Source organism: Paenibacillus donghaensis (assembly GCF_002192415.1).
Lineage (GTDB): Bacteria > Bacillota > Bacilli > Paenibacillales > Paenibacillaceae > Paenibacillus_AQ > Paenibacillus_AQ donghaensis.
The window spans coordinates 8,127,258-8,357,943 of record NZ_CP021780.1 but is presented as its reverse complement, the minus strand read 5'-3'; the positions used below and the strand labels follow the sequence as shown (position 1 = coordinate 8,357,943).

Sequence of the window (230,686 nt, the reverse complement as noted above, 5' to 3'; positions counted from 1 at the left end):
TAGCCGGTCACTTCAATGGTATGTGTTCCTGCGGCTACGCCCGAAGCAAAGGTTGCCGTTCCACTCTCATCCGTGGTGACGGATTGGCCCGCAACCGTGACTTTTACCGCTGCGGCAGGCACCTGTGTGGTCGTAGGTACATAGTTTGCATCATATGTTGTAACATCTTTAAGCACGGCTATACTGAATGCCTGGCCGCTCTGCGGCTGCTCCGGTGTTGCCTTGATCGAATGGATCAGCGAGGTGCCGCTGTAATCACCATAATAGAACTTGACCGTCTCTCCGGCCTGCAGCGCATAACTTGCAGCACCCACATTCGGTGAAATGCGTTGTCCATCTCTGTAGGTCAGGTACATCCAGCCAGAACCGGGACCAAATTGAAACGCCTCTATCCCGTTAATGGCTGTAACATAATCCCCGTATTGCTGATCCACCGTAATCTTCAGCGGAATATTCTTTGCCGCTGCCAGCTGCTTCAGCGCATCCAGCGCAGTAACGCCTTCCGCTTTGCCTTCAGCTATCGTTCCTTGCGGCCCTTCAATACTCAGCGTAACCTGAACTGGCTGAGGCTGCGGAGTTGGAGCTGGGAAATCATAGAACTTCTCACCCTTGAGGAACAGATCATAAGCTGCCAGTGCTTGCAGCGCCTGTTCCGTAGCCATTCCATTCGAGCCGCCTTCAAGCGTATGGCTGAAGCTGCCGTCCGGCAGGCTGAACGCAAGCAGGTGATCCAGCAGCGTCTGGCCATTCTTGGTGAACTCAGTGCCCGCCGGATCGATTCCGGCTGAGGTCAGGCCGATGATAACCTGGGAGGTAGCTTCACTGGAGCTGTCATACCCTCCGTCTTGTTGCTGTCTTTGCTTCAGCCATTGTACCGCGCGGTCTCCCGCAGACTTCGCTTCAGCATCGTCTCCGTGTGCCGCCAGTACGTTCAGAACCATAGCGGTAATATCGACACTGCTCGCAATTTCTGGAACAAGCCCGAAGCCGCCGTCTGGTTTCTGCTGTGACACAATTTCCTTCAGCAGATCCGCCTTGCTGCGCAGCGCCGTATCCGGAACTTCATATGCTCCCGATTCTATAGCCAGCAGGCTGTAGACCGGGCCGTTAATGCCTGTGTTCAGCAGCGTTTCTTGACTGTGCAGCGGTCCGATCAGATCGTAACCGGCGTAATCGGTCGCATCCAGACCGCCTGCGGTTACCGCAAGTGAAATTCTTGCGTAGTCCGTTGCTTTCTTATAGAAGCCGTTGGCATCCTTAACCTTCTCCTCCAGCCCCGCAAGGTAGCCGGCCGGCAGCTGATGGCCTGTTCTTCCCAGGCTGACCGCCGTCCAGTCTGAGATGCTGTCTTGCTTCTGCACATACGTAATGGCAGCCTGCAGGGCTGCCGCAGCGCGGGTCTGCACCGGAGCATCTGCGGCCGATATGCCTGCTTGGGTAAGCGTGCCTGTTGCACCTCCACCCTCCTGAACAGCAGGTGTGGCAGATTCAGCAAATACCTGTGAAGAAGGAACAAGCGACGTTCCCAGAATCGAGATGACCAGCAATAAGGCCAGTCCAAGGGCAAAAGCCTTGGAGGAAATGATTTTCTTCATAATTAACCTCTTTCTGTGTATAGATTGGATAGCTTGCAGCACGGACAACAGGAGAGCAACATAAAAACCGCCCTGTAAGGGCGGTCCGGGAAGAATCCAAATTCAGAAGTGCGCGCACGAAGGCACACAGGGCACACTGTACTTGTTCCGATTCTTACCCCACGAAGAATAGAAACATAATGGAGCAGGCAGGTCTCCTGGCTGATGCTTCATCGCTTCCCCCGCCTTCCCGCCCCTCACAGGGACAGTGGCTTATCGTGGAGACGCTCAGCACGTACAGTGGCGGGACCGCGCCGGTTTTGGACCGGACTTCCCTTTTAAGCAGGACCTACGCAAGCATAGAACCCGCACCTTCTCCAAAATTAAACTATTTTTTTATTAATCACAATCATATCTATTATTCTACTACATGTCCATAGATAAACTGAGATTTCTGCTCTCTGAGCCATCGGCCTATTCACGTGATACAACGTATGACTGCCTGCTTGTCCAGATCTATTTCACTTCCGAGAGGAAGCGTTCGATAAACTGCTCCGCCTTCTCCATCCGGGCCGCATCATAACGTACCCCTGCAATCAGCTCACCGTGATTCAGCGGCAGATCGGCGCTCAAGGCGCTTGTGGTCAGATCCATGCCATATATATGCGGCGCGGTGTCCTCTTCGGTCTGCTGCTGCTTGGCGAGGCCCTCCTTGATCAGGTCCTTCCATTTGCCAGCCGCCTGCTCATCCAGCTTGCCCAGCACCGTCTGTTTGCCCAGCCATTCAAAAGACCAGTCATCCAGCACATAGATATCCGGCTTCTCCATGCTCAGCTCGGCTACCGCCTTCTGCAGATAGGCCGAATCCATCATCCCGCCGCCTTCGCCACTGGGCAGGTACGTCACTTTGGTCTCCACACGCTTCCACTCCGGAAAAGCGGCCAGAATCGCCTTATTTAGCGCTTCCGCTGATCCGCTCTCATCCTGCAGCTGGTAGTTGCCGAGGAACATGATCGACAGATCGAGCGGCGGCAGGCTGGCCAGACGTTTCTGCTCGGTTCTGTGGTTCGTGAACAGGGCAGCGCCTCCAATAACAATCGCCAGCGCAATCAGACTAAGCAGCACATGCACCTTGTACAAGCGGAAGAACCGTTCCGTCTTCTCCACCGTTCCGCCCAGCTTGCCCCATTTAGCCAGCCGCTTTTGGGTCGCTTCCTCAATTTCCTGCTCCCGTCGTGCGTTCAGGATATAGCGGATGGCCTTGAAATCCTCTTCATATTCGCTCTCCTGCTGCTTGCCCGCATCACCGGCCTTGGCATTGGAACGCGACTTGCGGATCAGTAGATCAAACTGCTTGTCCAATTCTTCTTTGGTAACATCCTCTGAAACGCCTAGCCGCTGGTACGCTGCCTTCAATTCATCCATACGTAGAATCTCTCCCTTTCCTTAAGCAAAAAACCTCGGTTGACTAGTATCTGCACATTGCTGAATCCTGCTTTTATGCTTGAAGGATGCCGCTGCAAGAAGAAATGGCTTCGCCGTCCTCTGCAAGAGGCGGCATCCTTTTCTGCGAGAAATAGAAGGATAATTTATGGCGTGTAACCTATAAATTCTTATATTTGCGCATAGGCTGCACTGCAGCCCTTATTCTACGGTCGGCTTAGGGCTTGGGGTAGCTTCAGCTTCAAGCTCCTCGTCCCCAGCCGGATCGCCGGACGGAGATGGCAATGGCTGAGGATACGACTTCACGCTCAGCGTCATCCCACCGGCCTTGATCATGCTTCCGGCCGGGATCACTACTTCCTGCGCCAGCGTTACCTCTACGCGCAGCGCAGTTTCCGGCTGCACTTCAGCCCCGCTGCCCGCTGCGGGCGTCGCAGACGGCTCTGCTGTGCTGCTGTCCGCTGTCTCCGCGGTTTGCCCGGCATTGTCTGCTGTGCCACCGGCAGCTTCCGTAGCTGCCGGATCGCTGTTATCCCCCGCCCCTTCCGTAGGGCTGGCCGATTCCTCTACTCCGCCTGCAGGGTCTGCCGTAGGAGATTCGTCATCGGCTCCTGCCGCAGGCTCGTTCCCGCCCGCCTGCGGCGTGGCTGCCGTGCAGCTTCTCATTGTCGCTTCCACATCATAACTCTGCGCCACTTCATCTCCTGCCGCGTTCATCAGATGCACCTGCTGCGGATTGAACAGGTCACAGGCCGCGGGATCGGTGAAGGTGAAGATCAGCTCGTTGCCGCCTTCACCTGCTCCCCCGCTGTCCAGCACATAAGCCGCCACCGGCGAGATATCTCCAGGTGCACCTGCTGTAGTTACAGGAGACGGGCTTGGTGTTGCCTCCGGCAAGGCAGTCTCCTGCCCATCCGGCCGCAGCAGGCTGATCATCACGATCGCCGCGATCAGCACAAGGCCAAGCAGCGAGCCGGTGATCAGGAGTTGAAATCGGCTGCGGCTGATCCACCGCGCCAGCGGCGAAGCCAGCTGGGAGCGGGCTTCGTTGTATACATTTTGCAGCGCGGGCCGGGCCGTATCTGCGTAGGTTTTGCGGAAATCACGGTTCTTGAAGGCCTCGCGGTCATGATTCTGGAAGTACCTCAGAATGGCTCGACGGTAGCCCGTATGGAGCTTCTTGTTCGATACGGTAAACAGCGGATTGCCCTGCGACCAGGCCAGGAAACGGTATACCGTCTCCTTGTTCTCCCCGGCCTTGACTCGCACCAGCTCCAGCAGCTTCTCATAATCCAGCGGCCCGCCTTCACGGTCATTGCTATAATAGAATGCCAGCGGCAGCCGTTCGAACGGCTCCGCCCCTCTGGCCTCCTGCAGCCAGCGGCGGCCCAGCAGTTGCACCTCGTCCAGCTCCTTCGGCGACAGCTTGGCAAAAATCGTTGCGTCGGGATTCTCCTCACCGAACCAGCGGTAGGCGGCCCGCAGCGCATTCGCTTTCTGCTTGCTCATCAGATCAAGCGGCGGATGCCAATCTGCCGCGCCCCGGTAACGCAGGAAAGCGATCTCCAGCAACTGCTCCTGCGTAAGCATGGACATCGACAGCCGGTTCAGCAAGAACCGGTCCGCCGCCGTTGCCAGCTCCTCCAGCAGCGACAAGGCCTCCGGATGGACTCCGGCCCCCCTGCGCTGTTCTTTCTCCGCTTGCTCTATCGTATCATGGATAGCCGCTACTGCGGACACCGGTTCCTGCTCCTGCAGCAGCTTCTCCCCCAGATAGTCCCTCACCGCATCACGAACGAACGCCTGCTGCAGCGCTTCCGGCAGGAAACGGCCCCAGTGAAGCACGAACCTCAGAATATCGGCCGATCTCGCCGCAGACGCCAGTCTGGATTCCATATACGGCTCCATCAGCTGCTTGCGGAAGACCGGCTGGGCCAGTACCCGCTTGAAGAACGCAGCGCTCAGCTCATCTTCGCTCTCGATAATATCATAGGCGCTACTAAGCACATCCTCACGTCCCGCCACTGCGCTGTTCAGCAGCCCGTTGATGAAATAATCCACAACCTTCACCTTGTAGCTGTGGCCCCTGAGCACGAAATAGTCCTTGAAGCTCTCCAGAATCACCGGCTCGGGAATACCCTTATGGCGGATCAGATCGAATTCACGGTCAAACCGTTCCAGGAACATATCGTTCAGCCGCATTCGGGATTCAATCGCCCCCTCGGGCTTCAGATAGGACAGCAGCCCGCTCAGCACCAGGCTTTTATTCTCCTCATACAGCCGTTCCTCACCCTGCTCAATCTCATAGAATAAGGCCAGCTCATTGTACAGCGCCAGCGACAGCCTGCGCTCCGGGTGTTCGCTGCGCAGCATCTGGTCCGCGAACCTTGCGAAGTCTTCTCTTCCGGCAGCACTGCGCGTCAGCAGCTTCCAGGCCAGGTCGGCGTAAGGTACATTTGTATCGCCGAAGTCGGCATTCCCGATGCGGCCCGAGACCAGATCGAACGTGAAATCCTTCTCAATGCTGCGGTCGCCGGGGCGCAGGGAGCCTTTCTCCACAAAGGTCAGGTGGATATATTTGCGGCTCTGCGGCTCCTGGGCGTAGGTGATTACGCCGAGCCTGCGGCGGTATTCATAAGGCAGCACGCTGTAGAGGATCTCCGTCAGCTCTGCGGCACGGATGGGCAACTCACGGACAGGCACGTCGAGCGCGATGTAGATTTTTTTCTTGCCGGCTACAGCGGTCATCACCGCCTGCAGCAGCGATTTGAACAAGCCTTCGCTAAATCCGAGCGCTTGCAGCACCTTAAGCGGTTCCGGCCGTTTGCCGGCCGCAGCAGGAATAGCCGCCAGCTCCGGCAATGTCCCTCCAGGCTCCCCCTCATAGCTGTGCGCGAAATCCGCAAACAGATAGTCGCCATAGCTCTGCACAATCTCCTCGGCACGGGCTGCGGGCACCACATAGTTATGGGCAAAAAAAGCGCTGCGCTGACCCGTAAAATCCGCCGCCTGATAACGGCTGGTTCCAATTACCGTCTCGCCGTTGTCTGCATGGAACAGGTGCAGCGCAGCCGGATACTGTGATTCCTCCTTCTCGCCGCGTGCCGTCAGCTCGGACGGAGCAGCGTAGACGCAGAAGGGATGAAGTATTTTTTTGACAAAATTATGTTCAAGGGCCTCGGATTTCGCCACGGTGTCGAAGCCTTCCGTAGAACGGTAAACCCCGCGCCGTTCGCGGGTGTACATCTGTTGGGTAATCATCGACCCTGATAGCCTGTTCACCGGCCGTCGCTCCCCTCAATGTATTTCAGCTTGTGCATCAGCCAGATGAACGGCTCGTCCACCCGGATCGGGCTGACCACCCCTTCAATCTTCTGGTTCACCGGATTGCTCCCGAGTGCAGACACGGCGAAATAGCCGGTATTGGCAAAATACACATCCATCGTGTCCTTAAACGGACGGTCCACCTTGCCGATGAAACGGCGGATTTCGCCGTCAATATTCGCCACCTCATCCAGATTCAGCGTCTGGCGGTGCACATAGTTGTTGAACACATTGCTGTTGGATTTGATATAGTCGCCATCCTCATCCTTGAGCGAATGCAGCATATCGCTTTTGGCGAGTACAATGGCTGTGGGAATCTCGGTTTTGCTCTTCTCCTGGTAGGCGATGAAGTCGCCGAACATCGTCAGCACCACATCGCGCGGCTCATCATATTGCGAGACCCATTCCCCTGGACGGTCACCGATGTTAATTCGGATCTTCTCGCGAATGGAGCGGATCTGCAGCGGATCAACCATAAACAGGATGCCCGCCGAATTCTTGATATGCTGTCCATGCAGTCCAAGGTAATCCTGATCGACCATACCTTCACCGGCTACATCGAAAAAGACCAGCAGCAGCGGCGGTTTCGACTCATCCTTGAACACAAACTGAAAAATAAACGGTTCCTGCATCCGTTCCTTCTGCGTGGAGGCCAGCAGGTCGCCCCGCTCAAACAGCGGCTCCTCGTACAGATTGCGGAATTTGCGGCTGATCTCGGCATTCAGCGGCATACAGGCAGCGTCAAAATGGCCTGCCGTCGTATTCTGCAGCGTATGGATCAACGAGGTCATGTACACCGACTTCCCCACCTGGGAAGCGCCGATAATGGAGATGATGTTGCTCGGCACCTTGCCGGAGGTAACCGGCAGCTCATTATGGCAATGCGGACACAGCCGTCTGCGCGTCAGCACCCCGTAGCGGTCGGTAAGGCCAGTCAGTATATTGTCGGTGTAGTGATGATAGTCCTCGGGAATATCGGCCGGGTCAATGATCGCTTCCACGTCGTCGACGGTATCCAGACCGAAGCGCTCGCGGTATTTGTTCAGCGCATCATCCTCGCCGAGCGCGTAGTTCTCGTCATCCTCACGGCTGTGCATGGCCCGGAACACCACCTGTGCCGGCTCAAACTTGGAGAAACAATAAGGACATACGATATCGTAGAACGGCGGCCGTTCCTCTGGCTGCGCTTTCTTCTTGAATCTGCTGAAAAAGGACATTTCTTTTCCTCCTAAAAGTTTTGTAAGCATCATCTTCAGCGACTCTGCTTCGTCAAAACTTGCTTCGTAAGCATAATCTTAGTTTTGTAAGCATCAGCCGCGTGACTCTGCTTCGTCAAAACTTGCTTCGTAAGCATAATCCTAGTTTTGTTAGCATCATCTTCTGCGATTGTGCTTCGTCAAAACTTGCTTCGTAAGCATCATCTTAGTTTTGTAAGCATCATCTTCTGCGATTGTGCTTCGTCAAAACTTGCTTCGTAAGCATACTTTAATCATCTTATATAACTGCATTTTGTACAGCTATATGTGTGCTTATCACCCGTTCCGACCGGATAGCTGCATTCTGTACAGTTATTCGGAGCGAAATCGCCGGAAAAGGCTGATATACCGGAATATAAATGTACAAAATACAATTAAACCCTCTTCTCCACAGAAAAGAGGCATTATAACTGTAGCTTTTGCAATTAAAGCAACTTCCCTGAAGCAGCTGCCTGCAAGTAATGAGCATAAGCGTTGTATACCGAAATTTCCGCCACTCCCACACCTTCAGTCATAAGTTACGCTAGTGGTTACTGCTTAGGTCCCAGTTAGGATCAGTGTGTTGCCCTGGAGCTTTCAGAGAAATTAGATGCTAAAGTGGTTACTACTTAGAGCCCCCTTGTGTTACTCGTCCGAGCCAGTCATACCACACCGCCCGACAAGGAGGCTGAGCATAACCAAAGGAAGGCTGTCGCCGGTAACCAGCGATTACCTTTCAGACTGTTAACGGACTCAGGAGCCCCTATTTAAGCCAAAACCCACTAGTTAAGGCCTGTTTTTCCGATATAGAGGCTATGCGGTCCGTTACATTCCAAACCAGCGCAGAAATGAGGAAACAGGAGCTATACGGTCCGTTAGGACGTAGGTTACCTGAAGTTCGGGTGGGGGAGGGTTTGGATTACGGTAGTGCGATCCCCTAACCTTCGCAAGTAAACCTTCTATATCCTCGCAGGGTCCTGAGTAGTAACCTAAAGTGCAACTAAATTCAGAAAAAACTCCTATCAGCGGGCGAATAAGTGCGATTATGCAACTAATTTCGAGTAAATCAATCATTTTTCGCTCAGAAGGCCAAATTAGATGCCATATTGCATTTATTTGCTCCAAAAAGGAATAAATCTGAAAATCAGATGCATTCTCGCAACTAATTCGGTGACCAAACTTATCCAATCAAAAGTTCATCTATTTACTCCAAAAGCTCCAAACCAATTCTAGCATCCGCCCCTACCTACCCGTCACTCCGGCACCAGATCATAATAAAGCCCGTATTTGCGGCCATCGGTGAAAAAAATCCGCACATAGTCATCCTTGCCGATCTCGATCGGCGGAAGCACATTGCGTCCGGCGGCGAAATCCTGCACGAACGGGAACTGGATGCCATCCTCTTTGCCCGCAGGCTGGCCGCCCTTTTTCTTGACATAACACAGTACATCGCGCGTGACCGGCACTTCTGCCGTGATCGTCATATGTACTGCTTTTTGCTTGCTGAGCCATCCCCGCTTCTGCACGATGGCATAATAGATCCGGGCCTTGCCCGCGCTGACCGAAGTCGTGTTCTCTCCGCCCGGCTGGCGGGCCAGCACCGTCTCACCCGCTTCACTGAAGCGGGCAAATACCGTGTAGGTGACCAGCCCGATATCATCGAGCCGGTCGCGGTATCCGTTGTTCGCCTTATATTCCTCACGGGTGTACAGCTTCATTCCGGCAGGCGGTTCGCTGCCGGAGTCCGCACTTCCTGACGCCGCTTTATGAATATTTACCGCCTGCAAGCCGTCCGGCCAGTGCCAGCGCAGTGTGCAGATGCGGTCCTCCACCCGGGCAGATACCTCCGTAATGGCCGGTGCAGCCGTATTCGGCTCGGCGTACCTCATGGCTGTTAACTCCTCTCGTTAACGGTTAGAATCCTTTGCTGCTGCGGTTTCTGCGACCAGGCACTTGGGTTTGGGCTGCTGCTGCGGCTGAATCTCTTCTGCCTCTGCGGGACAAGCGTCCCTCACCTACCGGAATGATTCCGGTAAACAGAGCGATTACAGCGGCCAGCACCAGAATAGCCGACAATCGGATCAGAGCATCCTGGAAGCTGTCTCCGCTGAGGCCATATTCCAGAATCAGTCCGGCGATCAGGCCCGCCACGCCGCCGCCGACGCCGAAGCTCCGGGCAAGGTGGCGATTGTCAAAAATAATCCCCAGCCCCACGCCAAGCAGTGCTCCGATCAGCAGCAGCGCAAGAATGTGGACGGCGGCATAATAAGGACTGTCCACCGTTTCATCCGTCCGCTCCGTCAGCAAGGTCCGGTCTCCCAGCGCATCGTAGATCTGCTGAAAAACATCGCCCAGCCGGTCTGCGTCGGTCACATCATAATATTGCCCGCCAGTTTCTCTGGCGATATCCTGCAGCAGGTTCGATCCCGGCTGGCCCCCAAGGCCCAGTCCAATCGTATTCACCACGATGCCCCGTTCCACATAGGGCTGCAGCTCGCGCTGGGTATCGAACACGCTCACTCCATCGGAGAGCATGATCACCATCGCACCCTGGGTGGAGGCGGAGCCATTGCCATCAATAACCTTCAGCGCCTCCGCTGCGGCAGCACTGATGTTGGTGCCGCCGGTGTTCGTCTCCAGCTGGTCAATCGCTGCCAGCACCTCGGCCCGGTTCCCCGAACCGGAGAGCTTCGTCAGCGGCTGCACCAGTGTGGTGTCATCACTGAAGGTCAGCACTGCCACCTGATTGTCCTCATCCATCTGTGCGACCAGATCCTTGGCAGCCACATAACGCCGGTTGTCCGGGTCATTCTCCATCATGCTGCCGGAGTCGTCGATCGCCATCACCACCGCCTTGACCGGCTTGACGCCGCCAAAGTTAAGCTCATAGACAAACTCCATCAGCGCCCCTGCCGCCAGCGCCATCACAAGAGTCAGCGGCAGCAGCTTCCAGGACAAGCCCAGATATCGCTGCTTCCAGGAGGCCCCGTTCAACCGGGGCGATACGATCTCGGCCAGCAGACAGCCCAGCCCAATCCCCAGCGCTACCAGGGCAAAATACAGACCAACAATCAGAATGGAAGGCAGCTCCCCAAGCCAGCGGCCCAGCAGCCATTCTCCCAGCAGAAAAGCGGCCACACCTCCGATCAGGCTGAAGAGGAGCAGGAGCAGATTGATTTTTCGCTGCATCATTATACTTCCTTTCCTGGTACTTTCTTCATTCGTTAGTTCAACACTAGAGCTTTCAGAGAAATTAGATGCGAAAGTACATCTATTTCCAGCTGCAACATCACTTCCCGGGCAAATAAGTGCGAACCCGCAACTATTTTCGAGAAAAACGGTTGTTTTAGGCTCAGAATCCGAATTTAGATGCGTTTTCGCACTTATTTGCAATAAAACGGGAAAAACCAGCGAATTAGATGCGTATTTGCAACTAATTCGGTGAAACGGACTTGTGTGGTGATCAGACGCTTAAAACTTGATGCTCATATCCTACGAGGTCCTAAGTAGTTCATGTTATATGCGTTCACTTCAGCGCAGGCAGCTGCTCTTCCGGCAGCCCATGCAGCAGATAGCCGTTGCTGGCATAGGTCTCGTAATATACCTTACCATTGCGGTAATAGAGCAGATCCTCCAGATGGAAACCGCCCATCAGGTTCAGCTTCTCAACCCCGCTCCGGCGCTGCTCATGCACGAAGCCCAGCCGGTAGATGCGGGTCGTCTCATCCGCGCCGAAGGCATAGCGCAGAAACTCGGAGCCGCTGTCGCCGAAGAAATATTTCTCCTCATGGCGGTGCTCCTGGGTGTATTCGAACAATCGCACATTCACCACTGCGCCTTCCTCCAGGCTGCGGTAGAGCCGCTTGAACAGCTCTTCCCGCGACAGCACCTGGCGGTTCTCGTAGGCCGCTGCCACATTCGCCCGCCGCAGCAGCTCTTCCTCGAACGAGAAGGTGAACGGCTCGGCTGCCAGCAGCTCCTTGCGGCATACTTCGATCAGCCGCTCAACCACCGCAGTCCCGCCTTGCTCCAGCAGTTGGGCCATGCTGCCCATATAACGCTCGCTGAAGAAGATCCCGGGGCCGCGCCGCGTCTCGATATCCTTCATGACCTGCTCCGTAACGGTCCGGTAATATTCCATAATATTCTCGCCGGTAGTTTCGCTGGCGCGCCCGATGCTCTCCAGCGCCAGAACACGCAGCTCCTCCTCCAGCGCTTCCATCTGCTTCACCCGCCGGATACTCTCGGCGTGCAGCTGCTCCAACGCAGCCTCCAGACGGCGGCATAAGGCCAGCTCGCTCTCATAGCGGAGCAGCTCATATCTCTTGCCGTATACAGCCGAGAATAGATAATGAATGAAATTGCGCACCGTGCGTTTGTCCAGCAGCGGTACCCGCTGGAACGGCTGGCGTTCCACGCTCTCCGCATACAGCTGCTCCAGCTCCTCCTCGGCGGCGGAGCGGACCGCCCTCAGCCCCGCCATATGCTGGCGCAGCTGATGGAGCACACTTCCGGCTTCATCACGGTCAGCGGTCCATCCGGCCAGCTGATAGAAGGTTACCGCCGGAACCGCCGTCTCCTGCGCCGCCAATACGGCGCGCCACTCGCGGAGCGGGTCGGCGTCTGCGGTCCGCCTCGCGGCTTCCGCAGCGAAGTTGCTCTCGAAATACGCCTCCCCGCCCCCGCCGAATAACAGCTGCTCCGCCTCCTGCAAGGAGAGCTGCTTCAGCTCCCCATAGGACGGGCGGCCATGGCTCATCAGCCCGGTCATTTCGCTTAAGCCCGCTTCATCCGGGAGCAGCGCCGCCGCCCGCTCGCGCAGGGCGGCTTCATCGAGGCCCAGCAGCATCTGCCGCTCCCGCAGGCTCAGCTGGCTGCCTTCACGCATCTGCGCGGCCAGCTGGCGGAAGGCATGGTAGAGCACCGCCAGCGCAATCTGCAGATTGGGCCTTCTCACGCCGGAGAATCCGGCAGTGGCATACCCCTGCCTGCCGGTGCTGCCGCGGATACCGCTTTTGAAGGTCATGTTGTTGTAGCCGCCATGACCGGCATCGGCATCCGCAGCAGAAGTGACGCGATTCTTCAGCAGGCTGATATGGGAGATGATCTCATAATTGTCATTCATGCCCCCAGGAGACATCATGCCGCGTTCGTTCTTGTCCGACAGCACGTAGACCAGGTCGAACAACGGAGACGGCCCATGCTTCACCGGAATGGACAAATCCTCTTCCGTCACCAGCAGCGGCGCGGCGAAGGTAAAGTCATTCAGCTGCATGGCTTCCAGTTCACGCAGAAAAGCCAGCCCTACCGAGCTGGAATAGCCAAAATTCTCTCCCTGCTCCCGCTCGTTGATCAGCGTGTATAAATCGCTCTGCACCGATTTGAACGACTGGCTGAGAATGGCCCGGGCCAGCAGCGTAATTTCGGGCAGCAGCACATTAAGCGGGTCATCGACCCGCGTAATGACTGAGAGGTGAATCACATCGAAGGAGGAGTACAGCCGGCCATAGTCCGCAATGCTGTTGCTGAGCCGGCGCAGCACCCGGTTCATCTCTGCCAGATAGCGGCTGTCCTCATGAAACTGGCGGTAGACGGCCTGGCGCACGGACCGGTTGTCATGCCCTGCCGCTAGCGGCAGCGGCATCGTCATTACCCGCTCTTCGCGCCCCTCCTTCTTCCCGCCGCCGGCAGCACCGGCTTCCTCCGCTGCCGCATGGACGGCCATAATGCCGCCCGCATTGTCCCATTTGCGTTCACAGCTGTTCAGCACCGGAGCGATGGCCGGGGCCACCTTGTCGCCCACAAACAGAAACAACGCAGGGTAATGGATGCTGCTGCGTCCATCCCCTTTGCTGCGCTGCGCTTCTTCCTGTGCCGCATATTGTTCTGCATAGGATAATACTTGTGCTTTATCCATCCGGCTACTTCAGCTTTCTGCGGATGCTGGCAAGCTTGCCGGTCAGGCTTCTGTAGAAGCCGTACATCTCATCGCCGTTCTCATGCTCAACCTTCTCATATTCCAGACTGTCCCGCGCTTCCAGGAACGACACATACAGGCCTTCCAGCTTATATAGCAGCGGCGTTACATCCTCGGCAGCTGTCATCTCTCCGGCGCGGCGCGCTGCTTTGCGCAGCAGCACACTGCGGCTCTTGTCATCCAGAGCGCGGAAATGGCGGTACACGGCATATTCGACGTAGCTGCGTTCCTTCATCAGATTGGCGAACGGCTCCCAGGCATCCTCCTCTTCGTCACGGTCATAGACATAGAGTGCACCTTTTTTGACAATGCTGTCTGTATATAATGCCTCAATGAACTGGTCAAGCCATTTCTCCTCATCCAGATACTGGTGCAGCAGCTTATCCAGTTCGGCAGCCTTGGCCGTCAGCGCGGCGTATTTAGCCAGCTCCTCACGGACACGCGTAATCAGCTGCGGCGAGCGGATCAGGTTCTCCTGCGCCATATCCAGACTGATGCTGCCGAAGATATCCTTCACACTTTCGCGCTCCAGACCTTTCTCACTCAGGCTTCTCAGCTCATCGGCCGCCTTCTTCACCTCGCCCAGATTCGGACGCGTGGAGTCCAGCTGGAGGTCGAACGCGCTGAGCATTTTGTCCAGATCGAACGGCTTCGTGAACACCACGGAATAGCGGCTGCTGGTATTCTCATCCAGCCCCTTCTCGATAATAACGCCAGCATTCAGCGCCAAGGTGAAATCAGCACGCACCCGCGCATTGTATTCACGCACACGCGGATTCACATACGTATCGCCCCAGGATTTCTCTGGAATCGGCGAAGGCAGATAGGTCCAGTTGTTCTTGTCGGTCATCACCAGATGGCGGCCAATGCCTTCCTTGTCCAGGATCGTCCGCTCGTAGTTCTCCTCGAATACGCGCAGCGGCGTATAGACGAACAGAGGCACCCCGTTGCGGGTATTCAGCCAGAAAATCCGGTTCTTCACCTGGCTCTCTTTAATCGTAAATTGCGATTTGCCCAGCGCATTATTCTGATAATTACGGATACCCTTCAGGATGCCCGGCGCCTTGACCGGTACAGAGACGAACCCCCAGGAAGGGAAATGAAGGCTGCCCGAACTGTTGCTAAGGTGAAAAATCGGCACCGCATCCTCATCCAGACGGCCTGCGATAATCCGCTCTACAAATTTATCCAGCGGCTCGTCGCGGCCGTATTTCATCACCAGGAAATCCTCCATCGAACGGGTAATGAGATCGCCGAACTTGTCGCTCAGGAATTCGGATATCGAACGCACAATATCAATCTCCTGCTCTTTGACCCAGCGCCCGGAGTTCTTCAGCATTTCGCGGGTGAAGTCACGGATCAGGTCGTCGCCGTCCTTCTGGTCCATAATCTTCGAGATCGTCGCCGAAATATCGGGCACATTGACGATGTTCCAATAATAGGTTTTGTTGCCCTTGTGGTCCGCCTGCTCCTCACCGTTAATCAGCAGATCACCATTTTTGGCAAAAATCGAACTAAGCGCGCTCAAAATCTCCGTAAACACGCCGTAAATCCGGTTATTCTCCTCGTTCAGCAGCTCATACAGGTCCTCATAGAACTGAATCATCTGCTCGGTACGTTCCACATCGGCATGCAGCCAGTATTCGTTAATCTTGGCATCAATGTAGGCGTTCTTCTTCTTCTCCTTGGAGACAAAAGCGCTGCGGGCATCGCCCAGCTTCTCATCCGCACTGTCCTGTGCCGTCTCAATGTCGCGCGGCAGGCGCAGCAGGCTCTCACGTAATGCTTCAATGTAGGATTGAATCAGCTTCAGAATGCAGAAGCCCTTCTCGGTGTACAGCAGCCGCGACACATAGAATGGTCCCTGCTCCGGATGCAGGAAGATCCGCTCCAGCTCCTCGCCGAAGTTGCGAACAATCTCGCCCGGCAGCTGCTTTTTGGCTTTGATATATTCCTCACGGGCACGGGCCAGAAAGTTCTGCTCCAGCTCGGTATCCATGCTGACCACCTGGTTCTTGATCACATTGGCATGGTTCAGCCGTTCGCTGTTCTGGAAGCCCGGCAGGGGCTCAGGCACACGCGATTCGAAGGTTTTGATCATGCTGTCCAGGTCGATGCCCAGCTTGCGGGCCAGCTTCTCCACATCCTCCTGGCCGGGAGCCTGCTGGAACATTTTGTCCATTTTGTCGAATAGGCGGAAGGCCAGATAAGTGGTCATTTCTTCAATAGGAAGCACTGCCGATGAAGCGCCGATAATGTTGTATTCATAATTGGCAGGATACGCCTTGTTCATCTGGGCAATGTTGGTGCGGATGTTGCTGATATAGTCATGGATGGCGAATTCCTCGCCCGATTGCTTCTCTTCACTGGCCATGAAGTTGGTGATATTCTCTGCCGTCACGTTCATGCAGTAGTCATAGGCATTCTCCAGCAGCTTGCCTTCCGTGTTGGTCGCGGAGATCAGGTGGCAGAGGTTAAACGGCGGCAGCGGCGAGTTGACGGTCAGGATATTGCCGTACTGCTGGCGGAACCGCTCGCCCCGGCTGTCCACATTCATCCAGTAATCCAGTTCCTTCAGCGCAGCATAACCGTTCTTGCGGATATATTCGCGGGTGTGCTCGCTGAGGCTTTTGTTAGCCAGATTGACGTCCGGTGTGAACAGATAGCCCAGCGTATTCACACGGTCGATACCCGCAGAGCCATAGTCACGTTCAATGATGCCGCGTACGATATAGGCGATATCCAGAAAAGCGCCGCTGCCCGTCCCCCCGGACAGACCGGTCAGCAGGAACACCATCAGCTTCTTACTGGTGCCGACAGACAACGTCTTGATCTTCTTGTCGATGGCTCCAACCACCTGGTTGATCTTCGTGAACAGCAGCAGACGTCCGGCCTGCCGTACACCTGCGGCACCGTTCATGCCATCGGTAATGCTCAGCTCCGGCGACAGCCAGTCTGTAATGTAAGGCTCCAGAATGCTGCGGTTCTGCAGCAGTCCGCCGATTTCAGCGTTGGCCAGCAGCACGAATTCATTCTGCGGATCCAGGCCGATGCCTTTGTATTTCTTGGCGCGGTCCTGCTCGTTGGTCTCGAAGGCGAGGAATTCCACGTTGTCGGGCTTATCCCGTTTCTTCTTGGACAACGGATCTTCCGGCAGCTTGAAGCGGCGGTTGATCTGGTATTTCAGGCGCAGCAGCGCATCGATGCCCGTGCCCCCGAGTCCGATGATCAGAATGGGGTTGTCGATCGTGTCTACGCGGATTTTGTCGCTGACGATGCCGCCGCCCAGGGAGACGTCCAGCTGTTGTATATGCTCTCGTACGATTGGTTTCATGTTTGTTTCCTCCTAAAAGTTTTGTGAGCCTTAGCTTGATTTAAGGAATCAAGCTTCGAACAAAACTCACTTCGTAAGCATAATCCTAGTTTTGTGAGCCATCCTCACTTCGTAAGCATAATCCTGGTTTTGTGAGCCATTCTCACTTCGTAAGCCTAAGCATGATTCTACTATTATACTAAATATTCCAATAGAATGGTTTTGTCTACCATTTGCAGTGCAACGGATACACGGTCGCCGCTCTTCAGCTCCAGCCCGCGCGAAACATCCGCCGCACGTCCGGACTTCTCAACGGTAATGCCTTCTCCGGCCCGCAGGTGCAGGCGGTCGTTTGAGGCCGGGGTAAAGACCAGCTTCTCGCTCTCCTTCAGCTCCGGTGCCAGCTGCAGCAATTGGTGCAGGGTGAACTTGCCCTTGAAGCCGGTCAGCTTCTTATACTGCGGGTAGGTTTTCTCGCCGGTATTGCCGTCTACTACCTCGACTACAATCTGCCCGGCAAATCCCTGGCCCGCTTTTTTGAGCCACAGGCCCAGCGCCACACCTGCCGCCGCCAGCAGTACAATCCCGCCGATGATGTAATAGAGCAGACCCGAGGATTTCTCTTCCTCTGCTCCGCTGTTCCCGGTTGTTGTACCGCCTGCGGTTGTCCCGCCGGTGCTTCCGCTCTTCGCGCTGATCTGGACCGGTTCACTTTCACGGTAGAAGCTGCTCTCCTCCGCACGGACCTTCAGCTCATAATCATGGCTGTCCTTAATCTCAAAATCAGCCTTGAACACTCCGCCGGTATTATCCATCTCAATCTCCTGAACCGTCCCGGTATCGACGTCAGTAGCGAGCAGTACCGCCTTCATATCTTCGTACAGATTGCTGAGAGTTACCTGAGCACCGCCGCTGAACAGGTGGGAGCTGACCTCCACCTTATCGCCTTTTTTGTAGGTTGCCGATGGCAGCGCGTCAATTTTCAGTTCCATATCATAGTTGAACACAAGATTAATATCTATTTTATCCTTCGCCACACCCTTGATCTGCAGCTTCCAATCTCCCTGTGAAGGCTTCAGCAGCTTAAGCAGACTGTAGGAGGAGGATTTCGAGAGCAGCACATCATTCGACGGAATCGCCACTTCCTTCCCGGACGGGTCAGTGAGCTTCGCGGTCACGGGCTGCGAGGACATAATCGAGATGTTCGCTTCCAGCACACTTGCATTCGGCACGTTCACTGTAACCTCCTGATAGCTGCCGTTCGCTGTGATCGACTGCACAGGTACTACCTTCAGCTTCAGATGGCTGGCAAAAATCTCACTAAGAATCTGCGGCAGATCATCGGCAGAATCCGTAGAAAAAGCCTTGCCCCCCGTTTGGCTCGACAGGTCGGCCAGACTCTGCTTGTTCAGTTTGCCATCGGCATTAAGACCAATGGTGTAGATGGGATAACCGTTCTGCTTGGCCGTTTCCACCGCTGTCTTCAGCTCCGCATCCGATTCGCTCTGCTTACGGCCGCTGGCATCGTTGAAGTCATTGTTGCCGTCGGCAAGCATGACAATGATCGGCTCATGCGCCGGATCACTGCCGCTCTGCAGCACCTTCACCGCTTCATCCATCCCGACGGCAATGTCGGTATAGGGTCCGCGGTCCAGTCCATCGATGAAATTCTTCAGATCTTCTTTATCCTGCGCAGAGTTAATCTGCAGCAGCGCCTTCTCCCGCTGGATCTTGTCGGTATAGGCTACAATACCAACCTTGTCTCCCTTGGTGGAGAGCATGTCTATGAACATCTTCATCGCCTCATTGGCGATCTTGTTCTTGTCGCTGTTCTTCATCGAGTTGCTGACATCAATCAGCAGCACCGCATCAATATGCGAAGATGCGGAAGCCGCCGGTGCCGCGCTTGACGCATACGCCCGCAGTGAAGGGGCAGCGGCAAGGCACAGAAAGAGCAGCAGGGCCGGAACAATACGCCATATAGCAGTTCTGGTAGTTAGCTTGCTTGGATATTTACGAAACATAGAAATGACTCCTCTTGTGTTATATTAGGCTCATATGGCAGGATCGGCTGTACAGCTAAATTCTGTAAATAGTATGCCATTATGATATAATTAAACCTTGTAAACTTCAACTTTAGGACTACCGGACTGGCAGGAAGTGCCAACTATTTTACGTTCAACAGACTCCGCAGATGCCAAATTTCCAAAAAGAAAGGATCGTTCCATGATTTCATACGTCATTCTCGGGCTTACGTTCCTATATGTCACGATTCAAATTATTGTTTATGCCTTGCGGCAGCGCAAGCCGCTCAGCCATGACGACATTCAAGAGAGGCTGCTGTCTGCTCTGAACGGGGGCGATCAGCGGCCATGAGCAAGAAGAAACCAGTCACCTTCCACCCCTTCAAGACTCCCCGTTATGCTTTTGACAAGCTGCGGATCTGCCGCCACTGCGGCCAATATACCATACTTGGCGAGGAGCGTTGCACCGCCTGCGCCAAGAACACACTGGTTCCGGTAGAGCAGCACGCCGTCTCCATCGCGGGTCGCAAGCAGCATACCCGCCTCCTGCTGGTTCTGCTGCTCACACTGGCCTCCGTCTATTTCGGCAGCACCCTGAACCAGATGCTGCTGTGCGGTGCCGGAGGGCTTGTGCTTGGCGCCTTGCTCTACTATACGCAGCGCAAGGTGCGCAAGAACGAGAACCTGCGCTCGCTGAACGAGCTGCTGGGCCGGGGCATCGACCACCTGCGGGACGGCCTGGAGGCCAACCGCAAGGAGGCCGTCTCCGTCCTGCGCGAGAACGATGTACTCGCCTACGAGAAGCTGCGTGAGGTGGGCATCCTCCTGCAGGGAGACCGGATTGCCAGGCAGCGCGTGGCCCTGCTGCACGGCTTCCAGCTTCGCCGGGACATGCAGCTGGAAGTGGAGGAGCTGCTGCTCAAGGATTTCGAGCCGCTGCTGGCCGAATACATCGGCGAGATCGCCAGAGTCCGGCCCGAGCTGATCAAGGAACGCACCCTCCAGTATGTGAAGACCTATGAGGTGCAGATTCTGCAGATGGACCAAGGATTGGACATTCTTGCCGGAGTAGCCGCCGCTGCCGTCCGCATGAAACGGTATGTGCTGCTCTATTCCGGCCTGATCGGAAGATATGTGCAGGATCTGCCCAAGGACCGCTTCCTGCGACTGTCCAGAATGGTCGCAGAACATCCGGAGGAGCAGTGGAACGGCCTGGAGGTCAAGCTCGCGGAAATGCGCGAGACCAAATACCACTGGGACCCCGATGTGCAATCGGATAATTAATGAGACTATGTGATGAGGCTACCCTATATGACGATCAAATCCTGGTTAACCCTGCGCAATTTTATGATTATTCTGTGTATTTTGATGATTGTCATGCTGGGAGAGCGTTCCCTGCGGATCGCCGGCAAAATCAAAGCCGTCGATGAAGCCGACCGCCTCTACGCGGCCGGTGACCTGATATCCGCCGAGGAACAATACCGGCTGGCTGCAGCCAACACGTCCATCCTATATATGGAAGAAAAAATATCCGCCCGGCTGGATGAGCTGTCTCCGCTCTCGGCCATCCGCAGAGACCTGGATACTTTGGTGAACCAAGCGAAGATACAGGCACAGTCCGGGGACTTCGACGGCATGATGCTGAGCTATGAGTCTCTGATCAGCCTGAAGGCGAAAGTTCTCAAGCCGGGGGATTCCAACCACGTCTATGAGCTGGAGCTGCTGGCCGCTTCGGGCATCTCCGATCAGTTGACTGCTTATCTCGGCCAGTTCCGTGAGCAGTTCCTCGCTGAGCTGGCGCAGACACCGGCAGATGCCACTGCTGAGGAGAGTGCCGCTGAGGCCAAATGGAAGCTGCTGCGGATTCCCGGCGATCTCTATGGAGGCGAAGCCGTCAAGCAAAAGCAGCTGGCCGCCAGCTTCAAGGCGCACGATACCGCCAAGCTGAAGCTGCTGGCCGCAGCGGGAAGTGTCGCGCCGCTGTTGGAGCAGGCCAAGGCGCTGACATCAGCTTACAGCAGCCATAGCTATGACGCACCTTGGGTAATGGACCAGACTGAAGGCAGCTACCAGCTGCTGCTGGATAAAGACCTGAAGCGTGATACCTTGACAGCTTTCATAGAGCATGCCGCCGCTTACCGCAGCTTCATCCTCTCGACAGGTCTCCATTCTGCCAAGGTATCGCCGTTTATCGAGAAGCAGAGAGTGAAGCTGATGGCTCGCGGAGAGCGGCTTGTCCGCACCGGTGACTATGTCAGAGCCATTCAGCTGTATGCGGAGCTGGACCTGCTGCAGGACACCAGCGCCGAGTCGGAGGCGGCTAATCTGGCCTGGAACGTAGCCGAACCGGTGCGCCTGCTCCCTGGAGGCGAGGAACCAGGCCGGTACGGCTACTCGATTTCCGCTGCGGGAAGCAGCGGCACGCGGGTAATGGCAGCCGGCGTGGATAGCAGCGGGGTGCTGTATTATGCCGCGCAAGGCGACAACGGCAGCGTGCTTACGCTGCCGGGCGAGCCGGTGCCCGCCTACGAAGGGCTGCGCGGCCTGGTCTGGGACGGCCGGCTGGGAGCCGCCTCGGGCGTGCCGGTGGTTGTGGCCGAGTCCGGCAGCGGCAGCGGCCGTACGGTGTTCTCGGCCTATGAGATGCGGCCGGAGGGGATGACGCGGCTGTTCTCTTTTGCCGGAGATGCCTATGAGCTGCTGGATGATGAATCCATCCAGGTGACGAATGCCGACCCCGGCTTTGTTGAAGGTTTGGATGGCGCTGCTGCTGGCAGCGGGCAGACCGCGCTCTACCGCAAGGTCAGCGGAGTCTACCAGTTCGCCGAAATATTGCAGCAGTATACATCAATCAACGCTGTAGAACTGGAGTCCCGGCCTTTCCAGAATATCTCGCTAAACTGTGAGATTGCTGAAGACAGCAACGGCAGAACCATCGGTTACTGCGACGGACGTTATCTCTCCTTGCAGGGACAAACAGAAGGCGCCACAGGCAATAGTGTAATCAGCGGCCAGTATCAGTACGGCAGCGACTACATTATCACTGAAGCCGGGGAGCAATATGTACCAATATTTGTAGTAGACAGTATAGAGAGCCTTGGCTCAGGGACTGTAAATGAAACTGAACTTGATGCTGAAGCGGATGCTGGCGTTGACAATGCGGCCGGAGCGGAGATCGACACCGATGCGGGTGGACAATAAACGCCAACGCAACACAAAGACGGCTGCTCGCCCTTTCGGGGCTTGTGGCCGTCTTTTTTGTATACTGTCTGCCAGGGTTGATGAGGGTGAGCGGCGAGTGTGGTCGTCGGCGATGGCGGTGAGCGGTAGCTTGCAGGCGCATAAGTAGGAGCATTTATGGGATATATCCCTTATTTCGTTCCACATTGGCTCACGAACGCAGAATTTATGGGATTTATCCCTTATCTTCCTCCACATTGGCTCGCGAACGCAGAATTTATGGGATTTATCCCTTATTTTCCTTCACATTGGCTCACGAACGCAACATTCACGGGATATATCCCTTATTTTCCTCCACATTGGCTCGCGAACGCAGAATTTATGGGATTTATCCCTTATTTTCCTCCACATTGGCTCGCGAGGGTTTCTCTTCAAGTAAATAGATATAAATCAGCACTTAATTCTGCCCTTTTGTTGGAATATAAAGAAATAAGTGTCAAAAGTGCAACTAAATCCATACTCGGAGGGGTTTACACTCAAATGGGCTGGATTAGTTGCAGTTTTGGTTACTACTTAGGACCCGGTTTTTTCCCAAAAGATAAGAATTTATATGCTTCGCGCAATGAATGCCCCTTATCTTTCTCGCTGATACGCCCCGTCCTATAAAAGGACGGCGTAGCCGTTTCCACTTGTATAGATTTGAGCGTTCTAAGTCCAAACACGTAGGTGGCTATGGGGAAAATCTACCGTTAACTCCCAGCTAGTGTTTGGTTTTCATGTCATATAGGGAAAGTTACCACTAAATTGGCTTTCGAGGGCATTATGAAGCGGATAGCACGTAATTAGCGGTAGAAACTCCCTATAACCCCATCGAATCCCCATTCTGAGACCAACTAGCGGTAGATTTTCCCTATCATTCTTCGTTGGGCCTAAGTAGTAACCCGTTTTGCAATTAATTAGTTGAAAGCTCTGCAATAGGCGGAATTTAGTTGCACTTTTGCACTTAACAGATAGGCTGGACGCTCGCGATGTTCAGAAATCTATGGCTATTGAGGACCCCACTTCATGCTGAAGTCTTAAAGTGCTCAGTGCTGAAGATCCTGCACCAACAAGTTAGAACGAATGCGATATTTATAGAATTTACCTCTTATTGATCTCCACTCTTCGTACCCGCTCTATACTCTCACCCCATCTGCCCGCTCTGCATACAAGCGGACCGCGTAATTCTCGATTAGCTCCCGCATCGCCAGCTTCTCTCTCCATGAGGCCGGCAGGCCGTCGAGACCATAATAGGCTCCTGCGATCTGGCCGTACACCGCGCCGGTGGTATCAGCATCGTCTCCCAGATTCACGGCAAGCAGCGCTCCCTCCTCAAAGCTGGAGGAATTGTGGAACGCCCACAGCGCCGCCTCCAGCGACTTCACCACATAACCGGAGCCTTGAATCTCCGGCGGCTGCTTCAGCTTGTAGGAGCCATGCTTAATGCTCAGGATGCCGGGCGCAAGCCCATCCTCCTGAAGCCACTCGCTGAAAGCCTGCGGCTCCAGCATCTCGAGCTTGCTCCAGCCGTGCAGCGCGGCCAGCAGATAGGCCCCCATCAGCCGGCAGGCATCCAGGCACTCCCTGGCGGCATGCGTCGTTCTGGAGCTGCTTACCGCATAGTCCAGCGCCGCTGCCGGGTCTGCAGCATAGAACATCACTGCCGGGGCCAGCCGCATGATCGAGCCGTTCCCGGCGGCGCGGGGGTCCTGCGAACCGCTGAAGGCTTCGCCGCTGGACTCATAATGCTGCAGCGCCGCTTGCGTAGAGTTGCCGATATCGAAGCAGGTGCCCGTGCTGCTGAGATAACCCGCACGGAACCATTTCACATAACGGTCCATCTGGTCAGCCGGATCGAACCCCTGCCTGGTAAGCAAACTATCTGCCAGGCAGAGGGCCATGGACGTATCGTCAGTCCACTGTCCAGGCTGCAGCCCGAACACACCTCCGCCCACTATATCTTCAACCGGCACAAAAGTGCCGGGGGCCTGGAACTCGACTGTCGTGCCAAGGGCATCGCCAAGTGCCAAGCCGCTTAAGCAGCCCTGGTAACGGTTGATGTCAAGTGTCATGTTCTGCCTCCTGCTTTGATTTGTCGATAGGTTAGTGCTGCTTAAGCTCTGCTTCACCCGGATAGACCAGCCCCCATTGCCCCCGCACCCGGTCAAGCAGCTTCAGGATGGCAACCGACTCGTCCAAGGTGATAACCGGACTTTCGGTCAGTCCCGCTTCCAGACACCGGCCGACTTCTTCCGCTTCGTACGCATAGCCAATCGACTCTCGTTGTTCCTCGAAGGTCTCTGTCACCCCGTCTGCGGAATGCAGCACAGCCTTGGTCGGATTCACCAATGTACCCGGCACCATAATATGACCTTCCGTGCCAAAAATATAAGCCTCATTCAGCAGATTTAACCGCACTCCCCCGTTGATTGAAGCCGTTACACCTCCGCCGTAGCTTAACAACAGCGAGAAATGCTCGTCCACTCCGGTCTCACCGATATGCACAGTGCTGTGAATCTGCTCCGGATGAGGACCCAGCACCATAGAGGCGAATGATATAGGGTAGATGCCGACGTCAAGCAGCGCTCCCCCGCCCAGCTTCGGATTCAGAAGCCGGCCTTCGGGATTCCAATCGGCGCGGAAGCCGAGATCAGCCTTGACCAGACGCACCTCGCCGATCCGCCCGGCGGCAATCCACTCACGCACTTTGGCAATTGCGGGGATAAAGCGGCTCCACATCGCCTCCATCAGGAACAGTTTATTGTGCTTGGCATATGCGGCGATCTCCTCCAGCTCTGCGCTGTTGACGGTGAACGGCTTCTCACATAGAACGGCCTTGCCGGCGCGCAGCGCGAGCAGCGCATTGTCCTTGTGCAGCGGGTGCGGGGTCCCGATATAGACGGCATCGACCTCCGGGTCGTTCACCAGCTCCTCATAAGTGGCATAAGCAACCGGAACTCCGTGGTCAGTGGCGAACTTCTCCGCACTTTCCAGACTGCGCGATCCCACTGCATAAGCAACACCATTCGCCGCATGGGCCAGGTCTGTTACGAACTGATGCGAAATCCAGCCGGTGCCGAGAACCCCCCATTTTACCTTGTAAGCGTTATCCGTTGTCATGAACAGTCTCCTCTCCCTTTGTGGGCTTTGTCCTTTAGATTCTACCAAACGTTCCCTCACCAGAACAACCCGGGCGCGTTCCCGCCGTAATAAATAACCACCTTGATTCATTAAAAAATAAAACACCAGCACAGCTGGCGATCCCGGATAGGTGATGTTTATTCAAGATCCGTGACCGCCTGTTCCTGCAGTGCTGACAAGTTACTCTATACTCCTAGATAGATGCGAATGTTGTTACTACTTAGGCCAGCGAGTATTTAGAATGTTGCCGTGGTGCGTTCGGAGCAAATAGATGCGAAAGTGCACTTAATTTCAGCCAGATCGTTAACCAGCGGGTGATTAGATGCGAATCTGCAACTAATTTTGAGTAAATTGGGCCTAGGACGCTCAAAACTAGAAATTAAGTGCCTTTTTACATCTATTTCCTCCAATACGCAAAAAATCCGCCAAATAGATGCACTATCGCAACTAAATCACAATGGTTCGAACTTAGCTAATCCCTCTACGAAGATTAAAGAAAACATGATTGGGAGCGTGCCGTTAAGCTTGGAAAAGCAAGACTACTCTTACATGGAATGTTGCTATAACATAGAGTTACGCACCTTTTTTTGTGGGTATGGTTGCTCGACACTTCCATGGCGCTAACCGAGCGAGGTGTTTTTTTGGTAAACATGTACAATCACACGAGGTGAAGAGATGCAGTGTTTTATAGGAATTGTTCCGCCGCAGGATTACAAAGAATCGATCATCCACTTTCAAAATCAGTGGTCAAGCAATCAGCTTCCGCAGGTATGGTTCGCTTTGTTAGATAGTGGCGTTCTGAATGCTATTAAGCATCATGATATTTACGAACCCATCATCAAATTATTTGAAAGAGGCGGGGGACAAATCAGTATTCATCATCATGAATTGGTCGGAGGCTTCGGTGCGTTTCCTCGGACTATTTCTGCCGGAAGAGGAGACATGGGACAATTCGACATTAGCGATCAAGCCCTTCAACAAATAAGAGCCCCGATTGAATTGCATCATCAGGACCCTCTGAGCTCTACTTTATAACTTTGCTATTAATTACCTATCCTCTGGATCTAAGCAGCAACCTAAATTTAAAGTAAAATAGTTCTGCAGTGCAGCTGCATTCAGACGGTACCGCAATACGTTTATAATGCAGCTTTTTCTTCGCTTTGTTTAACAGCTCACACATCCCGATTCGCCGGAGACAACGGACGACGCCCGGCTTCTGCGGCATTGCCGTTACGGCGCAGCGCATGCACCAGCCAGCCCCATGAGAGGGCTACCCCGGCCGCACAGACCACAAATACAGCCATGGTACCGCCGCCCGTGCCCGCCATTCCACCTGCCAGCATCATCCCGCCTGCGGCTGTGCCGAACATCATGCCGATGTTGCGGGACAAGGCCAGCAGACTGCTGACTCTGCCTAGGCTGGCCTGCGGGGCCAGCCCCATCACGATACTGGTATTGGGTGAGGTAATCATGCCCATCGAGCAACCCAGCAGCACGATGGGCACAACCATGGCCTCCTGGCCAAGCGCCTGGCCGAAGAAGCCAAGGCAGAGCAGCGTCGCGCTCATCAGCAGCAGTCCTGCGGACAATATGCCCAGCGGCCCTTTCCGGTCGGCAATCCCGCCGCTGAGCGGTGCGGTCAAGACCAGCGCCAGCGGGTAGCCGATCATGACCAGGCCCACCCAGGCAGGCGGCGCGCCGGCCAGACGCAAGAACACAGGCAGGGCCAGCTGAGCGGTAAACGCAGCCATGTAAGTAACAACCGTAACCACGATCCCGGCCTGAATACGTTGGTCTGCGAATAGATCTGCATCAGTCACACTACGCCTTCTATCGCCCAGTTGCCCTGCACTACTCTCGTTCCCTTCTCCATCACCTGCTAAACGTTCCCTATCAGCCACGCCACGTTCACCAATACTCAGTCTCTTTCCAGCAGTATCCAGCCCCCAGCTACCACTATCCCGCCCCCGCTCACGATAATCAGGCTGCGGCCCGCCAGCCGCCTTCTCCCGGACCTGCCTGCCAGCCTTCCGGCGGAACGTCCAGATCCAGGCGGCAATCACTGCCGGGACCAGCAGCAGCAGGAGAACGGGCAGGCTCCGGAAGGAGGTTCGGCCCCCCAGATCGACGGCCACCATCAGCGAAGACAGTCCGGCCGCGAATACAAGTGTCCGTCCGAGCTCAAGTCTGCCTCCGGCTGTCTCCCGGTCTGCGGGAATGATCCGCTGAGCCAGCGCGCCGGCAGCGGCGGCGATAACGGCCAGCAGCCAGAAGTTGCTCTGCCAGGAGAACCACTGAATCAGGAAGCCGCCCACCCCCGGCCCGGCCATCGAACCGGCAGCCACGAAGGTGCTCATCAACCCAAGCGCACGCCCCCGCTGCTCTTGCGGGAACAGCGAGACGATCAGCGCCATGTTGGTCGCTTGATACATAGAGGCCCCGATGCCTTGAAGGACGCGGAAGCCCAGCAGCATCAGTGCATTCGGAGCCAGCGCGCAGCCGAGCGCCCCGGCGGCAAAAGCGAACAAACCCAGGTTATGGATTCTCCGCCTGCCCAGCATATCACCCAATCGGCCCATCACAGGCAGCAGCACGGAGATAACCAGCAGGTAGATGCTGACCACCCACTGCACAGAAGCCACAGGCATGGCCAGATCCGCGGAGATATCCACCAGCGCAATATTGAACATCCCTGCCGACAGATTGGATAGGAATGCACCCAGGCAGATGACCAGCTTCACGGCGGTACGGTTGATTCGTGGTTCAGGAGCCAAACCGTCCAGGCTCATAATATCTCTTGAAGAGCCGCCTGTTTGCGCATCCTCCATTGCTGCTGAATCGCCTCGGCAGAGGCTACCGCTCCGAAGTAGCCCTGCATATTCTCCAGTGTCATCTCATGCGCAGCCCGTGAGTAGGATGCGCAGGCATCCTCAACCATCACAATATGGTAATCGAGCATAAAGCCGTCCCGGGCAGTAGATTCCACACATACGTTAGTGCTTACACCAGTCATAATCAGCGTCTCGGTACGCAGCGAGCGAAGCACGGAATCCAGCCGAGTGTTAATAAAAGCACTATACCGGTGCTTGTGGACCACAATATCCTCCGGCAGCGGCGATACCTCATAGAACTCGGCACCCCAGCTTCCCTTGCGGCACACCCCCAGCGAGCGGCTGCCTGAACGCGAGGACCACACCTCAGAATCTGTAGCCTGTTCATGATAAGTCTGTATAAAAATCACCGGTACCCCATGCACTCTCGCCGCCTCAATCAGCCCATGCAGCTGTGGCATCATCTCTCCGACCGCTGAGACATCATTCCCGCCTGAGGCCAAGGCCCCGTCCGGATGGCAGTAATCGTTCTGCACATCCACTACAATCAAGGCTGCCCGTCCGGGCATCCATAGCTCTGTGTTCCATTCCATCCTCATTTCTCCTCCTTGTCAGGCGCAAGCCTTATTTCGCAGTCTTGTTCACAAACTGCATATCCACCAAATCATCGTACGTGTATTCGGCTTTATAGATCCCCGTCTTGATCATGACGTCCATGTCCTTATCAAGCGCCTCTTCCGATATCTGGCCGTCAGGGCTCCACAGCAGATCCTCATAAGCCCGGTCCAGCGAAGCCTCAGCCGCTTGATCAGACAACGTCGGGAATTCTGCCTTCAGCACTTCCATCGCCAGCGTACGGTCCTCTTTGATCGCCTTCAGCGCCTTGACCAGCGCATTGACCACTTTCTGCACCGTCTCCGGATCTTTGTCAATCGTCGATTGTTTCACGCCAAGCACCGAATAGGCATAATCGCCAAGGTCATGGAATTTATAAAATGGCTCGTCCCACACACCTTTGCCCATCCCGTCGCTGATCTGCGGCTCCGCACCGTTCGCCACCTCGGCCGCGCCTTGCTGAACCATTGCTACCACAGTCGAACCATCCGCTGGCTCCAGCAGCCGGACATCCTTCTGCGGATCAAGTCCCAGTTCCAGCAGCAGGTATTGAGTCAGCAGGTTCGGGGTTCCGCCGTGGCGGCCTGCATTGATTTTTTTGCCTGCCAGGAAGGCCTTCAGCTCATCCTTGGTGCTGCCCGCAGGAGCGGTCCCCTTGGCAGCCATCAGATAGACGTTGGCCCGGTTAACCACATTGCCCACAGCAATAATGGGGTCCGAGTTATTAATATTGGCGAGCGCGTTCGATTCGGGACCACCGATTACGCCCCAAGCATCCCCGCTGACCACGGAAGCCACATGCGCGCCGCCCGCTGCCTGCAGCATCTCGACTTCAAGACCCTCTTCCTTGAAATAACCCTCCCTCTGAGCCGTATACAGTGGCAGATATCCGGCATAATGCAGCGGCTCGGCGATCACAAGCTTCTTCAGCTTGCCGCTGCCCGCAGCCTCAGCTTCCGTCCCGCTCTTGCCGCCGCAAGCCGAGAGCAGCACTAGCAGGGCCAGAACAAGCAGCAGGTTAAGCGAACAATACTTAGGTCTCATCATCAATGGAATCTCCCCTTTAATTGTAGTCACTTACAGATGGTTGCCGCTCTTACGCCTTCTTCATCCCATACCCCTTGGACAGCCATTTCTCCAGCAGCACCACGCCCATATACATCACCATCGACAACACCGAGAGCACAACCACGCCAACCCACACCAGATTGATGTCCAGGATCGTCCCGGCATAAATGACCATCCGTCCGATGCCATGGCTGGAAGCGATGAACTCCCCCACGATCGCCCCTGCCAGCGAAAGGGCAATATTGATCCGCAGGCTGCTGATCATCCACGGCATTGCCCACGGAATGACTACTTTGGTAAAGACCTGGCGGCGTTTCGCCCCCAGCGAATACATCAGCTTCTCCATGTCCTTGTCCACACTCTGCACTCCACTCTGGGCGGATAGGGCCGCGACCACCACCGTCATGGCAAAAGCCAGCGCCACCTTGGAGAAGAATCCGATACCCAGCAGAATGACCAACACCGGAGCCAGTGCCAGCTTCGGCATCGCGTTCAGCAAGATCAGGAACGGCTCGCTGATTCCAGCGAATTTGCGCGACCACCAGAAGGACAGTCCCAGCAGCGAACCCAGCAGGGTTCCGCCGACAAACCCGAGAATGGTCGAGCCGGAGGTATAGGCGATATCCACCAGCAGCGTGCCTTCCACCATCTGTGTCCAGGTAGTCTGCAGAATCCGCAGCGGACTGCTCCAATAATAAGAGTCCATCCAGCCGATGCGGGTAAACAGCTCCCAGCACAGCACGATCAGCAGCCCTATACCAAGCCTGCCCCAGCCAATCAGCCTGCGCACACGGCGCTCGGCTGCTTCTTCGTCCAGAATAACCGGCTCAACTCTCCTTCTCTCGGCCTTGGCCTGCACCGTTCCGGCTGCTCCGTGAGCTTGAATCACATACCCTTTGCCCTGTACTGTTTCCACTTGATGATCTCCTCCTTGATTTCATTGTCGTCCTCTTCGGTTTCGTTAACCGGCAGGAAGTTCTCTCAGGAAATATGCGCAGCCTCTTCCGCAGGGCTGCCACTGGACAGCAGATCGAGCAGATGATGCTTCAGCTCCATAAAGGAGGCGGATACGGTGTCTTCCTTATGCCTTGGCCGGGCCATGTTCACCGAGATTCTGGAGATGATCCTCCCCGGACGCCCGGAGAAGACGTAAATGTCATCCGACAGATAAATTGCCTCATCGATATCATGGGTGACAAACAGCACCGTCTTGCGGAAGTCCGACCAGATCTCCAGCAGCCAATTCTGCATCGTCAGGCGCGTCTGGGCATCCAGCGCCCCAAATGGCTCGTCTAGCAGGATAATATCGCGGTCATACAGCAGGGTGCGCAGCAGTGCGGCGCGCTGCCGCATACCGCCGGACAGCTCGGCCGGATAATGGCCGCCGAAGCCCTTCAGCCCGTAGTTGTCCATCAGCGGCTGCGCCCGTGCCACCGCCTCCTTGCGCGGCACACCGCGGATCTCCATCCCGAGAATGATGTTGTCGAGAATCGTCCGCCACGGGAGCAGCATGTCCTTTTGCAGCATATAGCCCACATGTCCGGTCTTCCCGGCAATATCCTCGCCATCGGCCAGAATCCGTCCGGTGGACGGCGGGATCAGTCCGGCAATAATATTGAACAGCGTGGATTTGCCGCAGCCGCTGGGGCCAATAATGCTGACGAATCTGCCTTCTTCGATCAACAGGTCGGTTTCCTCCATCGCCTTTACTTCCTGGCCCGCCTTGCGGAACCATTTGCTGACCCCGTTAATTTCAATTTTGGTCGTCATCGCAATTCACCCTTTCATCGAAATTTAGAATTCCAGAAGCTACTGCTTCTATTTCACATAAAAAAAGTCGCCAGCTTTAGACACCAGCCCAAGGCTAATGTCTGAAAACTGACGACAGGCCGGCTCTCCTCTTCAGAGTTCCAACGTTACGTTCAGGTACTGCTCCAGGTCCTTCTCCAAAATTATGATCGTACCGGAATATTCGGTCTCCACATCATAATCTTTCAGCACGGCCCTGATATTCACTTGAAATTCATCTTCGAATGCGCGTTTGATCTCCTGCTTGAATACCTCATGCAGCACCAGATTGATCTGGCGGCTTGCGGAGGCATCATGCTCATCCAGCACCTTGAGTACAGGGACACGGCTATTGATGGACAATATAATAATCTTGTTCCCGGCAAAATCAACCTTCTGTTGCTTCACACCGGCATTAAACAGCTTCTTGTTAATCTCATTATAAATCCGCAAAATGTCTTGTTTCCATTGTCCTACGGAAGCGATCAGGCTGATCACCCCTTTACACCGTTTAACAGCCAGCAGATTCCTGCAGGTTACCTGCCACTTATCAATTATTATAGGCAAATCGAGAGAGTTGTCAATCATAAATGTAAGATTACATTACATATTTTCAGATAATGTCGTATTTTGCGTGATATAACATGACATATGTTAATCCAAACAACAGAAACTCTTCCAGGCGCCCGCAGGCATGCTGAAAGAGTTTCTGTAAGAAACGGTTTATTTGCTTAACACAAGCTCCAGCCGCACTTCAAGCTCATTTTCGGTTTCCACTACGACATTATGCGGATTGGTCAAGCCGAAATCAGAGAAGGCTACCTTCGTTGTTCCCGACAGCATCAGCTGTCCGCCGCTGTAAGCCGCCTGGGTCTGGAAGGTTACATCCTTCTCGATCCCTTTGACAGTCAGCGTACCCTGCATCTCTACCGGCACTGCGGTTCCTTCGGTCCATTCCGCCGGAAGCTCGGAGAAGGATTTCACTACGAAGGAGGACTGAGGATGCGCCGCAGCATCGAGGAAATCAGCCGCCTTCACATGCTCGTCCCGTTTCGCATTCCCGGAATCCAGCACGCTCATGTCCACGGTTCCTTCACCGGCCATCGCCGTGGCATCGTCAAGGTTCACGGCCCACTTGCCTTCTACGGCATCATCCACGAAATTAACGGTCTCCTGTGAAGTGGTTACGGACCAATATACTTTTGAAGCGTCTGCTATCGTCCAGTCGCCGTTTAATTGCTCTGCTGTAATGGCCTCTCCTGCCGCTGCAGTGCCTGCGTTATTGCCGGCCGCGGCTGATCCCGCAGCGGTTCCTTGCTCCTGTGCAGGAATCACGGACTCAATGTCAACATTATTGCCCATAGATTTGTTCAGGAAGGTATATCCTGAAATCACTCCTACAATAATTACTCCAGCCACAATCATGACTATCGTCTTCTTCTTCATCGTGTTTCCTCCATCCTAATTTCTGTATATTATGTCTGGCTCGTTCCTCATTCTAGCAAAGCAATATGTCGGGAAGAAGTCGAAGCAAGACAGGCCCGGTTATGTTAAAATTGTCGTACTTTCCAGCATCCACACAGGATCTTGCTGAACCTACTTACTATATAGGAGGCACCCATGACGAAATCCATTCTGATCGTTGAAGATGAAGAGGCGATTTCCAGAGTTCTCAGTGCTTATCTGAGAAAAGCAGGCTTCCAGGTGACACGCGTGGCCGACGGCAAGGCGGCCCTGGAAGCCTTCGACCTGGCTCCCCCCTCTCTCATTCTGCTTGATATTATGCTGCCGAATATGGACGGCTTCGAGCTGCTGGCGCTCATCCGCGAGAAGAGCAGCTGCCCGGTCATTATGCTGACGGCCAGGGACGGCATCGGTGACCGGCTGGCTGGTCTGGACGGCGGCGCCGATGACTATATGGCCAAGCCATTTATTCCCGAGGAAGTGGTTGCCCGGGTCAATGCCGTGCTGCGCCGACCTTCCCAATGGTCGGACGGCAGCCGTAAACGCCATTTCGGCAGCCTGCTGATCGATTATACAGCGCGTTCGGTATTCCTGAACGGGGCCGAGGTTAATCTAAGTCCACGTGATATGTCGGTGCTGCTGTTCCTCGCCGAACGCCCGAACCAGATCTGCACCCGCGACCAGCTGATTGAGCGGGTCTGGGAGATGGACTATGACGGCAGCGACCGGGCTGTGGATCTGTCCATCAAACGGCTGCGCCAGGCGCTGACCCACTGGCCGGTCAGCGAAGGCGAAATCCGCACACTGCGGGGAACGGGGTATCAGCTATGGACCCGTTGAAACAGAGCGGACGCCCGCACCGCACCTCCATCCTCTTCTACTGGACGGTCCGTTATTTGCTGATCATCAGCATCGGGCTGCTGCTGGTAGGTCTGGTTACCTTCTGGTGGATCAGACAGGAAGCGATGGACAATCGGATGCAGACGACAGCACTGCTGGCACAGGAGATTGCCGACCGGAGCATCAGCAGCAGCGAAGGTCTGGAAGCCATCCGGATTGAACCCAATCTGGAGAAGCTGATCGAGGACCGCAAGCGCTTCTTCAAATTGACCGCCCAGATGTGCGTTATTATTCTGGACAGCGACGGACAGCTGCTGCTCTCCGTCCCTCCGCTTTCTGATCAAGAGGTGAGAATGAAGCTGAACGACCAGCTGGACGATTCCCGCAGCCCGGAGTATAAAGGCGCCACCGCCCTCATCGAAGGGGACAGCGGACCGCTTGGACAGGTAATTGTGCTGCAATCCAAACGGGCGCTGCAGCATATTCCGCTTGAAGAAATGCTTTTCTTCTCCATTCTGCTGCTGTTCCTGATCGCCCTCAGCTGGCTGACGATCTATCTGCTCTCCCGCAAGCTGGCGAAGCCGGTACAGCGGGTCGCCGCTGCCGCCGCCCAGATCAGCAGCGGACAATACGATATCACACTGGATAAAAGCGCCAAGGAACGGGAGATCCACGAGCTGATTGTGTCGTTCGAGGAGATGGCCGCCAAGCTGAAGTTATTCGAGCAATCCAGGGCTGTCATGCTAGCCGGAGTCTCCCATGAGCTGAAGACGCCGGTCACTTCCATTAAAGGGCTGGTGCACGCCGTCCGTGAAGGCGTAGTAGAGGGTGAGGAAGCCGATGAATTTCTGGACATCGCCTTGCTTGAAGCGGGCAGGCTGCAGCGGATGGTCGCCGATCTGCTGGATTACAATGCCCTCGCTGCCGGAATTGTCAACGTCCGGCATGACAAGCTGGCTGCGGTTCCACTGATCTCGGAAATCGTCTACCAGTGGAAGCTGACCCAGAGCGATGCCGTCCGGGAGCCGCTGCTGCTGCTGCCGCAGAAGCCTGTATTTCTGCGTGGCGATCCGCTGCGCATTCAGCAGATTATTGTCAATCTGCTGAATAACAGCGTACAGGCACAAGCAGCAGGCTGCAGTGTAGAGCTGAAGCTTGAACTGGTTGCAAGCTCAGAGCATCCTGAATTTGCCGTTATCCGGGTATCGGATAACGGTCCCGGCATCTCGCCCGAGCAGGCGGAGCTGGTCTTCGAGGCCTTCTTCCGCGGCAGCAAGCAGACGAGCACGCTGCGCGGCCTGGGCCTTGGTCTAACTTTCAGCCGTCTGCTGGCAGAGGCGATGGGCGGCAGCCTGCTGCTGGACAGCAGGGTGAAGCAGGGCTGCACCTTTGTGCTGTCCCTGCCGCTTGACAGGGCGAGGTAGTCCAAAGCGGAAAACACATGGTATAATCACTTGCATGTATCCCAAGTGGAAATGCCTTCGCCGTCCTTTTATAAGGACGGCGAAGTTTCAGCGAGAAATAGAAGGATAATTTATAGTGTGAAACATATTAGTTCTTATAAATGTGAACCGGAGGCTCTATATGCTAAATTTTGAACAAAAACTAGCTATTCTTGATTCGTACCCTCAGCTCGAACGCAACAATGTATCCCTGGGACGGGTCAATTATCATTATGAAGACAGCAGACATGACAAGAAGACAGTCGCCTTCCACCTGCACCCGAACGGCAATGGCTATATCTACGCGGGTCTGCTAAGAGGATATGAGACGGATGACAAAGGATACGTCAATATCCGCGAGTTCTCCGAGCCTGAGCTCCGCAGCCTGCTGGAGGCTTCCATGACCTCTTTATCCCACTATGTTCCGGAAGCTCTGCCTGCCAGCAAGCGCAAGAAGAAAGCCCAACAGGAAGCAGACGCGCTCTGGGAGAACGAAGACGGTCAGATTCTGACCTTGAAGCTTGAAGAAGACCTGTGGTATATCTATGCCGGGCTCCATCTGGAGATGGCCTTCGAGACTGTCGCCGAAGCCGAGGAATATTTAATTGAAGAAGGGTTCAAACCGCAGGCATGATCCTATATACTGGACAGAACGAGGATGTTCCATATCCTGTATAAGGAGGATGATGATTTGAGCAATCTGGATGGTGGCCCCCCTCTGAACGGACCGGGGAATCCGAAGCCTGAACCGCCGCAGCGTCCCAATGTCAACGAACAATGGAATTCATTAATGCAGGATGAACGGGTGCAGAAGGCCAGACAGACGAGCAAGCAGTATTCCGGGTATTTCCTGAATGCGCTTAAGGCTCCTTACGCGACTATGAAATCAGTCAGCCCTGCCCATAGCCTAAACGGCTGGATTACCATGGTGCTGATTGCCGTGCTGTCTTCCTTCTATTTCCTGACCTGGTTCCTTAAGTGGGATATCTCTCCTGCGTTTGGCCCCGGCTTTCTGAAGCCGCTGCTGCTGACTGCGCTTAGCCTTGCCGTGGCTTTTGGTCTCACCTACGCGGTTCTAAGGATGGAGAAGGTCAATCCCGATCTCCGTCTGCTTGCCGCCCAGTTCGGCACCCTGCTTGTGCCTGCGGTAGCTGTACTGGCTCTAGCTGTTCTGTTTCTGATGTTCAGCCTGTATTCCTTCTCTACGTATTTGTTGATGCTTGCCTTTTTGTTCATCTTTGTGGCGATCAATTCAGTGATCTTCCAGTACCCTATTCGCGCTCTGAGCGGAAGAATCGACACTACTTATCTGATTGTTACTGGGAATGCAGCTACCGGTTATTTACTATTCAAGCTGGTGGCCTCTGTCATCAGCGGAGCAGTGGGCGGAATATTCTCGGGTTTTTAGACGAGCACCGGGCAGTGGGTGAGATCAACGTTGGAGTAAACTAAATGCATATTCGGTTACACCTAGGACACCCGAACTTCAGAAAACCCACGTTCTAGGTTACTACTTAGGCCACGGTTATGATGAGAACATCGAAGACTCCGCTCCATGACAGTTTCCTAAATCCGAACCGTGATTTAGTTGCAAAAGTGCATCTAATTTTCGAATTTTCTCCGTTTTAGAGGAAATAAGTGCAAATATGCATCTAATTCGGCCTCGTGAGCGAAATAACCCTGATTTACTCGAAATTAGTTGTACAATCGCACTTATTCGTCCGTTGGCAGGCGATCCGGCTAGATTTAGTTGCAGTTTCGCATCTATTTACTTCGAACGTCCAGAGCAGCCTTCTACATCCTCGCTTGGACCTAAGTAGTAACCTTTTTTATGAACAATATAAAAGCACCTAAAAAAGCAGGCTCCCTTATCATTAAGGAAGCCTGCTTTTTAGTTAAGTCTACGGTAACGGTGATGCTCCTGATCCACAGTCCGATTAATTGGTTGCAGGTGCGGACGGAATCTCCATTTCCTTTGCCTTCAGTGCTTCTTCCGGCACTTTGATTTCTTTAATCTCATTATGCTTGGAGATGGTGCTTTCCATCTTCATATCCAGATTTACACTCTGGCCTTCAGTCTTCATATCCATCACCATGTTGACATCGGTTCGGGTTGGCAGATAAGTTTCCTTATTCACCGCATAGGTCAATGTCATGCTGTCGATGTTCATCTGGTCCATCATCGCGGACATGCTTGGATCGCTCTGGCCCATGTAATTCTTGGCCAATTCCTTCACCTGATCCCCGGAAACATCAGCAGTCAGCACATAATTGTCGCCATCCTCTGTCACCTTGGTATCTTTGGAGATGGCTTTGAACTGTTCCATCTGTTTCTCCGGGCTGGCAGATTGCTCCATCGTAGTGATCAGAGAATCCGTCATGCTCTCAGGCAGCTTAGCCCACTGTCCATTAGTTAGTGAGTATACACCGCCTTTGGTAATATACTGTTCAATCTTCTGCTCACCTTCTTGGCCAGGCATAGTCATTACGACTTCCTGATGCATTTGCATAGGCTCCTTGGTGAACTGGGAAGTGGTTTTCATGTCTACTTTTTGTTCGTTTTTGGTTTCACCCTGAGTCATTGCGATGTTCTGCACCATGCTCATTTCCAGCTCGAAGCTGTTCAGTTTCTGGCTGGCTTCCGTGGTTTTCTGAATCAATTCGTCTACTGTCGGAGTGCCTGTGGCTGCCTCTGGTGCAGCTTCTTCTGTAGTTGCCGGCGTGCTGGCAGGCGCTGCCGCCGTTACAGCCGGATCGGCTGTTGCATTCGCGTTGCCGTTAGCCGCGTTGTCGTTTCCGCAAGCCGTAATGCTTACTGTTAACATTGCCCCTAAAAGTGCTATAGTCCATTTTTTCAAGATGTGATCCTCCTATAAAGTAAGTTAATGTGCAGCACTTCCATTTGGATCGATATTCCAAAGGTTGCCTGTCACCTATTAACCCATTTACCCTGCAATGTAACATTTTCCTGAAACTTTCTTTTTTTTCATGTAGACAAACAGTGTGAAAATGAGGACTATTAACAGACCGCAAACTGTGGTTATATAGGAGAAGAAAGCTATATTCCTGAAGGAAAGAAGCGTGAATTCGGATGAGTTTTGAAATCATAGAGGCCACCATAACGGAGATTCAAGCCGCACTGGAAACCGGAGAAATCACTTCACGCCAATTGGTTCTGATGTACCTGGAGCGCATAGCCGATCATGACAAAACAGGCCTCACGATTAACTCCGTGCTGGAGATTAACCCGGACGCGCTATTCATCGCGGAGTCGCTGGACGTGGAGCGGTCGCTGCAGGGACCGCGAGGGCCGATGCACGGCATTCCGATGCTGCTGAAGGACAATATCAATACAGGGGATAAAATGCATACGAGTGCGGGTTCGCTGGCGCTGGCGGATTCTTTTGCCGGGGAGGATGCGTATCTGGTCTCCCGGCTGCGCGAGGCCGGAGCCATTATTATGGGCAAAGCCAATATGACGGAATTCGCCAACTTTATGACGAACGGTATGCCTTCGGGTTACAGCTCGCGGGGCGGACAGGTGCTGAACCCCTACAATATCTCCACGCCGACCGGTGGCTCCAGCGCCGGCTCTGCCGTAGCCGTGGCCTGCAATTTCTGCACAGTATCCGTCGGCACGGAAACCTCCGGCTCAATTCTCAATCCCGGCAATCTCGGCTCCATCATCGGCATCAAGCCAACGGTAGGCATGATTAGCCGTTCCGGCATTCTGCCGCTCTCGAACACACAGGACACCGCAGGTCCGATGGCCCGTACGGTCCGCGATGCTGTCCTGCTGCTGAATGCGCTGCTGGGACGCGACCCTGCGGATGCTGCCATGGGCACAAGCATGGGCCGGCTGCATGAGGATTATACTGTGTTTCTGGATAAGGATGGGCTTCGCGGCGCAAGGATTGGTATCCCACGCGATTATTATTTCGAGGAGCTGACGGAAGAACAGCTAGCCTTGTTCAATGCTTCCGTGGATCAGATGCGGCAGCTGGGGGCGGTTATCATCGACCCGGCCGATATCCGCACTGCCCGCGAGATCAGCTATTCCTCCGTCGTGCTGAATGAATTCAAAACATCGCTGAACGCCTACCTCGCCCGCCTCGGTCCCGGTGCGCCGATGCGGACGCTGCGTGACATTATTGACTTCAACCATTCAAGGCCGATGGAGGCGCTGAAATACGGCCAGGTCACGCTGATGGATGCCGAATATGCCACCTCAGGCACGCTGACCGAACCGCAGTATCTGCGTAACCGTGCCACAGATCTCAGGCTCTGCAAGGAGCAAGGCATTGATGCCGTTATGGAGGAGCATCAGCTCGATGCGCTGCTGTTCCCGGCCGATTTCGGGGCGCGGATTACTTCCAGAGCCGGCTATCCTTCGATTGTAGTACCTTCCGGTTATACCTCGGCTGGTGCCCCATTTGGCGTCACCTTCTCGGCACGGGCCTATGAGGAGCCTACGCTGATTAAGCTGGCTTACGCCTATGAGCAGCACTCCAAGGTACGCAAGGCTCCTTCGCTGCAGAGCTTCATCTGATCAGGATAGCCTTACTGTCCGGCAGCAGAGCCATTTACTCGGCTATGCCCATATGCTTGTTGCCGGCATGGGATAGTCCCCAGGTCCGCACTTCATAACTGCGGATGCCGGAGGTAACATAAGGGTCTCTCTCCGCAATAGCTACAGCTTCTTCACGGGAGTCCGCGCGGATGATAACCATGCCGCCCGGGCTGTCCGCGAACGGCCCGCACAACATCAGCTGTCCTTTGCCCTCCAACTCCTGCAGATGTTTCACATGCGCCCGGATAATTTCCATGTCCCTGCGGTCCTGTTCAGTCGGATTTAACGTGATCACATAACAAATGTCTTCTTCCATGTTAATCTCCCTTCGGTCTGTCAGACCTTCCTGTTATAGCTACTCATAATCCCGTCTGCTCTCTTCATCGGCGATGTTCTGCACCTCGTCCGCATGCAGCAGGAACAGCTCGTAATCTCCTTCAGCATGCAGCTTCAGCGCCCGTCCCTTGGTGAATTTCGCGCTGCCCTCGGCGGCATCCTCGTCGTAGAACAGCAAGATACCATCGCTTTTGCGGAACAGCAGATCATCCCTTGCCCGGAACTGCCAGGCTCCATCATACGGCGCATCGCTGACCGCCCCATAATAATCCGCTCCGGCTATAATCCGCCGGTATTCGTTCTGCTTCTCTTCCTTCCACTTCTCTTCCTGTCCGGTGTGAGCTGTAATAATGCCCAGCTTAAGGCCGGGATATTGCCGCTTCAGCTCAATGGCCACTTCACAGGCCCAGAGATCCACGCCGTATTGACCGGGGGTAATGATCCATTCCAATCCTTCCTCAATCAGGGGAATCAGCCGGTTTTCGAGCGCTTTTTTGATGTATGGAATTCCCTGATGTTTGCTGTCATAGATCCCCAGCTCATGCGCGCGATAGCCGGTCACCAGTAAAGTCTTCATGTCTTGTCCCTTTCCCGGGGTACGTGTTGGCCCGCAAGTTGCTTTATATGTTTTACCCTTTACCTATTGATGGCTTCACGAGCGAACTCTGCCGCCGCTGTTCCCCTTCATTCGATAAAGAATAAATTCTACAACAATAACCCACCTCCTTCATTATACTGAAGGCGATGGGCAATTGTAAGTGATATCAGCAAGCAAGCCCAGGTGTAGCCGGACTGCTTATGCCTGGTCCGACAGGATCAGAACACCGCGTGCAGGAACAGTGACGGCTCCGCTCAGCTTCTTGCCGGACAGCAACTCCGTGCGTGCTGTACCGCCAATCTCGGCGCTAAGCTCACCGTCTGTATGATTGAGCAGGAACAGATAGGACACGCCTGCTTTGACGCGCTGAACGGATTCAATACCCTCCGGTGCAGACACCAGCGGCTTAATGTTCTGTTCGGCGCACAGATTGGCCATCAGCCCCTGCATGAAGGCAGGATCAGGACTGGTTGCCACGTAATAGGCTCTGCCTTCGCCGAAGCTGTTGACGGTAAGCGCCGGCATGCCTTTGTAGAAGTCCGAGCCGTACTCTGCCAGCACTTCAGCGCCTTCAGCGTGGATCAGATCGCAGAGGATGCCGCAGCCATAAGAGGTGCTGAGTGCGCCCCACTCCTTGTTCATCACCACTTCATTGCTCATGTCCGGCAGCAGGGCATCAATCTCCTCTGACCAGATGCCAAGCAGCTTGCGCAGTTCTCCAGGGTAACCTCCGACGGTTACGAGATCATTCTCATTGACAATCCCGCTGAAATACGTCGTAACAAATGTACCACCCGCCTTCACAAAAGCCTCCACCTTGGCCGCGAATCCCGGTTTAACCATATACATCACCGGAGCAATCACAATCTTGTATTTGGACAGATCCTCTTCCACACCGATCATGTCGGCTTCAATGTTCTGCTGGTAGAGCGCATCATAATATTTGTGCACTTCTTTCACATAATCTAGTGCGACGGACGGGCCGCTGGAGAGATCCAGCGCCCAGCGGTTCTCCCAGTCGAACATGATGCCGACTTCTGCCTGGCCGCGTGCATCCAGCAGCTGATCCCCCAGCTGCTCCAGCTCCCGGCCCAACTCCGCACATTCGCGGAATACACGTGTATGCTCATGTCCGACATGTTCGATCACGGCACCATGGTATTTCTCGCAGGCGCCGATCGAGCGGCGCAGCTGGAAGAACAGCACGGTGTCCGCACCGCGCGCAATGGCCTGATAACTCCAGAGGCGCATAACACCCGGACGCTTAAGGGAGTTGTATGGCTGCCAGTTCTGCTGGCTGGGTGTCTGCTCCATCAGCATAAACGGCTGGCCGCTCTTCAAGCCGCGCATCAGATCGTGAGACATTGCCGTGAAGCTGACCGGGGTATCCAGAGAAGGATAGTTGTCCCAAGAGATTACATCCATATGCTTAGCCCACTCGAAATAGTCCAGCTCGGGATAGAAGCCCATCAGGTTGGTTGTAACCGGCACATCCTGGCTGTGCTCTTTAATGGCCGCATACTCCAGCTTGTAGCATTCCAGCAGGCTGTGCGACATGAAACGGCGGTAATCCAGCGAAATGCCCTGGAAGTTGGTACGGTTGCCATTCCATTCCTCGCTCAGCTCGTTCGGTACTACAATTTCTTCCCAATCATAGAAGGTGTGCCCCCAGAAACGTGTGTTCCAGGCTTTGTTAAGCACATCCAGCGAGCCGTAACGTTCCTTCAGCCAGATACGAAATGCCGCTTCCGACTGCTCGGAATAATCGTATCCGCCGTATTCATTGGAGATATGCCAGGCCACAAGCGCCGGGTGATCCTTGTAGCGCTCGGCAAGCTTGCTTGCCAGCAAAGCGGAATATTTGCGGTATACCGGGCTGTTCGGATTGGAGTTATGGCGTCCGCCGAATTTGCGCTTTCTGCCTTGCACATCGACACGGGTCACCTCGGGATAACGGTGGGCCATCCAAGCCGGATGGGCTCCTGTTCCGGTAGCCAAGCATACATAGGTTCCATTCTTATATAAACGGTCCATCATGGCATCCAGGCCGGAGAAATCATAGGTATCCTCTGAAGGTTGAATCAAAGCCCACGAGAAGACGTTGATCGTAGCCACATCAATCCCAGCCAGCTTGAACATCCGCTCATCCTCTGCCCAATCCGGGGCTTCCCATTGCTCAGGGTTATAGTCTCCGCCGTACCAAATCTTCGGCAATTTATCGTTGATCACCATTCGCACATCCTTTATAGTATAATTATATAGACATTGTATACGATTGATCTTTGCTTTAAAATATAAAATAACAGCGGAATCATATAACAATATGGAAGTAACAGGAGTTGAGATCATGCCGGAAATTGCCCACCGCAGAATTGTATTCGCCCAGGATGGCGGACAGCAGTTGCCCATCACACTCGACAGTATGGGCTATAACCCCAATCAGGAGAAGTTCTCCCGTCCGGAGGGCTATCATACCTACCACTGGATTCAGACCGCTAAAGGGGAGGGCACCATCCATTTTGATAACAAAACCATCTCCCTCTCAGCCGGCAGCGGCGTTCTGCTGCTCCCACATGTCCCCCACAGCTACGAATCCGCATCCGCCAGAGCTTGGCATAGCTATTATTTGACGTTCGGCGGCAATTCAGCCCACCAGATTCTGGAGGATCTTGGCTTGAGGTCCAGCGCCTTCTACCGTTGGGAGGAGGAAGCCCCGCTCTCGCTGATGCTGAAGCAGATGCTGGACCGCCATGATGCGGCAGAGGACATGTTCAGCCTGGGTGCATCCACAGATGCTTATCGTTTCCTGCTTACGCTGGGGAAGTACGGCCAGCTGCATAACAACACCGCCATCTCACGCAATGTAGACAAGCTGCAGCCCTTGTTGAAATGGATGGATATCCACTATGGCGATCCCGATATCGGGCTATACGATCTGGCCGAACAGCTGGAGGTATCCGGGCGTTATCTCAACAGTCTGTTTCTTCAGACCTTCGGCCTGTCGCCGTACGCTTATTTTGTCCGCCTGCGCATCCGCAAGAGCAAAGAGCTGCTTGTCAGCCAACCCCAGCTTACCGTGAAGGCCATCTCGCGGCTGGTCGGCTTCCGCGATGCCAGCCATTACGTCGCCACCTTCCGCAAGCAGTCCGGCACGACGCCGGAGCAGTTCCGGCGGCTGAATTGACCCTCTGAGGCCCCCTAATTGGAGTGGAGTCCTCCATATGCAGGCATTGGCTTAACATCAAGCGCACCACAGCCTACCCATTAAGTGCAAACCTGCAACTAATTCAGGCCGATTTCAGAATTTCAACTAATTTAAGTGCAGAAACGCATCTAACCCAGCCGATTTGGCCGAATCCCCCTCCTATGTATGAATTTAGTTGCACTTTAGGCACTTATTTCCTCATAAACCCACATTTGAGCGAATTTAAGTGCTGATTTGCATCTATTTACTCTGATGCCCCTGATTTGGACGAATCCCGCTCCCCGCGTAAAGTTTGAATCCTTGATTTAGTTGCAAAGTGTTGCTGCATCAACCCTCACAACTATTCCCAACCCTACTTCTAAACTTTTTTCAAAAATAACCAACATAAAACCCCGACCCCAAGCAGTCCGGCTAGCTTTGCTTTTGTTTCTGCTTCATCCTGGCGGCCCGGGCCAGTTGGCCGGTTCCGGTCTGCTTGTTCTGCGGCTCGGGAATGCGGCCGCTGTCGGCCATACGCCGCAGATGCCTGCGGAAAGCATACATCACCCAAAGATGAACTTTGGCCTGGGTGTATTTGTACACAAACCAGGGCAGCGAGGGCAAATAATCGTGGATGGCAATGACACACTCCTGCGTGCCCGGAATCTGCAGGAATTCCAGCCGTCCGGCATGATCGTCAAGCGTCTTGGCAAAAGCTCCGCCAGTGATGCCATATACCGCACTCTCATCTGTGCTGCGTTCCGCAAAGTAGGTCAGCTCCAATATCGGCTTGCCGCTGAAGCGCAGATAGACCCGATAGATTGAACTGCCGTCATATTCGGTACAGACGATTCCTTTCAAGCCGCGACCCAACCACTCGATATAATAGCTGCCTGCCCAGCGCGCATCCTTCCCCTCCGGGAGCACTACGCGCTGAATGGAGCGCACATCGGACAGCCGCTTCTCTTTTGGCCCAATTGAAGCTGCCTTGCCTGCCGAGGATTCCTGCTTCTGCTTTCGCTTCTTCTCCTGCTTCTGCTCTTCCTGCTCCGCTTCCGCCTTCAGCGCGGCTTCTGCCGCCTGCTCAAAGGACACCTTGCCGTCGCTGATCCCCTTTACCTTCCGTTCCTCATGGGCTACCATCGGATGGGCCAGACTCTCAACGAGCGGATAGACCATTTCCTTCGGCATTTGGGTAATCAAGGTAACCCACAGCCGGGAGAGCGCAATGGTCAGCAGCGGGATGTCGAAGAAGGAGCGGTTCCTGCCCATGACCTGTGCAGTCTTTATCATCATCTGCTTATAGCTCATGCTCTCGGGTCCGCCAACATCGATAGTCTTGTTATACAGCTCCCGGTTACCTATACTGTTGCAGAGTGATGTCAGCACATCGGATAAGGCCACCGGATGAGTCGGCGTGCGTGTCCACTCCGGCAGCAGCATGACAGGCAGCCGGCGCACCAGCTTGGCCAGGATGGGAAAAGAGGATCCCTGAGGACCCACGATCAAGCCTGCACGCAGGGTGGTGACGGGCACACCATAGGAGCCAAGCACCTGCTCTACCTCAAGCCGGCTGCGCAAATGGCGTGACAGCTGCTCTCGCGGTACATTCTCAGGTACAATACCGCTCATGTAGACGATTTGGCGGATGCCGTTTTTGCGGGCGGCACGGGCAAAGTTATCAGCCAGAATTACATCCATATCTGCAAAATCGGCCTGGGTCAATTTGGCTGTCGGCAGCATGGAATGAACCAGATAGATCGCATAATCAGCCCCTGCAAGACCCTTCTCGGCATCGGTCATCGAGAACAGCTCACAGGAGCGCCATTCCACATGCTCCTCATCCTCCTTGCTGTCACGGCGACGGGACAAGGCGATCACATCATATTGATCTGTCAGCTGCCGGAGCAGGTTATGGCCGATATAGCCGCTGGCACCGGTCAGGGCAACCCGCTTGCGCCTTGCGGTCTCATTATTATCATGTAAGGTTTCCAAGTCGGTTCACGCCTTCCAGCCAGATCAGGCCGTTTCTCTTAGATTCGTTACTTGTGTGTTCTTGTTTAAATTTGCTTGATAAGGTTAATTACTCAACTTTCGCAGAGTCAAAGTCGAGTTGACCCCAAGCTGGGATTAAGTTGGAGTCGGTTTAAGTAAGGATCTTGCCAACATAGAAAAACACCGCTTCGTTTGGTAAAGTGAGATTGTCGAGATCCACTAAACCACAGAAGAGGTGTCCCTTCCATGATAAATCAAAAGTCGTCCCTAGCCACCTGAAATGAGACCTGCTTTTCAAGAACTCGGTATGCTGAAACACCTGAGGAAAGCAGGGTTCAAAAAGACTTTTGGCTATACCTGTATGCCTACTTCCCGCTTTGTCTTCTTAATTAAATGGTTCGCAAAGCTTCCTTGCTGCTCGGCGACCGTTATGCCAAAAAACTTCACTGGGGCAACACGGTGGCCGATATGGACACCGATGTGCTAGCGGCATTGGTTGGGCAAACAGGGATTACGTATTTGTTCGACCGGGGGTATATTCACTACACTCAATATCTACAATGGCTCCAGGCAGGCATTCTGTTCGTCGCTCGCCTCAAGCAAAATAGCAAAGTGAAGGTGCTTAAAACGCGGAAGGTGAAGGCAGCGGGACTGGTGCTGGATGCGGAGGTGGAGCTGACGTGTCCGAAGACGGGGAAAACCGGTGTATTTCGGCTCGTGGAGTACAAGTATACGGACAAGAAAAAGAAGGTTCACCTGGTTCGTGTTCTCACCAACGCTGGGATATCACGGCTCTCGAAGTCGCACAGCTGTACCGTTACCGCTGGAAAGTAGAACTCTTTTTTAAATGTATGAAATCCAACTTACACCTGAAAAAAATCTATAGCAGCCGGAACCCGGAAGCCGTATGGAACCTGATCTACCTCTACCTGATTGCGTATGTGCTCTGCGAAGAGCTCCGTCTGTGTTATGCACCGAAGCAGCGAATCGGCCGGGTGCTAGCCGTCTTCCGCTTGTATATAAAAGGAACGTTGGCGGATTTCCTGAAGCATCTAAACCGACCGAAAGAGCGAACGAGCAAAGGACGAAGGAACAAGGGAGGCAGACCAGCGACTCACCCGAAAGTGTTGAAGCCTAAGCCTATCCAATTTTAGGTAAGTTACAAGTGATGAACAACTGAAGCTAGACCAATCCAAAAAAATGAGGTGTGTGTAGGCTTAAGTGGAGGTGGCTTTTTTTTGCTTTTTTTGAGTAGACCCCAGACGCGTTCGCCTGGGGCCAGGGAAAGTGTACAAAATACGCCCCTCCCAAAACGTAACTTACAGTAAATAAGCCTACCACGCCTCCTCGTGTGATGTTCTTTGCAAAATTACTGGGGGTTTAATCTAAATTCACTCCATCTTGTCCTTATCTTTTTGAATATTAATTAAAATATCAAGCCTATCAATGATATGTTCATCATTCTCTAAATGTTTCTTCAACTTCCCATCGATACTCAGTACGCCAATGAGAACTACGCACGCAATGATAATAACTATACCCATGTAATCCCCCCATATTCACTTGCGAGTCTGTTGTACTAGTTTAACATCATTGTAAAATTCATCAAATCATTTTACAAGTTTTAAAAGCATTGGGTAACATGAAGTTAGTCTATCCTGCCCGTTCGTATTATGGGATTAACCAGTTCCAACAGCGGTTGTATGAAAAAGGTTTCCTTGGTCTGCCAATATGGGATAAAGAATTTTTATAAAGAACGGCGGCATCTCATTGAATGTTTCTTCAAGTATCGCCATCACCCTATGCAAGGTGGGGAAATGGAACCTTGCAATTCTTGCACAGAAATATATGGTTGCCAGTATCTAAACGCAGGTTTGAGCAAGTAATAATACGACTCCTTTACTAACGCTCTACTGTCCGTCTAGCTGAATGAGTCCAAGACATTCTAACACTTTATTATTTCAGTCTACAACCTTATTATCTCAGTCCCCCGTCAAAAATTGACACCCGACTTATCCACAGAAATTCCGCCTATCAAAAATTGACATAGGGAAAGTTGAGTTAATTACATCAACATGTTTACAAGGAGGAGATACTAATGAACTTCGTGAGAACTATAACCAAAGCAGCCCTTGCTGCCATAATAACCGGAGCAGCCGTTGCCGGAACCTTGGGCTTCAATGATCTGTTAGCACCTGCGCACCAGGCATCAGCGGCCAGCAGCAGACAACCGGCTCCAACGGCTAGCGATACGGAGCATGCTGTAGAAACACTGAACAGCTTCTATAAACCTGCACTCAAAGGCCAATTCCCAGGACGGGCAGCGAAATTCACCATCGGCCAAACAGCAAGAGCTGACATTCTCCGCTCCTTTGGCAGTCCCGATGTGCCGCGCAGCAGTGCCACTGGCTTCGATGCGTACGGCGCAAATATGGGGAATCCCGGATATGCTTTTGCTTATAAATCGAACACGCTGAGTGAAATGCGATATTTCGGCACCCATGTAGAGCGCCAGACGAATATCGGCGGCATCACCATGAAGATTCTGAAGCAGCAATGGTACGCGCCAAGCTCCACAACTACAATCACAACCGGCAAGGTCAAGCAGACCAAACTTACCTATATCCGTGGCGACTATAAACTGGAGTTCATCTTCAACAACAGCACCGATCTGGATCATATTAACTTAACCCGCAAGGGTTAAGGGCATGCACTGGGAGTTACGGGAAGTGTTCGGATAGTAATCGAAGGCAGCCACATCCAGATCCAAATCTTACACGAAAAAGCTGCTCTCTGCTTCATCTATTGGGATGAAGCGAGAAGAGCAGCTCTGCTGTTTGCAACCGATATAGAACGTGAACCTATAGCTTTTGTTTATAACCTTTTATTTCTTCAGCTTGTCCCAAGCGGCTTGCATACCTTGTTCCCAGCCAGCTTCATCTACTTTGTCAGCAATCAGCTGTTGGATTACGCTAGCGAATTCTTGGGTTACACCATCAGGGAATTTAGAGGATTGCAGACCGTATACCTTGCCATCCTTCACATATTGCCATACATCGGAGCCAAGCTTTCCGATATCTTCAGGCGTAGCTTCGATAGTGGACAGTGCAGGGATGAACTTCCACTTTTTGGTGATGTATTCTTTACCCATGTCGGAGGTTACAAGCCAGTTCAGGAAGGTCTTGGCTTCTTCCTTAGAGCCTGATTCTTTGTTCACAACCAGGTTGGCAGGAATCCCAACAGTCAATTTGTTATTTTTCTCGGCGTTATCATTGATCGGCATAGGGAACATGCCAATGTTCATATCAGGTTTGATATTGTCAACCAGCGTTTGCGCCCAGTTGCCTTCTTGCATCATCGCTGTTTCACCATTGGCGAACATGGCCAGGTGTGTGTTGGCATCCGTTGTCAGCGGGTTCTTCTGTCCGTATTTCACGGTCAATTTCAGCAGGTTGCTCCATTCCTTGAATACGGGGTTGCCTACGATAGTAGAAGTGCCGGCATTCAGCCCGCTGATGAATTCATCCACATTGTCTTGCTGGGCAAAAGCTACGCTGATACCCTGGTTGCCCAGCAGCCACCATTCCTGGTAGGCGTTTCCGAAAGGAATAACGTCGATAGCCTGCAGTTTTTTAGCAGCTTCTTCAAGCTCAGTGATCGTTTTTGGAGTTTCGGTGATACCGGCTTTTTCGAACAAATCTTTATTGTATACATATCCGATACCTTCAAGGTTCATCGGCATGCCGTAGGTTTTGCCGTCTTTGGTCATTGGCTCTGCAGCCATTGGAATCAGATCCTTAACCCAAGGCTGATCGGACAGGTCTTCCAATTTATCGGCCCACAGACCCATTTCGGCATATCCGCCGTTAGAGAAAATGTCAGGTGCATCGCCGGAAGCGAATTTAGTTTTGAGGGCTGCTCCATAGTCTGCGCCACCGCCGACGGTTTGGATATCCAGCTTGATGTTAGGGTTTTCTTTTTCGAATTCAACCTTCAGCTCATTGAGTCCTTCAACAATTTCAGTCTTGAACTGGAAAATCTTAACCGTTTTCACTTCACCGGCAGGTTTGCCAGCGCTTCCATTTGAGCCAGTATTTGTTGCAGTATTATTGGAATTTCCGCCACATGCCGCAAGCACAACTGTCATCAGCATTACAGATGACATTACCAGTGCAGAACGTTTCTTCATCATTCTAATTTCCCCCTTGAATAATTTAACTGCTGTTATATTTGGAACGTAAGGCTCGGTGTTAACCTTTCACCGAGCCAGCCGCTATTCCCTCAACAATGTAACGCTGCATGAACAGATAGAAAATTACGATTGGAGCCACTCCGAGCGTAAGCGCCGGAAGCGCCATATCCCATTGCTTCGTATATTGTCCGAAGAACGAGAAGGTTGCCAGCGGGATCGTACGCAGCTCGGGCGCCTGAAGAATCAACGACGGAAGCAGGTAGTCATTCCATATCCCAAGCGCATTAAGGACGATGATCGTCATAAGCATCGGTTTCAGCAAGGGAAGCACGATCCGGAAGAATGCCGAGATCGGATTACAGCCATCTACGGTTGCCGCCTCTTCAATCTCAAGAGGCACTGATTTGATGAAACCATGGAACAGGAAGATCGCCATGGGAACGCTGATCCCCAGGTTCGTAATAATCAGACCTGCGAAGGAATTGTTCACTCCAACAATATTTACGACCTTCAGGATTGGAATCATGATCGTCTGGAACGGAACCACCATGGCTGCCACGAACAGAAGCAGCAGAACTTGGTTGAATCGTGTGTTGGCACGAACCATACGGTAGGCTGCCATCGCACTGAACAGCGAGATCAGAATAACACTGATTACTGTAACAATGAACGAATTCCGGAAGGCTTCACTGAAACGGGCCAGCTTCCATGCATTGGAATAGTTCGACCACATGAATTCCTGCGGCCAGCTTGCCGCATTGCTCAGGATTTCACCGAAGGATTTCACCGAGTTCGCCAGCAAGAAATAGAATGGCGAGAGGAACAGAAGCGCCAGAAGAATCATAATCACTTCAATGACGATATTCCATCTGCCTTTGGATTTTGCATTCATTAAGCTTCTACCTCCTTGCTCTTCGTAACACGGACCTGAATGACCGTAATCAGCGCAACAATTACGAAGAACAACAGCGCTTTTGCAGTACCCAGTCCATAACGATTGTTCAGGAAGGCTTCATTGTAAATGTTCATAGCAACGGATTCCGTCGATTTGAACGGTCCGCCTTTGGTCAGCGACAGATTCAGGTCGAACATCTTGAAGGACCAGGAAATGGCCAGGAACAGCCCGATAGTTACCGCAGGCATGATAAGCGGAATTATAATGTTGCGAAGCACCTGCATCCGGGATGCGCCATCAATCTCAGCGGCTTCAAGCACCTCTTTGGACACATTGCTTAACGAAGCGATGTAGATAACCATCAGATAACCGGAGGACTGCCACACAAACACCATGACGATCGCCCAGAAGCCCGTTGTCGCATCACCCAGCCAAGGAAGGTTGAAAAAGGACCAGCCTGTGATATCGCCCATCGTGGCGAAACCCTTGATGAAGATGAACTGCCATATAAACCCAAGCAACAAGCCTCCAATGACATTCGGCATAAAGAATATCGTACGGAGCATATTGCGTGTTTTTAAAGGTTTGGTTAACAGATAGGCCAGGAAGAAGCCTACTACATTGGTCAGAACGACCCCTAGTACAGTGAATCTCACTGTAAACCAGAAGGATGACCAGAAGTCCGGATCATTGGTAAAAATCGATGTAAAGTTACTGATGCCTACCCAGCTTACATTACCCGATACTCCGTTCCAATCAGTGAAGGAATAATACATTCCCATCAGAAATGGAATAATCGTGATTAGGGTAAAAAACAATAGTGCTGGACCAACGAAAAAAAGCTGTTGACCAAATTGGGACAACTTATTGCCGCGCATTTACCCAGCCCCCTTTCTTTTACTCACTTACTTGTTTATGATCTAAACATATTATCTATTTTTAGAAGGTTCGCTTACACCTACGCAAGTGATCTTTCAGGTGTAAAATATTGATCGGATGTGACAAGACCCCATGAAATGGAACAGTATACGCACGAAACTGATCGTTTTTTTGCTCCTGCCAACAATAATCTGTATTATGGCTACTATGTTCATCAGCTATTCTTACACGACGAAGTCGCTAAGAACCCGGGCTGTCGATGAGAATAAGAATCTACTGTATCAGGGCTACAAGAATATTAACAGTCTGATTCAAGAGGTGAACAGGCTGTCCCTGATCGTGTATTCAGACTCGGAATTCTACAGGCTTCTGGAAGCCGGCTACGACGACATGTCGGCCAATATCCGGATTTATTCCTCGCTGAATTATATTTCTACCTCTATGCCCGATATATCCCAGGTCTATTTGTACGGAGTCAAAGACAGCAAGGCAACCCTGGTCACCGGGAGCACCACTCCGAAACGCTGGCAGGGCGTTCCCCCTTATAGCGATTCTCTGATTACCGCTGACTATCCCGTTTCAGTCCAAGGTACGCATATGAGCAGCACTTACGGGCTGAATTCACCGATCCCGCAGCTGGTTTCGGAGCCGGTGTTCACGCTGCACAGAAGGATCGAGCAAATTCCTTCTCCCGATGCGCTCGGCTATTTGTCGATTGATGTCAAGCTGACCGCCCTTACCGATATTGTAGATCAGTTATATGAACAGGATCAGGAGAACATCTATCTGGTGGACGGCAGCGGCACACTGGTCTACAGCCATGACAACGACGCTGTGGGCAAACCGCTGAACGCTTCCTGGTATGATAAGCAGATTGCAGCCAATGAACGCTCGCAGGGATATTTTGAAGAAGACGGCTCGGTATTTATTTATCAGAAAATAGAGAGTCCCGGTCTAAGCTGGACGCTCGTCAAACAAATCCCGGTCTCCTACCTGTTCCGTGAAGCCAAGGAGGCGGCCCAGATCAATGTTCTACTGCTGGTGCTGCTGCTAATCATGATCATCACCTTGACCATTCTGATTTCTTTCCGGATAACGGCTCCGATCAAGCAGTTGACCCGATACATGAACCAGGTGCAGACGGGTAATCTTGAGATTGATATCCAGCCTACGGGCAAAGACGAAATCGGCGTTGTCATAGAACGCTTCCGCAGCATGATGGATACAATCAACAACCTGATTCTGCGGGAGTACCGGCTTGAGCTGTCCAACAAAACCAATGAGCTAAGGGCGCTGCAATCGCAGATCAATCCTCATTTCCTGAACAACACCCTGCAGATTATCGGCACACTTGCCCTGGAACTGAAGGCGCCGCAGGTTTATGCCCTGCTCTCGGCACTTGCCAAGATGATGCGCTACAGCATGTATAATGATGAGAAGATCGTAACTATACAGAACGAGCTGGACCATGTCAAAGCCTATATAGAGCTGCAAAAGGAACGTTTTGAAAATAAATTCAGTTTCCGCTACGATATGGATGAATCGCTGCTGAACGCGATGATGCCCAAGATGATCCTGCAGCCGATCGTGGAAAATTACTTCAAGCATGGGTTTAATCTCGCCCGCACCGACGGTTTAATTGAGATCACGGCAGCTAAGCTGGATTCAGGACGGATGGAAATCAATATTCAGAACAACGGCCAAGCCATTCCGGCGGCCAAGCTGGAAGCACTGCGGCAGGAGCTTGAGCAGCCTTCACGCCTGGGCATCGACCCTCTGAAGAAACCCGAGCAGGACCAGGACCACTACAGCAAACGCGATGCTCCGGGCGCCGGCATTGGCCTCGGTAATGTGCTGGCACGGCTGCGGCTGGTATGCGGCGATGATGCGGTGCTGACCGTGGATAATCTTAAGGCTGGCGGAGTGATCGTCAGATTGGAAATTGATATATTAGTGGAGAGTGAACGGATATGAAGGCGCTTATTGTGGATGATGAAGCAAGAGTCAGAAAAGCGGTCAGACTGCTGGTTGACTGGGAGGCCCATCAAATTGACGAGATTCTGGAAGCGGGGAACGGCAATGAAGCCATCCAACTGATCCGCAAGGACAAGCCGGCCCTGGTGATTATGGATATGATGATGGAATCGGGCAATGGGATCGAGCTTATGACCTGGGTGAATGAGTTCGCGGGCAGCACCAAATTTATTGTGGTCAGCGGACATAATGATTTTGACTTTGTACGCCAGACTGTCCGCCACGGCGGGATCGACTACATTCTGAAACCGATTGAAGCAGATATGATCAATCATGCGGTGTCCAAGGCGGTCGCCGCCTGGCGCTCCGAAGAAGAGGAACGCAGCCACCGCCAGCGCCAGAGCATCCGGTTGAACGAGATCAAGCCAATCTACGGAGAGAAGCTGCTATCGGCGCTGATTGACGATCCGATCAACGCTGAGGCATCGCTGCGCAGACTCACCGGCGACGGTATCATCGCGAAGGACGCCGAGACCTCGCGGCTGATTCTGGTGCAGACGGACAGCGGCAACAATCCGCTCTTGCAAAGATTTGGCGGCGACAACGAGTTGCTCTACTACGCCATTGTCAACATCTGCAATGAATTTCTGCACCAGCCTAACAAAGGCATAGCCTTCCGCTATTGGGGCGGGCCTCCAGAGATCGCGATCATTCTCTGGAATCCGGAGGAGTCCATAGTGGAGCTGATCAGCCGGATCAATCAGGGAATATACCGGACCCTGCAGTTCCGCATGCATTTCGGGATCAGCACGGCAGGCGCCTTCCCGGGACAACTGCCGGCACAACGCACAGAAGCCGCCGAAACACTGCTTCGGCGGAATCTATTGAGACATGAGGATTACTGCCATTTCCCTGCTGCGGGAGAGGACAACAAGGCTGCTGGCAGCCGGGAGTCCAACCCCTCCGTTTCTGGAACACCGCTCAATTTCGCCGATGTCCAGGAGGATTGGAGAATGGCTGTGATCAGTGGCAACCCTGAAGGTTTGTCGGACGCCGCGCAGCATTGGACCCATGAACTCAGCCGCCGGGGCGTCGTTACGCCGCAAATGCTGAATTCCTGGAAAGCTGATGCCCTGCTGTTCCGTTCCCGGCTGGTCCGGGAAGCTCTAGGCAGCGAGGCCGACAGCGCCCTGGCTGAGCTTGAGCTGGATGACAAACAGCATCCCGCACCGTTGCCGAGCGGCTATTCCTTCTCCTTATTCGCCTGGCGCGACTGGTCCCTTGCTCTGATGCGGAGCCTGTCACGGGTGATCTTGGTCAGACAGATCAAAGAACGGAACCCCATTACGGACATTGTGAAATATATCGAGCAGAATTATCCGTCCGACCTCTCCCTGCAGGAAGTTGCCGGCAAATTCTATGTTAGCCGCGAGTATGTCTCACGCAGGTTCAAGCAGGAGTACGGTATTAACTTCTCCGATTATATCAGTAGCGTCCGTATCGAGAAAGCCAAGCTGCTGCTGCAGAATCCCCACCTGAAGCTGTCGCAAATCTCGGAAATGGTTGGCTTCCACGATGTGAAATATTTCAGCAAGGTCTTCAAAAAGCAGGTCGGGCAAACGCCGAAGGATTATCGGGCAGAGCTCAATTAGGGGATTTCGATCCCTCCCAAACCCTCCCTTCCAAGGGAGGGCCCCAAAGGGTTGCACCCTCTGGACACCTGCAAGTTTGGCGAATGAGTCTGGCGGTACTGTGATTAGGAGGCTGGGGTGGTAGGAGCGCTTATCCCTGCGGGACCGCTTGAACGCCGCATGGGTGAGCCCGCTATCCCTGACGGGATGCGCGCCCGACTGGTAAGGGCAAAGACCTCTTAAGGGCAAAGGCGGGTAAGTCTAGGGCAGGCTGTTCCTGCGGAATGCGCAAGACCTTAAGGGCAAAGGCGGGTAAGTCTAGGGCGGGCTGTTCCTGCGGAATGCGCAAGACCCTTAAGGGCAAAGGCGGGTAAGTCTAGGGCCGGCTGTTCCTGCGGAATGCGCAAGACCTTAAGGGCAAAGGCGGGTAAGTCTAGGGCCGGCTGTTCCTTCGGAATGCGCAAGACCTTAAGGGCAAAGGCGGGTAAGTCTAGGGCCGGCTGTTCCTTCGGAATGCGCAAGATCTTTAAGGCAAAAGGCGGGTAGGTCTAGGGCGGGCTGTTCCTGCGGAATGCGCAAGACCCTTAAGGGCAAAAGCAGCTGTTCCTTTGGAATACGCAAGAGCCTTAAGGGCAAAAGCGGGCTGTTCCTGCGGAATGCGCAAGAGCTTAATCCTTAGGTTACTGCTTAGCTCCCAGCGAGCACTTAACAGGTACTCTTGGCTCGTTCGAAGCAATAGGTGCAAATCTGGTTACTACTTAGGACCCTGCGAGGATAGAGAAGGTTTACTTGCGAAGGTTAGGCGATCGCACTACCGTAATCCAAACCCTCCCCCTCCCGAACTTCAGGTAACCTACGTCCCAACGGACCGTATAGCTCCTATTTCCTCATTTCTGCGCTGGTTTGGAATGTAACGGACCGCATAGCCTCTATATCGGAAAAACAGGCCTTAACTAGTGGGTTTTGGCTTGAATAGGGGCTCCTGAGTCCGTTAGAGCTGCAAAACAGCCTTTGTACAGCACATAGGGGCTCCTCAGTCCGTTAATAGTCTGAAAGTTAATCGCTGGTTACGGGTGACAGCCTTCCTTTGGTTATGCTCAGCCTCCTTGTCGCGCGGTGTGGTATGACTGGCTCGGACGAGTAACACATGGAACACATGGAACACATGGAACACATGGAACACATGGAACACAAGGGGGCTCTAAGTAGTAACCAAATCTGCATCTAAATTCAATCGAATCTACTCATAGAGAGAGAATAAGTGCGAATGTGTAACTAATTTCCTGTAAGTCAGGCTTATTATGCCCAAACGCGGAAATTAAGTGCCTTTTCGGTTACTATTTAGGTCCAGCGGCAAATTAGAGGGATTTCTTACCGCTAGTTGGTCTCAGAATGGGGATTCAAGGTAGTTATAGGGAATTCCTACCACTAATTACCTCCTATCCGATCTAAAATGCCATGAATGGACGAATTAGCGGTGACTTTTCCCCATATGCAAAAGCAACTGAACCTTAGCCGTGGGATTAACAGTAGTTCCCCATAGCCACCCTACACGTTACTCCTTAGAAAGCTAAAACCACTATCAGAAGATAAGGGGCCTTACGTAGTAACCTATACCTCATCAAACAAGCCTCTCATCCGCTACAGGAAGAGAGGTTTGTTCTCACATTTCGTTACTGCTTAGGATTCAGCCAGGATTTAGAGTGTTGCCCTGGAATCTTCGGAGTAATTAGATGCGAAACTGCAACTAATTTCAGCCGAAACACCCATTATCAGGATAATAAGTGCATATCTGCAACTAAATTCGAGTAAAGCAAGCTTATTACGCTCAAAATCCTAAATTAGGTGCGTTTTCGCACTTATTTCCTCCAAACACAGGTAGCGTCAAGAAGTTTGTGTAATTATTTTTAAGGGTTGTAGGATATCCATTGGGACAATGGATATGATTGGTTTTCAAAGGGTCAGGGGGGATCCCCCCTGCGAAAATTTCCTTTCATATCCAGTTGCGTCTGCCGTCGGTTTTGTTCTTAGCTGTCTTGGGCTGGGGGATACTTTTCCGCAAACTTTTTACTCAAAGCGGCTTTCGTCTGGGGGTCCCCAAACCCCCGCAGGACACGTCGGCTCCATCTCTCGTTGTACCCCATCGCTTCCAAATAGACAATCTTTTCGGCGGCATCCATATGGGTCAAACTGTTCATGGGACGCAGCCGTTTGCGGATTTCTTTGTTGGTTCGCTCGATCGGGTTGGACGTGTAAATGGCGTACCAGATCTGGGGTGGGTAGTCGTAAAAGCGTAGCAACACATCCAGCTGTCCCCCCAGGACTCTAGTTCCTTGGGATAGATTTTGCCCCATTTCTTCAGCACCACATCAAAGTTGGCCAGGGCCACATCCTTATCCGGTGCGGTGTAAATGGTCTTCAAATCGCCGACCATCTCGGTCTTGTGGGTATCCCGAATTTTGGGCAGCGTGTTGCGCATCTTGTGGGTCACACAGCGCTGGACATCGGCTTTGGGGTAGGTTTCCTTGAAGGCTTCCTCCAGCCCGGCCAGCCCGTCAAAGACGCCCAGCAGCACCTCATGCACGCCTCTGCGGTGCAGGTCTTGCAGCACTTCCCGCCAGCCATACGCGCTCTCCTTGCCGCCAATAGCGAAGCTGAGAATTTCCCGGTGCCCGTCTTCGTCGATCCCCATCGCGATGTAGATGACTTCACTGGCCACGGTTTGACGCTTCAGTTTGACGTACATGCCATCCAGATAGATGACCGAGTAACGCTTAGAGAGCGGACGATTTTGCCAGGCGGCAACATCTTCCAGCACCGTGCCGGTGATGTTGCTCACGGTGGTTGGCGAGTACGAGGTCCCGAACATTTTTTCGATAAACGAGGCGATATCCCGGGTGCTCATGCCCCCTTTATACATGTGGATCACGGTGTCTTCCAGCCACGCCTCCCGGCGCTGGTAGGGCTCAAAGAGCTCCGTTTGGAATTGACCCTGCCGATCCCGTGGGACGTTCAGGTCGGGGATCAGGCCGTGGCGTGTTTCCCAGGTGCGGGTGTAATATCCGTTGCGAGTATTGGAGTCTTCCGGATGTTCGACACCGAGGTAATTTTTGATTTCTTCGCGGAGCATGAGTTCAATCTTTTCTTTCAGAAAACTTTGGATGCTATTTTCGAGTAGATCATGGAACGGGTTTTGTTGTATACTTGTCATTGAGTAGGGCTCCTTTTCTTGGTGACTTTCGCAATCCCAAGGATACCCTACTTTTTTGTCGTTTACTAGACTCCCCGGTCCTTACACAAACTATTTTACGCCATCCCAACACAGAAAAAAACGGCTAAATAGATGCAGTTTCGCAACTAATTCTTTGGACTGGACCTATGAGACTATATAAGCTGAACTTTAGAATGAAACGGTGGAGTTGTCAGAATGACTGGTGCATAGGGCTACCCGGACCACTCGAATATAACATTCTTAAGTTCACGTTCTATCTCATGGAACTGAATCTGAAGTGTTCTTATCCTACGGAGTCCTACATAGTAACATTCTTATACTTTAAAATACCAGTCCAGGAAAGACTCAGCCACCGCCTTGCCCGCGGTGCCGTTCGGATGCGGGTCATCACTGTTACTCATATATTCAGGGCGGATTCTGTGATCAACGGGAGAAGGCATAGACAGCACAGCGGCCATGTCAAACACACGGCTGACTCCCGCTGGCGGGCTTGCAAGGATCTGGGTGTTGACGCTGCGCCAGGCTGCTTCCCGCTCCCCTTCGAAATTGAACGGCGGCACGGTGCTCAGGAGGACTGCTGTTTCAGGATTCGCCTCCTTGATCTTGGAGATGATAAACGCCAGATCCTGAAGCAGCTCTTCAGCCGAACGCTTACCGATATCCAGATCATTGACCCCGAGCACAATCAAGACCTCATTGCCTCGCAGAGCTTTGTGCAGCCAAGCGCCTTCAGTGGCTACATCATACGCCCGGCCCCAGCCGGAGCCGATATTCCACAGACCATAATCCGGCCCCAGCCCTTCGGCAATTCCCGCGGCCCAATAATCATATTTGTCCTTCTCTGTGCGCACGCCCTGGGTAATCGAATCCCCCAAGAACACCAGCTCCTTGGTTACCTCTTTCTTGTATCCTATATAACTGGGCAGCACCAGCAGTTTATCCGATACGCTGAAGCCATCCGCCGTATCCTGGCTTGCAAGCTGGCCGGGAGCATCATAAGCCGAAACCAGCATTCCCTCCACATTGAACGGTATGCTCTTGCCGGATGCCCGTGTCTTCAGGGTCCAGGTGAAGGCCAGAACATGCCCTTCGGGCAGCTTCAGCACGGCCTCGTCGCTCCAAAAAACTTCACCCGCAGCCACCTGCTTGCACGCCCTGCCCGCGAAGGTAACCGGAACCTGTGTACCCGCAGCAAGGCTGCCGTCCGGTTCCAAGCCTCCGTCGGCTACATAGGCTGCTTCGATACTCCATTCCCCGCCCGGCTCGCTTCCTGCGGATTCCTGTCCCAGATCCCATGTCGAGTCTACCGTATTGCTGTGCCAGAACTTCAGCTTCAGCTCCCCGTTCTCCCGCAATCGGATATAAGTCCGGTAAGTATGGGTGAATGATTCCGTGGTGTTCATGATATAATTGGCGGCCGTGGACAGCACCGTGGCTGAAGTGTAGCCCCGTTCACTGCGCACTCCTGCCTTTCTCTCTTGTTCGCTGTACATCCCTCTCAGTCTCCTTCTTCCGGATTCAAACCCATGGCTGTTTGCATAAAAACCTCTCCGATTAATGCAGGCATCAGCCCGCCTCTATCAGAGAGGTTTATTGCATTCTATTTACATCCTGCTGCTTATTGCAGCATGCTACTTCAGTTCCACGCTGAACGATACCGATTTGCTGCCTGCAGCTACCGTTACGGTAGTCTCGTCTGCCTGCTCTGCACCACTAACGGATGCAATAGCGCCTAGGTCCTTCACAGCGAAGGTGAAGGCCTTGCCGCTGCCTTCAGCAGTAACCGTAATCTTGCTACCGCTGCGTTCAGCCTTCACGGTCAGCTCAGGAGCACCTGTCAAATCGCGGACAGTAGCTGTAGCTGCTGCGCCGTCTTCCAGAGAATACAGGCCGAATTTCACACCTTCAGCGAAATCGTAATCCGGCTTAGTATCCACGCTGCCGATTGCGAGCAGTGAATTAGGACGAACATAAACCGGCAGGCTGAAGAAATCATGTGTTTCCTTGCGCCATGCTCCACCCTGCACAGTCTTCCCGCTCAGCAGGTGAGTCCAGCGTCCAGCCGGCAGGTAATATTTTACTTCGCCATTCTCCTGGAAGATTGGAGCTACCAGCAGAGAATCGCCAAGCATATATTGACGGTCCAATACTTCGCACGTCGGATCTTCCGGGAATTCCATTACCATCGCACGCATCGATGCCCAGCCCTGCTCATGCGCCTGTCCGGCCACATCATAGAGGTACGGCATCAGACTGCATTTGAGCTTGGTGAAGAACCGGGTAACATCTACCGCTTCGTCATCATATGCCCAAGGCACACGGTACGAGGTGCTGCCATGCAGACGGCTATGGCTGGAGAGAAGTCCGAAGGCCAGCCAGCGTTTGAAGACATGTGCCGGAGCCGTATTCTCGAAGCCGCCGATATCATGGCTCCAGAAGCCGAAGCCGGAGAGTCCTAACGACAGTCCGCCGCGAAGGCTCTCTGCCATTGACTCATAATCCGCGTAGCAATCGCCGCCCCAGTGAACCGGGAACTGCTGCCCGCCGGCGGTTGCCGAACGTGCGAAGAGAGCTGCTTCATTCTTGCCAAGCTTCTCTTCCAATACTTCGAAGACAACCTTGTTGTACATCTGAGTGTAATAGTTGTGCATTTTATTCGGATCGGAGCCGTCGAAATAGACGACATCGGTTGGAATCCGTTCACCGAAGTCAGTCTTGAAGCTGTCTACGCCCATATCCACTAGACCGCGCAGGTAACCGGCATACCATTCACAAGCAGCAGGGTTCGTGAAATCGACAATTCCCATGCCCGCCTGCCAGAGATCCGTCTGGTATACGTCGCCGTTTGCTTTTTTGATCAGATAGCCGTTTTTCTTGCCTTCTTCAAACAACGGCGAACGCTGGCCGATATAGGAGTTGATCCACACGCAGATCTTAAGGCCTTTTTCCTTCAGGCGTTTCAGCATGCCCACCGGGTCCGGGAATACACGCGAGTCCCACTGGAAATCCGTCCATTGGTATTCACGCATCCAGAAACAGTCGAAGTGGAAGACATGCAGCGGCAGATCACGCTCAGCCATGCCTTCTACGAAGGAATTTACAGTAGCTTCATCATAGTCGGTGGTGAACGAAGTCGTCAGCCACAGGCCGAAGGTCCATGCCGGTGGAAGCGCAGGCTTGCCGGTAAGGGAAGTATATTTACTGATGACCTCTTTGATCGTAGGTCCTTCAATCACGAAATATTCCAGGCTCTCCCCAGCTACACTGAACTGGGCTTTCTTCACCTTCTCCGAACCGATTTCGTAGGAAACCAGCTCAGGATGGTTGACGAATACACCGTAGCCTTTGCTTGTTACGTAGAACGGAATGTTCTTGTACGCCTGCTCGGAGCTGGTGCCGCCATCCTTGTTCCAGAGATCAACTACCTGTCCATTTTTCACAAAAGCGGTAAAGCGCTCGCCCAGACCATAAACGAATTCGCCTACACCGATATCCAGCTCTTCACGCATGAACGTGTTGCCGTTCTGGTCAGTGATATAAGCCATCGATTTGAAACCACTGCCGGTAATGCGCTCGTCACCCCGGTAGAAATCCACGGACCAGTGAGTGCCTTTGTTGATAACTACACGAAGCCCGCCGCTGATCAGTACGGTTTGTGCTTCGGTTTCTTCGATTTGTACGTGATCGCCAGTTCCCTTAGTCAATTCGAAGACCGGACCGCGTTCGATTACACCCTCATTATGAATGATCTTAACGCCTACTACACCCGGAAGCGGGGAATGGAATTTCACAGTCAAAAGTGTCGAGTTCAGCGTTGCTGAACGTCCTGTAATCGGAGTAGTCTGGGTAATCGCAGTTAAACCCTCAGAGGTTTGCTCTACTGCATAATTCTGCACTGCGCCATTGATCGTGATCCCGTCGCGAACCAGCCAAAGACCGTCTGTAAATTTCATATCTGCACTTGCCACCCTTCAATTTGTTGTTTATAGTTGCATTATAACGATAAAAAAGCGATAAAACTACTATAATATAGCTTATTTATAACACTATTCTGATATATGATAGGAGACTTTCCGATGGACCACAGCTCCCAGCGTTTGCTCAAGGAAGACCGCGTGCATGGTGATGTTATGTTTCCACTGGCTGCCTACTGGATCGAGCTGCCTGCCGGAACGCCGGTGCTGGATACCCATTGGCATGAGGAGGCTGAGTTCTTCCTGCTGCTGGAGGGGGAGATCCTGTTCCAGGTGGATACGGACTATTTCCCGCTGCGGGTGGGAGAAGCCGTGTTCATTGAATCAGGAGATATCCATGCTGCCTATGTGGCAAGTGAAGGGCCTTGCCGCTTCTGCGCATTGGTCTTCCATCCGGATCTGCTCGCCAGCGCCCAATATGATGTGATCCAGCAGCAGACGATTCTGCCGCTCCAGGAGAAACGCCAGACCTTCCCAAGACATATTACCCCGGCCATTCCCTGGCAGGGGGAGCTGTTGAAAGGGCTGAACGCCCTGATGGAAGCCTATGATCATAAAATGCCCGGATTCGAAGCATTTATGAAAGGCACGCTGTTAATCATGCTGTCGATCATCGCGCCCGAGGGCCGGTTCGAGAACCGCAGCCTGTCAGATGATGCCGATACCACCAAGATCAACCGACTGAAGAAGGTAATCCTCTATATCCAGGAGAACTACCGCGAGCCGATCCGCACCCATGAGCTGTCCGAGCTAATTCCGATGAGCGAAGGCCAGTTCTTCCGCTTCTTCAAAGCCATGACCCGCAAGACGCCTGTTGACTATATCAATTCCTACCGCATCCGCCAGGCCGCCGAATTGTTGCGCCAGAGTGAACGCAAAATATCCGACATCGCACTCGAGGTCGGATTCGACAATGTCAGTTACTTCATTAAAGTGTTCCGCAAGACGATGAAATGCTCCCCCTCCCAATTCCGCAAGGGAGAGGGGCAGTCCTCCGCACAGGGCCAGTTATATCCGTAAGAATATTTATTGAGCTCTCAGAGAAAATAGATGCGAGACTGCATCTAATCTCAGTTAAGACTCCGGTTATCGGGCAAATAAGTGCGAATCTGCAACTATTTCGCAGTAATTTTGCAAAGAACATCACACGAGGAGGCGTGGTAGGCTTATTTACTGTAAGTTACGTTTTGGGAGGGGCGTATTTTGTACACTTTCCCTGGCCCCAGGCGAACGCGTCTGGGGTCTACTCAAAAAAAGCAAAAAAAAGCCACCTCCACTTAAGCCTACACACACCTCATTTTTTTGGATTGGTCTAGCTTCAGTTGTTCATCACTTGTAACTTACCTAAAATTGGATAGGCTTAGGCTTCAACACTTTCGGCCGAGTCGCTGGTCTGCCTCCCTTGTTCCTTCGCCCTTTGCTCGTTCGCTCTTTCGGTCGGTTTAGATGCTTCAGGAAATCCGCCAACGTTCCTTTTATATACAAGCGGAACACGGCTAGCACCCGGCCGATTCGCTGCTTCGGTGCATAACACAGACGGAGCTCTTCGCAGAGCACATACGCAATCAGGTAGAGGTAGATCAGGTTCCATACGGCTTCCGGGTTCCGGCTGCTATAGATTTTTTTCAGGTGTAAGTTGGATTTCATACATTTAAAAAAGAGTTCTACTTTCCAGCGGTAGCGGTACAGCTGTGCGACTTCGAGAGCCGTGATATCCCAGCGATTGGTGAGAACACGAACCAGGTGAGCCTTCTTTTTCTTGTCCGTATACTTGTACTCCACGAGCCGAAATACACCGGTTTTCCCCGTCTTCGGACACGTCAGCTCCACATCCGCATCCAGCACCAGTCCCGCTGCCTTCACCTTCCGCGTTTTAAGCACCTTCACTTTGCTATTTTGCTTGAGGCGAGCGACGAACAGAATACCTGCCTGGAGCCATTGTAGATATTGAGTGTAGTGAATATACCCCCGGTCGAACAAATACGTAATCCCTGTTTGCCAAACCAATGCCGCTAGCACATCAGTGTCCATATCGGCCACCGTCGCGGTAGAAAGCACCGGAGCCATGGGAATCGCCGAGTGCTCGCCCGTCAGGTGCAAGCAGGTATGCATCTTGACGGCGTTTTTTCCAGTTTGCTGGTAGGCCCATTGGCCGCGAACCCGCCCCAGCGTCAGGCTGGTGGAATCGACTGCTGCGAGGGGGCCCAACTTTTTCAGTTTTTTAGGCAGGGACGGTCCTTCCTGTTCCAACAGATGCTCCAGGCGAGAGAGGTATAGCTCACGGAGCACCTCCGGGGGCAGTTCGCCGAGCTTGCGGTTCAAGGACGACTGGTGAATGGATTGAATTCCGGTGCATTCTTGCATCCACGTAGAACTCTCTACATGATCTGCAATCTCTTGAGTCCCTTTTCGTCCTCTAAATATGGCCTCTAAAAAGAGAAACACCGTGTTGCCCCAGTGAAGTTTTTTGGCATAACGGTCGCCGAGCAGCAAGGAAGCATTGCGATCTAACCATTGGGTGACTTGACATAACAACACCTTTTCAGCTACTTTATTAACCAAGAGATCTCCTTTCGTGGGTGTGTGTATACTTCTACGATAATGGAGTCTCTTTTTTTTGTAAATATTCCCTGACTGCTTTGATGTCAGGTTCTTTGCAAAATTACTGACTATTTCGGGGAAAATTGACTCTGTAGCGCTCACAACTCGAAATTAGATGCGTTTTCGCACTTATTTGCTCCAAAACAGAAAAAATCGGTGAATTAGATGCGTTTTCGCACTTAAATCGGTGTTGGACTATTGTGGCGACTGCAATCCAATTAGGTAATCGGAATCAGCAAAAAGCTCAGCCTTCCTTCCGTATTACAATGAAGCAGGTGCTGTCCGGCAGCGCAACCCTTTGCCCCTGCTCATCCATGATCACTACCCTGCCCTGCAGTGCCTCGGTATACCCTTCCTGCAAATAGTGGCGGAACACTTCAATCTTGGCCCGCTCACCCAAGGTGCGGTGAATGAAAGCCTCATATTGCGATGGAGTGAAATAGCCGAACTGCTCCTGCACCTCATGAATATAAGCTTCCTCTCCCCAGGTGTAGGTGTAGAGAAATTCCATCGCATCATTCACAGGCATCAGCACCTCATGCTCATTAACCTGCTCAACCTGAAGGGTCCGTCCGGCAAAATCCTTCGCATAACGCTCCAGTGAAGCCATTCCTCCCGGTTCAAGAAACCGTACCCGCCGCCGCTGGCTCTCCGGCTCGGTCATAATGCCGTCGCGGATAATGATCGCGCCCCCGGCCGCCAGCACCTCATAGCTGCTGCGCAGCGCTGCACCTACAGTGTCATGGTTGAATTTGGCGCCGTTCAGTGGCACATAGGAATACAGCTCATGCAGAATGGAGGAGAAGATTACTGTATCCACCGTGCCTGGCTCCACGAAGTCCTTCAGGTTCAGCGCATCGCCCTGCAGCACCTCCCAGAGGCGGCCCTCCCGCTGCTTCTTCTGGCGCAGTGCTTCAACCACATTACTGGAAATATCAATGCCGACCGGAATCACTCCCGGCATACGCTCCTCGATCAGATCCAACAGCACACCTCCGCCCGGGCCGATATCCAGCACTTTACGGCCGGTGACATACTCCAGAATGACGGCTTTGTAATCTGCAGTATCATTCATTTGACTTAAATACGTGTCTTCATTGTGGAAACGGTCGAAGGCATCCCGGCGCAGATCGAACAGATCGAACAACAGCAGTACGGCCCGCTCATAGAGCGCTGATTTCTCAGCTTCCATACAGAATTCGATCAACTTCTCTGCCGCAGGAGAGAATTCGAAATGAACAAACAGCGTGTCCGGCAGGTGGTCCTCCCGGCCCAGCCGGTGAATCAGATGCGGATTGCCCGGTGGAGTGAAGCCGTTCAGAATATCCGGCCAGGCCAGCCCGGAGAGGTATTTCTCGATAATCCGCTTCTTGTACACATTGATTTTCTTAACGCCCTTGTAGTCATAATAAATACTGTTCATTACCGTTTCATAACTGATATGGTTCAGGCCGGATAACTTGCTGCCGCAGGCTGTGAGCGCCATCACCTTCAGAAACTGCTCCAGCGAGAAGGTCTGCAACGCCGATTCCACATACCAGAAGGTCATGGGCTGCATAGGCTCCAGCACCTCGGGATTGAAGCCTTCCTGCACAAGAAGACTCCATTCCGTATCATAATCCTCACCCTGGACAATCGCACCCGCACGCATTCTCCGCAGCCGCTCCTTCATTGGCAGTACAGCATGAAGATCACCCGAAGCGATTACAGCAATCAGCTCCATGACCTGTACCCGCACCTCCTGCCACAGCTCCGGCGAAACGGCGGATATAATGCAGTGATTCAATGCGAACAGCAGCCGCTCCAGCTCATCGGCAGTCAGCAGCCCGTCCTCCACCATCGCAGATAGCGGGCGGTTCACAAGCGGAGGCACCTCACCCCGGATCTGCTGTCCGATCAGGCCGTGGGTTTCGATCAGCCGATGTACAATTACTTTTTGGTCCGCTTCCGCACCGCCCGGTTCCGTCGCGCCGGCAAACTGCAGGCCATGCTCCCCGATTCCACTTACATGGCGCCAATAGAGCTGGGCCGAACCGATATTGTGGACAAAAATATTAACGCCCTCCGCCTGCCACTGCCGCCGCTGGCGCAACGTGCCCCCTTTGGCCGTTTCCGACCAGACGAGCGTCTCTTCCACCAGCTCTTTAATCCAGTAAGAGAGTGGCAGACTGTCCAGCAGACGCAGACTGCGCTCCACATAATCCAGCACCGGATTGAGGTATTCCAGTTCATGCAGCGATTCTACCCGTTCCAGATTAACAATCGTTTCTTCCGCCTGAGCGATAGCGTCCAGCCAGGGATAGCTTCCGCCGGAGAGCTGCCCGCTCTCCCGGTAGGCTTCAATGGCATGCAGGGATTTCAGCATGTAGAACCTCCTTATGTAATAGATCAAGAATACTAAAATGTCATCTGACAATAGTAACTCTCACTATATCATAGGCCTGCTGCCAGCCGTTTGAATCAGGTTTTATTTCCTTCTTGCCTTTCTCCAGTAGATAAGCGCTCCTGCCAAGACTAGCAATGCCGATACCGGCAGTAGGAAACTACTGTTATTGTTATCCTCCTCTGATTGGGGAACATCCCCGGAGGGCTGTGCTGAAACTGCTGCAGCTGCTGAATTTCCAGAGTCTGCCGGTGTGTCGGCTGCTTGTTCTGCTGCTTTCTCCTTCGCATCGTCTGCGGATACCCCTACGATTTTCCCGCTTTCTTTTGTAATCGTATAGGGGATCACTTCGCCGCTCCAGAAATGCAACTTCAGCTGCACTTCCCCATCCTTCACATCTCTCCAGAATTCGTCCGTGAACTTAATCTCTCCAGTGGTATAGTCCGGATAGAAGGTACGGTTGTACTCCTTGAAGGGAGTCCAATCATTGGGACCGGCATTGCCCCCTTGGGTATAGACCGCTTCCATAGTAGCCAGGCTGTCCCCATTGAACTGGGCCGGGATAGTGAAGATCCCTTCAGGCCCTTGCGACCTTGTCAGGCTTGGTGTGTCATAATAAATAACATTTATAGTCCAGTCAACCCCCGCACTGAAAGTGGAAGTTACTGTTGCATTGATGCCGTTCTGCTTCGTAACAAGCCTCTGCAGCAACGCAGATTTAACGATTAAGTTATCCCCGTCAAGCTCGTAATCCGTTCCTTTTACTAATGCCTGTTCCTCGTAGATCAGGGCAGTGAAGGTGTTCCCGTTCAAATTCAAGGGGATCGTCACGTCCTTGATTTCCGAATCCTTTTTAATATAGATAGAATCGGTCTCTGCGTTGGAGGAACGGCGCTTAAGCCCCTGCTTCATAACCTGATGAAGGTCCTCATCCACCCACTTGAGGGTGCGTCTGTCGAAATGCTGGCCGTTATCCCACAGCATCAGCGGCATCTTTTTTTCCTGGGCATAATAGGTGAGGTATTCAAAAAACTTCAAGATTTCACCGTGATGAACGGTGTCCAGCGATTTATCGAACCCGAGCAGCCCGAATTCCCCCACAATGACCGGTATGCCTTGAGCCGTGAAGGTATCATAAGCCCGGTCGAAGGCTTGAATCAGATCCTCCCTGGCCTTGTCATCGAACGTTGTTGAACCTCCCAGGTTCACACTGAACGGATAATATCCATAATAGTGGAACGTTGCAATAAGGTTGTCGTCCTTCAATTTCGTTATTGTGCTGGCTAACTCATCCAGCCTGGCCTCCGTCGGGGAGGCCGTAAGGGTAGAGAGTACGAGTGGACGCTTATTGTTATGCCCTCCGGAATGACGAACGATGGTATGGAAAGAAACGTTCAGCTCATCCAGCATTTCAAAATATTCAGGGGCGTCCTTGCTCCAATCTTCGGAGAAGCGTGGTTCATTCAGACTCTCAAACATCAAGGTGTCCGGATAATCCTTGAAATGCTCCGCAATCTGCGTCCAGGCCGCATTAAATCTGGCAACCACCTCATCATGCTCCGTCTCCATGTTCAAGATCCAGTTTGTATCGTGATGAAGGTTAATGATGACGTGAAGATCCGCGTCCAGAGACCAATCAACAATGTCTTGAATTCTAGTCATAAATTCGTTCTGGATCACATAATCAGGAGCGTCGCCCATCCGGTGCTTCCATGTAATGGGGATACGGATGCTTCGGTAGCCTTCAGCAGCAATTTGGTTAATGAAAGCCCGGGTTGTACTCGGATTTCCCCATGAGGTTTCTTCCCCGGCAGCCTCAAAGGTATTTCCTAAATTCCAGCCTGGCCCGATAGCTTCAACGTAGGCTTGCATGGCACTCCTCTTTTCTATGGTTTCTGCATGCACAGGAAGATCCGTCACCATAACAGCAAGCAGCAACATACAAGTAATGACGAACAAGCGTTTAAGCAACATGATTCAACTCCCTTCCCTTAAATAAAAATGCCGGAGGGCCAATTTAAGCGGGTCTCCAGCATTTCATGTCTAAAATGTATCCGCCCTGCGCAAAACGCACTGGTCTTAGATATCGTATTCTATCAGATTTGGAAGCTCATCCTTGGTCACCGTAAGAGGATGATCATAATATTTGATCAGCTGTTCCCTCTCCGTGTATGCACTGCTGTATTCTCTTCGGCCATCTTCTGTCACATAGACAAACGTGCCGTACCATGTGCAGTTCCAGGCCCACAGGGCTTGATCCTTCAGCATCAAATCCGGGTCTGGCAATACGCCGTTCTCCGATAAGGCTATCACTTTGTTCTGCTTCGTATAAGTCCTTGCTTTCTGAAAATGCTCCTGCTGTGAGCTGTAATCCCTGACTGAAGGATACAGATCCTCTCCGATAATATCGACGTATTCGTCACCCGGGTACCAATCGGCATGCTGGCCATTCCATACCCAGATCAGATTGTTCAGCTTATGCATATTCGTCATCCGGTCGTACATCAGTTTCCACAGCCGGATACAAGGATCTGCGCCATGCGCTCCCCACCAGAACCAGCCACCCGATGCCTCATGCAATGGCCTCCATAGTACGGGCACCCCGGCATCCTGCAGCCGTTTCAACTGCAGCGCTATAACATCCATATCCCGAAGGAGCAATTGAAACTCCTCCGATTCCGGATGGTCCATCGCCTGCGTAATGTCAAAGGTAGTTGCCTTGGTATAGAATCCGGTATCCCAGTTCTTGTCTGGAGGAAGATCGATGAGATCCTTGGGAGCATTCCAATGCCAGCAAAAGGTGACGATCCCCCCGCTCTTCCACCAATCGATGGCCGTGTCGGTATCCCTGCACTCTGCCCCCCGTTCCGTTCGGGAGGGCGAGTAGTTCATGAAGTCAAAGCCATATACAGCCGGGTACTTACCGGTTACCCCGTATAGGATATCAAGCTCGGGGGTCGATTCGACTCCAATCTGCTGGCCAGTTAATATGCGGGACCCATAGATGTCACATAGATATTTCATCAGTCTGCGGGCATTCGCATCTGCTCGCGGATTCACGAGTTTAGGGTCCACTGTATATCTGGAATCGCTTTGATTGTACATTTTAAAGGTTCCTCCATCCTTCTTCATCAATCGGTTAGCCAATAATACCGCTCCGCTCGACGCTCTCTACGAAGTAACGCTGCACCACCATATACAGCAGAATAAGCGGGATAATGGCCAGCAATATGCCGGTATCGATAATCATGGCTACATGGTTTGGATCTGCCTTAATATTCGAACCGCCCGCCCCTGTCCCCAGCAGGCCCGGAAGCAATGCATTCGCCTGAGCCGCTAACGAACTGACCTTCGTAGGCATAAGCGCCACCTCACTCATGAAGAGGGAGGTGAAGAAGGTATCGTTATACTGCCAGACGAAGCAGAACAGAATGACGGTAATCATTGGGGAGACTGCATTCGGCAGCATAATCCGCAAGAAGGTTTTAACGCCTCCCGCACCGTCAATCAGAGCGGCTTCTTCTATTTCCTTCGGCATTCCTTTGAAGAATTGGCGGAAAATATAGATGAACAAGCCCGCTTTTAACCCGATAGCTGTCGCCGATGTAATAACGGAAGGCCAATACGTATTGAGCAGATTGATCCCGTCTTTGCCTGTGAACAGCTGCACAAGTCCCAGAATATCAAAGCTTCTGAAATGCAGATACATCGGCACCATCAGCGTGCTGGTGGGTACAAGCAAGGTCAGAACGACGAGCGCGAACAGGATGTTGCTTCCCGGAAAGGAGAATCGGGCAAAGCCGTAACCCGCCAAGGCGCAGGAAGCAGTGGTTAGCAGCGTGGTTACTACGACGAAGAGCAGCGTATTCCCCAGCAGCGGGAAGTAGTCCAGGATCTGCATCGCCATCTTAATGTTATCAAGCGTAAAGTGCACCGGTATCAAATAAATTGTCGGATTATAAATGTCCGTTTTGTCTTTGAAGGCGATCGAGAATTTCATAATCAGCGGGTAAACAATAATGAATGAAATCCCGATGACAAGCGCATAGCGAAACAGTGAATACAGAATATCTACTGCCTTACCTCTCGCCTTCTGGACTCTATAGTGATTCGCCTCTTTACGAACAGGTAGTGGAGATTGCATAGCCGTACCTCCTTTGCTATTTATCAGTTGTAATGCACTCTTTTGGATAGCCCATAACCCACAATGATCAGGATAAGGCTGATAATCAGCGTATAAATCCAGGACATCGCCGCACTGAGACCGAAATTCTGTGTGGTGAACGCGGTTGTAAATATCATCCGGGTCACCGTACTGCCCGAGAAAGAGTCAATAATGGTATAAATAACGTTGGTCAGGATGAGCGGGCTCACTAACGGAAATGTAATTTTCCAGAAGGATTCATAGGCGGTTGCCCCTTCAATCTTGGCTACCTCATACATGGCCCCGGGAACAGACTGCAGCGCAGCCAGAAAGATCAGAATCTGTACACCCGAACTCGTAATAATCTCATAGATCCGCAGGATGGCGTCCACAATATAATCCACGAACGACAGCGGCAAACCGATATCACTCAGAATCATAACCATCGACATGACATTATACTGTGAGCCCGACTGACCCAATTCGTTCACAGCCGTAGCATCGCCAACCAGATTGATCAGTCCGGATGCTTCTGCCGCCGATATCGCGTTGGAGGCCAGAATAACCGGCAGAAAGAATATCGCACGGGCCAGAATTCTCCCCCGGAATTTCTGATTCAGCAGCGTTGCCGAGAAGAGGCTGAAGAACAGGATCATCGGAACGTTAAGCACCATATCCCTGACGGATTCGGTTAATACGCGGTTAAAGGACGCATCTATGAACAACGCATTGTTGAAGTTAGACCAGCCCACCCAGTTCAGTGAGAATCCGGATGGATCTACGGTTAATTTGCTGAAGCTGAATTTAATGGACTGAATGAGCGGAGTCGCGAACAGGAACACGAATCCTAGCAGCCATGGCGTAATAAAGGCTATACCCAGAAAAGAGCGCTTGTGATTTAAGCTGAGCTTATTCCCCCTCATGACTGCCCACCTTCTATCCCATATTGTCCGGCTCCGATTGTGAATCCTTGGACGGAGACATCCTCATCAGTGTAATTGACATAGATTGTTATACCGTTGCTGTACTCTACCTCCACAACACCCTCCTGATGGCGTATATGGTTCACGATTTGCGCATTCTGTACGGGGGAGAGCACGTTATTGACTTCCTTGTACATCGAAACCGCCTGATCGTACCAATCCTTGTAATAGGTTGCATACATGCTGTCAAAATGAGTGAACTTCAGCTTGGAGGAGGGTTCATACGACCAAGAGAAATGCGGTGCCGCACCAAGCTCAACCGAGCGAAGCAGCTGCTGCCTGATATCCTGTTCATCACTCAGATTAACCGCAGCCCCTGCGTAGTTGATGAAGCCATGAATGACCATTTCATAGAAAGGGATTTCTTCATCTGTCAGTACGAATCCACTGGAGGATGTGGGTACATTGATCAGATTGTCGGAGTAGGGCCATGCGTAGGCATTTCCCCCTGCGATCATGGTTTGGCCGATGTTCTGATTAAGTTTACCCAACTGTTCTTCCACGATTTGTTTGGCCGTTTCCCGCTGAATGACCCGGCTAACCCGGAAGTCCGAGCTGAGCACACTGCCGAGATCCCGCAGGGATACTCCTTTCATTTCATAGGATTTATACTTGTTCATAAACGTGTCAACATAATAAGGCAGCTTGGCAGGAGACAATAAATAGTAGCTTCCGAGCGTCATATCCATCCTGTTAAATGCCCGATTGTAAGGATAAAGCTCTGCCTCTTCCCTTGTCACGAATCTTGCTGCGTCGGAGGAGGGTGTAAAGCCGCCATCATCATGATAAATCTGCTGGAAAGCCACATCCGGGAATAACGTCCCGCCTGACTGTTCCAGCTTCTTCGTTAATTCAAGGAGCTCCGATTTGCTTCCCACAACACTTTCAGTCTTCAGCTTATTTGGTGTAGCGTGGTTTACGCCTTTTTCAGACCAGCCCGTATACCGCATAAGCAACCGGTCAATGCCATCCTGCTTCAATTGATCCGCAATTTGCGCAGCCTGCCCGAAGGAGGTCATTGCAATCTCGGACCGGTAAGGGACGCCAAGAAATGACTTCTGTTTATCGACAGCCCCCAGCATACCCAGATAAAAAGGAATGTTCTGCTCCTCCTCTAAAGGCTGCAGCGATTCCTCCGTCACCAGCTTATTCCGGTACAGCTCTGCCATTCCTGAATAGCTGGCCTTGTCCTTGCTCAGGAAGCTATAGCGAACCTGAATATCACCTTTGTATATTTCTTCATTCAGCAGCTGTATCTCCTGGATTGTAGAGCCTGTGTACAGCTCAAGCTCATCCTCCCCCCGCAAGGTGTAGCTGCTGTGAATGAAATTGTATGAGTTCTTCTTGCCGCTGATATCGGCGGCTATGCTGGCTATGGCATCTCCTTTCTCGATCACGGCGAACCACGCAGCATCACCGGCCTTTAATCCATACACCGGCATTCTTGCATTCTCACTGACCTGCCCGCGTCTGTAGCTGTTATCGTTAGGGTCCGGGCCATACACACGCTGTACATACTGCTCTTCCTTCACTTTTCCATTATTCAAATAAATCAGGCTGCCAGAGCCGTCAGGAACGAGCATGTAGCCATCTGTCTGCTGATCTGCAGCCCCAAACATATTGAGCACCTCAAGGCTGCGTATCTGATACTCTCCGCTTTCCTTGACCTGGTTCACGGGGACGGATACAACCAGTGATCCTCCATCTAACCGGTATTCCAGCGGAATAACGAAGTTTGGCTTGGTCGATCCGGCACCGCCGCCTATTCCATTCTCCTCATTATCGAAGGCCAGATCTTCCGCAGAATAACCGGACTTCGTAAAAGCGGCTGTCATTTTACCCAGAACCAGCGCTTTGGAGACTTGGGCATCAATCCGTTCCAGAACCTCCGGGCTGCCCTCTTTGGGGTAATAGCGCAGTCTTACATATTTAGCACTAGACTCATCCAGCTTGGACAGAACCCTCTCTTCCATTCTCGTTACACTTATATACTTAGGCAGAGCATCGATTCCAATCGACGTATCCCCAATGGTATATACAATACGAAGCCCATTCTTAATCCTCTCGGCAGTAAACTGTTTGCTGCTGATGCTCTGGGCGAAGTTGGTATAGGATTCCAGCGTACCTACAGCGTCACGGAACAGTACCGTTAACTGCGATGACAGCAGCTCCTTCTCGAATCCTGAAGCCAGAGCATCCTCATCACGGTTGACCGGATTGCTGTACCAGATATGGCCTTGACGTTTATCCTTAACTGCTACTTCCGTTGTTTCAGGATTGTAGTATAAGGACAGCTCTGCATCATCTGCTACCAGCTGCATTCCCGGTACACCCTTCGACGAATCAGGCAGTGCAGTCAGCTCGCTTCCGGCTTCAAGCTCAGCAGTTACTTCCATATAGGAAGAGGCTTCAACAGCCTTGACTCCGCGGGAGGTGAAGAATAAGGCAGAAGCGGCAAGGATACAGACAGCTGCGGCACAGGCCAGCACCGCAACCAGTATTTTACGATTTTTCACAGGTGCGGCCTCCTTTACGTACGGAAAGTTAATTCCCGATAAATGTTAACGAAGAACTCTATAATTTGCTGGAGCATACTTAATACGAGCGCTCCGAGAAATACGACAATTCCCATGACAACCACCGTGAGCAGCATCGTTACAATGGCTTTGGGTACGGTATATTGATGGACTGTCATAATGCCGACGAACAATAGGGCTACAAACCATATGGACGATATCGTCATCATCAAATAATAGAAGGTCGTCTCTTCCTCAGCCATAAACCGGCTTGCAATAACCATCGGCGTATAAATAATCACAATGGGAACGAGCGCATAACCTGTGGCCATCATAATTTCCTTGAATTTCCCTTCCCCGTCCATTAACGTGGTGATCGCCCAGTTCGACAGGCACCACAGAAAGAAGGGAAATACAATCGTAAATAATTGCGTGATGCTGTTTAAGTGGCGGGGATCATTATAATTGACAAGGAAACCGGCGAACTGATTCTTTAGAATCATCGAAATGACTACCAGAAGCAGAATCGTCAGGGTTACCCGGATTTTACCTTTCCCTTCATACTTCATATCCCAAAAGCTATCAAACGGATGCACAATGAGGTGCAGCGGAAATTTAATGAAATCCTGCCTCATGGGCTTTACCCTCCTTAAGGTTCTGCGAAGCCTGCTTGGATGTTTCGGACAGCCGCTTTCTTCTCCAGAAGCTAAAGAGCTTGAAAGCAATCCATACGGCCGCCAGGACCATTATCGCTGTCAAAAATGTTCCGAAGTGCTCCTGCATGACTTCTCTGCGGTACCGTTTGAAGGCTACAGAATAACCGTCGCGGTCCATTCCGAGCTCGAAATATTCCAGCGCCTCTTTATTGTTTTTCTCCATCAGCAATGATTTGCCAATGCCGATATAAGCGATATCATAGTTGGAATTCAGCTGCAGAACTTCCCTCCACACCGGGACAGCCTGGGCATCTTCACCATTATAGTGATACCCCACTGCTTGATTCACACGGGTGCCAAACCGGGTTGGCTTGAAGATGACTATGTTTCCTTTTCCCCGGTCCAGAACAAGCTGGTTCCCGCCAGAGAATTCTACCGCTACCGGTATTTTGAAGGTTCCCACCTGGTTGCCCTTGCCGCCGTATACATAGAGAAGATCGCCTTCATCATTGTAGGTGAATACTTTGCCCTGGTTAGCATCTAGAGCACTGTACATCCCGTTCGCAAGAACCTTAATATCTGTGAACTTCGAAGGTCCTACCGACAACCGGAACCGGATATCACCCTTAATATCGAAGTATCCGAACCGCTTCAGCACATCCTCGCCGGATGGATTAAGACGCTTGATGGGTTCCTTCGAGCCCGGATCAATATTGGTGGCATACAGAAACCCTTTGGAATCCACATCGATATTGGAGAACTCTGTAGGCACAAACAGCGCCATTTGCGCTTTCTGCGCTTTGGTTGAGAGCATCCGCCATACATATTCGGTATAGTCACGCTTCACCTTGTTCGTACCTACATAACCGATAAAGTCACCGTTCTGATCAAACTGCATTATTCCTTCGAATATCCCCTTAGCAATGACATAGACCCGTTCAGCCTGATCCACGGTCACCTTGACGGGAATAAACTTGAAGTCAGCCGGTAAAATATCAGATTGCGGCTGCTCTATCATCCGGAGCAAAACGCCATCCTGGGATAGAACAACAATACGTCCGTTATCCGTATCGGCAACAAATAAATTGCCTTCATGATTAACGTATAATCCGCTTGGATTCTTGAATGTATCTGCCTTGCCTTGGTTATCAAAGCCGCTGATGACCTTGTTAACCTTCCAGTCACTATCCAGGCAGACAATCCGTCCGTTTCCGCTATCGACAATATAGATCAGTCCACTTGCCGCAACGACCATGTCGCCAGGATCCCGAAAATCGCCTACCCCAAGATCCTTGCCTGAAAGGGTGCGATCCGGTATATAAGCAGCAGGTGCAGGTACTGCTTCTTCCCAGTAATTATAGTTGTAGCTCTCATAGGGCGTAGACTCAGCATACGCCGGCGCAGGAGCTGCATGAAATAACAGCAGGGATGCTGCCATAACCGCGAGCAGCCATTTTTTTGCTATCAACTGCCTTCCCCCCTTAGTCCTTCATTCCCGAAGTAGCCATCGTCTCTATGATCCGGCTCTGCGAGAAAATAAACAGCGTAATGGGCACGCTCATTAGAATGAGGGCGACCGCCGCCGCCGCACCGGAACGGGCAATTCCCCCGGCCACTACCTGGGCTGCTGCGAAGTGAAGCGATTTCAGCTGTTCGCTGTAAATGAACCCGTTCCCGTCACTGCCCCACAGAATCTGGAATAATAGAATAATGAGCGTCAGCCAAGCCGGCTTAACGTTAGGCATGACGATGGACCAGAAGATACGGTATTCACTTGCGCCGTCCATCTTGGCGGCTTCCAGCAGCACATCCGGAATCTGTTCCATGAATTGCTTCATTAAATACAACCCGAGTGAATAGGCAAACGCCGGTATAATGACGGCCCAGTACGTGTCGATGAGCCCCAGCCAGGACATGATCATATAGTTTGGCATGGCGGTTACAGCTGGCGTGAACATCAGCGACAGGACAACGATGCTGAACAGGATCTTTTTGCCGGGAAAATGATGTTTAGCCAGTGGATACGCTGCAGCCGAGGCTAGCAACACGTGTCCGACAATGCCCACGCCGGTAATAAATACCGTATTGAACACATACCGTGAGAACGGAACCCATGAATTGCCGAGCAGGTTGAACAGATCAATAAAGTTATTCATCGTCGGATGCCGGACAAATAACGTCGGCGGGAAGATAAAGATCTCATCCAGCGGCTTGAACGCATTATTGACAGCGTAGACGAGCGGCAGAATCATAAATGCTCCAAACACGGTCAGCAGGGCGAATAAAGAAAGGGTCCCCCATATGGACCGGTTCACCCGCTTTTTGGGCATTCGGATGGATCGGCTTAATCGTTGTTTGGCATTCATTTGAAAGGGGAGATTCATGCCTCTATTCACCCACCTTTCTAAGAAGTTTCTGAACAACAAGGTTCGACCCTACCATAATCAGGAACAATATTGTCGCAATAGATGAAGCATAGCCCATCTCAAACCTGGTCGTACCGAAGTCAATCAGATGCGTTACAATGGTTTCGGCTGCGTAGTTCACGCTCGGGAACCCGGCCAGTGCAATCGAAACATCAGCTACAGCAAATGCGGTCGTAATCTGAATAACGGCGCCAAACATCAGCTGCGGACGCATGGAAGGCAAGGTTATGTACCACAGCTCCTGCCAGCGGTTCTTGATTCCGTCTACAGCTCCCGCTTCATATAAGGTTCCATCGACGGTCTGCAGCCCTGCAATGAACGCGAGGAACCCCGTTCCGAGGCTGAGCCATAATTGAACAAGGATGATGATTGGCATAATGTAGCCTTCCGTTTTGAGCCACTGGATCGGCTCCAGAATGAAGCCAAACTTCAGCAATAACCCGTTCATAATCCCGTACCGGTCCCCGGAGAAGATCATCAGCCAGATGAAATAAACATTCCCGGAAATGGACGGCGCATAGAAAACGAGTGTCATCACGGCTCTAAGCTTGGGAGACAGCTCATTAATGATCCAGGCAAACACAAAACAGGCGATATAACTAATCGGCCCTGTGATCACAGCGAATAACAGCGTGTTTTTGAGGGCGATCAGAAATACATCATCTTCTAAAAATAAGCGGGTATAGTTCTGCCAGCCTATAAACTTTGGAAATTCCAGCATATTGAAGTACGTGAAGCTAAGCACAATCGAGACTAAGACAGGCAATACCGTAAATACGGCGAACAATATCATATACGGCGCCATCAAAATATACGAATGCTTATTGGCTCTTACTTCATGCCACTTCAGGCTCCACCAATTTTGCACGCTTGACCCTCCCCCTTACGCTATAGACCAAACTCTTTCCGTTTGGTGGTGATCTCATCCTGAATATATTGGACATAGTCCATAATGGATTCCCGCGCTTCCACTTTGCCGACTACCGTTTTGTAGAACGCGTTAAATAAATGTCTGCCCGTGAAATATCCGCCCGGAACTTCAGGAACACCTTCTGCCCACTCGAACTGGGCTTTCAGATTATCATAATCGGCAATCGGCCAAGGCAAGCTGTCCAGTGCTTTGATGTTAGCCGTCGGATAACGTGCGGCAGCGCCCATCAGGCCTTCCATCTCACGTCCGAACACCGTTTGCGTCTCTTCACTCGTCCACCATTTCATGAACTCCCAGGACGCATCTTTGTCCTTGGCCTTATCCATCATTACGACACCACTTCCCCCGCTGGATACGGTGCGGTCCAATGTGCCGTCTTCTTGCACGGTTCCTGGAATCGGCACGAAACCCCACATGCCTCTAATCTCCGGAGCAAATACAGACAGCTGATTATAGAGGGTATAATCGGCTATGCCGAAAGGCATTTCCCCCGTACGGAAACGATTGGCGAAATCATATTCGCGTTCGAGCTTGTAATCCGTGTAAAACTCGGTCCACTGCTTGAACGTTTCCATTCCGGTCCGGGAATCGAGATCGGACTCCTGTCCGCCATCCCGATAGAATTGTCCGCCATTCTGAAACAGCAGAGCTGCGTACATCGAGTTAGGCGGGATGTTCTGCCCTTGTATGGCGGATTGAATCACCACCGGCAGGCCAAACTGCATATGGTTCTTGCTAAGCACAGCAAGCAAAGTGGAGACCTCATCCCAAGTCTGCGGCACCTGCAGGTGAAGCTCCTCCAGGATATCTTTACGGTAGAAGAGCATGTTGAAGGTCTGGGTCTCAGGTAACGCATACACTCCGCTGTCATACCTGTAAGGCACAACAGCGCTCTCACGGAAACGGCTGCTCACTTCAGCAAAGTCACTGAACTGCGTCAAATCTGCCGCCGCATTACGCATAGCGAAGTTAACAGGCAGATCATTACCAATCTGCATAGCCACATCGGGTCCTTGCCCGGCTAAGGTTGCCGGAAGCAACGTCCCCATGTTGACGAGCTTCAGATTGACATTAATGCCGGTGGCAGAGGTAAACGTCTCATCGATCATGGCCTTCATCGTGTTCGCCTGATCCCGCCCGCTTCCGATCCATACCGTAACGGATTTCTGGTCATCCTGCTCAGACACGTTTCCAATTTGGTTGTAATCGGTAAAGAAGGAGGCGACGAAGGTGGCCGTCTCATGCTTCAGCTTCGAGCCAAAGCCCATCCCTTTTTTGGGAAACTTCTTGTCAGGAGAAGCTACATACAGCGCATCTACTTCAAGCGGCTGCTCTCTGGCGGTTTGGACCCATGTGCCAAGCCCGCCGGTATTCGTCTTGTAGGCGGTAAGTCTTCTTGGGATGGTATCCGGATCATCAATCAAATCATCCAGCTGCTCTGCCATGGTTTTGAGGAGCGCTTCCTGATCACTGGATTGCCCTGACAGCTGGACCAATCGCTTGGCAATCCCATCTAAGCGGTCCCGTTCGGCAGCGAACACTTCCAGCAGGTCCGGCACTTTTTTATCCAGCTGGTAATCACGGTATTCGTCCGGCTTGGTCCCTGTAATCATCAGGATCTTGCGGTACATGGAATTGAGATTGTACAGGCTGTCCTCCACCTCGCGGATCAAAGGGGCGAACTCGCCCAGGCTTACCTCAAGCCTCACAAGATGTTTGCCCTTGTCCAGCTTGTATAAATAGGGGTCATTTCCACCCATAACGTCCAACCGGTAGGAGCTTTTATATCGAAAGGGCACCTTTGAATTTTCCGCAAACGGTACTACACCATCGATGGTCAGTCTCCGGGTGGAATAGATCCCTCTCACATAATTTTGCTGTGTTTTAAAGGCCATTTTATAGAATCCGGTCTCAGGAACATCAATTTCCCATTCAATCCACTGCCCAGGTATTCGCCAATTGAGTCCGCCAATGGTATTGATTTTAATTTTGGAGGAACTGTAAGGATGAACTGCGGCACTGGAACGTTCGCTGAGCGGGTACAGGGTTGGGGATGATTTGGCTGCTGCATCTTCACCCTCAATTGTCAGGAGTTGTCCGCTTGAGTCCTGGGCACCTTCGGCATCCAATTGTTTCTTCACTTCTTCATACGGCAGCGGTACAGGCTGCTTGTACAGCTTCAACTGCTTAATCACGACGGGCTCTCTTGTAGATTCCAAGGTTAACGTATGTGTGCCTTTAGACAAATAAAATAAAAAGGGCTCATTCTCATAGCCATCGGAGTCCTGGAACGCTTTTTCGCTCCAGCGCGGTTTCTCAACCTGTCTTGGCCTCAGGTCATTGCCCTGATTGTCCTCCACAAGCTGGTCCAATTGGTCATCCCAAATCCGGTCAAACTGCAAGAAGGCAGCTTCCCGAAAAGGGAGTTGACCATCAATGTATAACGCGCGCTCGATAGCTGAGCTTTTCCCTTCGACTGGATAATAGAGCATGGATAAATTGTAGAAACCCGTTTCCCCGACTTGAACAGTCCACTCTGCCTTGCCGGATTCACCCGTTAACAGCGATTGGCCTGCCATCCCTTCATAATCAGACAGCTTCTCGAAGCCACTACCCTCAACATGACTATAATTAGCAGCCTCCAGTACGATTTCTTGATCAGGTCTGGGAGCCCCCTCATGTTTAGTCACATAAGATACGTATTTATCTTCATTAAAAGCCGCTGTCTCCGCTGTAGCCGTTGTATCCATGGGTGCCTGCTCTTCCGTGGGCGCAGCCTTCTCGCTTGCATCTACCTGTACATTTAAGCCTGCTGGAAGCATGAGTAACCCTGCCATAACAGCAAGCATTATATTCTTGGCTATTGTGGAATGACGAATTCTACTTATCACCAGAAGTCCTCCTTACAAGCGCAAGCGGTTCTCTCCCTGTATAGGAGCGCTTACGTGCTGTGGTGAAATCTAAATTCATACAACAAGGGGAGTCGCCAAGACGTCCCCCTGTTGCCATGACGATACGAACCGCTTCTATTACTTGCCTAGCTTGGCAATGGAAGCCTCCGCCTCTGGCTTATATTTCTCGGCAGTTGCAGTAACCGATTGATTCTCTACAATAATGTCCTTCATGTAACCGGTGGTCGGGAAGTCTGGATAAGCTGTTTCCAGCAGAATCTGGCCTGTGTTGTTGATATGATCGCGCATCATAGCTACATCTTCTTCATGCGTGTAGATGCTTTCCAGCCACTCTTGGCTCGGGAAATCTCCGGTTTGGGTAATATCATAGGTATCTTCAAAAGCTTGGTAGACCGCCTGTGGATCTTTTACACCTTTGGGAATGAAAAATGCATTCTTGCCATTATCGGCATAGGTAACTTCAGGAGAGCCTGATGGGCCATTCGGGAAGGGAACTACACCGAATTCAAAGGTCAAATCGCCCAAATTCCAAATTGGAGCGGGGAACATGGCTACATCACCGTCTTTGAAGGTATTGAATTCATCATAGCCAACTTTGTCGGTACCTTTAACCTTCATAACATTCTCAACATTGTACAGACGGTTGATGAATTCAGCAGTCTCGATGACTTTCGGATCAGTCAGACCTTGTGTACCTGTAGCTTCGTCGACAAGCTTTCCTCCGTTAGCCGCGGAGAAGTTGCGCAGAATATCGATTGCCCAGCCTGAGAATCCATACGTATCGATTTTGCCGTCATTATCTGTGTCTTTGGTTGCTTGCTTAGCGACTTCAATGAATTTATCCCAATTCCATTGCCCGCTTGTATACAGCTCCTGCAAATCGGGAAGCCCCAGTTTCTTGAACAAGTCACGGTTGTAATGGATACCGGCACCGCCGGTGCCTGGTTCAGCGAAAGCATAGTATTCGTTTGCAATTTGAGGTGCCTTAACCAGCAGAGTGGCTTCATTGTTGATATTGGAAGCAGCTGTAGTATATTCGCTTACCGGCAGCAGCTGTCCCTTGAGGATTGCAGGCCATGCCGAGTTGTACTCCATAATAAGGATATCGGCAAAGGGTTCACCCGTAAGAGCGGTAGCCGTAAATTTAGGCATGAACTCCTCGAAAGTTACATTTACAAATTCGAACTTGCAATTATACTTTTTCTCTACCTCAGCAATTTTGGCAAGACGTTCCTTCTCGGAAGCGGAATTTCCCGCAGGCTTCAGATCCCACCAGGCTGCGACCTTAATTATGCGTCCGCCCATGTCAACGGGTGCTGCCGTTGCTTCTGCGGTCGCTTCCACCGCTGCTTCTGTTGCAACAGGTTCAGTGGTCGCGCTTACCTTTGGACTATTGGCAGCATTATTGCCACCACTGCAGGCTGTTAATAAAAAAACAAAGCACAACAATAACATCGAATACCCCTTTATCTTTCTCATCTGTCGAACCTCCCGTTATTAATATGATTAAGTTAGTGCTGTACCACCCTAAATAAAGCGCTTACACAATCGGTTAAAAAAATACCAACAGCACAATTCCCTTCATTCGTTTGGCACACCGCCTTCATTTGTTATTTTTTTGTTTTTCTTAACATAACAGATATTACCACCACTTAAATAAACGGTCAATCATTTTTTATCCACATCCTGCTCATTTCTAGTATAAAATAGGCCAAGTTATATAAAAAATAGTATATAACTTGTATTTATGTAATAATAATGGTATTTTCTACATATCAAAATAACAAACAAACAAAACAAAATACTAAATAAACCTTATAAAAAGATAACAAAACGTTTGTTTGAAGACAATGCTCCTTTACATGTAAAAAAACAAGTGTTAGTCTCCCTTTATTCATGTAAAATTGTAATGTACTTCTGGAGTTACCCAAGAATCTGATTAAAGTAGAATAGGATGATTTTATGCGACGTAAAGTAACTATACAATCCATAGCAGATTTTACGGGACTATCGAAATTTGCAGTGTCACGAGCGTTATCCGGCAAACCCGGAGTCAGCTCACAGACGCGAGATATGATATTCAAAGCCGCCGGGCAGCTCGGTTACTTTAAAGACTCCAAGAGTGCGCAAGCTAAAGCTCCAGGCGAAATGATAGATCTGGATGCCCGCAAATGGTCCGGGACAATTCTGGTCTTATTTCCCAACATCCGCTTCCAGAACCCGGAATCTTTATATTGGGGCCCGCTTTTTAACGGCATCTCTACCAGATTAAATCAGCGGGGCATCAACGTATTAACTTTGACGGAGCCTAAGGATGATGCTGTATTTTCGCTCCTTAACCCTGAAGCAATCATGGGCGTTATTACTATAGGTTCAATTTCAACACCTATTCTGGCAGAGATTAGAAGTCTTGGCATTCCGGTCATGATGGTGGATCACTTCGACCCCAGCTTCCAATGCGATTCTATCTTTACCGATAATCTGTCCTGCATGAAAGAAATGATGAACCTTGTCATTAACAAGGGCTACCGAGACTATCAGTTTCTAGGAAATATACGTGATGCCCATAGCTTTTATGAACGATTCCTTGCCTTTCGGGCAGCATTGGAAGATAACGATATCGAACTTAAGCAGAACCCCTCACTTAACGGGCCCGATATTGAAAACTTCAGAGAAACATTCACGGCTGTTATTACCGAACACGGACTGCCTGAGGTCTTTGTATGTGCAAACGATATTTACGCTTTGTTCGCCATAGAGACGATGGAAATAATGGGCATGCCTATTCCTGACACTCTGGTATTTACCGGTTTCGATAATACGCACCCTTCCATACCGTTCCTGGCAACCGTTAATGTAAATAAAGAGCTGCTTGGTAAAAGAGCTGTAGATCAAATGCTATGGAGAATCCTTAATCCAGACACCAGTTATGAAAAAATTCTTATACAGGCAGATATTATCATCAGGGACTAGCGGATATAAGCGGAACGTCTTTATTGCACAAGTAGAAACGGCTTCGCCGCCCTCTGAAAAGCGTATGCTTCCGAAGTAGCGATACTACGTATCGCTTTCAGGTATCCGTTTCTGCGAGAAATAGAAGGATAAATAATGGCTCAAAACCAAAATCAGCGGTTGCCCCCTTGTGAATGATGCCCGCTACGGGTTCGGAGGGTTCTTCCGATCGCTGTTAAAGCCCGATTTCCTGATTGTAACCTGCAGATTCAGTTCCATGATATAGAACGTGAACTTAAGAATGTTATATTCGAGTGGTCCGGGTAGCCCTATGCACCAGGCATTCTGACAACTTGACCGTTTCATTCTTAAGTTCATCTTATATAGTCTCATATGTCTAGTCCAAAGAATTAGTTGCGAAACTGCATCTATTTAGCCATTTTTTTCTGTTTTGGAGGAAATAAGTGCGAAAATGCACCTAATTTAGGATTTTGAGCGTAATAAGCTTGTTTTACTCGAATTTAGTTGCAGATATGCACTTATTATCCTGATAATGGATGTTTCGGCTGAAATTTGTTGCAGTTTCGCATCTAATTACTCCGAAGGTTCCAGGGCAACACTCTAAATCCTGGCTGAATCCTAAGCAGTAACGAAATGTGAGAATAAGCCTCTCTTCCTATAGCGGAAGAGAGGCTTATTTGATGAGCTATATGTTACTATGTAAGGCCCTCCGCTCTGTTCACTCGTATAGTCAACCGCTGATTTTTAGATTGAGCCTAAATAATAGTGTAGAACCTATAATTTCTTATATTTTCAAAAAAAAGAGAACCAGAGCGTCCTGGTTCTCTTTTTGGTACAGCGGCTGCAAAGGATTAGGTGCCGAAGCGCTGCCTGTATCCGCATTTGCGGCACAGTTCTTCTACAGCTTCCCTGCGGGAGAAGCCGTAGAACAGGTTGTTCGCCCGCTCGCCCTCCACAATCTCGGAGAAGGGCTTCTCATGGATGTTGCCGAGGTTGATCACCCCTTCGCCGTCCAGGCAGCACGGCACCACCGTGCCGTCCACCAGTACCGCCGCCTGGCTGCGCAGCGCGTGGCAGAAGCCTTTGCCGTCGTCCTCCGGCTCATTCAGACTCGGCCATCTGAACTCGTGATCCTGATTGAGATAGATGCGCGGAGCGATTCGGACACCGCTGCCCGGCACGACCTTCTCATCGATCTTGAAATCCAGCGCGAAAGCTTCCTCCAGCAAAGCCAACGTCTCGCGGTTGCGCTCGCGCTCAAGGTTGGTCAGGTTATCCTCGGTCAGATTCCACAGCCGGAAAGAAATTAGCACACCCTGCTCCGCCGCCTGCCGCACAAACGAAATAATCTCCGCCACGTAACCGGCACGGTTCTCCGAGCCTTCATGCCCGTCAAAGCTGTGCAGCGAGAAGTTCATCTGGCGCAACGCCGGCTTGCCGAGAATCTTCGGTCCAGCCTTGTGAATCAGCGTGCCGTTGGTCGTAATATTCACCTTGAACCCCTTGGCATGAGCCGCGTCAAGCAGCTCGCCGATCTTCGGATGCAGCAGCGGCTCTCCCTTGACATGCAGGTAGATATGGCTGGTGTGCGGCTTCACCTGATCCAGAATGGTGTTGAAGGTGTCCAGCTTCATGAAGTTCTTCTGCCGCGCTGTTTGCGGACAGAAGCTGCAGGCCAGGTTGCAGACACTTGTAATCTCGATGTATACCTTTTTAAACGTCTTCAAGCTCTGCTCCCCGCTTCCATCCGTTCTATAAGTCTGTAGTGAAACGCAAGCCAATCTGCGCCCGCGCTTCCTCCATGACCTCCGCTACGGCCATCGAATTGGCATGGCTGTTGACCGTGCTCTCACGCTGGCCGCTTGTCAGCAGATTAATAAATTCCTCAATTTCATAATACATCGGCTCATACACCTGCGGCAGGGTAAGCTCCTCAACCGTTCCGTCGCGGTAATGAATTTTGACCTGGTACGGCTGATTGATCTTGTCGATCACCAGCGTGCCGTTCTCACCCTGAATCTCGGCAGGCAGATAGGAATCGGCTATCTTCGAATGCATCACGACCGCTTCCATATCCGGGTACTGCATGATCAGGCTGCCTTCACCGTCCACGCCGGAGGCAAGCATCAGCCCTGTCGCACGCACCAGCTGCGGTTTGCCGAACAGCACCACCATCGGATACAGACAATAGATGCCCAGATCCATCAGCGAACCATTCGAGAACTCCGGATTAAAAGCATTCAGCACCGTCCCCTGGCGGTAGGCGTCATATCTGGAGGAATATTGTCCATAGCTGGCGACATAACGGCGCACCTGGCCGATCTTGTACAGATTGTCGCGGATTATCCTGAAATTAGGCATAAAGGTTGATTTCATCGCTTCCATCAGCAGCACATTGTTGTTGCGCGCCGCTTCAATCATCGCTGCCAGCTCCGCACTGTTAGAAGCAATCGGCTTCTCGCAGAGCACATGCTTGCCATGATTCAGGCAGAGAATTGCCTGCTGGGCATGCATCGAGTTGGGGCTGGCGATGTACACCGCGTCCACATCGGGACTGGCCACCAGCTGCTCCAGACTGGTGTAGATCGTCGCACCGGCAAATTTCTCGGCAAAAGCTTCGCCCTTCTCCTGCGTACGGGAATACACCGCGCTCAGGATAAACTCTTCATTCTCCAAGCCTGCCCGCACGAAGCGGTCAGTAATGAAATTTGTCCCTATGACCCCAAATCGAATTGTCATGATGATATCCCGTCCTTTTTTTGTTCTCACTGTCTCTATCTGCTATTTTCTCATTCAAGGGTAGCTATGTCTACTTTTTAAGGCAAATTTCCGACAAATTCCGATAATTACTGTATGCAAGAAGAAACGGCTTCGCCGTCCTCTGAAAGAGGCGGCATCCGTTTCTGCGTGAAATAGAAGGATAATGGATGGCGTGAAACCTATACATTCTTATATTTCAAGAAGAAACGGCTTCGCCGTCCTCTGAAAGAGGCGGCATCCGTTTCTGCGAGAAATAGAAGGATAATGGATGGCGTGAAACCTATAAAAGCACCTGCATAAATGCAGGTGCCTCTTCCAGAAACCGCTTTTCATTATATAACCGTCCAGCCTCCGTCGACGAACAACGTTTGTCCGGTGGTGTAGCTGGAAGCATCCGAGGCAAAATACAGCACGGCTCCATTCAGCTCACCGGGATTTCCGGGGCGCCCCATCGGGCATACGGCGTTGTACATTTTCAATGCTTGCTCCGTGAACAGCGTGTTCTCGGTCATTTCGCTTTTGAACAGGCTCGGTCCAATCGCATTGACAGTAATTCCGTGCTTCGCATACGTTGCTGCCACCCCCCGGGTCAGATGGATTACTCCGCCCTTAGCCGCGTTATAGGAATGTGTAGGTATGGAAGCCGAAGCGGTAAGCCCCAGCATGGAGGCGGTATTGACAATCCGGCCGTATTTCCGTTCCTTCATATGGCGAATGACATGTTTGGACATCAGGAACACGCCCTTCAGATCGGTATCAAGCACCCGGTCCCAGGCCTCCTCCTCCAGCGCCTCAATCGGCACGGAATCAACGACACCGGCATTGTTCAGCAGGATATCAATTTTGCCGAACTCGGCGATAACCTTTTGGACGGCTGCGATAATCTGCTCTTCTTTTCTTACATCACATTCAATCGGGATAATCCGGCGTTCCGGATACTTCGCCCCAATCTCCTGTGCCACCGCTGCCAATTTGTCATACCTTCTGGCCAATATAGCCACATCCGCCCCTTGATCCGCGAGCATTTCTGCAAACTGCACACCGATCCCGCTGGATGCACCCGCCACAATCGCTGTTTTCCCCGTTAAATCAAAAAGATTGTTCATCGCAACTCCTCCTAAAAGTTTTGTAAGCCTAAGCTTCTTTGACATCCTTCGACAAAACTCGCTTCGAAAGCATACACCTAAGTTTTGTAAGCCTAAGCTTCTTTGACATCCTTCGTACAAAACTCATCTTCGAAAGCATACACCTAAGTTTTGTAAGCCTAAGCTTCTTTGACATCCTTCGACAAAATCCGCTTCGAAAGCATACACCTAAGTTTTGTAAGCCGACTTATACGGACGCCTCCTCATGCTCCGGCTGCAGCTTGTTCTCCCACCAATCCCAACGGAGATAACAATAGGGCAGGAACTCCATTGGATTCAGCGGCTCCAGCACCTTGCCTTTCTCCAGCACATTCGTGCTGACGGTATAGACCGCTCCCAGCATGTTCACAACTTCAAGCTCGCTCCATGGATCATGCGGAGATTCCTGAAAGACAATAGAAGCTTCAGCAGCCTTATACACCTTGACATCACTGACCAGCCGCTGAGTCACCAGCACCGGCAGCAGATCGAAACCGCTTCCGTCAACGGCATTGGCGTACTTGATGTTGTATAAAGGGATGTCCTTGCCGTAAAACTCCTCCAGAACCCCTCCGGCCCCATCGTCATTGAACCGGTCCCCCATACGGGCATTGACGCTGAAAAAGTCAACGCCATGCCGGTTGATTGCCCCTTCGATGGCACCATCAAGACTGGTCATGCGGACATCGGCCATTTTCTTGGGCAGGCCGCAGACCTCGCGGCCCATCGCCATGCCGATATCGCTCGTAATCGGCATCGACAGGCAATAGTTGCCCAGTTGACCGTTGTAGTCGGCCAGCACGAACAATCCGGCTTCACGGTAAGGCGGGCAAAAGTTCGTTGCCGGATAGTTGGCCACAAACGCATTTACGAGCGGACGGCTGGACGGCTTCAGCGGCTTCGGCAGCAGGCGTTCGATAATCTCCGGCTTCGTCTCCCAATACACCGTAAGCATCTCCGCATCATAAAAGGTGGTTGGTCTGCCTCCGTACTTCTGAATATCCGCATAACTTTTCACAAAACTCCCCATCATTGAACCCTCCTTTATTTAGTATCAGTGAGTTACAAATAACATCAGTTCAGTACAAAAGCCGTCTCGAAGCCGGACTGAATCGCCTGCCCGATTCTGCCGGGCTTGCCGGCATCGCCAATCACTTTCACCTTAGGGAACGCCTGCTTAAGCTCTTCCGCGAATGAACGATCAGGCGCAACTCCAATGGACAGCACTACGGCGTCCGCTTCTCTCACTGAGGTTTCACCCGTGGCACTGTTCTCAAGCACAATGGCTCCATCCTGAACTTCAACCAGCTTCGTCGATGCCAGCAGTTCTACTCCGCTCTTTTTCAACCGGGTGACCATGTCGATCAGGTTCGGAAGATACGCATCCGGGCCAACCCGCTTCTGCATTTCCACTACTGTGACCTGATTCCCGAGGTCGGCCAGATATTCCGCCGTCTCCAGTCCGGTCATGCCGGAGCCGATAACCACGGCCCGTTTGTTCTTGATTTCAACAGCTCCGCTAAGCACGTCGACAACCGTGCAGACTGCTGCCTTGTCCACTCCCGGAATGCCAGGCACAATTGGCCTTGCCCCGGCGGCGACAAATACCGCATAGGGATTCAGAGCCTTCAACTGCTCCAGTGTAGGTTTCGCCGAGAGCCGGACATCCACATTCAACTGCTCCAGCTGATGCTGCATATTGGCGATGAACCAGTTCAGCTTCTCCTTGAGCGGCGGGCGGCTTCCCAGCTCCACGCTGCCTCCAAGCACGTCACGCGCTTCAAACAGCACCGGCCTAAACTCCCGCAGCGCCAGAATCCGCGCTGCCTCCATGCCCGCCGGACCGCCGCCGATCACGGCGATAACCTTGCCGCCGCCATCCCGGGGCGGCTCGGCGAATTCAAGCTCCCGTCCTGCCCGCGCATTGACGGCGCATTTAATGACCTTGCACTCCATCACCTCCTGGATGCAGTACAGGCAGGAGATGCAGGTTCTGATTTCAGCCTCCCGGCCTTCAGCCGCTTTGTTTCCCCACTCCGGATCGGCCAGCTGAGCTCTGCCGAGTGCCACGAAATCCGTGTTTCCCTCCTGGAGCAGGCTCTCCGCAAAATCGGGTTTGCGGATCACGTCGCAAGCGATCACCGGAATTTGAACGGCCTGCTTCATGGCGGCAGCCAGATGCTTTTTCCACCCTTGCGGATAGGATATCGGCTCAATGATTGCATTCGACGACTCATAGGTACCAGCGCTTACATTTATGCAGTCCACGCCAAGCTGTTCCAGATGTTTCGCCGTGAGCAACGCTTCTTCCAGCACAATGCCCCCGGGAACAAATTCATCCCCGTCGATGCGGACGGATACCGGGAACCCGGCCCCGCAGGCCAGCTTGATTCCTTGAACGATCTCGCTCAGGAACAGCATCCTGCCTTCCAGCGAACCTCCGTATTTGTCGGTCCGCAGATTGGTCAACGGGCTTAGAAACTGTCCAATCAGATACCCGTGGGCTCCGTGGATTTCCACACCGTCGATCCCCGCAGTTTGGGCGATCACCGCGCCGAATACGAATTTGCGCACCAGACCTTCAACCTCTTCCGTAGACAGCTCCCGGGGCATTTCACCAATCGCCGAGGACATAACCGCGCTTGGAGCCACAATCTGCTTGCCGCCGATCAGCCGCCCGTGATTCTGCCGTCCCGGATGCTGGAGCTGGAGAAAAATCTTGCTGTCATGGCGGTGTACAGCCCTGGCCAGCTTCTCCAGCCGCGGAACGAACAGCAGATCGCTTGCGTTCAGCTGGTTGGGGGTTCCCACACCCGTCTCGTTGTCCACCCGGGTAATCTCTGTAATAATCAGGCCGCAGCCGCCGGCGGCGCGTTCTTCATAGAAGGCAATCATTTCGTCCGAGGCTTCGCCGCTGGCCGCTGCCAGTGACGTGCCCATCGCCGGCATTACGATCCGGTTCTTCAGTGTAAGACGTCCTATTTCACCTGCTGCAAACAGTTTCTCATATTTCATCTGCTCAGCACCTCCACCTCTAGTGTAAGGCTCCAGGTACTTTGTGAATATATTTACAAGCGCCAAAAATCACTTCTTTATAGTGCACATTGCACTATGATAACAAGGGGGCGATACCAATGGATGTTACCTTAAATGAGCTGCAGCGTGAAAGAATCGAAATCGAGCATTACACCGCATCGTTGTTCACGGCATACATTTCTGGCGCAGGCCTTTCGGCAATTGTGAACACAGCAGCAGAGCTGCTGGGAAATCCCGTTATCGTGGTTGACGCAAGCTTCAAGATTGTGGCCCACTCCAGCCAGGAAGATATAGACGATTACATATGGCGTGAGAATATCCGCAAGGGCTATTGCTCTTATGACTTTATTGCAGCTGTGAACAGAATGGAAAGTGTCCGGCGGGGGAAGCAAACCGATGCCTCCTATGAAGTCGCCTGCGAGGAAACGGCAAATACCAAGCTGATCTCCAAAATAAATGTAGGCGGCAAACAAATCGGCAACATCCTGCTGCTCGGCTGCAAGATCCCTTTCCGGCCCAGAGATCCTGAACTGCTGGCGATTGCCGCCACCATCCTTGCGGAAGAAATGGGCAAGAGCAGCTACTACCGCAACGCCAAAAATATAAAGGTGGAGGATTTCATCTGCGGACTGCTGGACCAGCAGCCACAGGATCTATGCACCATCCGGGACCGGATGTTGTCTGCAGGCTTAAAGTTCGGAACACAGCTGCTTGTGCTGCTGTTCGACCTAACCCGCTATGAAGGCTCGGGTCGTTATGACGACTATTTAAGAGAGCGTTTACAACATTTTTTCCCCGGCAGTCCCTGCACCTATTACGAGGGGCGGATTATGATGATCCATGATGGAACCCTCTCCAAAGAGCTTGTCCGCAGCAAGCCGCTGCAGCAATTTCTCAACCAGACCGGCATCACCATAGGTCTCAGCAGTATGTTCTCCAGTCTGACCCAGTGCAGAATACACTACCTGCAAGCCTTAAGCGCAATCCGCATCGGCCAGATTCTCTGCCCCGGGCAGCAGCTGACGTACTATACCGATATCCAGCTCTATGAGCTGCTTTCAGCCGATGTGCTGTCCGGCGAGGCGCAGGTATACCGTGATCCCGAATTGCTCATGCTGCAGGAATACGATGCCACCCACCAGTCCACCCTGTACCACACCTTTTTTGTTTATCTCAAAAACAACCGGAATATGCAGCTCGCTTCCGAGGAACTGTATATTCACCGGAATACGCTCAGATATAAACTGGAACATATCGCCAGACTGCTGGATACCGACTTCTCCGATTCGGAAAAAATGCTGGCCTATTACGTCTCCTACAAGGTCGCGGATTTCTGCGAGAAAGCCAGGGAACAGCAGCAGGTTGCACAGCATTTGCGGTGATCCGGACATCGCTGCCTTTTGGGGACTGAATGGCAGCGGACACACCGTGCTGCCTTTCAGCGGACGTTGCACATCGCAAAGACCCCCATTCTTCACCTGAAGAACGGGGGTTCTTATCGTTTATATGAATCAAAGGTGCTTAGTTCAGCCTCATGCTGCCTTGTTTAGCCGTAGAAAGCCTGCAGCTGCCGCACAATCTCCGCTTTGTCGTAATCAACCAAGGTCTGATGCTGCGGCATTTCGAACAGTGCCTGAATCGGGGCCGGGAACTCCTGTCCGATACCCGTCAGCTGAATCGCTTCATTAAATTTGGCAGGATGCGCGGTAGCGAACGTTATCGTAGTTTCATCCGGGCCGCCCAAGGCCTCGTAGGCGGCAACGCCGCAGGCCGTATGCGGGTCGAGCAGATATCCGCTCTCGCCGCTGTATTTGGTGATGGTCTCCAGACACTGGGCGTTCTTCACGCCAAGCGCGGAGAAATCCGCCTGCACCCGCTGCAGGTCCGCACCCGAAACGGTAATACTCCCCTCACGCTGCAGCCCGCTCATATAGGCGGACAGCTTCGCGGAATCTTCGCCCACAAGATAATACAGGTAACGTTCAAAGTTGCTTGCCACCTGGATGTCCATCGACGGGCTGTAGGTGCTGGTGAAGCCGCCGGGCTTGTATTCGCCCGTGTTCACGAAGCGCTCCAGAATATTGTTTTCGTTCGTGGCGATCATCAGCTTGCGGATGGGCAGCCCCATTCTTTTGGCCAGATAGCCGGAGAAAATATTGCCGAAGTTGCCGGAAGGCACACTGAAGTTGATCTGCTTGTCCGCACTGCCGTCTATCTGCAGGTAGGCATAGAAATAGTAAACCGTCTGCGCCAGAATCCGCACGAAGTTAATCGAGTTAATCGCCCGCAGGTGATACCGGCTCTTGAAGTCCAGATCGCCGAACAGCTCCTTGATCACCTGCTGGCAATCATCGAAGTTGCCTTCCACCGACAGGTTCAGCACATTGCTGTCATCAACGGTGGTCATCTGCAGCTCCTGCACCTTGCTGACTTTGCCGTGGGGATGCAGAATACAGATCTTGATGCCTTCCTTGCCGCGCACGCCCTGGATCGCCGCCGCCCCAGTATCGCCTGAGGTTGCGCCCAGGATGTGGATGATCTCGCCGCGTTTTTTGGAAATATAGGAATACAGCTCACCCATAAACTGCAGGGCCACGTCCTTGAAGGCAAAGGTCGGCCCGTGGAACAGCTCCAGCACATGCAGCGAATCACTTACCTTATGAAGAGGCGTCACTTCCGGCGCGCGGAAATTGCCGTAGCTGGTATAAGCCATCTGCTTCAGATCCTCATATGGAATCTCGTCATTGGTATATAGGGTAACAATCTTCAGGAACAGCTCCTGGTAGCTGAGCGTTCTCCATTCCGCAAGCGTAGCTGCCGAGACCTGCGGAATCTCGGATGGCACCATCAGCCCGCCATCATCCGCCAGTCCCATCAGAACCGTATCGATAAAGCCCTTCGGCTCCACATTGCCTCTTGTGCTTATAAATTTCATACTCATCCTCCTAAACCCCTGTGTTATTTAAGCTATATATAGAACATGAACTTAAGAAGGTTAACTTCGGAGTGTTCAGAACGTCTGATCCATCAGGCATTCTGAACACTCCACTTTTTCCTTCTTAAGTTCATCTTATAGTACCACGTTTACGCGTTAAAGTCCGTGAATTGTCTGTGTAGAACTAGGCCTGCATACGCTCGAACCTAAGCTTTTTGACTCTGGAGGGCTTTCCAAACCGTCTTGTTGCTGTACTGTCGCTCTGTGCTGACATCCTCACCGAACCACTCCGGCGCTACGAAGCTTACTGCGGCCTCCAGCGACTCAAATTCCACCTCAAGCACCGATAGTTCCAGCTGGGTGTACAGATCAATCTCCACGGTAACTCCGTTCCACTCGCCCGTAATGCGCTCCTTGACGAGGGGGATTGCCTTGACGGCTTCGATCATCTGGTTATACAGACCTGCCGAGATGCCATATTCAATCTCTTCGCGGCTGATTCCCTTGCCATCCTTAAACGTATGCGTAAACGTGATCTCTCCTGTATCGAGATCCGTAATCTTGCGCACTCTCAGCTCCTGGCCGCCGTCAATCGCCAGATAAGTCTGGTCAATACTGTGGCGCGTTATAATACGCAGCGCCCCTTCATTGATCAGCTGCTGCGGATACTCCGGCAGCAGAAATTTGCGTTCAATCTCCATAGCCACGCTGTTTCTCCCCTTAAGATGCATTTATATAGAACGTGAACTTAAGAATGTTACATACGGAGTTGCCAGAAGCCTAAGCATCAGGTTTCCTGGCAACTCCACTACCCCATTCTTAAGTTCATCTTATATAGTTATTAATCATCATAGGGGCGAGGCCTCTTCAAGTCAATGTGTAAACAACCTCCAGCATTTGTCTGCGGATTTTAAATACCTGATCACACAGCAGATCAATATCTTCCTGGTTATGACTCGTTAACAGTATGGTTCTACCCTCTTGTTTATAGCTCAGGAGCAGTTCACGTACAGATTTTACACTATCACTGTCCAGAGCGTTGAAGGGTTCATCCAGAATCAGCACTTCCTGTTTCTCCATAATGGCCTGGGCCAGCGCGATCTTTTGTTTCATTCCCAGAGAATAGCTTCTCATCTTTTGACGGGCAGCAGGATCTAATCCTACAAGACGCATCGTATTTTGAATCTCCCTGTCGCTAATTTTATGCTGAATCTCTGCCCATCTTCTTAAATTTTCAAAGCCGGTCTGCCCCGCCAAATAACCAGGACGGTCAATAATAATTCCAAAGTTACTGGGGAAATCACTATTCTTCATACGGTAATCGGGATGAATCCACACTTCTCCGTGATCCGGCTTGATGAACCCACAAATTAACTTGAACAGGACCGATTTGCCCGAACCATTCGGACCTGTAATTCCATAAATCTTACCTTGCTCAAAAGTCGCGTTCACCTCGCTTAACAATAGATTACCTTTAAATGATTTACTCACATTAGCCATTTCGATCAGCTTCATCTTCTCATCCCCTGTTCTGTATTAATGGAATGCTATATCCTTGTTCCTGATCACTAGCAGAATCAAGCTTAATTGAAATAATAACGTTATAAGAAGCAGTCCGGTAATTCTAAGTACATCTTCCCATTGGCCGTTTAAATACCCCATACTGCTCAGACCAGCGGGTAGCCAGCCTCCAACATTAATCATTGGTAGAGCGGCAAGTACTAGTACTGCCAATGCTATAAGGCCCATAGTGACCTCGGTAAATACCCAGGCAATGAGAAATACAAGTAGTACTCCATTTAAAATCTGCAACCAACCGTTGATCAGAAAATGATACATAATCTGACTCATACTGACATTAGTTTGTACCGTAACCAGTGGATTGATGGATTGTCCAAAGATTAGTCCGCTGCTGATCGTTAGCATCATTAAGCATGCAAGCCATAACGCCGCCCACAGTCCAAGCCTACTCCCTAAAGAAGCGAACCAGCGGTATGTTGAAGAATAGCGAATGACCATGTAATAGAAACGGCCGGATAAATAATCTGTAATGTAAACCTGAAACAAATATACAAAACCGTTAGTTACCACTACATAAAATAGGAAAGATATTAAAGAAAAACTTCCCTCTGGTGATATACCATAGAAACGAAGATATAGCGTATCCCATACCGTCACTGATTGTGTTGCCAGCGTTAGCTGCGGACTGGCGATGCCCAGCAGACATAACATGGTGTAGATTACATACGGATAATAATTTTTAAACCACATTTGTATGGGTACCAAACTCCATTTTTTTAAGAGCGGAATACCATAAATAGATAAGATTAGAGCTCCAATCAAACATATAAATGCCGGATAAACCTGATGATACGTTCCATAGCTTGATGGAAAGCTCATATAATTAAATGCAATTAGACTTGGATAATCCGGAAAATATCGAAAGGAAATCAAAGAATATAACAAGACAGCAAAACTGAATGCTCCCAAAAAAAGCAGATTGACAAAATAAAGGTAAATGGCAGAATTCACTGCATGCATCACCAGAAAAAATAAAATAAGCAAGCATAGCTGAACAATAAGAACTGCAAAGGGTGACAAATTAGACTGATAAGAGAAGGAACTCATATAGTTAAAAGTGGTTAGCTCTACTTTACTAAAAGAACTCCAGCTACTCTCATAAGGTAATCCAGCCGTCATGATCAGAGAGGTAATTGCAAGCAAGATGACAGTGACTAAAATGACCGGACTGAAATTTTTAACTGAATAGAGGACCCACTTCTGCCAGCTTTGCACACGGATCAGCGAGCTTGTATGGTGGGTGTCTCTGATGCTTAGACAGGATAACAACAGAGTGACCGGGAGAATCAAATACAGCAGCATAAATGGGTCACCGGTGATACCAATGAACATATCCCATTGATTGATCCCTGATTTAATAAACAGCGAGGATTCCAGCAAGTTCCGCCGTGCACTCCAGGCAAAAACAAAGATTAAAATGAATAAAAAGGACCACTTCCATGTTTGCATTTCATCAAGCAATTTTCTCCTATACCTCATATTAAGCTATCTGCCTTCGAGAGGGTTGGTCTAAGGTATAAGATTAGCAGTGCTAGAGTTCCTGCAAGAACAAGGAAGGGTACACATGCAGTCCAAATCGGGCTTTGCATGTAATCAAATGGAAACAGAGCATAAGTGGGCCGATAGGTATTTAAACCCAATGATGCGAACGATAGTGTAACTACTATATAAGTGATATAAGGCAGAGACAGGGCCAGAAAACGGTTCTTAAGCAGAATCACCAGACAAAAGCTGATCGCCGAGTATACGGCAGCGTTTATTCCCACCCAAAGCGAATATAAGATGCTGTAAGTAAAAGTGCCATACCGAAGAAGTTGTGTAAAAGTATGACGGGTGTACGTGTCTGCTGCTATGTTTTCTTGTGTCAAACCGTAACCTTCCGGATCATATTTTGCGATTCCCAATAATGGCTCAATATAATAAGCAAATGTAAAACAAACATAAACCAAAATAAAAAAGAACAGACATGTAAGTATTACATTGGCTATCAGTTTGATATAAATCGTTTCTATAATTGGCCTGCGCATACGGGTGTAGGTTAGAAACCGATGATGAACTTCCTCAGAGAACGAAGCTGCGTATACCAAAACGGTAATAATCGGAAAAGAAATAGGCAATGTTCCGTCCAATGTAAATGTGAAAAAATTAAGTCCATCTCTTAATTCATAGTTTTGGCTCCTGTATACGGCAGAAGAAATTATAGCGACAATCAACAAAAGTGATAAAATTAGAAACTTAGGCGTAATCTTGCTTCTAACTTCCTGCATTGCTTCTTTAAGCATTCATCTCTTCCTCTCTATGCAACTTACATTTTTAAAATATAATACTAATATTTAACAACTCTTTCAATATACCATAAATAAATATTTTAAAAAAGGGGTTATTTCCCTATAATTTGTCATGTATAATTATGGATGTAATTAAAAAAAGGAGATGATTTTAAATAATGTTCAAGAAAAGTAAAATTATTTCAAGTAGTTTAGTAGCAGCAATTTTATTAACAAGTGGACTCTCTGTTGCTTTGGCCGATACTGAATATGTAACATTTGGAACGACTTACCAATCATTTGATTTAAAAGTACCTGGAAATAATGTAAATAACTCTGAAGGTGAAACTGGATCTCAAACAAAAACTACTTCAGGAGCAAATGCAGGATTACAGATTAACTCAACAGGTGGAGCATCACTAGATGTACGCACTGAATCCCCCAATGGAAACGGTAGTTGGAAAGACGGAGTAACCTCTAGCGTTACTTATGGAGATATTGATAGTCCACAATTGTCAGGATCAAGTGTACATTTACAATTTAGTACAGGCTTATTCCAAGGCCCCGTACTTATTACAGGTAATTGGAGAAGTAACTAAACGCAATTATCATAATCGTATAAAAAATAACCCTGAGGGAATTTGAATTCCTGAGGGTTATTTCTCTTTACGAATTAAGGCGCAGTACGATGAGAATATAATAGACTTGGCTACGTGTAGGTTTCATAGGTTCGTTCATGGCATTGTGAGCATTATATTGAAAATACTAGTAGTAGAAATCCCCTCTAATTCCTTGCTGACCTACTAAGTAGTAACCACTTTCACATCTAATTACTCCGAACGGTCCACGGGATATTTCAGATGCTCACAGCGTCTGAATTGTAACCTCCTTGATTTATTTAACCAGTCCACACGTTGCAAAAGGATTCAACTGATGGCTACTCATCCCACTGCTCTACAAATGTAAAAAATCACATAAGTTTATCTCATGTAATCCGGCATTGAAGTTACCCGCAAGCCTTCAAGAACTGCCAGAATCCAGTCCTGCGAAGATCAGCTTCCAACAAACTCAGGTTCTCCTAGTCGCTGTCAGGCGCAGTACTTTGCGATATTCCCACTCTTCATATTATTAACAACTATAGAACGTGAACTTAAGAATGTGACATGCGAAGTTGCCAGGAAGCTCTATGTAGCAGGCTTTCTGGCAACTCCACTACTCCATTCTTAAGTTCATCTTATATAATTAAACAAATCAGGTTACTTTTACAATCTGTTCTACACTATACCTCAGCAGATTAAGCCTAACATTAGTAATAATTCCAGCCCTTATGCAAGTTCTCACAAACCAATTCAGACTAATATTTTCTGCGCCCTCACCCGCGCCGACCGGAATTCACGGGATCAATAACAAATCCCGCTATTCCTTCGCGCACAGCACAGCCTCCCCGGTTGGGCTGTGCTCCAACCTGTCCTATAGCCGTGCGCTCAACCGATAGCATCCGCTGACGTAGTCTTGCTGGATGTCCGGCAGCGCCAGCCCGGCCTGCATCAGCCGGTCGCCGCCATAGACCTCGCCGCTGCCTTGCACCGAGTAGTCGATGTGCGGGTTCAATCCCCGGAGCTTCAGCGTCCGGCGCGGCGGGTAAGGCACGGCCATTACCCGGAAGTAATACACCAGCGCCTCTCGCTGATCGTCCGAGACGAACATCCAGGCCGTCTCGTTGCCCTCGAACGGACTCTGCAGCCGGTACAGGTTACCCTGCTGCACAAGGCCGCGAATTCCCTTGTAATTCGCTACCTGCTCTTTCACCAGCTCCTTCTCCTCATCCGTGAACTTCGTCAGGTCAAGCTCATAACCGAAGTTGCCGGACATGGCCACATCCCCACGGAAGGACAGCGGCGTGACACGTCCGACCTGGTGATTCGGAACTGCCGAGACATGCGCGCCCATCGAGCTGACCGGATACACCAGGCTGGTGCCGTACTGGATCTTCAGGCGTTCCGCAGCGTCGGTGTCGTCGCTGGTCCAGGTCTGCGGCATGTAGTAGAGCAGGCCCGGATCGAAGCGGCCGCCGCCGCTGGAGCAGCTCTCGAACAGAATATGCGGGAAGTCCGTTGTCAGGCGCTCAATCAGCTCATACAGGCCCAGCACATAGCGGTGAGCGGTTTCCCCCTGGCGCTCAGCCGGCAGGCAGGCCGAGCCGATCTCCGTCAGATTGCGGTTCATATCCCATTTGACATAAGAGACCGGCACGGTGGAGAAGATCCGGCTCAGCGCATCATAGATGTACTGCCGGACCTCCTCACGGGTGAAGTCCAGCACGAGCTGCCAGCGGGCTTCGGTGCGGCGGCGTCCCGGCACATGAAGGCACCAGTCCGGATGGGCGCGGTACAGCTCGCTGTCCGGCGAGATCATTTCCGGCTCCACCCACAGGCCGAATTGCATGCCAAGGTCGTTGACCCGCTTCGCTACATCTGCCAGTCCGCCCGGTAGCTTACGCAGGTCCTCGGTCCAGTCGCCGAGCGAAGAGTTGTCGGAATCGCGCTTGCCGAACCAGCCGTCGTCTAGCACAAACAGCTCGATGCCCAGCTTCGAGCCTTCGGCGGCGATCTCCACCAGCTTGTCGGCATCGAAATTGAAATAGGTCGCCTCCCAGTTGTTCACCAGAATCGGCCGCTCCTTGTCGCGGTACATCCCCCTCACCAAGCGGGTGCGGTACAGGCGGTGGTAAATCCGCGACATGCCCCCGAGTCCTTCATCCGAGTAGACCATAACGGCTTCGGGGGTCTGGAAGCTTTCTCCTGCAGCCAGATGCCAGGAGAAATCAAAGGGATTCAGGCCAATGCAGAGACGGGTCGCGCCGAAGGCGTCCACCTCGGCTTCAGCCGCGAATCCGCCGCTGTAGACCAGCGAGAAGCCGTATACCTCACCCTGGTGCTCATCTGCACCGGGCTTGGCCAGCGCGGCAAACGGATTGTGCTGATGGCTGCTCATTCCGCGGCGGGACTGGAGCGCCGTGGTACCCTGCACCAGGCGTCTGCGGGTCAGGTTCGCTTCCCGGGACCAGCCGCCGGACAGATAGATCAGATCAAACTCGCCGTCTTCCGGGAAATCGACAGAGGCGCTCAGCGCGCGCAGCAGCTCAAGCGCGGCCGGGCCGTCGTTCACGAATTCTACCGAACGGGTGATGACATCCGTGTCGCGGTAGACGGTATAGCGCAATATAACGTTCAGCGACGCATAATCGTCGCGCAGGACAAGCTCCAGCGTATCCGCTTCCTCCGGAGACTCAACGTACACCGCCGGAAGCCCTGCAAGCTTCGGTTTGCCCGGCAACACCCGGTATCCGCTGTAGCGCAGCTCGGTAATCCGCGTGCCGTCTCCCAGCTTGACCTGATAGGCCGGCACGCGGAAATCTCCCGTGCCGTACTGCGGATATTCCTGCGGAAGCCGGTCCAGGGCGGTGTTGCCCGCCAGATGCGGCAGTCCGTCCAGATTGCCGTCCTGGCGCAGTTTTTTGCCCCAATATACATGCACCGGATAGTTATTGACCAGGCTGATAATATAACTCATACCCTTGCTTTGTAAATGAAAGGTTCCCTTGTCTTCCTGTATCCAAATTGCCACGGTCCGCTTCCTTCTCTCTAATTTTTTTAGCCCAGTAAATCTTCCTGTACATAGTCAGCCATCGAACGAATCTCAAGCCCCTTCGGCGCAGCCGGTATGAAGGCCTGCTCTCGATTGCCCCGCAGCATAAACTGTACCGTCTTCGGCTCGCCCGGAAGCAGATCGAAGAAGTTGTCCGAGAAGACGCCTTCCTCTTCGGCTGTCAGATACACCCCTCTGGCCAGCACGTCGCTGCTGACCATAAAGCCCACGCTGCCCGGAATCTCCGTTACCGTTAGAACCGGCCGGCTAAGCTTGATGTCCTTGCCCACATCGAAGTAGTGCTCCTTCCGCTCCAGTAGAGAGCCATCCGCCATTAGAGAAGCCAGCAACACCACTTGGCATGGATCGCAGCCCTCCAGTAATTCCGCAGTCGGCACTGTAAATACCACCGCCGCCGAATCGGCCTCCAGCTGAACCGGCTGCTTCCATTCCCGCAATAGCGAACCGCTGAAATCATGCAGCCGGAGTACCAGTTCACCAGCCAGCGGCTTCCGAAGATCTGAAACGGCATGTACTTGCAGGTTCACCCCGTCCATCTCTTCAATGGAGAGCAGGACATCCTGGAAGCTTCGGCGCACGGTATATTGCAGTGCTTTCCAACGTCCGTAGTAATCCATGCTCGCCCAAGAGGCTACCGGCCAGCAGTCGTTCATCTGCCAATACAAGGTGCCCATGCAATAAGGCTTGTTTCTTCTATGGCTCTCAATCGCGATTCTCATCGCCTCCGCCTGAAGAATCTGGCTCATATACAGGAATGACCTGAAGTCCTTAGGCTGCGGCAGATAGATGTCCATATATTCTTTAATAAGCAGATTGCCGCGTCCGTTCTTCTGGTGCGCCAGCATGACTTCAGATTCCAGCTCCATATCCGCTTCCTCCGCGTAACTCAGCACTGATTTCAGCTCAGGGAAGGACTGAAAGCCGTATTCGCTCATGAAGCGGCCCACCTTGACGTTATAATTCTCAAAAGGCTCCATCCCGTGCCACACGCCCCAGTAATGAATATCTCCCTCACCCATGATCCGTGTTGCATGCTGGTTTATATCCTTAGTAAGCTCACGCAGCGGAGAGGATGGCCAGTAATCGGCACCCGGATGATAGGCCGCTACCGCTTCCGGCAGAATACGGTGGAAGATCTCCTCGTAATAACCCCAGAGCGTCTCGCGGATTTCGCTGCTGTAGCCTTCTTTCCAGCCCCAGCCCTTATCGTCCTCATAATGAGACCAGGCAGAGTCAATCTCATTGTTGCCGCACCACAGGGCGATGCAGGGGTGATTGCGTAATCTGCGCACGTTGTATTCCGCTTCTTTCCGCACATTATCAAGAAAAGACTCATCTCCCGGGTACATGCTGCAGGCAAACATGAAATCCTGCCAAACCAACAGCCCATACTCATCACACAGCCGATAAAAGGGCTCTTCCTCATAAATCCCGCCGCCCCACACCCGCAGCATGTTCATGTTCGACTCTACCGCTGTCGCGATCTCGTGCCGGTAGCGTTCCTCAGTTACTTCCGTGATGAAGCTATCGTTCGGAATATGGTTTGCGCCCTTGGCGAACACCGGAACACCGTTCAGCTCAAAATGAAACGAAGCGCCCCGGTCATCCGGTTTGCGGATCAGCTTGATCTCCCGCAGTCCGGTGGTCACTTCAGCACGGTCTACTGCCGTCCCGCTCTGCAGCAGCTCCGCCTGGATTGAGGTTAATTCAGGCGCTCCTAGTCCATTGCACCACCACAGGCGCGGATGATCAATTACGAGCTCCAGTTCCACTGTACGCTTGCCAGAAGGAAGAGTAACCGTTTGCATCCATTCCTGTCCTTCCGCAGTGATCCGCAGCATGCCCTCCCACACCTCCGGCGTGTCCACTTCCACGACAGCCGTAAGCCGCGCCTCTTCCTGCTTGACTGCATTCTGACGGATATAGAGATCCGTAATTACTGCAGTATCCCGGCCTTGCAGCACAGCCTCCCGCCAGATTCCGCTGGTCAGAAGTCTCGGGCCCCAGTCCCAGCCATAATGATATGGGGCTTTGCGCGCAAACACACTAATCCGTTTCGCCTCAAGTCCGCCCAGCTCTGATTGATCATTAGGGGCCGGCAGATCATAACCCAGCTGAGCCAGCTTAGGCAGGTCTTCCTTAACCACAGAACGGAATCTTACAAGAATCTCATTATCACCAGCTGCCAGCAGGCCTTTGACGTTTACAGTCCAGGACCGGAACATGTTGTCTGCTGACAGCACATGGACCTGATTCACATAAACATCGGCATAGGTGTCCAGACCCGCAAAGACCAGTTCCGTAATAGCCAGACTCTGCCAATCCTTTTCCAGCCGCAGTTTGCTTCTGTACTCCCATTCTATCTTGTCGATCCATTGCAGTTCGTGCTCGTTCTTTCCAATGAAAGGTTGCGAAATGAGTTCATTGCGCAGCAGATCAGTGTGTACGGTTCCCGGCACAACCGCCGGAAGCCACGTTTCATTGTCACAGGCTCTAAATTCCCAGTTCTCTAGCTTGATTGTTTTCATGATACCTCCTGAAGGATACTTAGTTGAGTTTGCTGTATTTCCTTGTGTTTTGTTATCTTATCGTTATTTACCCGCTAATTATACCCTCTTAAAGAAAACAAATAAAGACAATAAATAATAATTGAATCCATTTAATAACTACTGATATCGCGCTATAATATTCATGTAAACGCTAACAAATAAGCGAAAAGGGGAAAACTCAATGAGAAACAAGTTATTTTCGTTATCTTTTGTTATGGCACTTTCCTTATCAACAGCCCTTACCGGCTGTGGTTCAAACAACAATAACAATACTGGCGCTGCAGCAACTGAGCAGCCTGTAGCTACAACGGCTCCCGAAACTGCAACGAATGCTCCCGCTGAAGCCACAAAAGAACCGGCTGCGGGCGGTGCCGACATCAGCGGCAAAATCACCTTCCTGACCAACCGCACAGACATGATCGGCAAAGAATACGACGAATATTTAAAGCGCTTTAATGAGAAATATCCGAACATTGAGGTCGAGCTGGAAGCTTCCCAGACCGACTACAACCAACAGTCTAAAGTAAGAATGGCCAGCGGGGAGCTGCCGGATATCATGTTTATCCCTACGATCCCGAACTCCGACCTGCCGAAATATTTCGCAGAGCTGGATGATCTGGGCTTGAACGATCAAATTACCTTCAAAGACTTCAAGTCCTTCGAAGGCAAGCTCTACGGCATTACCACAGGGAACTCCACTTCAGGCATTGTTTATAACAAAAAAGCCTTTGCCGATGCCGGCATTACCGAAGTGCCGAAGACCTGGGATGACTTCCTGGCCGCCTGCGAGAAGCTGAAAGCCAATGGTGTCATTCCGCTGGCCTCCAACTTCAAGGATAAATGGCCGCTGAACGACTGGGTATATGCTGTGCCCCGCATCATTGAAGGCAAGGCCGATTTCCCGAACGACAAGCTGGGCAGTGATACTCCTTTTACCATGGACAACGGGTACGGCAAATCGTTCAGTCTGCTCAGAGAGCTTAACGAAAAGGGTTATCTGGAGAAAGACATCAACTCCACCAACTGGGAGCAATCGAAGAAGGATATCGCTTCCGGCAAATTCGCCATGTACTTCCTGGGCAACTGGGTGATCAACCAGATCACCGGTGCCGGCACTACCTCTGACAATGTAGGCTTCTTCCCATTGCCTTATGACAATTCCGGCACACCTGTCGCACCGCTCAGCCCGGATTTCTTCTATGCCGTTGCCAAAGACAGCAAGCATGTGGATGCCGCCAAGGCTTTTGTGAAATGGATGATTGAAGAGTCAGGCTACGAGGATTTCGCCGGCTTCATCTCCCCGCTGAAGGGCAAAGAGTCCACATTGCCTCAGCTGAAGGAATTCCAATCGACCGGAGTGGTGCTGCAGGAAGGCACGGTGGACAATGCCACGGTTACCGAGATCAGCAACAAGGCACAGCTTGACCTACCGGCTGTTCTGCAGGAATTCGTATTGGCCAAGGACCCGCAAACCGTCTTTGACAAATGGAATAAAGCCTGGGCCAAAGCCAAAAAAGACCTCGGCCATTAGACCCTAATTGATCCGGCAGAATGGATTATCGCCTTCCTGGATAATCCATTTTGCTGTCATACTCCCAAGGCTACGATGAAAGAAGGGTTAGCGATGTTCGGAACATTATCCTATAACAAACAGAAGACGATCATTATCGTATCGTTCCTGCTGATTCCACTGATACTGCTGGGGACGTTCACGTATTATCCGGCGCTTAAGCTGGTCTACTACAGCTTTACGAATTGGGACGGCTACAGCCCCGAGAAGCCCTGGGTGGGCCTCGACAATTACAAGGAGGTCTTCTCCAATCCCGATATCTTCAAGGTGTTCACCCATAACTTCGCTTATTTCGTGATGGGCCTCATCCAGAACATTGTTGCGATCTATTTCGCGGTGTTGCTGAACAGCAAGCTGCGCGGCAAAAACGCGTTCCGGATCATGCTTTTCCTGCCTTATATTATGAATGGGGTCGCCGTAGCTTTTATGTTCGGATATGTTTTTGACACCACCAACGGCTCGCTCAACCTGTTCCTGAACAGCATCGGACTCACCGGACTTGGCCAGACCAGCTGGCTCGGCACCGAGACCTTGGTCAACTATTCGCTGGCCTCCACCGGCCTCTGGCGGTTCATGGGCTATAACATGGTCATTTACATCGCTTCGCTGCAGGCCATTCCACGTGATATTTATGAAGCCTCCAAGATTGACGGGGCCAGTTCGCTCCAGACCTTGTGGAGAATCACGCTGCCCAACATGAAGACTGTTATTCAGCTGAATCTGTTCCTCACCGTTACCGGAGCGCTCGAAGTGTTCGATCTGCCCTTCGTCCTGACCAAAGGCGGACCTGCCGGTGCGAGTCAGACCTACGTGCAGCGTGTCGTCGATACCGCATTCGCTTTTAACAATTACGGCTTGGCTTCAGCTATGAGTATTATCCTGCTGTTTTTTGTAGTAGTGGTTCTGCTTGTTCAGCAATTGGTGCTCAGCCGGGGAGGAGATAAGTAGATATGACACACTCTAAATTCCGCCTTACCGATTTCTTTAAATACCTGTCGCTGCTGATTGGCGTGTTCGTCGTCCTCTTCCCCCCCTATGTGGTTATCATCAACGCCTTCAAATCTACGGATGAATTCAACAGCAGCAGCTCGATGGCTCTGCCGAAGAGCTTCCTCAACTTTGACAATTTCGTTGCCGTCTTCCAGCGCGGGGGACTGCTCTCCGGGTTCGGCAATGTGCTGGTGATTATAATAATTACATTGACCCTGAACATTCTCTTTGGGACAATGGTAGCGTATGTGCTGGGCCGCTTCTCTTTCAAGCTGAAGCCGCTAGTGTTCGGCGCTTATCTGGTGGCAACGGTTATCCCCAGCATCACTACGCAGGTGGCGACGTTTGGCATCATCAAGAATATGGGACTCTACAACACACTGGGAGCGCCGATTGTATTGTACATTGGTGCCGACGTGATCCAGATCATTCTATATCTGCAGTTCATCCGCAATATTCCCGTAGATCTGGATGAGAACGCCATGGTTGAAGGAGCATCCCTGTTCAAAATATACCGTTCGATCATCTTCCCGCTGCTAGCTCCGGCAACAGCCACACTGGTGATTCTCAAAACGATCAGCATCTATAACGATATGTACATTCCTTACCTCTATATGCCCAAGCAGAGCCTGGGTGTGGTCACCACCATCCTCATGCGCTTTCAGGGCGTGAATTCTGGAGAATGGAACATGATCTGTGCCGCAATCCTGCTGATCCTGCTGCCGACGGTGGTGCTGTATTTCTTCCTGCAGCGCTATATCTTTGAAGGTGTAACCAGCGGGGCAGTCAAGTAGAAACGGCTTCGCCGTCCTCTGCAAGAGCATATGCTTCCGAAGCAGCGATACTACGTATCGCTTTCAGGCATCCGTTTCAGCGAGAAATAGAAGGATAAATTATAGCGTGCAACCTACCGGAAAGGAATAACAACGATGGTATCCTCTCTTCGTGGCTTCATTCGCAACCTGTGGTTATTCCTGGCCAACCTGCCGATGGAACGCAAGCTGATTGTCGTCTTCATCTTCCTGATCTCGCTGCCGATTACATATGTCAGCTACCTCTCCTCCCGCTCCATGTTCAACACTGTACTGGTCAATGCAACCGACAGCGCCGGCCAGATGACAGCCAACGCCTCGGGCACCATTGACCGCTACATTGCGGACCTTAAGCGCAATACGGCACTGCCCCTGTACAATACCGATGTGCAGTTCTATCTGGAGCAGCAGATTACCGACTGGGGCAAGAATACCACAATGTCCATGTTCCTGAGCTACCTGAACCACACCAAGGAAGAGATCGCAGCCGTATATCTGGTCGACCTGTATGGCTCAGTATTCTATGACAAGGATGCAAGCATCAACCAGCTCTTCCCGGCAGAACGGCTGGCCAAATGGAGAATACTCAGCGAAGCGGCCGGGGTCGCGCCTGTCATCCAAGGCAGACACACGATCCGGGTCAATTCGAATGAGCAGCGCGACGTATTCAGCATCTTACGTACAGTTTCCTCTGTAAGCACACTGAAGAATATCGGCATTCTCGTGTTTGATGTCGATATCAACCTGTTCAAGGGCATCACCGAAACAGTCAACGCTGTAACGCAGGGGAATACGCTGATTGTCGATCATTCAGGGGAATTGATGTATGCCAGTGATAGCCAGGATAATCCGTTACAGCGGGACGACATGGAGAAGCTGCATCTCCCCCAGCTGCTGGCGCAGGTGACACAGCCCGAAGGCCACTTCGAGCTCGATTTGGAGGGACAGTCCTATCTGGCTGTATATACCGTTTCCAAACAGACCGGTTGGACCACATTGGTCACCATTCCGCGCTCCCGCATTCTTTCACCTGTGGAGCGAAACCGCAACATGCTGATTATCACGACCCTGATCATCATTGCCTTTGCGCTGTTTGTGGCTACTGTGATCTCTCATGCGCTGACGAAGCCGCTGAAATCGATGGTCCGCCTGATGAAGCAGGTGCAGCACGGCAATCTGGAGGTCTGGCTTAAGCCAAGGTACAATGATGAGATCGGGATGCTTGGCAGCCACTTCAACCGGATGATTATCCGGGTCAAGGACCTGCTGCAGGAGGTCTCTCTTACGGAGAAACGCAAGCAGAAGGCCGATATGCGCGCACTCCAGAATCAGATCAACCCCCATTTCATCTACAACACGCTGGAATCGATCCGGATGCTGGCGGAGAGCAGCGATGATCCGCGGGTAGCCAAGCTGACCTATCTGCTCGGCCTGCAGATGCGGTACAGCATCACCCGCAGCGATGAGACTGTCACGATCAGGGAAGAGCTGGAGCATGTGCGCAACTACCTTGACCTGCTGCAGATCCGCTTCCCCGGTAAATTCAACTTAAGTATAGAAGTGCCGGACCGTTTCCTTCCGCTGCCTGTGATCAAGCTGGTGTTTCAGCCGATTGTTGAGAATGCGGTATTTCATGGGCTGGAGCGTAAGGAAGGGCCGGGCACGCTGGCTATCTCCGCCTGGAACGAGAACGGCAACGCCGTATTCTGTGTAGAGGACAACGGGGTTGGCATGGATGAGGACACCCTCCGCTCCCTGAACGGAAGTCTGAAGGATGGTGCCACCGGTGAGATGTTCGGCATTGGCCTGCGAAATGTGAATGAACGGGTCCGGCTGCATTACGGCAGTTGCTTTGGACTAAGCGTCGAGAGCAAGCCCGGAGCCGGGACCCGGGTCACGCTGCGGATCGAAGATGGCTCTGCCTATGAGGGAGAATGAATAATTTCATTACAGAGAGGGGATGGGCGGATTGCTGCAGATTGTAATTGTGGATGATGAGGTCCTGATTCGGGAAGGTCTGGCCCGCATGATTGCCAAGGAGAGCCGGGAGTTTCAGGTCACCGGAACCTATGGTGACGGGAAGCTGCTGCTGGATGAGCTTGATCCTGCTCATGTTGATGTCGTGATTACTGATATCCGTATGCCGCAGATTGACGGGCTGGAGCTGATCAAGCAGCTCAAAGCCACCCATCCGCGAATCCGCTGCATCCTGATGAGCGGCTTCGTTGAATTCAACTACGCCCGGGAAGCCATCCGCAGCTCGGCAGTCGACTACCTGCTTAAGCCGATCAACAAAGAGCAGCTGTTCGAGCTGCTGTACAGTCTGGACGAGGAGCGGCGGCTTCTGCGTGACACAGAGCAGCGCCAGCGCTCCGGGCTGCTGCTTACACTTCTGCATCTGGAGGAGCCTTCCCCCACGCTTTTGTCCGGCCTAACCTTGCCCCAGCCTCATTTCTTGCTGCTGGTGCTGAAGGCAGGCTCGTCAGAAGTCCTGGATGCCTGCTCCATCCGGCTGCGTCAGGAGCAGGACGGGCTGTTCGATCTGCTGGAGCTCCGCCAGGGACGGCAGGCCTGGATCTGGTACTCTCCAGAGCCGCTGGGTGACGAGGCTCTGGCTGCTATCCGCAGCCGGCTGCTTGCCGTCAACGGGCAACAGCTCCATGTCGGCTATAGCCGCTCGTATTCCAGTCCGGAACAGCTCAGACAGGCCTATCTGGAAGCGGGAGCGGCTTGCGATGCCGGCATTTTCAGCCCGGAACCGCTGTATTATGCAGGTTTTGAGCAGCTCCACCCGCTCAAAAGAACGAACGTCGACCCCTTTGCTTCGCGCCGGGAGGGGCTGATCCATGACCTGCAGATTCTCGATGTCGCCGGCGTAATGGAACGTATCCGCCAGTTGTTCTGTATGCTACAATCGCAGAAGGCCTCAACGGAGCAGATCATCCGTGTCTGCCGGCTGCTGGAGGAAACTGCTGCAGCCGAGCTGCAGGAATTCGAACCGCTCTACAGGAGTTTCGCAGGACGGCAGCTGGAGGAGCGGCTCGAGTCCTGCATGGCTTTTACTGACATGGAGACCACGTTTAGCTCTGTGTTCTCGGCCGCCCTTCACGCGATCCGCACCAGCCGCCTGGAAATGTCCGGCACGGCAATAGAAACCGTAAAGCGCTGGATCGCAGCCAACTACAACCAGCACTCGGAGCTGAATGCGCTGGCCCATATGGTGTATCTGACACCCAGTTATTTAAGCAAGCTGTTCAAGCAGGAGACTGGACTCACACTTACCGATTACATTATCGAAATCCGCATCCGCAAGGCCAAGCAGCTGCTGAAGCAGGCCCCTGACCTGAAGGTTCACGAAATTGGAGCCGAAGTCGGCTATGCTGATCCGGCTTATTTCAATAAGCTGTTCAAACGGGTGGTCGGCGTCACTCCCAGTGAATATAAACGAATCTCAATGGTGTAAGGAGCAGAAGGACCGTGAACCCAAGAATCCAGACCCGCAGCAGCAACCATGACATTACCGTGTATGACACCACAGAGCTGTACGGAGAGACCGGCAGATTCCGGGTCATGCAATTCTCCAACCTGGCCATTCAGGGCGCAATGGACCTTGATCAGCCGCAGCGCATTCTGTTTGAATATCCGCGGGCCATCCTTCATTTGATGGAGTGGAATCAGCCTTATTTCGAGGACGTATTTGTCATCGGCCACGGGATTGGTACGATTGCCGGCCATTACCCGGAGAAACGCTTCAAAGTAGCTGAGCTGGACGCTGAAGTCGTAGCACTTAGCAAATCGCATTTCGGATACAGCGGAGATAACGTATGGATCGGGGACGGGCGTCTCTTGCTGGCGCAGGAGAAACCGCAGACCTATGATTATATTGTGCTGGACGCCTTCACCGCAGCGGGAACCCCGCGCCATCTGGTATCCAGCGAATTCTTCAGTCTTACCAGGGAGAAGCTGGCATCCCATGGCGCCTTGCTGATCAACCTGATGGGCAAAGGCGAGCATGATCCGCTGATCAATGCGATTCATACCACCTTAAGTGAACATTACGGCCATATTGAAGCTTTCTGCCTCCCTTCAGGCACCGCTGGCGATCTGCTCAACATCCTGCTGATCGCCAGCAACCGGCCCCTGCGTTTCCAGGCCCGCCAGATGGCTGGCTTCAGCGGAATGAAGCCGGGCGAAGGGTATGTTATCCGGGACTAATAAGGCCTAGTAAGGCCTGAATCATACAAAGTTCCGGGTATCATTATTGCGCCCGAAGCTATAGGTCGCAATCAGGAAGAATACCATTGCGAAAGCGAACAGAACGACCAGATCAAAGCTGATTCCTGCCAGGCTTGTGCCGGACTGCAGACTGCTGAAGGACTCCAATACCCAGGTCTGCGGCAGGAAGCTGGCAATCCGCTGCACCGTATCCGGCATGATGCTGATCGGAAAGAAACAGCCGGAGATGAAGCAGGTTGGCGTAATAATCAGGTTCTGCAGCGCTGAAGCCGCAGCTGTACTGCGGGCAAGCGATACGATGACAAGCGAGATGCTGACAGAAACCAGGGCAAACATGCTGAGCAGCAAGAACAGGCGGCCAGCCGGAACTCCCGAGTTCAGCCCGAAGACCTGCTGCATGAAGAACAGCGTAACGGCGATTTGCAGCACCATGATGATGAGGTTAACGATAATATTGGACAATACATAGGTCCGGGCATTAATCGGCGAGGACAGCACGCGGAAATACGTCCGGTTCTCCCGGTTCCTGATAATCAGCTCTGACAGATTGAAGGCCGAAGTCATCATGAACAGCAGCAGGAAGCCAATCGACTGAAAGGTCAGGCGTTGCTCGGCAGAGCTGTCCGCTACCGCCTCAGTGGCAAGTTTGAAATCGGCATTCCGGTAGAGGCTGTTCAGTTCATCAAATTTCGTGCCATCCCCTTCAGCGGCTCCGGCTATCACACTTATATTGTCTATATATCCATAGAGCAGGGCTTTCATATAGGCTGTGACCTCCGCCCCCTTCACCGATTGGATCGTGATATGGGCCGGCAGCCCCTCAAGTACGCTCTGAGAGTAGCCGGGATCAAGGATCAGGCCAAGATCCAGGTCGCTTGCAGCAAGCTGCTGCTTCAGTTCGTCCGCCGTCACCTCCACCAGCTTCACGGTATCCATCGATTTCACGAAACCGATCGTGTCCATGGCGATCTGCGCCTCCCCGTCGCTGTTCACCACCCCCACCCTCAGCTCGGCTTCTCCTTGGGATCCATACAGTACGGTACACAGCAGAATTCCGGCAATCGGAAGTCCAAAATAGAGCAATAACGTTGAACGCTTGCGGAAGGTTGCCCTAAGGGTCCGTGTAACCAGAAACCAAATATCCTTAAGCATTAGATGCCCTCCCTTTGTCTTAAGATAATGATAGATGATCCCAGGAACAAAACCGCAAGTCCAAGATTCAGGCCAATGGCCCCCCACACTCCTGAGTTTGTATTGCCGTTAATGACAGCCGTTAGCGCCTGATGGGTCCAGTGCATCGGCGACCAATTGACCAGCCAGCCCAGCAGTCCTCCACCTTCACTGACTGGAAAGAACGCCCCTCCGGCCAATGAAGCCACCTGCAGAATGACCAGCACAATGCCCTGCGAGGCCGCCCCCTTCATCACATAACCGCAGGCCAGCCCTAAGCTGATAGCCATCGTAATCTCCGAGAGTAGTATCAGCAGCACCTCACCTGCCCGTTCTCCCCAATAGGCGCCGAATCCATATTTGCTGACCAGTATCAACAGTAGAACACAGAGCGTATTAATGACAAAGCTGCCGAGCAGCTTGCCGGTCAGAATCTCCCCCCTCGATACCGGAGCAATCGCCAGTCTCTGGGCGGTGCCGCGTGAAATTTCACTGCGGATCAGTCCGGACGCCGGCAATGCACTCCACAATCCGATCATGGCGGTCATGGCTACCGCATAATAATCGAGAGAGGTTGGCGTTCTCTCCGAGTTAACGGCAACCTCCCTGATATAGCTCTGCTCCGGCAGATCCGTGAACACCTTGTTCAGGCGCTCAGGAGCAGACTGCGCAACGACAGCAGCCAGATTATGGCGGTCTGTGAAGGAACTCAGCAGCCCTTGCACAATGTTGCTCTCAATCCCGCTGCGGCTGCTGGCATAAAGCAGAATCCCGTCATCCCGCAGCTCAATATAATCGGCATAACGGTTCAACTCCACCTCAGTGCGGCCATCCACTCCCTCAGCCGCAAGCTCGGTCTGCACCCCCGCGCGCTCCATACCGTCAGAGAACGAGCGAAAAGCTTTCGACAGTTCCACATTACTGCTTGAATCCTGGACCAGCACTTTAACCGGTGCAAGGTCCACGCCGCTCTCAAAAGCATTCGTCAACGTCAATCCCAAGATCAGGATCAACGCAAGCGGGAATGCCAGCATGAACAGCATCGTTCCCCAGTCACGCACTCCATGTTTGATTTCTTTGTAAGCAATTCTTAACGTATTCAACGGTTCCCCTCCTTCCATCGCTTGGATTAGTCTCTCAGCTTACGACCGGTAAGCGTCAGGAATACTGTTTCCAGATTCGGCTCCCGCTCCTCGACGGAGCAAATCTCTACGCCTTCCTCCAGCAGCTTCCTCAGAATCAGGTTTAAGTTCTCCATGCCCACATCGCTCTGAATCCGCAGCTGGCCCGCCTCCTGCATCACCAGCCGTACACCCGGAAGGGACTGCAGCAGACCGGCTTCCGTTCCTTCCGGTGATTTGATGTCCAGACTAATCTCCTTCACATCCGTGATACTCGCCTTAAGCTGCTCCTTGGTGCCTTCGGCAATAATCTTGCCATGGTCAACAATTGCGATTCGTGAGCAGATCTCTTCTACCTCCTCCATGTAATGGCTGGTGTAGATGATTGTGCTGCCCGTTTCATTCAGTGCCCGTACCGAAGCGAGGATATAATTGCGGGACTGCGGATCAATGCCTACGGTCGGCTCGTCCATAATAATCAGTTTGGGCTTGTGGGCAATGGCGCAGGCAATATTGAGCCTCCGCTTCATCCCTCCGGAGAAGGTCCTCGGCAATGCTTTGGCTTTATCACTAAGGCCAACGAAGGCCAGAGCTTCCAGCGAGCGTTCCTTCAGTCTGGCACCCCGCAGGCCGTACAGTCCGGCAAAAAAACTCACATTCTCATAAGCGGTCATGTCCTCGTAAATCGCCAGATCCTGGGGTACAATCCCCAGATTCAGCTTGGCGAACCGTCTTTGCTGCATAATATCCTTGTCCAAGATGCGAATCTCGCCTTTTGAAGGACGCAGCAGCATGGATATCATGTTAATGGTTGTGCTTTTACCGGCACCGTTGGCGCCCAGGAACCCGAATATTTCCCCCTGCCTGATCGAAAGCGACATATTGTCGACGGCGATGTAATCACCGAATTTTTTGGTCAGACCGCGAAGCTCCAATACGTTCATTCTGCTTGCCTCCCTTTTTTGCTTTATGACAGTATTATTTTAAGAAAAAAGGATGCCCTTATGTCAGTGCATAAGTTCATCCTTGTTGTATGAGTTTTCTCATCTTTTTCCATAGGGCAGCAGCGTGGTCACTGTGAATCCTTCATGGCCGTCGGCAATGACTGTGCCACCCAGCGCCGCTGCCCGTTCTTCCATACCGATCAGCCCGAGGCCTTTTACAATGCGCGGAGCACCCTGCCCCCGGTCCGAAACCACAGCCTGCACGTAATGCCCCAGCACGCTGATCCGCACATGCACAGCGGAGGATCCCGCATATTTGGCCGAATTGGTCAGGGCCTCCGTTACATTCTCCTGGATAATTCTCCAGTGCAGCGGACTGATCCGCTCCATGTCGCCTTCATGCGTAAGGGAGGTCATCAGTCCAGTTCTTCCTCCGAAGTCTTCCACAGCTGCCTTAAGCCGGTTGAGTCCCAGCTGTTGCGGTGCAGGCTTGTTATTCTTAAGCGTCAGACGAATCTCTTCTATTCCCTGCTTGGAGATTCCTATCGCATTCTGCAGCAGCCTTTCCGCCTTGGGTGCATCGCTGTGCAGCAGTAGCTTGGCCGCCTCCATCTGGATCAGCGCTCCGGTCATGGCATGTCCAAGCCCATCATGAATTTCCTGGGCCAGCCGGTTCCGTTCTTCCAGCTTCGCTGTATATTCCGAAGCCTTCAGCAGTTCATGATTGGTGCTGTGCTTTAGGACCAGCGACTCCAGTTCCCGGCGCATCCGCTCCAGCTCTGCGTCTTGCTTGCCGGAGCGGATGCTCTGCCGCCGCAGCAGCAGATAACTGAGCACCGTCAATGCGGCAGCGCAGCTGTAGAAGACAAGCAGCGGGCTTGAAATGAATAATGCCGGCACTGGCAAGGCGAATAGGATGTACACTCCCTGCCTGGCCGAAAGATGCGGAAGAGCCGCCAGCTCACAGAGTCCGAGCGGCAGCAATAGCGCAAATTGCGGATCAATATACCGCATACAACCGAGCAGATAGAGCAGATTCACACAGATCAGCCACCGATGGACCCTGCCGTCTGCGGCAAGGGAAATCATTGTATTCAGCGCGACATAGATCAGGATGTACAGCACCAGCCGCCGATTAGGCTCAGTGGACGTGAAGCCGGCCATCAGGATTACGAAGAATATCATGATCCCCTTGTGGCCTGCATTCCACAGTGGCAAGAGATTTCCGGGTTCGTTAGATTTCATAGGTGTGGGTATGGCCTGTGAGGTAATAGATCGCAATCTGGGTACGGTGTTGGAGAGCTGTTTTGTTTAGGATTGAAGTAATATAGTTGGCCGTGGTACCCTCAGAGATAAACAGCTTGCCGGAGATGCCTTTATTGGAATGACCCTCTGCAATCAAAGACATCACATCCAGCTCACGCCTGGTGAACAACGTCCGGTCAAAGGGGAACTCCATTGTCTCTTCCTTCAGCGGGGAGGAAGTCTCTGCTGCTTCCGACTGCTGCCTCCCGCCCATACTTTCAATCAGCTTATCCAGGACCACATCCTGGATAACGTTGTTTCCGTTATGTACACTCTTAATCGCTTCCCGGATGCGCTCGGGGTCATTATTCTTCAGCAAATAACCCTTTGCTCCGTGCCGGATAGCCTCAATAATATATTCATCATCATCAAAAGTGGTCAGAATCAGCGGTTTGGCCAACGTTTCCGCATTCAGTAGACGCGTGGCCTGGACCCCGTTCATATGGGGCATACGGACATCGAGCAGCGCTACATCCACTTCATGAGTCCGGCAGAAGTCCACTGCCTCCTGCCCGTCCCCCACGGTGGCCAGCACCTCAAATTCTTCAAAGGTGCCCAGGATAATCTTCATCCCTTCCCGGATGAAGCTGTTGTCATCTGCAATCAGCACTCTAATCTTCATCAGCTTCTCTCCTTTTTCACGGCGTACACGGCTGTATATAAATCACACTCCTGTATCGTACACTCTGGAATTGGATAGTTCAATTCATCTTTGCTCCCATATTATGATGTCAAAAAGGTGTCCGGCACACCTGTAACGGCTTGCCGGACACCCCTTTGTCTGTCAGAACTTGCCTGCCTGCTGCAGGATTATTGCAGCTGCATCAGGATCTGTGGATCTTTAATCTTCTTGTCCTCCGCCAGCAGCACAATCTTGGATAGAATCTCCGCTGTACGCGGGTCTTCATCCAGGAACGGCAGGAACAGGCGGCCCCGGTGCTGGGAGTGGACGGCGATGATGTGGAGTGCTCCCGTGGCCTGTTTATATACCATACCGCTGCCCAGATGTACCGCATACTCACCCAGGCTGCCTGCAATCCGGGCATAATTGCCGTCTAGGCTGACATTATCCAGCTTCAGCAGACGCAGCGATTCCTTCACGATCACGCTGCGCATCTCGACGGTGGTCAGGCTGGCTTCCGGATCAACGCCGCCGACATGGGCCACGCTTACGACCAGATCAATGTCGCGCATGACCTCGGAGAACACCAGCGGCGGCACCTGATCTAGCGGCACCTCCTTATAGGTCTTCCGGTCGAAGAACTGCACGGTTTCGAGTGCAGGCGCTTCGGTGTCGGCAGGTGAGAACCAGTCCGCCTGTGCATAGAGCCGCACAATCAGGTTCTCGCCGTAGAATACCTTCTGCAGTCCCTCTTCATAACTGACGGTCCACTGCCGTCCCCGCAGCAGGGCAACCGTCTTGTTCGGCTGCACCTGGTGCCCGGCATACCGCCGGGAGCCGGTCACATTCGCCAGCTCATCGGCGTTCGGCAGATACAGCTCGCGGAAGATCTGCTTGAATGGCTGGCGGAGCTGGCGGTCGAACAGGTCCTTCTGGAAGAGGCTCCATTGTCCGCTGTTGTATAGATCAAGCGGATGGGCAATGTAGAGCTTCTCCTGCGGCTCCAGCTGCGCAGCCTTACCTGCCGGATCGTTCAGCGCAGACGCCACCGGATCGAAATACCCTAGCGTACCTGTGCTGCTCTTCAGCACCAGCGCCAGCAGCAGCGGCGCAAGGATCGGATTGCGCGCCAGTCCGCTGATCTCCTCCAGCGTGAACGCGCTGGCCGACTCCATCGAACGCTCCAGCTCCAGGCGGGCGCGCCGGTACTGCGCGGTCAGCTCGCTTCTGATCTCCTTCAGCGTTTCGATATGCGGATGTTTCTTGAAGCGGGCCGGCACCGACTTCAGCACCTTGCCTTTGCTGGTAACGGCCAGCTCGCTTTGACCTTCCGCGTCGATCTGCAGCACGGCTGTAGTGTCCTCATCCAGCGCATAAGGTGCAAAATACGGCTCCAGCTCATCCAGCTTCCGCGCCTCGATATCCCACATCAGCCGGGTCACATCGGCATATCCGGCATTGCGCGCCAGATTGCCCAGCGCGATCCGTACGCTCAGCGCTTCGCTGGCCCGCCGCTGGGCCCCGAATTTCTTGCTCTCCGCGAGAAATTGCTGGATGAATTCATACCGCTCCCGCAGGTCACGGTCACGCTGCTTGCCCAGCGGAATCAGGCTGTAGCTGAGCAGATGATCCTTGTTCCGCTTCTGCGCAGCGGAAACCTTCATCTCTTCAAGCTTCAGCTTGCCGAGCGTAGCATCCGCGAACAGCTGCGAGCGGCGATGGTTCGCCCCGGCAGAGATATATTTCGCGCATTCATACAGCAGCTCGAACCGCTCCTGGCCGAGCGTGTGGTAGGCGTCCTGGAACCAATTCACATCAAAAGCCCCATCATTGAAATCCTGCGGTGTAATTGGTGAATAATGCGCGACCACCGTCTCCTTCTCTGCGGAGAAGCTCTCATTGATATGCGCATGGAAATACCAGGCGGCGCTGCGCAGTCCCTCCCAGCCTAGGTAAGCAGCAACAATCTCAATCCATTGCGGCGCATACATCGCGGCTTCCAGCAGCCGCTTGTCGGAGATGCCGAGCTGCTTCAGCAGACCTTTCAGCAGCTCGGCATCCTCCCCTTCGCGCGGGTGGCTGATCTTCAGCAGATTGCTGAAGGACTCTTTTTTGGTGAAGCTGTCCCCGTATCCGTAGAGATATCCGCGAATAAAGGTCTCCTTGTCCAGACCGGCCAGAATGCGGATGAAATATTCCATTCCTTCAATACGCTCCAGACTCATGACCAGCGCAGTAACCTCTGTGGGCAGATCCCCGCGCTTCAGTTCGATTTCAAGCAATCGCTCAAGGGTTCGGGTGCGGATCTCCCGCAGCTTCACGCTGCTGCCGACGATGTCATGCCGCCCAGAGGTCATATTCCGCATATGATTGCGGCTATCCGGGCTGGACAGCAGCTCCTTGAATACCTCGCCCTCTCCGATCAGACCGTCTTCATAGGCTCTGAAGAAGTCTTCCAATGATAAATGGGAGGACACTGGAACTCCCCCATCCAGTCGGTCGAAGGTATAGAAGGATCGGAATCTGGTTCTGAACGTCTCCAGGTCCTCCTGCTTCCGCCACATCATGGAGATCCATGGATTTCCAAGCACGTTCAGCATAGCCAATTCGCCGGCACGGTTGTCCTGAAGCATCGCCTCCATTAATGCGTTCAGCGCCCCATTGGCCAAGGTGAAGTTCTCCTGTGTCCAATGATCTGCCACAAATGCATGGATCAGAATATGCAGCGGTCTGCTGTAGGGCTGTTTCTCCAGCAGTGCCTTGACCGCGGCAATCTGCTCCACCGGGTACAGGCGCTCCGTGAACTCCCGCCGCCAGCCCTCCATCAGCTTGATTTTGCTCAACTCCCCATAATCGACCTCACCTCTGAAGAACCTGTAATAACGTTCCATCGTTCTGTTCAGATCGTCCATACCAAGATGGAATTTCAGTTCCAGCAGTTTACGGGAATCCCAACCGCTCTCTTTAAGGTAAGCAGACCAGACCTCATGGAGCGGATACTGCTCCAGCTGAGTAGCTGTTTCTTCCCCATCCTGCCGCACAGTGAAGGTAGTCGGCCTGAGTTCCGTTCCGAGCAGCATCTTCTCCTTATGCCCGCCGTAGAATTCCGCCTCATATTCGAATTCGCGGTGCTCGTGAATCTTGGCGTTCAGCCCTTCCACAAACTGCTTCACTTCGTCCATCGTCAACCGGAACACCTGATCCCAGCGGAAGTCGCCCGGCAACGGCCCTTCGCTCAGCCACGCCTCCGTCTCACCCGGCTGATACAGCCCGAACCCGTTGTCACGGGTATATTCGTTCTTCTGCTCCAGCCGGAGCAGCAGCTCGCGCTCCTTCGCCGATGGGCTAGTGATGCTGTCCACCAGCGGCCGTACCGCTTCATACAGCTGAATTCGCTGTCCGCCCTCGAACAGCACCGTAACCAGCTCCAGCGCCGCCAGCCGCTGCAGCTCATGCTTGCCCTGCAGCAGCCGGGCAATAGAGCCTTGCAGCGACTCATCAGGCTGGTTCAGCAGCATCAGGGTCACGCCTTGGCGCAACGAACCCGTCTTCAGCTTCAGCAGGCCTTCGGCCATGATCAGCTCTTCCTGGCTCAGGGTCAGCGGGGTGGCCTGGCTCACCGCCAGCTCGCGGTTTTTGATGCTTTTGTCAGCCAGACTGGCGAAGATAAACTCCCGCTGCATGGGATGCTCTGGATCAGTTATGAAATACTGCAGCAGATCGGCACGCACACTGCCGCTCAGCTGCTCCTTCATCAAGATCATCTCGGCAATCCATTCGCTGTCCATGTCATAGGCAGCCAGATAGAGCATCTTCTGCAGCGGTATTTCTGTGCTGTAATTGAACTGGAGGAAGTCCAGTACCTTGGACTGGCCCGAGACCTCGCGGTGCTCCGAGTTCAGAACCATCGCCTGTAGCGCAAGGAAATCACGGCGCCGCTCTGTCTTGTCCTCCAGCTGAGGTGTGCGCCTTACTTCAATCGCTGGTCCGTCATCCTTGCTCGCTCTCCACATTTTGTCGTAGCTGTAGGCGTAATTATTGAGAACCCAGTTCAGCAGCTCAGGGTCCTGCTCATGCAGATACATCCGTGCGCTTGCCAGGCGCACCTCCTGATTCTGGCTGTTGCCCAGCACATACTGGGCTATAATCTTCTGGTACAGCCGGCCTTCAGCCATCAGCGGTTCGATCACAGCGGGAAGGTCGCTCTCTTCATGCATCGCCGTCGCCCACAGGCTAAGGTACACATGGTTCGCATTGGAATCAGAACGCCACTGCTCTCTCAGCGCTTCATCCGTAAGCACCTGGTAGGCTTCTTCGATTATGCTTTGGGCCACCCGCTGGTTCTGGGCTTCCAGCCCCATACCTGTCCATACGCCAACCGCCCGGACCACTGAGCTGAAGCGGATGAATTCATGGTCGATAATCAGCTTCAGCAAGTACAGGTTGTTCTCCAGCGTGCCTTCATCCATCTTCTCTACTATGGACTGGCGCAGCCCCTCCTGCAGACGGGCGGCCAGCAGCAGCTCGCCGAGCATGGCTGCCACATCCGGCCGGTGGCACATCACCATTCCGCGGAGCATATCCTGGCTGAGCAGCGAAGCCTGGTTATCCCCGTAGACCATCTCTTTCAGTAGCTCCAGGATAGTGTTGTTACTGCGGTCCAGCTCGTAAGCAATCACGTCCGCCAAGACCATATAAATGCGATAATACTGCTGATAGTTATCTTCCTTATTGTTGTTCTTCAGATGACTCTCCAGAGATAAGCCGATCCGCTCCATAAACAGCAGCGAATTCAGCTTATTGAGAATCTTGGGGAGATGCGCAGCGAGGTTCCCGTTGCGGTAAGGCCTGCGGGAATACCCCTGGCTGTTCGGATATTCGGTGGCATGCTCCATTATGTAACTTGTTACCGCAGCAGTGTAGGGACTGAACAGTTTCTGCACCACCCTCTGCAGCGGTTCCGACACCTGCCCGGGTTCTCCTCCGCCATGTGCCTGAAGCTGTGCAATAAATGTCTGGTACTCCTTATCCGTGTCATGGATATAATTGCAGCGGCTAAGCTCCAGCAGAGCTGCGGCCAATTCACGTTCCCCCTGATCAAGAGTCTTGGCCCGCTTCTCCATCTCCTCATACCAGTTCGTTTCCAATTCTTCAATATCTATCTTAACCATTCTCCCTATTCCTCCCCTACCATAAGCTTCCGGCCAGCATTGTGAACCTGATCAGCACCAATTCAGCGCCTTCTTCCAACTGCAGCGGATCATCCAGCCCGGTGTATTCCTCATCCTGCAGAAACACCCGGTACAGTCCATCCTTGAACGCAAGCAACGCTGCCGCTATGGCCTTCTCTTCATCCGGTACAGCGTCGTTATACAGACTCCCAAAGCCTACTTTTCCAATTTCACCTTGCGCCTGAATCTCATTCCCGGTCAAAAAAGGGATTACCTCACCCTGACCCTGTCTGTCCTTGAACTCCTGCACCTGGACGGATACGATACTTGTAAGCAAAGCCTCCAGCGACTTCGGCGGCTCCGGAAGCACCAGCTCCCGCCGGGCCAAGGCCGGCTTGCGTTTTCCCAGGCTTTTGACTGTAACGTACAGCTTCACAACCGTTCCTCCCGTCCGTGTTATGTATTATTGTCAAACTTTGTATGAGCCATCTTAGTTAATTACCCCAATCAGTACTACTCTTACCCAACTATATTAAGATAAATTTAAGAATGAATATTCGGTGTAAGCTCAAACTAGGGTTATGCTTACGAAGCATGTTTTGACGAAGCAGAGTCGACGAGGGTATGCTTACAAAACTTTAAGAGGTTATTGCTGAAATCCCCACGGGAGCGCTTTTTTTGTTAAAATAGAAAAGTCGGCGCAATGCAGTATTATAGCGAACGCGCCAGTCACTGAAACGGAGGCAAGTACCTGTGGATTATATTATTCTGGACATCGAATTCAACGGCCGTAAGTTTGCCAGCGAGCACCCTATGGAGGTCATTGAGATTGGAGCTGTCCGGTTAGACGCTTCATTGCAATATAAGGATGAATTCTCTTCCTTGATCAAACCCATATATTTCTCTACCCTCAATTCCTTCATCAAGAAAAAAACCGGTATCCCGCAAGAGGACATTGATGTCGCGGACCGTTTCCCCAAGGTCATTGCCGCCTTCCGGGCCTGGCTGGACCTCAGTACCGACGGTGTGCTGCTGCTCACCTGGGGCGGTGAGGACATGAAGCGGATCATCCAGGATGTGCGCATGCACAAGATCGATGATGCCTACTGGATGCAGGCGACGTATTTCGATCTGCTGAAGGGATTGCTTCGAGCACGGGGCCTCAGCAATGATGTCAGCGTCGAAGGGGCCATGGCCCTGCTGGAGCTGGAGCCGTCCGGCTCGGCCCACCGCGCGCTGGATGATGCCAAGATGACCGCGGAGATCTTCCGCGCGCTCTTCACGGATCTCGACTTCGAACGCGCTCAGCATTACAAGGACACCTTCTCGAACGCGCGCGAACGCAAGACGGTCAAGGTGGCCATCAAGGCGATGACCTCGCAGAAGATTGTGCCCACCTGGGAACTGGTCGAGGAGCACTACTTCCCCGACAAAACCGTCCTCGCCGACCCCCGCAAGCTCGCAGAGCTGCAGGCGTATTTCGCGGCCCAGACCGGGGCGAAATAGACAAGCTCTGTATTCTACACAACAGCGGCAGTCTCCCCGCAGGCATACTTGGGGAACTGCCGCTGATATGTCGACATCAGAATCCGTTGCTCATATTGCCTGCCGGACGACTGCGTCCAAACTACCATTTCACAAGCAGAAACGGCTACGCCGTCCTTTAAAGGACGGGGCGTTTCAGCGAGAAATAGAAGGTTAATTTATCGCGTGCAACATATAAATTCTTATATTTTAAAAAAAGAAATGCAAAGGGACCGTGTTTCTATCCACGGTCCCTGTTTTTTGACTACTTGAAGACACGTTGAGTAGACTGCCGCTCAATAATTTCCGAAGGCAGCGTTACACTCTTCTGTACCATCGCCTGCGGCTTAGTATCTATCAGTTCATACAGGAGCTGGAACGCTTCCGCCCCAAGTACAGAGGGGTTTAAGTTCAAGCCGGTAATTGATGGTGATACATTGTCTAAATAGGGGGCATTATTAAAGGACAGTATTCCGACGTCTTGCGGCACATTCATATTCCTGCTTTGGCAATATTTCATTGCAATCAAAGACATAATGCACTCCATCGTCAGGATCGCATCGAAGTTGACGCCATCTTCTATCACCTTATCCAGAGCTCTCGCAATATCCACTTCTTCGTTGCTGCAATTCACGATATGCGCCGAAGCATCCTCACCGCTCTCTTCAATTGCCCGCTGAAATCCATGAATCCGGTCATACATGACATCTTGCTTTAGATTAGGAGTCAGAAACAGAATGTTGCGATAGCCTTTACCCAGCATATATTTGGTAGCCATGTAACTATCCCGAACATTATCATTATGGACGGAGAATACGCTATGGTTCAGGCTGCTCCCGATCATAACGAATGGGATACCCTTGTCCTGCATGCTTTTCAACAATAAATCCTTATCCGAGGACATGACACTGGTAAAGATAAACCCGTTCGCCTGCTTCCTCTTAAACAGCTGAATCGTCTTCTCAATCTGTTCCTGAGCAGTATAATAAAGCGAGAATTGGACGTTGTAATCGAGTTTCTTGGCCGCATCCGATATTCCGCAAAGCACATCACTGAAAAAGGGATTCCCGAGCATTTCTTTGGGATCTCTCGCGATCGAGAAGCTGATTGTTGCGGATTTACTTTGCGACTGTGATTGCATCGGCACATATTTGATCTGCTCCATGGCAGAGTATACTTTGGCTCTAGTCTCACTGGAAATATTCCCCTTCTGGGTGATCACTCTGGATACGGTAGCGGGTGATACGCCAGCGAGAATAGCAACTTCTTTAATAGTAGAGATTTCAATCACCCCCGAAACTAAAAGAATTTCACTTTATGCAATATAGAAATATCATACCATATTTCCTGTCTTATTATTATTCGTTCTAATTTAGTTATCCTTTGACCGATTGCTCGGGACTCATAGGAACTTTGGTAAGATTAGAGAAAGTCGGCACCTCGATGGAGAGCACTTCATCCAAAGCGGAAATGGCGCTGACTGCCTTCATAATCTTGCCTGCCGGGGACATCTTAATACTTATTTGAACCCATACAGTCTGCGGAAGCTCTTCCTTCTTATTAGATTGAACTCTGAGTTTGTGAATTTGTATACCCTGCTCTCCTAATACCTCCACAATCTTCCCCAGAATATCCTGACGGTCATAAATTTCCATGCTTAGTTCGTGCTTCTTGTACTTACCCAGCATGTACTTCTCCCACTTATTGAATACAAACAAGCTGACCAGCACCAGAAAAGAAACCAGTACCGCTCCGAAATAAAATCCCGCTCCTACACAGAGACCGATAGCCGATACGATCCAGATTGAAGCCGCTGTCGTTAACCCAGAAACATAGGAGCCCGTACGAATAATAGCCCCCGCTCCCAGAAAACCAATCCCGGTGATGACTTGCGCCGCCAGACGGGCAGGGTCCATGCGGACACTGGTCTCATTCACGAAGTCACTAAATCCGTAGATAGACAGCAACATAATGGTTGCAGAGCCGACACAAACCAGGATATGGGTGCGGAATCCAGCTGCATGATTGTTAATCTCCCGCTCAAGCCCGATCAATCCGCCGAGCAATAAGGCCAGCAATATACGCAGAGTCATATCCAGATAAGTAATCTCCCATATGCTTGAACTTATGAAGCCCATATCTTCCCCCTCCTTTCACTCGCCGCCCACTTTCAAAATTGAATATCCAAATAAACAGGCCTCCGCTGTCTGAAAATGACCCAACGTTTATAGCCTATATTCCGCAGGATATCTCGGACCATTTCCCACCCGTCTCCAATCCGGTCCGGATGATGCGCATCAGAGGCAAATGTAACATCCAATCCAAAAAAGTGGGCCCGCTCAATCACTTCCATAGAAGGGTACCACACCTCGGAATTACGGAATCCGCTTGTATTCACTTCCAGTGCGACACCTTTTTCTGCCAGCATTTTAAGGATGGAGTCCATATGGGGAGCAAGCATCTCCGCGAATGATGAGAACCCCCGGTTAAACCTGTCCAGATGGCCGATGATATTAACCCAGTTGCTCTGAATAATAAGCTGTGTCAGCTCCATAAACCGTTTAAATTCCGTTTGTCGTTCCTGATCGGAAGCGGCATTCCAATCCAAGCCTTTCAATATTTTGAACGGGGAAGTAAAGTGAATCGACCCTATGACATAATCGAGGGGAAAGCGGGCATAGACTTGACCATATAGATGAATATATTCCTTAAATACATCCGATTCAACGCCGATCAGCAGCTCGATGTGGCCCTCGTATTTCTTCTTCAAGCGCATGATCTCTTCCACATAGTTGGAAAATTCACTTTTTGCCATTGCCAATCCCGGATATGGCTGGTCCTCATCTGCAAAGAAATAAGGCGAATGATCCGAAATACCAAGAATCTGTACATCTTTTGCTATTGCTTTCTCTATATAATCCTCCAGTGAACCTACAGCATGGCCGCATCGTTCGTGATGCGTGTGTAAATCAAACACTGCTTCTCCTCCATTCTCCTTCACAACCATTATCCTTTTTCCGCGCCTGCAGTCAGACCTTCCACTAGAAACCGTTGAAGGAACATGAATATTAGTGTAATCGGCAACGCGACCAGTACACACCCTGCTGCGAACAGCGTAAATTGCGTAGAGAACTGGCTGCTCACCATGTTGTATAGTCCAACAGCAAGCGTCTGCTGCTCCTTCGTTCGCAATACCAGCTGTGCGAAGATAAAGTCATTGAACGCTCCGGCAAACGATGTCACTGACAGGTACACGATTAAAGGCCTGGACAGCGGTACAAAGATTCTGAAGAATACGATCCAATGATTGGCTCCGTCTATTCTTGCGGCTTCTTCCAGGCTTCTTGGTATAGTGTCGAAATATCCCTTAACCAGCAGATACCCCATGGCGGCTCCCGCCGAATAGACAAATATCAATGCGGAATGGGTATTTAGCAGATTCATATTCAAAAGCAGAATATAAACAGCGATCATACTCATGAAAGACGGGAACATTCCGAGTACAAACAATGAGGTCATAAGGCCTTTACGTCCATAGAATCGAAATCGCGAAAAGGCATAGCCCGTCAACAGAACAAAAAAAGTACTGCACACCATCGAAACAACTGCGATCTTAAGGGTGTTGACATACCACTCTGCAAATGGGAAGAGCTCGAACAAGCTTCTATAATGCACTAATGTAAATCGCTCTGGAATGAGATGCTCACTGTATAACGCTGTTCCCGGCCGAAAGGAAGCCAATACGACCCATAGCGCCGGGTAGATGGTCACAATCGCAATAACAAGGAGTGCCAAGTGAAGCATTGTAGTGCTTAATATATTTTTCAGCTTCAGCTTATTCACCATCAGTTCACATCCTCCTCTCTGAACGAACGCGTCCGGCGGAAATTCCAAATAGACAAGCTCGCCAGTATAACAAAGATAATGATGCCGATTACGGAGGCAAAATTGTAATTCCCCTGGTTCATTGTCAGGTTGTATAACCACGTGATCAGAATATCTGTGCTGCCGGCAAATTGATACTCACTGTTGGCCGGATTGCCATTGGTTAACAAGAAAATAGTGCTGAAGCTGTTTACGTTTCCGGCGAACATGCCAATCAGTATTGGCGATAGTGAGAACATGACGCTTGGAAATGTAATCATATTAAATTTCTGAAATGCCGATGCTCCATCTACTTCCGCCGCTTGATATAGCTCTTTGGGAATTGTCGTCAGGATTCCTATAATGAGCAGCATCGATATGGGATAACCATGCCAGAGATTAACCAGCAACACCGTTACTTTGGCCCAGGTTGGATCCGAGAGCCATGCAGGACCTTGAATACCCAACCATTTCAGATATTGATTGACAGGCCCGAACTGAGAATTAAACATATTGCGCATAATTAAGAACGAAACAAAGCTGGGAATCGCAAAGGGGAGAATATAGATCGTCCGCCAGAACGATTTAAAGCGCGTTCTTGAATGCTGAACCATAAGCGCTACACCAAATCCTCCAAAAAAAGTGCTTATAGTCGCAAGAACCGCCCAGATAATATTCCATGTGAATACTCCATAGAAGGTTCTAGCCCATTTGCTTAAGGTGAATAATTCCTTGAATGCCTCAAATCCGATCCAATCAATTAAATTGGCAGGAGGCAAATGCTTTGGAGAAGAGTAATTGGTGAAAGCAACCATAATCGAAAACACTAACGGCAATACGGTGAAAAACAACACGAACGCAAGCGGCAGGGCAATAATTAACTGCGGAAATTTCTGTTGATTAATATAGTACAGAGTAGCGATGAAATTCCGGGGTATACCCTCCTGTTCACGAAGCTTTCCAACCCGATAGGCATCTTTAATGTTTGCAATGTATGCACAGATAAATACCATGAAGGCAAATAAGACAATCAAGGCCTGCACAATCAGGAAAATCGAATGATCGCCGGGAACCATCTTGTATACCTTCCCGACCAGTTCGAGATGCTGATTATTCTCGCCAAGAGTAACAATTCCCCACAATGCCTGCTTCAAATTCAAGATGACGTAATATAATCCGCAGCCATATAGGAGGAGCAGCAGAATTCCTTTGATATACTGGCGATTATATATTTGCCCAAGTCCCATAGCCATGATGGAGAGAAATACGGCTCTCTTCCTATGCTGGTTCATTTTCAGGATTGCACTCCTTTGAATTAAGTTTAGAACTTTGAATTTTATTTTTTAGCCTGTTGTTCAATTCCGGCTTTAATGTCTTCTACAGACTTATCCAGAATCTCCTTCACATCGCCGCCATTCCAGATCAATTCCAACGCAGCGGTCGAAGGCCCCCAGATTTGGGTTGCAGGAAGAACGTTCGGCATCGGCTGTGAATTTTTAATTTGATTCGTGAAGGCCTTTACAATTTCATTGCTGGTAATCTCAGGAACTGTGTCCATGCCATTACGTGTCGGAATAATACCGGTTAATTTGAAGTTTTCCAGCGCCGCTTCCTCCGTGGTCGCATAATGGATAAACAGCTTTGCGGCATTCGGAAATTTGCTGAATGAGCTTACATAATAAGCTTTCACTCCTGCAAAGCTGATCATGGATTTACCATTTGGCAGTGGCGGAAGCGGAACGGCTCCCACCTCGAATCCAAGCTTTTCCTCTGTGAAATTACCCAATTGAGAAACGCCGTCCATATTAATTGGCAGCTTTCCGGTCTGAAAAAGGTTTGTTTTTACGTCCGCTGTTGCGTCTACGCCATTAATAGGCAGCGCCTCACGTAAACTTTGATAGAACTTCATGCCTTCAATAGCGCCATCATTATTTAGGCCGATATCCTTAGGATCGGTTCCATTAGCTCCGAACACATACCCTCCATTGCTGGCAATCCATGAATAGTTATAGTAAAAGTCAGTTACTTGCCACATAAAGCCGAATTTATTATTGGCCACGTCATTATAGCCTTTGGCAAATGAAATGATGCTGTCCCATGACTCCAAGTCTTTTTGGTTAACAAGCGTTTTATTGTAGTACAAAAGATAAGTTTCTACATTGCGGGGATATCCATAGATCATTCCATCCAAGGATACAGCATCCACAATCTCCTTGGGATAACCTGCCTGGGTTTCCTCTGCGTAGAAATCATTTGGGAGTATAATACCCGAGGCAACTGCATCCCCCAGCGTATTATGAGGCATAATCAGAATATCTGCGCCTAACCCGGCTGGCCCGTCGGTTTTCAATTTTTTCCTTTGCTCTGTAGGAGGAACTTCCTGAAATTCAACCGGGATATTGTATTTTGCTGTAAACTTTTGTGCAATCGCATCGATGAACGGCTTCTCGTCTTTGCCTTCCCAGATAATTAATTTTGCACCGGGTTCTGGCTCCAGTCCTTCTTCTTCCCCAGTCCCGGTTGTCTGCGGGTGGGTCTCTGCTGGAGAGCTTGGACTTGCAGCCGAATTGTTATTGTTTGTTGAACATGCGCTAACACTGCTTGCTGTCACAAGGACTGAGAGTAAAAGTATTGTTTTTGTGAGTTTCATTGTTAAACCCCTCTCAATTGTTTTGTTGGTTGCTGCAAGATTAATCTGAAACATGAATTCCAAGATGCTCTGTATGCACTACAGCAGACTTGCATAATCCGGCGGAATCCATAACAAATTCGACAATGCCTGCATTGTAAACAGGAATGGTATCGCCAGGATTAGCGATTTGCTTCAGATCGGCCGTAGATTGACCATGCCCAAATACAACAAAATGGTTCTCAGTACTTAGCTCCGGAGCGAGATGATCATCGTAGAAAGATTGTACCCTTACCCTTACTGCACTTGGTTTCTCTGGCCATACCGGCCACCATTGTTCATTCTGATCATGGGTATGTATGAATCGCACATTATGGTAACCGCTTACAATTTCAATGCGGCTTTGCCATTCATAATCCCTGTACTCCGTCCACTCTTCCAGAAACATCTCAGACATTTCAGGAACAAGAATAATCGGCAAATTACAAAAATGGGCAAGAGGCAATGCGGATACAATCGCTCTTCTAAGGGGACTGCAATAAATAGTCTTGATCTTTATGTTTTGGAAAAAATCCGGTATTTGCTGGGCCTGCCACCTGCCGATATCGGATAGCCCGCAATTCGCCCCTCCTCCTTGTCCGATATTCATCGTAGTCTGTGCGTGTCTAATTACATACAAATGCAAAGAGCAGCGAACCTCCTTTCATGATGAAACAATATGAAACAGTTGAAGATAATTCCTTTATTTATTTCACATAATTTCAGTAATATTAAATCACATATATTCGAATAAGGGAAGAGGAATATTAAGATTTTTCTGTTCATACCTTGATATTGGCTATTTTTATTCTAAAAAACAATCAAAAATCATCAATTAGTTATCATTTCATAGAAATAACTCAAATAAAAATCAATTATTTCATCATAATTTCATTATTATTTCACTATTTATTTCATTTAATTTCGTGATTTCAACTAATTTCAGGAAAACTCCTTTTGAAAAAATATTTTTAAAGTTGTTCAGTTCCGACAAAGTTTTCAGCTCTCTTGGGTTACAGTGATAGAGTGCTACAAACGTTTGCACAATGAAAACTACGAAAAGGGAGATGGGCAAACATGCAATTGCAAGGAACAAACAGCTTCAAAAAAGTGGGTATAGTATTTGCGGCTCTGATTGTTGCTTCCGCCATCAGCTTAACCGGAGCCAGCGCTGCCGGCAATATTGTTCCTGTTATGACATCCAACACCAGCCCGGCGGGCACCGCATCCGCCAGCAGCGAATGGGCATTTCATGAAGCCTATAAGGCCTTTGACCATGATACCAGCACTTATTATTCCACCTCCAGCGGCAGTACAGGATATCTGCAATACCGATTCGGCACATCTAAGAGAGTAACCAGCTATAGGCTTACAACCTCCTCCCAGCCTCTGGCGAATGTTCCGAAGACCTGGACCCTGCAAGGCTCCAGTAACGGCGGCAGCTGGGTGGTCCTCAGCAGCCAATCCAATACCTATTCTCCGAGTTCCTCCTACTATTTCACCCTCTCCAGCACTGGCGACTATGACAGCTACCGGCTGGTCATTACCGCTAACAACGGAGCTTATTCCACTTCAGTAGCTGAACTGGAATTGTACGAGTAGGCAGGCGCTTATATGCTTTTAGAATCAGAATCAAGCTTTATTTCTGCCTGACGGCAGCACTACCAGGCCGCAGCTCATAATTTGAGCGGCGGCCTGGTATTTCGAATGTTAGTATGCCTGATAGGTAATTGTGAATGCTCCCGTTTGAAGCATCACCCATATGGCCAGATCTCGTATTCCCACTCACCCGTTCTGCTGCTCCATCCGCTTACGGACTCCATCGCCGCTATTTGCCGTTTTGGCGCTCTTTCGCAGCACTAACGGACCCGGGAGCTCTTATTCATGCCAAATCAGCCTGTAACCGCCCGATTTAGCATGAATAGAGGCTATACAGTCCGCAAGACCTGCAAATTAGGCCTTTTCAGGCAAATAACGGCTATACGGTCCGTGAGCTTGGACGCATCAGCAAACCCAGCTACTCTCCACCATCTCCCCTATCACTAGCACTCTTCCCAGCCACAAATACATATTTCCGCACCCTCCCCCCTCACCCGCCCAAGCATAATCTCCCACACAGGTTGGCATCATTTATCTATGTCTATAAGCAGGAAATAAAAAACAAAAAAAGTGTTTGACCTTGCCGCAACGTAAAGGTATAGAGTTAGCTTTGTAAGCAGGAGCGCATGAAACGAGCAGCCCACAAGGCGCTCAGCGTACTCGCTTGCAGAATATAAGAGGAGGGATTGATACGGAATATACCGTTCAGAAGCTTGGGAAGCTGGCGGGAGTCAGCACACGGACTCTGCGTTATTACGATGAGTTTGGTCTGCTGAAGCCCGCCAGAATCAACTCCTCCGGTTATCGCATTTATGGCCAGGCTGAGGTGGACCGGCTGCAGCAGATTCTTTTTTATCGTGAGCTTGGGCTTGGGCTGGAGAGTATCCGGGGGATGGTAACCTCACCGTCCTTTGACGGAGCAACCGCACTGCGCGAGCATCATGAGCAGCTGCTGCAGCGCAGAACACAATTAGATCTATTAATCGCCACTGTCGAGCAGACGCTGGCACATACCGAAGGGAGAATGATTATGAGTAATGCAGACAAATTCACAGGCTTTAAGCAGAAAATGGTAGACGACAACGAACAGAAATACGGAGCGGAAATCCGTGACAAATACGGAGATGATGTGGTGAATGAGTCCAACCGCCAGATGCTTGGCATGACAGAGGCTCAATACGCCGATATGCAAAAGGTAGAGCAAGACATGCTCCAGCTGCTGGAGCAGGCAATTCAGACTGGAGATCCGGCCAGTGAACCGGCTCAGCAAGCCGCTGACCTGCACCGCCAGTGGCTGGGCTTTTCTTGGAGCAGCTATTCCAAGGAAGCGCATGCCGGGGTGGCAGAGATGTATGTAGCCGACGAACGATTTACAGCCTATTACGATAAGCACGCACCGGGGATGGCTGAATTCCTCAGAGATGCAGTCCTGATCTACACCAGCACGCAGAAGTAAACTAGAACCTTACTCTACGTAGACTGGCTGATGCGAGACACTATTGGTTCTTAGCTGAGTAAGCTTTATCCCATTAGTGAACTTATTTCCCTATAACACGCCCAAAGCTACTCGCCGCTCCAATTTAACGCCCAAGATTACCTATAAGCTTCAGAGGTAGGCAAACACGCATGGTCCAGAGTAATTTCGACTCATCAGCTGACAGTCTCAGCAGTCAAAAAAGCATCCGCCCCAGGCGGATGCTTTGTGGCGCTTTCATTAGCGCCACTATATGCTGCCAGCAGCACCGTCTCCCCCCCTGCTCCCCCGCTACAACCCGCGGTGCAGCAGCGCCAGCGCCTGCCGCAGCTCCGCGACAGCCATCTGGCCCGGGGCCGAGGCCTTCTGCCCCGCGCCAAAAGTAACCGCCGAGCCAAACAGCTCGCCGGACAAACGGCTAACTGCCCCCGTTCCGGCCATCGACATCGTGATGATCGGCCGGTCGGCGTAATGCTCCTTCATCTGCAGCGTAGCCGCAAGCAGAGTCAGCACATCGCCGGGCTGCTGCGGCATCACGGCGATTTTGGGCAGGTCGCCGCCCAAGGCCTGGGCGGCGCGCAGACGTTCCACAATCTCCTCCGCAGGAGGGGTCTTATGGAAGTTATGGTTCGAGATAATCACGAACACCCCGTGTTCGTGTGCCGCAGCCACCAGCTCCTTGACCTGAGCCTCGCCGCTGAACAGCTCCACATCGATCAGATCCGCGTTGCCGCTCCTCGCCGCTGCCTTGTTAAGCGCCGCATAATATTCGGCACTGATCTCTCGTTCCCCGCCTTCACGGGCGCTGCGGAAGGTGAAGATCAACGGCAGATCGGCGAGGATGGCACGAAGCTCTCCCAGCGTGTGCAGTACCGCTTCATGATCCTCCACCTGCTCATAGAAATCCGCCCGCCACTCCACCAGGTCGGGAGCCAGCCGCTTCAGGCCTTCCGCTTCCTGCAACAGCTCGCCGAGCGTGGCGCCTACCAGCGGCACACAGATCTTCGGCTGCCCTGTGCCAATCACTACCTTTTTAATCGTTAACGTACCACTCATTGCAGCTCCAGCTCCTTATCTAACCAGTCCTATGCTATCGCACGCTGTCCGCGCGCTCCAGAAATTGCTCCACCTCAGCCAGCGTCGGCAGCGAAGGAATCGCTCCGGCCTTGCCCACTGCCAGTGCGCCGACAGCGTTCGCGAAGGTTACGGCTTCCTCCAGACTGCGGCCAGCAGTCAGCTGCTGCGCCAAAGCTCCATTGAAGGAATCTCCGGCGGCCACTGTATCCACCACGGCCTTCACCGGGAAGCCGGGAACATGAATCTGCCCTTGCGAATTAACAATCAGCGCTCCCTGTGCGCCCAAGGTCATAATGACATTCTGCACGCCCTTTCGCAGCAGGACGGCTGCAGCTTCCCGTGCACTGTCGAGGTTGTCCACCTGAACGCCTGATAATATACCCGCTTCCGTTTCATTCGGCGTCAGATAAGTAACATGGCTTAACAGCTCATCGCTTAATCTCTGGGCAGGTGCCGGATTCAGAATCACCGGAATCCCGGAAGCATGGGCGATCCCGACAGCCTGCTCCGTCATGTGCAGATCCATCTCCAGCTGCATAACCAGCAGCTTAGCCCCGGTAATCACCGGCTCCAGCAGCTGAATATCGTCTGCCGTAAGCTCCATATTGGCTCCCGGTACGACGATGATCCGGTTCTCGCCGCTCTCCTCCAGCACAATCGAAGCCACTCCGGTAGACCGGCTGCCGCTTACGGACAGATATTCGCTATCTATGCCTTCTTGCTTAATAATCTCCAGCAGCTCGCTGCCAAAAGCATCCGCGCCTACCTTGCCGACCAGCCTCACTGTGCTGCCGAGCCGCGCTGCGGCCACGGCCTGATTGGCTCCTTTGCCGCCTGCCGATAGCACGAAGCTATCACCAATAACCGTCTCCCCTGCTTCAGGGGCACGGCCCGAACGAACGACCATATCCATGTTCAAGCTTCCTATTACAACGATATCCACTCTGCGTCCCCCAGTATTCAGTCAGTTCATCTCCTTATCTTATGGCCTTCTCGGCACTTAATCAATCACTTCTGCCGAATAGGAAGCAAATGTCATTTCCCTTCACGAAATCTCCGTTATACATTTCCGCTTCAACTGTGCTAGAATTAGAGTGCAATCGCTTCCACAGAAAGTTCTTACACCCTTTTAGGCAAACGTTTGCACCATAGATCTACCGGCAGCTTCACTGCACCTCATTCCATAACATTAGGAGGAAAATTTAAGTGAACAAGAACCAGTTACCGTCCGTAGCCTATTTCAGCATGGAGTATGGGCTTCATTCCGATTTCAAAATGTACGCCGGAGGTCTTGGCATTCTTGCCGGAGATTATATCAAAGGAGCTAAAGATATTAACGCGCCTATCATCCCGATTGGATTGAAGTGGAAGCAGGGTTACACCGATCAGAAGATCGATGCTGACGGCAAGCCTTACGACTCCTATTACAACTACATTTATGATTTCCTTGAGGATACAGGCGTCAAGGTTACCGTCAAGGTCCGCCGAACCGATGTGGTCTGCAAAGTATGGAAGACCGATCATTTTGGCAACAACCCGCTTTACCTGCTGGATACAGATATTCCCGAGAACAACGATGCCTGGATTACCGGGCAGCTGTATGGCTGGTTCGGCGAGGAACGGATTGCACAGGAGATTGTGCTTGGTATCGGCGGTGTGAAGGCTATGCGTGCGCTCGGGATCCCAATTGATGTGTACCATTTCAACGAAGGACATGCCGCACTAGCCGCCATCGAACTGATTCGTGAGAAAATGTCCGGGGGCAGCACGTTTGAGGAGGCCTGGAAAGCTACACGCCAGGAGGTTGTGTTCACGACGCATACTCCGATCAAGGAAGGCAACGAAACCCATCCGCTCGACCGTCTGGAGTATATGGGGGCCTTCAACGGCTTGACCCGTGACCAGATGGAGCGCATCGGCGGCGAGCCGTTCAATATGACGGTAGCGGGCCTGCGGCTCTCACGCATCTCCAATGCAGTAGCCCAGCTGCATGCCGATACCTCCAACAAAATGTGGAAGGAAGTCGCCGGCAGATCGGAGATTATCGGCATCACCAACGCGATTCACACGCCTACCTGGGTCGATGAACGAATCACCCGCACCTATGAGAGCGGTGGCGACCTATGGGCAGTCCATAAGGAGATCAAAGGCGAGCTGATCCGGTTCATCCAGGAACGTTCCGGCATTGCCCTGAACGCCGACAACCTCTTGATAGGCTTCTCGCGCCGGGCGGCACCTTATAAGCGCAGTGATTTGATTTTCTCGCAGCCGGATATCATTGAGCCTTATCTGGAGAATGGCAAGGTGCAGATCGTCTTCTCCGGCAAAGCCCATCCGCTGGATGACAATGGCAAGCTGATCGTCAGCAACCTGGTCGCCATGATGAAAAAATACCCGAAAAGCGTCGTTTTCCTCGAAAACTACGATATGACGATTGGAGCGCAGCTGACCCGGGGATCAGACATCTGGCTTAATAACCCGCGCCGTCCGCTGGAAGCGAGCGGCACCTCAGGCATGAAGGCGGCTATGAACGGGGTGCTTAACTGTTCGATTCTAGATGGCTGGTGGCCGGAAGCCTGCCTCGACGGCGAGAATGGCTGGCAGATTGGCGACGGATTTGAGACGAACGACTTCGCCGTACTGGATAAGCATGACAGCGATGCACTGTATGATACATTGCTGAAGCGTGTGGTGCCTACTTTTTATGAGGATCAAGAGAAATGGGTACAGATGATGAGACGCAGCATTGAGACCACCCGCACCGAATTTGCCACCAAACGGATGCTGGAGGAATATTACAACCGGATGTACATTCAATAGTCATTCATTGGCAGATATAATTGCCTAAATAATAAGACGGCCCTCCTGCCTGCGGGAGTAGCCGTCTTTTCTTTAAATATTTCTGCTTGAATCATTTACTTCAAAACCGCATAGTAAATGATTGCGAACAGCAAACCTAACGTTGAAACTACAGACAATCCCGTGAAAAAGTGTCCCCAGCTACTGTTTTTCATACGTCTTATACACAACCAGAATCGTAGTTCGCTGATGCTCTGACCCGTCACGCGCGGATTTGACCACCGAACCATAACAAATATTCACAATCTGCTCCTCCAGCAGGCCTGCCAGGAATTCATTCGCTTTGTTCTCCGCATAGGAATTGTCTGCATCCACAAACTCTTTGACTTGTATCATTATTCATTCTCCTTTGGGTTAAATCGTACATGGCGTTTTCCCGCTCAGGTAACATTTAATGTAAAATCATCGCTAAAATAGAGCAAGGCACCCCGCAGCTACTACGGAATGCCTAACTTCAGCTAAGCTTATCACCGATTCCCTCAGGAGTCAAAGACAAAGAGTTTCCGTCTTCCTGGCGGTACATCTGCGTCCACTGCTCGAGCTGCTGCTTCAAGCGTTCTCTAGACGAAGCCGGCTCCAGAATCTCCGCATTAGGCCCGTACTGCAGAATCCATTTCATAAATTCCTTTTCATTGTTGACAGTCACCTCGAACAGCAGCGCGCCGCCTGGCTCGTCTATCATTCGCGGATGGACAAACAGCTCCTCCTCCTTGATGTAGCGTGCGATTTCCGGATGAAAGCGGACCTTGAAAGTGATATTTTTGCTGCCTCGGTCAATGGACCAGGTGTTCTTCAGGTACTGCTTAATATTGAAGCCGCCTTTATCAAACGGACTGTCCGTAACCTCTACCTCCTGAAAACGGCTGATTCGGAAGGTGCGGATCGCCTGCTTCAAATGGCAAAAACCGATCAGATAAAAGCGCTGGTCACGCGGAATCAAATAATACGGATCGATCTCACGCTGGGTGAGGGCATTACGCGATTGCGAATGATACACGGTGCGGATGCTTTTTTCCTCCAGAATGGCACTGATGATCGGCTGCAAAAAGTTGCGGCTCTGCTTGCGGTACGCTGGTGTGCCCATCTGAATGATGTCGGCGATGTTCTCAAGAATCCCGTTCTGTTTGGACTTCTCCTTCCGATGGGTTCCCATTACCTTATCATATGCGGTGGAGAAGCCTGGAGGGATCTTATCGGGATTCAGCACGGAAGGCAGCAGCGAGAAGGCCAAGGCCTCCTGCTCCGAGAAATCCAGCGGGTACAGGAAGAACTTGCCCATAAATTTATACCCCGTGCCTCTGCCTTCATTGGTTACAGGCGCAATATGGCTCAGCAGTTCTAGATCCCTGTACACCGTCCTGATGTTGACATCACATTTGAAGGCCAGATCCGCCGCAGTAATTCCCGGATGAGATTGGATCGCGTTTATTATCTTGAATATTCGAATTACTTTATCAGTCATTATACCTACTCCTTAGCTCCCAGAATTTGTAGCCTTTGATCCAATTCCTTCACTATAGCAGCTTACAGCCTTCGTTTCTGTCAATAAATGCACGTATGTGAAGATGATTCCGAATGGCCCCTTTGTCCTGACAAAGACCGTCTCCGCATAAAAAACGAGGGACCAAGGTCCCCCGTGCTCTTATCATCCGCTTATATTCATCCCAAGGTTCCGGATCACTAATCACCTATAAGTCCATAATACTTCAGTGCATATTCGATTCCATCCTGGTCCACACTGCGGGTTACGAAATCAGCCTGTTCCTTCAAACGGTCACTGGCATTACCCATGGCGATTCCCGTTCCAACGGTCTGCAGCATCTCTATATCATTGCCACCATCCCCAAAAGCCATCGCTTCCCCAGGCTCTATATCAAAATGCGCCATAACCCGCTCCACCGCCCGGGCCTTATTGTTTCCAAGCCGCTCAATGTTATAGGCATTCGGGTAATCGCCTCCCCAATGATAGAACTGCAGATCCCCGGAAATCTGGCGGTATTCTTCGATCTGCCCCCGATCCAGAAACAAGCACATCCCCATGTACTCCACCTCGCGTTCAGTGAACATATCCGGAATAGCCTGACAATCAATATTCTTCAGAATCGGCAGAGCGATATCCGCAGCCAGTCCATTGGAGAAGCTCTCTTCGATTCCAAAACAGGACAAATGGTCCCCCCGTAATTGACTGATCCGCCGCAGCTGTTCCAAGTCTTGAGGCAGAATAGGGTCCTTGTACATTTCATGGTCCTGCAATCTTATGTATGCACCGCTAAAATTAATATAATTGCTTACTCCCAGCATATCACCGACCGGCTTGGCTAAATAATAGGATCGTCCTGTTGCCAGAACTACCTGAATCTTCTTCTCCTGCAGCTTCGCAATACTGCGGACCGTCGATTCCGGCACCTGCTCCGTAAGATTATCGACAACCGTTCCATCCAGATCAAAAAACACAATGCGGATACCCACCATTCTTGCAATTACCTCCTCTGTTGATATCCTAATTATACCATCGCTGCTTTAGAAGGAAGAACGCAAAAAAAAAGCAGCCAATTAAGGCTGCTTCTCTCATTCATTAAGCGGGTGATGGGAATCGAACCCACGCTATCAGCTTGGAAGGCTGAAGTTCTACCATTGAACTACACCCGCACAGGTGTGAAATATCGGGATGACACGATTTGAACATGCGACCCCCTGGTCCCAAACCAGGTGCTCTACCAAGCTGAGCTACATCCCGTAATCCTATAATTGCTTCATTAAAAATGGCGCGCCCTGAGAGATTCGAACTCCCGGCCTTTTGATTCGTAGTCAAACGCTCTATCCAGCTGAGCTAAGGGCGCAAAATCTATTTGGAGCGGACGACGGGAATCGAACCCGCGACCCTCGCCTTGGCAAGGCGATGCTCTACCGCTGAGCCACGTCCGCAAAATCATGGTGCGCGTGGAGGGACTTGAACCCCCACGTCATAAACGCTAGATCCTAAGTCTAGTGCGTCTGCCAATTCCGCCACACGCGCACACTTTACAAAAATATGGTGAGCCATGAAGGATTCGAACCTTCGACACCCTGATTAAAAGTCAGGTGCTCTACCAGCTGAGCTAATGGCTCTCATTAAATGGCTGGGGATATAGGATTTGAACCTATGCATGACGGAGTCAAAGTCCGTTGCCTTACCGCTTGGCTAATCCCCAACAGGAAGTAAAACAACTTTTTTAACTTCTCATCCCTGAAGTTATATAAATGGCGGAACCGACGGGATACTCTTCACTACGTGACGAGATTGCGATGTAATGCTAACGAAGCTTATGCTCCAACGAACCCAGCTTATGAGTTCTCATCCCTGAAGTTATATAGATGGCGGAACCGACGGGATTCGAACCCGCGATCTCCTGCGTGACAGGCAGGCATGTTAGGCCAACTACACCACGGTTCCATATATTGCGGGGGCAGGATTTGAACCTGCGGCCTTCGGGTTATGAGCCCGACGAGCTACCGGGCTGCTCCACCCCGCGTCAGTAATAGTATGCCGGATTCCCAGGTATTTAACCCTTCATCCTGCTGCAGTTAGTAAAGGATATACCTTCACTTTACCGTTGTTTCATGTTGTCTTGCTTGATAGTAAATTGGTTGCGGGGGCAGGATTTGAACCTGCGGCCTTCGGGTTATGAGCCCGACGAGCTACCGGGCTGCTCCACCCCGCGTCATTGTAAATACTATCTTATAAAATTATCATGGTGGAGGCTGAGGGGATCGAACCCCCGACCCTCTGCTTGTAAGGCAGATGCTCTCCCAGCTGAGCTAAGCCTCCATATGACCCGTATGGGATTCGAACCCATGTTACCTCCGTGAAAGGGAGGTGTCTTAACCCCTTGACCAACGGGCCTCACTTAAGACAAACAAAATATTCATGGCGGAGAGAAAGGGATTCGAACCCTTGAGACGCTTGTGGCGCCTACACGATTTCCAATCGTGCTCCTTCGACCAAACTCGGACACCTCTCCATAAATGGCTCCCCGAACAGGACTCGAACCTGTGACAACTCGATTAACAGTCGAGTGCTCTACCAACTGAGCTATCAGGGAAAATGGTGGGCCCTAGTGGACTCGAACCACCGACCTCACCCTTATCAGGGGTGCGCTCTAACCAGCTGAGCTAAGGGCCCTTCTATGTATGCATAGATTAAGGGCAAAAAAAATACCACACGTAATGTGGTTGTCCGCTTGGCGACGTCCTACTCTCCCAGGACCCTTCGGTCCAAGTACCATCGGCGCTGGAGGGCTTAACGGTCGTGTTCGGGATGGGTACGCGTGGAACCCCTCCGCTATCGCCACCAAACGGGCATTTACAGCGTAAATGCTTCAGGAAACTTAATTCCTGAAAACTGAATCCGAAACAAATCTGCGTTTTAAGATTGTGGATAAGCCCTCGACCGATTAGTATTGGTCAGCTCCATGCATTGCTGCACTTCCACCTCCAACCTATCTACCTCGTCGTCTTCAAGGGGTCTTACTAATTGGGAAATCTCATCTTGAGGGGGGCTTCACGCTTAGATGCTTTCAGCGCTTATCCCGTCCGTACGTAGCTACCCAGCCATGCTCCTGGCGGAACAACTGGTGCACCAGCGGTACGTCCATCCCGGTCCTCTCGTACTAAGGACAGCTCCTCTCAAATTTCCTGCGCCCACGACAGATAGGGACCGAACTGTCTCACGACGTTCTGAACCCAGCTCGCGTACCGCTTTAATGGGCGAACAGCCCAACCCTTGGGACCTACTTCAGCCCCAGGATGCGATGAGCCGACATCGAGGTGCCAAACCTCCCCGTCGATGTGGACTCTTGGGGGAGATAAGCCTGTTATCCCCAGGGTAGCTTTTATCCGTTGAGCGATGGCCCTTCCATGCGGTACCACCGGATCACTAAGTCCGACTTTCGTCCCTGCTCGACTTGTAGGTCTCGCAGTCAAGCTCCCTTATGCCTTTGCACTCTGCGAATGATTTCCAACCATTCTGAGGGAACCTTGGAACGCCTCCGTTACTCTTTAGGAGGCGACCGCCCCAGTCAAACTGCCCGCCTGACACGGTCCCCGTACCCGATTAGGGCACTAGGTTAGAACCTAGATACGATCAGGGTGGTATCCCAACGGCGCCTCTGCAGAAGCTTGCGCTCCTGCTTCTCTGGCTCCCACCTATCCTGTACAGATCGTACCCAAATTCAATATCAAGCTGCAGTAAAGCTCCATGGGGTCTTTCCGTCTTGTCGCGGGTAACCTGCATCTTCACAGGTATTAAAATTTCACCGGATCTCTCGTTGAGACAGCGCCCAAGTCGTTACGCCATTCGTGCGGGTCAGAATTTACCTGACAAGGAATTTCGCTACCTTAGGACCGTTATAGTTACGGCCGCCGTTTACTGGGGCTTCGGTTCACAGCTTCGGATTGCTCCTAACCGCTCCCCTTAACCTTCCAGCACCGGGCAGGCGTCAGCCCGTATACTTCGCCTTACGGCTTCGCACAGACCTGTGTTTTTGCTAAACAGTCGCTTGGGCCTTTTCACTGCGGCCCCCTCGGGCTATTCACCCTACCGAGGCACCTCTTCTCCCGAAGTTACGAGGTCATTTTGCCGAGTTCCTTAACGAGAGTTCTTCCGCGCGCCTTAGAATTCTCTTCTCGCCTACCTGTGTCGGTTTGCGGTACGGGCACCTTCTCCTGGCTAGAGGCTTTTCTTGGCAGTGTGAGATCATGACCTTCGCTACTAACATTTTCGCTCCCCATCACAGCCCAGCCTTCACGATGTGCGGATTTGCCTACACATCAGCCTCACTGCTTAGACGGACACATCCATCAGTCCGCGTCACTACCCTCCTGCGTCACCCCATCGCTCATAGCGGATTACGGTGGTACAGTAATTTCAAACTGTTGTCCTTCGACTACGCCTTTCGGCCTCGCCTTAGGTCCCGACTTACCCTGAGCGGACGAGCCTTCCTCAGGAAACCTTGGGCTTTCGGCGGATCAGATTCTCACTGATCTTTTCGTTACTCATACCGGCATTCTCACTTGTATACGCTCCAGCACTCCTCACGGTATACCTTCAACGTATATACAACGCTCCCCTACCCCAGGATCGACTTCACTCCAGCTTCGAAATGTGTTTATCCCCTGTAGAACATATAGCCTTCATCCCTTCCAGGATGATTTCAGGCATACATGTCTATTTCTGATAAACACCGCTCAAAGAAGCAGTGAAGTCGATCCTAGCCATAGCTTCGGTGGTGTGTTTAGCCCCGTTACATTTTCGGCGCAGAGTCACTCGACCAGTGAGCTATTACGCACTCTTTCAATGGTGGCTGCTTCTAAGCCAACATCCTGGTTGTCTGTGCAACTCCACATCCTTTCCCACTTAACACACACTTGGGGACCTTAGCTGATGGTCTGGGCTGTTTCCCTTTCGACAATGGATCTTAGCACTCACTGTCTGACTCCCGGCAATAAATATGTGGCATTCGGAGTTTGACTGAGCTTGGTAACCCTTGCGGGCCCCGCACCCAATCAGTGCTCTACCTCCACTATTCTTATACCGAGGCTAGCCCTAAAGCTATTTCGGGGAGAACCAGCTATCTCCGAGTTCGATTGGAATTTCTCCGCTACCCCCACCTCATCCCCGCATTTTTCAACATGCGTGGGTTCGGGCCTCCAGTGCGTGTTACCGCACCTTCACCCTGGACAGGGGTAGATCACACGGTTTCGGGTCTACGCCCCCATACTCAAATCGCCCTATTCAGACTCGCTTTCGCTGCGGCTCCGGCTTCTCACCTTAACCTTGCATGGTAAACGTAACTCGCCGGTTCATTCTACAAAAGGCACGCCATCACCCCTAAAACGGGCTCTGACTTTTTGTAAGCACACGGTTTCAGGTTCTATTTCACTCCCCTTCCGGGGTGCTTTTCACCTTTCCCTCACGGTACTGTTTCACTATCGGTCGCCAGGTAGTATTTAGCCTTAGCAGATGGTCCTGCTGGATTCATACGGGGTTTCACGTGCCCCGCACTACTCGGGATCCGTCTCGGAGAGAATACAGTTTAGGCTACAGGGCTTTTACCTCTATCGCGGGTCTTTCCAGACCTCTTCGCCTACCATATTCCTTTGTAACTCCATGTGAGACGTCCCACAACCCCTAAGAGCAAGCTCTTAGGTTTAGGCTGTTCCGCGTTCGCTCGCCGCTACTGACGGAATCACTATTGTTTTCTCTTCCTCAGGGTACTTAGATGTTTCAGTTCCCCTGGTCTGCCTCTACCTCTCCTATGTATTCAGAGAGGAGTAACTGCGAATTACCACAGCTGGGTTTCCCCATTCGGACACCCCCGGATCAAAGCTTGCTTACAGCTCCCCGAGGCAGTTTCGTTGTTCGCCACGTCCTTCGTCGGCTCCTGGCGCCTAGGCATCCTCCGTGTGCTCTTATTAGCTTAACCAGCGCTACGATGTTTGGCTGATTTGCTCATCTTGTTTTGAATGCCGCTCGCGGATTGCTCCACTCACTAACACATTCAAAGCCAAAGGTCGCTTCATCATCCAAAATCTTCGCTAGCAGCATCTAATGCACGTCCACTTGCTTACGCAAGCTTCAGTTAAAAGATGTTCTAAAACGCAAATTCGTTTCGGTATCCAGTTTTCAAGGATCAAGTTGTTCTTGCTCCGGCTTTAATCCCGGAAGAAGATCATATCATTTTCCGTAACCACTTGGCTACAAGCAAGTTCTGGAAATGATACTTTTTTGAGAGCTTAAACTCTCAAAACTGAGCAACGAGTGAGTGTGTTGAACCCGAAGGTTCTATAGAAGCTTACGCTTCTGTTCGAATGTTTCCGTCTCAGGAAACGATTCTCCATAGAAAGGAGGTGATCCAGCCGCACCTTCCGATACGGCTACCTTGTTACGACTTCACCCCAATTATCTACCCCACCTTCGGCGGCTGGCTCCCTTGCGGGTTACCCCACCGACTTCGGGTGTTGTAAACTCTCGTGGTGTGACGGGCGGTGTGTACAAGACCCGGGAACGTATTCACCGCGGCATGCTGATCCGCGATTACTAGCAATTCCGACTTCATGCAGGCGAGTTGCAGCCTGCAATCCGAACTGAGACCGGCTTTGTTGGGATTCGCTCCACCTCGCGGTTTCGCAGCCCTTTGTACCGGCCATTGTAGTACGTGTGTAGCCCAGGTCATAAGGGGCATGATGATTTGACGTCATCCCCACCTTCCTCCGGTTTGTCACCGGCAGTCTGCTTAGAGTGCCCACCATCACGTGCTGGCAACTAAGCATAAGGGTTGCGCTCGTTGCGGGACTTAACCCAACATCTCACGACACGAGCTGACGACAACCATGCACCACCTGTCTCCTCTGTCCCGAAGGCCGCTGCTATCTCTAGCAGATTCAGAGGGATGTCAAGACCTGGTAAGGTTCTTCGCGTTGCTTCGAATTAAACCACATACTCCACTGCTTGTGCGGGTCCCCGTCAATTCCTTTGAGTTTCAGTCTTGCGACCGTACTCCCCAGGCGGAGTGCTTACTGTGTTAACTTCGGCACCAAGGGTATCGAAACCCCTAACACCTAGCACTCATCGTTTACGGCGTGGACTACCAGGGTATCTAATCCTGTTTGCTCCCCACGCTTTCGCGCCTCAGCGTCAGTTACAGCCCAGAAAGTCGCCTTCGCCACTGGTGTTCCTCCACATATCTACGCATTTCACCGCTACACGTGGAATTCCACTTTCCTCTTCTGTACTCAAGCCACCCAGTTTCCAGTGCGACCTTAGGTTGAGCCCAAGGTTTAAACACCAGACTTAAATAGCCGCCTGCGCGCGCTTTACGCCCAATAATTCCGGACAACGCTTGCCCCCTACGTATTACCGCGGCTGCTGGCACGTAGTTAGCCGGGGCTTTCTTCTCAGGTACCGTCACTCCGATAGCAGTTACTCTACCGGACGTTCTTCCCTGGCAACAGAGCTTTACGATCCGAAAACCTTCATCACTCACGCGGCATTGCTCCGTCAGGCTTTCGCCCATTGCGGAAGATTCCCTACTGCTGCCTCCCGTAGGAGTCTGGGCCGTGTCTCAGTCCCAGTGTGGCCGTTCACCCTCTCAGGTCGGCTACGCATCGTCGCCTTGGTGAGCCGTTACCTCACCAACTAGCTAATGCGCCGCAGGCCCATCCCTTAAGGGCAGATTGCTCCGCCTTTCATCCTCGGTTCAGGAGAACCAAGGAATTATCCGGTATTAGCTACCGTTTCCGGTAGTTATCCCAGGCTAAGGGGCAGGTTGCCTACGTGTTACTCACCCGTCCGCCGCTGAATCCAATCGGAAGCAAGCTTCCGATTGAACTCCGCTCGACTTGCATGTATTAGGCATGCCGCCAGCGTTCGTCCTGAGCCAGGATCAAACTCTCCAAATTGGTTTTATCGGATAGATCCGATAAAGTATTAGAAAGAGCGATATGCTCAATTTGAAACATCTGACGAGAATTTGCATTCTCTACCGACAAACTCCACTTGCGTGAAACTCATCTTCTTTTGGATTTTACTTTCGTAAAATCCCACTCACTCGTTGTTCAGTTTTCAAAGATCAAGTCCTCGTTGTCAGTGATGTTTGCGTCACCAGCAACTCTTATAATATATCATATCCAACCGTGTAATGCAAGCTCTTTTTTTCAAGTTCTTTTCGAGCGAAGCACTTAGCTTTCTTGGCCGGAATAAGAATATACCATGTGCAGATTTGGATTGCAAGCTTTTTCTTGAAAACAGATTTCAACTTGTTTCTACTCAACACTTTCTTCTATATAAGATAAGCAGCACAGGTACCACGGTTCTTAACCAAGGCACCTGTGCTACCTCCTACTAACAACCTGAGTCCATACCTGCTCACATTAGCTTAAGCCCAGAATAATACGGTCATTCCCCCAAGCTTACTCCATACGTAGCAATTTCACACGAACCGAGCAGCAACGAATATCTGCCCTCCCCCGTGTTGTCTAAACCCGGCATAGGCTCTTCAAGAATGGTTGTCTTGTATATCGAAGCATGTGGAAGCTTTAGATTAAGCTGTAGCTCTCCGGGTAATGGCCGCATATTATACCAGCGCAGCATCAGGTCTCCGGTCTTCTCATTTATTTTCATTGAGGAAAATGCAGCTTGCGGACATTCCCACATGAAAGGGCTACGACCTGAACTGAGCGTACCCTCATGAATCCCGGTCTGCTGAACGGTCCAGGGAACCTGGAACTGGTAAGCCTCGGCATAAGCGCCGGAGAGCACCCCATCGCCGTTATGCGGAATCAGCTTCAGTTGAACACTGTGTTCACCTAGACACTGGGCTTCCGGTGTCGGGAACCAACCCCAGTCTCCAAGCTCGCCCACACTACGCAGCAGGGTTACAGCTATCGTATTACGCCCATCGCGCAGCACCTCATACTCATTCAGCCCAAGATTGGCCACAGTAAGGCCGGACACGTCATTGCTAATATCAACAAACGCCTGCTGATGCTGAGTATAGCTGGGATTAAGCCATTCGGGAGGCGGAATATTGTCCCGCTCTGCGATCTCAAACATCGAATCCACATGATGACTGCCGCTCTTTATACCGGTTGGGAACAGCATCCGAATCCGGTGATCCTTGGCCTGATTATCCAGCGTGGACTCGATAGACAGTCCTGGGCCTTCCCTTTCCAGCGTAAGCAGCGTACGCAGCTTCAACAGCACGGTATTCTTACTGCGCTGTGCCTTGCGTTCCGGGTAATAGACCAATGCACGCTGTTCAGCGTCCAGCCGTTCATCTGCTGATGCAGGGATCTCCCACTCATGCTTAATTTCTATAACAGCACGGAATGGAGTATTTTCGAATACAGAAATGCTGGCAGTCTCCCCCATGGTAGTCCGTGCAACCTCACCGTCTGGCTGTCTGTACATATATTCATTGCCGATATCGCCTGTATCTTCGTAGACCCCCAGCCCGTTGTAAGAGATTCCATTGCGCTTATCCAACAGGTCGAAAGACCCGTCATCGGAAATTTCTATTCTAAGCGAATCGTTCTCCAGCACACGGTCTCCCCTTAGTAATGATCCTGGATCAGGAGCTGCGCCGGATGCCTGTACCCAGGCATAAGTACGAAGTCCAAGCGCGGGTATGTTAGACGCTTCAAAAGCCAGCTTTACCTTGCGGCACATATAGGACTGGCGGAACTGGTTATCCGGCAGATCGTAGCCGAACTGAAGCCCCAAATCCTGGGCACTGCAAGCCATGCTGTTTCCGTGTTCATCCACCAGCAGACGCCCGTCCAGAGAAGTCTCCTGCATTCTCCGGGCAGTCTCTTCGAGAGAGAAGCCTTCACGTAAATATAAACGGGCAACCTCCAGCTCAATACTCACCGCACCTGTGCGGCTCCAGCCTGTTGTGTTCGTAACCACAAACGGTATCGCCTCTGTGCCGAATGGAGCAAAAGCCAACGTGTCCACCGCTTCAGCCAGAAATCTGGCGCTGTCCTCGGCAATGCTTTCGGCTACATGGCGGCTTTTGTCAAAGCGGGTGACCATCTCCCGGTGAACCTCATCCACACTGCACCCGCAGATGCTGTCATGCGGATGGTTCTGCATCAAGGTCTTCCAGGCATAGGTAAAGAGGTGATGTGGGTAGCTTCTGCCGGCAAGACTCGCAAGTGCCGCCAAGGGTTCCGCTACCTTCTCAAGCATAGCCTGTCCCCGCTGGTTCATCTGCTTCAAATAGACACGGGCGGAAGCCGTATTCACCAGCGTGCCCCAGCCATCCGTGCGCTGGCTGCGCAGCTCCCCGCTTACAGTTGAGAGCCCCGGCTTCCCGGAAGTTTCGCGTTCCCGCAGGTCTGCTTCCAATGCAGCCAGATAGTCAGGGAAGTTCGAATGAATAAACTCCACATTAGGATACAGCGTCTGTGCCTGGCGGATAGCTTCCGGCAGGTCGAGCTGAATCGGCTGATGATCGCAGCCGTTCATGAACAGCAGTTCGCCGGTCGAAGCATATTTCTCTGCATCAGCCAGCTTGCGGTCCCAGAATTCACGTGCAGCAGTCTCATCTGCCGGAATCTCATTGCCATTGGAGTACCAATTGGCAAATAAGATACCGAGAATGCGCGAGCCGTCCGGACCTTCCCAGATCAATTCGGAGAACGATGACTCGTACCCGCCGTCGGATACCGTATTGTTGAACCCTGTCGGTTTAACCCCTCTTCCGAAGAAAGCATTGGTTATTCCGGACTGCATCATCAGCTGTGGAGTCTGCCCGGCCAGTCCGAAGGTATCGGGAAAATAGCCGATCGGAGCAGGCTCCCCATATCTGAGCGCATCCTGACGGCCGATCTGCATATTGCGCACATTGGCTTCGCTGCTCGTGAGGAAGGCATCCTGCAGAATATACCACGGACCGATCAGGATTCTCCCGGTGCGGATATAATGCTCCAGCTTATCCCTCCGCTCCGGGCGCACCTTAAGATAATCCTCCAATATAATAGTCTGGCCATCTAGATAGAAGCTGCGATAAGCCGTATCGCTGTCCAATTTATCCAGCAGAACATCCACCAGTTCAACAAGCCGGACATGATGTTTCTCATAAGGCAGATACCATTCACGGTCCCAGTGGGTGTGGGAAACAATATGTGCTTTTTTCAACCTAGTCATGAACCCAATCTCTCCCCTGTTATTAAGTTCATCTGTTACTTCTTAAGGCCGAATGCCCTCTAATATACGTTTCAACTACTAAAGAGTAATCTTTAGGTGGCTATGGGGACAAACTACCGCTAATCCCCGGCTAATGTTACGTTGCTATCGTATATGGGGTTACCGCTAAATCGTCCGTGGAGGCTATTGTAGAGCAGATGGTGCGTGATTAGCGGTAAAAGCCCTCTTCGCTCGGAACCCTCGCTTCGATTTCAGACGGTTGCGGACTCAGGAGCCTCTATTTGCTGTACATAGGCCGTTTTGCAGGATTAACGGACCCAGGAGCCTCTATATCACAGAAAACCCTCGCTTTTGAGCCTGTTTTGACGACTTAGGGGCTATACGGTCCGTAAGACTTCAAAAGATCGCTGATAGGAGGAAATAGGGGCTATACGGTCCGCTAGAATGCAGGTTACCTAGTTCAAGGGCTTGGAGTGTCGCAGGGTCCTAAGTAGTAACCGTATTTGCAACTAAATCAATGAGACGGCAACCTCTTCCGGCCTGTACACGGACAACAGTTGCCCTTCCTGGTCTACCGCAAATAATACGGAACGCTCCTGCTCCAGCTGGAAGCTGTAATGCTGTCCTGTAGCTGTATCCCTCACTTCAATATCCGCATCCCAGGCATACTCCGAGACAAAAATATAAACCGCTCCCTCCGCAAAGCTCAGCTTGCGGCCATAGACTCCGGGTAGATCCGCTCCGGCAACCCATTCCAGCTCCGTTTCCACCCCGGCGGCTGCTGCCGCATAACGGTACAGCTCGGCAATCGGCTCATCATGTTCGTTCAGCTCCAGGGGCAGCGGGCACCAGATTAAGCGGCCTTTTCCTACAGCAGCCTCGATAATGGAGTCACCCTGAACAGGCTGCGCCGTAGCATCCCCCGGGATCTCCGGAATAGGCACTTCTTTGATCAGCTCAGCAATACGCCGTTGTCCGTACGATACAACATAACTTCTTCCGCCGAAATTAAGCCGCTCTTCCCGCCGCACATTGTGCTGCCCACGCTTACCCAGTAGAACATCCAGACGGCTGGAAGGCTGCCAATAGGCGTTGATGCCCAGCGAACCGGTGACGAGCAATACTGTACCTGTCTGCTCCACAAGGCTAAACAACGTCTCCATCGCCTGATCATCCAGGTTATGGGCACTCGGTAAAATAATCAGCTTCGGCGGCTGCGCCTTCAATACCTCAAGTCCGTATTCGGAAACAGCCCGCAGTGGCAGGTGAAGCTGATAGGATAGCACACGCGTCAGGCGGGTGGTTGCCTCATAAGCCAGCTTCCGGTTCGAGAAGTCATTGGAATACGGGAAAATGACGGCGATATCCTCCAGCTTGCGTCCGGCAAATAAATGTCCGCTTTCGGCAATAAAGCGCCCGAAGTCATAGGAGACATCCGCTTCAGGCTTCTCGGTGCCGTCTGCCCGCAGCGCTCCAATCTGCGACTCGTTCGCATTATCCATGTAATAATTCGTGTTCCAGATCCACTGCACTGCACCGGCTCCGCCCGAGGCGAAAGCATAAGCATACTTGCGTTCGAGCATGGCACGCAGCTCTTCCTCGCTGCGTTTGGCCCGTCCGTCCGGCGTTTCCACGTACATGATTCCCGTCTCCTGAATGAGATTGGGCTTGCTGGCTGTTTTGGCGAACAAGCCGCTCCACAGCAGATTGTCATTCAACCACCAGGTGTGCACCGTGGTGTAATCGACCGCCTGCTCATAGAAGAAGGGCGAAGGGCGCTGGGCACCAAGTGCCTCATCCTGTCCTACCGTAACGAGATGCCCAGGACACAGCTCTTTAATCGTGCCGGATAACTCGGCAGCCCATCGGTTGTGCATCTCCATGGAGAACAGGCAGTAATCCAGCCAACGGGTCCCGCGTTTGCCCTGATGCACATCCTGCACGCTGAAATTGATCTCCTGCTGCTCCGGCGGCAATGCCGCCGCGAAGTCCGGCAGCTCCAGCGGTGTCATGTTCCAGCGTTCCTGAAGAACAGCGATGGAACCATGACGCACCTCCAGCCAGGCCGCAAAAGCCTGCTGCTCGTACAGGTCTTGTGCCGTGCTTGGCCCGTCCGAGAAGATACGCGGAGGATCAAACAGCGAAGGCTCGTTGATCAGATCCCAATCGACATGGGTCGTGTGGCAATGGCGGGAGACAATCGAGCGGATGAACCGTTTCTGCGCCTCCACACTGCGCGGATCAAGATAAGGATTCTTCCCTTCCCACGTCTCCGGAGTAAAGGAGAAGAAGGTGAAGGTGACCTGCAGCCCATGCCGTTTGGCGGTCAGGAGGAAGGCGTCAATCGCCCGCATCACCTCTTCAGAGGCATGCCCATCCACCTGCATCACATTGCGGTAAGCGGTCCAGATTCCGGTCCGAATCCAGTTGATGCCTGCCCGCTTCATCTGTGCCATATCCCGGTCCCACACAGCGGCATTCGGCAGAAACAGAAATTTGCGTGCCACATCCGAAGTCATATAGGTCATGCCAACGACCGGAAAAGGCTGGCCGTCTTTCAGGAAATAGTCCCTGCCAGCGGTAATTGGCGTCCCTTGCGACAGCAAGGTGGCATCATGGCTCCAGAAGCCCTGACGCAGCACCCGCTGTTCTCCATCCTCATCCACCGCAGTGCAGGCCAGCCGGTACAAGCCGGGGTGCAGCTCTGCCGTAACGGGAATCCGCAGAATGTTCATTTCACGGCCGACCTGTGCCTGGCACTCCTGGCTGAAGCAGTCTGCCGTCTCTCCTTCCTTGCGCAGGGTCAGACTAAGGCTCCAGCAAGCAGACTTATCGCCAGGCAAGGATCGGCTTAGACGCTGGGTCTGGAGGCTGAGTACCGGACGTTCCCCCTGTTCATAACAGGCATAGTTAGGCTTCAGCCACAGCTCCGTTACCCCTTTGGCTGCAAAAGCAGCCCAGCCGCTCAATACCGGCCAGCCGCCGTTATTCCAGAATTCTTCTCCCAAAGGTTGGCCGACAAAAATCCACCGCCCTCCGGCGAAAGGTCCGCCGTAATGCTCCCAGAGCACAACAGGAGCAGACACCTCGCGCCCTGCCGCCGAGATGCCCTTCAGCAGCGGATAAATCCGCGTATCCATCGGACCGCTGGAGCCCATCTGCTCCGGCAGGTCACTGCTTTTGGTCACATGGGGGACCAGATTCCACGTGTCCGTTACCTGCAGCAGCCGCTCTTGGCCTTGAAGCAGCGGAATATCCTCTAGGGCGGTGAGGGTCTGCACCCGTCTTCCATCCACTCGCAGCGCCTCATGAATATGAAGCTGGCGGTGATAGGCGGTCTGCTCGGGTTCAATCCTCCAGGTGCCGGACTCCTGCCGCACCGGATATTTGAAGGGAGCTCCGCCGATGCTCAGCAATCCTCCGCCTCTGCGCAGATAGGCCATGATGGAAGGCCAGGCCGCCTTCGGAAAGTAAGGAGCATGTAGATTGATAAACACACCGCCAGGCTCCCCGGCGTCCAGCGCCTCCGCCAATTGGGCGGCGTTTACAGCTTCTGGGAATCTGCTTAAGCTGGCGGCCGCCAGAACATCGGCGCTCTCCTCTATCGGCTGAAATCCCGGAAACGAAACGTCATGGAACAGGATCATGCGGCGGCGGCTCATAGAATCCCTTCCTTCATCGCCCGGTAGACCAGCTGCGAGAACAGGCTGTTCGACCAGGCGAACCAGCTGCGGGTATAGACATTGGGATCGTCGGCATGGAAGCCTTCATGCATAAACCCGGTTCCGCCATCCGTATTCTCCAGCAATTGAATCAGCTCCAGCTTCTCTTCCACGCTCTGCGCCGTGATGCCCTGCATGGACAAGGCCATATGCCAGATATAATGCTGGGGGGTATGCGGACTGCCAATGCCTGAAGCAACCTTTCCTTCATAATAGAAAGGATTCTCCTTGCTGAGTGCAAACCTTCTCGTATTCTGGTAAATCGGATCGTCCGCAGTGGTATAACCCAGATAGGGAATCGATATCAACCCGGGTGTTCCGGCATCATCCATCAGGCAGTAGTTGCCGTATCCATCCGTCTCATAGGCATAGATTGGCCCGAATTCAGGATGGCGGTAAATACCGTACAGCTTAATGCCATGATCCACCTCGAACTCCAGCTCCTTCAGCTCGGCAAGGAAATCCAGATCGCGGAAGACCCACTCGGCAAACTCCTGCATCTGGCGCAAGGCTACAACCGCAAACATATTGCCGGGAATGTTGTAGTGGAAATCACAGGCGTCATCACTGGAGCGGAAGCCAGACCAGATCATGCCGGTATAATTCACAGGCATGCCTAGCCCGCTGTTGCGGAGGGAATCCTCCGGAATTCCGTTGCTGCGGGTGAACCGGTAAGGAGACTGCTCCCAGTGGCGCTGCTCTGTTCTGAACAGATCCGTAATCCGCCGCAGCGCAGCCTTAAACCCGGCATCGAAGAAGTCGGTAAGTCCAGTCTCTTTCCAGTAGGTGTAGGCAAGTCTAATCACGAAACACAAGGAATCAATCTCAAACTTCCGCTCCCACACCCAGGAAGACATGTCGGTAACATCGGTTGTATTCCAGTGCCAGTCATTGGCCGATTCATTAAACGCATTGGCGTAAGGATCGATGAGAATGTACTGAATATGGCGTTTGATCAGCCCGCCGATGATACGCTGCAGCTCAGGATCTTTGGCGGCAAGCGGCACATAATGAATCACCTGCTCCACCGAATCGCGCAGCCAGGATGCCGGAATGTCGCCGGTAATGACAAAGGTAGTCCCGTCATCCAGCAATTTCGTGGTGGTTTCGAGCGTGTTCGGAAAGCAGTTCCTGAACAGCTGCAGCAGCTTGGGACGATGAGCCAGCTTCTCCTCAGCTTCGGCAAGCACCTCCTGAACGGCTTGCGGAAGCTCAAGCTTAGGCATCGTTATTTTGGGCAGTCTGAATTGTTCCAAGGTATACTCTCCTTTATTGGGGTTATCGGATGCAGATTGTCTTAATCTCAAAAGGTGCGAACTGAAGCTCAAAGGCTCCCTCCTGATGCTGCACCTGCTCTATCTCCTCTTCCAGTGCATTTGCAAGGAAGATTTCGTTAACTGACTGATTCCACTGCAGTCTCACCGTCTCGCGCCCTCCTGATGATTCATATAGCCGCAGAATGCTGCCGCGGCCGTCCTCGGAAGGCTTCACCGTATCCAGCACCACATGCTGTCCCGTGAATCCGGCAAACGTTCCGGTCGAGGGCAGCCTTGCAGCCTTCCCTTCAGCTGCTGCTATTGCCGGCTCATGATTCAATTCAGCAGCTGCACGCAGGGTGTGAGCCTCCCGCCAATCCCCCTGATGCGGATAGAGTGAATAGGTGAAATCATGCTCTCCAAGATCCGCCGTGGCATCCGGCCATTTCGGAGCGCGCAGCAGGGACAGGCGAATGGTGCTGCCCTGAACGTCGTAGCCATATTTGCAATCGTTCAGCAGGCTGACTCCGTAGCCATGCTCGGAGACATCCGCGAAACGGTGGCCGCACACTTCGTATTGCGCCTGCTCCCAGCTCGTATTTCGGTGTGTGGGTCGCTCCAGTGCGCCAAAGGGGATTTCATAAGTGGCTTTGTCTGTCACAACATCTATCGGGAATCCGACCTTAAGCAGCTTATGCGACTCCTTCCAGCTGACATGTGTTCTGAAGTCGATCCGCCGGTCCTGATGATAAAGAATCAGATCCTGGGTAATCTCTGAATGGTTAAGCTTCCAACGGAACCGCAGCACATCCCTGACAGCTCCGGAAGAAACCACCCTCTTCTCTGCCAATTCAGCTTCACCTGCAGGCTGAGCTTCATACCGGCTGTCAATATCCCAGGCATCCCATAGGGTCGGGCGGTCATGGAAGAAGTGGAAGCGGTTGGCGGTCTGCCCAGGCTTCACAATGTCGCGGCCTGCCAATTTGTCATATAAGCGGGCAATCTCTCCCTGGGAGTTAAACTGGATGCGGTAATATTCGGTTTCCCAGCAGTCCAGCAGTGTTTCTGCATGCACAGGGGAAACTTCAACCCCAGGCGCTGCCTCGGTACCCTCAGCTTGGCTTCTCAACCATATCGTGCGGTAGCCACAGGCCGGAACCTGCGGCACCCGCACGATGATGCTTGCGCCTTCCGGCGCTTCGGCTACCCATTCGCAATCCAGCAGATGATTATGCTCATCATAGACATAGGCAGACAGCGGTTCTCCGTTCGGAGCTTGCGCAGCGGCCGGCAACTCAACCACGGCATCCCGGGCCCAGCCCAGACTGTTGAAGACAACATAGGCCCGCCCGGCTCCAGCGGTATCTATCCGCCCCGCCAAGTCTGCTAATACTGGTTCCAGCACAGCTGTTCCGCGAGCAAAGATATCCTTGTATTCCTTCTCCGAAGTCTCGTAAGCCTCCGTAATAGCTGAACCCGGTATAATATCATGGAACTGGTTCAGCAGAATCAGCTTCCAGCCTGCATGCAGCTGCTCTGCATAGGCCTTGCGCTCTTCCGGGCCCAGCTCCGGCGCAGCCAAAGCCTGCCACAGCTCCGCTTCCCGGTACAGAATTTCCGCCTTGCGGTTATTCCTTTTGTTGCGGCTGTGCGTGGTGTAGGTTCCGCGGTGCAGCTCCAGGTACAAGTCGCCGCGCCACTGCGGGAGCTGCGGCTGCTCCCGCCGGATGCCCTCGAAGAAGGCTGCGGCATTGCTGTACACGCTGGCCGGCTGACCCACCATTAGCTCGGCCCGCTGAATGTATTCCAGCATCTCGCGGGTCACGCCTCCGCCGCCGTCACCATGCCCGTACAGAAGCATCTGCTCATTATGCTGCTCTTTCTCGCGGAAAGACTGCCAATGCTCATGCACATCCAGCGGCAAGGTATTCTCATTGACCCCATGATTCAGGTAGGACAACATCGCCGTTCCGTCAATACCAACCCAGTGGAACAGATTGTAAGGAAAGACGTTGGTATCATTCCAGCCCAGCTTGGTTGTCATGAAATACTCAATCCCGCCATGCTTCAATATCTGTGGAAGCGATGCGCAATAGCCGAAGGTATCAGGCAGCCATTCAATCGCCGAGGTCCGTCCGAATTCCTCCAGATAGAAGCGCTGGCCGTAGAGCATCTGGCGCATCAGCGATTCGCCGCTTGGAATGTTCAGATCGGGTTCGATCCACATTCCACCGACCAGCTCCCAGCGCCCTTCCTTGATTCTGGCCTTCACCTGCTCATAGAGAACCGGATCATTGTCTTTCAGATATTGAAACAGCAGCGGCTGGCTCTGGGCATATTGATAATCGGGGTACTCCTCCATCAGAGCATTGACGGTTGAGAAGGTGCGGCTGGTCTTCCGCACTGTCTCGCGGGCCGGCCAGAGCCAGGCGATATCGATATGCGACTGGCCAATCATATGAATCAGGCCTTCAGCATTGCCGCCTATTTCCTTGATCCTATTCCGCAATTGTTGTTCCAGCGAAGCAATCCTGTCTCCCTGACGGATATCCGCTGCATTTATATTCAGGAATCCATCCATGCACTGATACAACGCCTCCAGCATCCGGGCGCGGCGCATATCCTGCTCAGGCAGCAGAATCGCCGCGTCCCGGATCACAGTAGCCGTATACATCAGACTCTGCACCGGCAGGTTCACCCGCACAAGCCGGCTGCGGATGGCACGAATCGGCGGCTGAATCACGGCCTGCTGGTTCAAGGGGTCCACCGGTTCGGGGATCGGATCAAATAATTCAATCTCCAGCTCCAGCGGACTTCCGTCCGGGTTCGCCTCCAGCGTGACGAACGTATGATTCCGGTCCAGTCCCTGCCGGGACTGACCGTTAACCCGCAGCAGCCCCTCCCCGCCAGACTCGAAGATCAGCCCGGCTCGACCAGACTTCCATTCAGGCGGAATCTCCAGGACACAACGAAAGAAATAGGTTGTGCCTTGGATGCTGGGGAATAAATCGAAGTTATCTCCCTGGGTATAAGGCTGCAGCTGCTCATATTGTCCCGGCACGGTATAGGTGGACGAGAGAATCTCCCATTCACGCAGCTCCCGAACTTCCAGCCATTGCTGCTCCGACAGCTCACGGATCAATCGTTTAATGCGTTCCATGTCGTTCCCCTCTCACAGTGAGATCGGCGTCCAGCGTGTCATTCACCTGGCGGCCTACCCGTATTTTGAAGGCACCCGGCTCGACCACAGGCTGATAATCCGCTCCGATATACTGCAGCTGCTGTGGTCCTACAGTAAATTCCAGCGTCTGCTGTTCTCCGGGAGCGAGCCGGATTTTGCTGAAGCCCTTGAGTTCTCTCTCCGGTCTGGTTATGGTGCTGGCGATGTCGGAGACATAGAGCTGTACCACTTCCGCCCCTTCACGCTGGCCTGTGTTCTTCACATTAACGGTAACGGTCGCGATCTCGCCAGCAGATATCTCCGCCGGCTCCACCTTAAGCTCCTCATAGCTGAAGCTCGTATAGCTAAGCCCGAAGCCAAACGGATAACGGGGCTGTGAATTCTCTTCCAGATACCGTTTCCCCCGCGACCGCTTGCCGTTGTAATACACCGGCAGCTGGCCGACATGCTTCGGAAGCGAGAGGGTCAGCTTGCCCGAAGGGTTCACATCACCGAAGAGAATGTCGGCAACGGCATGCCCTCCCTCCTGACCCGGATACCAGGCTTCCAGAATCGCATGGGCATGCTCATCAATCCATGGCTCCGTCACCGGACGGCCATTGATATAGACTACAATTACTGGCTTGCCCAGCTTGTATATTTCCTGAATCAATTCCAGCTGCACACCCGACAGCGCAAGCGAGAGCCGGTCGATGCCTTCGCCGCAATCCATGTCGTTCCAGCTATGCTCCGTTACCTTGGAGGCACCTGTCTTCAGATCAATGCTGCCTTCCCCGAAATCGCGGGCACTGGAGCCGCCAACGACCATAATGACCGTATCCGCCTGCGCTGCGCAGGCTAAGGCGGCGGCGAAGCCTTCCCGGGATTCGCCTCTGATCCGGCAGCCGGGCGCATAGAGCACGCGCTCCGGTGCTGCCCCCAGTCTGCTGCGCAGTCCTTCCAGCACCGTGACCACCTGGGAAGGCGGCTGCGGCGAGGTGTAATCGCCCAGCTGGTTATAGCCTGCATCCGCATTGGGGCCAATCACGGCCAGCGTGCCCGTGCTTGCGGATAACGGCAGGATGCCGCCTTCATTCTTGAGCAGAACAATACTCTCTGCCGCCGCTTCCCTGGCCAACTGTCTATGTGCTTCACTGCCGATTACACGCTCGGCGGCCTGCGGGTCGGCATACGGATTCTCAAACAGTCCCAGCCTGAATTTCAGAGCCAGCACCCGCGACGCAGCGCGGTCCACAAGTGCTTCCGTAAGCAGGTTCTGCCGGACAGCCTCCACAATGTATCGGCCGTACATCTCACCCGACATCTCCATATCGATCCCAGCCGTGAGCGATTGCACAGTGGCAGCCATCCCGTCTTCGGCCACCCCATGGCCAGCGGTCAGCATCTCAATCGCGCCGCAGTCCGTAATAATCATGCCATCGAATCCCCAGGCTTGGCGGAGCAAATCCTCCAGTAGCTCCATATTCGTGGTGCAGGGAACACCGTCGATCTCGTTGTAGGCAGGCATAATGGAGACAGCTCCTGCTTCCACGGCTCTTTTGAATGGCAGCAGATCCACTTCCAGCAGTTCCCGCCGGCCCATATGGACCGGCCCGGCATTCCGGCCGCCTTCCGAGCTGCCGTAGCCGACAAAATGCTTCAGTGTAGCGCCGACACTTCCACCACTCTTCAAGTCTTCTCCCTGCAAGCCTTCCACGGCTGCCACGGCGAACTCGCTGATCAGGAAAGCATCCTCTCCGAAACACTCCTCTGTACGCCCCCAGCGGGGATCGCGCACCACATCAAGTACCGGCGAATAGGTGACTGCGCCTCCCTGGCTTCGTGTCTCCAGCGCAACCGCCCGGCAGACCCGGCGGTACATGTCCAGATTCCATGAGCTGCCCAGCGACAGCGGCACCGGAAAGACCGTAGCGCCGATAGCCATATGGCCATGCGAGCATTCTTCGCCAATCAGGACCGGAATCCCCAGCCGGGAATGCTCCAGCACATAACGCTGGATGATATTGACGGCCTCCGCTCCCTCCCGGGGGGACAGGCCGTTCGCAAGGGTTACTCCTGTCCACGGGTCAGCGCGCAGCATGCCGTAGAGTGAGCCTACCCCTGCTTCTTTCACCTGCTGTTTGAAAGACTCTGCAAGTGTGATTTCTCCGTCTTTATGGTTATAGGCCTGCCAGCCGAAGGGTTGAACCAGCTGGGCTGCCTTCTCTTCCAGGGTCATGAGTCCGAGCAGCTGCTCAACCCGTTCCTCTACAGGCATATGCGGATCTGTATAGCTCATGGTCTTCACTCGCTCCTCTGCAATGATGATCTTATTCTTTGACCGCACCTATCGTCAGACCCTGGATGAAATAACGCTGGAAGAACGGATAGGCAAAAATAATCGGTCCAGTCGCCAGTACAACCATCGCCATCCGCGAGGTATCCTGCGGCATGGAGCGGAAGGCCTCCAGACTGAGCGAGCTGTTCTGCGAATTCTGCATAATGAACTGCATACTGGTCTCGATCCGCATCAGCATCGATTGCAGCGGCACCAGATTCGGATCATCAATATAGAGCAGCGCATTAAACCAGTCATTCCAATAACCGAGTGTGCTGAACAAGGCAATCGTAGCCAGCCCCGGCAGGGACAATGGCAGCACCAGCTTCAGAAAAATGCGGAATTCTCCGGCCCCGTCGATTTTGCCGGATTCCACAATAGCATCCGGTACGCTGGTAATGTAGAAGGTGCGCAGGATCATGATATAGAATGCGTTCACCGCCAGTGGCATAATCAAGGCCCAGACGGTATCCTTCAGTCCCAGAAACTGCGTAACAATAATATAGGTCGGGACAAGCCCGCCATTAAACAACATGGTGAAAAAGGCAAAAAAAGCGAAAAAGTTACGGTAGCGGAAGCTTTTGCGTGAAATGGCATAGGCATAAAGCGAGATAAACAGCAGGCTGATTATCGTACCCAGGACTGTTACAAAAATAGTCACCCCGTAGGAACGCAGCAGCATATCCCCGGATTCGAACACGTAGCGGTAAGCACCCAGGCTCCATTTGGCCGGAATCAGGCTGTAGCCGTCGCGCGCCAGCGTCCCTTCATCGGTTAAGGAGATAATAACAACGAACAGGAACGGAAATACACACAGAAAGGCAAAGATACCGGCAATGAGATTAAAGATGACATTCCAAGGCTTGGATAGCTGATGGAAATCGCGTTTTTTGCGGACAACCGACGACATATGGCCCACTCCCTTCAGTAGATTCGTATACTAGAACAGCGCACTGTCCCTGTTGTATCTGCGCACAATATAATTCGAAGTGATGACTAGCACGAACCCGACTACGGACTGATACAGACCTGCCGCTGTGGTCATGCCAATCTCTCCCGTTGTTTTGAGCCCCTGATAGACATAGGTATCGATAACGTTCGTAACCCCGTACAGGGTTCCCGAGTTCCGCGGTACCTGATAGAACAGGCCAAAGTCGGCGTAGAAAATCTTCCCGATCGCCAGCAGTGTCATAATCGTAATAATCGGGTTCAGCAGCGGCAGCGTAATGTTACGGATCTGCTGGAACTTGCTGGCTCCGTCGATCATCGCCGCTTCATACAGCGATTTGTCGATACCCATAATGGCGGCCAGATACACCACGCTGTTGTAGCCGACGGCCTTCCACAAATACACAAAGATCAGAATAAAAGGCCAATATTTCTTCTCGGAGTACCACTGCACCGATTCGGCCCCGAAATAGTCCAGCACCTGGTTCAGCATACCGCGCTCGGAGCTGAGGAAGCTGAAGGCGAAATAGCCGACAACGACCCAGGACAAGAAATAAGGCAGAAACATACCGGTCTGGTACAACTTGGCCAGCTTCTTGTTGACAATCTCGGATAAGACAATCGCCATTACGACGGAAAGGATCAGTCCCAGCACGATAAAAGCCGCGTTATACAGCAACGTATTGCGTGTAATGACATAGGCGTCGTTCGTAGTGAACAGAAATTTAAAGTTGTCTAAGCCTACCCACTTGCTATTGACAATACTGGCCCAGAACCCGTCGCGGCTGAAGCGGTATTCCTTGAAGGCAATAACCGTGCCGAACATAGGCAGGTAAGAGAAGAAGAGAAACCAAAGTGTCCCAGGCAGCACCATTAGCAGCATGATCTTGTCTGTGAATATATTCTTAAGAAATCCGCGGGCCATTCTCACATCGTATCCCTCCTGAATTACAAGTGGAAACGGCTGCGACGTCCTCAAAGGGACGGTATCCGTTTCAGCGAGAAATATAAGGATAATGTATAGCGTAAAGCATATACATTCTTATATTTTAAAGAAGACCGGGCAAGAGCCTTGCACCCGCCCGGGTCTTCAGTCAATGAATCTGTTTATTTGTTGTTGGCCGCTCTCCAGGCATCGATCTGCGACTGGGCTTCGGCAATAATCTTATCCAGTCCGGCCGCCTTGAATTTCTCATTGGCTTTGGGCAGGTATTCATTCGGATCAACGGTCCCCGTCATCAGCGGCGCCCAGAATTCTTCCTTCACATTCTGTACGGCGGCAATTTCAGTGGTTACCTTCGAAGTATCAAAGTTGAAGCCCAGCAGCGGAGCATTCACACCCGCTTCATTGAATTTCTTGAACTCATCCCACTTGTTCTCAGGATCACCCTCATTCAGATAGTTGATCATGATATTACCAAGTGAGAAGGTAGGCATGTCATAGTTCTTCGCATCCGGCAGATTCTTCATCATGTTCTCGCCGGTCTTCTCGTAATGCACCCCTTCAATCCCGGAATCAACCATATTGCGCAGGACCGGATCGGTGTTCAGCAGGTTAAGGAATTCCATCGCTTTCTCCGGATATTCGGAGTTGGCCGAGATCGCTTGCATGGACCCCATCACCGACCAGTTGTAAATATACGGCTCGCCTGCCGGTGTGGATACTACCGGATAGCCATAACTTGCCGACCACAGATTATCGGCGAGCGGCTGGGTGGCGGCACGGTCCATAAACCATTTACCGGATTTGTACAGGTCATCCACCGAGGTGGTAGTGGCTACTTCAGAGGAAACATAACCGGCTTGATAATACTTGCGGGCGGTCTCCAGATTCGTCTTCAGCTCCGGAGTTTCCAGGATGTTGACAATCTTGTAATCCGTGGTATCCATATACACAGCCATAGGCATCTTCTCAATGATGTAGTCAAAAGGCATGACCGGCATGTAATCCTTCACCATCGCATAAGGTGTGATTTCCGGTTCGTTCTCCTTGATCGTTTTCAGCAGCGGCTCAATGCTCTCCATCGATTTCACATTGCTGATGTCAAGATTGTATTTGTCGAGCAGCTCTTTGTTGAAGCGCCATACTTCCTGCGCCGGCAGCTCTTTGTTGGCAGGCACGGCATAATTGTGCCCGTCTACCTTCGAGCCTTCCAGGAAGGCCGGATCAATAGTGTCCACAATTCCCTTACCTTGCTCCTGCAGCAGCTGGTCCAGCTCCATGAACGCGCCTTTACGGGCATTCTGTACATAATCGAAGGCCCACGAGCAGGTGAACAGAATATCCATAGGCTCACCGGAAGCTACTTTAACCTGCATTTTCTGGGTATAGTCGCCAAAATCAATCATGTTAACCTTCAGCGTGACGTTAATTTTCTCTTTGGTGTATTTATTGATTTCCTCAACAACTCTGTCCAGATCCTTCTGAGGGCCGCCAATGGTGTACCAGATCAATTCGACCGGCTTCTCTGACTTGACTTCAGACGCCGTATTCGTGTTCGTCTTCTCGCCGTTCGCCGTGCTTGCATTGTTGTTCCCGCCACAAGCGCTAAGCGCAAGCGAGAAGACCATGAGTGATGTCAGCAACAGGGAAAACCTTCTCTTGTTCTTGCTCATTCCTGTATAACCTCCCTTTGATTACTCCTTGAAGCACCCGGATCAGGGCCGCCTCTATTGTTCAAGGACTATCTTAACTTTAAGTTATGAAAGCATTTTCATACAGAAGCTAAACTAAATAAATACTGTAGAAAATAAAGAAAAGCTTGCCGCGGAACCCCGCTAGACAAGCCCTTTATATTCAGTCGGGGAAATTCCCACATGCTTCTTAAATTGTTTGTAGAAATAACCGGTCTCCCAGTAGCCTACATTCCTGGCGATTTCATGAACCTTAAGCGGTGAGGTACGCAGCTGTTCCTTGGCCCGCTCGATCCGGTATTTGTTAATATAATCCGTGAAGGATTCATTAACCTCTTTATGAAACAATTGCCCGAGATACACCGGATGAATATTGTACTGCGCTCCCAGCGTTTTGAGCGAAATATCTTCGTTGTAGGAGTCATGGATATAAGTCAGCACCTGATGGACTACCGGACTCTTGACATCGCGCAGCAGCGAGTCGATGGTCAGCACAGCCGCTTCTTTGATGATGCCGCATAATTCCCCGATCGAGGTGAACGATTGAATTCTGTTGAAGCCTTCAGCGAACAGCTCCGGCTCCTCCGTATGTCTGATCTCCCTCAGCTGCAGCTTGAAGCGGATCAGCCATTCCATGGAGATCCCTTGAAGCAGCTCCGGTGTGATGCCCTCCAGCTGCCGCAGCTGCTCGAAGCATTGATCGATCCGGGCAAGCAGTGTTTGCTTATCTTTGGACAGGATCAGCTTGAGGTCTTCCTCCCATTTCAGGGGAAGCTTCTGCAGGACGGAATCTCCCGCCTCCTTCAGCTCTTCGTAATGAATGACATTCCGCTCGGGATAGAGCATGAAATATTCCTGCGCCTTCTTGGCATGGACATAGCTCAGGGAAGCCCCTCCCTGCAGCTCTTCCACACTGCCCACCGACAGGCGCAGCGGCTGGAAACCGCCGAGGGCATCCAGCAGCCGCTTGTGAACCTGCTCTGCTTCTTCCTTCCCGCGCTGATACTCGCTCAGCAGATGCAGCAGTACAATATCCACGCCGTCAAGATCCTGAAATAAAATAAGGCCGCCACTGCCGCTGAGCGCTTCTACTGCAGTCTGAAAGACAGCGGCATGGGAATGCTCCGGCCGCAGCAGTGACGCAAGCACAAGCGGCTTGTCTATATCCATTCCCAGAAACGCCGCACGCTCCTTGAACTCCTGGGGATGGATCTGATCTCTGAGCCAGCGGTGCATGACATGATCCTTCAGAATGGAGATGCTGTGTGCGCTCAGCTCACGCTCGGCTCTGGATTCGTTCAACTTCTCCGCGACCGTAACCAGTGTAGCCCTGAATTCCTCCAGATTAATCGGCTTCAGCAGATAATTCTCAATGCCCAGCGCCATGCCCTCCTTGAGGTAGCCGAACTCATCATACCCGCTTAATATAATAGCTTTCAGCATGGGCTGGATTTCCCTTACTGCGCGGATCAATTCCAGCCCGTTCATCACCGGCATGGAGATATCCGTAATCAGAATATCTGCCCGGACCGTGCGCAGCGCGTCCAGCGCCTGCTGCCCATTCTCAGCCTGGCCGACAATTTCCAGCCCCAGACCGGACCAGTCTATGATATCGTACAAGCCATCTATGATAAACGGCTCATCATCCACAATGAATACTCTATACATATGTTGGCTCATCCTCTCCCAGATCGGGGAAATACACAATCACTGTCGTGCCTGTGCCCACTTCACTCTTCAGCTCGATCCCATAGGATTCTCCATACAGCAGCTTCAGCCTTTCATGAATGCTGCGCAGACCGAAGGACCCGGATGACTCCTCGGGTCTGCGCAGTCCCTGTGTCAATTCCACCAGCCGCTCCGGCGGAATGCCGCGCCCGTTGTCCGTCACACAGGCACACAGCATGGGCCCTTGCTTATTCACAGCGATAGAGATGTGATTGTCGCTCTTGTCCGTCCGCATCCCGTGAAGAATGTAATTTTCGATAATGGGCTGCAGTGACATTTTCAGAACCACTCTGCCTTCCAGCTCCTTCCCGCAGTACAGCTCATACGAGAATCTGTCCTTGTAACGGATACGGAACAGCTCCAGGTACAAGCGGCAGGCCTCCAGTTCATCCTTCAAGGTATGCTTGGCTTTGGGCTGAACATAACTCTTGAACAGAACGGACAGGCTGTAGATCATCTCGCCCACATCCGTCGCCCCTTGGGAGAGCGCCCGCATGCGGATGACCTCAAGCGTGTTATAGAGAAAATGCGGATTAACTCTGGCTTCAAGCGCTGCAATTTCGGTATGCTTCTGCTTGATCTCAGCCTTGAACACCCGGTCGATATGGAGATTCAGCTCATCCAGCATATCGTTGAAGCTCTTGGAGATCTGCCCCAGCTCGTCCTCTCTGACATCGGTAATCCGGGCGGCCAAGTCGCCATTCTTAACCTTGCGGGTGAACTTGATAATGCGGTGTGTGCGTTTGGCGAAATTGCTGATGAACAGCGAAGGGGTGATAATCGCAAAGGCTAAACAAATCAGGCAGATGATCATAATCATGTTGCGGAGCCCGCTGTAGGTCGCAGCCAGCTCCTCCTTCGGCACAGCGCTGATTACAGTGAACCCGCCCTGGCTGTGGGTCAGCTTTGACAGTCTCATTCCACCAATCTCCTCGCCGTCCGTAGAGACCGAGTTCACCTGGCGGGCATAAGGATACGACTGCCCATAGAACTTGCCGGAGGTATCAAACATCACATCCCCGTCTGCGGACAACACGAGAATGGTGCCTTTGAAATCCTTCCTGTCATTGCCCATGCCTTCCCAGATCTGGTCGGCATCAAAGTACACCAGCAGCTGGCCGATATTGCTGAGCGACTGCTTGTTATTCACCGGGGTGCGCACCGAGAACATGGGGACATCAGGCAGGGAGATGCTTTTGCGAACCCATACATTGGGAACGGAAACACTCCCTCCCTCCTCCAGATACATCGCATCGGGCACGAAGGAATGGGCTGCATTGGTCGAGATAATCTCGAATTGCTTGTGGTCATTATACACGTAGAGCTGCTGCTCACCGGCGCTGTATAACAGCAAGGTACGGATATCCGGGGCATCCTCCACTTTATTCTTGAAATATTGAACCGGATCTGTAGTCGAGTTGCTCTCGCTGAAATAGCGGTCCAGCCGGTACTTCACATATTCTTCATAGGGGTGCTCCAGCAGATATGCGGTGTTGGCCGTCAGCTCGCTGTCTCTGTAAATCTCGGTAGTCATCGTCTGCACAAAATCATACTTCTGCTCAATATAACGGCTCACACTCTCCACTGCCCGCTTCTGAATCTCCAGCTGCCTCTCGACTGCGGCCTGAGACATTAAGAGAAACATCAGGTAGGAGAACGTAATGATCGTTACCACAGCAATCGCCGAAAAGAGCAAAATAATCTTCATAAACAGATTGTTCTTGAAATAATTACGGTAAATTCTTGCCGGAAGCATGCTGTTCCTCCTACCTTAAGCTGTAGCCAGACGATCTCGTAGCTTGCCGGATTGCTTCATTATATCACTTGAAATTATAGCGTCGGGGCTGGGAAATATAGCCTGCTTATGAATTGCTATTTAAGTCCCGCCTAGGATCTAGAATGTTACATTATAGCTTCCAAAATAAATTAGATGCGAAACTGCATCTAATTTCAGGTGGAACTGTGGATATCGGACAAATAAGTGCGAATCTGCAACTATTTTCGAATAAATTGCTTCTTGAGCGCTCCAAACCCGAAATTAGATGCGTATTCGCACTTATTTGCTCTAAAACGAAAAAAACTGATCAATTAGGTGCGTAATCGCACTTAAATCGGTGAAACGGACTGGTGAGGCGATCAAGCGCTTAGTCTTAGACGCTCCTATCCTGCGGGGTCTTAAGCAGTAACGCCCATGAAGCTGTATGCTTCATGGGCAGGGTGCTGAGTCCAAGGAACCTGTTACCGGATATCAATCAGAAGTCAGCGGATGTAATTCAAAATAAATTGAGCTGCCTCGGCGCGGGACGCTGGACCGCCAGGAACGAAGCTGCCATCCGCATGCCCGTGAATGAAGCCGAGCGCCGACGCGGCATGTATGCTGTCCACCGCCCATGGCGCGATCTCGCCCTGGTCAGTGTAGACAGCCTGGGCTGTGGTCTGCAGACTCCCATTCTGCAGCGTATAGGCCCGCATCAGGATGGCAACAATCTCCTGGCGGCTGATTGCCGCATTTGGTTCGAACCGTTCTGCGCTTCGGCCGCCGATGATTCCGGCCTTCACCAGAGTTGAGAGCTCCTGGGCATACCATGCCCCTGAAGGCACATCGCCGAAGGACAGCTCCGCGGTGTCCGCCAGCTTCAGCACATCAGCCATCAGCTTGACGAATTCGGCTCTCGTGATGCTCCGGGCCGGTTGAAATTGGGCAGCAGTGATCCCCTGTACCAGATGTTTGGCCGAGAGGATGCGGATTGTATCAGCCGCCCAATGGCTGGCTGGAACATCGCCGAAGCTTCTGCTGTATTCCAGCACGGCGAACCTTCCGTTTCCGTCAAGTTGCCCTTCCAGCCAGCCGTTCACAGCACTTCCGCCCTGATAGGCCAGAATCCCATTCTCTCCGATGGTATAGAGGCCGAGCAGGTCTTCAGCATAGGCCTTGCTTGCCGGCCACTTCACGGCAACCGGCGCTGCATAACCGGTCAGCGGCAGAAGGCTGCCCTCGCCGGTAACCATGGCAAGGCTGAAGTCAAACAGCTCGCCTTGCAGATCAACCCCTGCGGGTGCCTGCAGCTCCGCTCCCTGAAGCTGCTGTGCCGCCAGCTTCACCTGTATCTTGCTGCCCGGCAGTTGGGCTTCACTCAGCCCTGCCTTCAGCTGCTGCAGCAATTGTGGTGGGATGCCGAGCGTAATCTGTGCAGACTGGAGGAAGAGAGTCTTGCCTCCCAGCAGCTCCGCAGCATTCGAAGGAAGCTCAACCTCTGTCATTCCTTCAGCCAGCATGATTGTAACTCCGCCGTTCTGTGGTTCTGCCCGTAGCTGCTCCGGCTGAACAACCAGCTTCGTCATGCCAGGACTTGCGGCAGGAGCAGACGTAACCGGTGGAACCACCGGAAAGAACTCCGTACCCGGAGCGGGAGCCGGTGTTGGTGCCGGTGTTGGTGCCGGTGTTGGTACAGGAGTCGGTACCTGCTTCACAGTAAATACAAGCGGATCACTCTTCGCAGCCGCTGTGTAGGCTCTGCCATTAAGGGTGACTGTATTCTTAACAGCCAGCCAGTAGGTTCCGGCATCTTCTGCCGTTACGCTGCCAATGGTGTAGTCCGGCTGCACAGCACCTGTAAGCAGGGCTTCACCTTTATACCATTGATAGCTCAATTCCCCGTAAGTTGCCTTGATAACCGAGGTGAACTTAACCGCTTCACCGACCCCGGCAGGATTGCCGGACGCGGTAACAGAAGAAATTTCAGGGACAGGAACGACCGGTTTAACGGTCAGCTCCAGTTCACGGCTGGTCTTGGTTACAGGCTCTGCTCCTTCCTTACCGGCAAGAATCACGCGGAACCTTGCACCATCCGCAGCTTCAATAGCGGTAAAAGCATACACCGCTGAAGTCACACTCGGAACTGCAATCCATTCCTCCGCGGCGAGCGGCTTCATCTCCCACTGGTAGGCGTCCACATTGCCGCTGGTCTGCACGGACAATACTACCTCATCACCGGCAGTCACCTCCCGGCTTAGGTCCAGATCCTTCACGAATTCTGGCACGCCGGCCCCCGGTTCTTCCGGATTCAGCTTCCACCGGGCGGCAAGTGTCATATCGCCGGACACCTTGTCTTCGGCATAATTCCATAACGCTTCTCCGTTATACCAGCCCTCCAGCAAGTAGCCCTCTCTAGCCACTCCGGCAGGTTCTGTCAGCAAGCTGCCGTAAGCAGCCTCCGTTACGGTTACTGCCGGTTCGCCTCCGGCGGTATCAAAGGAGATGGTATGCAGGCCTTTCACATAGACCGGCTCCGAACGGTTGCCCGAATAATCCTCCATCACAACCTGCACCGCATTGGCCTTGGTGGTGAAACTTAGGCTGGCTTTGGTAGTGCGTCCGCGAATAATCATCGGCTTGCTGCCTGAGCTGTAGGTTGTGGCGAAGGACTTCGCTGCGCCATCCTCGTAGACATACATATATCGCCAGTCGCGCGTATTCGGCATAGGCAGGTCAAGCCTGTCCCCGTTCAGCCGCCATTCCTCTGCATACGGCTCGGAGATCGTGTCAATAAAGGCGCCGCTCACAGCAACCGCATTGGAGTTCTCACCGGAGACCGTAACCACATAGTCATCTCCATTGACTGGCATGCCCGCAAAAGCTGCCGAACCCGCACCCGCCGGAACAACCATCTGCCTGGATACCGGGCCGGGAGCAGTAGTCCAGTTCAGTGATTCCACACGAACAGTAAGGTCGCCTGTTGCCTTCACAGCGTTGTTCCAAGACACTATGAATTGCCCATCCTGCTTCGAATCTACTGTAAGCTCCGATACTGCAGCGTTCAGATCAAAAGCCAGCGTTGCCGCATCGCCTTCCCTTCCGTCCGCCCCTACTGGAGCTACCTTCAGGACACCGGATTTCGCCGGCAATTGTTTAATGTAGAAGGCTTCATCGTATTTTCCGCCTACATACACATCGTTCACATACACATTGTATTGTTTTACTGTGGAGTAATCGGTCTCCATATCCCAACGGATATTCATTTCATTGGTGTCTGTGTAGGCCTCTGTGATGGCGAGACCCGTTGGAGCCGAAGGTCTGACGGCTGAACCGTCAAACACACGGAGCTGTCCGATGTTCATCTGATAATCCTCAACCGTTCCCTGGCCAGGAATGAACACGAGGCCCATGGCAGCGATGGATTGACCGGCATAGGCACTGAGGTCCAGTTCCTGCACCGACCAGCCATCGCTCTGCTTGCCGCTACCTGTTACCGCCAGCTTGACCACCTCGTCCGGGTTGTCCGCCAGAATCAATCCGGCATACATTACAGACGAGTCATCGGCAGAGGGCTTGTTGTAAGTGACCGAGAGCTTCGAAGCTGCATTGATATCCAGATCTGTCTTATACAGCCGCAGGAAGTTCTCTGCATCCAGTGTCCCGTTCACAACCAGTGAGCTACCTCCGTTATATCCGCCCAGCTGCTGATAATCATAACGGTCCGTTGCGGCAAGATTGTATTCAGTTCCATAATCATAATCCACCGTAAGCTTGCTGCCGTTGGTATCCTGCCACCACTGCCAGGTCACAGGAACATCCTGCAGACTCAGATTGGACCATTCCGCAGGATTCGATTCCATGCCGTTCACATAATAGGACAGTCCGTGGCCGGTATTGAAATCCGTATAGAAATGGGTGTCCTTGATCACCGAACGTTCTGTAATGACAGAAGCAATCCCCGGCCAATAACGGTTGTCGGCGTACACATCAGATACAGTATTATTCGCTGATACGGCCGTATTCTTGGGATCGACCTGGGGGCCGGACCACCATAGCTGCTCACGCAGATTCGTCATCCATTGGTAGTCATTGTCTGTTCTGCGCGTACTGGGCCAGGGAAGATTCATGTCCTCGTCCAGTCCGGCATGCACGAAGTCCGCCCCGAGTGTAGCCAGGCTCAGCCGCGGCAAGCCGTTGCTCAATTTATTGTTAAGCGCGGTACCGTTCACTTTCTTGAATCTGTCGCGTCCTGCCTCAAGCCCGGCAAACCCGGTTTCATACAGGCTATAGTCGGTGCCCAGATTCGCATTCAGCTGGTTCAGGTACGTCTCTGCATTGCTGATCTGTGTATCGCCCGCACCATAATCGAAGAAGTAGGAATTGGAGACCTGCTCCTTGGTCTGCTGATCAACCAGAAATGAACTGTTCCGATCATTAAACGTTCTTGCGAACGTGTTCGCACCGGTGGAGGTATCCAGAGAATCATACCATTGCACATACAGGCCGCCCTTTTGCAGCGTCTTCATAAATTCGATATAGTCCGGGATATCGGCTACGGCTACGTTAGGCCCTACCTCCTCCTGATTGACGAAATAGCCATCATAGCCAAAATAACGCGCCATTTCAATCAGCTTCAAGGCTACTGGAAATTCTCCATTCTCATTCTTTACGATCATCTGCTTGTAGGTCTGCTGCCCACGGTCATTATTGGAGAAGAAAATGCCGGCCAGAGACTTCACGCCATTCTTATGCGCAGCATCGGTGTAGGTTGGGTTGGGGATGTTGAGCATGCCGAATTCGAACCATTTCTGCTGCCAATCCTTCTGTGCCAGTTCATCATAATATTCCGGGGGAGTGTACGCGGTCGCCGTTCCATGCCAATACGAATAATAATCGATGTATTGCCAGAAGTTGAAATGGTATTGGGCAAATTTGTTCGTATACGGGGCATTGTCAATAAAAGCATTCCCGTAGTCACCGGCCACCGTAATCATCTGCACCTCCGGATTGAGGGCAGGATTAGCCTGCGTGGCGGCAAAAGGGGTGATCCGCTGCTGCAAAGGCACCCGTGACCTCAGAAGCTGTGCATCCGGGTCGCGTTCAGGGCTCCACTCCGCAATATGGTTGCTGGTGTAGCCATGTACACTTGGTTGGTTAACACCATGGGCGCTGTCTCCCTGAAAAGGCCAGGTGTCCCCGGCCTCAACCGTCGCGGGCAGACCTGAAACAAGTAAAGCAAACACTAGCACAGCCGATGTCAGTTTGGGGAGTGACTTGCTGGGGGTTAGATTACGCATCATCCATTCTCCTCATCTTATACTCATTTGGTGGTGTCCTTAGGCAGAGCTCATAGTCTTCCGGCGGCAGCAGCATCTTCAGCAATGTCATCTAAAGCAACATCATCTAAAGCAACATCATCTAATGCAACATCATCTAAAGCAACGATCACCAATTAATGCAAGCGCATTCAAATTGTGGTTACCCGCCTCCTCCCGTCTTTTTGGGTTTATACTAATCTACTCCATAAATCCGCTTTCAAATAGCAGCAAAATTAAAGATATCAATGATAAACTAAAGATAATCTGCAGACACTACTTAAGCCTACAATATGAAGAGTCATCGAAGACTCAGGTAGAAACTATTTAGGTCTCTGGTTGGTGAGATAAAAGAGAAGTGTGCTCAGGTGCTATTATCACAAGTTCGCATCTATGATTTAGTTGCGAATATGCATCTAAATGGTGTTTTTTCTCCGTTTTGGAGGAAATAAGTGCAGAAATGCATCTAATTTCGGCTTTTGAACATAATAATCTCGATTTACTCAGAATTAGTTGCATTATCGCACTTAATCACCTGATTTCTCACGATTCGACTGAAATTAGTTGCAGTTCTGCATCTAATTTACTCTGAACGTTCCAGAGCAATATTCTAAATAGAAGGATAAAGGATCATCTCATTCACTTTAAAAAAAAGATGCCGCAGCAGCCATTCCCCGGCTGTTGCGGCCCCTCTGCCAAACGGTCACTCTGCGGGCACGAGCTCCATTACATTACGCCTCATGCTTAAAGGCGCTTCCTTCAGGGGAGCACCTACACGGGCCAGCATCTGGATGGTCCCGCCTGAAGCTGCATAGCTGTGATGGATGCTGCTGTACACCTGTTTCATCTCATCATATTCCTCCAGCGCCTGGCTTAGCGGCTGGAGCGCAAGGCCGAGGCGGTGCGCCTCCAGCGTCAGACGGCTGTAGAGCATCCCGCTTCGCACCTGACTCACGCGGCTATTGTCGGCCGTGACGATCATCGCAAAAGCCGGAGAGTTGCCTATCGAGGCTTCGGCTGAGGTGATGTATTGCTTCGCCGCCGCCTCTCCACGGTTCAAGGAAGGGAACAGCGTAACCAGACCCTGCAGCAAGTGGCGCTTGATTCCGGCGGTTCCCTGCCCTTCAACGGAGAAGCCGTACCGGTATTTGTTCTTCTGGGCTTCATTGGACCGGAAGATTGTTTCCGTCTCCTGCATCACCCGCTCTACTCCCGCTTCAACTACTGCAGCCTTGCTGGTATATTCCTTGATCCGCTCCAGATCCGGCCCATCCTGGGTCACGGATACGGTCATATCCTTGCTCTCATTCAGGTTCTGCAGCTGCCGCAGCTGTTCACCGGTCAAAGGCTCCTCCCGGTAAGCGCCTCTGTTGGTGTCCGGCCGGAACAGATACGGATACAGCCTACTAGCGACAGGTGCCTGTTTCGTCAGGGTAATCCGGGCTACGGGCTTCATGTCCAGACTATCCGCAAGATTCTTCTCCTCATATTCACCTTCAGGAAACAGCTCCACCTCAGCGCCATAACCCAGCTGCTCACCGGCAATGCTGACATACTCCAGAAAAGTACCTTGAGAAATCATCAGCTGTCGGGCGTAGGGATCGGCTCCCGGCGTTAACCGCTGACTGTCCGCGAATAATTCAAAAGACATCGGGTTCTGCTCATCCAGCCTGATGACCCAAGGCTGCATGTTATGCCCGCTGGCAGCCAGCAAACCATGTGCGGCTAACTCCACCCTGGGGTCGGTAAATCGCTGCGCATAGCCCTGCTCCCAGGGCTGCAAATAATGCGGCTTGGCAAACACACCGCTGACCACCAGCAATACCGCAACTGCTGTCAGCAACAGCGTCAATATGCCTGCTAAAGCGATAAACACTGCTCTCCTACGCCCCTTCCTCTTCATCAAGAATCCTCCTCTCCTGCACACGGATCGATTGCATCATCAGCTCAATAGCAGAAGACACCAGTTCATCCGCCGCGACTCCATGGATATGAGTAATGTAATTCTCTTTCAGGCGCACTGTGTTCAGCACCCCGATAAGGGAAGCCCAGAGTACAAGCGCTGTCTGCACCACATCCAGATCGTTTCGCAGTACGCCCTCCTGGATTCCCTGAAGCAAGGTCTCGGTTAAATGCCTGTTCAGCTGCTCGCCGAGAGCATAACATTCCTCACGTGCAGCATCCTCAATGCCTTGATTAAAATCCATTTCAGCCGTTTCGTACTCCATAATCGCCCTGTAATATTCGGGTGAGCAGCGGCTGAACTCATACAGCAGCCGTCCCAGTCCCGCCAGCTTATCCATTGCGCCGCTTCCGGGCCCCATCTGCTGCAGGTCCTCCTCCAGCATGGAGAGCAGCTGTCTGTAGCCACGGATCATAATCTCGAAATAGAGCTGCTCCTTACTGTTGAAATAGATATACAGAGTCCTTTTGCTGATGGACGCAGCCTTGGCGATATCCTCCATCGTAGCGCCAATATAGCTTGTGCCGAAAAAAACTCCTTCTGCCGCCTCAATAATCCGGCTTCTGCGGATCGCTTTCTCCTGCTCACGTTGCATCACGCGCGCCATACCCATCACCTCACGTTATTTGCTGCTCAGAGTTTGATCCATACAAGTAAGTAAACTCTGAGTTTACCTAAATGCATTGTGCTCCCGATGTGAATTACTGTCAATGCCAAAAAGCATACCTCTCGCCAAGTTTGCTGCCCAGACGCGCAAAAGCCCGGCAGCTCCATCCCCCTGCCGGGCTAATTCATACGATTAAAGCTTCATCACATTAAATTGTGGTCATACGGCACAAACGTTTATTTATTGAGCTTTGCCACCTGGGCAGCAGCCTTTTCCAGCTGTGCTTTGCTGAGGGTGTGGTCAGGAGAACTCAAGGTTACATAACGGTCGTCCAGCTTAAAGGTCAGCAGCGCTTCGTCGGATGGTGTGTACCATTTCGCCTCTGTGCCATTGGACAGCTTAACCATATCTCCCTTGTAGTCGTAGGCATAATCCCGGGGCGAGATGTTGACTCTCATGTGATTGAACAGGAAGGTTACGCCATCACCCGATCCAGCCACCTTCTGAAAAACATCTCCGCTGATCATCTGATATGGGGCATAGGCCGTTTCGAAGCCATCAAATTCGGCAAAAGCCTTGGTAATCGCTTCTTTTTGTGCATGGGTGTAAGTTACCGCAGCCAGTGATATCGAGGAGCCATTGCCCGGAGCTGTCGTGCCTGCTCCCGTGCCAAGCACTACCTGATTGGTTGCCGGATCAAAGGTCACCGGAATCTTCAAGGCGTCAGCCATTGCGCGCACCGGAAGATAGGTGGTGTCTTTATAGGTAATGGCCGCCATGGCATTGCCCTTATTATCAACCGGCTTGTAAGCCGATCCGTTTACCTTGAACCCGATGCTGTGATTAAGGAAGGCACTGATCTTCTGCATATTCGTACCTGCGTACACTCCTGCCGAGCCGGTTACAGCCATCCCGAATACCATTGTGGCTATGATCATTTTTTTACTTTTCATTATTATCGTCTCCTTGGTTGTATGTGTTGTGTGTGACTTGCTGTAGTCTTATTAAACCAAGAACTTGTTTCCAACTTGTATCCGCATTGTAAAGAAGTGTCTCCATTGCTGCCGCCCTCATTCAGCGCGTTGTCTACCAACGGTTCGCCAGCTTCACTTCCTGGGCAATCGCCTGGACAGCAGCTTCAATCTGCTCCGGGTGCGCCCGTGAGATGCTGATGCGCAGGAACTTCTCCGCTCCTTCATAGCCGCTCAGATAGAAGCCCTTACCTGACAGCACAAGGATATTCCGCGCCGCCAGCCGTTTGACCAGACGGTCCATATTAACTGACAAGGGCAGCTTCCAATGGGTATATACTCCCCTCGCAACCTTCGGCGCTTCGATCAACTGCTCCGTATTGAAGTGCTCCAGCGCCTGGTTCAGCAAAGCCATCCGCTCGGTGTACAGCCTGCTGATCGTATATTTATGGCGCTCATACATCCCACTCTGGATATAGATTTCCAGTGCCGCCTGGGACAGCAGCGAGGTGTCTGTATATTTTTTGTAGGCGCGGAAGGTATCCAGCAGGGCTTCAGGAACTACGGCAGCGCCCAGGCGCAGGCCAGGGAAAATGATTTTGGAGAAGCTTTTGAGATAAATCGTATGGGCAGAACGGTCGTAGGCATAAATGGGATCACTGCCTGGATCAAACCCCAGGTCAGCCATGTAATCATCTTCGGCGATGTAGACATCATATTTGCCGGCCAAGGCAGCAATCGCCTTCCGTTCCTGCACAGAGTATGAGGTTCCGAGCGGATTCTGGCAGCGCGGCATCGTATAGAACAGCTTGATCTCCCCGCTGCGGAAGTTGCGCTCCAGCTCCACTAGATCAATCCCCTCCGCCGAGCGGCTGATCCCCCTAACCTCCGCGCCTTCCGTCTCCAGATAACGCTGATAAATATCGTAACCCGGCTGCTCCACCAAGATGATCTTCCTGCCGTTCGGGAACGGCATTCTGGCCAGAATCTCCAGCGCCTGCTGAACACCCGACGTAATCATTATTCGCTCCGCTTTGGCGAACACCTGATCACCCGCTAAGTGGGGAACCAGCGTCCGCCGCAGACGCTCCAGCCCCTGCGTATCGCCGTAGGTGAACAGATGATATTTGTAGGTATCGATCGCCTGGTTCAGGCAGTGCTGAAAGTCCAAATAAGGGAACACATTCAGATCCGGCGATGCGGAGGTGAGATCAACGGTGCCTGGGGCATCCCCTCCCTCTCCCTGCTTATCTCCAGGCTGCACAACGGTGTAATAGCCGCTCTGCGGAATGGAATAGATTAAATGCTTCTGCTCCAGCTCATCATAAGCGCGCAGAACCGTGCTAATACTGCAGCCATAGACTGAAGCGGTGCTGCGGACGGACGGCAGTTTTTGACCCGGTGCATACCGTCCTTCGCGGATATGCTGCTCCAGATCGGCTAGAATCAGCACGTACTTTTTCATAAGAAACCTCCTGACAGGTCATTCCTCAATCTAAACTGTATCGGTACAGTTGGGTCAAACAGTGATTGTTGCTCTTGCTGAATTACATTACATTTGAATCAACAACCCAGAGAGGAAGATGAATATATGCGATCCACAGGACTTAAGCTCGCTTACGCTTTTGCCGTAATGAATGCGGTGATTATCGGATTTTCATTTCTATTTACCAAAATGGCGCTGGCCGAGGCCAGTCCCCTGGATACACTAACCTACCGCTTCATCGCCTCTTTTGTCATCATGACGGTGCCGGTTGTCTGCGGCTGGATCAAGGTTGATTATCGCGGCAAACCGATCGGCCGGGCGCTGCTGCTGGCCACGATGTACCCGCTGGGATTCTTTACTCTGCAGGTGTTCGGACTCCGGCTGGCCACTTCCGCCGAAGGCGGGATTCTGTATTCGTTCACGCCCGTTGTAACGATGATCATCGCTTCTGTGTTTCTGAAGGAACGTACCACCCTTGCACAGAAGTTATGTATTTTCCTGTCGGTTTTTGGTGTCGTGTTTATCTTCATCATGAAAGGCGGCGGCCTGCAGCTGTCGAATCTGAGCGGTATTCTGCTGCTGTTCCTGACCACTGTTGCTTTTGCCGGATATAGCGTGCTGGCCCGTTCCCTCTCCAAAGCATTCACCCCTGCCGAAATCGGCTATCTGATGATGACTGTCGGCTTCGTCACCTTTCTGCTGATCTCTCTTTCAGGTCATGTGGTACAAGGCACGTTGGGAGATTTCTTCAAGCCGCTGGCCAGCCGGACGTTTATCTACTCCTGCCTCTATCTGGGCATAGCCGCTTCGCTGGTTACTACCTTGACCTCCAACTATATTTTGTCCAAAATCGAAGCCTCAGCCATGAGCGTATTCACCAACCTCTCCACCATCGTCTCCATCGCCGCCGGAGCACTGGTGCTTGGGGAAGAAGTTACCATCTATCATGTCATTGGCTCCGTGCTGATTATCCTTGGGGTGGTGGGCACCAATCTACGGCGGCGGCAGAGCGTCAGGGGGCAGCGGATCGGATGATCCAGTGGCAGGCCATTTAATTGGATCTAAGTAGTGACAAGAAAGCTAACTAAGCTGATACCGTCCGATAGACCTCCCGGTACAGCACCTCGCGGAAGCGGAGAAACTCCTGCTCCTCTACAGGCTGCGGGCTGGTCATGATGCACAGCGGCAGCTCGGCCTGTCCCTCGCGCAGCGGAGGCTGCACATAAGGATACGGATTCAGATGGAAGCCCAGCCGCTCATAGAAACCCACCCGGCGTTGCGCCATTTCCTGCAGCGGCGGCTCTACCTCCAGCAGCACAGGCTTGTCCGATTGCTTCATATAGGTAAGCATCAGCTGCTTGCCGATGCCGCCGCCCCGGATATCCGGGTCCACGGCAAGATGCTCCACAAACCGGAACTTCGGAAACTCCCAGCAGGCCAGGAAAGCAATGATTGTACCAGACTGGTCCGTATCTGTGATCAGCCGGTAATGCGGGTTATTCAATAAGGCCAGCTGGCCTTCAAAGGTTCTGTATTCATTGTCTGGAAAAGATCGCTGCATAATAGCGAATATTTGTTCAAAGGTTGTACGGTTCATCGGGACTGCCCTCTTTCTAGCGGTTTATTCCACTTCTAGTCTGTTCTTATTCTAACAGATGAATTCCGGTCTACGGCTATTTGTTATAGCGGAAGATCGGGCCGCCGTTTATCCTTTGTATAGAAGTCTCTGATAGCCTTAAGAGGAAATGATCAGATGATCCTGGGGATTAGCGGGAGGCATATAATGAAGGAAACGATACTTATCGTAGATGATGAACAGGATATTGTGACTATGCTGCAGGAATTTCTCCTGGAGGAGGGCTACGAGGTGTGGACAGCCGGAGACGGCCGGGCGGCACTGCTGCTGGCTGACCGGAAGCCGGGTCCGGATCTGATTCTGCTCGATGTGATGATGCCGGGTATGGATGGCTTCTCCGTGTGCCGGGAGATCCGGGATCGGGTAGGCTGCCCGATTCTTTTTCTGACGGCCAGGGTCGAGGAGGCCGATCATGTGCTGGGCCTGTCACTGGGCGGGGATGATTATATCCTGAAGCCATTCAATATCTCAGAGCTGGCAGCACGCATCTCGGCCCATCTGCGCCGGGAACGCCGGAAGACCAGCCACAGCAGCCGGGTATATTGCGGCAAGATGTGGATCGATTACGCCGCCCGGCTGGTCGGCTGCGGGACGGCAGAGCTGCCGCTCGCCCGCAAGGAATATGAGGTGCTGGAGCTGCTGTCGCTGCATGCAGGCCAGGTCTTCTCACGGGAGCGGATCTATGAGCGGGTCTGGGGCTACGATGCCGCGGGCGACCCGCAGGCGGTAACGGAACATGTGAAACGGCTGCGGGGCAAGCTGGCCCAGATTGAAGAGGAATCGCATGTCGAGACCGTCTGGGGGGTGGGTTACCGATGGCGCTGAGCGGTACAGAGAGATCAACCTCCTCCTCACCTGCGACCCGGGCTACAGGGAGGACACGCTTCAAGGGACTGCGCACACTCCTCAGAGGACGCACAATTTCACTAAAAATATGGCTGCTGCTGCTGATCATTCTCTCTGTACTGCTCCCGGTACAGATTATGATTCAGTCCGAGAAGCTGCTGGAGGCTTATAATGACCGCTATTTCCCCGTTGTTCCGGCCCAGCCCGGGGAAGTTGTGCAGGATGAGGATGTGGCCTTCATCACCTGGGACGGCAGTCCCGTCACAGGTATGTTCGAGCTGCATAAGCGGCAAGTGAACGGAAACAGCTGGAAATACCGCTTGGTCAACCGCTATGCCCACATTCCGATGTTTGCCTTAAGTCTGCTGTCCGTGCTGGTCATAATCTGGATGTTCTACCGCTGGAAGCTGCACAAGCCGCTGAGTCTGCTCAGTGAAGGTATGGCCCACATCCGCCAACAGGATCTGGATTTCAAGGTCGAGTACCACAGCCGCGATGAGCTTGGCCAGCTGTGTCAAGGCTTCGAGCAGATGCGCGGCCAGCTGAATGATACATTCCATGAGCTGTGGGATGCCCAGGCCGCCCAGGCGCAGCTGGTTCAGGCCTTCGCCCACGATCTGCGCACGCCGCTGACCGTGCTCAAGGGCTTCGCCGGCATGCTGGAGCTGCAGGCGGACCGCGATACGCTTGAACCAGCCAAGGTCAAGCAGCATGCCCTGCTGATGCAGGATAACATTATCCGCATCGAGCGCTATCTGGACGGGCTGCGCGAGCTGCGCAGCCTGGAGCAGTGGAAGCTGAGCGTGTCTCCGCTCAGCCTGAGTGCCTACGCGGACCGGCTGCGGTCCGAGGCGTCGCTGCTGGCCGGACTGGCCGGCAAGCAGCTCACGGTGGAGCCTCCCGCGGAGACCACCGTGCACTGGGATGCCGCGCTGGTCAGCCGCATCCTGACGAACCTGACGGCTAATGCGCTGCATTATGCCGCCTCACAGGTTCGGATTACCCTGCGGCGGGAGCAGGCGGAGCTCGTCATCACGCTCAGCGATGACGGGCCGGGTCTGGACGCGGCGGCGCTGCAGCGCGCGTTCGAGCCCTTCTACCGCGGCGATGATTCGCGCAGCGGCGCGGGGCTGGGGCTTGGTCTCAGCATCGCCCGCAGTCTGGCCGTCCGCCACGGCGGCAGCCTGGGGCTCGCCAACCGGCTGGCAGATGGCCGGGTCGCCGGAGCCGAGGCTGTGCTGCGCCTGCCTTGCGCAGCGGACGGTATAGCAAATGTTGCGAGTATACAGAAACTATAGAAATCGTTGATACAATCCTCCTTGAATTCATTTCAAGGAGGATTTCTAATGTCAGTATTAGCTTGCGAACAATTAACCCGGACCTATGGCGCCGGTGAAGCCAAGGTCACAGCCCTGCATGAGGTCAATATTGAGATTGAAGCAGGGCAATTTGTTGTGTTCACCGGTCCTAGCGGCAGCGGCAAATCAACCCTGCTGCATCTGCTGGGCGGACTGGATGCTCCCAGCAGCGGACGGGTGCTGGCCGAAGGCAAGGATCTGTACAAGCTGCCGGAGAAGGAGCTGGCGGTGTTCCGCCGCCGCACGTTCGGGTTCGTGTTCCAATCCTTCAACCTGGTGCCTGTGCTGACCGCAGCGGAGAATATCCTGATGCCGCTGCTGCTCGACGGGCGCAAGGTAGACCCGGGTTGGCTGGACCAGCTGACGCAGATGCTGGGCATTGCCGAACGGCTCAGCCACCTGCCGGGCCAGCTCTCCGGCGGACAGCAGCAGCGGGTGGCGATTGCCAGGGCGCTGATCAACCGCCCGCGCATCGTATTCGCGGACGAGCCGACCGGCAACCTCGATACCGTTACCGGGAATGAGGTGCTGGCCTTGCTCAAGCAGTCGGTGGCCGAGTTGGGCAACACGCTGGTGATGATCACCCATGATCCGCAGATCGCCTGCCAGGCCGGACGGCGGATCTCCGTGGTGGACGGAAGGCTGCTGGAGGAGGACGCGCAATGAGACATTACCGTGGAGTAAGCCTGCGGTTCTTGAAACGCCAGCGGCTGCTGACCGTGCTAACCGTGATTGCCATAGCCCTGTCTGTGGCCTTGGTCAGTGTACTCGCCATCCTCTCGGATGCCTTGAAGCAGTCCCAGATCATACAGGCTGAAACCCTGTTGGGACAGCAGCATGTCCACTTCAAGGGCTTGACACCAGAGCAGCTGGAGACGCTGCGGGCAGATGGCCGGATACAGCGAATGGGGTTCAGCAAGGTTGTCGGCAGCACAGATATCCCTGACGAGAATTTCCCGATTAACCTGGAGGAACAGAATATCGATGCGATAGAGCTGCTGGGCTTCCAACTGCTCCAGGGGCGTTATCCCACCGCTGCGAATGAGATTATGCTGGATGAGCAGAGCCTAGGCTATTTGGGTGTATCCTTCACTGAAGACACCCAGATTACTCTGCCTGTTGCCATCAACTTGATGCAGGAGGACGGCAGCTTCACTCCAGCAGGGATCGAAGAGAAACTGTTCACCTTAACCGGGGTAGCGAAGAATCACCCTGCCACAGTGGGGGGACGCTATGGCGTCGGTTGCGTGGGTCCGGGCAGCTTCCCGGAGCTGCCTAGTAGGGTCGGTGCTTTTGTAAGGTTTACCTCCGGTGTTGACCCCGTGCAGGCAGAAGAGGACCTTGCTGCCAAGCTGCATCTGGCCGAGTGGCAGGTCGATGAGAACAGCCGGCTGCTGTCGGCTCTCGGATATGAAGGGCGGGAATCCGAAGCTTCAGGGATTGGAGGCTTGGGCTTTAGCGGCATCATTGTCGGCGGCTTGATCCTGTTGGCGGCGTGCCTGGTCATTTATAATATATTTCAGGTATCCGTCGTTCAGCGCACCCGCCAATTCGGCACCCTGCGTGCGATCGGAGCCACCCCTGCTCAGATTCGCAAGCTGGTTGTGCTGGAAGCGCTCCTGCTCTGTGCCTTTGGCATTCCACTCGGACTGCTGCTTGGCATCCTGTCCTCCCGTGGAGTGGTCAGCAGTGTCGGCAGCCTTATTAATCCCGAGGTACTTGGCGTATCCTCTCTTGATGAAGCCGTGGAAGTCGTACGCGGGAGTGTGCGAATCCCTTGGCGGCAGCTCGCGGGTGCGGCAGGATTGGGACTTGCCGCTACGCTGCTGTCAGCCTGGCTTCCGGCGCGTATGGCCTCCAGAGTGCCGCCTGTCACAGCCATTACCGGGCTGGTCGGCAGCGGGGTTACACGTACCAGACCCAGCAGAAGACGCAGACCTGCGCGGCACATCCTCTGGCAGACCGCCAGACTGAACCTCTCACGCAACCGCGGACGTACAGCGGTTACGGTGATTTCTCTGACGATGATGGTGATCACCTACGTTACCCTGCAATCTTTCCTACAGTCCTTTAACATGACGGAGATCCTTGCCGACTCTATGGACAGTGCCTATTCGCTTACTACCCTTGAAGGCCTGACAGATCAGGACCTGGCGGCTGTACGCGCCATGCCCGGAGTGGAGCGCGTGAGAACGGCCATGGAGGCAGCACAGCCTTATGATATCGATGCGCACAAGGCAGCAGAGCTGCAGACGGATGAGGCATCACAAGCCTATTCGGTCGAACATACCTTCGAGGCCATTGGTTATGATGATGCCACCCTGCAGTTGATGTTGGACGAAGTGGGCAGCTCTGCCCCTACACTGCAGCAGATGCGGGAGCAGCCGCTGGCACTGGTGTGGGATAAGGAAGTCAACTACAGGTTCTCGCCGCAGTGGGCACCGCCGGCTATCGGAGAGTCTTTGCCCTTTCTGGAGCATTCCTTCCAAATTGCCGGTACGGTCGACAATATAGCGATTCACCGCTATGCCACTCAGTTGGGCTACACCCTGCTGATGCATGAGGATCAGCTGAGGAAGCTCCTGCCGGCCGCAGCGGTGAACTATGCGGATATTTTTCTGAACCCATCCATAACGTCTGAGCAGGACCAAAAGATTCATCAGATGCTGGAACAGATCGCCAGCAACACAGCAGGCTGCACCTTATCCACCTTCGAAGACACCAAGGCTGATCTGGAGAAAAGCCTGAACGCCATCAAAGGCCTGGGCTATGGGATGATTCTGCTGGTATCACTAATTGGCTCGCTTAATATTATCAATACTACAGTAACCAGCCTGCATGCCCGCCGGTCAGAGCTTGGCACCCTGCGCGCCATTGGCATGAGCAGTGCACAGCTGAATGGAATGGTGATTCTCGAAAGTCTGCAGTATGGCCTGCGCGCCCTTCTATTCGGACTGCCGCTTGGCATGATCTGCTCCGCACTGGTGATGTCCAGCAATGACCAAGTTGAGAGCTGGCAGCCACCGATCGGACCCCTATTCATGGCGTCGCTGTTTGCTCTTCTGCTCTGCCTGCTCGCGGCCTGGCCTCCGGTAGCCTCTATGAAGAAAATGAACATTGTCGAGAGTATTGGGCGCGTGGATTGATTGCACCTAACTGAACTTCTGCTAATATAGTCACAGAAGATTCTCCAATCGGAGGGCACGTCTTAGTATCTGGTACTAGGATAACATGCTATACTAGAAGGTGTATTCAAGCCCTTTTCTTTTAGGCTTGAATACATATACTAAGCTAATCAGCAACATCAACTTGTGAATATAGGAGAGGTTCATTATGGACAATCAGCAATGGATTGCACCTGAATATTACAATCTTGTCTCGGAAATGGAGCAGCATCCTTCAGAGAAGACTGCGCTTAAGTTTGTGGACGACAAGGATCAGTGCGAGCTGATCAGCTACGGGGGCTTATTGCAGCAGGCCAACCGGCTGGCCGGAGGGCTCGCGGCCCTTGGCCTTCGCCAGGGCGATAAGGTGCTCGTCATGGTACCACGCAGAATTATTACCTACGCCATCTACATCGCTTGCCTGAAGCTGGGACTGGCAATTATCCCCTCCTCGGAGATGCTGCGTGCCAAAGACCTGGCTTACCGGCTGCGCCACTCGGAGGCGCGGGCGGTCATTGCCTGGTCCAAGATTGCCCATGAGGTGGAGAGAATCGATGATGATCTGCCATCGCTGGATTTCCGTATCGCTGTTGCCGAAGATCAGCCCGTTTCGGAAGGCTGGCTCGATCTGGAGGAGCTGATGGCAAGGCAGCCGGATCACTTCACCTCCGTGCAGACACGCCGTGACGATATCGCCATCCTGGCTTATACCTCCGGCACTACGGGCAACCCGAAGGCAGTGGTTCACAGCCATGGCTGGGCTTATGCCCACCTGCGGATCGTTTCATCCCAGTGGCTGGATATCCGTGAATCGGATACCGTCTGGGCAACCGCCGCACCCGGCTGGCAGAAATGGATCTGGAGTCCTTTCCTGACCGTGCTTGGAAACGGAGCTACCGGCTTCGTGTATAACGGAGCTTTTCATCCGAAACGTTATTTGCAGCTGCTGCAGGATCATGGCATCCAGGTCCTCTGCTGCACGCCTACCGAATACCGTCTTATGGCCAAAACAGAAGGCTTGCCGCATTACGACCTGTCCCGGCTGCGCTGCGCGGTATCCGCCGGCGAACCGCTTAACCAGGAGGTCATCAACACCTTCCAGCGCCACTTCGACCTGACGATCCGCGACGGCTACGGCCAGACGGAGAGCACGCTGATTATCGGAACGCTCAAGGATATGCCGATCCGCATTGGCTCGATGGGCAAATCGATCGCCCCCGGTCTGGTTGAGGTGGTGGACGATGAAGGCCTGCCGCTGGCTCCGGGAATCGTCGGTGATATTGCCGTGCACCTGAGCATGCCGGCCCTATTCCATACTTATTACAAAGACCCTGAGCGCAAAGCCAACTGCTCGCACGGGGACTTCTTCGTTACCGGCGACCGTGCAAGCAAGGATGAGGACGGCTACTTCTGGTTCGAGGGGCGCGGCGACGATATTATCATCAGCTCCGGCTATACCATTGGACCGTTTGAAGTGGAAGAAGCGCTGATGAAGCATGCTTCGGTCAAGGAATGTGCCGTTGTTGCCAGCCCGGATGAAATTCGCGGCCACATCGTCAAGGCTTTTGTCGTGCTTAAGGATGAGGTTGAAGGTACCCCTAAGCTGGCCAAAGAGCTGCAGAACCATGTGAAAGAGTGGACAGCTCCTTACAAATATCCGCGCAAAATCGATTTCATCGCCGATCTGCCGAAAACAGCCTCCGGCAAAATCCGCAGAGTCGAGCTGCGCGAGCAGGAGAACCGCGCCGCGCGGGAATCCTAAGTGGATGCTCGCACAGTAGGAAACCTCTAGTCGCCGGGCGGCTTATCGCTGGTCACAGGGTCACATAGTCACAGGGTCACAGGGTCACAGGGTCACAGGGTCACAGGTTACTGTAACTGTATTTCGTACAATTAAAACAACACATTTGGCCGTTCAGAGAGAGATAACTGTATTTCGTACATCTAAAAGTTGCCGTTTAAGCCCAAAACAGTGTTTAGGCCAATAATAACTGTACGAAATACAACTAAAGTCATTTTGGCGGTGATTCCACCTGAAATAGCTGTACGAAATACAGTTAGTCCGCAGGACCTGACGCTCCGCCGCTCAGAAGCTCGCGTGGAATGGCTCCAGCGAGCACCACAGCTACATCAATCTACAAAGCCACATTGTTCAATTAACTACTCCAACCTAAAGAGGCAGCCCCCAGGGCTGCCTCTACTTTTTGACCGACAGCTATTATCTCAGCCTGACCCGTTACCTACTCCGCCCAATAAGTCGCAGCAGGGTTGAATGCCGCGCCCACTTCCCCTTCAAGGACCAGATCGCAGTCGAGGTATCCGTCTTCATCAAGGAAATAGACCTCCTGCTTGTAGAATTCACACAAGGTCTCCAGGAACTTTGCAGGGGAGTCATACATGACTGCGAGGTCGCCGAAGTCATGGAGCAAATCGCACACCCGCTCCTCGCCGTCCGCAGAACGGAAGTAGCAGATGAAGTCACTGCCATAGTTGGTCAGGAGCGGGAGCACGGTGCCGCCGCCGTTGTAACCTTTGTCCTCCAGAATACCTGCCAACACCTGTATCTGCTCCGCGTATTCACCGACATGGATCAGCCGGTATCCCGGAATGAATTCGACCAGACTGGGTTCTTCCTCCTCACTTCCCGTTCCCGAAACCAGACTATATACGGCCTCCAGCAGCGCCGGAAGTTCAGTCGAAGAACCAACAGCCTCCCTGATTGCATCTAAATTCCCTGCCCCCAGACTGCCCGGATACTCCGGCCGCAGCCCGGCAGACAGCTGCAGGTATTGTTCAAACTGCGGCTTTAACTCTTGAGTTGGCATATCGTCATCCTTTACATTTTGCATAGTTATTATGGTTTCACTGATTGATGTAGCTCCCAGCGGAGCATTATCTCCTCATAGAGCAGTGCCAGCGGCAGATTCAGCGAAGTCTGGGCAATATTCACCGGTGACTGAACCATGCCCTGGTTGATTCTCATCAGCCGACCCTTGGACCCATACTGCTGCTTAAGATAGAGCGCCGGATCCTTCAGTTGGATGCCGATCATGGTCTGGCCTGACAGCTGGTACAGCTGAATATCCTCAATGTCATCCCAGCCGATGAAGCCTCCCGCGGCAAAAGATGACTGATCGGTAATCCCCCGCTGATCCAGAATCACGGCCGGCGCACGGTCGAACAGCTTCACCACAACAAAGAGCAGGCACGCTCCGAAAAAAAGGATACTTATTACACCCAGTCCGGCATGGAGAAAAGTTACAGCTCCGCGGACATACAGTTTGATCAGCCACACGCCCAGCGCTACAAAAATGAGCGAACCCAAAACCATTAGCCACAGCTTGCTTTTGGACAAATATATCTTCAGAGGTTCACTGAACACAGCTTCACTCATCCTATCTCTCCTTCCTTGCAGGAACTGGTTATCTTCCATCAGCGTACAACAAAAACTGTCCTGCCGCCATCTTCATGACCTGCCGGACAGCCCTATAGATAGACAGTTTAAGCGTTAAGGCTTACAGACTGGTGTTCTCTACTTCTTCTCTGCACTCCACATCTTCATCAGCCAGGTGTCGAAGTCCGCACCCTTCTCGCCTTCATAAGCATCGTAGATATCCACGCGCATCTTCTGCAGCTTCTCTTTGAAGTCTTCATAGGAATGGTCCTTCGGCAGACTCTTCTTGATACGGATCAGAATCTTCGATACACCCTTGACCAGCTCCGGCTTGTTCTTGGATGGGGCCTTCACCTCTTCGCCAAACGCCGCAAGCTTGCGATAAGCCGCCTCTTGTACGGTATATACGGGATCACTGTTCATCAGCCGTGTAAGGATATCAATGATCTTCGCGTGTTTGGTCTCCCCCAGGGCTTCAACCGCAGCCAGGCGCGCTCTCCAGTCTCCCGAACGGTTGGCCTCCCGCTTCAGTTCCTCGTAATTCTCCGGCAATTCATTTACTGCTGTTTCTTCGTTCAACATACACAATTCCCTTCTCTGTTCGATCTATGTTCATCCACGATCAATTCATTCAACACTTCAGGACGGGCCTTAGAACCGATAACCCAATATTACCGTACTGTCATGCTTCATTTCAACGTATTGAGACAAATAATGATATTTTTCATTTACCTGCCGCTGGCTTGCTCGATATAATTGAATAAATTACCATCTGTTAAAAGGAGCTGATCCCGATTACCACAGTCCTTATTCTTGTTGTTCTGGCAGCTATGCTGCTTATAGCCGTTCTCAGATTCCTCTCCATCAAAAGAAAACTGAAAGACAGTCCGCTTATCCTGTCGGATGCGCTCTCCAACTTCTACGGTCTCGCTTCCAGCGGACCTGCGCAAATCCGCGGCAACGGCTACCTGGTGTTAACTGCTGAAGCCTTGATCTTCGAGATGTATGTGCCTGCCCGCAAGATAATCATCCCGCTCAGCAGCATGATTAAGGTGGATACTCCCCGGACCCACCTCGGCAAGCTGGGCAGAGCCGGCTCCAGATTGCTCCGGGTCACCTACACAGCGGATAACGTGGAAGAAGTGGCTGCCTGGTCGGTCAATCATCCTGATCAATGGGTGAATGCGCTGCAGCGTTAGCTGTACCACTTCGGAATAATCCGCGAGAACCCGTCATAATCCTCCAAGGCGGCTCTGCAGCGCACCCTCATGCCTTCCAACTCCGCAGAGTTATGGATTTCGTCAATATTCTACACCTCCGCAGCGGAATATATCATAAATCACACTTGCTATATTATACCATTGTTTGCGGAGTGCCACGCTTGTAGAAGGAGGCCTATGGGATATTCGCCCAGCACAAAAAAGAGACAACTCCTCATTTATATTGAGGAGAATGTCTCTCTTTTCGGGAGTGATGGCTATAATTACTTCTTCGCCAAGAAAGCATCGATTTGAGCTTGCATTTCGGTTTGAATGGCATCAATTCCAGCCGAATCCAGTTGCTTGTTCAGATCTACAATGCCTTTGTCGATATCTTCAATTACGCCGTACTCCAGCGGAATCGCATAGCGGAGCATTACATTGCCAACGTTAGCAATTTGCGTTTTCACTTTGCTGTTGTCGAATACAAACGTTTCAAGTGGGTAGTGGTAGACTTCGCCGTTTGCTTCCCAGCCGTTAATCAGATCGGTAACTTCTTGCGGGAATGCTTCATTGTCGCGGTTGAGTGGCGAGTTGAAGTTCCAGTTCGAGAAGCCGGTAAAGTTCACATTTTTTTCAGTTGCTTTAAATTTGTCGTCGCCAACCGGTTCATAATGTACACCGCTAAGGCCGTACATCATCAGGTCGTGTAGTTCTTTGTCGTTTTGCATCAGATCGATAAGCATCAAGGAGCGCTCCGCATTCTTGGAAGTCGCATGGATCGACGTACCGTTCTGTGTAGAAATAGCCACCGATTTCTTCTTGCCTTGGTTGATGTCCGCCAGTGCTACTTCATAAGGAGAATTCTCCTGTTTCATCAAAGTCATCAGTGATCCAAGTGTTCCGTTGTTGTGCGTAATCGATGCTGATTTGCCTGCTTTAAAGTCTGCCTGATGATCGTTTTTGCTATTAAGAACGTTTTTTGACCATGCATTGTTATTGGCGAGATCTTTGTAATAAACGAGTAGATCTTTGAATTCTTGCGTTTCATATACGTTAAATACTTGCCCTTTTTCATCTGTCAATTTAAAAGCAAACGGAAGGTCAAAATCAAACATATTCCACTCGGTTTGCTGCTTCAGCAATACGCGGTCCAGATTATGAAATTTCCAATCTCCTGTTTCCGGAGTGAAAGGCGACACGCCTTTCTCATTCTGAGCTATGCCTTTCAAATAAGTGGCATACGTTTCTGGGCTGTTGATCTCAGGAAGATTGTGTTTCTTACGCAAATCTTCACGATACAGAATCAGCTTTTCGACGGATTCCCCTCTATTTTGTGGAATCATGTACAGTTTTCCGTTTACTTTTGCTTGATCCCAGCTCACTTGCGACATAGCCGCTTTAGTTTGCGGCATATATTTGGTAATCATCTCATCAGTTATTTCCAAAAATCCGCCTTTCAGCGCCTGATCATTGTAGCCGGTCCAGTTTGCCGAATAGATCAAGTCAAAATTTTCATTCGCTGCCAGCTTCAGTGGATATTTTTGAGCCCAGTCAGACCAGTCCAGGAATTCGCTTTCGACCGTCGCATTGATTTTTTCTTTCAGTTTTTTGTTAATCTCAGCAAAAACGGTATCATAGTCTACAGGTTTAGGCCCAACAAAAATCATTTTCAGATTCACTTCTTTGGAGGTGTCGCCGGTATCTGAGGAGGTGCTTCCTGACTCTGATGCATTGTTTGTAGCCTCAGCAGGTGCATTGGCATTATTTTTGCCGCCGCATCCACTCATAATCATTACGAAGGTTAAAACGAGAGCCATCATAATCAATCTATTTTTCTTTAACATTTCAAGCCTTCCCCCTTGTATTTAAATGTATTGATAAACCGGGTTTCCCCGGGCTCATCCTTTCACGGCGCCAATCGTCAAACCCTGAACGAAGTATTTCTGAATGAAGGGATAGACCAGCAGAATGGGTCCGGTTGCCACAACCGTCATTGCCATCTTCAGGCTCTCGGTCGGAATCGATGTGGTTACGACTGCCCCTGCACCCATCATAGCTTTTCGCATGCCGTCCATATTGCCAAGCATTTTGTACAAATAATATTGGAGCGGCATCAGGTCTTCGTTGGATACAAATAGCAGAGCATGGTACCAGTCGTTCCAATAGGCAAGTGCAAGGAACAGTCCGATTGTAGCTAAAGCCGGCTTGGAGAGTGGCAGGATTAGGCGAAGATAAATTTTGAAATCGCCTGCGCCATCAATTTTGGCCGATTCTACAATCGCTTCTGGAATGCTGCCCATGAACGACTTCATAACAATGATGTAGAAGACGTTGAGCAGCATTGGAAGCACCAAGGCCATAGGTGTATCTCTCATATCCAGGTAATTGACAATAAGCAGATACCACGGAACCAGTCCGCCATTAAACAACGTCGTAAAGAAGAAGAAGAACGAAAATTTATTGCGCCACTTAAAATCTTTTCTGGACAGCGCATAAGCGGTCATCGAAATCAGAAACAAGCCAAGCAGCGTACCAGTTATCGTAACACCTATAGTTACCAAGTAGGCATGTATCATCTGCTGGGGAAACTTAAACAAAATGCTGTAGGCTTCCGTGGAGAATGCAGTTGGGATAAATTGATAACCTTCCGTTAAGATTGTATTCTCATCCGTAAGGGACGAGGATACAACAAGTACAAAGGGAATGATACATAAAACCGCGAGAAAAATCAGGGATACGTAACCAATAGCTGAGAATATTTTACGATCGAGCTGCTTCATATCGTTACCTCCATTATAAATAACTAGACTCCTTAGGCCGTTAGAATAGGGCGCGGTCTTTATCGTATTTACGGACAGCGTAGTTCACAGTCATGATCGTCACGAATCCGAGTACGGATTGGAAAACGCCAGCCGCAGCCGACATGCCTATGTCATTCGAAGTAATCAACGACCTGAACACGAAAGTGTCGATAACGTCTGTCGAAGAGAACAACAAACCATTGTTGCCGACCATGTTATAGAACATCCCGAAATCACCACGGAATATGTTTCCGACCGCCAGCAGTACCAGTATAATAATTGTCGGATAAAGATTTGGAATCGTCACTTTCAATATCCGCTGAAAAATGTTGGCACCATCGATTTCAGCCGCTTCGTACATCTCGGTATCTATGCCCGAAATTGCGGCCAAGTACATCACCGTTCCGTATCCGAGACTTTTCCATGCGGAGACGAGAACCAGAATATATGGCCAGTAGGAAGGAGTATTGTAAATATCGATAGGCTGGAGTCCGATGCCTCTAAGCAGAGCATTCACAGTACCGATATCATAGTTGAGCAAGTTATAGGCAATCGCGCCAACAACGACCCATGAAATAAAGTAAGGAAGAAACAGCGCTGATTGAGTAATTTTCCGGAACCATTTGCCACCGACCTCAAACAACATAATCGCGGTAAAAATTTGCAAAACGTTATTCACGACGATAAACGCAATGTTGTACAAGGCTGTATTTCGTGTTACCCGCCAGGCATCACCCGATTCAAAGAAAAAGCGGAAGTTGTCCAGCCCGTTCCAAGCACTTCCAAAAATACCGCCTGCGTAATCGTATTTTTTGAAGGCGATAATGATACCCGCCATCGGGATATAAGCAAACAGTACAAAAAATGCAACTGCGGGTAGCAGCATCAATAGGAGAACCCTATAATTTTTCAAATCACTCCAAAATGTATGCACTTTCATCTTTGCACCCCTCTCTTCTCTATATCTTTCATTATAATGGGATGGGTGTTGTGAAAATATTCAGCGAAACAACTAAACATAATACTAATTCAACGATTTGCAAAAAAAAAGCCCATGTTCCGTTAAGAACATGAGCCTATCGATTCAGATTTTGTTTCTCTTCCGGTACTCGCCGGGCGACATGCCCATATACTGTTTGAACTGCCTATTGAAATAAATAATATTTTTATATCCGGCTTGTTCCGCAATTTCATATACTTTCTTAGTCGGATCTCCGAGCAGTTCGCATACCCTTTTCATGCGCAATTCACCCAGAAAATCGCTGAATAGACTGTTGGTTTCGACCTTGAACAGATGACCAAGATAGTTAGGCGTAAAATCAAAATGAGCGGCAACTTCGTTCAGCGTTATTTTTTGATCCAATCTTTCTTTCACATATTCAGTAATTTCATCGATTATCTTCCGCTTTTGTCTTTGCCGCTTCAAATAAAGCAGCTCCGACAGTTCAAAGAACCTTCTTCTCAGCCACGAAAGGATATCATGCACCGTTTCGAACTGAAACAGCACAAAAGGATGATGAGAATCCCAATTCAAAATCTCATACAAATGCTCGTTCATTTGCCGCAGATCCGAATGAAGCTTGGAGGTGATCCGGATAATGATATCGTAAATGTCGTTTTTTTGAGAGAGCGGGCTGTCCCCGGCAAACAGCTGCAGCAAGCAATCGTCAATAGTTGTAAGGTCATAGTCGAGCATAGCTTTAAGCATCCGGTCAACAATATTCTCTAAATCCGAAGCAATTTTTTCCTTCGGGTGCCATTCTGAGGCATCTTGAATGAGCCTATTCTTCCCGACAATCCATTTAATGCTTAAAGCTGCCTGAGCCTGCCGATAGGATTCATGCAGCTTGTCGAGTTTGGTTGTGTACATCCCTCTTCCAATCGTAATGGATAAGGAAAATTCCTGATAGAACGCCCGAATCAGCTCTTCCATCAAGGCCGTAAAGTATTGCTCCTGCACCGCAGCCAATATAACAAAGTGATAGTCATAGGTCGTGATGACCATGCCTAAGTTGTAATCTTGAGCGAACTTCCGGATGAACTGATTTGCGCTGCTGCTCCATAAACTCCGCTGTTCTTCCGACCATGTCTGGATTTTCCAGGCCATGTCGTCGATCTCGATGATGGCAACCGCTGACGCGCCTTGTAAGTAAGGCATAAGAAAGTTGTGAATGTGCGTTTCGACCTGCCCCGGAGCGGACTCGTTAAACCAGCGCAGCAGCAGTTCCTGATTTACAAGCGTCAGTGTTTCTGATAAGGAAATATGCTGCTTCCTTTCTTTCTCAATCTTGGCGCAGAGTCCACTCAGCATATTGTTTAGCTCGTCGTCATCGACGGGCTTAAGCAAATAACCGGATGCGTTCAATTGAATCGCCTCTTTGGCATAGTTGAAATCCTGATGTCCGCTAATGAAAACGATATGGACCTCAGGGTTAACCTCCTTCGCTTTCCGGATAAATTCTACTCCCGACATAATCGGCATGCGGATATCGGAGAGAATGATGTCGATCCGATCCTGTTCCATCATTTTTAAAGCGGCAAACCCGCTCGTTGCCGTTCTAACGCTATGCAAAGGCAAATGCTCGCTGCCGGCCACACGCCGTCTGAGCCATTCCAAATCGACTACTTCGTCATCCACCAGTAGAACGCTGATTTCCATTTCCATAAATCTCCTACTCTCCCATAACTTCCCGAATTTCCGCATTATCAACCGGCAAGATAATTTGAACTGTCGTTCCCGCTCCATAATAGCTGCCGATCTGAATACCGAAATCATTGCCGTATCTCAGTTTGATTCGTTCTTCTACGTTTCTCAGACCATAGCCGTCGGACTGGAACGAGCTCGTCCGCATTTTTCTAAGTGTATCTGCCCGCATACCGATCCCATTGTCAATGACCTTAAGTTCAACGCGGTCGCCAAGCCGCTTTCCAGTAATACGGATCGCAATCGTCTCCCCGAACCAGGCGTGCTTGAATATATTCTCCACAAACGGCTGCAAAATCAGCTTAATGATGGGTATCTGTAAAATTTCCGGATCTATATCATAATAAACTTCAAAGGTATCCGCATATTTCACTCTCTGGATTTCCAGATACATCCTCACCTGCTCCAACTCATCTTCAATAGAGATATAAACCTGTCCTCCGTTCAACGTGAGCCGATAGAATTTGGATAGCTCTTGTACCATCTTCGTAACCTTCTCGACTTCCCCTAAATTAGCCAAACTTCCAATGGTCGACAGCGTGTTATACAAGAAATGCGGACTGATTTGGGCTTGCAGCACATCCAGCTCCGCTTGCTTTTTCTCAATGCCTTGCACGTAGACGTTCCGGATCAGTTCCTGGATGCTCGTAGCCATTTGATTAAAGCTATTAGCAATGTAGACAAATTCATCGTTCCCCGCAAACCCAATTCTCTTGTGAAAATTCCCTTCCTGAAACGACCGGACCAAATATACGATCCGTTTAATTTTCTTGCCGGATATGCGGGCAACCAGAAAGCCGATAACAGCCATAACCAAAAAGCTGATGGAACAAACGGCGCCAATCACCTTCCGCATTCTGCTCGCGTCTTTGTTCAAATACGTGTGCGGTACCCGTGCCTCGATGGCATAGCCCGGTATCGGAATATCTTCGCTAATGATCAAGTAAGAGCCTTGCTCCGCATGTTCATCCACTACACCCTGTTCATATATAGTCAGCCCTTGAGTCCTATCAACCAAACGAAGATCTATCCCCTGTTCAATCGGAAAAGTATTGAAATTGCCAAAAAGCTCGTCAATTCTCGCCGTTACGCGAATATAACCGATAATGGCCGAAGCTGCGTTTGAAGAAACGAGCTTGCGCACATACGAAATGTTGTCCAGTTCACGATCGGTATCCGCTTGGAGCCATAGGCTGTCCTGGTTATACTTGAGGATTGACTTAAACCATTCAATATTTTCTATATCCCGATAAGGAAGAACATAATAATCGCTTCTATCGATGGGCACTGCCATATCATCGCCGGTAATTTCAAACATCGTCTCATTGATGGTATAGATCGCCAGTCTCAGCTTATTTCCATACAATTGCAGAGGAGCCTTCATGTAGGGAACGATATCGTCTCTCATTTTGAGCATATTCTCCAGAGGCTCCCCACTAAACTGAAGCGCATTCTGAAAGGTCGTATTGAGAAACAGCGAATTGGTCATTCGTTTGATTTCATCCGTCTGGTATTCGATGTTGTTCCTTGTCTGCTTCAAAGCTGTCCGGACATTCGTTTCCGCCATCTCGGTTCTGGACTGAACAAGCATCGTATAAGCTATATAACCAACCAGTATGTCTGTCAACAATACAAGAATGAGATACGGAATCATCATCTTGTATGTGAACGGAATATACTTTTTACTGAACAAGAACCTCTCCATGCATATGCTCCCTTGTATCGCTGTCATTGGTATACTGATGTTTTCATTCATTTTACAACGAAAGGAAAGCGGTTGCTAGCGATTGCATTTGGAAATTCGACCTTTAATGACAAAAAGACCTTTATAATTCAAAGAAACCCCGGCTCCATAAGGAACCGGGGTCTGCTTTTGACTGCCTACCATTTATACTTGATATGTAATAATTCGGTTAAGGAACACGCCCAGGCTTCATAACGTCATCGCCTGTCCATTTCTGGCCAGAAACGCCTCCTTGGCTTTGTAATCCGGCATCACGCTGCCCAACCTCCTCCAGAAAGAGCGGTCATGGTTCATATGCAACAGATGGCACAGCTCATGAACGATCACATAATCAATCACTTCCAGCGGTGCCATGGCTAGCCGGTAATTGAAGGTAAGCTTCTTGTCCGAGCTGCAGCTGCCCCATTTGGTGCGGGATTCTACGATTTCGATGCTTCTGGGCTTCACTCTCAGTTGCTGCTGGTAGGGGATTATCCGTTGTCCTACAACCTTCCGGCAGCTGGCAAAATAAAACTTCTTCAACTCCTGCTTCAGCTGTTCCTCATTCAAGTCTGCGGTTGAAATCAGCTCCTGCAGCAGATATTCCCGGCCCAGGTGCAGAAATTTGCCTTCCTCCTGATATTCCTTCGCCTGCGGCGCTTGGTGTGCCTCGGCAACCGCCTGCTTGCTCTCCATAATCCAGCGGCCATGCTGCCGGACTGCACTCTGAATCACCTCTTCACTGGTGCCAATCGGCGCTTTGACTGTGACCAGACCTATGGCGTCTATATGAAGCGTAATTTTCCTGCCGTGTCCATAATGGACATGGACGTGAAGCAGCTGATTCTCAAATTCTATTTCCATCATCGTATGTTCCTCCTGTTGCCGTGAAGCGTCCGTTAATGAATAAGTATAAATCAATTTTTACCACTGAAGTTAAGGAAGAATGTGGTTAAATTTAGTACAGAAACCAAAGGAGTCGATCACTCATGGAGCTGCAGCTGGTAAGAGACAACGAGGAAGCTGGCAAACATTATATCAGAGGCAGAATAAGCGAGTATAACTGGGCGCATTTCCCGGAGAAGCTGCAGGGTAGATATCAGGAGACGAACCTCTATTTAAAGCAGACTGATGGTCAGATTAGCGGGGGATTGCTGAGTGAAATCTGCTGGAACTGGATGGAGATTCACTATCTGTATGTGGATGAGCCGCTGCGCCATGGCGGATACGGAAGCAGGCTGATATATACCCATTACTATTTAAAAAAAGATCTGCAGGCGTGCCCCTGAACGCTTATACCATGAAACACCATCGAACGCCAAACTTATCAACAAATGAGACTAAACAATCACTGAAGAATATTGGACCCATTGGGATAATTGTTTCGCTGCCATCATTTATTACTTGGTATGCCTCTCTTAAAACTTCTTTATTTTCAAATACGGCGACAATTTCCATAGTGGAATCTACGGATGACTCATTAGTTCCACCAGAATCACTAAGCATTAACCTTGTTCCAAGAATGTGCATTTCGGCATGAATAACAAATTTTCCAGGTTCTTTCTCAGAGTCGTACATAATTGAATCTATCTCAGACTTAAATGCCTTTTTATAAAGTTCGATAGCTTCAGAACAAGCACCATTCAAATATAGTTGTGGTACTAACATTTGCCCTCTCCCCCGAATCAATTATTTGTTGGAAAACAGTTTCACGACATATTTTACCATGTAAATTCACAATTAGGATCATATATTTGCTGCCAATCGGCAATCTGCTCCTGGTTCGTTCGACTATCGTTCCCAGTTAGCTTAAACATTAACTCCTATAAAGGATCTGCTATTCTCTTATGCTTCGCATCGCGGATGACATCGTGTAGCTCCATTATCCAATGAATAGATTCGCTCAGACTCACCGATGGCATCGCCGCATCATAATGTTCCGGCTGGATAATCCGGCTCGCACGTGCATACTCCATGATGCCCTTGCCAGTCAAGGCTTTAAATATCTATGTTCCTCAATATAATCAACGGTATGCTGAATATGATGAAGTCTATCATTCTGTCTCAGGCTTTCCACCCCAATCCATCCTGCTTACTCGCACGCGCATTCATCTCCTGGTTACCTCATATATGCCTTCTGAATCCGGAATCTGATAGACAACCTCAAAAACAGCACGAATTGTTAAGGCTTTTTGATTTCATCTTCAGTATAATTGGAGGAAACAAGCAAATACATACTTTTTCTAAAAAATCATGCAAAGGATGATGGATATGGATCAGTTAACAATAAGACGACATATCGAAGAAGGCAGTACTTTTTATTTGGACATTTTGGGGAAATCTGAACACATGAAGACAGAGCAGTTCCCACATTACACGATTATACGCCCTAAAAAGGGACAGCATGGTGGAACATCCATCTATAACATTAAAATCGATCATTTGCCTGAGGCTGAAGCGCTTCGCCTTGTACAGGAGATCAAAGACCATAAAGAGCATATATTCTAGGGGATGTATCCTTGGAAAAATAACGTCCTTGGCTGCCGTTGGTTTATTGAACTAATGTTTCTCGTTAGTTGAACATTGCTTTAATGATCTCTTCCCATTTAGATAGATAAAGTAAGTGTCCTTCTTCATTAAATGTGGTATACGTACAGTTAACGTATTTGCTTCGCAGGTACTGCGAAGTCGCAGGCGTCCATACCTTATCCTTTCCGCCTTGCCAAATATTCACCTTGGTACTGTACGGTGCAAATTCAGGATAAATTCCGCATAACGCAACTGCATCATAGTATACAGCGATTCCTTGATTGTGGTAGGCCTCCAGCGCACCTTTAGTAATAATCTCCCCCATAATCGGATCAAGTGCAATTTTTCTATCAGCATCAACCATTTGATCAATAGATTCTTGTAGTGTGGCTTGCAAATTTCCATTTAACTTTTTACTGAACCTTTGAAAAAACATTTTAGACAAAACCGGCATATGGCTATTCAAAATTCTTATGATATTCCAATTATTTGGAAGATATTTCGAAGTCTTTCTGCTAAGAGGTATTGCGCTGCTAACTAAATTAAGTGAGCTCACTTTGTTAGGGTATTTATCCGCGAATATTTGACCGTATAATCCTCCAGCTGAATATCCAAGCACCGCTACATTTTTGACCCCTAGAGAAGCGAGTAATTCATCCGTATCATCTGCCACATCTTCTAGGGAGCATTTTCTTGATAATTCGGATTCACCGTACCCAGATCGGTTCATAGCAATAAAACGGATATGGTACTTATTGAATATATCAACGTCCGGAGGAAATGTGCTAGCTGAAGAACCGAATCCATGAAAATAGACGATTGTATTCTCATTTTCATTACCGAAAATTTTATACGAAACTTTTCTGTTATTACGAAGCTTGGTTGATAAATTAATAATGTCAGACTCCATTTTCCACCTCTTGACTAATTTGTTGATAACAAATTCTAGTTGAAATGCCAGCATTCCTGCAAGAGCTATACTGCCCGTTAGCTTAATGAGATCGCCCGATTGGTCCGCGGCGGCCTCAAATGTGTTTTCTACGCTATCGGTAGCAATAGGTAAGCCTTTGATACGATCTCCAGCTTTTCCCCTGCTCCACACGGAGCGTGCGAGTTTCCCCGCACTCCGCGTTCCCTCTAACAAAATGTACTAGATCATAAGTTCCTCGTTACTCATAGATTTGGGAAGGTTAGACTGGTTCTAGTCCGTATTTATTACGGTACTGATTGATTTTGATTTTCATCAAGTCAGTGATACCCCGTCTATTTATGAGTACTTCGATCGTCTCTTTGTGAGTATGGTGGATAAGCTCATATACCTCTTTGTGGAGAATGCGCAGATTGTTGAATTTGTCGCTTCCACCGAGATATAATGGCATATAGTGGTGACAGTAGACGTCTGATGCGAAAAGATACATCCCTGTGATTTCGCATTTCCCCATCTTCATACTGTACCGACTTATACGATTATCCATATACTCCACACTCTGGCTCGGGATGCTGGATTCCATCAAAGAAAGTATTTCTTGACGTATATCCGGACGAAGCTTTTTGTATATTTGTTCTCTTCCTGCCGTTGTATAAAGTGAAAGACTTTGACTGAAGTTCATCGTGTTCTTTGTTTTCACGTTGGCAAGAGGATATAAGTATACACCTGCTACTTTGAACGTTCTGTAACCCCTGCTGTAGAATTTGTTGTATGTTGGTGGCGGGTTAGTAGGATGTTCGTATTTCCCGATTTGTTTCAGACGATTATACATGAAGGCTCGCAGGTCATAGGCAAGACGTGAGAACTCAACACTGACATGGGTTGCCCGACTGAAGTAGTTGTGGATTCCCAAAACAAAGCTATTAAAGAGTGCTGCATTTAGGGCAATTGGAGACGATCTCAACTTCTGAATGCGCTTTTTGGCTTCCATCTTGATCTTCTGCTTTTTGTTATTTCTAATGCCTGTATGCGCTACTCTCTTTTCACCCTTTACATTCGCTCGGATCGTGAATCCTAGAAATTCAGATTCTCGCTTTCGTAAATTTACAATTTGCGATTTCTCTGGCGAAACTTCCAGTTTCAGACGATATTTTAAATAGGAAACGACAGCATGATACCACTTGTAGGCAGTCTTGTAGTCTCGACAGATGATTTTGAAGTCATCGGCGTAACGCACCATATATCCTTCTTTGAGGGAAGTGCGATTTTTCGTATACAATTCACCACTTCTTGTCTTGTGAGGTTGAGTCAGGGGGAAGAATTCCCATTGACCAGCCACCCAATGATCCAAGTCATTGAGGACGACATTTGAAAGTAATGTCGACAACAGACCCCCTTGAGGTACACCCTTTGTAGGTATACCTTATCCATCGATTTCTGCTTTCAGCATCTTGGAGATGCACGCTAACACCTTTCTATCCTGAATCCCCATGTTCCATAGCTGCTTCAATAGCAACGTGTGATTCACATTGTCGAAGAACCCCATGATGTCGATATCTACCACATAGTGCATTTGTGCCCGATTCACAAGAAATTGTATTCTTGCCATCGCGTGGTGTGTAGACCGTAGTGGTCTGAAACCATAACTATGTTTGTAGAAATGAGCCTCAGCTATGGGTTCAAGCACTTGCTTGAAGCATTGCTGAATGATTCGATCCAGTATACAAGGAATGCCGAGCGGTCGCCATTTTCCGTTGTCTTTTTCTATAAATTCCCGTCTGACTTTCTTAGGGCGATACCATTTTAGATTGTTTTGGATTTCACTTACTAGTTCATCTTCGGACGATTTTTCAATGTCTGTGATGGTTTTTCCATCTGTTCCTGGCGTCTTTGATCCTTTATTCGATTTCATTGTTCGATAAGCCAGCCGAATATTTTCTCTAGATGTGATTAGATCGTAGAGATGCGAGAAAGATTCATGATTGCCAGCTCTTTCGTGCAAATCTGTGAAAGGTTCCGTCATGCCGTAGTACTCCCAATTTCGCAAAGCTTGCACTGTGGCATCAATCCTTTTGAGGTGATGTTCCCACATTCTTACCCGACCGGCGCAATTCACGTTTGGAAAATGATCGTTCTTATCTGTTAGACTTGGGGCTGTTCTTCCACTCCCATTACAGGAGATTCATCAGTCGTGCCCCTGCCCTCACAAAGCTTAATGCATTTCGGCCCGTGCCTTATTGCAACCGTCTTGGGTAACAGCCCTTGTTGCGACGTGCCTTGCTTTCCAAGTCCCTTACAACCTAGCCTTTTTTTTTTTTTTTTGTTCTGGACTTAGGTGCTTCCTCTGGGCCTGTGAGCAGGATGCCTCCTTAGTTTGGCATAGCGTATTTCATAGGGAAAATTTTTACTTTACGCCACTCACCCCATCGTAGGATGGTACATAAGTTTCCTTATGCTCTAACTATAGACCTGTACATTCGGAAGTTCGTCAGTTCTTTTCTATGAACATTCTCACCATATCCAGCTTTTCAGCCACGCGGCATATCCGTCAGCATACCTTTTCTATTCGAATGGCTCTAGCCTTTGTTCTGCCGAATCTACCTGTACTTCAAACCCCATAACCTGTCAGTCATGACGCATGCAGGAGTATTGGTGGGATGGTTTCGGGATACATGGTTCCGTCATTCCCATCCTCGGTTGTAAAGTTAGGATTCTATGAGACTTTGAATCCCCTGTTTTTCGCACTATGTAGTGCTTATACAGAACTTGTCATACTTCTCCGTTAGTTGAAAGTTCACCTATTGGAATGAATCAAGTTACTGAGCGGAAATCTCGAACTTCGTGCCGGCATCTCCGGCGAAAACTATGGATCCTCCTGCGGGCAGTTCGACCTGATCCTTGCCTCCGATGACACTGAAGTAGATGCATGTTTCCTTGGCATCATAAACAGCGAAGGAAGCGTTCGGGGACATGCTCACCTTAATAGTCTTGCCCCCGTCTTTGTCGCTTATCGTATACCACTTGGCGTAGCCGTCGGGCTGAATCGTAACGGTTGACTTCTTAGCGACGTACATAGGCTTCACGGCGTCCTCGTTCACTAAGATGATTCCACCCATACTCAGGTACTCAACGCCGTCATGTGTAAAGAACATAAGATCTGAGAGATCCCGCCCGTTCAATCCCGGAATTTGCAATTCGGAGACGGCTGAATTCGGGCCGGTTATTCGCTTATCCAACACATACCCCGGCAATTGTTTCGACACATTCAAGTTGGTGGTTACCTTTTTCAAATAAGAAATCGACGTATACTTCTCAGTCAGCAGATAATACTTCTTCCCGTCGCGCTGCATCCATGCTTCCTTGGTCTCAGCCGGAATATCTTGGGGCTGGAGCTTCTCGGCATTATATACAGACATAGCAATCTGCCCAAGACCCGGCACTAAAGTGTATTGACGAAGCCATAAGTAGATACGGCCGTTCTCCTCCGTCACGAAGCTGATCAGCGAATTTCCATCCGAACTATGGAACATGCCGTCCGCCGAATATTCGAAGGTTTGGACCGGATTATCAGGCGACAGCTCCGAAGTGATGGACATTACGCCGTCTTCGGATATTTTGATGTTCATCGTTGTACCGGTTGCGCCATAGATTCCCGAATACTGCAGCATGGACTCCGGTATATCAGATTTTACCGGCGCGCCGTATGACTTTTCAGGCTTGAATTCAGTAATTGTCCCTTTCTCTTTCAGCGCCTGAAGCAGGATTTCATTCGCCAGAAGCTGATCATACGTGCCGTTCCCGCCGGAAGTGACAACAGCTGCCGCCATGTCCTGTTCGGGAAGCACAACGAGCGACGCGTGATAGAAAGACGTGTCCCCGCCTTTGGTCAGCGCCTTCATCCCGTATTCGCTGAAGGGATACAGATTGACGCTGTCCCAGCCGAGACCGTATTCGAATGAGTTGTCCGCATCGTCAGGCCACAAAGGCGTCTTGTACTCGTCTTGCGCCATGGCCGCAGCCGATTTACCGGACAAGACTTCTTCCGCTTCCCCCGTGAAAACTTGCGAGAATCGAGCCAAATCTTCCGCCGTGGAATAAATGCCCCCAGCTCCGATCACGTTGATCGTCTCGCCCGGAAGTTGTCCTGCATATGTAGGATAATAGAGTCCCGCCATCTTCGCTTCGTCCGGAGAATCGAGCGGCGTCTTCGTATTGACCATACCCAGAGGTTCCGTAATATATCGATGGATATAAGGGGTAAAGTCCATGCCGCTGACCCGCTCGATCAGAATCTGGGCCAGCGTAAATCCGTCATTGCAATAAACCGAATAAGCGCCCGGGGCCGCCTTTAAGGTCTGACCGGCCAGTTGCTTCAGCAGTGTGTCGTGGGCATAGGTGTCGTTATCTTCGAATAAACCGGCGTTCGTAAACGAGGATCCCTTCAGCCCGGAAGAATGATTGAGCAGCATGCGCGGAGTAATCTGTTTGTAGCGTTCATCCTTCATCGTAAACTCGGGGATATACTGGACGATCGGCGTATCCAGATCGATTTTCCCTTGATCGACCAACTGCATAACGGCAACCGTGGTAAACATTTTACTCGTCGAACCGATCCCATACATCATGTCTTTCGTGAGCGGCCTCTGTCCCTGCTCATCATTCTTGCCGGATTGGCCGGATATGACGATGTTGCCATGATCGATAAGGGCGTATTGCACGCTGTTCGTATCGTAAGCTTTCGTGAGGAGATCGGCTTTCTCATTTGCAGCTTTCATGGTTAATTCGTAGGTTATCTTAGCCTCGTTCGAAGGTGAGTCCATTACTGCCGTTGGCTCAGATGTATTCAGCGCCCCTGCTATGTTCTGCGTCTCTGCCGGTGCTTTGTTGTCGTCGCAGGAGGTTAGCAGCAGACACGAAGATAGCACAACTCCCATTATCCATCGACTTTTCATAATTCGAACTCTCCTTCCGGAATTTTAGTAGATATGTACAAAAATCGGCGATAGAGTTCTCTCCGTCGTTCCCCGCGTAGTTGAGCATAGATTTGTGTGGTTGATGCTTTTTCATGCCCTAGCATGCCTTGGATAAAATCTAAAGGTGCCCCGTTATCAAGAAGTTGGCAGGCATAGGTATGACAAAAACGATGGGGATACACATTTGCCTTAACCGTTCCGCGTTCTGCTAACCGCTTTACTGCCCACCTGAGCGTTGGGATGGCCATTCACTTCACTGGATTTGTTTCTGTTACAAATAAGGCATTACACGAGTCCTCGCGGCTGTCTAAGTACTTCTTCAACCATACTTTGCATTCCGTGGTGAAGTAAATTTCTCTCTGCTTTGACCCTTTCCCGTTTACAATGGCAGAGCAATTTTCCCAATTTAAATCCTCAATGTTTAACTTCTCAACTTCGCCAATACGACACCCTGTGCAATATAGAAACTCTAGCAATCCTCTTTCCCTTAAGGTCTGACATGATATCTTCAGATGAATGACATCTTCCTCCATCAAAAACTTAGGAATTCGTTTATCTATTTTAGGTTCACGCAGTTTGAGCGAAGGATTACTAGATAAGTAGGCTTCTTCATATGCAAATCGGAATAAGGATCGCACAAAACGGATGCGGTGTCCTAAGCTGCTCGGCTTCAAGCGCTCAGACTGCTTCGCTAAGTATTCCTTCAGGAGATTCAGCGTGATCCCAGAGATATCTATATCTCCGAGGTCCATAACCAGCATCCTGAGTTGCAAAGCATACGCTCGCAATGTGTTTGGGCTAAACCCTTGAATTCTTTTGTCTGCTTCATATTGAAGCCAAAGTTCACTTAAATTCATAATAAAACCTCCTAATAGAGCAATTAATCCTAGTTTGCTTCTAGTAGAAGGTTTTAAACTTGATTTAACTAGTATTTCCCGTTAGCTTCATTATTCAAATTACTTTCGATCCCTTTATAAACATCATTAAAATCTCCACCTTTATTTAAAGAATCAATTAGTTTTAATAAACCAGGTGTACTAACAATCCCATACCACCTCGAAACCTCATAACACGCCAGTTCATAATTTATATGACTTTTAGCATTAGACTGAAATGCAGAGTGGGAGTCCAAAAGATTAAAATTTATTGATTCTTTGCCGTCATTAGTTTGGATGTTCCAAATCATTTCATTATCGGGAAATCGACCATCAACCATAGCGGCTAAACCCTCATCAAACCATATTGGCACCTTACTGCTGTTTCTGAGCCTCTTCCTTAATTCTGCATGTGTAAATTCATGAGCAATAACGTTTTCGTTATAACCACTTGGTCCGATAACAATGTAGTTATTCCACGGATAATAATAAGTTTGTCCAATATCTGAATCTGCGTAATTTTCTAAAGCCTTTTTTGATTTTGCATAGATTAAAACAGGGGTCGATTCTTTTTGACCAAAAAGTGCATTAATTTTTACAGTAGATGTTTGAACATAATTGATTAGTCCTGCTTTTTCACTCTCATTGATTTCAGGTTCAACGTATACATTATGAGCAATTTGTTTCATATTTGAGTAGTTGACTAATACAGCATTTGTTTGCTTAGCATAAATCAAATATAAGAACAGTAAAACGAGAGCGAATATCAGAATGGTAGAAAAGCCGATTATTTTGATCCTTTTTGTTCTGAGTAATATCAATGTAATATTCTCCTTATTTGAATACTTGCATATATGTATCGTTTAGATATTAACTTATTCCTAAATCCGTAATTACTTTCTAATGAAACCATAGAAGGATCATACTACTCACCACCTAAATGGGATCGATAAGTTATTTTACCATGTATTGGAATTAAACTGCCCGTTAGCTTAATGACAATCGTCAGTCTACAACCTGAGTGGCCTCAGTAGATCGGATACCCCCAGACGAACAAGGCAAGGTACAGCAAACCGCCGATAAGATAAATTACAGTAAGCGCAGCATCCTTGGCCCTGTCCTTGGTAACGAGCACAGCGGCAAAAGCCAGCGGGAACGCCACAGCAAAATACCGCGGTGCGGACAGCAGCCAGGTCGGTCCCACAACATAGGCGAAATAGACGATAAAATAGGCGGTGTAGGACGGATGCAGCTTTCTGGCGCTGCGGCAGATGAGCAGCAATGTGCTGACAATCATCAGCACATTGGGCAGCCATAGTCCGAGTAGGCTGCGGCTGTCCCCTTCCCGAAACGCCTTTACTACATAATCGGTCTGGTAGCGCGCCGTATCCCAGAACAGGTACATCCGCTGGAACCAATGCTCTCTCTGGTAAATACTGAACTGGAACGGATTGCCGGTCACCGCATAATTGACATAGAGATAGGCTAGCAAGCCAAGCGGAGCCACAGCAAGACAGGCGACCGCAATAGCAGCCTTGCGAGTCCATTCACGGCGGGTGGTCTGTCTATAACTTACCGCCAGGACCCGGGCCATTTCCACGGCAATCGGTACAGCCAGCAGAATCCCCGGCGAACGTGTATACCCGGCCAATGCGGCGCACAGGCAAGCGAGCAGCCATTTGTGTCTGCGCACGAAATAAATACTCATTAGAGACAGCACCAGAAATAAGGACTCCGTCATCGGAATGACGAAGAAGAACGCGGACGGGAAAATAAAAATATATTTGACCACCCGCAGCGCGTCTTTACGGGTCATGTCGAGCAGTGCCAGTTCATAGGCAACCAGCGCAGCAGCTATGGCACAAAGGTTGGATACCGCGAAACCGGCAGAAAGATAATCCCCGGTAAACAGTTGCACAAATTGAATCAGTTTCGGGAACAAGGGCAGAAATACGATATGGAATCTGGAATCTCCTTCTGTCACGTACCCATGCTCGGCAATGCCCAGATAGGACTGGGTATCAATTCCTGTCAGATGCCAGGTCTCTCTTACCGTAGCTAGAAGACTGCCTGCACTTCCGTTATGTATGACCATCAGTCCATAGGCGATCAAGAACAGCAGCGCACGGGTGCCCAGCATCCAGAGGATGATTGTCAGCCAGGTTCGTTCACGGGTGCCTGCCGCATGTCCCTCCGGCAGCTTGTCCGCTGGATCGGCGCCTGCAATATAGGCTGTGAGCACCGGAATCGTCCGCACCCCCAGCCAGACGAATATCCCGAAGCAGGCTGCAGCGGCAGTCGTACCGGCAAGGGTCCAGCTAGTGTTTGCGACCGCCCAGTAGATTCCGGCTGCACTCATAATGAGCAGAAATACAGCGGACAGAATTTGATCTTGCTTTTTCATGGAAATCCTCCGCCTTCAAATTTATTTGCTGTTCTATCTTATTCATCCGGTAAATCAGAGTGCTGCGGTGGATATGAAGCTCGCGGGTGGTGGCCTTCTGATTATGATTATGGTTGATGTAGCATCTAAGTGTCTTCGCCAATTCCCCGTCGGTTTCCTGCTCACTCTGGATCAGCCGCATCAATCTACCCTTGAAGCAATTAACAGAGGAAGCCGCTGCAAAAGGTTTATAATGCTTAATAGTTGTTACTACTTAGGACTCCGTAGGATAAGAACACTTCAGATTCAGTTCCATGAGATAGAACGTGAACTTAAGAATGTTATATTCGAGTGGTCCGGGTAGCCCTATGCACCAGGCATTCTGACAACTCCACCGTTTCATTCTTAAGTTCATCTTATAGAGTCTCATATCTCCAGTCCAAAGAATTAGTTGCGAAACTGCATCTATTTCGCCGTTTTTTTCTGTTTTGGAGGAAATAAGTGCGAAAACGCACCTAATTTAGGATTTTGAGCGTAATAAGCTTGCTTTACTTGAATTTAGTTGCAGATATGCACTTATTATCCTGAAATGGGTATTTCGGCGGAGATTAGTTGCAGTTTCGCATCTAATTACTCCGAAGGTTCCAGGGCAACACTCTAAATCCTGGCTAAATCCTAAGCAGTAACTAATAGTTATAGAACGTGAACTTAAGAATGTTACATACGGAGTTGCCAGGAAGCCCTATGATCACGCTTTCTGACAACTCCACGACTCCATTCTTAAGTTCATCTTATATAACCTAAAAAGAAGCCTGCGGGAATATGCAGGCTCCTTCTTCAAGTGCAGCTTATTGCTGCGGAGGCAGCAGAGGGAAATGGCAGGCTACGCTGCGGCCAGGCAAGGCTTCCTCCAGCAAAGGCTCCTGCTGGCGGCAGCGGTCTTGGGCAATCGGGCAGCGGGTGTGAAACCGGCAGCCGGACGGCGGATTGGCTGGAGAAGGGACATCCCCTTGGAGCACGATCCGGTCCTGCTTGCGTCTTGGCGTCGGCTTCGGAATCGCCGACAGCAAGGCTGCTGTATAGGGATGCAGCGGAAGGGCGAATAATTCCTCGGTCTCCGCTACCTCCACCAGCTTGCCGAGATACATCACCCCTACGCGGTCCGAGATATGGCGGACGATATTGAGGCCGTGGGCAATGAACAGAAAGGTCAGTCCCAGCTCCTTCTGCAGCTTCATCAGCAGGTTGATTACCTGGGACTGGACAGACACATCAAGTGCGGATACCGCTTCATCGGCAACGATAAACTGCGGATTGAGCGCAATCGCACGGGCAATCCCGATGCGCTGGCGCTGCCCGCCCGAGAATTCATGCGGGTAGCGGTTTCTCCGGCTGGCGTCCAGGCCGACCAGCTCCATCAGCTCGACAACTCGGGCTTCAACCTCCCGGGGTGACATCTTGCGGTGAATACGCAGCGGTTCTCCGATGATATCCTTGACCAGAAACCGCGGGTTCAGCGAGCCGAACGGGTCCTGGAATATAATCTGCATCTCTTCACGCAGCTTGCGCAGCTCCTTGGTGCCCAGGGAATGAATATCCTGGCCCTTGAACAGCACTTCTCCGCCGGTTGCACTTTGCAGCCGGAGCAGAACCCGGCCGAAGGTCGATTTGCCGCAGCCGGATTCGCCAACTAGGCCGAAGGTTTCGCCTTTGCGGATCGACAAGGTAACATCATCCACCGCTTTGACCTGGCCGACAGTGCGGTTAAGCAATCCCTTGTGAATCGGGAAATATTTCTTAATATTCTTAACTTCCAACAGCATTTCCGGTGTATCTTCCATATCGGCAGTCTGTTTGCCAGCTAGTTCACTGCTCATGCTTGTCTCACCCCGTCCTTCTTATCAGCGTCAGCGGGTCTGTCCTCGAACAGCCAGCAGGCGGTGCGATGATCACTAGAGATCATGAAATCCGGCGGCTCCTGCTGCCGGCAGACCTCCATCGCCTGTGGACAACGGGGATGGAACCGGCAGCCGGACGGCAGCTGGCCAATCGGCGGAATTGTTCCTTTGATCGTATACAATTCCCCGCCCCGGCCTCCTTCGAAGCCCGGGATCGACTGCAGCAGCCCTACCGTGTACGGATGGCTCGGATGGTCGAAGATCTCCTCAACCGTTCCTTCTTCCACGATAGCTCCGGCATACATCACGGCAATGCGGTCCGCAATCTCTGCCGCTACGCCCATGTCATGAGTAATCAGCAGGATGGACATACCCAGCTCGGCCTGCAGCTTGCGCAGCAGATCGAGAATCTGCGCCTGTACGGTAACATCAAGCGCGGTTGTAGGCTCATCGGCAATCAGCAGCTCGGGATTACAAGCCAGGGCAATCGCAATGACCACACGCTGGCACATCCCGCCGGACAGCTCATGCGGATATTGCTTGGCGCGGATCTCCGGGGCCGGAATACCCACCAGCTTCAGCAGCTCCACGGCCGATTTCATTGCTTCGGCAGCACTTTTATTCTGATGCAGCTGCAGGCTCTCGGCAATCTGCTCCCCAACGGTAAAGACCGGATTAAGCGAGGACATCGGGTCCTGAAAGATCATCGCGATCCGGTTGCCGCGGATCTCACGCATCTGCTCCTGATTCTTGGCGGCCAGATCCTCCCCATGGAAATCAATTTCGCCTTCCAGGATCATGCCGCCTGCATAATCAATCAGGCGCATAATCGCAAGCGAGGTTACACTTTTGCCGCTGCCGGACTCTCCTACCAGACACACGGTCTGTCCTTTATCTACTGCAATCGAGATGCGGTCAGTGGCTTTAAGCAGCCCCTTCTCTGTCACAAAGCCAGTGGTTAGTTTCCGGACTTCGAGTAGTTTTTGCGCCATTGGTCCAGCCTCCTCCGGGATTTGGTGACTTGCTGTCTGGGATCAAGCGCATCGCGGATGCCGTCGCCGATAAAGTTAACCGCCAGCACGACGAGCAGGATGCATAGGCCAGGATACAAGGCCTGTTTAGGATCTACCAGCATGAATTGCTGGGCGTTACTGAGCATCAGCCCCCAGCTCGTGGCCGGAGCCTGGATGCCAAGACCGAGATAGGACAGTGCCGATTCACTGAGAATCGCCCCACCGACCATCAGGGTTGCATTGACGATAATCGGAAAGCTGGCATTGCGCAGCAGATGGCGGAAGATAATGCCCCAACTGGACACTCCAATTGCACGGGCTGCCTCCACATACTGCATCTCCCGCAGCTGCAGGAAGTTCCCCCGCACCAGCCGGGCGATACTCATCCAACTGGTAATCGCCATAATAAGAATCATGTATTTGATCTGTGAACCAAAAATAGCCATCATCAGAATATTAAGGAACAGTGTAGGCACTGAATTCATCACATCAACAATACGCATAAAGATGGTATCGACCCATCCGCCGAAGTAGCCGGAAATCGCTCCAACAACCGATCCAATCACTACCGAAGCCAAAGCGACCGTGAATCCGATCAGCAGCGAAATCCGGGCACTGTACAGCAAGCGGCTGAGAATATCCCCACCCAGCTCATCGGTACCCAGCGGGTGCCCGGCTGAACCTGGCTTCAAATTAGCTGCCATCAGATCAATCGCAGCTGGATCATGTTTAGTAATGAGTGGAGCAAATATGGCAAGTCCTATGAAAATGAGCAGCACTACAAGTCCTGTCATGGCATAAGGATTACGTGAGAACTTCTTCCACAGCAGCCGCCACGGACCCGACGAACCCGGAGGGCGCTTAGAATCATTGACCGGGATCTGCGGATCATGGGCAGGTATAGGATCGGTTCCCCGCGGTCCGGCCGATGGGGAGCCTGGCCCAGAAGAGAGTTGTGTTTGATCGGTACTCATGCCGCTTTCCCTCCTTGCTTGCCAAGCTTCACCCGTGGATCTGCTACAGCATACAGAATATCAGCAAGCAGATTGCCGATAACGACCATAACGGCCGTAACAATGGTAACTGCCATCAGTGCCGAATATTCGCGCGCTCTGGCCATTTCCACGAACCAACGGCCCATTCCGGGCCAGTTAAAGACACTTTCGGTCAAGGCGGCACCTGCTACCAGGATCGGAAGATCCAGGCCAAGTATCGTTATAATGGGAATTAGGGCATTGCGCAGTGCGTGGTGAAAGACCACTCTGCGTTCTTTGACACCTTTGGCGCGTGCGGTACGGATATAATCCTGATCCAGCACTTCAAGCATGCTTGCCCGTGCGTATTTCATATAAGAAGCAAGAAAACCAAGCGAAAGCACCGTTACAGGCAAAACCAGATGCATGAATAAATCCTTCACATTGCCTTCCTGGCCCCTGGAATACATGTCGGACAGAGGGAACCAGTTCAGCTTCAGCGAGAACCATTGCTGGAGCAGAATCCCGAACCAGAACGTTGGCATCGCGAACCCGAGATAAGAAATAAACGATGCACTCTGGTCTGATAATCCATACACCTTGGTACTGTTATAAATCCCCCAAGGAATGGCAATCAGCAGCGACACCAGCCAAGCCGCTCCCATCAGGATAAAAGTATTGCCGATCCGCGGCAGCAGCAGGTCAGCCACTGGCAGATGATTCTTGAACGTATAACCCAAATCTCCTTGCAGCAAATCCCCAATCCAGCGCACATATTGCATAGGTATCGGTTGATCCAGTCCCAGATTCTTCGCTTGCTGGGCAAAAATCTCCGGCGACAGCCCTGGTGCCAGCATGACCTGAGTTGGCCCCCCCGGCGCGGCATGGATAAGCAGGAAGGTAAGTATGGTAATCAGGAAGATTACCAATACCGATTGTAGTATTCGACGGATCAGATATTCTGTCATCAACGGTCCTCCTAGAGATAGGTAAGGTATAGAATTCGGAAGGGGAGCCCCTCCAAACAAACGGAGAAGAGGAAAGAGAATTCTCTTTCCCCTTCCGTGATTCTATTAGCTGTGTTCTTCTGCCTGCATTAGTTAGTCAGTTACCCACCATTTGATAGCATGGAAGTATTGTCCATAGCCGAGTGAAGGCTCTGGCGCATCTTCCTCTGCCCAATTTACTCTAGGCCCGGTACCGATAGCCTGCCCATATTGATAGAGAAATACATAAGGCAGATCGGTAGAGATTTCTTTACCTACTTCTTTGTAGATTTCCTTGCGTTCTGCCTGGTCAACGGTAGAGTAGCCATCTACCCACAGCTGATCCAGCTTCTCATTCTTATACCAGCCGCTGTTCTGGCCAGCTGGCGGGAAGTACTTGGAAGAGAATACACTCTCGGAATCTGGGTCCGGGTCGCTCAGGGACCATGCCAGCAGCAATGCCTGGAACTTGCCCGGTGTAACGTTCTGGTCGATCCAGGCTGCGAAGTCAATCGCCTTAGGCTTGACTTCAATACCTACATCCTTCAGATTAGACTGGATAACAGTAGCCACCTGCTCGCGGCGGCTGTTGCCCGCATTGTATTGCAGCTCGAAGGAGAAGCGGTGGCCGTCTTTAGTCAGAATACCATCCTTGCTGTCAGGTACCCATCCATCTTCCTCCAGCAGCTTCTTGGCAGTTTCCGCATTGTAATCATAGTTCACGGCTGCATCACCCGGATCAGCCCATGTATCCGGCAGGAACGGTGCGTCCATCAGAGCGCCAACGCCCTTAAGAATATTGTCTACCATACCTTGACGGTTGAGGGCATGCGCAATCGCCTGTCTGGTCTTCTGACCTGAGAACAATCCGTAGCCATCCGGGAAGTTCTTGCCATCGAAGTTGAACATCACATATTCATACTGAGCACCAGGCTTCTGAATAATGTCGATCGTATCATTAGCTTTAACCGCCTCTACCTGGGTCACAGGAATGGCACTGATATGGTCGATGTCGCCTTTCAGAAGAGCCTGAACCTCTGTATTCTGGTCGGCATAGATTTTGTAAATCACCTGTGAGATATGAGGTTTAACTTCGCCCCAATACGCTGTATCGGCATCCATGGTGTGGCTTTCGCCCTGTTTCCATGCGCTCCACTTCCATGGTCCGTTGGTAACGGTAGCCGCTGGATCTGTACCGTAAGTATTGGTCAGCATTTCAGCCGGTTTCACATCCTTCAGGATGTGCGCAGGTACAATCGCTTGAACCAAGCCTTTATAGATGAACGGTGAATAAACCTGGGACAACGTGATTTTGGCAGTGAGATCATCCACCTTCTCCACCGTCTTCACCTTATCATAGGCGCTGGTAAGCGGTGATCCGGTTTCCGGATTCTTGGCAGTTTCAATCGTATACACAATATCGTCGGCAGTGACCGGCTTGCCGTCACTCCATTTGACATTCTCTTTCAATTTCACTGTGTAAGACAAGCCATCCTCAGATATCTCAGGAAGTTCAGCTGCCAGTGACCATGGCTCGGCAACGACATTACCTTCACGGTCCATGTTATACAGCTTGGAATAGACAAATTCACCGATATCTCCTGAAGCAGTATCATTAACGAGCAGGGGATTGATATTAACAACATCAGAGAATGTGCTGAGCACCAGCGTTCCGCCGTCCACCGGGCCATCGGCCGGTGCTTCGGAAGCTTCCGGAGCTGTACTTTCTGCGGGAGCCGTAGTTGCTTCCGGAGTGTTATTGCTGGCAGTGTTATTGGTACTGCAACCCGTGAACAGAACCCCTACAAGTGATAAGACCAGTAAACCAGACCACCATTTTCTCTTTTTTGCCATTCCATTTACTCCTCCTTCATTTTAAGTACGGCTAATGAGAGCTTCATTGACACTGGATTAGAAATCAAGGCTTAACTGAGCTGAAACGGGTCCTTGTCAGATCATTGTCCGCAGACGGAGGACACTTCGCAGCTCTCATTGCAGAAGATATGAAATCTCATTTTCTGAAAACACCCACCACACAAATAGACCGCAGGTCAATAAGATTCAGCATAATCCTCATGTCAATGTTTGCTTAACCTTGCCTCTAAATTATGGTTTATATTACATGTTAATATTTCTTACGTCAATAACTTTATTCGCTCTTATTTCCATTACATTAAATTCTTCAATTAAAAGTAATCTCCATATATATTGATTATCCTTCCAGATTAGGTTTTATGACTCAACACACTTCAGAACACTTTCTACCAATAACATTGATATGACATCCTATGGCCGGTTGAATATATCATATCAATGACACAAGTGGAAACGACTTCTCCTTCCTTTTAAAAGGACGGAGAGGTTCAGCGAGAAATAGAAGGATAATTAATAGCGTGGCACATATAATTTCTTATATTTTCATAAAAAAACGCTTTTCTCTCATCCGGCTGAAGTACACCCTGAGAAAAAAGCGTCGTTATTAGCTGATTATTCTATGAATCTCTAACCTTTCTTGATTAAGCCTGCCACCTTGCTGCGCGGTACCGTTGGATCATGATGAACGACATAGGACTTGGAGAACCGATCCAGATAGCTCTTCTCATGCGATTTAGGCGTGAGGATAACCAGCTTGCGTTTCAGCTCACGGGCGTACAGCTCGAATACCTTCAGCTTGCGCTGCTCGTCCAAGGCGCTGTCGAATTCATCCAGCACAATAAAGCCGGGAGACGTCTGCAGATTCTGCAGCAGAGCGAGGGCAAACAACAGGGAGCTTAGTGATTCTTCGCCCCCGGATACCCCCTTACCTACTCTGCCACCTCGTGCCTTGAGGCTCACATCCTCCAGTGTTCCGCGATGTCCTTCCTTACGGGCTTTGATATAGAGATTGAAATGTGTCCGCCCCCGGCGGTCTTCATGGTAATCCCAATCAATTTCACCTTCGAATTGAAACAGGCTCATATAGGACCGGAAGTTCTGCAGAATCTCCAGCACCCGCATATTAATCGTCGTCTCCAGCTGATCCTTCAGCTGCTGTGTCCGCTCCTGGTTCTGCTCGAAGAGGATCTCCGTCCGCTTGTAATCCTCCTGAATGCGGCTAAACTCCGCTTCAATGACCTTGTAGTTATCAGGCGCAGCCGGATCAATGCCTGACTCATTCCGCGCATTATTGAACTCGGTTTGGCCCTTATCCAGCGCTGTCCTTATCTGCGGCAGAGACAGGCGCGGCAGGTCATCGGCTGCGGCCTCGGCCTCAGCTTCATTATATAGAGCGGCATGGAGCTGCTGGAAATCCTCAATCTCCCTCAGACAGCCTACCCGCTCTCCCTGGGCATTCTCCAGCACATCCGCCGCCGTCTGCAGCTGGTTTCCGATCTGCTCCAGCTTGCGCCGCTCCTGTCCCAGCCGGTATTCATTCTCCAGCAGCTCATGCTCCTGGCGCCGCAGCAGCCGCTCGGCCTGGTTCAGCCCCTCTTCACCAGTCTCCCGCTGCTGCCGCAGCTTGCGGACCTGGCCCTTAAGATTCTGCAGCTCCTGCTGCTTCCCCCCAAGCTCCTCGTATTTCGCCTTCTGCTGTCCCAGCCGCACGTAGAATTCGGCTTCCCGCTGCAGTGCACGCTGCAGATGCTCAAGCTCCAGATGTTGCTTCAGCAGGGTTTCCCTGGATTCCTCCAGGGCCTGAATCTGCTTCAGCAACTCCTCCAGCGCGGTCTGCTCCTGCTTCAGCTTCAGCCTGCGGCTGACCCGCTCATGTTCCTTGGTGCGGAATGCCTCTGCTTCACGCACCAGCTGGATTACACTATTCAGCTCCTGCAGACGTTTGGTGTCCCGCAGGATCGACACCTCCAGTTCGGCCGTCTTATCTGCCAGGCTGCCGATCAGCTCGGAGATCTGATCCTTGCGGGCGAGCAATGCGCGGGCACTCAGAATATAACGGGCCGCCTCCTGCGGGCCGCGCAGCCCCATCCGATCCACAAGCACACTGTCTTCAATTCGCGGATCTACGGCCTTGAAGAACTCTCCCACCCACCATAGGGCTTTCATGGCATGGGGCAGCATGTCCTCAGACACGTCTTCCTTCACTCGCAGCTGAAGCTCCGGCAGCTCCGTCACGGAGCGCTCGGGCACCACCTTGCGCAGCGGAACGTGATAGAGATCATTCGGCGGAACCATGCGGATCCCATCAAAGAATACGGTATATTTAATTGCATTAAACCGTTCTTCTTCCTTCGCCTGAGCGCTTCTGTCCAGCTCTACCAGCTCACTGAGCGGGTAAGCCTTGATCCGGGACGAAGAGAGCAGAGCCAGGGATTCGCTCTGCCGGCTGGACCAGTCCCGTTGCTCCTGCAGCCGGGCAAGCTCCTCACGCAGCTGCTTAATGCTGTTAACATACTCATGCTTGTGATCCTTGGCCTGCTGGAGCGAACGGTCCAGCCTGTCCAGCTCTTGCTGGACCGCATAACTGCCATTATATTCACGTAGCCGCGACTGATGGACAGTCTCCTGCTCATATTCCTGTTCAATGGTATTCTCCAGCTTATAGATCGTTCTTCGGTGCTGTTCCTCCTGAATACGGCTCTGGTCAAGTACGGATCGCAGCTCCGCACGCTGACGGTCAGCCGCTGCAAGCTCGGCAGCTACTGTCTCCAGTCCGTGTTCCACCTCGGCATCGGTGCGCGTAATCCGCTCCTTCTCCTTGTTCACCTGCTGTAGTTCAAGCTCCAGCTCGGCTATGGCCGTTTTGGTCTCCTGGATGATCTGGTCCAGCACATGCAACTGCTCCTCCACTTCGCCCAGCTCCAACCGCTGCTGTTCAATCTGCTGCTTCGTGTCTTCCAGCTGTATACCCAACTCATGCTCCTGCTGCTTCACTTCAGCGATCTGTTCCTGCTGCAGCTCCAGATCCAGATCCAGCTGCTCCATCAGCCGCTGCTGGCTCTCCTGTTCCCGGTTATAATACGCCTCCAGCTGAAGCAAAGACCTGGCATACAGCTGCCCGCCCTCTACCAGACGCCTGCGGTTATCCTCGTAGCGTTCCAGATCAGATTTCTTGATCTTGACCAGCTGCTTCTTGTTGGCTACGTTGATCTCGGCACTGCGCAAGGTCTCCTGGGTATCCTTCAGCTTCTCCAGGCTCTCCTCCCAGTTGCGCTGTACCTGATCAATCCCGTGCATCTCCGCGAAGATCCGAAACCGTTCCTCGGGATGCATCACGGCGAACTGGTTGACCTCCTGCTGATACCAGATCAGGTAGAAGAGGTCGGGGTCAATCTTGTATTTGTACTGCAAGTCCTGCTTGTAGGAGGTGAAATTATACTGGCGGTCACCGGATGTATACCGGGTCTGCCCGTCCCACGACTCCGGGTCATCGCCAGAAGAGACTACGAACTCCTTCTTGACGGGTTGTCCCGGCTCCTGAAGGACCCGCAGGGAGAATTCAATATAATCGGGTGCATCGATCCGCAGACGGCCGCCGTTCTTGAACAGCAGGCGAATCTGCGCCTTCCACGGCTCATCGGCCGCCAGATTGCGGGAGCGCAGACCCTCCAGCTCCACCTTGGAGGAGTAGAGCACAGCTCCCATGCAATAGGTGATAGTCGATTTGCCTGCTCCGTTGGGCCCGGTAATCAGCACATGCTCCTCCTGTCCGGACAGATCCATATACGTCGGTGCGTAGTCGCGGATGCCGCTGAACCACATTTTCCAGGGGATCATCGTTATTCGCCAGCTCCTTCCTGGTAGAGATTGTACCGTTTGAAGAACTTCAGCACTTCTTCCTTGTTCAATTGATTGGACTGGCTGAATTCAACCGTACGCCGCAGAAAAGAGTCCGAGAACATATGGGTGCCGATCGCGGTCAGTTGATAAGCCTTCTCCGGAGAGTTGGTCTCGTATTCCTCAAGCGCCCCGATCTTCCGCAGCTGGTCCAGGTTCAGCAGCATCCGCTGATTCGCCTTGGTGGTCTCGTGCCCGAACGCAGCCAGCAGCTGATCGAACAGCGTGAAGTCATGCTGCAGCACCTCCTGCTGATAGAACATAAAGAGCAATATCGCCAGGCTCTCCTTCGACAGTGTACTGCGGGCGGTTCGGGACGGCACCCTCATCATGGCAACCACCTGGTCGCGCCGCTCATCATAGATAATCTGGAAATACCGGCTCACGGCCTGGTTCACACGTTGTATAAAAGAAAAGAAACGCTCATCCTGCTCCCCGATCCGCAGCTGCTTCTCGACTTCCTTGCGGGACAGGCCAAAATTGCCGGCACGTATCGTCGCAGAAGACGAGAATAGAATATTCATAAAGACCAGCTCCTCGTCCCCGCTCAGCATTCCTTTCAGGGACTGCATGACGTGGAGAGGATTGATGTTGGCGTCTGTATGCTGTTCAGTCATGTTCTTCACTCCCTTTTTCCGGTTCTGCCTCTTCCATGGCAGAACCACTCCGTTTGCGCAGGCGCTCTTTGCCTGCTTCTTTGCTGACCCATTCCCACTTTTTATCATAAACAGGACTTCCGGCAACCTGATCCGCCGAGCCTTCGGCAACAGCCAGCTTCTTATTGCCCACCAGCGCCGCAATCGCGGTTAGCGAATTAATCGCATCCGCCCAGTCGGCCGACGTCGATTCGATCATTACCTGCTCAATTGATGCTTCCTCCACTGCTTCCATATAAGCTTCAATCGCATCGGTCTGGATCATCGATTTCGTAAGCAGCCATTCCGAATCCCCCATGACTTCGCCAAGCTGCTCCAGGTCAATTTCTTCTTCTATATATTCAGGTTCGGCGTCTTCTTCGTGGATGAAGCCAACGATGGGCTCATAATGCTCCAGATAATCTATGGACTCCGCAACGGCCTCGGCAGACAGCGGCGCAGCGAACTTAATGGGCACCCACAAGCCATCCGCCGCCTCGCCTTCATATTGATTCTGCTCCATGAAGCTCAGCAGCTGATGGGCATTGGGGATATCCGATTCCAGCGGAGGATCAAACATCTGCACGATGAATGCCCTGACCTTCTCGGGATGGATCGTAGAGGTGAGCATCGTCTGCTGCATGGTAGTGAATTTCAGATATTTATTGATCATACCCAGACTCAGGTTCGTGCCTTCGGCCAGCACAGCCGTGCCCTGCTGCATCAGATCACTGAGCACCAGACTATCCTCCAGGGTGCTGAACTGGCGAAACCGCTCCACCAGCTTCAGCTCCAGCTCCTGCATCAGTTGATGAATAATCTCCAGCTGCGGCAGCGCGCCGCGGTCGGCCAGCATCTCCAGCTCCCGCTCCTTCATGAGCTGGATAGCATTCTCTACGTTGCGGATCATGCTGGCGATTTTGTTGCCGCCTGAGATCCCATGATCATCATAGGCTTCACTTAGCTCGGCATCGCGCCGGGCCTGAAACAGCGAACGGCCGATATCATCATGCATGTAATACGCGAGTGAATCGTTGGCCAGCCGGATGAGCGCATCCATCATTCTTTTGCCGACATCACGCATCTTCAGCTGCCTTGATTGCTTGGAAATCCAGTTGTACTTGACCAGCACATTGATGATCTGCTCCACCTTCTTGCGGGTTGGCGGCTCGGGGTCGCGGTAACGGTTGCGGTAACGGTAATAGAGCGTGTCGGCATTCTCAATCGGCTCATCGAGGCCAAGCGCCTCTTCATTAATCATCTGAATAATCCGCAGAAAACGCAGAATCTCAGAGGGTGTCTGGAACGCATTCTGGGAGCCCAGCTCACTCAGCACACCTGACAAATAGGCGATATCCCTCATGGACTGCAGCAGCTCCGGGGCCGACTCGTCTTTATTAAAAATGGAGATTAAAGATTGATCCACTGTCTCCAATCCTCAGCACCTCCTACAATTTGCTCTTGCTCCAGCGGCTTCTTCTCCTGCAAAAGAACCTGCATATACCGCTGGTATTGCGGCCAGCTGGTCATGACCTTGCGGTCATGGCCGATCCACTTCAGCCGGGCCGGGGAGCCCTGCGCTGCTTCAGCCAATTCACCGGAGATTAACAGGCCATCCGTGTCATAATCCGTCCAGATCAGCACCTGCCGAATGGCGTTTCCGCCGAGCAACTGCCGGATAAAGTTCTTATGCGAGCTTCTCAGATGTCCGTCTACACAGGCGATCAAGGAGCTTGTCTGCTGCAGAAAATCACGTTCAGCCGCCACACGGGTCAGGATGGCACGGTTCTCTACCAGCCACAGTGTGGTCGCATCGGTAATGTAATGATCCGCCGCAATCGACAGATCGGTCAGGGCGTGGACTGGCCCCGCCCGGTAACCTGACCATGTGCCGTTCAGATTACCGGCAAAATACAGCGGCGTAATCCGGCCCAGGCTAACCAGCCCGTAGCTTGCCGCCGGCTGGCCGCCCCATTCTTCGAGTAAAGAAATGAATTCATCCTTATGGGCATCAAACACCTTGGAGCCTCCGATGACGCCATAATATTGCGCGCCGATCTCTTTCCAGTCGAACTGCTCCTGCTGGTTGGAGATCATCCTGAGCGCCAGCACGAAATGGAGAAACCTGATCCGCTTGGCTACACTCCAGTTCGGCGGAAACAGCTCGGATTGGGCCAGCTCCCGAGGGGTCCATTCCCTGCTGGCGGCGATATAGTCTGTGATTGCCGCCAAGAGGGTGGAAGGCTTCTGAAGCGGAGCTTCCAGTGCGGCAAGTCCGAGGCCAGCCTTCTGCTGATATGCCTCCAGCTGCCGCTGTTCTTCCAGCCCCGCCTGCGTCTTCTCTGCCTGGAGATGCTTGAACAGGTGCGGGCCCATGCGGTAATGGATCTGCGCGACGCTTCTGCCATCCTGCCGGAAGCGCAGCTCCTTGAGAACCCAGCCGGCCTGCAGCCAGCTGAAGGTCTGCGCGTCTTCAGGAAGCAGCGCCCGTTTGCCGGGCGTCCATTTCAGCAGCGGCAGCGGCGGAGCCGGGCAGACGGTTTCCTCTGCGCTCGGCGGAGTCGGGTGGGCGTTGTCCTGGGCGCTCGGCGGAGCCGGGTGGGCGTTGTCCTGGGCGCTCGGCGCGTCTGGACGAACCGTTATCAAGCCCACCTTACGCAAGGTGCGGGCGGTGCGCTTGACGATAGCCAGTTGGATTGTTGTGGACTCGGCCCCATGTCGCTCCATATCCTCCAGCTGCTCGCCGTTCTTCAGAATATGGTGAGTAATATAGTCAATGACTTCTTCGTCCATGGTGGCTTCCAACCCTCGCGTTTCACTTTTCATTATAGACCATTAAATACCAATTTTCTTACACAACATAGATATATTAATTCTAGCAAAAAAACTACTATACCGCAGGTGAATGTTACTGGGAGTGGGCCGGTGCGCTAAATTTAGGGGGTATTTCCCTTATTTTTACTCGGATGTGCCTCCACTCGCTAAATTTATGACATTTATCCCTTACTTTTACTCGAATGTAGCCCAGCGCGCTGAATTTAAGGGATTTATCCCTTATTTTTACTCGAATGTGCCTCCACTCGCTAAATTTACGGGATTTATCCCTTATTTTTATTCGCATGCCCTCGCCGCTGCGGCTACCCACCCGCCCCCCAATCCTTCCATCAAAAAAACCTGGATTCACCTACGCCTAGCGCAGGTGAATCCAGGTTTAATAAATACCACCTATACAGGCTTATCGGCCTGCGGGAGAATATTCTCTACTCAGGATCGAGTAGACGGCGATATCGACATATCTCCCTTTTTCAAACTCATGTTGCCTCAAGACGCCTTCCTTGACGAAACCCAGCTTGTCCAGCAGACGGGCAGATGCCAGGTTATCCGGCTCTACCTTGGCTTCGATTCTGTTCAGCTTCAGCGCCGCGAATCCGAATTCGAGCACCCGGTTGATCACCTCAGCCATAATCCCCCGGCCCCAGAACCCGGTAGCCAGATCATAGCCGATCTCCGCGCGGTTATGATCCTTCTCATTCTCCAGGAACCCGCAGGTTCCGATCACCCGCCCGGACTGCTTGTCTTCAATCATCCAGCGCATGCCCGATCGCTCAGCAAAAATCCGCGTATACCAGCCCATTTCATCCTTCGCCTCCTGAATCGAAGCAAACGGTGAAAATGGCATATATCTTACAACGTCTTCATCGGAATATAGCTTATATAGATCCTCGCTGTCGGTTTCCTCTGCTCGGCGCAGAATGACGCGTTCCAGCTCAAACCGGGGAAACTCATCAAACTTATACTCTGCATTCATGCTGTGTTGTCTCCTCCAACTATTCCATTTCCGCCACCGGCAGTTTGACCATCACTTTAACTTCTCCGGCGTCAGAATTCAAATCTCGGATGATCCCATCCACCAAATGTCGGCCATCCACATAAACTTGCGTGGCAGATACGCCTGCCTCCCGCTTCATTTCAATCTGCAGCTCCACACCTCTGAACCAACGTGTGACGCTGGCCTCCTGCCAGTCCGCAGGAAGCTGCGGCTTAACCTGAAGCCCCTCACGATTGCCCTGCAGGCCAAACAATCCGTCGATCAGACAGCGGTACACCCAAGGAACCGTGCCTGTATTAAAAAGATGGCTGGACCGCCCCGCCGTATGCGGGATCTGCCGATAGGCCCCGCGGTAATAGTTGGGGATGAACACCGGCAGCTGGCCGCGCCTGAGAATATCCTCCTGATCCGGTCCCGGAAGCATCTTCCGCAGCAGACGGTACGCGTCCTCCCGCTCTCCCACCGCATACAGCGCGTAGATGTAAAAAGCAGCCGCATGATTGTAGACGGAACCGTTCTCTGCGGTGCCTGGATGCTTTTGGGTCACTCTGCCAACGTCCTCGCGCATGGCGGTGTAGGCGGGCGCCAGCTTTTCTACTCCATATGGGGTTTCCAGCTGTTCTTCCACCGCTCGGATTAATTTCTGCTGTTTCTCCAGATCGGCAGCCCCGCTTAGCAGCGACCACCCTTGGGGATTCAGATAGATGCGGCCTTCCTGATCTTCGCTGATCCCGAATACCACATTATCGTCCGTAATCCCGCGTGCATACCAGTTGCCGTCCCACAGATATTCGTTGATTACAGCATTGGTCTCCTGCGCGGCCAGCCGGTACTCCTCACTGTTCTGAAGCTGCCCGCTCCGCTCACAGATCTCCGCCCAGATCATAAAGGCATACGCAGAAGCAATCGTCAGCCAGCCCGAGACGCCCTTGCCTTTATAACCCACCATATTCATTGGGTCACACCAGTCGCCTTGGTCGATATAATTCAGCCCCCGCTCATCTCTAGCCTGAAGCAGCCAATCCATGGCCCGGTTGATATGCTCATGCACAGAGGCAACCTCTTCACTCTCGGCAAAAACCACCAGTTCCTCCAGTATGCCATAGTCATTCGTTTCATCCAGATAGGTACTGAGGCAGACCGGCAGCCAGACACAATGGTCGGTATGCGGAACCTGATTGATATATTTCAGCTCGGCTTCCTCATGCAGAATAATCCCGTCCGGCATAGCTCCGCTCACAATCTGCTGACTGAGGGCCGTCAGAAAAGCCGCTCTGGCCATCTTCGGTTTGATATAGCTCATGCCCATTTGATCCTGCAGATAGTTGCGGGTCTGCGGATCGGTTGTCAGCCGGTTGGTCTGTCCGTGATAATACATCTGCCGCGGCAGCCAGTGATTGACGAAGTTATCGAAATCCGGGTCAGGCGTGTGGATCGCGATGCTGCCCCGGCCCTCACGGATATATTCGGCGTATTCGCGTTCTGCTTGCACGAAGCCATCTTCTCCGGCGGAATTCCTGTCCAGGAAATAACTTTGGCGAACACGTGTTATCTCCTGCTCATCCTTGGCCGGTCCGAATAGAAAGCGGTATTCCTGCTCCTCTCCCGGCTCCAGGCTGAGGCTGTATTGCAGCACAGCAACAGGCGTCTCATAGCGTGCTTCTCCCTTGGACAACCGTTCCTGCAGGATCGCCGAGGGGGCTGATATTCCGCCTTCTCCTTCGAAAGCTTCATTATTCACTTCCCATGCGGTCGGCTGGCGGTCAGCGAGCAGGAAGGTCCGGTCCTTCAGCCGCTTGATTCTGTCATATTCCTGATATTTCTGGTAAGGCGTGATCGAGGAGCATACAACCGCCTGCAGAGCTTCATTATATTCCCCCGATTGATTCATCCAGGACATGTAGCCTACAGTAAAATAGGGATAAATACTGAGGTTCCGCTTCTGCCCCGAAAGATTGGTCACCCTCACCCGCCACAGCTCCATGGCATCGACTCTGGGCAGACTGAGGCTCATCTCGACGCCGATGCCGTTATGCTCCAGCTTCCAGACGAGTTGATGTTTGCCGATGGCGAACGTGTATTGATCGGGCAGCACACGGACCGGTTCATAAGGCGCGGAGAAGAGCGCACCGCTCTCTTCATCCTTCACATACAGAAACCGCCCCGGATGATGGGCATAATACGGCTGCTCCGGCTGCATGAATGTCTTCGCTTCCAGATTAGGGGCATGGGAATATTTGGCCGGCTCCGGCTGCATAAACTGCGCCACCGCATACCCCCGGCAATTCATATGGACCATCATCTGCTCATTCCACAGGAACCCCGAGGCCTTCGGCAGCGCTGTCGGGCTGCTTAACTCATAATATTCCTGATCTTCTGTTGCACGGATCATTGTCTTCCCTCTCTTTCGTAAGCGTTTGCCTAGATTATACCTTATTTCAAGAGAGTTGACCGCTGGAAGCGGAAGCGCTGCCGTTCACCGTTCACAGGCAAATATAAAGCCCACCCAGGTACGCCAATGATAAGGCCTCCAGAGTGGGCTTGTGCCAATGCAGCCTGTTTATTTCGTAATCGACTTAAAGGATACCGTCTGCTCGCGGATGCCCTTCTCGGCAGCGAACCGTTCGATGCTGGAGGCACCGAAGAAACCGTCAATTCCGTCAGTCCGGGCAATCACGTAGGCGGCATCCTCCGGCTCGGCAATCGGCCCGCCGTGGCAGATGACCATAATCTCCGGGTTGACCGCCCGGCCTGCGGCAATAATCTGTTCGATCCGCTCCACACAATCATCCAGGGTAAGCGCTGTGACCGCGCCGATGGTACCCTTGGTCGTAAGTCCCATATGCGCCACCAGAATGTCTGCTCCGGCTTCTGCCATCGCTTTGGCCTGCTCGGCATCGAATACGTAGGGAGTGGTCAGCAGGTCCAGCTCATGCGCCGTGCGAATCATCTCTACCTCCAGATCGTATCCCATTCCCGTCTCTTCAAGATTCTGCCGAAACACGCCGTCAATCAGACCGACGGTAGGGAAATTCTGCACTCCGTTGAAGCCCTGCTCCTTCAATTGTTTCAGATAGACCTCCATCACCCGGAACGGATCTGTTCCGCAGACGCCTGCCAGAACCGGAGTATGCTTCACCACCGGCAGCACCTCAGAGCCCATCTCCACCACAATCTGATTAGCATCCCCATAAGACAGCAGTCCCGCCAGCGAGCCGCGTCCCGCCATTCTGTATCTGCCGGAATTGTAGACGATCAGCATATCGGCGCCGCCTGCTTCACTGCTTTTGGCTGTAATGCCTGTACCTGCACCTACGCCAAGCAGAATCTTGCCGCCAGCCACCTCTTCCTTGAACTTGGCCATGATTTCTGTTCTTGTCTGTTTGTTCATCGTATTCTCTCCTCCTTAATGATCCATCAGGTCAATTAATTTCTGGGCTGCGGCTTCCGCGAACTCCACATCATTAATCGCACAGTTCATTTCGATCAGCTCGACTACACTCCGGTCCACGCCTGCTCTTAGAGTATCGAACAGCATCTTGTCCTCTTCCGGACCATAGAAGGCTTCCCCCTCCACATCAATACCCGAGATGCCTTGCAGCGGCAGCATCAGGACGGTGCGCTCCCGGGCCATATTCAGCTTCTCGGCCAGCTTCTTGCCGATCTGCTCATTCTCTTCCACCGTGGTCCGCATCAGGGTTACCGTCGGGTTATGACGATAGAACTTATGACCCGCAAATTATTCCGGCACGCTGTCATACGGCCCGAAATTGCACATATCCAGCGCGCCTACCGAAACCACCTGGGGCACCCGGTTCCTTGAAGCCGCCTCCAGCCGGTGCGGGCCCGCAGCCAGTACACCGCCGATCAGCTCGTCGGCCCATTCCGTAGTGGTCAGATCCAGCACGCCCTGGATGAATCCGGCATCAATCAGCGCTTCCATCGACTGCCCGCCTATGCCTGTAGCATGGAACACCAGCACCTCATACCCGCGCTCTTCCAGGTATTTGCGCGCCGCGGTCACACAGGGAGTGGTTACTCCGAACATGGTTGCAGCCACCAGCGGCTTCTCCTCAATGACCTGTGTGTTCTCAAAAGTAACCATGCCGGCAATGGCAAACACGGCATTGCTGAAGATTTTCGTCGAAATGGAGTTCAGCCCGGATACATCCACAACAGAAGGGATCATCACCATGTCGCTGGTACCGACATAGGGAGCGGTATTGCCAGAGGCTACAGTAGATACCATCACCTTGGGCACGCCAATGGGCAGCGCGCGCATCGCCGGAGCCACCAGCGACGTCCCGCCGGTTCCACCGAAGGAGAGAATGCCGTCGAACTTTCCTTGCTTATACAGTTCAGGCACAAGCCGCTCCATCCCTTTGGACAACACTTCCGTTGCCAGCGCTCTGTCCTTCCGGCCAGCAAGCACCTTCATGTCGATTCCGGCGGCTTCCGCCACTTCCCGGTTGGACACATCCGGTGTGAACGCCGGCTCAAACACCCCGGTATGAATCGTAAATGCCTGTAGTCCCAATTGTTCGATCAGCTGTTTGATATAGAGATATTCCTCCCCTTTGGTATCAAAGGTTCCGGCAATGGCAATGGTCTTCATGGTTCAGCCTCCTCATGTCTCTGAATTGCGGATAAGTTAAGCATAGAGGTTTAGAGCGGCATTGAAAACGCTTTTATGTGCTATGTTTTTGTGTTTATGTTCGATTTAACCTGTTTGGGTGAGAAACCCTTGTACTTTTTGAACATTTTGCTGAACTGGGCATAATCCGGGTAGCCCACCAGGGGAGCCACCTCCGCCAAGCGGAGATTCCCGATCTCCAGCAGCTCGGCCGCCCGGTCGACGCGGTATTGGATGAGGTAGGTCTGGAAGCTGCAGCCTACCTGTTTTTTGAACAAGGTACTTAAATAGCTGCGCGAGACATGCGCTACCCCGGCCAGATCGGTGAAGGATACCTCGTTCATATAATTCTGGGCCACATATTCTTTGACGAAATCCACATAATCGTAGTGTTTGGTTACACCGTCCAGCATCTTGACCATCAGCTCATCCTCATCCAGCTTGCCCTTGCTCTTAAAAGCCTTGGTGATGTCCGTGATCGACTTCTCGGAGGGAATCCGCTCAAAAGCAGAACCGCCGATGTACCCCATCAGATCTGTGTTGCCGCTGTACATATATTGAACATCCACCGGAGTTTTGACCGGACCGCCGTATACCAGCTTGATCAGCTCCGGCTTCAGCCTGTTGCAGACCTCGAATATCCGTTTCGCCCTAACCTTGGCCGCCTCCAGAGACAACACCTTGCGGGCACCGAGTAATCCGCCTTCCGTCAGCCCGAGATGCACACAGATCACATCCGCTCCAGCCCCGATCATCTGCTCTGCCTGCCTTTCATCAAATACGAATGCAAGCGTAAACAGCCCCTGCTCATGGGCGGTCCGGATCGCTTCGACCTCCAGCAGATAGGAAGAGCCCTCCTCTTCCAGGGCTTCCCTGAACTGTCCGCTTAACAGTCCGACTGTCGGATAGTTGTTGATCCCGGCGAAGCCTCTGCTGCGGATCTGCTGAATATACGTGGTCATATCCTTCGTCGGATCGGTGGCATTCAGTCCAAAAATAATCGGAACCTGCTTCACCAGTGGAATAATCTCACGCGAGGCAAACTCCATCACCATATCATTGCTGTTGCAGAACGGCAGGAATCCCGCCAAAGAGCTTCGGCCCATCTGCCGGAACTTGCCGGAATTCAATACCATAATGAAATCCGCTCCGCCTTGTGCCGCAACCTTGGCCGTAATCCCCGTGCCTGTCGCTACGCCGATGATGGGATGACCCTTTTCCAGCTGCGCCTTAAGATTTCTGAGGATGGTTGAGCGGTTTGTCATGAATCCATAGGTGTGTGCCATAAGATCCCCTCCTATCTTAGTCATTGCATTCTCCGCCGAACAAGTGGAAACGGCTACGCCGTCCTTTTATAGGACGGGGCGTTTCAGCGAGAAAGATAAGGATAATTCATTGCGCGAAGCATATAAATTCTTATCTTTTAAGAAGAAACGGCTTCGCCGTCCTCTGCAAAGCGTATGCTTCCGAAGCAGCGATACTACGTATCGCTTTCAGGCATCCGTTTCTGCGAAAAATAGAAGGATAAATAATAGTGTAGAACATATAATTTCTTATATTTCGAAAAAACCGAGCAAACCCAGGATTCCCCTGACGCTCGCTCGGCTGTATCTCTGTTCATTCAGCTTACTGCACTTCCTCTGTTTCT

General features: G+C 51.7%; 156 protein-coding genes, 15 tRNA genes, 3 rRNA genes, 4 pseudogenes and 1 riboswitch (2 of these 179 only partly in view). Of the genes and pseudogenes, 38 read left to right on the top strand and 140 right to left on the bottom strand.

Annotation, left to right across the window (positions count from 1 at the left end; genetic code table 11):
• The 9 genes from B9T62_RS37695 to B9T62_RS37655 all read right to left on the bottom strand — a co-directional run.
• A protein-coding gene (locus B9T62_RS37695) for an S-layer homology domain-containing protein (RefSeq protein WP_087919927.1) crosses the window boundary here: on the bottom strand, window positions 1-1,595 show its start. It extends 3,022 nt beyond the left edge of the window; only the first 1,595 of its 4,617 coding nucleotides appear in the window; the start codon lies at window positions 1,593-1,595; its stop codon lies beyond the left edge, outside the window.
• Window positions 1,596-1,765: 170 nt separating this feature from the next.
• A riboswitch (cobalamin riboswitch) is annotated at window positions 1,766-1,965 on the bottom strand.
• A 125-nt stretch (window positions 1,966-2,090) separates the two neighbouring features.
• Window positions 2,091-2,999: a molecular chaperone DnaJ gene (locus B9T62_RS37690; RefSeq protein WP_087919926.1), complete on the bottom strand. Its 909-nt coding sequence runs from the start codon at window positions 2,997-2,999 to the stop codon at window positions 2,091-2,093.
• 219 nt (window positions 3,000-3,218) lie between these two features.
• Complete coding sequence (locus tag B9T62_RS37685) at window positions 3,219-6,299, bottom strand: GAP1-N2 domain-containing protein (protein WP_157794171.1); 3,081 nt, start codon at window positions 6,297-6,299, stop codon at window positions 3,219-3,221.
• Window positions 6,296-7,558, bottom strand: coding sequence for a hypothetical protein (locus B9T62_RS37680; RefSeq protein ID WP_087919924.1), 1,263 nt, complete (start codon window positions 7,556-7,558; stop codon window positions 6,296-6,298). Before B9T62_RS37680 ends, B9T62_RS37685 begins: the two co-directional genes overlap by 4 nt.
• A 1,271-nt stretch (window positions 7,559-8,829) precedes the next feature.
• On the bottom strand, window positions 8,830-9,465 hold the full coding sequence (locus B9T62_RS37675) for a beta-mannanase (RefSeq protein WP_087919923.1): 636 nt from the start codon (window positions 9,463-9,465) through the stop codon (window positions 8,830-8,832).
• Between the two features lie 25 nt (window positions 9,466-9,490).
• Entirely contained in the window at window positions 9,491-10,768 is a 1,278-nt protein-coding gene (locus B9T62_RS37670; protein ID WP_245864269.1) for a vWA domain-containing protein, read from the bottom strand.
• Window positions 10,769-11,102: 334 nt separating this feature from the next.
• Entirely contained in the window at window positions 11,103-13,493 is a 2,391-nt protein-coding gene (locus B9T62_RS37665; RefSeq protein ID WP_087919921.1) for a transcription initiation factor TFIID, read from the bottom strand.
• A 4-nt stretch (window positions 13,494-13,497) separates the two neighbouring features.
• Window positions 13,498-16,887 carry a tubulin-like doman-containing protein gene (locus tag B9T62_RS37660; RefSeq protein ID WP_087919920.1) on the bottom strand — a complete coding sequence of 1,130 codons (3,390 nt, stop codon included), beginning with the start codon at window positions 16,885-16,887 and terminating at the stop codon, window positions 13,498-13,500.
• A 173-nt stretch (window positions 16,888-17,060) separates the two neighbouring features.
• Window positions 17,061-18,890 (bottom strand): vWA domain-containing protein, encoded by a 1,830-nt coding sequence (locus tag B9T62_RS37655; RefSeq protein WP_087919919.1) that lies wholly within the window; start codon window positions 18,888-18,890, stop codon window positions 17,061-17,063.
• A gap of 202 nt (window positions 18,891-19,092) precedes the next feature.
• Between B9T62_RS37655 and B9T62_RS39810 the strand changes: the two genes are divergently transcribed.
• From B9T62_RS39810 to B9T62_RS37645, 3 genes are read left to right on the top strand one after another with little or no spacing between them, the layout of a single operon-like run.
• The gene (locus B9T62_RS39810; RefSeq protein WP_157794170.1) at window positions 19,093-19,242 is read left to right on the top strand and encodes a hypothetical protein; all 150 of its coding nucleotides are present in this window, start codon (window positions 19,093-19,095) and stop codon (window positions 19,240-19,242) included.
• A complete protein-coding gene (locus tag B9T62_RS37650; RefSeq protein WP_087919918.1) occupies window positions 19,239-20,174 on the top strand; it encodes a hypothetical protein in 936 nt (311 codons plus the stop codon). Before B9T62_RS39810 ends, B9T62_RS37650 begins: the two co-directional genes overlap by 4 nt.
• Before the next feature lie 27 nt (window positions 20,175-20,201).
• Window positions 20,202-22,091 carry a hypothetical protein gene (locus B9T62_RS37645; RefSeq protein WP_087919917.1) on the top strand — a complete coding sequence of 630 codons (1,890 nt, stop codon included), beginning with the start codon at window positions 20,202-20,204 and terminating at the stop codon, window positions 22,089-22,091.
• A 1,154-nt stretch (window positions 22,092-23,245) separates the two neighbouring features.
• Here B9T62_RS37645 and B9T62_RS37635 read toward each other — a convergent pair.
• Together B9T62_RS37635 and B9T62_RS37630 are read right to left on the bottom strand one after the other, a co-directional pair.
• On the bottom strand, window positions 23,246-24,181 hold the full coding sequence (locus tag B9T62_RS37635; RefSeq protein WP_087919915.1) for an ADP-ribosylglycohydrolase family protein: 936 nt from the start codon (window positions 24,179-24,181) through the stop codon (window positions 23,246-23,248).
• A 31-nt stretch (window positions 24,182-24,212) separates the two neighbouring features.
• Window positions 24,213-25,229: a Gfo/Idh/MocA family protein gene (locus tag B9T62_RS37630; RefSeq protein WP_087919914.1), complete on the bottom strand. Its 1,017-nt coding sequence runs from the start codon at window positions 25,227-25,229 to the stop codon at window positions 24,213-24,215.
• A 696-nt stretch (window positions 25,230-25,925) separates the two neighbouring features.
• On the opposite strand from B9T62_RS37630, the gene B9T62_RS37625 reads away from it, so the two are divergent.
• On the top strand, window positions 25,926-26,285 hold the full coding sequence (locus B9T62_RS37625) for a hypothetical protein (protein ID WP_087919913.1): 360 nt from the start codon (window positions 25,926-25,928) through the stop codon (window positions 26,283-26,285).
• A gap of 137 nt (window positions 26,286-26,422) precedes the next feature.
• Here the strand turns inward: B9T62_RS37625 and B9T62_RS37620 are convergent, their stop codons facing one another.
• The 7 genes from B9T62_RS37620 to B9T62_RS37590 form a co-directional block, all read right to left on the bottom strand.
• Window positions 26,423-28,078 carry an MFS transporter gene (locus B9T62_RS37620; RefSeq protein WP_087919912.1) on the bottom strand — a complete coding sequence of 552 codons (1,656 nt, stop codon included), beginning with the start codon at window positions 28,076-28,078 and terminating at the stop codon, window positions 26,423-26,425.
• Complete coding sequence (locus tag B9T62_RS37615; RefSeq protein WP_087919911.1) at window positions 28,036-28,674, bottom strand: cysteine hydrolase family protein; 639 nt, start codon at window positions 28,672-28,674, stop codon at window positions 28,036-28,038. Before B9T62_RS37615 ends, B9T62_RS37620 begins: the two co-directional genes overlap by 43 nt.
• 31 nt (window positions 28,675-28,705) lie before the next feature.
• On the bottom strand, window positions 28,706-29,740 hold the full coding sequence (locus B9T62_RS37610) for an ABC transporter substrate-binding protein (protein WP_087920579.1): 1,035 nt from the start codon (window positions 29,738-29,740) through the stop codon (window positions 28,706-28,708).
• A gap of 52 nt (window positions 29,741-29,792) precedes the next feature.
• The gene (locus B9T62_RS37605) at window positions 29,793-30,623 is read right to left on the bottom strand and encodes an ABC transporter permease (protein ID WP_169834541.1); all 831 of its coding nucleotides are present in this window, start codon (window positions 30,621-30,623) and stop codon (window positions 29,793-29,795) included.
• A gap of 122 nt (window positions 30,624-30,745) precedes the next feature.
• Window positions 30,746-31,534: an ABC transporter ATP-binding protein gene (locus B9T62_RS37600; protein ID WP_087919909.1), complete on the bottom strand. Its 789-nt coding sequence runs from the start codon at window positions 31,532-31,534 to the stop codon at window positions 30,746-30,748.
• A 132-nt stretch (window positions 31,535-31,666) separates the two neighbouring features.
• Window positions 31,667-32,050, bottom strand: a complete 384-nt coding sequence (locus B9T62_RS37595) for a Na-translocating system protein MpsC family protein (RefSeq protein WP_245864268.1) — start codon at window positions 32,048-32,050, stop codon at window positions 31,667-31,669.
• A gap of 225 nt (window positions 32,051-32,275) precedes the next feature.
• The gene (locus B9T62_RS37590; RefSeq protein ID WP_087919908.1) at window positions 32,276-32,998 is read right to left on the bottom strand and encodes a YceI family protein; all 723 of its coding nucleotides are present in this window, start codon (window positions 32,996-32,998) and stop codon (window positions 32,276-32,278) included.
• 174 nt (window positions 32,999-33,172) lie between these two features.
• On the opposite strand from B9T62_RS37590, the gene B9T62_RS37585 reads away from it, so the two are divergent.
• The 4 genes from B9T62_RS37585 to B9T62_RS37570 all read left to right on the top strand — a co-directional run bounded on the left by B9T62_RS37585 (window position 33,173) and on the right by B9T62_RS37570 (window position 36,706).
• Window positions 33,173-33,856 carry a response regulator transcription factor gene (locus B9T62_RS37585; protein WP_087919907.1) on the top strand — a complete coding sequence of 228 codons (684 nt, stop codon included), beginning with the start codon at window positions 33,173-33,175 and terminating at the stop codon, window positions 33,854-33,856.
• On the top strand, window positions 33,844-35,280 hold the full coding sequence (locus B9T62_RS37580) for a HAMP domain-containing sensor histidine kinase (RefSeq protein ID WP_087919906.1): 1,437 nt from the start codon (window positions 33,844-33,846) through the stop codon (window positions 35,278-35,280). The genes B9T62_RS37585 and B9T62_RS37580 overlap by 13 nt, the downstream gene beginning before the upstream one ends.
• Window positions 35,281-35,440: 160 nt before the next feature.
• Window positions 35,441-35,932, top strand: coding sequence for a hypothetical protein (locus B9T62_RS37575; protein WP_087919905.1), 492 nt, complete (start codon window positions 35,441-35,443; stop codon window positions 35,930-35,932).
• A gap of 57 nt (window positions 35,933-35,989) precedes the next feature.
• Window positions 35,990-36,706, top strand: a complete 717-nt coding sequence (locus B9T62_RS37570; protein ID WP_087919904.1) for a hypothetical protein — start codon at window positions 35,990-35,992, stop codon at window positions 36,704-36,706.
• 529 nt (window positions 36,707-37,235) lie between these two features.
• Here B9T62_RS37570 and B9T62_RS37565 read toward each other — a convergent pair.
• On the bottom strand, window positions 37,236-38,156 hold the full coding sequence (locus B9T62_RS37565) for a DUF6612 family protein (protein WP_087919903.1): 921 nt from the start codon (window positions 38,154-38,156) through the stop codon (window positions 37,236-37,238).
• 233 nt (window positions 38,157-38,389) lie between these two features.
• Here B9T62_RS37565 and B9T62_RS37560 point away from each other — a divergent pair, with 233 nt between their 5' ends.
• Entirely contained in the window at window positions 38,390-39,847 is a 1,458-nt protein-coding gene (locus B9T62_RS37560; protein WP_087919902.1) for an amidase family protein, read from the top strand.
• A 34-nt stretch (window positions 39,848-39,881) separates the two neighbouring features.
• On the opposite strand, the gene B9T62_RS37555 is transcribed toward B9T62_RS37560, so the two are convergent.
• The 3 genes from B9T62_RS37555 to B9T62_RS37545 form a co-directional block, all read right to left on the bottom strand.
• Complete coding sequence (locus tag B9T62_RS37555; RefSeq protein ID WP_087919901.1) at window positions 39,882-40,184, bottom strand: YciI family protein; 303 nt, start codon at window positions 40,182-40,184, stop codon at window positions 39,882-39,884.
• Window positions 40,185-40,223: 39 nt separating this feature from the next.
• Window positions 40,224-40,781, bottom strand: coding sequence for an SLOG family protein (locus tag B9T62_RS37550; protein ID WP_087919900.1), 558 nt, complete (start codon window positions 40,779-40,781; stop codon window positions 40,224-40,226).
• A 219-nt stretch (window positions 40,782-41,000) separates the two neighbouring features.
• Window positions 41,001-43,031 carry a beta-galactosidase gene (locus B9T62_RS37545; protein ID WP_087920577.1) on the bottom strand — a complete coding sequence of 677 codons (2,031 nt, stop codon included), beginning with the start codon at window positions 43,029-43,031 and terminating at the stop codon, window positions 41,001-41,003.
• 118 nt (window positions 43,032-43,149) lie between these two features.
• Between B9T62_RS37545 and B9T62_RS37540 the strand changes: the two genes are divergently transcribed.
• The gene (locus tag B9T62_RS37540; RefSeq protein WP_087919899.1) at window positions 43,150-43,986 is read left to right on the top strand and encodes an AraC family transcriptional regulator; all 837 of its coding nucleotides are present in this window, start codon (window positions 43,150-43,152) and stop codon (window positions 43,984-43,986) included.
• A gap of 432 nt (window positions 43,987-44,418) precedes the next feature.
• Here the strand turns inward: B9T62_RS37540 and B9T62_RS37535 are convergent, their stop codons facing one another.
• Window positions 44,419-45,981, bottom strand: a complete 1,563-nt coding sequence (locus B9T62_RS37535) for an NAD-dependent epimerase/dehydratase family protein (protein ID WP_087919898.1) — start codon at window positions 45,979-45,981, stop codon at window positions 44,419-44,421.
• A 393-nt stretch (window positions 45,982-46,374) separates the two neighbouring features.
• Here B9T62_RS37535 and B9T62_RS41400 point away from each other — a divergent pair, with 393 nt between their 5' ends.
• Entirely contained in the window at window positions 46,375-46,815 is a 441-nt protein-coding gene (locus tag B9T62_RS41400; RefSeq protein WP_157794169.1) for a transposase, read from the top strand.
• Entirely contained in the window at window positions 46,767-47,135 is a 369-nt protein-coding gene (locus B9T62_RS41395; protein ID WP_281257782.1) for a transposase, read from the top strand. Before B9T62_RS41400 ends, B9T62_RS41395 begins: the two co-directional genes overlap by 49 nt.
• 237 nt (window positions 47,136-47,372) lie before the next feature.
• Here B9T62_RS41395 and B9T62_RS39800 read toward each other — a convergent pair whose 3' ends face one another.
• Window positions 47,373-47,525, bottom strand: coding sequence for a hypothetical protein (locus B9T62_RS39800; protein WP_157794168.1), 153 nt, complete (start codon window positions 47,523-47,525; stop codon window positions 47,373-47,375).
• 554 nt (window positions 47,526-48,079) lie between these two features.
• Here B9T62_RS39800 and B9T62_RS37525 point away from each other — a divergent pair.
• Window positions 48,080-48,685 (top strand): YjgB family protein, encoded by a 606-nt coding sequence (locus tag B9T62_RS37525; protein WP_087919896.1) that lies wholly within the window; start codon window positions 48,080-48,082, stop codon window positions 48,683-48,685.
• A gap of 180 nt (window positions 48,686-48,865) precedes the next feature.
• Here B9T62_RS37525 and B9T62_RS37520 read toward each other — a convergent pair whose 3' ends face one another.
• Genes B9T62_RS37520 through B9T62_RS37510 form a run of 3 tightly spaced genes read right to left on the bottom strand, consistent with a single transcriptional unit; the run spans window position 48,866 to window position 51,946 of the window.
• Window positions 48,866-50,173, bottom strand: coding sequence for an ABC transporter substrate-binding protein (locus tag B9T62_RS37520; protein WP_087919895.1), 1,308 nt, complete (start codon window positions 50,171-50,173; stop codon window positions 48,866-48,868).
• A 58-nt stretch (window positions 50,174-50,231) separates the two neighbouring features.
• Entirely contained in the window at window positions 50,232-51,065 is an 834-nt protein-coding gene (locus B9T62_RS37515) for a carbohydrate ABC transporter permease (RefSeq protein WP_087919894.1), read from the bottom strand.
• Window positions 51,065-51,946 carry a carbohydrate ABC transporter permease gene (locus B9T62_RS37510; RefSeq protein WP_087919893.1) on the bottom strand — a complete coding sequence of 294 codons (882 nt, stop codon included), beginning with the start codon at window positions 51,944-51,946 and terminating at the stop codon, window positions 51,065-51,067. Before B9T62_RS37510 ends, B9T62_RS37515 begins: the two co-directional genes overlap by 1 nt.
• 133 nt (window positions 51,947-52,079) lie before the next feature.
• On the opposite strand from B9T62_RS37510, the gene B9T62_RS37505 reads away from it, so the two are divergent.
• A complete protein-coding gene (locus tag B9T62_RS37505) occupies window positions 52,080-53,921 on the top strand; it encodes a cache domain-containing sensor histidine kinase (RefSeq protein WP_087919892.1) in 1,842 nt (613 codons plus the stop codon).
• Entirely contained in the window at window positions 53,918-55,573 is a 1,656-nt protein-coding gene (locus tag B9T62_RS37500) for a helix-turn-helix domain-containing protein (RefSeq protein WP_087919891.1), read from the top strand. The genes B9T62_RS37505 and B9T62_RS37500 overlap by 4 nt, the downstream gene beginning before the upstream one ends.
• Before the next feature lie 2,006 nt (window positions 55,574-57,579).
• Here B9T62_RS37500 and B9T62_RS37495 read toward each other — a convergent pair.
• The 3 genes and pseudogenes from B9T62_RS37495 to yicI form a co-directional block, all read right to left on the bottom strand.
• Window positions 57,580-58,763 (bottom strand): annotated as a pseudogene (locus tag B9T62_RS37495) (IS256 family transposase).
• Window positions 58,764-59,098: 335 nt separating this feature from the next.
• Window positions 59,099-60,277 carry an SGNH/GDSL hydrolase family protein gene (locus B9T62_RS37490; RefSeq protein ID WP_087919890.1) on the bottom strand — a complete coding sequence of 393 codons (1,179 nt, stop codon included), beginning with the start codon at window positions 60,275-60,277 and terminating at the stop codon, window positions 59,099-59,101.
• A 138-nt stretch (window positions 60,278-60,415) separates the two neighbouring features.
• Window positions 60,416-62,737 (bottom strand): alpha-xylosidase, encoded by a 2,322-nt coding sequence (gene yicI / locus B9T62_RS37485; RefSeq protein WP_087919889.1) that lies wholly within the window; start codon window positions 62,735-62,737, stop codon window positions 60,416-60,418.
• Window positions 62,738-62,860: 123 nt separating this feature from the next.
• On the opposite strand from yicI, the gene B9T62_RS37480 reads away from it, so the two are divergent.
• A complete protein-coding gene (locus B9T62_RS37480) occupies window positions 62,861-63,778 on the top strand; it encodes an AraC family transcriptional regulator (RefSeq protein ID WP_087919888.1) in 918 nt (305 codons plus the stop codon).
• 324 nt (window positions 63,779-64,102) lie between these two features.
• On the opposite strand, the gene B9T62_RS37475 is transcribed toward B9T62_RS37480, so the two are convergent.
• The 13 genes from B9T62_RS37475 to B9T62_RS37415 form a co-directional block, all read right to left on the bottom strand.
• The gene (locus B9T62_RS37475) at window positions 64,103-65,320 is read right to left on the bottom strand and encodes an IS4 family transposase (protein ID WP_087913723.1); all 1,218 of its coding nucleotides are present in this window, start codon (window positions 65,318-65,320) and stop codon (window positions 64,103-64,105) included.
• A 283-nt stretch (window positions 65,321-65,603) separates the two neighbouring features.
• On the bottom strand, window positions 65,604-67,724 hold the full coding sequence (locus tag B9T62_RS37470) for a class I SAM-dependent methyltransferase (protein ID WP_087919887.1): 2,121 nt from the start codon (window positions 67,722-67,724) through the stop codon (window positions 65,604-65,606).
• A gap of 102 nt (window positions 67,725-67,826) precedes the next feature.
• Window positions 67,827-69,716 carry a cellulase family glycosylhydrolase gene (locus B9T62_RS37465; RefSeq protein WP_245864266.1) on the bottom strand — a complete coding sequence of 630 codons (1,890 nt, stop codon included), beginning with the start codon at window positions 69,714-69,716 and terminating at the stop codon, window positions 67,827-67,829.
• Window positions 69,717-69,821: 105 nt separating this feature from the next.
• Window positions 69,822-70,847: a glycosyl hydrolase gene (locus tag B9T62_RS37460; RefSeq protein WP_087919886.1), complete on the bottom strand. Its 1,026-nt coding sequence runs from the start codon at window positions 70,845-70,847 to the stop codon at window positions 69,822-69,824.
• Between the two features lie 34 nt (window positions 70,848-70,881).
• The gene (locus tag B9T62_RS37455; RefSeq protein ID WP_087919885.1) at window positions 70,882-71,886 is read right to left on the bottom strand and encodes a carbohydrate ABC transporter permease; all 1,005 of its coding nucleotides are present in this window, start codon (window positions 71,884-71,886) and stop codon (window positions 70,882-70,884) included.
• Window positions 71,887-71,909: 23 nt separating this feature from the next.
• The gene (locus B9T62_RS37450; RefSeq protein WP_087919884.1) at window positions 71,910-72,809 is read right to left on the bottom strand and encodes a carbohydrate ABC transporter permease; all 900 of its coding nucleotides are present in this window, start codon (window positions 72,807-72,809) and stop codon (window positions 71,910-71,912) included.
• Window positions 72,806-75,385, bottom strand: a complete 2,580-nt coding sequence (locus B9T62_RS37445) for a DUF5696 domain-containing protein (protein WP_087919883.1) — start codon at window positions 75,383-75,385, stop codon at window positions 72,806-72,808. Before B9T62_RS37445 ends, B9T62_RS37450 begins: the two co-directional genes overlap by 4 nt.
• A 14-nt stretch (window positions 75,386-75,399) precedes the next feature.
• Complete coding sequence (locus B9T62_RS37440) at window positions 75,400-76,020, bottom strand: Yip1 family protein (RefSeq protein ID WP_087919882.1); 621 nt, start codon at window positions 76,018-76,020, stop codon at window positions 75,400-75,402.
• Window positions 76,001-77,509 (bottom strand): NHL repeat-containing protein, encoded by a 1,509-nt coding sequence (locus tag B9T62_RS37435; protein WP_157794167.1) that lies wholly within the window; start codon window positions 77,507-77,509, stop codon window positions 76,001-76,003. Before B9T62_RS37435 ends, B9T62_RS37440 begins: the two co-directional genes overlap by 20 nt.
• A gap of 13 nt (window positions 77,510-77,522) precedes the next feature.
• Window positions 77,523-78,425, bottom strand: a complete 903-nt coding sequence (locus tag B9T62_RS37430; protein ID WP_087919881.1) for a carbohydrate ABC transporter permease — start codon at window positions 78,423-78,425, stop codon at window positions 77,523-77,525.
• Window positions 78,426-78,429: 4 nt separating this feature from the next.
• The gene (locus B9T62_RS37425) at window positions 78,430-79,335 is read right to left on the bottom strand and encodes a carbohydrate ABC transporter permease (RefSeq protein WP_245864264.1); all 906 of its coding nucleotides are present in this window, start codon (window positions 79,333-79,335) and stop codon (window positions 78,430-78,432) included.
• Window positions 79,336-79,355: 20 nt separating this feature from the next.
• Window positions 79,356-82,247, bottom strand: a complete 2,892-nt coding sequence (locus B9T62_RS37420; RefSeq protein WP_087920574.1) for an extracellular solute-binding protein — start codon at window positions 82,245-82,247, stop codon at window positions 79,356-79,358.
• Between the two features lie 180 nt (window positions 82,248-82,427).
• Window positions 82,428-83,789, bottom strand: a complete 1,362-nt coding sequence (locus tag B9T62_RS37415) for an ABC transporter substrate-binding protein (RefSeq protein WP_087919880.1) — start codon at window positions 83,787-83,789, stop codon at window positions 82,428-82,430.
• Window positions 83,790-84,272: 483 nt separating this feature from the next.
• On the opposite strand from B9T62_RS37415, the gene B9T62_RS37410 reads away from it, so the two are divergent.
• Entirely contained in the window at window positions 84,273-85,283 is a 1,011-nt protein-coding gene (locus B9T62_RS37410) for a LacI family DNA-binding transcriptional regulator (RefSeq protein WP_087919879.1), read from the top strand.
• 851 nt (window positions 85,284-86,134) lie between these two features.
• Here B9T62_RS37410 and B9T62_RS37405 read toward each other — a convergent pair.
• The 5 genes from B9T62_RS37405 to B9T62_RS37385 all read right to left on the bottom strand — a co-directional run bounded on the left by B9T62_RS37405 (window position 86,135) and on the right by B9T62_RS37385 (window position 92,182).
• The gene (locus B9T62_RS37405) at window positions 86,135-87,010 is read right to left on the bottom strand and encodes a radical SAM/SPASM domain-containing protein (RefSeq protein ID WP_087919878.1); all 876 of its coding nucleotides are present in this window, start codon (window positions 87,008-87,010) and stop codon (window positions 86,135-86,137) included.
• Window positions 87,011-87,035: 25 nt separating this feature from the next.
• On the bottom strand, window positions 87,036-88,022 hold the full coding sequence (locus B9T62_RS37400) for a Gfo/Idh/MocA family protein (RefSeq protein ID WP_087919877.1): 987 nt from the start codon (window positions 88,020-88,022) through the stop codon (window positions 87,036-87,038).
• Window positions 88,023-88,375: 353 nt separating this feature from the next.
• Window positions 88,376-89,149, bottom strand: coding sequence for an SDR family NAD(P)-dependent oxidoreductase (locus B9T62_RS37395; protein ID WP_087919876.1), 774 nt, complete (start codon window positions 89,147-89,149; stop codon window positions 88,376-88,378).
• 226 nt (window positions 89,150-89,375) lie between these two features.
• Window positions 89,376-90,200 carry an acetoacetate decarboxylase family protein gene (locus B9T62_RS37390; protein ID WP_087919875.1) on the bottom strand — a complete coding sequence of 275 codons (825 nt, stop codon included), beginning with the start codon at window positions 90,198-90,200 and terminating at the stop codon, window positions 89,376-89,378.
• Window positions 90,201-90,241: 41 nt separating this feature from the next.
• Window positions 90,242-92,182, bottom strand: a complete 1,941-nt coding sequence (locus B9T62_RS37385) for an NAD(P)/FAD-dependent oxidoreductase (protein ID WP_087919874.1) — start codon at window positions 92,180-92,182, stop codon at window positions 90,242-90,244.
• Window positions 92,183-92,301: 119 nt separating this feature from the next.
• Here B9T62_RS37385 and B9T62_RS37380 point away from each other — a divergent pair, with 119 nt between their 5' ends.
• Window positions 92,302-93,585 (top strand): PucR family transcriptional regulator, encoded by a 1,284-nt coding sequence (locus B9T62_RS37380; protein ID WP_087919873.1) that lies wholly within the window; start codon window positions 92,302-92,304, stop codon window positions 93,583-93,585.
• A gap of 164 nt (window positions 93,586-93,749) precedes the next feature.
• Here B9T62_RS37380 and thrC read toward each other — a convergent pair whose 3' ends face one another.
• From thrC to B9T62_RS37355, 5 genes are all read right to left on the bottom strand, one after another.
• The gene (thrC, locus tag B9T62_RS37375) at window positions 93,750-95,138 is read right to left on the bottom strand and encodes a threonine synthase (RefSeq protein WP_087919872.1); all 1,389 of its coding nucleotides are present in this window, start codon (window positions 95,136-95,138) and stop codon (window positions 93,750-93,752) included.
• Window positions 95,139-95,344: 206 nt separating this feature from the next.
• Window positions 95,345-95,845: a CYTH domain-containing protein gene (locus tag B9T62_RS37370; RefSeq protein WP_087919871.1), complete on the bottom strand. Its 501-nt coding sequence runs from the start codon at window positions 95,843-95,845 to the stop codon at window positions 95,345-95,347.
• A 160-nt stretch (window positions 95,846-96,005) separates the two neighbouring features.
• Window positions 96,006-96,653, bottom strand: coding sequence for an ATP-binding cassette domain-containing protein (locus B9T62_RS37365; RefSeq protein WP_087919870.1), 648 nt, complete (start codon window positions 96,651-96,653; stop codon window positions 96,006-96,008).
• Between the two features lie 21 nt (window positions 96,654-96,674).
• On the bottom strand, window positions 96,675-98,180 hold the full coding sequence (locus tag B9T62_RS37360; protein WP_157794166.1) for a hypothetical protein: 1,506 nt from the start codon (window positions 98,178-98,180) through the stop codon (window positions 96,675-96,677).
• A gap of 14 nt (window positions 98,181-98,194) precedes the next feature.
• A complete protein-coding gene (locus B9T62_RS37355) occupies window positions 98,195-99,001 on the bottom strand; it encodes an ABC transporter permease (protein WP_087919868.1) in 807 nt (268 codons plus the stop codon).
• 164 nt (window positions 99,002-99,165) lie between these two features.
• Between B9T62_RS37355 and B9T62_RS39795 the strand changes: the two genes are divergently transcribed.
• On the top strand, window positions 99,166-99,585 hold the full coding sequence (locus B9T62_RS39795; protein ID WP_157794165.1) for a hypothetical protein: 420 nt from the start codon (window positions 99,166-99,168) through the stop codon (window positions 99,583-99,585).
• Between the two features lie 871 nt (window positions 99,586-100,456).
• Here the strand turns inward: B9T62_RS39795 and B9T62_RS37350 are convergent.
• Window positions 100,457-102,613 carry an alpha-galactosidase gene (locus B9T62_RS37350; RefSeq protein WP_087919867.1) on the bottom strand — a complete coding sequence of 719 codons (2,157 nt, stop codon included), beginning with the start codon at window positions 102,611-102,613 and terminating at the stop codon, window positions 100,457-100,459.
• Between the two features lie 26 nt (window positions 102,614-102,639).
• The gene (locus B9T62_RS37345; RefSeq protein ID WP_087919866.1) at window positions 102,640-105,183 is read right to left on the bottom strand and encodes a beta-mannosidase; all 2,544 of its coding nucleotides are present in this window, start codon (window positions 105,181-105,183) and stop codon (window positions 102,640-102,642) included.
• 202 nt (window positions 105,184-105,385) lie between these two features.
• Between B9T62_RS37345 and B9T62_RS37340 the strand changes: the two genes are divergently transcribed.
• From B9T62_RS37340 to B9T62_RS37315, 6 genes are all read left to right on the top strand, one after another.
• Window positions 105,386-106,735, top strand: a complete 1,350-nt coding sequence (locus tag B9T62_RS37340) for an ABC transporter substrate-binding protein (RefSeq protein ID WP_087919865.1) — start codon at window positions 105,386-105,388, stop codon at window positions 106,733-106,735.
• Between the two features lie 93 nt (window positions 106,736-106,828).
• Window positions 106,829-107,722, top strand: a complete 894-nt coding sequence (locus B9T62_RS37335; RefSeq protein ID WP_087919864.1) for a carbohydrate ABC transporter permease — start codon at window positions 106,829-106,831, stop codon at window positions 107,720-107,722.
• A gap of 2 nt (window positions 107,723-107,724) precedes the next feature.
• The gene (locus B9T62_RS37330; protein WP_087919863.1) at window positions 107,725-108,558 is read left to right on the top strand and encodes a carbohydrate ABC transporter permease; all 834 of its coding nucleotides are present in this window, start codon (window positions 107,725-107,727) and stop codon (window positions 108,556-108,558) included.
• A 135-nt stretch (window positions 108,559-108,693) separates the two neighbouring features.
• On the top strand, window positions 108,694-110,514 hold the full coding sequence (locus B9T62_RS37325) for a sensor histidine kinase (protein ID WP_087919862.1): 1,821 nt from the start codon (window positions 108,694-108,696) through the stop codon (window positions 110,512-110,514).
• A 31-nt stretch (window positions 110,515-110,545) separates the two neighbouring features.
• Window positions 110,546-112,039 carry a response regulator gene (locus B9T62_RS37320; RefSeq protein WP_087920573.1) on the top strand — a complete coding sequence of 498 codons (1,494 nt, stop codon included), beginning with the start codon at window positions 110,546-110,548 and terminating at the stop codon, window positions 112,037-112,039.
• 14 nt (window positions 112,040-112,053) lie between these two features.
• The gene (locus B9T62_RS37315; protein ID WP_087919861.1) at window positions 112,054-112,791 is read left to right on the top strand and encodes a spermidine synthase; all 738 of its coding nucleotides are present in this window, start codon (window positions 112,054-112,056) and stop codon (window positions 112,789-112,791) included.
• A 21-nt stretch (window positions 112,792-112,812) separates the two neighbouring features.
• Here B9T62_RS37315 and B9T62_RS37310 read toward each other — a convergent pair whose 3' ends face one another.
• The 7 genes from B9T62_RS37310 to B9T62_RS37280 all read right to left on the bottom strand — a co-directional run bounded on the left by B9T62_RS37310 (window position 112,813) and on the right by B9T62_RS37280 (window position 123,581).
• The gene (locus B9T62_RS37310; RefSeq protein ID WP_087919860.1) at window positions 112,813-113,964 is read right to left on the bottom strand and encodes an ABC transporter permease; all 1,152 of its coding nucleotides are present in this window, start codon (window positions 113,962-113,964) and stop codon (window positions 112,813-112,815) included.
• Window positions 113,964-115,085 carry an ABC transporter permease gene (locus B9T62_RS37305; RefSeq protein ID WP_157794164.1) on the bottom strand — a complete coding sequence of 374 codons (1,122 nt, stop codon included), beginning with the start codon at window positions 115,083-115,085 and terminating at the stop codon, window positions 113,964-113,966. The genes B9T62_RS37310 and B9T62_RS37305 overlap by 1 nt, the downstream gene beginning before the upstream one ends.
• A 26-nt stretch (window positions 115,086-115,111) precedes the next feature.
• Window positions 115,112-116,047 (bottom strand): ABC transporter ATP-binding protein, encoded by a 936-nt coding sequence (locus B9T62_RS37300; RefSeq protein ID WP_087919858.1) that lies wholly within the window; start codon window positions 116,045-116,047, stop codon window positions 115,112-115,114.
• Between the two features lie 99 nt (window positions 116,048-116,146).
• A complete protein-coding gene (locus B9T62_RS37295) occupies window positions 116,147-117,232 on the bottom strand; it encodes a sensor histidine kinase (RefSeq protein ID WP_157794163.1) in 1,086 nt (361 codons plus the stop codon).
• A 49-nt stretch (window positions 117,233-117,281) separates the two neighbouring features.
• A complete protein-coding gene (locus B9T62_RS37290) occupies window positions 117,282-117,974 on the bottom strand; it encodes a response regulator transcription factor (RefSeq protein ID WP_087919856.1) in 693 nt (230 codons plus the stop codon).
• A gap of 188 nt (window positions 117,975-118,162) precedes the next feature.
• Window positions 118,163-123,136: a DUF4132 domain-containing protein gene (locus B9T62_RS37285; protein ID WP_087920572.1), complete on the bottom strand. Its 4,974-nt coding sequence runs from the start codon at window positions 123,134-123,136 to the stop codon at window positions 118,163-118,165.
• 25 nt (window positions 123,137-123,161) lie between these two features.
• Window positions 123,162-123,581, bottom strand: coding sequence for a hypothetical protein (locus tag B9T62_RS37280; RefSeq protein WP_087919855.1), 420 nt, complete (start codon window positions 123,579-123,581; stop codon window positions 123,162-123,164).
• 317 nt (window positions 123,582-123,898) lie between these two features.
• Between B9T62_RS37280 and B9T62_RS37275 the strand changes: the two genes are divergently transcribed.
• Window positions 123,899-124,651, top strand: coding sequence for a 3'-5' exonuclease (locus B9T62_RS37275; RefSeq protein ID WP_087919854.1), 753 nt, complete (start codon window positions 123,899-123,901; stop codon window positions 124,649-124,651).
• Between the two features lie 283 nt (window positions 124,652-124,934).
• Here the strand turns inward: B9T62_RS37275 and B9T62_RS37270 are convergent, their stop codons facing one another.
• The 7 genes from B9T62_RS37270 to B9T62_RS37240 form a co-directional block, all read right to left on the bottom strand.
• Window positions 124,935-125,960 carry a LacI family DNA-binding transcriptional regulator gene (locus tag B9T62_RS37270; protein ID WP_087919853.1) on the bottom strand — a complete coding sequence of 342 codons (1,026 nt, stop codon included), beginning with the start codon at window positions 125,958-125,960 and terminating at the stop codon, window positions 124,935-124,937.
• Window positions 125,961-126,045: 85 nt separating this feature from the next.
• The gene (locus B9T62_RS37265) at window positions 126,046-126,807 is read right to left on the bottom strand and encodes an MgtC/SapB family protein (protein WP_087919852.1); all 762 of its coding nucleotides are present in this window, start codon (window positions 126,805-126,807) and stop codon (window positions 126,046-126,048) included.
• A 32-nt stretch (window positions 126,808-126,839) separates the two neighbouring features.
• Entirely contained in the window at window positions 126,840-127,646 is an 807-nt protein-coding gene (locus B9T62_RS37260; RefSeq protein WP_169834498.1) for a histidinol-phosphatase, read from the bottom strand.
• A 29-nt stretch (window positions 127,647-127,675) separates the two neighbouring features.
• Entirely contained in the window at window positions 127,676-128,515 is an 840-nt protein-coding gene (locus B9T62_RS37255) for a sugar ABC transporter permease (RefSeq protein ID WP_087919850.1), read from the bottom strand.
• Window positions 128,515-129,825, bottom strand: coding sequence for a carbohydrate ABC transporter permease (locus tag B9T62_RS37250; RefSeq protein ID WP_087919849.1), 1,311 nt, complete (start codon window positions 129,823-129,825; stop codon window positions 128,515-128,517). Before B9T62_RS37250 ends, B9T62_RS37255 begins: the two co-directional genes overlap by 1 nt.
• A 44-nt stretch (window positions 129,826-129,869) precedes the next feature.
• Window positions 129,870-131,183 carry a sugar ABC transporter substrate-binding protein gene (locus tag B9T62_RS37245; RefSeq protein WP_087919848.1) on the bottom strand — a complete coding sequence of 438 codons (1,314 nt, stop codon included), beginning with the start codon at window positions 131,181-131,183 and terminating at the stop codon, window positions 129,870-129,872.
• Between the two features lie 40 nt (window positions 131,184-131,223).
• A complete protein-coding gene (locus tag B9T62_RS37240; RefSeq protein ID WP_087919847.1) occupies window positions 131,224-131,847 on the bottom strand; it encodes a histidine phosphatase family protein in 624 nt (207 codons plus the stop codon).
• Window positions 131,848-132,278: 431 nt separating this feature from the next.
• On the opposite strand from B9T62_RS37240, the gene B9T62_RS37235 reads away from it, so the two are divergent.
• Both B9T62_RS37235 and B9T62_RS37230 read left to right on the top strand, forming a co-directional pair.
• Entirely contained in the window at window positions 132,279-132,803 is a 525-nt protein-coding gene (locus tag B9T62_RS37235) for a discoidin domain-containing protein (protein ID WP_087919846.1), read from the top strand.
• A gap of 661 nt (window positions 132,804-133,464) precedes the next feature.
• Window positions 133,465-134,256 carry a MerR family transcriptional regulator gene (locus tag B9T62_RS37230; RefSeq protein ID WP_245864260.1) on the top strand — a complete coding sequence of 264 codons (792 nt, stop codon included), beginning with the start codon at window positions 133,465-133,467 and terminating at the stop codon, window positions 134,254-134,256.
• Window positions 134,257-134,565: 309 nt separating this feature from the next.
• Here the strand turns inward: B9T62_RS37230 and aroD are convergent, their stop codons facing one another.
• Together aroD and rbsK are read right to left on the bottom strand one after the other, a co-directional pair.
• A complete protein-coding gene (gene aroD, locus B9T62_RS37225) occupies window positions 134,566-135,330 on the bottom strand; it encodes a type I 3-dehydroquinate dehydratase (RefSeq protein WP_087919845.1) in 765 nt (254 codons plus the stop codon).
• A gap of 34 nt (window positions 135,331-135,364) precedes the next feature.
• Complete coding sequence (rbsK, locus tag B9T62_RS37220; RefSeq protein WP_087919844.1) at window positions 135,365-136,294, bottom strand: ribokinase; 930 nt, start codon at window positions 136,292-136,294, stop codon at window positions 135,365-135,367.
• Between the two features lie 263 nt (window positions 136,295-136,557).
• On the opposite strand from rbsK, the gene glgP reads away from it, so the two are divergent.
• Window positions 136,558-138,171: an alpha-glucan family phosphorylase gene (gene glgP / locus B9T62_RS37215; RefSeq protein WP_087919843.1), complete on the top strand. Its 1,614-nt coding sequence runs from the start codon at window positions 136,558-136,560 to the stop codon at window positions 138,169-138,171.
• 180 nt (window positions 138,172-138,351) lie between these two features.
• Here the strand turns inward: glgP and B9T62_RS37210 are convergent, their stop codons facing one another.
• The 36 genes from B9T62_RS37210 to B9T62_RS37035 all read right to left on the bottom strand — a co-directional run bounded on the left by B9T62_RS37210 (window position 138,352) and on the right by B9T62_RS37035 (window position 178,761).
• Window positions 138,352-138,546, bottom strand: coding sequence for a sporulation protein Cse60 (locus tag B9T62_RS37210; protein ID WP_087919842.1), 195 nt, complete (start codon window positions 138,544-138,546; stop codon window positions 138,352-138,354).
• A gap of 118 nt (window positions 138,547-138,664) precedes the next feature.
• Window positions 138,665-139,672: a helix-turn-helix transcriptional regulator gene (locus tag B9T62_RS37205; protein ID WP_087919841.1), complete on the bottom strand. Its 1,008-nt coding sequence runs from the start codon at window positions 139,670-139,672 to the stop codon at window positions 138,665-138,667.
• Window positions 139,673-139,890: 218 nt separating this feature from the next.
• A complete protein-coding gene (locus B9T62_RS37200) occupies window positions 139,891-140,682 on the bottom strand; it encodes a Cof-type HAD-IIB family hydrolase (protein ID WP_087919840.1) in 792 nt (263 codons plus the stop codon).
• 106 nt (window positions 140,683-140,788) lie between these two features.
• A tRNA-Gly gene (locus tag B9T62_RS37195) sits at window positions 140,789-140,859 on the bottom strand.
• Between the two features lie 14 nt (window positions 140,860-140,873).
• Window positions 140,874-140,947, bottom strand: a tRNA-Pro gene (locus B9T62_RS37190).
• Between the two features lie 26 nt (window positions 140,948-140,973).
• Window positions 140,974-141,050 (bottom strand) — tRNA-Arg (locus B9T62_RS37185).
• A gap of 10 nt (window positions 141,051-141,060) precedes the next feature.
• A tRNA-Gly gene (locus B9T62_RS37180) sits at window positions 141,061-141,135 on the bottom strand.
• Between the two features lie 7 nt (window positions 141,136-141,142).
• Window positions 141,143-141,226 (bottom strand) — tRNA-Leu (locus B9T62_RS37175).
• 16 nt (window positions 141,227-141,242) lie between these two features.
• Window positions 141,243-141,318 (bottom strand) — tRNA-Lys (locus B9T62_RS37170).
• An 8-nt stretch (window positions 141,319-141,326) separates the two neighbouring features.
• A tRNA-Gln gene (locus tag B9T62_RS37165) sits at window positions 141,327-141,401 on the bottom strand.
• A 164-nt stretch (window positions 141,402-141,565) separates the two neighbouring features.
• Window positions 141,566-141,643, bottom strand: a tRNA-Asp gene (locus tag B9T62_RS37160).
• 5 nt (window positions 141,644-141,648) lie between these two features.
• Window positions 141,649-141,722: transfer RNA gene (locus tag B9T62_RS37155), tRNA-Met, on the bottom strand.
• Window positions 141,723-141,834: 112 nt separating this feature from the next.
• Window positions 141,835-141,911, bottom strand: a tRNA-Met gene (locus B9T62_RS37150).
• Window positions 141,912-141,942: 31 nt separating this feature from the next.
• A tRNA-Val gene (locus tag B9T62_RS37145) sits at window positions 141,943-142,018 on the bottom strand.
• A 3-nt stretch (window positions 142,019-142,021) separates the two neighbouring features.
• A tRNA-Glu gene (locus tag B9T62_RS37140) sits at window positions 142,022-142,093 on the bottom strand.
• Between the two features lie 25 nt (window positions 142,094-142,118).
• Window positions 142,119-142,211, bottom strand: a tRNA-Ser gene (locus B9T62_RS37135).
• A gap of 5 nt (window positions 142,212-142,216) precedes the next feature.
• Window positions 142,217-142,292 (bottom strand) — tRNA-Asn (locus tag B9T62_RS37130).
• Window positions 142,293-142,295: 3 nt separating this feature from the next.
• Window positions 142,296-142,372: transfer RNA gene (locus tag B9T62_RS37125), tRNA-Ile, on the bottom strand.
• A 56-nt stretch (window positions 142,373-142,428) separates the two neighbouring features.
• Window positions 142,429-142,545 (bottom strand): 5S ribosomal RNA (gene rrf, locus B9T62_RS37120).
• 78 nt (window positions 142,546-142,623) lie between these two features.
• Window positions 142,624-145,673: ribosomal RNA gene (locus B9T62_RS37115) — 23S ribosomal RNA — on the bottom strand.
• A gap of 417 nt (window positions 145,674-146,090) precedes the next feature.
• Window positions 146,091-147,648, bottom strand: a 16S ribosomal RNA gene (locus B9T62_RS37110).
• The 16S, 23S and 5S rRNA genes sit together here with 15 tRNA genes alongside, the layout of an rRNA operon.
• 496 nt (window positions 147,649-148,144) lie before the next feature.
• Window positions 148,145-150,898 (bottom strand): alpha-mannosidase, encoded by a 2,754-nt coding sequence (locus B9T62_RS37105; RefSeq protein WP_087919839.1) that lies wholly within the window; start codon window positions 150,896-150,898, stop codon window positions 148,145-148,147.
• Window positions 150,899-151,407: 509 nt separating this feature from the next.
• A complete protein-coding gene (locus tag B9T62_RS37100) occupies window positions 151,408-154,560 on the bottom strand; it encodes a glycoside hydrolase 5 family protein (protein ID WP_087919838.1) in 3,153 nt (1,050 codons plus the stop codon).
• Entirely contained in the window at window positions 154,557-155,876 is a 1,320-nt protein-coding gene (locus B9T62_RS37095; protein WP_087919837.1) for a glycoside hydrolase family 125 protein, read from the bottom strand. Before B9T62_RS37095 ends, B9T62_RS37100 begins: the two co-directional genes overlap by 4 nt.
• Before the next feature lie 22 nt (window positions 155,877-155,898).
• A complete protein-coding gene (locus B9T62_RS37090) occupies window positions 155,899-159,036 on the bottom strand; it encodes an alpha-mannosidase (protein ID WP_087919836.1) in 3,138 nt (1,045 codons plus the stop codon).
• A complete protein-coding gene (locus B9T62_RS37085; RefSeq protein ID WP_087919835.1) occupies window positions 159,023-161,335 on the bottom strand; it encodes a glycoside hydrolase family 3 N-terminal domain-containing protein in 2,313 nt (770 codons plus the stop codon). Before B9T62_RS37085 ends, B9T62_RS37090 begins: the two co-directional genes overlap by 14 nt.
• Before the next feature lie 31 nt (window positions 161,336-161,366).
• Window positions 161,367-162,284, bottom strand: a complete 918-nt coding sequence (locus B9T62_RS37080; RefSeq protein WP_087919834.1) for a carbohydrate ABC transporter permease — start codon at window positions 162,282-162,284, stop codon at window positions 161,367-161,369.
• 30 nt (window positions 162,285-162,314) lie between these two features.
• Window positions 162,315-163,247, bottom strand: coding sequence for an ABC transporter permease (locus B9T62_RS37075; protein ID WP_087919833.1), 933 nt, complete (start codon window positions 163,245-163,247; stop codon window positions 162,315-162,317).
• Window positions 163,248-163,429: 182 nt separating this feature from the next.
• Window positions 163,430-164,938, bottom strand: a complete 1,509-nt coding sequence (locus tag B9T62_RS37070; RefSeq protein ID WP_087919832.1) for an ABC transporter substrate-binding protein — start codon at window positions 164,936-164,938, stop codon at window positions 163,430-163,432.
• Window positions 164,939-165,100: 162 nt separating this feature from the next.
• Window positions 165,101-166,624, bottom strand: a complete 1,524-nt coding sequence (locus B9T62_RS37065; RefSeq protein ID WP_087919831.1) for a response regulator transcription factor — start codon at window positions 166,622-166,624, stop codon at window positions 165,101-165,103.
• Entirely contained in the window at window positions 166,617-168,440 is a 1,824-nt protein-coding gene (locus B9T62_RS37060) for a sensor histidine kinase (RefSeq protein ID WP_087919830.1), read from the bottom strand. The genes B9T62_RS37065 and B9T62_RS37060 overlap by 8 nt, the downstream gene beginning before the upstream one ends.
• Before the next feature lie 503 nt (window positions 168,441-168,943).
• Window positions 168,944-173,740: an endo-beta-N-acetylglucosaminidase gene (locus tag B9T62_RS37055; RefSeq protein ID WP_157794161.1), complete on the bottom strand. Its 4,797-nt coding sequence runs from the start codon at window positions 173,738-173,740 to the stop codon at window positions 168,944-168,946.
• 718 nt (window positions 173,741-174,458) lie between these two features.
• Window positions 174,459-175,658 carry an Acg family FMN-binding oxidoreductase gene (locus B9T62_RS37050; protein WP_087919828.1) on the bottom strand — a complete coding sequence of 400 codons (1,200 nt, stop codon included), beginning with the start codon at window positions 175,656-175,658 and terminating at the stop codon, window positions 174,459-174,461.
• Window positions 175,639-176,325, bottom strand: coding sequence for a TetR/AcrR family transcriptional regulator (locus tag B9T62_RS37045; protein ID WP_245864256.1), 687 nt, complete (start codon window positions 176,323-176,325; stop codon window positions 175,639-175,641). Before B9T62_RS37045 ends, B9T62_RS37050 begins: the two co-directional genes overlap by 20 nt.
• Before the next feature lie 236 nt (window positions 176,326-176,561).
• Window positions 176,562-177,278 (bottom strand): stalk domain-containing protein, encoded by a 717-nt coding sequence (locus B9T62_RS37040; RefSeq protein WP_087919826.1) that lies wholly within the window; start codon window positions 177,276-177,278, stop codon window positions 176,562-176,564.
• 133 nt (window positions 177,279-177,411) lie between these two features.
• Complete coding sequence (locus B9T62_RS37035) at window positions 177,412-178,761, bottom strand: aminotransferase-like domain-containing protein (protein ID WP_087919825.1); 1,350 nt, start codon at window positions 178,759-178,761, stop codon at window positions 177,412-177,414.
• A gap of 126 nt (window positions 178,762-178,887) precedes the next feature.
• Between B9T62_RS37035 and B9T62_RS37030 the strand changes: the two genes are divergently transcribed.
• The gene (locus B9T62_RS37030) at window positions 178,888-179,817 is read left to right on the top strand and encodes a DMT family transporter (protein ID WP_087919824.1); all 930 of its coding nucleotides are present in this window, start codon (window positions 178,888-178,890) and stop codon (window positions 179,815-179,817) included.
• A gap of 49 nt (window positions 179,818-179,866) precedes the next feature.
• Here the strand turns inward: B9T62_RS37030 and B9T62_RS37025 are convergent, their stop codons facing one another.
• Window positions 179,867-180,379 (bottom strand): GNAT family N-acetyltransferase, encoded by a 513-nt coding sequence (locus tag B9T62_RS37025; protein WP_087919823.1) that lies wholly within the window; start codon window positions 180,377-180,379, stop codon window positions 179,867-179,869.
• A 186-nt stretch (window positions 180,380-180,565) separates the two neighbouring features.
• Here B9T62_RS37025 and B9T62_RS37020 point away from each other — a divergent pair, with 186 nt between their 5' ends.
• The 5 genes from B9T62_RS37020 (at window position 180,566) to B9T62_RS37000 (ending at window position 187,548) form a co-directional block, all read left to right on the top strand.
• Window positions 180,566-181,243, top strand: coding sequence for a response regulator transcription factor (locus B9T62_RS37020; RefSeq protein WP_087919822.1), 678 nt, complete (start codon window positions 180,566-180,568; stop codon window positions 181,241-181,243).
• Window positions 181,234-182,562, top strand: a complete 1,329-nt coding sequence (locus tag B9T62_RS37015; RefSeq protein WP_087919821.1) for a HAMP domain-containing sensor histidine kinase — start codon at window positions 181,234-181,236, stop codon at window positions 182,560-182,562. Before B9T62_RS37020 ends, B9T62_RS37015 begins: the two co-directional genes overlap by 10 nt.
• A gap of 48 nt (window positions 182,563-182,610) precedes the next feature.
• Complete coding sequence (locus B9T62_RS37010; protein WP_087919820.1) at window positions 182,611-183,288, top strand: ABC transporter ATP-binding protein; 678 nt, start codon at window positions 182,611-182,613, stop codon at window positions 183,286-183,288.
• A complete protein-coding gene (locus B9T62_RS37005) occupies window positions 183,285-185,768 on the top strand; it encodes an ABC transporter permease (RefSeq protein ID WP_087919819.1) in 2,484 nt (827 codons plus the stop codon). Before B9T62_RS37010 ends, B9T62_RS37005 begins: the two co-directional genes overlap by 4 nt.
• A 184-nt stretch (window positions 185,769-185,952) precedes the next feature.
• Window positions 185,953-187,548, top strand: coding sequence for an acetate--CoA ligase (locus B9T62_RS37000; protein WP_087919818.1), 1,596 nt, complete (start codon window positions 185,953-185,955; stop codon window positions 187,546-187,548).
• A gap of 478 nt (window positions 187,549-188,026) precedes the next feature.
• Here the strand turns inward: B9T62_RS37000 and B9T62_RS36995 are convergent, their stop codons facing one another.
• The 3 genes from B9T62_RS36995 to B9T62_RS36985 all read right to left on the bottom strand — a co-directional run bounded on the left by B9T62_RS36995 (window position 188,027) and on the right by B9T62_RS36985 (window position 189,762).
• A complete protein-coding gene (locus B9T62_RS36995; protein WP_087919817.1) occupies window positions 188,027-188,611 on the bottom strand; it encodes an SMI1/KNR4 family protein in 585 nt (194 codons plus the stop codon).
• A 29-nt stretch (window positions 188,612-188,640) separates the two neighbouring features.
• Window positions 188,641-189,180, bottom strand: coding sequence for an STM3941 family protein (locus tag B9T62_RS36990; RefSeq protein WP_087919816.1), 540 nt, complete (start codon window positions 189,178-189,180; stop codon window positions 188,641-188,643).
• A gap of 138 nt (window positions 189,181-189,318) precedes the next feature.
• The gene (locus B9T62_RS36985) at window positions 189,319-189,762 is read right to left on the bottom strand and encodes a HEAT repeat domain-containing protein (protein ID WP_087919815.1); all 444 of its coding nucleotides are present in this window, start codon (window positions 189,760-189,762) and stop codon (window positions 189,319-189,321) included.
• Window positions 189,763-190,010: 248 nt separating this feature from the next.
• Between B9T62_RS36985 and B9T62_RS36980 the strand changes: the two genes are divergently transcribed.
• Window positions 190,011-190,379: a hypothetical protein gene (locus B9T62_RS36980; RefSeq protein WP_087919814.1), complete on the top strand. Its 369-nt coding sequence runs from the start codon at window positions 190,011-190,013 to the stop codon at window positions 190,377-190,379.
• A gap of 284 nt (window positions 190,380-190,663) precedes the next feature.
• On the opposite strand, the gene B9T62_RS36975 is transcribed toward B9T62_RS36980, so the two are convergent.
• The 6 genes from B9T62_RS36975 to B9T62_RS36950 all read right to left on the bottom strand — a co-directional run bounded on the left by B9T62_RS36975 (window position 190,664) and on the right by B9T62_RS36950 (window position 198,474).
• The gene (locus B9T62_RS36975) at window positions 190,664-192,226 is read right to left on the bottom strand and encodes an ABC transporter substrate-binding protein (protein ID WP_245864252.1); all 1,563 of its coding nucleotides are present in this window, start codon (window positions 192,224-192,226) and stop codon (window positions 190,664-190,666) included.
• Between the two features lie 54 nt (window positions 192,227-192,280).
• On the bottom strand, window positions 192,281-193,162 hold the full coding sequence (locus tag B9T62_RS36970; RefSeq protein ID WP_087919813.1) for a carbohydrate ABC transporter permease: 882 nt from the start codon (window positions 193,160-193,162) through the stop codon (window positions 192,281-192,283).
• Window positions 193,163-193,202: 40 nt separating this feature from the next.
• A complete protein-coding gene (locus B9T62_RS36965; protein ID WP_087919812.1) occupies window positions 193,203-194,123 on the bottom strand; it encodes an ABC transporter permease in 921 nt (306 codons plus the stop codon).
• A 144-nt stretch (window positions 194,124-194,267) separates the two neighbouring features.
• The gene (locus B9T62_RS36960; protein WP_087919811.1) at window positions 194,268-195,842 is read right to left on the bottom strand and encodes a response regulator; all 1,575 of its coding nucleotides are present in this window, start codon (window positions 195,840-195,842) and stop codon (window positions 194,268-194,270) included.
• A gap of 13 nt (window positions 195,843-195,855) precedes the next feature.
• Window positions 195,856-197,592, bottom strand: a complete 1,737-nt coding sequence (locus B9T62_RS36955; RefSeq protein ID WP_087919810.1) for a sensor histidine kinase — start codon at window positions 197,590-197,592, stop codon at window positions 195,856-195,858.
• Between the two features lie 228 nt (window positions 197,593-197,820).
• Complete coding sequence (locus tag B9T62_RS36950) at window positions 197,821-198,474, bottom strand: M48 family metallopeptidase (protein ID WP_087920569.1); 654 nt, start codon at window positions 198,472-198,474, stop codon at window positions 197,821-197,823.
• 125 nt (window positions 198,475-198,599) lie between these two features.
• Here B9T62_RS36950 and B9T62_RS36945 point away from each other — a divergent pair, with 125 nt between their 5' ends.
• Entirely contained in the window at window positions 198,600-198,899 is a 300-nt protein-coding gene (locus B9T62_RS36945) for a GNAT family N-acetyltransferase (protein WP_087919809.1), read from the top strand.
• A 4-nt stretch (window positions 198,900-198,903) separates the two neighbouring features.
• Here the strand turns inward: B9T62_RS36945 and B9T62_RS36940 are convergent, their stop codons facing one another.
• Window positions 198,904-199,278, bottom strand: a complete 375-nt coding sequence (locus B9T62_RS36940; RefSeq protein WP_087919808.1) for a VOC family protein — start codon at window positions 199,276-199,278, stop codon at window positions 198,904-198,906.
• Between the two features lie 603 nt (window positions 199,279-199,881).
• On the opposite strand from B9T62_RS36940, the gene B9T62_RS36935 reads away from it, so the two are divergent.
• A complete protein-coding gene (locus tag B9T62_RS36935) occupies window positions 199,882-200,118 on the top strand; it encodes a hypothetical protein (protein WP_157794160.1) in 237 nt (78 codons plus the stop codon).
• A gap of 64 nt (window positions 200,119-200,182) precedes the next feature.
• On the opposite strand, the gene B9T62_RS36930 is transcribed toward B9T62_RS36935, so the two are convergent.
• The 22 genes and pseudogenes from B9T62_RS36930 to B9T62_RS36825 all read right to left on the bottom strand — a co-directional run.
• Complete coding sequence (locus B9T62_RS36930) at window positions 200,183-201,241, bottom strand: alpha/beta fold hydrolase (protein ID WP_087919806.1); 1,059 nt, start codon at window positions 201,239-201,241, stop codon at window positions 200,183-200,185.
• Window positions 201,242-201,329: 88 nt separating this feature from the next.
• Window positions 201,330-203,159, bottom strand: a pseudogene (gene ltrA / locus B9T62_RS36925) (group II intron reverse transcriptase/maturase).
• A gap of 724 nt (window positions 203,160-203,883) precedes the next feature.
• Window positions 203,884-205,887 carry a serine hydrolase domain-containing protein gene (locus B9T62_RS36920; protein ID WP_087920568.1) on the bottom strand — a complete coding sequence of 668 codons (2,004 nt, stop codon included), beginning with the start codon at window positions 205,885-205,887 and terminating at the stop codon, window positions 203,884-203,886.
• A 128-nt stretch (window positions 205,888-206,015) separates the two neighbouring features.
• Window positions 206,016-206,792: pseudogene (locus B9T62_RS36915) on the bottom strand (tyrosine-type recombinase/integrase).
• Window positions 206,793-206,965: 173 nt separating this feature from the next.
• Entirely contained in the window at window positions 206,966-207,736 is a 771-nt protein-coding gene (locus B9T62_RS36910) for a hypothetical protein (RefSeq protein ID WP_087919805.1), read from the bottom strand.
• 206 nt (window positions 207,737-207,942) lie between these two features.
• Window positions 207,943-209,319 (bottom strand): hypothetical protein, encoded by a 1,377-nt coding sequence (locus B9T62_RS36905; RefSeq protein ID WP_157794159.1) that lies wholly within the window; start codon window positions 209,317-209,319, stop codon window positions 207,943-207,945.
• Window positions 209,234-209,500, bottom strand: coding sequence for a helix-turn-helix domain-containing protein (locus B9T62_RS41995; protein ID WP_087919803.1), 267 nt, complete (start codon window positions 209,498-209,500; stop codon window positions 209,234-209,236). Before B9T62_RS41995 ends, B9T62_RS36905 begins: the two co-directional genes overlap by 86 nt.
• 646 nt (window positions 209,501-210,146) lie before the next feature.
• On the bottom strand, window positions 210,147-211,139 hold the full coding sequence (locus B9T62_RS36895; RefSeq protein ID WP_425436724.1) for an ABC transporter ATP-binding protein: 993 nt from the start codon (window positions 211,137-211,139) through the stop codon (window positions 210,147-210,149).
• Window positions 211,140-211,171: 32 nt separating this feature from the next.
• Window positions 211,172-212,188, bottom strand: coding sequence for an ABC transporter ATP-binding protein (locus tag B9T62_RS36890; protein ID WP_087919801.1), 1,017 nt, complete (start codon window positions 212,186-212,188; stop codon window positions 211,172-211,174).
• A complete protein-coding gene (locus tag B9T62_RS36885; protein ID WP_087919800.1) occupies window positions 212,155-213,183 on the bottom strand; it encodes an ABC transporter permease in 1,029 nt (342 codons plus the stop codon). Before B9T62_RS36885 ends, B9T62_RS36890 begins: the two co-directional genes overlap by 34 nt.
• A complete protein-coding gene (locus B9T62_RS36880; RefSeq protein ID WP_087919799.1) occupies window positions 213,180-214,151 on the bottom strand; it encodes an ABC transporter permease in 972 nt (323 codons plus the stop codon). Before B9T62_RS36880 ends, B9T62_RS36885 begins: the two co-directional genes overlap by 4 nt.
• 132 nt (window positions 214,152-214,283) lie before the next feature.
• Entirely contained in the window at window positions 214,284-216,023 is a 1,740-nt protein-coding gene (locus tag B9T62_RS36875) for an ABC transporter substrate-binding protein (protein ID WP_087919798.1), read from the bottom strand.
• Window positions 216,024-216,671: 648 nt separating this feature from the next.
• A complete protein-coding gene (locus B9T62_RS36870) occupies window positions 216,672-219,881 on the bottom strand; it encodes an AAA family ATPase (RefSeq protein ID WP_087919797.1) in 3,210 nt (1,069 codons plus the stop codon).
• A 2-nt stretch (window positions 219,882-219,883) separates the two neighbouring features.
• Window positions 219,884-220,558, bottom strand: coding sequence for a hypothetical protein (locus B9T62_RS36865; protein WP_087919796.1), 675 nt, complete (start codon window positions 220,556-220,558; stop codon window positions 219,884-219,886).
• Window positions 220,551-222,011: a hypothetical protein gene (locus B9T62_RS36860; RefSeq protein WP_087919795.1), complete on the bottom strand. Its 1,461-nt coding sequence runs from the start codon at window positions 222,009-222,011 to the stop codon at window positions 220,551-220,553. The genes B9T62_RS36865 and B9T62_RS36860 overlap by 8 nt, the downstream gene beginning before the upstream one ends.
• The gene (locus B9T62_RS36855; RefSeq protein ID WP_169834497.1) at window positions 221,987-223,369 is read right to left on the bottom strand and encodes a DUF2399 domain-containing protein; all 1,383 of its coding nucleotides are present in this window, start codon (window positions 223,367-223,369) and stop codon (window positions 221,987-221,989) included. The genes B9T62_RS36860 and B9T62_RS36855 overlap by 25 nt, the downstream gene beginning before the upstream one ends.
• Before the next feature lie 442 nt (window positions 223,370-223,811).
• Window positions 223,812-224,384, bottom strand: coding sequence for a GNAT family N-acetyltransferase (locus tag B9T62_RS36850; RefSeq protein WP_087919793.1), 573 nt, complete (start codon window positions 224,382-224,384; stop codon window positions 223,812-223,814).
• A 19-nt stretch (window positions 224,385-224,403) separates the two neighbouring features.
• Complete coding sequence (locus B9T62_RS36845; RefSeq protein WP_087919792.1) at window positions 224,404-226,797, bottom strand: GH36-type glycosyl hydrolase domain-containing protein; 2,394 nt, start codon at window positions 226,795-226,797, stop codon at window positions 224,404-224,406.
• Window positions 226,798-226,965: 168 nt separating this feature from the next.
• A complete protein-coding gene (locus B9T62_RS36840; RefSeq protein ID WP_087919791.1) occupies window positions 226,966-227,796 on the bottom strand; it encodes a phosphoenolpyruvate hydrolase family protein in 831 nt (276 codons plus the stop codon).
• Window positions 227,797-227,811: 15 nt separating this feature from the next.
• A pseudogene (locus B9T62_RS36835) lies at window positions 227,812-229,020 on the bottom strand (Tm-1-like ATP-binding domain-containing protein).
• A gap of 80 nt (window positions 229,021-229,100) precedes the next feature.
• Window positions 229,101-230,324, bottom strand: coding sequence for a phosphoenolpyruvate hydrolase family protein (locus B9T62_RS36830; RefSeq protein ID WP_245864250.1), 1,224 nt, complete (start codon window positions 230,322-230,324; stop codon window positions 229,101-229,103).
• A 340-nt stretch (window positions 230,325-230,664) separates the two neighbouring features.
• Window positions 230,665-230,686, bottom strand: the final stretch of a protein-coding gene (locus tag B9T62_RS36825) for an amino acid permease (RefSeq protein WP_087919790.1). The gene runs 1,361 nt beyond the window's last position; only the last 22 of its 1,383 coding nucleotides appear in the window; its start codon lies beyond the right edge, outside the window; the stop codon is at window positions 230,665-230,667.

Excerpts from the sequence above, each read along its gene's own strand:
- B9T62_RS37690 (WP_087919926.1), bottom strand. The coding sequence starts at position 2,999 with ATGGATGAATTGAAGGCAGCGTACCAGCGGCTAGGCGTTTCAGAGGAT.
- B9T62_RS37680 (WP_087919924.1), bottom strand. The coding sequence starts at position 7,558 with ATGTCCTTTTTCAGCAGATTCAAGAAGAAAGCGCAGCCAGAGGAACGG.
- B9T62_RS37675 (WP_087919923.1), bottom strand. The coding sequence starts at position 9,465 with ATGAGGTACGCCGAGCCGAATACGGCTGCACCGGCCATTACGGAGGTA.
- B9T62_RS37670 (WP_245864269.1), bottom strand. The coding sequence starts at position 10,768 with ATGATGCAGCGAAAAATCAATCTGCTCCTGCTCCTCTTCAGCCTGATC.
- B9T62_RS37665 (WP_087919921.1), bottom strand. The coding sequence starts at position 13,493 with ATGGATAAAGCACAAGTATTATCCTATGCAGAACAATATGCGGCACAG.
- B9T62_RS37660 (WP_087919920.1), bottom strand. The coding sequence starts at position 16,887 with ATGAAACCAATCGTACGAGAGCATATACAACAGCTGGACGTCTCCCTG.
- B9T62_RS37655 (WP_087919919.1), bottom strand. The coding sequence starts at position 18,890 with ATGTTTCGTAAATATCCAAGCAAGCTAACTACCAGAACTGCTATATGG.
- B9T62_RS39810 (WP_157794170.1), top strand. The coding sequence starts at position 19,093 with ATGATTTCATACGTCATTCTCGGGCTTACGTTCCTATATGTCACGATT.
- B9T62_RS37650 (WP_087919918.1), top strand. The coding sequence starts at position 19,239 with ATGAGCAAGAAGAAACCAGTCACCTTCCACCCCTTCAAGACTCCCCGT.
- B9T62_RS37645 (WP_087919917.1), top strand. The coding sequence starts at position 20,202 with ATGACGATCAAATCCTGGTTAACCCTGCGCAATTTTATGATTATTCTG.
- B9T62_RS37635 (WP_087919915.1), bottom strand. The coding sequence starts at position 24,181 with ATGACACTTGACATCAACCGTTACCAGGGCTGCTTAAGCGGCTTGGCA.
- B9T62_RS37630 (WP_087919914.1), bottom strand. The coding sequence starts at position 25,229 with ATGACAACGGATAACGCTTACAAGGTAAAATGGGGGGTTCTCGGCACC.
- B9T62_RS37625 (WP_087919913.1), top strand. The coding sequence starts at position 25,926 with ATGCAGTGTTTTATAGGAATTGTTCCGCCGCAGGATTACAAAGAATCG.
- B9T62_RS37620 (WP_087919912.1), bottom strand. The coding sequence starts at position 28,078 with ATGGAGGATGCGCAAACAGGCGGCTCTTCAAGAGATATTATGAGCCTG.
- B9T62_RS37615 (WP_087919911.1), bottom strand. The coding sequence starts at position 28,674 with ATGGAATGGAACACAGAGCTATGGATGCCCGGACGGGCAGCCTTGATT.
- B9T62_RS37610 (WP_087920579.1), bottom strand. The coding sequence starts at position 29,740 with ATGAGACCTAAGTATTGTTCGCTTAACCTGCTGCTTGTTCTGGCCCTG.
- B9T62_RS37600 (WP_087919909.1), bottom strand. The coding sequence starts at position 31,534 with ATGACGACCAAAATTGAAATTAACGGGGTCAGCAAATGGTTCCGCAAG.
- B9T62_RS37590 (WP_087919908.1), bottom strand. The coding sequence starts at position 32,998 with ATGAAGAAGAAGACGATAGTCATGATTGTGGCTGGAGTAATTATTGTA.
- B9T62_RS37585 (WP_087919907.1), top strand. The coding sequence starts at position 33,173 with ATGACGAAATCCATTCTGATCGTTGAAGATGAAGAGGCGATTTCCAGA.
- B9T62_RS37580 (WP_087919906.1), top strand. The coding sequence starts at position 33,844 with ATGGACCCGTTGAAACAGAGCGGACGCCCGCACCGCACCTCCATCCTC.
- B9T62_RS37575 (WP_087919905.1), top strand. The coding sequence starts at position 35,441 with ATGCTAAATTTTGAACAAAAACTAGCTATTCTTGATTCGTACCCTCAG.
- B9T62_RS37560 (WP_087919902.1), top strand. The coding sequence starts at position 38,390 with ATGAGTTTTGAAATCATAGAGGCCACCATAACGGAGATTCAAGCCGCA.
- B9T62_RS37555 (WP_087919901.1), bottom strand. The coding sequence starts at position 40,184 with ATGGAAGAAGACATTTGTTATGTGATCACGTTAAATCCGACTGAACAG.
- B9T62_RS37550 (WP_087919900.1), bottom strand. The coding sequence starts at position 40,781 with ATGAAGACTTTACTGGTGACCGGCTATCGCGCGCATGAGCTGGGGATC.
- B9T62_RS37540 (WP_087919899.1), top strand. The coding sequence starts at position 43,150 with ATGCCGGAAATTGCCCACCGCAGAATTGTATTCGCCCAGGATGGCGGA.
- B9T62_RS41400 (WP_157794169.1), top strand. The coding sequence starts at position 46,375 with ATGGTTCGCAAAGCTTCCTTGCTGCTCGGCGACCGTTATGCCAAAAAA.
- B9T62_RS39800 (WP_157794168.1), bottom strand. The coding sequence starts at position 47,525 with ATGGGTATAGTTATTATCATTGCGTGCGTAGTTCTCATTGGCGTACTG.
- B9T62_RS37525 (WP_087919896.1), top strand. The coding sequence starts at position 48,080 with ATGAACTTCGTGAGAACTATAACCAAAGCAGCCCTTGCTGCCATAATA.
- B9T62_RS37520 (WP_087919895.1), bottom strand. The coding sequence starts at position 50,173 with ATGATGAAGAAACGTTCTGCACTGGTAATGTCATCTGTAATGCTGATG.
- B9T62_RS37515 (WP_087919894.1), bottom strand. The coding sequence starts at position 51,065 with ATGAATGCAAAATCCAAAGGCAGATGGAATATCGTCATTGAAGTGATT.
- B9T62_RS37510 (WP_087919893.1), bottom strand. The coding sequence starts at position 51,946 with ATGCGCGGCAATAAGTTGTCCCAATTTGGTCAACAGCTTTTTTTCGTT.
- B9T62_RS37505 (WP_087919892.1), top strand. The coding sequence starts at position 52,080 with ATGAAATGGAACAGTATACGCACGAAACTGATCGTTTTTTTGCTCCTG.
- B9T62_RS37500 (WP_087919891.1), top strand. The coding sequence starts at position 53,918 with ATGAAGGCGCTTATTGTGGATGATGAAGCAAGAGTCAGAAAAGCGGTC.
- B9T62_RS37490 (WP_087919890.1), bottom strand. The coding sequence starts at position 60,277 with ATGTACAGCGAACAAGAGAGAAAGGCAGGAGTGCGCAGTGAACGGGGC.
- yicI (WP_087919889.1), bottom strand. The coding sequence starts at position 62,737 with ATGAAATTTACAGACGGTCTTTGGCTGGTTCGCGACGGGATCACGATC.
- B9T62_RS37480 (WP_087919888.1), top strand. The coding sequence starts at position 62,861 with ATGGACCACAGCTCCCAGCGTTTGCTCAAGGAAGACCGCGTGCATGGT.
- B9T62_RS37470 (WP_087919887.1), bottom strand. The coding sequence starts at position 67,724 with ATGCTGAAATCCCTGCATGCCATTGAAGCCTACCGGGAGAGCGGGCAG.
- B9T62_RS37465 (WP_245864266.1), bottom strand. The coding sequence starts at position 69,716 with ATGTTGCTTAAACGCTTGTTCGTCATTACTTGTATGTTGCTGCTTGCT.
- B9T62_RS37460 (WP_087919886.1), bottom strand. The coding sequence starts at position 70,847 with ATGTACAATCAAAGCGATTCCAGATATACAGTGGACCCTAAACTCGTG.
- B9T62_RS37455 (WP_087919885.1), bottom strand. The coding sequence starts at position 71,886 with ATGCAATCTCCACTACCTGTTCGTAAAGAGGCGAATCACTATAGAGTC.
- B9T62_RS37450 (WP_087919884.1), bottom strand. The coding sequence starts at position 72,809 with ATGAGGGGGAATAAGCTCAGCTTAAATCACAAGCGCTCTTTTCTGGGT.
- B9T62_RS37440 (WP_087919882.1), bottom strand. The coding sequence starts at position 76,020 with ATGAGGCAGGATTTCATTAAATTTCCGCTGCACCTCATTGTGCATCCG.
- B9T62_RS37430 (WP_087919881.1), bottom strand. The coding sequence starts at position 78,425 with ATGAATCTCCCCTTTCAAATGAATGCCAAACAACGATTAAGCCGATCC.
- B9T62_RS37420 (WP_087920574.1), bottom strand. The coding sequence starts at position 82,247 with ATGCTTGCTGTTATGGCAGGGTTACTCATGCTTCCAGCAGGCTTAAAT.
- B9T62_RS37415 (WP_087919880.1), bottom strand. The coding sequence starts at position 83,789 with ATGAGAAAGATAAAGGGGTATTCGATGTTATTGTTGTGCTTTGTTTTT.
- B9T62_RS37410 (WP_087919879.1), top strand. The coding sequence starts at position 84,273 with ATGCGACGTAAAGTAACTATACAATCCATAGCAGATTTTACGGGACTA.
- B9T62_RS37400 (WP_087919877.1), bottom strand. The coding sequence starts at position 88,022 with ATGACAATTCGATTTGGGGTCATAGGGACAAATTTCATTACTGACCGC.
- B9T62_RS37395 (WP_087919876.1), bottom strand. The coding sequence starts at position 89,149 with ATGAACAATCTTTTTGATTTAACGGGGAAAACAGCGATTGTGGCGGGT.
- B9T62_RS37390 (WP_087919875.1), bottom strand. The coding sequence starts at position 90,200 with ATGATGGGGAGTTTTGTGAAAAGTTATGCGGATATTCAGAAGTACGGA.
- B9T62_RS37385 (WP_087919874.1), bottom strand. The coding sequence starts at position 92,182 with ATGAAATATGAGAAACTGTTTGCAGCAGGTGAAATAGGACGTCTTACA.
- B9T62_RS37380 (WP_087919873.1), top strand. The coding sequence starts at position 92,302 with ATGGATGTTACCTTAAATGAGCTGCAGCGTGAAAGAATCGAAATCGAG.
- thrC (WP_087919872.1), bottom strand. The coding sequence starts at position 95,138 with ATGAAATTTATAAGCACAAGAGGCAATGTGGAGCCGAAGGGCTTTATC.
- B9T62_RS37365 (WP_087919870.1), bottom strand. The coding sequence starts at position 96,653 with ATGAAGCTGATCGAAATGGCTAATGTGAGTAAATCATTTAAAGGTAAT.
- B9T62_RS37355 (WP_087919868.1), bottom strand. The coding sequence starts at position 99,001 with ATGCTTAAAGAAGCAATGCAGGAAGTTAGAAGCAAGATTACGCCTAAG.
- B9T62_RS39795 (WP_157794165.1), top strand. The coding sequence starts at position 99,166 with ATGTTCAAGAAAAGTAAAATTATTTCAAGTAGTTTAGTAGCAGCAATT.
- B9T62_RS37345 (WP_087919866.1), bottom strand. The coding sequence starts at position 105,183 with ATGAAAACAATCAAGCTAGAGAACTGGGAATTTAGAGCCTGTGACAAT.
- B9T62_RS37340 (WP_087919865.1), top strand. The coding sequence starts at position 105,386 with ATGAGAAACAAGTTATTTTCGTTATCTTTTGTTATGGCACTTTCCTTA.
- B9T62_RS37335 (WP_087919864.1), top strand. The coding sequence starts at position 106,829 with ATGTTCGGAACATTATCCTATAACAAACAGAAGACGATCATTATCGTA.
- B9T62_RS37330 (WP_087919863.1), top strand. The coding sequence starts at position 107,725 with ATGACACACTCTAAATTCCGCCTTACCGATTTCTTTAAATACCTGTCG.
- B9T62_RS37325 (WP_087919862.1), top strand. The coding sequence starts at position 108,694 with ATGGTATCCTCTCTTCGTGGCTTCATTCGCAACCTGTGGTTATTCCTG.
- B9T62_RS37310 (WP_087919860.1), bottom strand. The coding sequence starts at position 113,964 with ATGCTTAAGGATATTTGGTTTCTGGTTACACGGACCCTTAGGGCAACC.
- B9T62_RS37300 (WP_087919858.1), bottom strand. The coding sequence starts at position 116,047 with ATGAACGTATTGGAGCTTCGCGGTCTGACCAAAAAATTCGGTGATTAC.
- B9T62_RS37295 (WP_157794163.1), bottom strand. The coding sequence starts at position 117,232 with ATGATATTCTTCGTAATCCTGATGGCCGGCTTCACGTCCACTGAGCCT.
- B9T62_RS37290 (WP_087919856.1), bottom strand. The coding sequence starts at position 117,974 with ATGAAGATTAGAGTGCTGATTGCAGATGACAACAGCTTCATCCGGGAA.
- B9T62_RS37265 (WP_087919852.1), bottom strand. The coding sequence starts at position 126,807 with ATGGGCTTCATAAGTTCAAGCATATGGGAGATTACTTATCTGGATATG.
- B9T62_RS37255 (WP_087919850.1), bottom strand. The coding sequence starts at position 128,515 with ATGGTGAATAAGCTGAAGCTGAAAAATATATTAAGCACTACAATGCTT.
- B9T62_RS37250 (WP_087919849.1), bottom strand. The coding sequence starts at position 129,825 with ATGAACCAGCATAGGAAGAGAGCCGTATTTCTCTCCATCATGGCTATG.
- B9T62_RS37245 (WP_087919848.1), bottom strand. The coding sequence starts at position 131,183 with ATGAAACTCACAAAAACAATACTTTTACTCTCAGTCCTTGTGACAGCA.
- B9T62_RS37235 (WP_087919846.1), top strand. The coding sequence starts at position 132,279 with ATGCAATTGCAAGGAACAAACAGCTTCAAAAAAGTGGGTATAGTATTT.
- aroD (WP_087919845.1), bottom strand. The coding sequence starts at position 135,330 with ATGAGTGGTACGTTAACGATTAAAAAGGTAGTGATTGGCACAGGGCAG.
- B9T62_RS37210 (WP_087919842.1), bottom strand. The coding sequence starts at position 138,546 with ATGATACAAGTCAAAGAGTTTGTGGATGCAGACAATTCCTATGCGGAG.
- B9T62_RS37205 (WP_087919841.1), bottom strand. The coding sequence starts at position 139,672 with ATGACTGATAAAGTAATTCGAATATTCAAGATAATAAACGCGATCCAA.
- B9T62_RS37200 (WP_087919840.1), bottom strand. The coding sequence starts at position 140,682 with ATGGTGGGTATCCGCATTGTGTTTTTTGATCTGGATGGAACGGTTGTC.
- B9T62_RS37105 (WP_087919839.1), bottom strand. The coding sequence starts at position 150,898 with ATGACTAGGTTGAAAAAAGCACATATTGTTTCCCACACCCACTGGGAC.
- B9T62_RS37100 (WP_087919838.1), bottom strand. The coding sequence starts at position 154,560 with ATGAGCCGCCGCCGCATGATCCTGTTCCATGACGTTTCGTTTCCGGGA.
- B9T62_RS37090 (WP_087919836.1), bottom strand. The coding sequence starts at position 159,036 with ATGGAACGCATTAAACGATTGATCCGTGAGCTGTCGGAGCAGCAATGG.
- B9T62_RS37085 (WP_087919835.1), bottom strand. The coding sequence starts at position 161,335 with ATGAGCTATACAGATCCGCATATGCCTGTAGAGGAACGGGTTGAGCAG.
- B9T62_RS37080 (WP_087919834.1), bottom strand. The coding sequence starts at position 162,284 with ATGTCGTCGGTTGTCCGCAAAAAACGCGATTTCCATCAGCTATCCAAG.
- B9T62_RS37075 (WP_087919833.1), bottom strand. The coding sequence starts at position 163,247 with ATGGCCCGCGGATTTCTTAAGAATATATTCACAGACAAGATCATGCTG.
- B9T62_RS37070 (WP_087919832.1), bottom strand. The coding sequence starts at position 164,938 with ATGAGCAAGAACAAGAGAAGGTTTTCCCTGTTGCTGACATCACTCATG.
- B9T62_RS37065 (WP_087919831.1), bottom strand. The coding sequence starts at position 166,624 with ATGTATAGAGTATTCATTGTGGATGATGAGCCGTTTATCATAGATGGC.
- B9T62_RS37060 (WP_087919830.1), bottom strand. The coding sequence starts at position 168,440 with ATGCTTCCGGCAAGAATTTACCGTAATTATTTCAAGAACAATCTGTTT.
- B9T62_RS37055 (WP_157794161.1), bottom strand. The coding sequence starts at position 173,740 with ATGATGCGTAATCTAACCCCCAGCAAGTCACTCCCCAAACTGACATCG.
- B9T62_RS37050 (WP_087919828.1), bottom strand. The coding sequence starts at position 175,658 with ATGAAGAGGAAGGGGCGTAGGAGAGCAGTGTTTATCGCTTTAGCAGGC.
- B9T62_RS37045 (WP_245864256.1), bottom strand. The coding sequence starts at position 176,325 with ATGGCGCGCGTGATGCAACGTGAGCAGGAGAAAGCGATCCGCAGAAGC.
- B9T62_RS37040 (WP_087919826.1), bottom strand. The coding sequence starts at position 177,278 with ATGAAAAGTAAAAAAATGATCATAGCCACAATGGTATTCGGGATGGCT.
- B9T62_RS37035 (WP_087919825.1), bottom strand. The coding sequence starts at position 178,761 with ATGAAAAAGTACGTGCTGATTCTAGCCGATCTGGAGCAGCATATCCGC.
- B9T62_RS37030 (WP_087919824.1), top strand. The coding sequence starts at position 178,888 with ATGCGATCCACAGGACTTAAGCTCGCTTACGCTTTTGCCGTAATGAAT.
- B9T62_RS37025 (WP_087919823.1), bottom strand. The coding sequence starts at position 180,379 with ATGAACCGTACAACCTTTGAACAAATATTCGCTATTATGCAGCGATCT.
- B9T62_RS37020 (WP_087919822.1), top strand. The coding sequence starts at position 180,566 with ATGAAGGAAACGATACTTATCGTAGATGATGAACAGGATATTGTGACT.
- B9T62_RS37015 (WP_087919821.1), top strand. The coding sequence starts at position 181,234 with ATGGCGCTGAGCGGTACAGAGAGATCAACCTCCTCCTCACCTGCGACC.
- B9T62_RS37010 (WP_087919820.1), top strand. The coding sequence starts at position 182,611 with ATGTCAGTATTAGCTTGCGAACAATTAACCCGGACCTATGGCGCCGGT.
- B9T62_RS37005 (WP_087919819.1), top strand. The coding sequence starts at position 183,285 with ATGAGACATTACCGTGGAGTAAGCCTGCGGTTCTTGAAACGCCAGCGG.
- B9T62_RS36995 (WP_087919817.1), bottom strand. The coding sequence starts at position 188,611 with ATGCCAACTCAAGAGTTAAAGCCGCAGTTTGAACAATACCTGCAGCTG.
- B9T62_RS36990 (WP_087919816.1), bottom strand. The coding sequence starts at position 189,180 with ATGAGTGAAGCTGTGTTCAGTGAACCTCTGAAGATATATTTGTCCAAA.
- B9T62_RS36985 (WP_087919815.1), bottom strand. The coding sequence starts at position 189,762 with ATGTTGAACGAAGAAACAGCAGTAAATGAATTGCCGGAGAATTACGAG.
- B9T62_RS36980 (WP_087919814.1), top strand. The coding sequence starts at position 190,011 with ATGCTGCTTATAGCCGTTCTCAGATTCCTCTCCATCAAAAGAAAACTG.
- B9T62_RS36975 (WP_245864252.1), bottom strand. The coding sequence starts at position 192,226 with ATGTTAAAGAAAAATAGATTGATTATGATGGCTCTCGTTTTAACCTTC.
- B9T62_RS36970 (WP_087919813.1), bottom strand. The coding sequence starts at position 193,162 with ATGAAGCAGCTCGATCGTAAAATATTCTCAGCTATTGGTTACGTATCC.
- B9T62_RS36965 (WP_087919812.1), bottom strand. The coding sequence starts at position 194,123 with ATGAAAGTGCATACATTTTGGAGTGATTTGAAAAATTATAGGGTTCTC.
- B9T62_RS36960 (WP_087919811.1), bottom strand. The coding sequence starts at position 195,842 with ATGGAAATCAGCGTTCTACTGGTGGATGACGAAGTAGTCGATTTGGAA.
- B9T62_RS36955 (WP_087919810.1), bottom strand. The coding sequence starts at position 197,592 with ATGGAGAGGTTCTTGTTCAGTAAAAAGTATATTCCGTTCACATACAAG.
- B9T62_RS36950 (WP_087920569.1), bottom strand. The coding sequence starts at position 198,474 with ATGGAAATAGAATTTGAGAATCAGCTGCTTCACGTCCATGTCCATTAT.
- B9T62_RS36945 (WP_087919809.1), top strand. The coding sequence starts at position 198,600 with ATGGAGCTGCAGCTGGTAAGAGACAACGAGGAAGCTGGCAAACATTAT.
- B9T62_RS36940 (WP_087919808.1), bottom strand. The coding sequence starts at position 199,278 with ATGTTAGTACCACAACTATATTTGAATGGTGCTTGTTCTGAAGCTATC.
- B9T62_RS36935 (WP_157794160.1), top strand. The coding sequence starts at position 199,882 with ATGGATCAGTTAACAATAAGACGACATATCGAAGAAGGCAGTACTTTT.
- B9T62_RS36920 (WP_087920568.1), bottom strand. The coding sequence starts at position 205,887 with ATGGACTCACCTTCGAACGAGGCTAAGATAACCTACGAATTAACCATG.
- B9T62_RS36905 (WP_157794159.1), bottom strand. The coding sequence starts at position 209,319 with ATGAAAAAGCAAGATCAAATTCTGTCCGCTGTATTTCTGCTCATTATG.
- B9T62_RS41995 (WP_087919803.1), bottom strand. The coding sequence starts at position 209,500 with ATGCGGCTGATCCAGAGTGAGCAGGAAACCGACGGGGAATTGGCGAAG.
- B9T62_RS36895 (WP_425436724.1), bottom strand. The coding sequence starts at position 211,139 with ATGGAAGATACACCGGAAATGCTGTTGGAAGTTAAGAATATTAAGAAA.
- B9T62_RS36890 (WP_087919801.1), bottom strand. The coding sequence starts at position 212,188 with ATGGCGCAAAAACTACTCGAAGTCCGGAAACTAACCACTGGCTTTGTG.
- B9T62_RS36885 (WP_087919800.1), bottom strand. The coding sequence starts at position 213,183 with ATGAGTACCGATCAAACACAACTCTCTTCTGGGCCAGGCTCCCCATCG.
- B9T62_RS36880 (WP_087919799.1), bottom strand. The coding sequence starts at position 214,151 with ATGACAGAATATCTGATCCGTCGAATACTACAATCGGTATTGGTAATC.
- B9T62_RS36875 (WP_087919798.1), bottom strand. The coding sequence starts at position 216,023 with ATGGCAAAAAAGAGAAAATGGTGGTCTGGTTTACTGGTCTTATCACTT.
- B9T62_RS36870 (WP_087919797.1), bottom strand. The coding sequence starts at position 219,881 with ATGATCCCCTGGAAAATGTGGTTCAGCGGCATCCGCGACTACGCACCG.
- B9T62_RS36865 (WP_087919796.1), bottom strand. The coding sequence starts at position 220,558 with ATGACTGAACAGCATACAGACGCCAACATCAATCCTCTCCACGTCATG.
- B9T62_RS36855 (WP_169834497.1), bottom strand. The coding sequence starts at position 223,369 with ATGGACGAAGAAGTCATTGACTATATTACTCACCATATTCTGAAGAAC.
- B9T62_RS36850 (WP_087919793.1), bottom strand. The coding sequence starts at position 224,384 with ATGAATGCAGAGTATAAGTTTGATGAGTTTCCCCGGTTTGAGCTGGAA.
- B9T62_RS36845 (WP_087919792.1), bottom strand. The coding sequence starts at position 226,797 with ATGATCCGTGCAACAGAAGATCAGGAATATTATGAGTTAAGCAGCCCG.
- B9T62_RS36840 (WP_087919791.1), bottom strand. The coding sequence starts at position 227,796 with ATGAACAAACAGACAAGAACAGAAATCATGGCCAAGTTCAAGGAAGAG.
- B9T62_RS36830 (WP_245864250.1), bottom strand. The coding sequence starts at position 230,324 with ATGGCACACACCTATGGATTCATGACAAACCGCTCAACCATCCTCAGA.